Consider the following 178,830-nt stretch of genomic DNA (forward strand, 5'->3'; position numbering starts at 1 on the left):
TCAAAATACTGGCAACGGAATAAATAATTAACGCCATCCAAATAAAGCCGAACGTAACCCAACGATCTTCCCCAACTTTTTCACCATAAATAAACACAGCAAACATAAACATAATGCTTGGGCCTATGTATTGGAAAAAGCCCATGGTGGAGTAATTTAAGCGTCGTGCTGCGGCAACAAAACATAAAAGTGGCGCTGTGGTAATAAGACCTGCGGCCATTATTAATAAGTTAAAACCTATGCTGTTATTAAGCATGTTGCTGGCGTCAGTTGGCACCATAAACCACCAATATATTACCGCAGGAATTGTTAGTAACAATGACTCCATTAATAAGCCAGATACGGAGTCTACAGATACAGTTTTACGGATAAGGCCATAAACTGAGAATGAGATGGCAAGTGCAAAGGCAACCACAGGGAATGAGCCAAAAGTGACCACTTGAATAGTCACGCCAATAAAGGCTAAAGCAACGGCTGCATATTGTAATTTTGATAACCGTTCACCCAAAAATAACATACCTAAGGCTACGTTTAATAAAGGGTTTATGTAATATCCTAAGCTGGCATCCAACAGGTGATTGTTGTTTATTGCCCAAATAAACAACCACCAGTTAAAGGCAAGAATTGATGCGCTGGCAATTAATATGAGTAGAGTTTTAGGCTTTTTAAGGATATTGGAAATTTGTATCCAATTTTTTTTCACCGAGATAATGATGACTAACAACAACGAAGACCAAATGATCCTGTGCATTAATATTTCCGTTGGAACCATTGAATTTAATAACTTGAAATAAGCCGGGATTACTCCCCACATTAAGTAAGCTGCAATAGCTAAAAGTACACCTTGTTTAGCGTTTGTATTCATTAGGATCTACTTCTTGATTATCTGGGTAAATGAAATGACAGTTAGTGAAGTTATACTATTCTAATTTCGCACTAACATGTAATAAATGACGGTCAGCATTACAGAAAATAAAAGATAAACAAGCCTTATATAAGATTAATTTTTCTTTCACAGAAAATAGCTTAGCAATGCTACAATATAGCCATATTGGCTTTCATAAATTAATAGTTAACTTCTTTTGTCATTACCTGAAAACACACCTTTATCATTATTAAATCAAATCTTTGGTTATGAGTCATTTCGTGACGGCCAACAAGAAGTGATTGACGCCTGTTTGTCAGGAAAAGATTCTTTGGTGTTAATGCCAACAGGTGGCGGTAAAAGTTTGTGTTACCAAATCCCAGCTTTATTACAAAGCCATATTACCGTAGTAGTGACACCGTTATTATCTTTAATGAAAGACCAAGTAGATCAACTGCTTGAGTTAGACATCGCCGCAGCGTTTATTAATAGCCAACAAGACAGGCAAGAACAAATTCAAGTACTTAACCAAGTACAACATGGCGAAGTTAAAATAATTTATGTATCGCCAGAGCGCTTGTTACAACCTAGTTTTATGGATCATCTTAAGTTTTGTGGCGTGAGCTTGTTCGCTATAGATGAAGCACATTGTTTATCCCACTGGGGACATGACTTTAGGCAAGACTATTTGCGCTTACATTGTATTAAGCCCAATTTTCCAAACACGCCGATTATGGCGTTAACCGCCACCGCAGATAAATCCACTCGTTACGACATTAGTTATCAACTACAAATGCAAGACCCGTATATTCATGTGGGTAGTTTTGACAGACCAAATCTTAGATACACTATTGAAGAGAAATTTAAGCCGTTAAATCAGTTATTAACTTTTTTAGGTACTCAGTCAGATAATTGCGGAATTGTATATTGTTCTAGTCGTGCTCGTGTTGACGATATTGCGGCTAAGTTACAAGCTAAAGGCTTTAAAGCTGAAGCCTATCATGCAGGTTGGGATACTTCTCACAGAGTGGCGGTACAAGATAAATTCCAACGTGACGATATTCAAATTGTGGTTGCTACCATTGCTTTTGGCATGGGTATTAACAAACCGAATATTCGTTTTGTAGTGCATTATGATTTAGCTAAAACCATAGAAAATTATTATCAAGAAACTGGCCGTGCAGGCCGAGATGGTTTACCAGCAGAATGTTTGCTGTTTTTTGACTCTGCCGATGTGCCAAGAGTAAAACGTCTTATTAACGACAACCCAAATGAAGATCGTGCCAAAGTAGAGTTACAGCGCTTTAATGCCATGGTTGCCTTGGCTGATGGGCAAACCTGCCGTAGACAAGTATTGCTCAATTACTTTAATGAATACAATAATGACTCTTGTGGTAACTGCGATATTTGTTTGGATCCGCCAAAATCATTCGACGGAACTTTATTAGCACAACAAGCTTTATCTTGTGTTTATCGTAGCGGACAGCAGTTTGGTATTGGTCATGTTATAGATATTTTACGTGGTAGCCAAAATGTAAGAATTAAAGATCATGGGCACGATAAATTAAGCACGTATGGTTTAGGTAAAGACCACAGCCAAGAATACTGGTTAAGTATAATGCGTCAGCTTATTCATCAAGGTTTGGTAGAGCAAGATATTAGTCAAGGAAGCCGTTTGTTGTTAACAGAATTGGCTCGTCCGTATTTAAAAAGTGAAAAAGTATTAGGCTTAGCCGTACCAAGAATTGGTCGTACGCATTTATATGAAAAACCAAATAAAGTGAACTATGACAAACACTTATTTGCTCGTTTAAAAGGCTTAAGGAAATCTATCGCACAAGAACATGATGTACCACCATTTGTGGTATTCTCGGACGCAACTTTGGTAGATATGGCTAATAAGTTACCAACGAATCCAAGAGCTTTTTTGGCGGTTTCTGGTGTCGGTGAAACTAAACTGCAACGTTATGGAACAGCGTTTTTACAAGTTATTGAACAACATTTGGCTGGTGGCAATTAGCCGAGTTTGCACTCAATAGCTTCAGATACAAAAATGCGACTTCAATATCAAATCGAAATCGCACATTTTTATGAAAACTTAAGCTATGTAGTAAGTTTAATTTGAACTGATTTAGTACAAATTTGACCGTTTACTTTAATGAAGCAAAATAAGCAGAAACATTAGCGATATCAGCATCCGATAACGGCATTGCCATTGCGGTCATTACAGGATCTTTTCTTTCGCCAGATTTAAATGCCTTTAATTGCTTAACTAAGTAAGCTTCTTTTTGACCAGCAAGGTTTGGATACATAGGGATCGCGCTGATACCCGCTGCACCATGACAAGCACCACAAACGGCAGAAGCTGCTTTTCCTGCTGCAATATCTGCGGCATTTGCGTTAAATGCAAAAGAGCCGATTAAGGCAGTTGAGATAAGTAATAATTTTTTCATAAAAACTCCAAATGTAAGTTTTAAATTTATAAGATGTTATTCACTATAAACTAGCATTTATTAAGGTAATGTCGAATAGAGAATTGCCATCTTATAGTAATAAACGTTCTATTCATTAAGTTAGATCAACCTTTTATACTAATTATATTAATTAAATAAGCTAAGGCCATGGGCGAAAAGTATGTCAGACAACAAAATACAGCTAAACCTAAAGCATACTTACGCAGATAACGTCGGCGAACTTGCGTCTTTTATTATACCAACTAAATTACCAAACCCTGAGTGGGTAATAACAAGTAACGAAGTCGCTGAGTTATTGGAATTACCTGATTCAGTATTCAGCAATAGTGAATACTTAAATTGGTTTAGTGGAAATAGTTCACTAGCCAATGCTAAACCCCTTGCACAAAAATATACAGGTCATCAGTTTGGCCATTACAATCCAGACTTAGGTGATGGCCGAGGCTTATTATTAGGCGAGTTACAAATTAGCACTAACCGTTGGGATCTTCATGTAAAAGGTGCAGGACAAACACCTTATTCTCGTTCAGGTGATGGACGAGCGGTGTTACGCAGTAGTATTCGTGAGTTTTTAGCATCGGAAGCCTTACATCATTTAAATATTCCAACTAGTCGCGCATTAGGCGTATTTAAAACCTCAGAAGGTATTCAGCGAGAAACCTTAGAGCAAGGTGCTGGGCTTATTCGTATTTGCCGGAGTCATCTTCGTTTTGGTCATTTTGAATATGCGTTTTATCAAAATGATACTGAGTTATTCGAGTCGCTGGTGGATTATACTTACAGTGATGTTTTGCAATTGGGGTCATTAAAATCAGAATCATTAACCATACAAGATAAAGCGTTAGCTGTTTTTGAGAATGTAGTGAAATCAACCGCCCTGTTAATTGCCAAGTGGCAAGCGTTTGGATTTTGTCACGGGGTGATGAACACAGATAATATGTCGATTTTGGGTATTACCTTTGATTTTGGTCCGTATGGATTTTTAGATGACTTTGACTCTAAGCATGTTTGTAATCATTCAGATTATAATGGACGTTATGCCTTTGACGAACAACCAGGTGTTGGTTTGTGGAACTTAAAGGCACTAGGTCATGCATTCTCATCTTTACTAAGCAAAGATCAGCTAGTGGAATGTTTAGCGCAATATGAACCTATTTTAGTTAATGAATACTCAGGCCTAATGCGTCATAAATTAGGTTTATCAAAAAATGATAAAGGCGATCAGGTTTTATTAGGTGAGTGGTTGGGGTTATTACAAAAAGATAAACGCGATTACACTAATTCTTGGCGTTTATTGTCAAATTACGACGGTAGTAATGATGCCAGCATAATTGATCATTTTATTGATAGAGCGGCTGCGAGTAAGTGGCTAGAAAAATACAAACACCGTTTGTTATTAGAAAAAGATGACACGCAAGTTAGAATGCAAAAAATGAAAGCGGTAAATCCAAAATACATCTTACGAAATTACTTGGCCCAACAAGCAATTAAAGCCGCAGAAGCGGGTGATAATGCAGAGTTAGAAAGCTTATTTGAAGTGTTAAAACAGCCTTTTGACGAACAACCAGAATTTGAACAATACGCACAAACACCGCCCAATTGGGGCAAAGAGCTGTCTATAAGTTGTAGTAGCTAATTCGCCTCAGTACTACAACTTGTCATATATCGAACTAATAAAAGTATTAACTAGCAAAGCACTCTTAATTAGCAAAACCTTGGGGCATTGTGGTTTCATGCTCGTTTACCGATAATTTTTTAATGATGTCGGTTTTATTAGGGTACTGTTTAATTAGTTCATCGGCTAAACCTGCTTCAAAACATGTTCCGGTAAACCCTGGTGCCATAGTGCAACCAAATAATGCGTATCTTCCACCTTCATTTAGACAGCCAGCTTGCCAGACACCCGCAGGGATCACATATTGGATTTGCTCACCTTCTGCTATGTTTGAGCCCATAACAACATCTTCTGTTGTTCCATCTGGGTATAGCAAATAAAGGGTAAATGTATCGCCACCGTAAACATGCCAAACTTCATCAAAATCCAGTTTATGAAAACACGACACACTTTCTGGTTCATTAGCATAAAGGCCGATCATCGCAGTTCCTGCTGGACCTTTATCTATAGATTTTTGCTCAGCCCGCCAAGTACTTTTAAATAAAGTACCTTCTACTGGGAGTCGTTCAAAACGGTAATGTCGCAGCATAGCAACCGTATCTGGATGGATTGGCTTTTGGTTAAACCTGCTTACATCTACCACATCGACAATAGCATCTACATTTAACGCACCATATAAATGCGGGAATGACTCTGTGCTGAAAAAGGCACTGACCAAATCATCATCATTAAAGTCTCCAACCGCACCTTCATAGATAAGTTCGGCATTAAGTAAACTGACATCAATAACCAATAATTTTAAGTCAGTCTCTTCAGGGTAAAAGGCATTTACAACTTCGCTGACTTGGTGAGGTTGACACAAGTGCATAAACCCTTCTTCTTTAACACTTGGGTGCTCATACTCAGTTTGTTGCAAAATATCGGCCGTTAACTCTGGTGAGGCAATGCAAAAAACACATGTTTTGATGTCGGATGGCATTTAAGAACCCTATCTTATTTGGTGTATTTGTATGTTTTGATTATACGCAGCTATTACATTTATACGCCGCAATAAAATTAGTTTTTACTATAAATATTAGTTAAATACATTTGAAAATTATAAATCTTTCCACTTGCTTAACTTATGTTTAGCAGCGCTTCTTTTATAATACAGAGCCATTATTAAACCAAATAATATACCAGCAACAATACTAGTCACAACGGCATTTACTATTGGTAAACGATTAGTACTCCAAGTTGTAAACCACATCAATAAGCCCCAAATTAAGCCAAAAAAGACTGCTGAAAAAGTGAAGTTTTTAATAAAGCTATTGTATTGGACTGGTTTGATTTTGAGTCCTAACTTTCTTAATTGAACAAATATTGGCGGATTATAATTAGACTCACGCATACCGGTTTTCGCTAACTCTGCTTGTGCTTTTTCTAGTTTTGCTTGATATGACATTTTTGGCCTCGCTACTTTATGTTACGGAAAATTGGGTTTGATTTAAGTTCTATTTATTTTTATAGCTTGCATTAACTGCTCAATTTCAAGCTCTGAATACACCTTAATACTATGTTTGCTAAGTAACTCGGCAGTCATACCTTGCCCTACTATTAAGGTATTGTTGAACTGGCCATTGTAAATTTTTTGATTACCACAGCTTGGGCTGTTGGCTTTTAATAGTGCAATTTTAATATCATGTTGTTGGCACAAATCTAATGCTTTTTGTGCACCAATATCAAATTCTTGAGTCACGTCTTGGCCAGTTATTGTTATTACTTTATCTTGTTGACGTTCCGCTGGATCCCTTGGCGTTGGCAATCCACCTTCTTGTTCAGGGCATATGATCACGATACGGTTTTGTTGTTGTAATTGCTGTAACCAAGCTAAGTTTTTTAGCGGCGTACTTTTCCCGTCGTACCGTACTGGATAACCCAATAAACAAGCTGAAACCAATATTTTTTCTGACATATATTACTCTTTGCGTTTTATACAAATTTTTCTTTTAAAAAGAACTGCCTATTTTTATTACAGCCTTTATAATAGCTTTGATTTTAAAAGGATATGAGAAAAATAAAATGAGTTTATCTGTTGTAATTCTTGCCGCCGGTAAAGGCACACGTATGAAGTCTAGCTTACCAAAAGTACTGCATCCAGTTGCCAACAAGCCTATGGTACAGCATGTTATTGATGCAGCTAAAGAATTAAATTCTGAAAATACCACGGTTGTTTATGGTCATGGTGGCGAACAATTACAGCAAGCATTAAGCAGCAATAAAGTGCATTGGGCATTACAGGCTGAGCAACTTGGTACAGGTCACGCAGTAAAAGTAGCAGACAATTTTATGCCAGACTCAGGCACAATACTTATCTTGTACGGTGACGTACCTCTTATCCAAACATCCACATTACAACGTTTATTGGCGATAAAACCTGAACAAGGTATTGCGCTATTAACGGTTAAATTAGATAACCCATCAGGTTATGGCCGCATTGTCCGTGAAAATGGCAAAGTGGTTGGTATTATTGAACAAAAAGATGCAAACCCAGCACAGCTTGAAATTGATGAAGTTAACACTGGCATTATGGCAGTTAACGGAAAGTTATTAAAAGACTGGTTAGCTAATTTATCCAGCGACAATGCCCAAGGTGAATACTACTTAACAGACGTTATCGCAATGGCACATAAAGCAGGTTTTGCTATTGAAACTGCACACCCTGACACAGCATTAGAAGTTGAAGGTGCAAATAACCGTGTTCAATTAGCCACATTAGAACGTGAATACCAACGCCGTGAAGTTGAAACTTTAATGTTAGCCGGCGCGTCCATGCGTGACCCTGCAAGAGTTGACGTTAGAGGGAATGTAACCGTAGGACAAGACGTTGAAATAGACGTTAACGTTGTATTTGAAGGCACTGTTGTTATTGGTAATAATGTAAAAATCGGCCCTAACAATGTACTTAAAGATTGCACTATTGGTGATGGCACTGTGATTGAAGCCAATTGCTTAATAGACCAGGCACAAGTTGGTGAGTATGCTCAAATTGGTCCATTTGCTCGTTTACGTCCAGCGGCTATTGTTGGCAATAAAGCCAAAGTTGGCAACTTTGTTGAAATGAAAAAATCGACATTAGGTGAAGGCTCTAAAGCAAACCACTTCTCTTATTTAGGCGATGCAACTATCGGCCGTGGCGTTAATATTGGTGCTGGCGTGATCACAGCTAATTACGATGGCGTAAATAAGTTTAAAACAGAAATTAAAGACAATGCGTTTATAGGTACTAACTCAACATTAGTGGCTCCAATTTGTATCGAAGAAAATGGTTTTGTCGCCGCAGGTTCAACAGTTACTAAAGGCGTAGCTGAAAATGGTTTGGCCATTGCCCGTGGTAAACAGCGTAATATTGATGGCTGGAAACGTCCGACAAAAGGCTAGTTTTTAAATTAAGCATAATTAATATGTTTGAGACCCTATACGCATAAACGTGATTGGTGATTTAAGCTTTCCTTACCTTTTAGTTAAATTAAGTTGGCAATAATGTTTTCAGTATTTTTTATAAATTGTTTAGTGATCGTGATTGTTGTACTTGTGCATTATCAATTTCTATATCGTATCGTTAAGTTTCTCCCCAAAATGCATGTGAAACATAGCTTTAGAATTGTCTTTGGCGTTTTTGGTGCGTTAGTCGCACATGTAATAGAAATCTGGATTTTTGGCATCGCATTTTATTGGATGGATATAACCGAAGGATGGGGGCATTTGGTTGGAAATGTTAATGGCCAGCTTATGGATTGTGTGTATTTTTCATTCACGGTTTACACTACCGTTGGTTTTGGTGATATTGAACCTCATGGTCCTTTACGATATTTAACTGGAATTGAGTCATTAACCGGACTTATGTTAATCACATGGACTGCTTCATTTTTGTACCTAGAAATGCAGAGATATTGGAGCCAAGATCTAAACGTTGACTAGTGAAATTAAACCCAGGCGTGGAATTGGCAATAATGTGTGGTTGCATCTGGTGCCGTAGTAACAAAAAGCTTTGGTGATAGTGTGGCAATCCGGCTAGAGTTCTTAAATAAATACCAGAGCTAGCGCAATAGCTAAGACTCAGTGAGAGGTATTTTATTTAGGCACTTATTAATGGAGGAATACTGTGATTTCAAAGTTACCCCGTTGGGTAGAATACGGTTCATTTTTACTGGCTTTAGTTGCTGGGTTAGTTAACTCTATTGGTTTGTTAGGTTTTAAACATCAGGCAATCTCTCATTTGTCTGGTATCACCACGCTTGTTGGTACTGGGATTGTAAACTCCTCCATATTTGATGTTCTGCACTTAGTTATTGTTCTTGTTAGTTTCTTAATTGGTTCTGCGGTTTCTGGCTATTTCCTCCATGGCGGAGCACTAAAGCTAGGGCGGAATTACAGTAGTTTATTACTTTTGGAAGCTGGTTTATTGTTAGGAACTATTTACTTCTTAACTAACGATTCCTTGTTTGGTCATTATCTAGCATCTGCCGCTTGTGGTTTACAAAATGCGTTAGCAACCCGATACAGTGGCGCCGTTGTTCGCACCACACATGTCACCGGAATCTTTACCGATTTAGGCATTATGCTTGGCTTAAAATTAAAAGGTGAAGACTTTGATAGCCGCAAAGCATTATTGTTCTTATTAATCATTCTTGGTTTTATTTTAGGCGGAGTTTGTGGTGCGTATTTATTTGCGCTAATGAAGTTTTATGCTTTATCTGTCCCAGCAGGAATTTGTTTATTGTTAGCCTTAGCATATGCAATATACAGCTCTAGAGTAAATGAATAGTCGAGTAAGAATTATCGATGATAGCGTAACACTTGATTCTAGTGGCTTATGCAGCCTGCTCTTGTTTTGCTTTTATTTGAGCTGCGTTTATTTGAGCTTCAATGGCTAATCGCGCAAGTTCTTGTTCGGCGTGTTGATCCGCTAGTCCATTATTCAATTGTTCATATAAATTCACAACTTCCCCCACAATGATCAATGCAGGTGAGCCAATTTGGTGAGTTTGCACTAATTCATCTAAGGTATTTAATGTACCAATTACTACTCTTTGATCCGGTCTTGTGCCTTTTTCAATAATCGCTACCGGTGTATCGGCTGCACGACCATGTTTGATTAACTGGCTTTTGATTTCAGGGCTTTGAATAATACCCATATAAATGACTAAGGTTTGGTTTGCACTTGCCAGAGACTGCCAATTTGTATCCGAACTTGTGTCAGTCGCCTTTTTAAGGTGACCCGTTACAAACTGCAATGACTGAGCATAATCTCTATGCGTTAACGGAATACCAACTGCTGCAGAACACGCTGCTGCTGCGGTAATTCCCGGAATAACTTGGTAAGCAATATTGTTTTTTGCTAACAGTTGAGCTTCTTCACCACCGCGGCCATAAATATAAGGATCGCCGCCTTTTAAGCGACAAATCACTTTGCCTGTTTTAGCTAGATCAACAAGGAGCTGATTTATTTGTTCTTGCGGTAAGGTGTGATTTCCTGCTTTTTTACCAACTGAAATATACTCAGCGTCTTGACGGCACAAAGATAAAATTTCGTCAGTAATTAAGGCGTCATATACAATAACGTCAGCCGTTTGCATTATTCTTAAAGCTTTAATGGTTAATAAGTCAGGATCACCGGGACCGCCACCAACTAAGAAAACCTGACTATTAGTCTGGTTTAATTGGCTGCTCGGCTGAGCAATATTATTACTATTAAAGTTAAAAGAAGTAGGCTGACTCTTCATGCTAAATACCGCCACCGGCTACATTTTCATGCAAACCACATTCACGACTGAGACCAAAAAATCGTGTTTCTTCTTCTGTCATACCGGGTTCAAGCTTACGTGTTGTTTGCTTGTCACCAACAGACACATAACCTTCTTCCCATAGTGGATGGTAAGGTAAGTCATGTTTTTGCAAATATTGATAAATGTCTTTATTGGTCCATTCCAAAATAGGATGTACTTTAAGAACTGGTTTATCATCACCGCGAATAAAACTGTACTCAGTCACATTTTTATTCGCGCGGCTGCTTGACTGCCCAGCACGAATACCACTAAACCAAACACCAACATCCAACTCTTCAAGCGCACGATTCATAGGTTCAACTTTGTTCATTTGATTATACTGTTTTAAACCAGCTTCACCTTTTTCCCAAAGTTTTCCAAAACGAGCTTCTTGCCATGCAGGAGTTAACGCAGAGCGATACACCTTCAAGTTAAGGCTTAAACGTTCAGTTAGTTGATCAATAAATTGATAAGTCTCGTCAAATAAATAACCCGTGTCGGTTAAAATCACTGGAATATCTGGTTTAACTTGCGTGACCATGTGCAACATAACCGCAGCTTGAATACCAAAGCTAGATGATAATGTAATTTGCTCGGGTAAATTTTCTACACACCAAGCAACACGTTGCTCGGCAGTAAGCGGGGTTAATACCGCATTAATTTCCTCAAGGTTTGTTAGCAACTCAGCCCTTTGTTTTGTAATACCAGTATTCTTATCAATGGCTTTAGTCATAATTTATTTCCTAAAAGGAGCTGATAACAGCCCTAATTTGTTAGGCATGAAAGTCAGTTTTTGAGACTTTCACTTCAGCGACAATTTCCTTGCGGATCACAAAGTCACCAAAGCATTCACCTTCAACGCGATCTTTCGCCCATAAGCCAATAAGCTCGTCGAATGCCGCTAGATATACATCTTCCGATACGTTTTCTAAATACAGTTTTGGTACTCGAGTACCTTGACGGTTACCACCTAAATACACATTATATTTACCAGGTCCTTTGCCAACTAAACCAATTTCAGCCAACATTGCACGGCCACAACCATTTGGACAACCAACAACACGTAAAATTATGTTGTCGTTAGCAATGTCATGTTTAGCAAGTAACGCTTCTGTTTGCTCAACTAAGGTTGGCAAATAACGTTCAGCTTCTGCCATTGCTAATGGGCAAGTTGGGAAAGACACACACGCCATAGAATTTTTACGTTGCTCAGTGTGACTGTCGTCAATTAGACCGTGCTCACGAGCAATTTTTTCTATGATGTCTTTTTGATCTGCAGGTACACCCGCAATAATTAAATTTTGGTTTGCCGTCATGCGGAAATCACCTTGGTGAATTTCTGCAATTTTACGACAACCAGTTTTCAGTGTTTTATCTGGGTAATCTAAAATACGACCACTTTGAATAAACAAAGTTAAATGATGTTTGCCATCAATGCCGTCAACCCAACCAATACGATCGCCGCGATGAGTAAATTCAAATGGACGACTGTCTTCAAATTTCACACCAGAGCGAGCTTCAACTTCAGCTTTAAATGCTGCAACGCCATAGTTATCTAATGTATATTTGGTTTTCGCATTTTTACGATTAGAACGATTACCCCAATCACGCTGTACAGATACAACATGTTCAGCAATCGCCAATGTATGCTCAGCAGGGATGAAACCAAAGTCATCAGCTCTACGTGGGTAAGTGTTTACGTCGCCATGAGTCATGGCCAAACCACCACCGACTAATACGTTAAAACCAACTAACTTACCGTCTTCAGCAATAGCCACAAAGTTTAAGTCATTTGCATGAATATCCACTTCGTTATCCGGTGGGATAGTGACTGTGGTTTTAAACTTACGAGGCAAATAAGTAGAACCTAAAATTGGCTCCTCAGTTGTCTCAGACTTTTCACCGTCTAACCAAATTTCAGCATAGGCTTTAGTTTTTGGTAACAAATGCTCAGATATTTTCTTAGCCCATTCATAAGCTTCTTGATGTAACTCAGACTGCACCGGGTTAGCTGTACAAAGTACATTACGGTTAACATCACCAGCGGTTGCAATTGAGTCGATACCAACGCCATCTAGCATTTGGTGCATGCCTTTAATATGCGGCTTTAATACACCGTGAAACTGAAACGTTTGACGTGTGGTTAAGCGAATGCTGCCGTAAGACGTTTTATCATCAGCAAATTTGTCTATTGCTAACCATTGTTCTGGTTTGATAATTCCGCCAGGCATACGTGCGCGTAACATTACATTATGTAGCGGTTCCAATTTTTGCTTAGCACGTTCTGGTCGAATATCTCGGTCATCTTGCTGATACATGCCGTGAAAACGGATCAGTTGGAAGTTATCTGCTGTGAAACCACCCGTTAATTGATCGCCAAGATCAGGTTCAATTGTCCCGCGTAAAAAGTTACTTTGGCCTTTTAAGCGTTCGTTATCAGCAAATTTTGCATCTGGATCGTGTTTACTGTTTTTCTTAAATTCAGTGTTATCTATTTTATTACTCACGTTCTTTCCTAAATTCTGTTGTCTTTGGCGTTTTAGCTACAGGCAAAACGATTTAATAAACATCTTTCTGATAACGATTAGTGCTGCGCAAATCTTTTAAGTATTGCTCAGCTTGTTCATCGTTTTTACCGCCGTGGGCTTTTACAATATCTAGCAATACTTGGTGTACGTCTTTTGCCATGTGATTTGCATCACCACATACATAAAAATGAGCACCTTGTTCTAACCATGCAAATACTCCAGCACCTTGCTCGCGTAGACGGTCTTGTACGTAAATTTTCTCAGCTTGGTCACGACTGAATGCTAAGTCGACATTTGTTAACAAACCAGACTTCACATAACCTTGAACTTCCACTTGATATAAAAAGTCTTGAGTAAAGTTTGGATTACCAAAAAATAGCCAGTTCTTACCTTCTGAGCCACGCGCATCACGTTCTTGTAAAAATGCTCTAAATGGTGCGATACCAGTACCTGGGCCTACCATGATCATTGGCGTATTATCATCACTTGGTAAACGGAAATTGTCGTTGTGTTCAACAAAAACCTTAACCGATGCACCTTCTTCAGCACGACGCGCTAAGTAACCTGAACAACCACCTAAGTGCTCGCTGTCAAAGGCATCAAATGCAACTAAACCAACGGTTAAATGTACTTCTTCTTCAACTTCAGTTTGGCTAGAGGCAATTGAATATAAACGAGCTTGTAATTTACGAGCGCAATCAACTAATACTTGAGCATCTAGTTTTGCTGGGTTTTGAGCTATAACATCAAAGATTTGGCGTGCTTCTATATATTCACGAAGCGCGGCTTTATCTTCTGCAATTTTCAATAACTCAGCGTTGTTAGTTGCTTGTGCGTATTTTTCTACAAAGCCAGGATAAGATTGAGTTAGCTCTAATTTTTCAATTAATGCTTGGCGTACCGATAATGTTTCATTACCAAGGGTAACGTTTTCTGTACCTGTTAATTCAACTTGCTTTAATAATTCATCAACTAGGTTTTCATCATTTAAGAAGTAAACACCTAATGCATCACCAGTTTGGTAAGTAATACCTGAGTCTTCTAATGAAATTTCCACATGACGGACATCTTTCGTTGAATCTCGACCAGTGATTTTTTGCACAACCGATAATTCGGCAGCAAAAGGATTTTTCTTGCTGTATTGGCTTGTTTGAGCAGAAACTGATGTTCCGGCAACAGGCGCTACTTGGCCGCTTTGTTGGCTTGCTTTTAAGTCAGGTTCAAATGCATCTACTGCACTACTTATCCATATTGCAGCTGCATCGTCATAATCAACATCAAGCTCTGCACGAGGCACAATAGCTTGAGCGCCTAGGGCTGTTAATTTTTCTTCAAAGTCGATAGCGGTTTGGCAGAAAAATTCGTAACTTGAGTCCCCAAGACCAATAACAGCTACTTTTACACCGTCTAATTTAGGCGCTTTTTTAGAGCTTAAAAACTCATGTAGGTTTTCTGCATCTTCTGGTGGTTCACCCTCACCGTAAGTAGATACGGCAATCGCTATGAATTTTTCTTTTTTAAGTTGATTTGGTTTGAAATCAGCCATGTTAACTAATTTAACCGCTAAGCCACGAGATTCAGCTTGGGCTTTCAATTGATTAGCCACGCCTTTAGCATTACCGGTTTGTGAACCATATAAAATGGTTAACACAGATGCTTCAGTTGCTTGAGAGGCAATGCCTGCAACTTGATTGCTTGGTGAACCTGCATTTGCGCTCGCGGCTAAATAACCACTTATCCAAGCTTGTTGGATAGGATCTAAGGTGCTGACCAATTTTTGTAGGTCGCTCACTTGCTGCGCAGATAAAGGCGAAGCAGCTTGATTCATTTGTTGTATAAGTTGTGCAGGGCTCATGGGCTTAATACGGATAATTTACAATGTACGGATTGTAAGAGTCTAGCCATATACTATAAAGTATCTAAATGCTTATATTTATTCTATTTTGTTATATAAGACTTAACCCCCTTTAAAATAAGGGTTATCTGAGAATTAACTTGGATATGACTTTTTACTATGAGATAGATCTTTTTATATTTATTGGCGTTTTAAGAGAAGAGGTAAAGGAGTATAGGGAAATAATGCGGTGTTAATCTTAGCAACTAACACCGAGTATAATTGAGTAATGTACAGTAGAGCCGGTAACAAATATGCTTAGGCTCTAATAGTAAATACATTACTTACAGCAGTTCTAATCAGATTTAGAAACTTACTATGATAGTTGCAGAAGTTTCAGTATCTGTTTTCTCTAGACCTTCAGGAACATCAGTATCCGTAGTTAGGGCAAAACCAAATTTCATTTTAATTGTTTCGTTAAGGCTAGAAACTAAAGCTGATTCAGCGATAGTACGAGTATTAGCCTCACCAGATTCAACACTGACGTTTTGTTCAAATCTTGCGTTTTTAGAAATATCCCATACTAATGCAAGTGATCCCCTTACAATCGCGCCACTTTCTGTAACGCCATCTTGCGTTTCAGTTTCTGTAAAACCCGGACCAATGTTTAAGTCTAAAGAAAGAGCGTCGTCATGTATTGCTCTGAAACTATAACCAGCAGCTACCGTTGTATATTGCTTATAACTACTAAATTCAGTATTGGTGTAGCTACCAAAAAGAAATGCAGCAGAAAACTCACCAAGAAGATAATCGCCCTGACCTGTTAATGCGTATTGATTGGCTGTGTCTTCAGTATATGTACTGCCATCATCATCTGTTAACTCATCTTTTTTAACTAACGTATTAAATGTATATTTTTGTTTCCATGAATCTTTCTGGTGAGCAGCTGAGATTTTTGTGAATATAGATGAAGATTCAGTGTTACCAGTTGTGATCAATAAACCAAGCTCTGCAGCAATTTTCCATGAATCGTCAACTGGGGCTGGTTCTTCAGCGAATGAATTAAACGATAGTAAAGAGGATGTTAGTGCAGTGCACAACAATGTAGATTTCATAATGTACCTATGTATATGTAAAAATATTAAAAAAGATGTGTTTGTTCAGCGCAGAGTATAGATCGTTATTTAAAAAAGTTAGCTCAAAGGGAAATTATTTTATAAATAAATTTTTTTAACAATTAAAAAAGTGTATTTGAATTAGAAGTTTACTACTAAGGTTACCGATGTTTGTGTATTAAAATTGGCGGTACCATCATCAACATCATCATCTGACGTTGCTTGATAGCTCACTTTCATTAGCATGGAACCGTGAATTTTTGCTGTCAATGCACTTTCCATAACAACACGTGTATTGATGCTAGAAGTTTCAAAAGTGACATTTTGAGTAAAACGAGAAGTACGGCTGACTCTCCAACTATAGATAGCAGAACCACGTACTACAGGGGCACTCTCCGTTGACCCGTTATCAGATTCAATAAAGGTATAACCGGGTGCAACATTGACGTCTAATTTTATTAAACTGCCATCTATAGCTCTAAAGTTGTAACCCACAACCAGTGAAGAAATAGATCTGTATTGTCCAAATCTATCAAATTCATTACCCCAGAATATTAAGGCTGATTTAGTGTCTGTTATTTTGTAATAACCTTCAGCATTGAGGGTATATCTTTCGTCCGAGGTTACTGAGGTTCGTTTATTGGTTTCGCTATCGATTTGGTCATATTGTATAAAAAGAGATTCAAATGTGTATTTATGGCGCCAATTATCCATTTCGTAATCGAGTGCTAACTTACTAAGAATAGAAGTAGATTCAGTGTTGCCTGTGGTAAATAAGGCACCAAATTCTGCATTGATATTTAATGTTGTATCGGTAAGTAATGGCTCAAGTTTATACAAACTATTTTCATCGACCAAGCGCGCGAACGAGAAAGGCGCAGTAAAGAGCAAAATAAATACAATAATATAATTAAGAAATTTCATTTTTAATTAGGTAGTCAACAAGTAACAGGCCGCATATTTTACATACAAGTACAAGGCGAGCGCAATTAGTTAAAACCCTTAAATAAATATAAATATTCAATAATTGCTGAATTTCTCAGTTTGTTTATTTGTGGTTATCAATTATTAGCATAAGTATTCGTTGTTAAGCGCACTGATATAAGGGAAAATTACGCCTGATTTATAATATTCGGTATTTTACTTTTATGGCTAACACACATTTTGATGTAATTATTATTGGCGCAGGTGCCGCAGGATTAATGTGTGCTGCACAGGCAGGATATCGTGGCAGAAATGTTTTAGTGTTAGATCACGCCAAACAGGCTGGTAAAAAAGTCCTTATCTCTGGTGGCGGTCGTTGTAATTTCACCAATATGGATGTTGAGCCAAGTAACTATATTTGCAGTAACCCACACTTTGTAAAATCTGCTTTGTCCCGTTATACCCAATGGGACTTTTTAGGCTTAATAGCCAAATATAATGTGGCCTACCATGAGCGTGATTTTGGCCAGCTGTTTTGTGACGACAGCGCCAAAGATATCGTGAATATACTGGTTAGTGAATGCCAAGAGGCAGGCGCAAAAATCCAATTACGCACTGACATTTTAGCCATAGAAAAAACGAGCGACAAATACCAAATTAAAACTAGCCAACTTAACTATACCTGTGAATCGTTAGTTATCGCTTGCGGTGGCTTATCTATGCCAAAACTTGGCGCAACACCATTTGGTTATAAAGTGGCAGAGCAGTTTGGTTTGTCCGTATTACCAACTCGTGCAGGTTTAGTGCCTTTTACTTTGCATGACCATGATAAAGAAAAATACCAAGACTTATCTGGCGTAAGTATCCCAACCAGAATTGAGTCGAAAGACGGAACCAGCTTTGCCGCTGACATGTTATTTACTCACCGTGGATTATCAGGCCCTGTGGTATTGCAAATATCTAACTACTGGCTAGCGGGAGAAGCAGTAAGTATAGACTTACTACCCAATATAGACTTAACAGCAGAACTAACGCAGCAAAGAGAAAATCACCCAAATCAAAGCGTAAAAAACACTTTGGCATTATGGTTACCAAAACGTTTTGTAGAAGCCTTAATAGAGTCAAAACAAATTACCGACAAACCATTAAAACAACTAGATCATAAAGAGTTTGACGGCTTAATTCACACCATTAACAACTGGCAAGTAAAACCAAACGGCACAGAAGGTTATAGAACTGCAGAGGTAACATTAGGCGGTGTGGACACAGATCAATTATCCTCAAAAACCATGGAATGCAAAGACGTAAAAGGCTTATATTTTATAGGCGAAGTTACAGACGTAACCGGCTGGTTAGGCGGCTACAACTTCCAATGGGCATGGGCATGCGGCTGGGCTGCAGGGCAGAGTGTTTAGTTGATGCTAACTAGACTAATAACGGTTAAATAATTTCATCCTGAAGTGATATTATCCTAATATCTCTATCCTATTTTCTGCTCATTGCTCGCTCTCCTGTGGCAAGGTCAATAGCCACCAGAGCGCGTAAATGAGGGTCTATAACTAAAGCGCGGTTATAGACAGTGTCAAGTGCAATCCCCTCTGGATAATCAAAGGTATATCATGAATAAGTTGTTTCTTTTTTATCAGGCTCGGATAAGGCCAATATAAACAGTCCCCGCTACGACACCTAATGAGACAATCAAACGAAGTGTTGAAGGAAAAAAACCATGAGCCAATTGAAATCGATTCCATAAATCCAACTTTCGTTGAAGTTTATGTTCATCACCGATTAATAAAGTTGGATATTCAGTAGGACTATTTCCAGCTATTGGAGCAGCATCGAGTTCAATACTACAGAGTAATTGTTGTGCTACTTTATCCTCGCTAATAATTAGCTCTTCTAATGTTGCAGACTTTATTGCACCTAAAGTGTAAATTAAGTTATTCATCTGCTTGCTAGCGCTTTCACACCATGATTTCCAATTTTTTTTACTTACATTCAACATTGAGAAATTAGGGTATTTGTTAGCCCAGTCGTCATACCCCGTAGCGCTAATAACAGCATCAGGCAGTACAATTTTTCCCGCACAGCTTGATATTTGGCGAAGTTCTTTCTGTGCATGCTCACATACTTTAATAATACGGCGCTTTTCAAAATAGCCTATTTTTTTATCAGCTGTAATAACTTGCCAAGTATTAACTAACAGAGCTAATTCATTATTGACTTTTGCTTGCAGGTGCTCACTACAATGAAGTAACTGAAGTAAAGACTTTAAGTAACTTTCCCAGCCTTCACTGCATTCTTTTGCAGCTTGTAGGTGGGCTACACGACAACTAGCATCATGTACTTTTAATATATCAGCAACTGCGGCTCTTTCAATTTCAATCTCTTGTATTGCATCAGGAATATCTGCTTTATTTAATTCATTTCCACGATGACGAATAACGCCACCAGACGGTTTAAATTTACCTGATGCTAAGTCTTTTAATGTACTTCTCTCTAGATCTAAATTTCTGGCTAATTTAAGATGTTCGGTAAGTGATTCTGGATAAAGTGACAGTATAGATTCATTAGGAGGAACAGTTAAATTTGCAGTATTTAATATTTCATCAACGTTATTGAACAGCCGAACAGGGCTTCGATTTAAGTAGGTACCACGATATTTGGGTAGATAAGACGCTTGGCTATAAGATTGGCTAACTACTTGTTCTGCGGATACTACAGTCATTTGAGTTATGTTGTCAGAATGGTAAAAACTATGGCTAACTGTTTGGCGTAGTTGTTTAGGATCGGAAAAAACCAACCAAGACTCTCGCTGATCTATGTTACTTGAGATATATACTTTTTTAGCGTTATCTTCTCGGTCACTATTTTGTGGATGCGTTGACCACATTTGCGGAGGACGAGCCATGTTTTTAGAGAAGATACGATGTTGGCTAACATTATCCCCTTCTGCTTCAGGAACGACACCAAACCCATCATCATTTAGTACTAGGGCAAGAGATTTAATCGCAGATTTTTGTGCACTAAATAAATCATTAATCAAATTTCCCTTACGCACTTCAATATTAACTACGTCAATCGTAGCTTGCCAGGCAGCATCCGCAGATTGTAGCTTATATAATGCATTAATGAGAGCATCGCTACCGGTTACCGATACAGCTACTAAATCGGCATTAAATTCCATTTCTCGGCTTAATGCTCGCTCTGCAATAACAACAAGACGAAATAGACTATCCATTAGTGAGCGAATAGACCAAATCACTAAACCAAGTAGCCAACCTAACCAAGCAATACGTATATCAATCTTAGATATAAAACGAACAGCAGAATCAAGCCAATCTCTGGTAACAACCATGTGACCAATAATTTGTTGTGCAATATAAACCCATCTACCAACCATCATTGAGCCTTGAGAGAAATGACCAAACTCATGTGCAAGTATCGCTTTAAGCTCACCTAAATTAACGACATTGACAAGGCCTAAGCCAATAATTAAATTCTTTTTAGAAGGGAAAAACATATTAATTAATGATAAGTCGTAAAATACAGCGGCATTAACATCTGCAGTAATAAATACTCTGTGTGGTCTCGGAGCACCAATTTCATCCGCTAAGGTATGCAGAAAATCAAATAATTTAGGTTCTTGTTTTGGAGTGACTTCTACACCCCTAACATTCCCTGATTTTCGGACTGAGAATAATGATTTGGCCATGAATATTGTTAATAAAGAGGAAATCAAGGTAACCAAAATATTAGCAAACGTAATATTGCCATCTATCATTTCAATTATATTGACATAAACAATCCAGCCAAAGCATGCAGCTAGACTCAGATAGAACAACATAAAAACCGTTAAACCAATCATGGCCAACCAAGCTTGTCGTTTATAGCTGATTTTAGCTCGGGTTAAGCTTTCAGGAACATTATCTGGGCTAGATGGATATAGAGGTATATTTGACATAGAACGCATCCTTGTTTTATCGGATTATTTATATTTTACAGTACAGGGGTTGCAATATTTCCTTTAACTTAGGCAGTTACCTTATTATGAATATTAAAAATAATCAAAATGAAGTTCATATATCTCTGAAACTAAAACCAAAATCCCGTTCATTTACCGTAAATACTCGCCAAATGCTTTGGTTATAGGCATTATTACGCTCAAGTTTTTGGCTTGGATTTAACTTCACAAAACAGTCAAAAATAAAAATTATAATATTCAAAGGAAACAAGATGACATTTCGATTATTAACCGCGGGTTTAACTTTTTTAGTAGCGTTAACAGCTTGCTCTGGGCAAGACGCTGCTACAGACAAGAGTGACGTAAATACTGAGCAAAAGATCTTCTCGCAAGATTACGTTTTAGAAACTCTACCAAATGGCTTAAAAGTCATGATAGTGCCAACGGATTATCCAGATGTTGTGTCACTACAAATTCCAGTTTCTGTTGGTTCTCGTGATGAAGTGGAAGATGGTAAAACAGGTTTTGCTCATTTCTTTGAACATATGATGTTTAAAGGCTCTGAAAAATTCCCACAAGATGTATATGGCGACATTTACAAAAATGCGGGTGTGGATAATCGTGCTTATACCACCAACGATTACACTAACTACAACCTAAACTTTTCTAAGCAGCATTTAGAAAAAGTATTAGAAATCCAAGCGGATATCTTTCAAAACTTAAGTTACACAGAAGAAGAGTTCCGTACAGAGGCGTTAACGGTTAAAGGCGAATATTTAAAAAATAACGCCAGCCCAGTTCGCCAATTATTATCTACGGTACGTGACAAAGCGTTTGATACTCACACGTATAGCCACACTACAATGGGCTTCTTTAAAGATATTGAAGCCATGCCAGATCAAATGGCGTACGGCCAACAATTCTTTGAGCGCTTTTATAAACCAGAATATGTGTCTTTGATCATCACAGGTGATGTAAACGCAGACGAGACGTTAGCGCTAGTTGAAAAATACTGGGGCATGTGGAAAAAAGGCGATTACGTTTCTAACGTTCCAGCTGAACCTAAACAAGAAAAAGCGTTATACCAACATAAAGTATCGGAAGGTTTACCAGGACATTGGTTATTGGTGTCTTATAAAGGCGCGGCGTTTGAACCTGCTAAAAAAGACAGAGCCACATTAGATTTAATATCTGAGCTTTATTTCTCTAGCAACTCAGAAATTTACCAAGAGTTAGTGGTAGATAAACAAATCGCTAGCCAAATGTTTACCTACAATCCAGAAACCAAAGATGCAGGTTTACTACATGTATTTATAAAAGTAGATAAACAAGAAAACTTATCTGTTGTACGTGATGCCATTAACAATACATACGCTAAAGCTAGAGTTGAGCTGGTGGACGCTAAAAAATTAGCGGATCTTAAATCAAACCTTAAATATAGCTTTGCTAAAGGCTTGGATTCTTCAAAATCTATTGCTGACACGTTAGCGCGTTATATGCACTTTGAGCGTGACCCAGAATTGTTAAATCAGTTATATGCTTCTTTAGATAAAGTAACGGCAGAAGATATCCGTAATATTGCTAATAAATACTTTGTGGATACTTCACGTACAACGGTAACTATGTCTGCGTTAGATAAGGTAACTGGCTTCGAACAAGAAGTAAGTTTAGAAAATGCAGTTGCTGAACTGAAAAAACCAAAAGCAGCAGGCGTATTTACTGTATTAGATAAATCAAGCAAGTCAGCACTAGTTGATGTGAATTTATTATTTTATACCGGTGCAGCGGCAGATCCTGAAGGCAAAAAAGGATTAGCAGCATTAACGGCTAATATGATCGCCAACGGCGGCAGTGTTTCTCGTTCTTATAAAGAGATCAAAACCGCGTTATACCCAATTGCAGGTAGTTTTGGTGTGCAAGTAGACAAAGAAATGATCTCTTTCCAAGGCCGAGTTCACAAAGACAAAGCGCAAGTTTGGTATGACATTGTAAGTGAACAATTGTTAAATCCTGGTTGGAGAGAAGACGACTTTACACGTATCAAAAAAGAGCAAATAGACGGCATTAAATCTGGCCTTAAAGCGTCTAATGACGAAGAGTTAGGTAAAGAAGTGTTGTACGAAGAATTATACAAAGGACATGTTTACGGTAATTATAACTATGGTGATTTATCAGATCTTGAGTCAATTACCCTAGATGACGTAAAACAGTTTTATGCGGCACACTTTACTCAGTCTAACTTAAATGTAGGTATTTCTGGTGCATTACCAGAAGACGTAAAAGCCTCGTTGTTAGCAGATTTAACAAAGTTAAACGTGGGTGAATCAAAACGCTTAACTATCGCTGATGCGCCAATGTTAAAAGGGCGTCACGCTACCGTTATTGAAAAGTCAGCTAAATCAACAGCCGTTAGCTTTGGTTTTCCAATCGACATTACTCGTAGCAATAAAGACTGGGCTGCATTGTGGTTAGTACGTTCTTACTTTGGTGAGCACAGAAGCAGTAATGCACACTTGTTTAAACGTATCCGTGAAGTACGTGGCATGAACTACGGTGATTATTCTTACATTGAATATTTCCCAAGAGGCATGTTTATTACAAAACCAAATGCAAACTTGGGACGTAGCGAACAGATTTTCCAAATTTGGATCCGTCCATTACGTACCAATAACGACGCACATTTTGCTACTCGTGTAGCTCAATACGAATTAGACCAATTGATTAAAAACGGACTAAGCAAAGAAGATTTTGAAGCCACACGTAACTTTTTAATAAACTATGTACCTCAGTTAGTTGCAAGCCAAGACAAGCAACTTGGTTATGCAATGGACAGTGCTTTCTACGGCATTGGTGAATTTGGCGCTTATGTAACAAGTCAGCTAAATTCATTAACTGTTGAAGATGTGAACCGCGTAATTACTGAAAACTTACAAAGCGAAAACATGCATTACGTATTCATTACAGCAGACGGTAAAGATATGGTTAAGCGTTTAAGCCAAGAACAGTCTTCACCATTAAAATACAACTCTGATAAACCAAAAGCGTTAACAGACGAAGATGCAATCATTCAAGATTACAAGCTAGCCATTCCAGCTAAGAATATTGAATTGTTGGATATTGATGCTGTGTTTGAGTAAGTTAGCTTAAAAAGCGGTAAGGCTTTAGGGCTTTAAGGCTATAAAGCTATAAAGCGATAAAACTGTAAGGCTAGAGAGTTATTAATGAAAGGTCAGCATTGCTGGCCTTTTTTGTGTCTGCAATTGTGCTTTTGTCGGAGGAGCTACTTATGAACCCGGCAGGCTCATCATTAAAAAGCCGCAAAAAGCTGGGGTATTTGGCGCGAGTTGTTTATCCACAAAGTTCATCATAGACAATACTTGTTGGCGGTATTCACAGTAAAATTCCCAACTTGGTGTTGCCTTGTAAGTTAAGTTTGGCAATTCAAAGAATTTGATCACGCCTTTAGCTGTGGTGGGTTTTATAAACACTTCTTCCTGTGGTTTAAAGTAGGCAGGTACAACCGATATTAATGACCATTTAGCTAATTTGTACTGCTTTAAAATATCCAACTGGGCGTTAAAGCCAGCTTGTGCATCACCATGTAATTGTTCGTACAAGCCGTTGACCATTAATTCTTTTTCATGAGCTGATAAATCATTTAACATGTTTTTGAATTTAGGTTTTTCAAAGGTAGAAACCATAGACGAGCGGCTTACGGTTTTGGCCCAGTTTTCTAAAATACGTGCAGGTAAGTTAAATTGATCACGGGAAAACACATCTAAAACAAAGTCTGTCATTTTGTCTACTCGGTGTTTTTTGCTCAGCTCAAGCATTTTTTCGTCTTGAAAACCTTGCGGGTAAACACGTAAAAAGTCTTGTTGGGCAATTTGTAATTTTTCTAAATTCATTAACTTACGGTAACTTGTAAACTGTATTTGCAAATAGTTTACTACAAGCTTGCATATACACCACTAACATAAGTATCCTACGCGACCTTTTTGGCTCTTCAATGTTAGCTTTAATGTTAGTTTTTAATTTGGATTTGGAAATATTTTATGATTGGTTTTGATTATGGCACCTCAAATTGTGCTGTTGGTATTATGGAAAATAGCCAACCTAAGTTAATAAATTTGGGTGAGCATGGTCGATTCATGGCGTCATCTTTGTATTCTCCAAGTAGAGATGTGATTGTTAACTGGTTACAAAAAAATATTAACGACCCACATAAAGAAGCCTTCACCAATTTAAGAAGATATCAATTATCATTAGGCCAAGAAGCGTTAGAAGACTTACGCTACGACGGCATTGCCGAGCATTTATCTTTTGGTAAACAAGCTCTTGCAAGATACCTAGAAGATCCAAGTGAAGGTTATTATATTAAGTCCCCTAAATCATTTTTGGGCACCAGTGGTTTGTTACCACCACAGATTGTATTTTTTGAACACATAGTTGCGTCTATGATGGCGCATGTAAAACAGTTAACAGAAAACCAATTACAAAGAGAAGTTAACCAAGTGGTTATTGGCCGCCCTATTAACTTCCAAGGTCGCAACAGTGAAGCAAGCAACAAACAAGCGATTGAAGTATTAACTAACGCCGCAAAACATGTTGGTTACAAAGACGTTGAATTCCAGTTTGAACCTGTCGCTGCAGGTTTTGAATACGAAGCCACCTTAAACAAAGAAACTCGCGTTCTAGTGGTAGATATTGGCGGTGGTACAACGGATTGCTCTATGTTGTTAATGGGCCCGCAATTTATTGATAAATTAGACCGCAGTGCAGAATTATTAAGCCACAGCGGTAAACGTATTGGCGGTAATGACTTTGACATCCAATTGGCGTTAAAAGGCATTATGCCTAACTTAGGTATCACCAGTAATCTGTTAACTGGAAAACCTATGCCAGTGAACAGTTACCATGAAGCAGTAGCGATTAACGACGTGAACGCTCAAACAGAATTTTATAGTGAGAAAAACGGTCGATTTTTATCGCAGCTAAAACGTGACTCCCAGCAACCAGAACTGTTAGCGCGTTTGTTAAAAGTGTATGAACAAAAATTGAGTTACCAGTTAGTTAATAGCGCAGAGCAAGCCAAAATTAACTTAACTGATTCTGAGCAAAACTCAGTGGACTTAAGCTATTTAGATTCAGGTTTAAGTCAGTCAGTAAGCCGTGAATTGTTTTTACAAGCCAGTGAAAATCAACTGAATAATATCGCTCAGTTAATGGAAGAAGCGGTTGATGCTGCAGGCTGTCAGCCAGATGTTATTTTTGTAACCGGCGGCACGGCAAAATCTCCGGTAATTAATCAGTTTTTACAGCAACAGTTTAATAATATTCCTGTAGTTATTGGTGATCACTTTGGTAGTGTAGCGTCTGGTTTAACCCGTTGGTCTCAGCGCATATTTTCATAACTCAAAAATAGCCTCATAGAGAGAAAGAAAAAGTCGATGTCTGGATTACCGTATTTAAATCATTACTCGCCGTCACTGGTTGAGCAAATTCAAGGAATGTTGCAGCAAAATAAGCTGCAAGGTTACATTGACGCTAAATACCCAGACAAACATAACTGTAATAACGACAAGCAGTTACGTGACTACGTAATGGAGATTAAAAACCAGTACCTTAAAAAATCTGCGCCCATTAACAAAATACAATTTGATAATAAGCTGCACGTAGTTAAAAATGCACTTGGCACTCACACTTATGTGTCTAGAGTGCAAGGCAGCAAGCTTAAAAGTAAAAATGAACTACGAGTGAGCTCAATCTTTAAAGACGCGCCAGAGGCGTTTTTGAGGATGATAGTCGTGCATGAACTTGCTCATGTTAAAGAGCTGGATCACAACAAGGCATTTTATAAACTGTGCTGTCACATGTTGCCGGAATATCACCAAATAGAATTTGATACTCGGGTTTATTTAACCTTGCTTGAGCATCAGAGTCGTCAAAGTCATGCTAGCAAAAGCATTGCTAGCAAAAACAGCAAACAGGCTGACTAAACATGCAACCGCAAGCCGACCCATTTATTGTTCCCAAATGTTTAGAACAAATCTCTATTGTGTATCAAGACGAATATTTATTGGTGATCAATAAACCCTCAGGCTTACTCAGCTTATCTGGCAAACATCCACTTAATAAAGATTCGGTACACTGGCGTTTGGTGCAAGACTTTCCAACGGCAACGCTCATTCATAGACTCGACTTTGGCACTTCTGGCTTAATGCTGGTGGCGCTGAATAAAGACATTAATAAACAAATATGTGAGCAGTTTAGTAACCGCTCTGTGCAAAAAGAATATCAAGCTATTTTAGATGGCAAGTTATTGGCTAAAAGTGGTGAAATTAACATTCCCATTATTAAAGACGCAGACAACTTTCCCCTGCAAAAAGTCTGTCATCAAACGGGTAAAAAAGCGATTAGCCAATACCAAATTATCAGTTACAACCAAACTAACAACACCACAAAAGTATTGTTCAAACCCATAACAGGCCGTACTCACCAGTTAAGAATCCATAGCCGAGAAATAGGCCACCCAATTATAGGCTGTGATTTATATGACGCAGACCAGTCTTATTTTAAAGCGGAAAGATTAATGCTACACGCAAGTAGGTTAGGTTTTACTCACCCAATAACAAATGAAGAGATGGATGCTAAGTTACCAGCGGATTTTTGAAGGTGCGAAGTCCATTAATTATTGCAGTACATTTAAACTAACTTTTAACTGTAGTTTAATATATACAGTTATCATTTTGCTTGGAACAAACTTAAGACTGACTTTTTTTAAAAGTAAGAGTTTGAGCGCCTCCCTTGTGAGGATATGTTAGCTTTAAAATAACGCCTTCAATTTTATATTTAAAATTCAATTTATTAGGTTTATTTATAAAAATAGTATCATTTGATATAGACACTCTATTTAGTACGCCATTCCCTTTATTATCTAATTCAAAATTTCCAGTTTCAACTTCTGGTAATTTAGGGTTATCTCCATAACAGTCATTTAAAATTGAATACTTTCCTAAATTATCAAAATCAAAATCAAAAGCGAAAGGGCATTCCACATTAACACTGTTACCTTTACGTAGTTCAATTTCCAACCATGAACCAGATAAATTATCTCCAAATGAAGACGTTGAAAATAGACTTAATAAAATAAACGATATAATCATTTTCATATGAATTACTCCTACTATTTTCCACACTAAAATTTGATTCGTTAAAAACAATTAATCTCAGTTTGAGCTTTCATATACAACTCCCCAAACTTTTAGTTCTCTCATCACTTTGGTATTACTTTTATTCTTTTTCGCAGTACTTATTATACAAAACAGTAAGCCTACTATTATTTTTAATATTGTTATGAATAAAGTCACAACTATCAGACTCTTTCAAAACCAGTTTAGTAATTGATAAGTAATATAGCCCATCAACCTCTCCTCCGACCCATGCAAATTCGAACTCAGTTTTAGCTCTAACGAGGTCTTTCTTAACTAAAATACCATTAAAGTAAAATCGGCCTAGATCCAAGTTAGCTATCGGTAATTTTTTCGTTGCGGCATCGCGTAATAACTTTACCAAATCCAAGGACGAACTTCCTAAATTGGGATTATCATAAAGTAAAATAAATAAGTAGTACCCAACTTTAATATCAGAACTTTTTGTATATTCGTCTAGTAAAATATCTTTTGCCAACTGTAAATTTATTTCAGTACCTAGACCAAATTGATAATGCCGAGCATAGTGAATCAGCGCATCTTTATCACCTAAGTTCATTGCTTTTTCAAAATATCGAAGAGAATATTTATAATTCCCCACATCGAAATAAAATGACGCTATATTGAACATTGATATACCAGGCTCAAATGAATTATTTATCAATAATGCAACCCCACCATCTATATCCTGCTCCCCACCTATACCACGTAATAACATTGAACCATAATTATTAACCAAAGACTTATATCTTACATGATGCTTTTGTAAAAGCTTTCTTACAGAAATATATTCGGTTTCTAAATTTTCCCTTAGCACAATATTGCTGTAATTTAAGATACAAATTTCATACACAACACACTGTTTATAATGGGTTAATAGTTTATTTTTTTCACCATTAACCTTCAGTTTCAATGCAGTTAAAAGGTGTGCGAAAGGTAAGTTTGAAGCTGGAATTTCAAAAGTTGCACTAGCAGGAGTGACTTCTTTTCCATGCTTTTTTATATACGCAATCCACTTTTGAGCAAGTTGTTGTTGCTCATTACACTCTTTTGAATGTGAGCTGCATTCTGTATTAGCAATTTGAAAAGCTAAGTCATAAACTTCATCACTATACTTCCAACCCGCAGCAGCACTAAAATTTAGCGCCAATCCTCCCAAGAACAACCAATATTTCATTATCTATCTACCTCAAATCCACCTAAGGCTTTCTTAAATGAATACGTTAAAAACAATTAATCTCAGTTTGAGCTTGTAGTAAAGCTAAGACTCTTGATTCACTTTATCCAATAACTCAATTAATTGCTGGGCTTCTTGATCTGTCATTTGTGAAAAAGAGCATTTTATTTTATCTGGAATACTTGCGGCTTGATGGCGTAATTCATCACCGTGAGGTTCAAGTTTAATGACCTTTCTGCGTTTGTCGTCTTCATCTTTCACAATTGATAGCAAGGATTTGTCCGTCATCTTTTTTAGAATTTGCGTCATGGCTCCGCCATCGATAGACGTTTTTTCTAATAACTCAGCTATGGTAATGCCGTCCTTTTCCCACAATGCCATCATCACAATATATTGAGGGTAAGTCAGGTCTAGCTTAATTAACGGCTCGCGGTAATCTCTAATAATACGGTTTGAAGCCATATATAGCCGATGGCATATTTGATTGTCTAATTTAAGTTGTGGATATTCCATTTTGTTTACCTTCGGCTCTTGTGTGCGTCAATAGCAGGATTGTAATTTGCACACAAAGTATTTGCAATGTTTGAAATAATGAATATACTTTGTATGCAAATTAATTTTGAGTAACTCTAGTTAGTTATTAACTGGACAATATTTATATAAAACACGTTTTTGGAGAACAGAATGAATGTATTAAAAGAAGTCGCATACACAGCAAAAGCAACAGCAACAGGCGGACGTACAGGATCTGCTAAAAGTGATGATGGTCGTTTACAAGTAAACTTGTCTACACCAAAAGGTTTAGGCGGTGATGACGGTGAAGGGACAAACCCAGAGCAATTATTTGCTGCCGGTTATGCCGCATGTTTTATTGGTGCGCTGCAATTTGTATCTGGTCAAACTAAAGTAGCTTTACCAAAAGAAACATACATCAACTCAGAAGTGTCAATTGGCGCAATTGAAGGTGGTTTTGGTATCGCGGTTAAATTAGCAGTATCTCTTGGTGATTTAGACAAAACACAAGCACAAGAGTTAGTAGATGCAGCACACGAAGTATGCCCATATTCAAACGCAACACGTGGCAATATTGAAGTTGAGTTGTCTCTTATTTAATTGGCGCTTATTTAACTAGCACTTATTTAACTTAATAAGTGCTGGTAATGCATAAGTAACCAGCTTTAAATAAAAAGGGCAAAGTTAATCACTCCGCCCTTTTTTAATGATCTATCAATAGCGTTTTTTTGGTTCTTGCTTGTGTTTGTACGTTAAAAATAACGCTAACCCAAGCCCACCAATACCAAATAAAATAAGCGCTAATTGCGCTAGCGTTAGTAGGTATAAATGTTCGTCTATGGTTAAATCAATAGTGATTTTTTTTCTGTTATCTTCTGTTTTAACAACGCTAACAACACCGTAGTCAATGTTTTCTTGTTGCATAATTTTTATTGATTGGGCTGCATTTTTTATCAGCGTTATGTAATCAGGCCCGGTTTCTTTGTTGGTGAACCTTGAGCGTTGTGGCCCTACCGTTGAAGCGAATGTATACCACCCATTATTTGGTATTGAATCAGCTATTAACATAACATTTACTTCTGGCTTTAGATTAACGCTGGTAGAAATAAACTCTTTACCCCAAGTAGAGATAACAGATTTAGCTTGTTCTTCTTTTAATTCTTTGTGGGCAAAAAAGAATACTAAAAGCTCACCTTTTTTTATAAACCCATAATCATTGTCATTTGTTTTGGTGTTTTCTGGATTAAAATTAAGTATTTTTTGCCAACAGTCTTTTTTACATGGTGTAGATGGGGTTATGTCATCCCACATAGTCATGATTTGTTCTTTAAATAGAGGATCATCCTGGTTGGATTTTGTTATCCATTTAGCCCATGAATGTAGAATAGAATAATCATATTGGAATACGTTTTTTTGGGCGACCAATTGTTGATTAGAGAACATGGCTTTCATTTTTAATGCTGAATAAATAGAATTGCTTATATTAGAAAATGTGAGTTGCTCATCAATCTGTTTAAGAGCTTCTAATTGTTTGGAAACACTGCCTAACAGGTCAACATTTTGCTCTGTATCTAATACATTAAAATAGTCACAATACTCATACGACTCACCTTCTAAAAAGTCTCCATAGATTAATAAGCATTGTCTATTCAGTGAATTGGTATAAATTCTCTGACCAACTTGATCGATAGATTTCCAATCTTCTAAAGTATTGATCTCTTTAATTTCAGACGCTTCTAACATTTTTAAGACAAGTGGTGCTTTGTTTAAATCCATATACAGCGATGTGTGCAAAATCAGAAATATAGAGGTCACCGCTAACCAAAAGGAATTTTTATTGTTTTTTTCTTGTTTAAAATCACGCTGGACTGAATGGGTGTTTTCAATACTGACAATATTGGATGTGTCATTTAACACTTCAAACGACACTTTTTGATCGAGTGGAATACGGTCTAATTTATCTTGCCAAATTGAGGGAAGTAAAAAGCTAACTTTTCCTAGACCACTTTCGTCATACACTTGGGCATGATGTTGATCATATCCATTTGCTATTTGACTAAATTGGCCACTCATTCTGGTCACTTCACATTTGTAACGAGCTCTTGCTTTAGAGCGATACCATAGACCAAATCCAATAAATAAAATAATGCCATAAGTTACAGCCCAAACAAGATAAGAGGAACTTCCATTAATCATAAATCCTGCGATCACAAAGCTGATCATCAGAAAAAAGGCATAACCTCCCCCACTGGTTATCGGATCAAAATATAAACGCTCGTTATCAGACGCATTTCTATTACTAAGGATCTCTAAAGGCAGATCATCAATTTTTCCAAGTTGCCCACTTTCTATTACTGATTTTGTTTGTTTTTCTAACTCACCTGTTAACAACTCACCCACTAAACTAAAATCGCCAAGTGACAGTAAGTAAAATTTATTATTAATCAGTGCCACTTTAGCAGGGGCTTGATTTTGAACACTGGTTTCAAAAAAACTTTGTAATTGCTCTACCGACAAAATATTTGGAACTTGAATATTAATGCCCGAAATAGACACTAACAGGCTGCTTGTACCAGAAGACGATGAAATACTCTGAATGGAAATTTCACCTATGATTATCATTTCAAATGCTCTAACGGGGTCTTCCAACTTCAAACCAAAAAGCTTATTTAAGGCAGAATTTTCTTGTTCGTCGGTTAATTCAAATTCTTGCTCATTATCTTCCAACGCATTAATTTCTTTGGCCAAATTAGTGGCGTTTTTTGAAGTTGTTTTGTAGGAAGTGAAATAAGAAAACAAGGCAAAGATTGAGATGATCAGAACGATGATTTTTAAGATAAAAGCGATACTATCCATTGAATGTTAAACCCTTTTTTACTGTTACTGCCATAGCTACTTAAGGAATAAAGAAAGTATGTGACGATTCACTTTTTATTAGTAGGTACGATACGAAATTTTTAACAACTTAAACATTAAGTTTATTGTGCGTTAGTATCAATAGGGGATATACCTAACGGATAAATTTTTGATAAATAAAATAAAAATCAATGGAACCGGAGTTGTTGATTAAGGAAAGTGCAAAGTTAATTACTTTGCACTTTTTATCTTTAAGGACAAGACAAGGGCTAATCCCAGTTTAAAATAACTTTACCTGACTGACCTGAACCCATAGTGTCAAAACCGTCTTGGAATTGGTCTATTGGGAATTGGTGAGTAATGATAGGCGATATGTCTAAGCCAGATTGAATTAAGCTTGCCATTTTGTACCAAGTCTCAAACATTTCACGGCCGTAAATACCTTTAATAACCAGGCCTTTAAAAATAACTTGATTCCAATCTACCGCCATATCTGACGGTGGAATACCTAACATGGCAATTTTACCGCCATTGTTTATGTTATTTAACATGCTATTAAACGCAGAAGGTACGCCAGACATTTCTAAACCAACATCAAAGCCTTCCGTCATGCCTAGCTCTTTCATCACGTCTTCTAGTTTTTGTTTAGATACATCAACGGCGCGAGTAGCACCCATTTTTTTAGCTAATTCAAGACGGTATGGATTTACGTCTGTGATCACAACATGACGAGCGCCAACGTGTTTGGCTACTGCCGCAGCCATAATACCAATTGGCCCTGCGCCAGTAATAAGTACATCTTCACCCACTAAATCAAAAGATAACGCGGTATGTACTGCGTTGCCAAATGGGTCAAAAACAGCGGCTAATTCGTCAGAGATATTGTCAGGAATTTTAAATGCGTTAAACGCTGGGATAACCAAATATTCAGCAAAAGAACCTTCACGGTTTACACCAACTCCAATTGTATTACGGCATAAATGCACACGGCCTGCGCGGCAGTTACGGCAATGGCCACAAGTAATATGACCTTCACCTGACACTCGGTCACCAACAGTAAAGCCACGAACTTCTTGGCCCATGTCTACCACTTCGCCAACGTATTCATGGCCTACAACCATAGGCACTGGAATGGTAGCTTTTGCCCAATCATCCCAGTTGTAAATGTGCATATCTGTTCCGCAAATTGCGGTTTTACGAATTTTAATTAATAAGTCATTGTGACCCATGACTGGCTTTTCAGCCTGAGTCATCCAAATACCTTTTTCTGATTTGGTTTTAGCTAGTGCTTTCATTGTCATGTTATTTATCATTGTCATCTTACTTAATAATCTTTAATTCTTTACCTACTTTGATGAAAGCAGCAATCGCTTTATCAAGTTGCGCTTTGGTATGTGCAGCAGAAATTTGAGTACGTATACGAGCTTGGCCTTTTGGTACAACAGGGAAGCTAAAACCAACCACATAAATACCTTCTTCTAACATTTTTTCTGCCATGTCAGACGCTAATTGTGCGTCACCTAACATCACAGGAATAATCGCATGATCTTTACCTGCTAAGGTAAATCCAGCCGCTTCCATTTGCTCACGGAAATAAGCTGCATTAGACCAAAGCTGGTCACGTAATTCAGAACCTGTTTCTAGCATTTCTAATACTTTAATAGACGCATTTACAATTGAAGGTGCAACCGAGTTTGAGAATAAATAAGGACGTGAACGCTGACGTAACCACTCAACCACTTCTTTTTTACCTGTTGTATAACCACCAGACGCGCCGCCTAATGCTTTACCAAGCGTACCTGTAATGATGTCTACTCTGTCCATTACACCGCAGTATTCAGGTGTACCACGACCATCCTCACCAACAAAACCAACTGCGTGTGAATCATCAACCATAACAAGAGCATCGTATTTATCTGCTAAGTCACATACGGTTTTAAGATCACAAATAACGCCGTCCATTGAGAACACGCCATCAGTAGCAATTAATTTGAAACGTGCGCCGTCAGCAACCGCTTGTTGTAATTGTTTTTCTAGGTCAGCCATGTCGTTATTGGCATAGCGGTAACGTTTGGTTTTAGATAAACGTACACCATCAATAATAGAAGCATGGTTTAACGAGTCAGAAATAATCGCGTCTTCTGCACCTAAAATAGTTTCAAACAAACCGCCGTTAGCATCAAAACATGAACCATATAAAATCGTGTCTTCTGTTTGTAAAAATTCACTGATTTTAGCTTCTAATGCTTTATGAATATCTTGCGTACCACAAATAAAGCGAACAGAGGCGACACCAAAACCGTGTGCATCCAAGCCTTCTTGTGCGGCTTTGATCAAGTCTGGGTGATTAGCTAATCCCAAATAGTTGTTGGCACAAAAGTTTAAAACCTGTTCGCCATTAACATCAATACTGGCTTTTTGTTGTGACGTAATAATACGTTCAGACTTATACAAACCATCAAGTTTTACTTGTTCAATTTCTTGTTGAAGGTGTTTAAAAAAACCGGCTGCACGCATATAAGTCTCTCCAATTTGAGTTGATTTTGAAATTGTTTCATCAACTCTTTTAACAATTATTTTAGGGATTAGTCCAAGAATAGATGACTATTCTACAATGCCATGGATTGTATAGAATTAATTCATTCAGTACAGTAAAAGCAGCAGTTTCAGCCCTAATTTTGTTAATCATTATTATTAGATTTTGTGCAATTTACTGCACAGAGTCTGATCGAGTAACTTATATAAAGGTTCTAATTCTGTTGATTTAAGGTATAACAAAAATAAGAGCGGCATTATTAGTAAACGAATTAAGAACACATGAGTAGTAAAATGAATTCACAGAAAGTGGTATTGATCACAGGTTCAAGCAGAGGCATTGGCGCTGCTAGTGCAAAATTATTTGCCAGTAAAGGTTATAGCGTGTGTGTTAATTATAAACATGACCAAGCTTCCGCATTAAACGTGGTAAAAGACGTTCAAGCAATGGGTGTAAAGTGTATTGCGGTACAAGCTGATGTTGCTATTGAGTCTGAGGTAGAGGGTTTATTTAACCAAATAGACAGCGAACTTGGCAGTATTACTGCTCTGGTTAATAACGTAGGTGTTTTGCAATCTCAAATGCGTTTACAAGATATGAACGCAGAGCGTATTAACAACATACTAACCACAAATGTCACTAGCTACTTTTTATGCAGCAAATACGCAATTAAGCGCATGTCTTTAGAATTTGGTGGTAACGGCGGCACTATTGTCAATGTATCTTCTGGCGCAGCTAGAACCGGCTCACCAAATGAATATATAGATTACGCAGCATCAAAAGGCGCAATAGACACGTTAACGGTTGGTTTATCAAAAGAGCTAGCAGCACAAGGTATTAGGGTAAATGGCGTGCGCCCAGGTTTAATATATACCGACATGCACGCAGACGGCGGTGAGGCGAATCGAGTAGACAGATTAAAAACTAAAATCCCACTACAACGTGGCGGCGAAGTTGAAGAAGTTGCAGAAGCCATATATTGGCTAGCCAGTGAAAAGTCGTCATTCTCTACTGGCACCATTATAGATGTTACCGGAGGAAATTAAGTGATATTAACAACACCAATAAACACCGATATACAACAAATGAGCAGTTGGTTTAAAGATGAAGCTGAAATGCGGATTTGGTCTGGACCGCAATTCCGTTATCCATTTGACCAAGTCACGTTTAAAGCTGATTTAAGCATGGAGCGTTTACCATCTTTTTGTTTAAAACATTCAGAGCCAGCAACTGATGTTGAACGAAATTTATTGGTAGGTTTTGGTCAGTATTATTTACGTGCAGGACGTTGCCATTTAGGCCGTTTAGTGATCAATCCTGATTGCAGAGGTCAAAACAAAATAGCGGATTTGATTTCATTGTTAGCTGACAAAGGCTGTGCAGATTTAAAGGTAAACGAGCTATCTTTATTTGTGTTTAACGACAACCATAAAGCCAAAAGAGCCTATGAGAAACTAGGCTTTGTTGAAGCTGAATACCCAGAGCTTCTTGTTTCAGGATCAGTGCCAATGGAAGGTTGTGTTTATATGATCAAAGATAGATTAAAGGAAACACTTTGAAAATAGATCGTATGCTAACAATTATTGTCATGTTGCTTAACAGAAATCGAATATCGGCAACAGAACTCGCTGAAAAGTTTGAAATCTCAGTTCGAACGGTTTACAGAGATATTGATGCAATAAATATGGCTGGCATTCCAATTATTTCATACCCTGGGAATAATGGCGGTTTTGGTATTGTAGATAATTATAAATTAAGCCACCAGTTACTTACGCTAAACAATTTGTGCACCATACTTTCAGCACTTAAGAATATGAACTCAACCATTGAAAATAGTGAACTTGATGCTTCTATAGAAAAGCTACGGAATCTTATTCCAGAAGATAAAACTAATCATTTTGACCAACATATGGAACAAGTTATTATTGATATGATGCCTTGGGCAAACTCTTCAAAGCAGAAAGATTTGGTCAAAATAATCCAGAATGCCATTGCTCAGTCAAAAATAATATCTATTACATATAGAAACTTTTCAAATGAAAAAAGCACAAGACAGTTAGAGCCTATGTCGGTCATTTTTAAAAATTATGCTTGGTATTTGTTTGCTTATTGTCAGTTAAAAATGGAATTTAGATTATTCAAAATCTCTCGTGTAATAGATTTAAAAGTGGATGAAACACGGTTCACTCGCAGAGAAAAGTCATATCGTGAAATTGAACAAGAATCAAAGAAAGACGTCTCTTTAGTTAGTCTTACATTAAAATTCACATCTCAGGTGAGAGTTCGTGTAGAGGATGTTTTTGACAGAGAAAATATTGAATATCTGGACACTGGTGAAATGATTGTAACGGCACAGTTCCCTGAAATGGAATGGAACTTTGGATTGATTTTCAGCTTTGACGAACACGTAGAAGTATTAGGTCCTGAAAGAGTGCGCTTAGCAATTGCTGCAAAAATAAAGTCCATGAATGATAAATACACTTAATAATACAATTGGTATAAGTCTTATTTTTTTAATAACAACGTTTATTCAAACCTGACAGACTGATGTCAAACCTCAGTGTTAAATTCCCCTCTTAATTTAAACAACTATTATTAATTTAAGTAACTAGAGGTTATTTTATGAACTACCCAATGGATTTTCCCAATTCGACCATTATTTCAGTCAACGGTGTGGAACTTGAAGTCTTTGAAGCTGGTAAGCAAAATGCTGGTAAACCAATTGTTCTTTGTCACGGATTTCCAGAAAATGCGTTTTCTTGGCGTTTCCAAATTCCAGAACTCGTAAAAGCTGGATATCATGTCATTGTACCTAATCAACGTGGTTATGGTAATTCATCTTGTCCAACTGAAATAACAGCATATGGTATTGAACATTTAACTGGGGATTTAGTTGCTTTACTTGACCATTACGGATATGAAAAAGCTACTTTTGTAGGTCACGATTGGGGTGCTAACATTGTTTGGAGTCTCGCTTTATTACATCCTGAGAAAGTAAATAAAATAATAAATTTGGCTTTACCATATATGCAAAGAGGAGAAAAACCTTGGATAGAGTTTATGGAAGAGATATTTGGTCCAGATAATTATTTTGTTCACTTTAACAGACAAGTAGGAGTTGCAGATGCTATTTTGGATGAAAACAAATCTCAATTTCTTGGTAATTTATTCAGAAAAAATGTACCTCTTACAATGCCTGAGCCAGGTATGATGATGATCAATCTTGCCCAATCAGTAGAATCAGTTGGTGACCCGATAATGACTGATGATGAATTGAATGTTTATGTTTCTGCTTTCGAAAAATCTGGGTTTACAGGAGGTATTAATTGGTATAGGAATTTGGATCAAAACTGGCATTTATTGGCTGACGTAGCACCTATTATTCAGCAACCAGCTCTTATGATCTATGGCAACTATGACATGATCCCTAAGTCTGAAAATCTTTCTGATTTTGTTCCTAATGTGGAAGTGGCTAGTTTAGATTGTGGTCATTGTATTCAACAGGAAAAGCCTGAAGAAACAACTCAACTTATTTTAAACTGGTTGCAAAATAAGTAACTAATCTTTTGATTTAAATGAGTTCAATCAACCTTATAACCGTAAAGTTGGTTGTTCTCTTTATCATAAAAGTGAAAAACATAGGTTTAGCATGATGCATTGGACGCTATATAATCAATAATGGTATCGGCATGAAAGTACGGTTAGGTGAGAGTCTGTTACTGCATAGACTAAGCGATTTGTTTCGTCGATACGCCTAGACCAAAAGCCAGATAAGTTTTCTTTTAGCGGTTCAGGCTTTCCAATACCCTCAAATGGTGAGCGTTTGGTATCAATTATTAGCTTGTTAATTCGTTTAAGTGTTTTCTTATCTTGGCCTTGCCAATAGATATAATCGTTCCAAGCTTCATCTGTCCATGCTAGCTTTCTAGACATCAATAATATCTCGTTCATTGGTTTTGTCTGACATGTATTGTTCAATAGATTTTGCTAAATGAGCGGCATTAGCTGGTGATTTTAGTAAATGAACCGTTTCCATTAAGCTATTGTAATGATCCATAGACATGACGACAGCATCCTCAGCATCTCTTCGAGTGATGACGGTATAATCGACATCATCAACAACTTGATCTAATACAGATTTAAGCTTATTTCGAGCTTCTGTAAATGAAACAACTCTCATATGTCACCCCCATATATTACTTCTGTACTTGTACAATAAACAAGACAAGTTTAGTGCAAAATACCAACATGTGCAATATATAGTACAACTCTAATTTTTGTAAAGAATACGGGTGAAGAGTCTTAATGAAATTGGAGTAAGTGTGAGTGAAAGTTTTAACGCTAGCTTTCGCTTTCTGTATCACTATTTGAGTTTGTATTCTTTATGGTGTGTATAAACAAGTAAACCGCTGCAATACCAGCGAATACCGCAGCAAGTGGTATAAAGCCAATTTTGTCTAAGCTTAGTTCTTGTGCAAATGCCATGTAACCAATTAAAAAACCTAACTGAGCCACACCAAATAGTGCCACTAAAAAGCAAACTCCAAGGGTTATCCAATTCAATATAGTGAGTCTGTTTTCCATCAATTAAATCCTTATTAAAACCTTTGTATTTGTATGAGAGTTTATTTTAGACATTAAAAAGCCAGAGTAAAATTTAATTTTACTCTGGCTTTAGATAATAGCAAATAACCAATTTATATGAAGGTATTAGCCAAGAAAGCTAAAATGTAAGCCAATATGGCGTAAGCTACATATAAGCCCCAAGCTAACTTCCCATTACCAGTTTCTGCTTTTAATGTCGCAACAGTTGCCACACATTGTAATGCCACAACATAAAACAATAACAAGCCAATACCAGTGCCTAGCGGCAAGCCGTCGTTCATTATATTTTGTGCAAGGCCTGCAATATTTTCGTCCGCGCCTTCCATACCGTATAAGGTACCAAGTGCGCCAACAAATACTTCACGGGCTAAGAAGGACATTAATATTGCAATGCCATAACGCCAATCTAAACCAAGTGGCGCAAATACAGGTTCAATAAAGTGACCAATAGTACCTAACCAAGAATCTTCTAAACTTGCACCCATTGGGAAGTAACCTAATACCCAAATTCCTACAGCAACCATAAAGATAATTGGTCCAGCGCGTTTAATAAATTGAACGCCGCTGTTAATGATACGGTGATAAAGCGGTTTCCAATGTGGTAAACGGTAACTTGGTAATTCAATAATAAACGGCATTTCTGACTTTTCTTGTTCAGTCGCTTTAGAGTGGCTTAATACAGCACTAACAATAAGTGCGGTTACTATGCCAATCATATACAAGCCAAAGAATGTCACGCCTTGCATATTAAAGAAGCCTAGAAAGTACTGGTCTGAAGGGATAAATACAGAAACTAATAAAGCGTATACAGGTAAACGAGCAGAACAAGACATAAGAGGTATGGTTAACATAGTGATCAAACGCTTACGTGGAGATTCTATAGTTCTTGCTGCCATAATCGCAGGGATTGCACAGGCATGGCCTGATAAATAAGGAATGAAACTACGACCAGATAGACCAAAGTAACTTAATGGTTTATGACAAATTAACGCAGCACGGGCTAAATACCCGCTGTCTTCTAATAAGCCAATAACAAAAGTAAGTACCATAATTTGCGGAACAAATACGAGGAATGAACCCACACCACCAAATATCGCATCATTCAAAAAGTCGGTGACTACGCCTTCGCCAGTAAACTGAGTTACAAATCCTGCAAAGCTAGCAATAATGGTTTCTACACCATCCATAAGTGGCGTTGCCCATGTAAAGATACTTTGGAACAGCACAAACATAATAGCTAAAAAGGCAAAGCCGCCTAAAAAACTATTAAGTAAAAAGGTATCTACTTTGTTTTGATTTTTTAGTACTACATCTTTGTTAATCGCATATGCCTTTGCTAATTTACGGCTGAAATCAACAAATTCTTTAGTGGTCTCTAAGTGAGCAATTGGGCTGTGAGGCGTAAAGTGTTTATGTGCTGCTGACAATAAACTGTCTTTAAACTCTGAAATTCCATCAAGAGAACGAGCAGACAATGCATAAACAGGTGCACCAAGGTCAATAGATAAAGCTTCAATATCCAGATCATGACCAAAACGCTTTAGCTCATCAATAAAGTTTAAAACAAATACGATTGGTTTGTTCGCTTTAATCGCTAATTGCTGTGCTTGTAAAGCAAACACTAAACTACGTTCTAAACGAGTGGCGTCTAGTACACAAACAACTAATTCAGTTTCTTCATCTTTAATGCGCGATGTTAATTGATCGACCGCAACTTGTTCATCAATCGATAAAGTATTGAGAGAATACGTACCAGGGAAGTCGACAACTTCATAATCGCCCATTTTCCCGCTTTTAATTTCAACGGTTACACCTGGGTAGTTAGCGACTTTTTGTCGTAATCCGGTAAGTTGATTGAATAACAGGCTTTTGCCGCAGTTAGGTTTACCTACAAGTAATATTTTTTTCATTAGAGACTAATTTATTTGGTTGATATGAAAATTTGTTCAGCTACTGTTTGTTCAAGTGAATATACACAATCGCCAACTTGAACAACTAAAGGGCCAGCAAACAGGCTTCTACGCAAACACGTAATGCTTTGGTCAGCTTCAAATCCCATTTCAACTAGGCGAGTACTGACAGAATCATCTAAATGCTCACAAAGGTGTGAAACATTTGCCGTTTCGCCTTTATTTAAATCCCATAACGTCATTGCTTGATCCTAAAATCTAAAGATGAAACGCCATAATATACCTTTTTAACCAAAGTGTTAAATGATAATAGTTGTTATTAACGTTCTAATTTATGTGGGACTAAAATCAGAGTATTGATTTGGCCGCAGCGGGTAAATCTTGAAAAATCGCGTCGGCTAATTCTTCTGCTTCTGGGGGAAAGGATTGCCCCGAATTAACCAAGTACTTATGTTTAATCCCTGCGGCAATAGCAGCTTGCATATCGGATGCTTTATCGCCAATCATAATAGATAAATCAGGGTTTAATGAATGTTCGCTAATGGCTTTTAATAGCATCCCAGGTTTAGGTTTACGGCAGTCACATTCTTTTAAATAAGGCGCATTGGCTTTTGTTGGATGATGTGGACAATAATAAACCGATAAAATGTCTACACCGTGGTTTTTAAATTGCTCAACCATCCATGTTGTTAATTCTGCGAAGTCTTGCTCGGAATAATAGCCACGACCAATACCCGACTGGTTGGTAACGATAACAATTTTATAACCTGCATCTTGAAACTGTTTGCAGGCGCTAAATACACCATTTATAAATTCAAAATCTTTTGGTTGTGATACATAGCCATGATCAACATTAACCACGCCGTCGCGGTCTAAAAATAATGTTTTGTTTAGTGTAGAAGTTGGATTTAAAGATGCCGAAGTCATTAAAGTTCAAAGTCCTGTACTATGTTGTCAAACTTCTCTTTTACATGTTCAACGGTGATCTGCTGCATTAAATCAGCGCCTTTAACACGTACGCCCCATTTTAAATTCTCAGCGCTGTCACCTTTTTGCAAAAATAAATTGCGATGATAAACCTCAGTAACATATTTTTGATACAAATATGGACCAGTACGTTTAGGGTTGGAATGTGCGTAAACCCCAAGTACTGGAGTACCTTGTGTTACTGCCATATGAGCAGGGCCTGTATCTGGCGCTAGTACTAAAGTTGCATTTTTTAAACAAACTAACATTTGTTTTAAACTGGTTTTACCTATTAAGTCAGTAATCTCAGTTTCCGCATTCTCTATTATTGCATCACCAAGTTCGCGGTCTATTGGTGCAGGACCACCACATAAAGCAACCTTAAAACCTTTTTGTGCTGCATGATCAGCAAGTGCAGCGTAACGTTCTGGTAGCCAGTTTCGCTCTTTTTTACTAGCTGCAGGAGATATCACAAAGGTTTTAGATTTTGGGTCGATGTGGCTATTGGCAAACTTGATGTCGTCGTTTGAAACCGGAATATTCCATGTTAAATTATCAAGCTCAGCAAGCGAAACGCCTAACTTTTGGGCAAAACCAAAAAAACCTTCTATTACGTGTGGTTCAACTTGTGATGCAATACGCTCTTTGGTGAATAAAGCATGTAGTTCTTTGGAACGGTCACGATCAAAACCAATTTTGCGTTTTGCGTTAATATACTTTGCTGCCCAGTTTGCCCTTAATGCCACTTGCATGTGTAATAACACATCAAATTCTTTGCCAGCTAAATCGTGTTGTAACTGCTTAAAAGCGGCTCTACCTTTAGATTTGTCAAAAATTACAAACTCAACATTTGGCAAACCGTCCAATAGCATCTTTTCTATTTTACCAATGATCCAAGTAATTTTAGCTTGAGGATGCTTTCTTTGGATAGCCTGTACAGCTGCAACCGCGTGACATACGTCACCAATGGCCGATAACCTTAATACACATATAGATTGTAAAGACACATAAACTCCTACTACAAAAATCAAATCAAATTGGCTTAAGATGGTCATGCTAATGTATGATTTGCACTATTCCAACTTAAAACTTGTAAGAAGTCGTTTTGTTATCAGATACAACTGCTATGTTATGGCGTAAAACTACCGAAAAAAATCAAACAATTTTTGCGCATAACAGCGTGCCAGACACTGTAACAAGTGATTGGTTTAGTGCTGCGTTTTGGTCAGAAAAAAATGCAATAATTGGTGAGTCCAAAGGCCGTAACACCACTTATTTTATTAAATACAATTCGGTTTTAGAGGCATCTTCAGGGGAACGTCAGTTTGTTTTACGTCACTACTATCGTGGCGGTTTAGTTAGCAAAATATTACACGATGAATTTTTATTTACCGGCATAAACAAAACTCGCAGTATTGCGGAATTAACTATGCTACAAAAAATGGTCGACTTAGGTTTACCTGTGCCAAATCCTATCGCGGCTATGGTAACGAAAGTAGCTGGTTTATGGTGTCGGAACGATATTTTAATTGAGAAAATTGCCAACGCTAAAGATGGTTTCCATTGGTTGTTAACTGAAGATCTGTCAGATGAGGTTTGGCAAAATATTGGTGCAACTATTAAGCTCTTTCACCAGGCTCGAGTGTGTCATAACGACCTTAACATTCATAATATTATGATAGATAAGAGTGGCAAGGTATTCTTAATTGATTTTGACCGCTGTGAATTTAGAGAGCCAGAATTTAATGCCCCAGCAATATTTTGGCAACAAGCTAACCTAAATCGTTTGTTACGTTCATTGAATAAAGAAAAAGACAAAGCAGTTAACAATAATAAAGAATTCCATTTTAACGACAGTAAATGGCAGCAATTTTTACTAGGCTATGCTAAATGAACTTGTTAATAAACGGCAGAAAAACAAGTCCGATTAAACGACAGTTAATACTGCTGCTTTATAATTTTTTATTAGTAATATTTATACTTGTAGATTTCACTAAGTGGGTTATTGCGTTAGTGAAACAAGCCATGTTTTTTATTTTGCGCAAGCCACTTAACGGCACAGAAAAACGCGATTGGTATTGGGGGCAAAAATACGGCTTAGTAAGTAAAGGGTTACCTTTAAGTCAACTAGTTTCAGAAAGCAAAACGGTAATGTTCCACTGTGCGTCAGTCGGAGAAGTTGTTGCGGTTATTCCACTTATAAAGCAACTGTTATATGACGCTAAAGGCACTTTATTAACGTTGAATTTTGTTGTCACCACAAACACCAAAACAGGAAAAGAACAGTTATTACGATCATTGGATGATGAGCTTAAAAACAAAGTCACACACTCCTATTTACCTGTTGATCTGCCTTGGTTAATGTCATCATTATTAAAACAAGTTAAGCCAGATATGCTTGTTATTATGGAAGTAGAACTGTGGCCTAACTTGATCAACCAATGTTATAAAAAACACATTCCCGTGAGCATAGTAAACGCCAGATTAACGGACAAAACCACAAAGGGTTATCAAAAATTTATTAGCCTTGCCCAGCCGATGATTAAGCAATTACACCGAGTGTATGCCCGTAATCAAACTGACTTTGATAATTATCTGGCAATGGGCATCAATCGAGATAAGTTATCTCTATTCGGCAATATTAAATTTGATATTGGTCAAGCTAATATGCAATTGGCACAAGAGCTAAGACAGTCACTTAATCTTCAAAGCCGCCGAGTCATTATTGCTGGCAGTACGCATGAAACTGAAGAAAGCTTAATTGTTGAAGCTTACAAACAATTTAAAACTCAATATCCAGATTTGATTTTAATAATATGCCCAAGACACCCAGAACGTTTTATATCAGTTTTTGAATACTTAACGTCACAACAACTCAATATAGTTAAAATGAGTGAGTCTGAGTCGGCTGAAGCCACAACTGATGTGTTATTGGGCGATCAAATGGGACAACTAAGTAAATTATACGGTGTTTGTGATATCGCCTTTGTTGGCGGTTCGTTTGCCAAGCGTGGTGGTCATAACCCAGTAGAGCCTGCTGCATTTGCTAAACCTATCATTATGGGACCACATGTTTATAACAACCCTGAAATTTGCCATACATTAGCGGATGACGGAGGATTAACCATTGCCAATAACCACTTTGAATTTGTGAGCCAATTAAATACATGGTTATCTGATCAAGAGTTAAGTGAAAACACAGGTAAAAAAGCATTGGCTACATTGCAACAAAACTCAGGTGTGATTAAACAGATCAGTGCTGAGTTGATATGTATATTACAAACAACACAAATAGGTAAACCCTCTTAAAGGGAACTTGGCATTAGCGGTTAGAGAATGTAACCTAGCCGCCTTATTCAAATTCATTGAGTATAAATTAAGGACAATAGATTGAAATTCCAAAGGTTATCAAAATTAATACTGCTAAGCTTAGTTGCACTTCTGTTAACTAGCTGCACCGCAATTAGGCTAGTCCAATCTGCAGATATAAAAGACCCAACTTTTAAATATATAGACAATAAGGTTGCTAAAGTTAGAGATAACAAAACCATCGTGAATTTAAACTTTGAAGCTAAGAACCCAAACGAGATTGGCCTTAAAAATATCTTTATAAGTTACGAGCTATTTACCGAAGGAAAGCGTTTTCTTAAGGGGCGGAATATTAAAATCCATTTACCGCCTAATAGTACAACTAAATTAGTTGTTCCTGCTGAAATTGTATATAAAGATGTATTTAGAGCACTTGGCCCAGTAGCAGAAAAAATATTGTTAAAACACAAAGAACTTCCAGTGTTAGTTAAACTTAAAATTTCAGGAACACCAACGGTATATAATGAAATTGAAGAAGGTGCTATTTTCTCATTCAAGTTGGGGATGAATAAAACAATTCATGTTCCTATTCCACATGACAAAATCGATAAGGCCGTTAATAAAGCTGCAAAAAAAGCTAAGAAAGAATTAGATAAACTGAAAAAATTCTTTTAGTAACTTGTTTAATAAATTCTAGAGCATAAGTCATAAAGGTAGTCGTTAAACATGAACAAAATCACAATTAATTTAAAGCCTATTTTAGTTATATTGTTAAGCTGTTTAGCGACATCTTGTGTTTTTTATCCTAAAACGTCAGATTCTCAAAGTTATTACGATGAATGTAAAATGGTGACCAAAAAGCTTTCGTTAGAAGTACTAGGGGATGAGAATTTTTGTAGTCGTGATGGTTCTAGTGACAATTTACAATGTTTAGTTGGCGCTGGTATTGTTGCATCAGCATCTATCGTTATCTCTGGCAGTATTGTTGTGGTTGGTAACACACTCCATTGGTTGGAATATCAATCGGGATGTACGCCAAAAAATCGCAAAAAAAAGCATAAGGTACAGGTTTAGACTTAAACTCCACTCTACGTTATTTCAATTATTAATTATTTCACTTTTAACTAGATCTCCTTCCACGGTAAATCAACTTTGTATTGTTCGTTACTAGATTTACCATCTCAATCTTTCCAACATCTGCTATATATATTAGCTAATACATTAAGAACGTATTGACTCAATTATCGGGCGTTTACTTACACATCAATTACTCGTGAATAGTCATGATATATAGTTATAATCACCTTATAGGTAAAAGCTGTTACAAGAATCGATATTAGCAGCTTTATCTAATTAAACGAATGGTCGATAGTGGTGTCAGAGCACATCATAAGCTTGTGCAAATAATAGTATCAGTTTTATTAAATCTCGCTGATTGGGGAGGACTTATTAGAATTGATATCAATTTTCAATTGAAAGATAGGGGAACTACATATGTCTAATAATAAATGTCCAGTAATGCATGGCGGCGCAACAGAAACCAGCATGAATACTATGGAGTGGTGGCCTAAAGCACTCAACCTAGATATTTTGCATCAGCACGATAGCAAAACTAACCCAATGGGCGAGGACTTTGACTATAGAGAAACCGTTAAAAGCCTAGACGTTGCAGCATTGAAAAAAGATATGCATGCAGTAATGACTGATAGCCAGGAATGGTGGCCTGCCGATTGGGGACATTACGGTGGTTTAATGATCCGTATGTCTTGGCATGCCGCAGGTACTTATCGTATTGCAGATGGCCGTGGTGGTGCTAGTACCGGAAATCAACGTTTTGCCCCACTTAATTCGTGGCCGGATAATGCAAATTTAGATAAAGCACGTCGTTTACTTTGGCCAATCAAGAAAAAATACGGTAATAAACTTAGCTGGGCTGACTTAATTGCTTATGCTGGCACTATGGCTTATGAATCTATGGGTTTAAAAACCTTTGGTTTTGCCTTTGGTCGTGAAGATATTTGGCATCCAGAAAAAGATATTTATTGGGGAGCCGAAAAAGAATGGCTTGCGCCAAGTGGCAGTGAAGGCAGTCGCTATTCAGGCGAACGCGACTTAGAGAATCCATTAGCGGCAGTAATGATGGGACTTATCTATGTTAATCCAGAAGGCGTTGACGGTAATCCAGATCCTCTTAAAACCGCTCACGATATGCGTGTTACGTTTGAGCGTATGGCAATGAATGATGAAGAAACCGTGGCTCTTACTGCTGGTGGTCACACGGTTGGTAAAACTCACGGTAACGGCAACGCCGAGTTATTAGAAGCGGATCCAGAAGGTGCAGAATTAGAAGACCAAGGCTTTGGCTGGTTAAATAAAACCAAACGTGGCATTGGCCGTAACACTGTTACAAGTGGTATTGAAGGTGCATGGACGACTGAGCCGACTAAATGGGATAACGGATTCTTTAAATTGTTACTTAACTACGATTGGGAACTGAAAAAAAGCCCAGCGGGTGCGTGGCAGTGGGAACCAATTAACATAAAAGAAGAAGACAAACCTGTAGATGTAGAAGATTTAACAACTCGTTATAATCCAATCATGACAGATGCGGATATGGCGTTAAAAATAGATCCTGAGTATCGTAAAATCTCTGAAAAATTCCAAAACGACCAAGCTTATTTTTCAGAAGTATTTGCTAGAGCATGGTTCAAATTAACTCACCGTGACTTAGGACCAAAAGTTCGTTATATCGGACCTGACGTACCAAAAGAAGAGTTAATTTGGCAAGATCCAATCCCTGCAGGCTCTACTGATTTCGACGTAGAAGCGGTAAAAGCCAAAATAGCAGCGAGTGGTTTAACTATTAGCGAGCTAGTTTCAACAGCATGGGATAGTGCGAGAACGTACCGAGGTTCAGATAAACGTGGTGGTGCTAACGGTGCTCGTATTCGCCTTGCGCCATTAAAAGATTGGCAAGGAAATGAGCCGAGTCGCTTAGCCAAAGTACTAAATTTACTGGAAGCGATTGCAAATGAAAGTGGTGCAAGCCTTGCTGATGTTATCGTACTTGCCGGTAATGTAGGCATTGAACAAGCAATAAAAGCCGCGGGTTCAAATGTTAGCGTTCCGTTCTCACCAGGACGTGGTGATGCAACAGAAGAAATGACAGATGTTGAATCGTTTGAGGTACTTGAACCTGTGCATGATGGTTTCCGTAACTTCCTTAAACGCGATTACAATGTCAGCGCAGAAGAGTTGCTACTAGACCGTAGTCAATTAATGGGCTTAACGGCACCAGAGATGACTGTACTCGTTGGTGGTATGCGAGTAATTGGTACTAACTACGGTGATAGTAAACACGGTGTATTTACTGAGAATGAAGGTGCATTAACAAACGACTTCTTTGTAAACCTTACCGACATGAATTATTCGTGGAAACCGAGCGGTGAAAACCTATATGAAATTCGTGACCGTGCAACGGATACAGTGAAATGGACAGCAACAAGAGTCGATCTTGTGTTTGGTTCAAACTCTATCCTACGCTCTTACGCAGAAGTTTATGCGCAAGACGACAACAAAGAAAAATTCATAAAAGACTTTGTTGCAGCATGGACTAAAGTAATGAACGCAGACCGTTTTGACTTAGTGTAACGCTTTAAACGTTATCGTGATTCTGAAATGGGTAAGGGGAATTAGTTCTCTTACACACTTCTAAAATAACAAAGCCCCAATGCTAAAAAACATTGGGGCTTTTTTGTGTCTATTTATAGGATAGGAACCATATAAATAGTTATTTCTGCTGTATTTTTTCAATGATCTTAGTGGTTGAACATCCATCCACAAATTCAATTACAGCAACTTGTCCACCTTGAGCTTGTACAAAGTCTGCACCTACTATGGTTTCTGGTGTGTAATCACCACCTTTCACTAAGATATCAGGATTCACTTTTTGAATAATATCAAACGGTGTATCGTCGTATTGATTGCCGTTTAACTCACCAAATGGAATTACCCAGTCAACGCTAGCTAAGCCAGATATAACGGTTGCTCTATCTTTTAAAGGATTAACCGGGCGGCTTGCTCCTTTTAAGCGAGTAATGGAATCGTCGTTATTCAATCCAACAACCAAACGGTCGCCTAACGCTTTTGCTTGTTCTAAATAGTGTACATGGCCTGCGTGTAAAATATCAAAACAGCCATTGGTAAATACAATTTTCTCACCACTTTGGCGAGCAAACTCAATATGTTTAAGTACATCATCAAATGGAGTTTGGTAATGTGCTTGTTTAGATGCAAACATGTTCTTGTTCACAACACTGTATAACTCTTCTGGTGAAACGGTAGCTGCGCCAAGTTTAGCAACAACAACTCCTGCGGCTAAATTGGCAATTTTAGCGGCATCAGCAAGTTCTAAACCTGCTGCCATCATCATAGCTAGTGTAGCAATCACCGTGTCACCAGCACCTGTAACATCAGATACTTCAAGCACTTGCGCTGGCATATCTACTTTTTCAGTGCGTGTTATGGCTGACATGCCTTGTTCACTTCGAGTTAACAAAATAGATTCAATGTTGCAGTTAGTCATTACATCTTGTGCCGACTGCCATATTTCGTCTTCGCTATTAACTAGACCGCCAGCGGCAATAAATTCATCTTTGTTTGGTGTTATAACATTTGCACCAGCGTAGTCAGATAAGTCTTTTGATTTAGGATCAATTAATACAGTTTTACCTGCGGATCTAGCTGTCGCGATCATCTCTTTAATGCAAGAAAGTGAGCCTTTGGCGTAATCAGAAAATAAGATGAAATCAAAGTTATTTAATTCTTGTTCAAATTTCTTTTGTAGAGATTTTGCATGTTCAATAGCAAATTGCTCTTCAAAGTCTAAGCGTACAACTTGCTGTTGGCGGCTAATAACACGCAATTTGGTAATGGTTGGCTGTTCAGTTTGGCGAATTAATGCTGAGTTAATGTTTTCGTCTTTTAACAACTGCTCTAAACGATCACCGTTTTCGTCATCACCAATAATACCTAGTAAAGTAACTTGCCCATCTAAACGAGCAATGTTTAAGGCTACGTTTGCCGCGCCACCAACTTTGTCGTCTAGGCCGCTAATTTTAACAACAGGAACTGGGGCTTCTGGAGAAATGCGTTTAGAGTCGCCGGTCCAATATCGGTCCAACATTACGTCGCCAACAACTAAAATTTTTACATCACAAAGGTGGTTAAAGATAGACAAGTCAAACATAAGAAAATTCACTAAAAGCTAGATGGGGTAAGCATACATTATTTATTAATTGTGGAACACCTTGAGTACAAGCTAGGCTTGCATTTTTTGTTATTCAAGGTGTTTGTGTATGCGGTTTATTCTTCTGGAGCATCGGCTGAAGAAATACGATCTAAACGTTCTTGTTCTTCTTCAAACGCTGCAGATATTTCTTGTAAAACAGAGTCAACATCAGCTTCGCCAGAGGTATCAATAAATTCACCAGTCAATGGTGTATCTGGTAATAGTTCGCCGACTTCATATAATGCCCACATTTCTAGGGCAAAACGTGTTTCGCTGAGGCTTGGTTCGTATTGAGCATAATAATTAGTGACGTTCTGTACATCACGAATTAACATTTTCTTCGCATTATTATTGGCCGCAGCATCTACCGCTTGTGGTAAATCTATGATCACAGGACCATGTTTATCCACCAAAATATTGAATTCTGATAAATCGCCATGAACAATACCGGCACATAACATACGTTTTACATGCACCATTAATTCGGTGTGTTGTTTAACGGCTTCTTCAGCAGACATGGTTATGTCGTTTAAACGTGGAGCAACATCACCGTCAGCATCAACAACTAGTTCCATTAACAATACGCCGTCGTAACAACCATAAGGTTTTGGCACTCGAACACCAGCATCTGCAAGTTTGAATAAAGCGTCAACTTCCGCATTGTGCCAAGATTCTTCTTGTTGGCTACGGCCAAATTTAGAACCTTTTTCCATAGCGCGTGAGCGGCGACTATTTCTGCCTTTACGCCCTTCTTGGTATTGAGCTGCTTTTTTGAAACTGCGTTTGTTGGCTTCTTTGTAGACTTTGGCGCATTGAATATGATCACCAGTGCTTACCATGTAAACAGTGGCTTCTTTTCCACTCATTAATTGACTGATAACTTCATCAACCAAACCATCTTCCACTAAAGGTTGTAAACGTTGAGGGATCTTCATAATACGAGACCTAATGTAACACTAAAAATTGATTTCAATTATTGCGTAACCAATTCGTCGATTGCTTCACATAACCAGTGGCCAATAAACATATGAGCTTCTTGGATACGAGCCGTAATATTGTTTTCTATAATAATAGGTAGTTTCGCTATGTCTTTTACTTTTCCGCCGTCACGGCCAGTAAATGCAACTGTATATGCACCAATTTCATTAGCGGCTTCAAGTGCTAAATTGATGTTGGCACTGGTGCCAGATGTGGTTAAACCAATAACAACATCTTGTGGTTTTACTAATGCTTCAACTTGACGAGCAAATACAGTATCAAAGTGATAGTCATTGGCGTGAGCTGTAAGAATTGAGGTATCTGTGGTTAATGCCATAGACGCAAGAGCACGACGCTCTTTTTTGAAGCGAACCACAAACTCCGCGGCTAAATGTTGGCTGTCGGCAGCACTGCCGCCATTACCAAAAAATACGATTTTTCCGCCTTTTTCTAATGCATCAAAACATTGAGTTGCCAAGGTTTCAGCAACTGGAAGATATTTTTCCATCGAATTAAACAAGTCTAAATGCTGTTTAAGGTTGTCTGCGTAGCATTTTTTTAAATCAAACATGGGCGTTCCTATTCTTCAACTGTTTTGCCTGCAGCAAGTGCTCGATATCGAGTTGAAATGTCATTGATAGTGTCTTTATATTCTGAGGTTATATACGGTTTAAACAGTAATATAACTTTAAGTAGACCATTGTAAATTAATTCGTCGGTGACATCAGCGTTTTCTGAACTTGTTTTACAATAACTGATCCAAAAAGTAACTTGCTGCTTAATTATATTAGCTAAATCGTCAATGTCGTTGGTATCCATATCGATAACATTAGCAACTTGTAAGCTAACAATAAGATGATGGATTTTTTCCATCATTTTATTATGAATTATGCCAAATTGAGCTCTTAATTCTGGGTCACGAGCCATAATAACAGGTAGGTTATCGTATAAAAAATTGAAGTGATATAACGCACTAAATACCGCATCAAGATAGTTAGTTAATATTTTAACCGCATCTTGGCTTGGTTTTACTGGTTCAAAAGAAACAGCCATATGATCAGCATATTTATTAAAGATATGACGGATGATCTCTTCTTTATTACTAAAGTGGTAATACAGATTTCCTGGGCTGATATTTAAGTGTGAGGCAATGTGATTTGTGGTGACATTACGTTCGCCTTGGCTATTAAATAGCTCAATGCTCGCTTCGATTATTCGGTCTTTAGTTTTCATTTTCAAACTCTGTTACTCGTACAGGCCACACTTGATCATCAAGTTCCATTTAGTGATACGACATTTTATAATACTGAACAGTCACTAAACCGCTTATTTTTTGCTATCACAGCATTGTGTATGTTTAGTGAATTTAGATCAATAGCTCTATAAATATTCTTTGGAGCTAAATAATATTTTATTGTATTTATTATTTAACATTGAGTGAATTATTAATATAAATCAGGTGTTTACCGTACTCCTAATAATAGATTTTGTATAACTCTGCCGGTTATGCACCTTTGAATTAGAGTACACACATAACTAGTTAAACTATGGTTTACCTCTCAATATATAATTCCACATCACAAAATGTGATTAGTCATGTTATTGTCCTAATCTATATTTAAGTTACAAACAATATCAATTTAATAAGATAAAGAAGAGCAAATGAAATGGTAAAAGCAATTTATCCGGGTACTTTTGATCCAATCACTAATGGCCATATAGATTTAGTAAAACGCTCGGCTAAAATGTTCAATCATGTTGTAGTGGCAATCGCCACTAGTTCACGAAAAAAACCTATGTTTACTCTTGAGCAACGAGTTGAAATGGCTAAGGCCTCATTAATCGATGTACCAAATGTGACAGTGGAAGGGTTTACAGGTTTACTTGCTGATTATGCAAAACAAAAAGACGCTAAAGTGTTAATCCGTGGCGTGCGTGCGGTTGCCGATTTTGAATACGAGTACCAACTTGCTAGCGTAAACCGCACATTATATTCAGAATTAGAAAGCGTGTTGTTAACACCAAATCATGAGAATGCCCATATATCTTCCACCATAGTAAGAGATGTTGCTGCCCATCATGGTGATGTATCTTCGTTTGTTCCTCCATTGGTTGCAAAGGCGTTAGAACAAAAGTTTAACGTTAGTAAATAGAATTGATTAGCCAATAGGCCTGTAAAATAAGGTTGTGAAAAATGAGCAAAACAAAATTTACCACTACGGTTGTGCACGCAGACCGTAAACTTAATCCAGACAGTGGTGCAGTGCATTATCCAGTTGTTAATTCAGTATTATTTGGTTATGACAATCCACAAGATTTAGTGGATATATTTCAGGGCAAACTAGCTGGCCATGCTTACGCTAGACAATCAACGCCAACTACAGACGCATTACAGTCAATGATCAATGGTATGGAAGATGGTGTCGGAAGTTTAGTATTCGCCTCAGGCATGGCGGCAATTACAACGACCTTCTTGACCTTGTTAAACGCAGGCGATCATATTGTTGCTAGTCAATTTCTATTTGGAAACACACCAAGTGTATTTGGCACATTAAAACGTTTTGGCGTGGAAGTGACGCAAGTCGATGTCACTGATATTGAACAAGTAAAACGAGCTATTCAGGCAAATACAAAAATGGTATTTACAGAAACCATTGCCAATCCAGTTACCCAAGTTGCTGATTTACAAGGTATTGGTCATTTATGTAAACAGCATAATTTGGTTTATATTGTTGATAATACAATGACTCCTAGTTATTTATTTAAAGCGAAAAATGTAGGCGCGAGTTTAATTACAACCTCATTAACAAAGTATGTAGGCGGTCATGGCACGGTAACTGCTGGTGCTGTAATAGATACTGGTAATTACGACTGGACTCAATACGCTAATATTTTAGATAGTTTTAAAACCTTACCATCGCAAGCCCAAGCGTTAACGCAAATTAAGAAAAAAGGGTTACGGGATTTAGGTGGTTGCTTGTCATCTGACTCGGCACAAATGATTGCCGTTGGCGCGGAAACCATGGCATTAAGAATCGACCGTGCCTGTGCTAATGCACAAGCGTTAGCCGAATTTTTAGAGTCGCATGACAAAATTGCAAAAGTATATTACCCGGGATTAAAAAATCATCCCCAGCACCAACAAGCTAAAACATACTTTAAGCAATTTGGTGCAATTGTTAGCTTTGACCCGGTTGAAAATATAGATCCCGTTGCCTTGTTAACTGAATTAAATGTAGTGATCACGGCGACTCATTTAGGTGATAACCGCACATTAGCTTTACCAGTTGCTCAAACTATTTATTTTGAAATGGGATTGGAAAACAGACAAAAAGCGGGAATTAATGAAAACATGATCCGTATGTCCGTAGGCATTGAAGATATAGATGATCTTACAGCTGATTTCACACAAGCATTAGCAAACGTTTAAACAACTAGAAGAAGGATACTTAATATTATGCGTATAGTTATGAAGGACTTTATGAAAAAAATTTCACATACCTTGTCTTTACTTATATTACTGACTTTAACAATAAACCAAGCTCACGCTGATTTATTGTGGAGTAATAAGAAATCAGGTGGTGATGATTTCCTATTAGGCACAATTCATTTAGGGGATGAGCGTTTATCTACCCTGCCAGACTCCATTAAAGCAGCAATAGACAGTGTTGACGTTGTGGTTATTGAAACTGATGTATCGTTAGTGAGTACGGAAGAACAACAAAAGCTACTATTACAAGCAGCAAGCTTGCCGCCGGGTCAAAGATTAAGTCATGTGCTATCACCTGCTGTATATGACAAAGCTAAGCAGTATTTAACCGCTAACGGCTCGAGTATCGAAAACCTAGCAAGCTTTAAACCTTGGCTAGTTGGGTTAGCTATGGTGCAAATGGCTTATGCAAAATTAGAGTTAAAAGAAGAATATGGCATTGATAAACAAGTGCAAGAGTATGCTCTAAAGCAAGGTAAGAAAGTGATTGGATTAGAGACCTATGCTGAGCAAATGGGATTTTTTAATGCAATAACGGATAAATATCCAGAGTTCACGGGTGACGACTTAATTTTAGACACGTTAACAGAAATTGAACAATACTCTGACTTACCAAAAGAAATGATCACAGCTTGGATAAACTCAGACTTACAAGCTTTTGAAAATATGTACCAAGGAACTCTAGGCACAAGTAAATTTGATGAAGCCGCTGAGCAAGTGTTAATCGTAGAGCGTAACCATAAATGGTTAACGCCGTTAGAGTCTATGTTTGCGAAACAAAAAGTGTTCTTAGCGGTTGGCGCGTTACACTTCGCAGGTGAAGACGGATTACCTAGTTTAATGCCAGACAAGTTTGAGTTGATAAAAGCAAAAACTAAATAAACCGTTAGCTAATTTTAGTAGCGGATAAAACGCTATTGAGAAGACAAGATAAAGGCAGAGACAATTGGATCTGCTTTTTTGTTATTTAAGCAACAAACACCAATATTAAAAGGTTCAGGGCTGATGTTTGGCTTTAATTCTAGGATCTTATTTTTAACCGGACTTGCGTTTATCACTAACTGTGGCGCAATTGTTATTCCGCAGCCCAAAGCCGCCATACTAACCAAGGCTTCATGACCCGCAACACTGGCATAAATATGCGGTTTGATGGACATGGCTTTTAACCACTTTTCAAACTTATGTCTAATTGGCCCCGACTCAGGCATTACAATTGGCAATTCATTCCAGTTTATATCTGGTTTTTGACATAACAAAGCAAGTTCGCTGTTGTCGTCTGGACCAATTATTTTTAGTGATATTTCAGCCAAGGATTGGAAGTAGTATTTACTAGAGTGTCCTTCTCTTAATGAGGCAATAGAAATATCTACTTCATTATTATCTAACAAAGATAGGGCTCTTGATGCGTCACCTGTGATGATCTTTAAATCAACCGATGGATGTAAAGCTGAAAAATTTTCAATAAGAGGCGGTAAAAATTCATAAGCCGCGGTTACAGTGCAGAATATTCTAAGGCTACCGTTAAGCTGTTCACTCTTTTGTTTTAGGTTTTGCTGCAATGCATGCCATTCAGTGATTGTTGAGGCTGCAAACTCACGTGTTTTAAGGCCAGCTTGAGTTAACTCTACTTTACGATTGTCACGTAAAAACAAAGGCTCGCCAATTTCAACTTCTAAACGCTGAATAAGTCGGCTTAAAGTTGACGGACTTAAATACATAGCTTCTGCGGTGGTCGCAAAATGTTTGCTTTGGCATAAATGTAAAAACGCTTTGAGTTCTTTTAAGTCCATAACGATGGGTGTCCTAGCTGGCATATTTCAATAATTGCAATACAAGGTTGAGTATATATCAATTTACGCAATTATAGATAACACATATAGTCCAATCAACAGAAAAACTCTTGCGAAACCCGCAAATATTAAGGAAGCATCATGGCTAATTATTTCAATACTTTACCTTTACGTGAGCAACTAGCTCAATTAGGCGTTTGTCGTTTTATGGAACGCGAAGAATTTGACGCAGGATGTGACGTCCTAAAAGGGAAAAAGATTGTCATTGTTGGTTGTGGCGCTCAAGGTTTAAACCAAGGTTTAAACATGCGCGACTCTGGTTTAGACGTATCTTATGCATTACGCCAAGCCGCTATTGATGAAAAACGTGACTCATTTGTACGCGCTTCAGAAAATGGTTTTGTTGTTGGTACTTACGAGCAATTAATTCCATCAGCCGATTTAGTTTATAACTTAACGCCAGATAAACAGCATTCAGCTGTTGTTGATGCGGTTATGCCGTTAATGCAAAAAGGTTCTACTTTAGGTTACTCACACGGTTTTAATATCGTTGAAGAAGGCAAACAAATACGTGCAGACATCACAGTTGTTATGTGTGCGCCAAAATGCCCAGGTACTGAAGTACGTGAAGAATATAAACGTGGATTTGGTGTTCCAACACTAATCGCGGTACATGAAGCAAACGACCCAGAAGATAAAGGTTGGGATATCGCTAAAGCACTTGCCTCTGCAACAGGTGGTGATAGAGCGGGTGTTCTTGAGTCTTCATTTGTAGCGGAAGTTAAGTCTGACCTTATGGGTGAGCAAACAATTTTATGTGGTATGCAACAAGCTGCGGCTGTTGTTGCCTATGAGAAAATGGTTGCTGAAGGTATTGATGCCGGTTACGCAGCTAACTTAATCCAATATGGTTTAGAAGTTATCACTGAAGCGATGAAAGTTGGTGGTGTAAGCCACATGTTAGATCGCTTATCTAACCAAGCTAAATTACAAGCATTTGGCTTGTCTGAAGAGCTTAAAGAATTAATGCGCCCATTATTTGAAAAACATCAAGATGACATCATCAGCGGTGAGTTTTCTAGAACTATGATGGCGGATTGGGACAACAATGACGCTAACTTATTAAAGTGGCGTGAAGAAACTGGCCAGACTGCATTTGAGCAATCGCCTCAAGTTCCTAATACAATCACAGAACAAGAGTTCTTCGATAAAGGTATCTTCTTAGTTGCTTGTATCAGAGCAGGTGTTGAATTGGCGTTTGAAGTTATGGTTGAGTCTGGCATTTTACCAGAGTCGGCATATTACGAGTCGTTACACGAAACTCCGTTAATCTCTAATACTATTGCTCGTAAACGTTTATACGAAATGAACGTAGTTATCTCTGACACAGCTGAGTACGGAAACTACTTATTTGCTAACGCAGCTATTCCACTTTTACGCGAAAAAGTAATGCCAAGCATCACTACTGAGCTAATGGGTAAAGGCATCGCTGTTGAAGACAATGCAGTTGATAATAAATTATTAGTTGAAGTTAATGATGCACTACGTAACCACCCAGTTGAATGGACTGGTCAAGAATTACGTGGCTACATGACTGACATGAAAAAGATCCAAACAGTTTAATAACTGAAAAGACTTTTGTTATAACTAAATGGACTAAGTGTTATTTAGCTTATTGATTGACATAAAATCGCTCAACAAGTATTAATACATAACACTTTCTTCATTGTTCAATTTTAATGAATGACGAAGTAACAACAAATTATTAAATAATGGCATTATGAATTTAAACCTAGCTCTTCTAATTATTAACGTCGTCGTGATTATTTCACGTCGGGGTTTTTGTTGAGCTAAATTCAAAATGTTCAAAACCCCGGCTACCAAGTTCGGGGTTTTTTGTTACTACGCCTGAACTTATAACCGGGTTAGACAATACCAAATTGGTATGCAAACTAACGGTTGGAATGACGATGAAAATAGGCGCAGATTTAATTATAGACACCCTTTATAAGCAAGGGGCTACTGAGGTGTTTGGTTATCCAGGTGGAACCATAATGCCGGTCTATGATGCCCTATTCCGCAGCTACGAACGTAATGTCCCTATCAAACACTATTTATGCCGCCACGAACAAGGTGCAGGTTTTGCAGCTGTTGGTTTTGCCCGTTCAACAGGTAAAACTGGAGTATGTATTGCTACATCGGGTCCAGGTGCAACCAACTTAATTACTGCTTTAGCTGATGCTAAACTGGACTCAGTTCCAGTTGTTGCCATTACCGGTCAAGTGCCAAGACCACTTATGGGGACTAATGCGTTTCAAGAGGTGGATGTGTTTGGTTTGTCGTTAGCAAGTTGTAAACATAGTTTTCAGGTAATGGATCAGTCAGAGTTGGAAGACACAATCAATCAAGCATTTCGTATTGCTAATGAAGGTCGACCAGGTCCAGTATTGATTGATATCCCTAAAGACGTACAAATGAATGCAGTTATTAAACAAACTCCACTTAATTTGCCTACGCCGCAAGTACAACCTATCACGCTAGACCAAATTGAATTAGCCAAGTCATTAATTTTAAATGCCAAAAAACCTATTTTTTATATAGGTGGTGGTGTAGATATGGCAAAAGTATCTAGACAGTTAAATGCGTTGTTATCACACACACAATTACCCGCAGTTACTACGTTAAAAGGTATAGGCGCTATAAAATCTAGCTACCCACACTTTATGGGAATGTTAGGCATGCACGGCAATGGTGCTGCTAATTTAGCGGTACAAGAATGTGACTTATTAATTGCTTTGGGTGCGCGTTTTGATGACCGAGTTACTGGTAAGTTATCTACCTTTGCCGCCAAAGCAAAAGTGCTGCATATAGATGTAGATAACTCAGAACTAAATAAATTACGCCAAGTTGAGTTAGCGATTACTTGCGGATTAGAAGCAGCATTACCAGCTTTAGAGCAACAGTTCTCATTAATAGACTCTAATGATCAACAGCAATGGCAGTCATGGCGTGATGAATGTGCTGAATTAAAACAGCAACATCAATGGCAATACGACTGTCCCGCTCAAGGTATTTATGCACCTGCTTTATTAAATGAGTTATCGAATGTAATGCCAAGTTCTACCGTGATCACTTGTGATGTGGGTCAACATCAAATGTGGGTAGCACAACACATGACGTTTGATAGCTCAAAAAATCATTTAAGCTCTGGCGGTGCTGGTACTATGGGATTTGGCTTACCTGTTGCAGTTGGGGCCAAAGTAGCACGACCAAACGATCAAGTTATCGCCGTTTGTGGTGATGGCTCAATTATGATGAATATCCAAGAGCTAGGTACTATCAAACGTTTTAACTTAGGTGTTAAAATTTTACTTATAGACAATGCCAAACTAGGTATGGTGAAGCAGTGGCAAGAACTGTTTTTTGATAAACGTTTAAGTGAAACGGATTTATCTGACAATCCAGATTTTGTGAAATTAGCGTCTGCGTTTGATATACCGGGTAAAATGATCTGTAAGAAAAGTGAAGTTGAACAAGCAATAAAAGAATTTGTTGAGTTTGATGGGGCGTTTATCTTGCATGTTAAAATTGATGCACAAGACAATGTATGGCCTTTAGTACCTCCAGGTGCAGCTAATCAAGATATGATCGGCAATGGATCAGCAGATAATCAACCAACAGAAAATGTGGGCTAGGAACTAATTATGAGCAATAACAATCACAACGAAACACCAATAGCCCATTTATCGTTGATCTGTACGAGCAACTCAATTTTATTGGAACGTCTATTACAAACTATTCGTTATCGTGGTTTTCAAGTGTTAAACATGAATTCAAATGATTTAGAAAATGGCGAAACAGAAGTTAATTTTTTAGTTAAAGGTCAAGCTAAGCTGACAACACTGAAAAAAAGCTTAGAAACAATAATTGATGTTCAACAGTGTTATTTGACCGACGAAAAAGAAAAATTAGCAAAGTTATTAGAAATGGGCTTATCGAGCATAAATAGCTCTTTTATCAATAATGCACCACAACAAGCAGCTAATTACTAAATAAAGATATCAGAGGTTTTTTATGCCTTTGAAATTCGACTATTATAACGAATATAAAATAGAGTAAGGAATTTTAGGATGCCAAAGTTACGCTCAGCAACGTCTACGCAAGGTCGAAATATGGCAGGAGCTCGCGCTTTATGGCGAGCAACTGGAATGACAGACGGTGATTTTGGTAAACCTATTATTGCAGTAGTTAACTCATTTACTCAGTTTGTTCCGGGTCATGTGCATTTAAAAGATATGGGTCAGTTAGTGGCTGGTGCCATTGAAGATGCTGGCGGTGTAGCAAAAGAATTTAATACGATTGCGGTAGATGATGGTATTGCCATGGGACACAGCGGTATGCTTTATAGCTTACCGTCGCGTGACTTAATTGCGGACTCAGTTGAATACATGGTTAATGCGCATTGTGCCGATGCCATGGTGTGTATTTCAAACTGTGACAAAATTACTCCGGGCATGTTAATGGCAGCGATGCGCTTAAATATTCCGGTTATTTTTGTCTCAGGTGGCCCAATGGAAGCCGGTAAAACCAAGCTTTCTGATCAAATTATCAAACTAGATTTAGTTGATGCCATGATCCAAGGCGCCGACCCAAAAGTATCAAACGAACAATCAGACCAAGTAGAACGCTCTGCTTGCCCAACGTGTGGTTCTTGTTCAGGCATGTTCACTGCAAACTCAATGAACTGTTTAGCAGAAGCGTTAGGTTTAGCGCTTCCGGGCAACGGTTCTATGTTGGCAACGCATGCTGACCGCGAACAGTTATTCTTAAAAGCGGGCAAGCAAATTGTTGAGTTAACTAAACGTTATTATCAAGACAACGACGAGTCTGCCCTGCCGCGTAATATTGCTAACAAAGATTCGTTTTCCAATGCCATGTGTTTAGATATTGCTATGGGTGGGTCAACTAATACCATCTTACATTTATTAGCAACTGCACAAGAAGCAGACATAGATTACACCATGGAAGATATGGATAAGTTATCTCGCATAGTCCCGCAGTTATGTAAAGTTGCGCCGTCAACGCCAAAATATCATATGGAAGATGTTCACCGTGCTGGTGGTGTTATTGCTATTTTGGGTGAGCTATCACGTGCTGGTTTACTTAAAACCGACGTGCCAAATGTATTAGGTACAACTTTGGCAGACGTGATTTCCAAATACGATATAAAAGTAACAGACGACGAAGACGTTAAAAAATTCTACCGCGCAGGCCCTGCTGGTATTCGTACCACCAAAGCCTTTAGTCAAGATTGCCGTTGGGATACATTGGATGATGACCGTGAAAATGGCTGCATTCGTAGTATTGAACATGCCTTTTCAACGGAAGGTGGCTTAGCCGTTCTTGCTGGTAATATTGCTGTTGATGGTTGTGTGGTTAAAACCGCAGGTGTGTCTGATGATAACTTAGTATTTACCGGCCCTGCTCATGTATTTGAAAGTCAAGATGCTGCAGTTGCAGGGATCTTAGATGGTAAAGTTGTAGCTGGTGAAGTGGTTGTTATCCGTTACGAAGGTCCTAAAGGTGGCCCGGGGATGCAAGAAATGCTATACCCAACAACTTACTTAAAATCTATGGGATTAGGCAAAGCATGTGCGTTATTGACTGATGGTCGTTTCTCCGGTGGAACATCTGGTTTATCAATTGGTCACGTATCTCCAGAAGCGGGAAGTGGCGGTACTATTGCCTTAGTAGAGCAAGGCGACATTATCCATATTGATATCCCTACTCGTGAAATTACATTACAAGTACCTGAAGCTGAACTTGAAACTCGCCGTAAAGCGATGGAAGCTAAAGGCAAAGACGCTTGGAAACCAGTTAATCGTGTTCGTCCAATTAGTTACGCCCTTAAAAACTATGCAATGTTAGCCACCAGTGCTGACAAAGGCGCAGTGCGTAATCGTGAGTTATTAGATAACTTTTAATAACTGCGAAAAGGGTTAACAGATCCTAGTTATTAGCATAGATATATAATGTATTACTTGAGTTCATAGTATGGACTCAAGTTTTTTATAACGTAGATAAAAGAGAAAACTATGTCACCAGCAGACCAACTAAATAAACTGAAAGTAGCACAGGGATTTGTTCACGATATTTTGTTGGCTCCAATTTATGACATAGCAATTCAAACTAATGTAGATAGATTAAAGAGCTTGTCAGAACGATTACAAAACGACGTTTTTGTAAAACGTGAAGACGAACAGCCTGTGCATTCATTTAAATTACGCGGAGCCTATAACAAACTCGCTAATTTATCTAAAACACAATTAAGTTGTGGTGTGGTTGCAGCTTCTGCTGGAAATCACGCTCAAGGCTTAGGCCTGTCAGCAAAAACATTAGGGGTAAACGCAACTATTGTGATGCCAGAAACCACGCCAGATATAAAAGTAAATGCAGTACGTGGTCATGGTGCTAATGTGGTGTTAGTGGGCAAGAGCTTTGATGAAGCAAATAAATTTGCTCTTAACTTAGCCGCTGAAAAGTCCATGACTTATATCCATCCTTTTGATGATAAAGACGTTATTGTAGGGCAAGGCACAGTTGCTAAAGAGTTATTACAGCAAGTTAGAGACCTAGATGTTGTTTTTATTCCTGTTGGCGGTGGCGGTTTACTCGCGGGAATGGCTGTTTACATTAAACAGTTAAAACCAAGCATTAAAGTCATTGGTGTTGAGCCAGAAGGTGCTGCATGTTTAAAAGCTGCATTAGAAGCTGGCGAGCCAGTAGATTTAGCTCAAGTAGACTTATTCGCTGACGGTGTTGCGGTAAAACGCATTGGTAAACATACCTTTGAACTAGCACAACAATATTGTGATGAAGTGGTTACGGTAAATTCAGATGAAATATGTGCCGCAATAAAAGACTTATTTGATGATGTGCGCGCAGTTGCAGAGCCGGCTGGTGCATTAAGTTTGGCTGGATTAAAAAAATACGTAAAACAAAACGGTATTACAGGTAAACGTCTTTCTTGCATATTATCTGGTGCTAACCTTAATTTTGACAAGTTACGTTATGTAGCGGAAAGAACTGAACTGGGCGAGAAAAAAGAAGCGGTTATTGCTGTTACTATTCCAGAAAGACAAGGCGCATTTATTGAGTTTTGTGACGTGATTGGCGGTAAAGCCATTACGGAGTTTAATTATCGTTTTCAAGACAAAAGCCAAGCACAAATATATGTTGGCGTTAAGTTAACTAACGGCCAGCAAGAGCTAGATGAAATGATAAACCAGCTAACTAAAGCAGACTATCAAGTAGTTAACTTATCGGACAATGAACTAGCAAAACTACACGTACGTCATATGGTTGGTGGCAAACCAGTAGAGCCAGTTAATGAACGTATTTTTAGTTTTGAATTTCCAGAGTATCCAGGGGCACTTTCCAAGTTTTTAAACACGTTAGGGCAAAACTGGAACATCACATTATTCCATTACCGTAATCACGGCGCCGCATTTGGTCAAGTACTAGCCGCGTTTGAAACCACAAAAGCAGACGATGAAAAACTGCAACAACACTTAGACGAGCTAGGCTTTAACTGGAAAGATGAAACTGAAAACCCAAGCTTTAAGCTATTTTTACAGAGTAGTTAGTGGTTACTTATTGCTAGTTATATTATTAAAAGGTCAGTGAGTTTTTCACTGACCTTTTTTTGCTTTGAAATGACTAAAAATTTAATTACAGTGGCCCTAAAGTGAAATCAATAGCTCTGACCCCATTGGTTACGTCTGAGGTTAAAGCAAATTGTCAACATGGTGCAGGTGGAGCATGCCAAGTCGTAACATTTGAGAAGGATAAATTAGACGAAGTCGGTAAGGGTAAATTGGGAGGTGAATAACTATGAGTCAAAGTCCATCAGATGAAGATTTGGGAGCGGTTTATCAGTACAGAGACTTACTATTGATTAGTTGGCCGGAAATCGAAGAAAAAGTGTCTATTAATATACAAGATAGTGAAAATGACTTTAAATATATCAAAGAAATATTTGTTGTTTTTTTAGAATTTAGTGCAAAAAAACTTAGCAGAAAGGATATTGTTTGGAGTAGCACTAGTTGGTTGTTTCATACATTAATTGAAGAAAAAACATCTATCTTTGAAGAGGTAGATATGGAGCAATATTACAAGTTAATTAATTTATTTAGACATAATGAAAGTACAATTTTTGAACATCTTTATGCAGAAGATATGGATAAAATTGATGAGATTCTAAAAAAATAAAGTGAACTAAAAGAGACACGCACTTCAATTTGACAGTTTTTTGAAGACCAGATTCAATTGATTCAATTTAGAATGGGTGTCCATCTAATACTATCTGAATTAGAAGCAATGGGGTCACTCATTAGTTCTTCCAAAAACTACTTGTACCTATCGCTACCAATTGGTACAGTGCGGCCCGTTAAATAAATAAGTATAAATCGTGAACAGAATTGGATATACCGATGGAAAGTTGAATGACTTAAATTAATCGTTCTTAATCATTGATTTCTGCTTTAAAATCATAAGCTTAAATGTTGTTTTGGAGGTAAGCGATATCGCTCGGTATGACACGTTTAGAGCGGAGTTACTATTCGGATGAGTCAAAAATATAATCCCGCCGTGGTACGTCCAGCTTTATTCTCTTTCTAACATATTGCAGTTATACCAAAGTTCTATTATGATGCCGCTTGATATTATTCCAAAATAGGCTAGGTGACTTTATATTATAAAAATTTGCATCCATTTTTTATACTAAGAACTTAGTACAAAAAAGCTTTAACTACTAAAGAGTTAAAGCTGGTTATAAATAATGTGGGTGTGTTTTTAAAAAATAGTTAACTAGTTCCTACTAATCAATTGTCAGGTTCCATAATATTGATGATTACAAGTTAGAACGGCTTGAAAAATATTAATGGACTAAAAGGTAATGAAAGAAATAAAAACTTAGATTTTATATCACTTCATTTTATCGTATGACAAGTTTCTATTAGATTGTATAAAAAATTGAAACAAGAATTAAACTTAGGAAGATTGTAGTAATGACAGATAAGTATTCAATGGCTGATTTTAAGCTTAAAACGATTAATGAATTGGATCAAATTCAGAGGATTTCTTCTGCAGCTAAACAAGCTGCAATGGAGGAGAAGCCTAATAGTGACTCAATGAATTTGGATGAAACTGAAAGAAATATTATCTCTTATTGTGAAGGCGAAGTACAACAAGCTAATGACCTTGTTTATGATAAGTTCTCAGTTTTCAAAAGAATGATGACGAAAGCGACTAAAGCCATTTCAAGTATTCAAACTATAAAATCAATACCTGAAGTTTTTAGAAGTGAGTATCAATACAATATTCGTAAGAACTCGAGTGAAGCAAAAATCATTCAAGGTGAGTTTAATCTTGCAAAGAAAGATTTGTATAATTTTAAAACTGAACACAATTTAATTAGACAAGAACAGTCTTCAACTAAACCCCTACTTAACTGGGCTCTTGTAATTGCCATTGTTTTCGCTGAATCAATTTTAAATGCTAGTTTCTTTGCTAAAGGTAGCGATTTAGGTTTATTAGGTGGAGTTATACAAGCTTTCGTTATTGTAATGATTAATGTGTTAGTAGCCAATTTAGTTGTGCTTCTAATTAGAAGGCGAAATATTACCAGTTTAAGTAGCGTCAAGAAGACGGGTTATACTTTTATAACTGGAGCCATGGTTTTTACAACTATATGTTTTCACTTTCTCGTTGGACATTATAGAGATGCTTTAAGAATAGATTTTGACAACGCTTATGCTTTCTCTGTTTTAAATTTTAGTTCAAGTCCTTTTGCTTTGATTGATTTTGAGTCATACATACTTGTTTTTATGGGGCTTTTATTTTTCGCTCTATTAATAATTGATTTGTATAAGATAAAAGACCCATACCCAGGATATAGCGAAATTAGTAAAAAGTATTACAAAATAAAAGATGAATTTGATTCTTTAAATATGATTTTGCTTGACGATGAAAATGCCATGTTAAGTGATATGAATAAAAAAATAGAGATGATAAAACTAGAAGCTACTGATACGTATGAAGAGATACAAGATATTCATATCGTAATGCAAAAATTAGAAAACAAATATAATGGCTATTTAAATTCAATGCAAAGTCTAGCAGTGGCTGCTATACGACGTTATAGATCAATGAATAGTGATATGCGAACAACTCCAAGTCCTGAGTATTTTGAGCATGACATAGAATTTAATCCAGTGCGTATAGAATTTGAATATGCTGATAACAAAGAAAAAACAGCTTTATTGGAATCTGCGATTGAAAACTTGCCAGTATATGAACGTGAAGCAAAAGATAATCTTAATAAAGTTGTGCAAGAGCTAAAAGATTCTGCTGAATTATTAGGTAACGATACTGATGAAAGTGAGAACATATAGATGGCTAGAATAAATAGAGATAAAAAGAGCTCTTCTAGTAAAAGAGCTAAAAAGAAGAGTGGTAATTTATTAGCTGTTGTAATTATGTCTACGGTTGCTGTGTTATTTGGTCTGATTATTTATACATTTGTAACGGTTTCTTCTGAAATAATACCAAGAGATAAAGAAACGTTATGTCGAATAGACGGCCAATATAATAAACATATAATATTATTAGATGTCACAGGTGTGTATAGCCTTATTCAGCATAAAACCATAAGACAAGCTATTGAAAATAATGTAGCTGATTTAGCTGTAGATGAGCAACTTCAACTTCATTTTATTACAAGTAGTGTGAGTGATGTAGTTCAACCCTTGATGAAAGTTTGTAATCCTGGGCAAGGTGAAGATGTAGATGCATTTTTTGGCAATGCAAATATGATAAAGAAAAAATGGGAAGAAAAACTTTTCAGACCATTAAATGAAATTTTAACAGAATTTGATAGTGCTAATACCGTAGCTGCAAAATCGCCGATCTTTGAAACTATACAAATGATAAACAATCAGTCTATTAAAAGAAGTGAAGAAGGGACGAAAACTAGATTTACAATTATCTCAGACTTCATACAACACTCTGATGATTATTCTTTTTTCAAAAATAATATAGAAAACTTTTGGCGCTCAAATTACCAACATAAAGTATATACTGAATTGAAAGACGTTGAGATGCAGTTGTTATTTGTTCGTAGAGATGGACGTGAGAAATACTTAGGGAAAATATATTTAGATTTTTGGAAAGAATATTTTACAAAATCTGGAAGTGAAAAAGTAATAATCAAAAGAATAGAAGGTTAAGCAATACTGTGTTCTCCGAAATAAAAAATGTATTTATAGTAGCTTTTATTCTTGGAGCTTGCCTGAGCCTATACGGTGCTTACAGTGGTTTATATTTAATCACTGTAAGTCTTTCTGTACTAATCATGGTGGTGTATTTTTTCACCACCCTTTATTTAAACACTATAAAGAAACAAATCTCAGTAGAACAGCTAGCAAATAGTAATTACTATTTAGGTTTTATGTTCACTTTAGTATCTATATTGGTTTCTTTAACCAGTGTAATTTCTAATTCATATAATATTGACAATATAGTAAGTAATTTTGGTGTGTCGCTAGTGACTACTATAATAGGACTTCTGGCTAGAATTTATTTGGCTAATTTCATGCCAAATGAAGAAGTAAATAACGAAATTCTTAATGAATCAGTTGCACATAAAATACGTATCATGAATGATCTCTTGCTAGATAATATGCAAAAAAATAAAGCTTTTTCTCAAATGATTGATGAGAGGATGGAAGTACTTGTAGTCTCAACTGAAAGATCATTAGGAAAGTTTACCAAATTACTTGATAAAGATTTTAAAGCGAGTATTGACACTTTCAATGCTTCTATAAAAAGCATAACTAAAAGTATGGAAACTTCAAATAAAAAACAATCCGCACTAATATCTGAAGAAGTTAAAGAAGATAAGAAAATAAAAAATAAAAAATAAAAATATGAAACCGCTGTGTGGGAACAAAAAAAAGTTATGACTGTTTTTGGAACTCAGATTGAAAATAGTCTTAAATAACTTAAAAGAATCCGATGAAGAATAAATCAATTTTCAACTTAAGCATTATTGAATTAATAATAGTGTTATTTGCTATGTTCATGGTTATTACTGTATATCAATTAACTTATAAAACAGCGCATATAAATGAATTGAACAAAGTTGTTGAGTCTCAAAGAGAAATAACAGAAGAAGTTGTAAGTAAAAATTATCCTGTTTTAGAAAATAAAATTCATGATCTTGTTAATCTTGGAAAGTACAAAAAGTTAAATAATCAGCTACAAAACAATAATTCAGGAACAATATTTATTGAAAATAAAATCATAAATAATGTAATAAATGCTGATAAACAGAAAGATTATGGTAATTATAAAGATTTATTAAAAAATAAAACCGAATTAAATGGACAACTAAAAGATTTACAAAACCATACACTTACTATCGGTACTTTGAAAAACTTAAAGTTAGAAAATAAACCACTGCATCAACAAATCCAATCCTTAGAAAAAAGAATAAAAAGTAATTATCAAAATAGAATGGCTTTAACTAATAAATTAAAGCAGTTAAAAGGTAATGAAACTGTAAAATATATGCTTCAAAAACTTGATGTTCATAATGCCCCAATACAAAAACAGTTAGATACTCTTAATGGCGAATTAAAAAGATTTGATAATAGTCTATTGGAAAAAAACTATAAGCTTGTCACAGATTACGATGATAATACAAAAGATATACTAGAAAAATTGGATCAAAAAAATAAGCCAATTGACAAACAAATTGAACTTTTAGAACAAAAGTTAAAAAATAAAAAATTATTATTAGAAATTAACAGGTTAGAAAATGAACTAGCTAATATTCCTAAAAATTCACAATATAGTTTGGAAAGAAAAAAATTAGATAGCAAAGATTTAAATTTAAAACTCAATAAACTTAAACAACGATTGAATGAAAATAGAGTATCAAAGAACCCAGGGTTACAAAAAGCTATAAACAACTTAAATCGTATGCAGACAAACAATCAAAGAAAGTACGAGTCTAATACAAAAGATATGTTAAATAGGCTTAAACAAGGGAAACTACCTTTAAGCAAACAAATTAAAAACTTACAAAAAGAGCTTGATACCGTATCAAGAAATTCAAAGTTGCAAAAAGCCCTAGATAATTTAAATGCGATTAAAATAAATAATCAGGCTAACTATGATCCAAATACAAAAGAGTTACTTAAACAACTCAAACAAGATCAACAACCTTTAGCTAAACAAATTGAAAACTTAGAAAAAAAGCTTGATACAGTATCAAGAAATTCAAAGTTGCAAAAAGCCCTAGATAATTTAAATAAGATTGAAACGGATAATCAGGCTAACTACGACCCAACTACAAAAGAGTTATTAAAACAACTTAATCAAGATCAACAACCTTTAGCTAAACAAATTGAAAACTTAGAAAAAGAGCTTGATACAATATCAAGAAATTCAAAGTTGGAAAAAGCCCTAGATAATTTAAATAAGATTGAAACGGATAATCAGGCTAACTACGACCAAACTACAAAAGAGTTATTAAAACAACTCAACCAAGATCAACAGCCTTTAGCTAAACAAATTGAAAACTTAGAAAAAGAGCTTGATGCAATATCAAGAAACTCAAAGTTGGAAAAAGCCCTAGATAATTTAAATAAGATTGAAACGGATAATCAGGCTAACTACGACCCAACTACAAAAGAGTTATTAAAACAACTCAACCAAGATCAACAGCCTTTAGATCAACAAATTGAAAACTTAGAAAAAGAGCTTGATACAATATCAAGAAACTCAAAGTTGGAAAAAGCCCTAGATAATTTAAATAAGATTGAAACGGATAATCAGGCTAACTACGACCCAATTACAAAAGAGTTATTAAAACAACTCAACCAAGATCAACAGCCTTTAGATCAACAAATAGAAGGTTTAAAAACTGAGCTGGAAAAAGCATTAAAAAATCCAGATAGCAATAATGAAGAACTGCAAAAAGCCTTAGATAATTTAAATAAAATTAAAACGGATAATCAGGCTAACTACGACCCAATTACAAAAGAGTTATTAAAACAACTTAACCAAGATGAACAACCTTTAGCTAAACAAATAGAAGGTTTAAACGCTGAGCTGGAAAAAACATTAATCAATCCAGATATCAATGATGAAGAGGTGCAAAAAGCCTTAGATAATTTAACTAAGATTAAAACCGATAATCAGGTTAACTACGACCCAATTACAAAAGAGTTATTAAAACAACTTAACCAAGATCAACAACCTTTAGCTAAACAAATAGAAGGTTTAAAAGCTGAGCTGGAAAAAACATTAATCACTCCGGGTATCAATGATGAAGAGCTGCAAAAAGCCTTAGATAATTTAACTAAGATTGAAACGGATAATCAGGCTAACTACGATCCAATTACAAAAGAGTTATTAAAACAACTTAACCAAGATGAACAACCTTTAGCTAAACAAATAGAAGGTTTAAAAACTGAGCTGGAAAAAGCATTAATCACTCCGGGTATCAATGATGAAGAGGTGCAAAAAGCCTTAGATAATTTAAATAAGATTAAAACGGATAATCAGGCTAACTACGACCCAACTACAAAAGAGTTATTAAAAGAACTTAATCGAGATGAACAACCTTTAGCTAAACAAATAGAAGGTTTAAAAACTGAGCTGGAAAAAGCATTAATCAATCCAGGTATCAATGATGAAGAGCTGCAAAAAGCCTTAGATAATTTAAATAAGATTAAAACGGATAATCAGGGTAACTACGATCCAATTACAAAAGAGTTATTAAAACAACTGAACCAAGATGAACAACCTTTGGATAAGCAAATAGAAGGTTTAAAAACTGAGCTGGAAAAAGCATTAATAAATCCAGGTATCAATGATGAAAAACTGCAAAAAGCCTTAGATAATTTAAATAAGATTAAAACGGATAATCAGGCTAACTATGATCCAACTACAAAAGAGATATTAAAACAACTCAACCAAGATCAACAACCTTTAGCTAAACAAATAGAAGCTTTAACAAATGCACAGGAAAGTGAACTTAATACTCCAGATATCAATGATGAAGAACTGCAAAAAGCCTTAGATAATCTACACAATATTAAGAACAAATCTTCACAAAATGTAAATTACGTTGAGGACAAGGCTTATAAAGATCAACTGAAAGATGTATTAGACGGTATAAATAGAATAAAAGTAATTAATGATGAACTTGCAAGTAATAAAGATTCGAAGCCGGTAATAAATAATGATATAGAAAAGACTATAAAATACTTAGAAGATAAGAATAAAAATCCTAGACTTAAACCAAGTGATGACGTCCAGGTAATTCTTGATGAGTTTAATATTAAAGATAAAGCAACGCCAGAACAGCTAAGTAATTTATATTTAAATTTATATTCTGCACCTATTGATAATGTAAATGTTTCTGAATTAAATTTTGTTATTAATAGATTGAAAGATCAAAGTGATTTAGAGAATAAAGTAAAATATATTAATGAAACCCTAGAAAAATATAATGATTCTAATAATACTTTTTCAAACGGTAATGATACTGAAAAAGATCCTAATACGGCGTCAAACAGCGAACTGGAAGGTCTTAGAAACAAAATAAAATACCTGCAAAAGAAAGTAGAAAAAAATGGAACCGTCCACTTGCCATGTATGCTTGATGATACTGGTACTGCAATCTATATATTTAAATTGTTTTTGAGGGACGATAATATCCATGTACAACTAGGCTGGCAAGAGCAAGTGGCGGAGATGTCTAAAGACATTCCAAATCTTGATAAGTTAGTTGATCAAACTTTAACTCTGAATAGGTTTATGGAACTTACTAAACCTATTTTCAAACAGAGTATACAAAATGAATGTAGACAGTTCGTATATTTAGAAGATGAAACTATTAGTAAAAAAGAATATAAAAGAAAGACTCTAACAATACAGCATCATTTCTATAAATATATCGATCATGCTTGGTAATTTTTTTATTACTTGATATACAACAATAAAACAGACTCAATGGACGACAAGCAACTCACCGCAATGCGGGGTAGTAAAATTGATTTTGTATTCCAGTTTCATCATCTTACTTCTGCATTTAGCGTATTTAACAATGCGCTGATGCCATTAATGTTAACTCAAGGTAAGCCGAACCCATCGGCAACCTAGACACCCGCACCGGAAGTGTCTGAGCTATTTCGTAAAGTTAATAAAAAACGTGGTTGTGCAATACTGTTAGTTACGCACGACCCACGTTTATCCGCAGATTGGACCGCACCATTAACTTAGTGGATGGCCGCATAGAAAGTGACTCGCCAAACACATAAAAAAACAGCAAATAACTATTGCTCTGTTCAGTACATGTAACTGCGGCAATGATTGCGTTGTATTGAGGAATCAAAGACAGAGGAATAAAAGAGACACCCACTTTAATTTGATAGTTTGTGGAGTGAATTTAACTTTACCTTGCCTATTAGTAGCACATCGTTTTTTATTTCTTTTAACAATTCAATTAATATTTAAGGTGGGTGTCTCTGTTGAGAAGGTTGCAAAATGATTCTGACAAAAAGGCCGCTGTTTACATCAATCCAAGTACTTTATCTTGAGTTAATATAAACAGCGGCCTTATGTTTTTGTAAAAAAAGCTTGTAAGTGGTGCTTTTCGCTAAAAACTATTTTTATAGCTTATAGCTTATAGCTTATAGCTTATAGCTTATAGCTTATAGCTTATAGCTTATAGCTTATAGCTTAATCAACTGTACCAGTCGCTACTTTAGCGTAATCACCAGATACTGGGTCAATAACTAATAACTTGTTAGTCCCGTCAGCATCTCTACCAGCGGCAATAACCACATTACGTGTTGAGTCATAATGAAGACCAATTAATGGTGTTAGTGAATTGCTAACACTTTCCACACTAAATAAGTTTTCTATTACGATGGTTTCGGTATTATTTATACTGTCTAATTTCATTAGGTGACCATTGCCGTTAACAATAAACATTTCTCCATCTGCTTCGTTTATTGCTAAATCAGAAACTGGAGAGCCACCATTACTTTCATCATCACTGTCATAGACATTAGTAGTTGTTGTACCATCAAATTTATCTATTAGAACGTTATTCGATGTAGAAGCACCTTCAGAGTAATAAATGTCATCGCTAATAGAAGCAACCGCGACAGATAATATTCCGTTTGTTGACGTCTCGATAACGGTACGTTCACCATCATCTAAGTCAACATTACTAATTGTTTTATTGTTAAAATCAGCAACATATAAAAGGTCGTTATTGACGTCATAAAAGATATCTAGGATCAATTCTGGAGTGTCTCCACCACCAAGGTTTTCATTAGATACTTCAGTTTCTTGGTAAGTTTCCAAGTCAATTTTAGATACACCGTTTTGATAACTCACTAGTAAGTCATTAGAAGAGGTGTCTAAGGTTATACTTGTAGGTGCTTGTCCTAAATGAGCAAAGTCAGCAGCTCGTGTAAAAGTAATATCTGAGTTTTCAAAAGTATTAATGTTGAAGTGTTTAAACTCAACAGAAGTCCCTTCTGATGATACATAAATATCACCCGTTGATTCACTCACCGCAATATCAGAAATACTATCGTCAATTGATGTGTCATATAATGTTTTAATTAGCATGATTTCTTCATAGTTAATGAAGCCATCTGCTGATGTTGCTACAACTTTAATCTCTGAATTGTCAGTAATTGTTGCATCTTCAACACGCCAAGTGCTGTTAGTAACTGTCGCTTCATGCTCTAAACCATCAACAAAAACAATAACGCTATCTAGTGTGCTACCAGAAGCAGCCTCTACATTACCGAACATATCAATTGTGTCGGCACTATAGACACCCAAAGCTAATGGGAATGATAATGAGACATCAGGTGCAAATGCAGAGATTAAATCAATTTCAACTGAATCCGTATCTGTTGCGCCGTCATTATCTGTTACGGTAACTGAAAACTTAAGTGAACTCTGTGTTGTTATGTTATCTGGTGCTGTAAATGTTACCTCAGCACTGTCTGCGTTTGTTAAAGTAACAGCAATACCAGATGTTTGTTCCCATGCATAAGAAACAATTGACCCAGTTATATTGCCATCTTCAGCAATGGCATTTAATGTTACCGTTGTGCCTTCTTTAGCTGTGTTAGGGGCATTAACTTCAACAGTAGGATTAGCTATTTTGTCACTAACTGTAATGGTAAATTCATCTGTTACAGATTCTGTCTCTGTAGAACAAGTGATAGTTATACTTGCTACACCAGGTTCGTCAGGTGAGCCGAATACTTTATCTCCGCCCAATATACTTAGCCCTGCGACAAGGCTAGCTTGAGTTACTTGAAGTGTAATATCTTCACCAGCAGCTGCACTACAAATATCAGTAGGTAAATCAAAGCTGAATAAAGTGTCAACGGTTGCTGTTTGATCTGGAATTGGGTTCACAACAGATAGTGCTGTTACTTCAGGAGTTTCATCGTCACCGCCGCCGCCACAACCTGCAAGCGCTAAGCTTAGTGATAAAAATAAAGGTTTGTATAATTTATAAGAAGTCATTGATTATCCTTATTGATATTGAAAGTATTGTCCGTAAAAAACAATGTTTAATTGCGGCGTATATTAAGTGACTCTGTATTGTTCTCAAACAGTTAAATATACATTTGGAGTTATTTAGGGGTTTCCCCTATGATAAAAACTTAAGAAAATAATAAAGCCTGTTTACCTTTGTTTAACGCACGTTACCGGAAATGAAAGGTAAACAGATCTTAAGAAACCTGTTATAAATAAATTAGTATTTTGTATATTAGTTAATTCTAATATATAATGGTTTTTATTATTTAATAAATCTTGGTCTATTATTTTGACAGGCAGTCAAAATAACCACTAATTAAAAGTAGAATTATTATGAAAATTAGACACTTATTAACCACATTCATTGCTGTATTAAGTACAGTAGTTGTAAGTTCGGCAGCAGTTGCACAAGACATAGAATTTGTTACGGTTAAGCGCATCCAGGCAGACTCAAAAGTTGTATTAAACGGGCATGTTGAAGCAATTAATGAAGCTACTGTTTCTGCTCAGGTTAATGCCAAAGTTAAAAAAATTCATGTAGATGTAGACGACCAAGTTGCGATAGGTAAAGTGCTGATTGAATTGGACGACTCAGAACTAAAAGCGCAACTGGCTAAAGCAAATGCGTCACTTAAAGTAGCGCAGGCAAATGAGGCGCAAGCTAAAAGTGAATTTAAACGATTAAATGGTTTGGCGGCAGACAGTTTTGTTAGCCAAAACGATATAACCAAAGCGGCTAGTGCAGTAGAAGTTGCTAGTGCCAATATTAGTTTAGCTAAAGCTCAAATCTCAGAAGTAAAACAACAACTTAGTTATACAACTATTATTGCTCCATATTCTGGCGTGGTAACGGCGCGTCATATTGAAGTGGGCGAAACTGCAAACTTTGGTCAGGCTTTGTTGACAGGTTTTGCATTAAACCAAAATCGACTAATAGTGAATGTGCCAAATTCACTAATTACGGATATAGAAGCAACAAAAACGTTATTGGCGCAAACCAGTAACGGTAACTGGAAAGAATTGAAAAATTTAACCATAGCGCCAAGCTTAGATAGCCAAACTCATACCATTTTAGTTAGAGCAAATATTAATAAAGATAACTTTAACCAACGCCCCGGTAGCTTTATTAAAGTGGCGGTTAAAACTGATCCTCGCTCTGCGTTAGTTGTGCCAAGTAGTGCTGTGTTTAGCCAAGGTGACTTATCTGCTGTTTACGTAAAATTAGATGACACTTATGCATTACGTCAGGTGCTTCTAGGTGAAAAAATAGCAGGTGAACAATCATCAACTGGAAAAAGCAGCCAACTAATTGAGATTATATCTGGGTTGTCAGTAACAGATAAAGTAGCTGAAAACGGCGCGAAACTGCTTTCGTCAGAATCTGAGTAAAGGTGAATAATATGGGAATTTCAGGACGTATCGCCAAGCTGTCGCTCAATAATCCAATTACACCTTTGTTTGGGATCATGATTGTTATTTTAGGGTTAATTGCGATTTTAATTACCCCAAAAGAAGAAGATCCACAAATTAACGTGACTATGGTTGATGTATTTATTTCGGCTCCGGGTTTAAGTAGTGGTGAAGTAGAACAACAAATCTCGATAAAAGCTGAAAATGCTATGTCGCAAATGGCGGGTGTTGAAGACGTTTACAGTGTCTCTATGCAAGGTCGTTCAGTTATTACAGTACAATTTACTGTTGGTATTAAACGTCAAGAAGCCTTGGTTAAAACATGGAACCAAGTGATGACAGAATTGTATTGGCCATCACAATATGGTGTAGGTCAAACAGCCGTTAGGGCAAGAGGAATAAATGATGTTCCGATTGTTAGCCTTACTTTTTGGAGTGACGATCCTAACGTTAGTCAAACTCAAGTTGGTCAAGTTGCTACATCTGTTAGCCAAGTATTGCAACGTGTTGAAGGCAGCCGAAATATTGAAACGGTTGGATATGCACAAAATGCAGTAAATGTGAAAATTGACCCAGTAAAAGCGGCTGCATTTGGTGTGGATGTTAGAGCTGTGTTAAGCGCCATGCAGCAATTTGGTGGACATTCACCAGAGTTACCAATTCAAACTGATAATAAAGATGTGGTTGTGGCGATAGGCCAATTTTTAACATCTGAACAAGATGTAAAAGACTTAGTAGTGTTTTCAAAACTAGATTCAAAAAAAGACGCTCAAGGGACCAAATTAGTTTATTTACGCGATATTGCCGACATTAGTTTGTCCAGCATAAAACCAACCAGTTATGTTCAAATGGGCTTTGGTCAAGCATCGGTTGAAAGTACCGGTTTACATTCTGCGGTTACCTTAAGTGTAGCCAAACAAGAAGGTAGAAATGCGATTGATGTCGCAAACGCGGTACTGGACACGGCAGAGGCATTAAAAGGCAAAATTATACCCGATAATATTCAATATAGTGTTACCCGTAATAGCGGTTTAACCGCACAGCAAAAAGCCAATAAACTGATTCAAAAACTGCTGTTTGCTACCATGGCTGTTGTAGTTTTGGTGTTGTTTTTCTTAGGTAAACGCGCGGCGATTATTGTTGGATTAGCGGTTGGTCTTACGTTATTAATTACCTTGTTTTCCTCTTGGGCTTGGGGCTTTACCTTAAATAGGATCTCCTTGTTCGCCCTCATCTTCTCAATTGGTATCTTGGTGGATGACGCTATTGTTGTGGTGGAAAATATCCATCGCCGTCAACACTCTCATCCTGAAGAGTCGTTAGTTGAGTTAATTCCTAAAGCGGTTGATGAAGTGGGTGGCTCAACTATTTTGGCTACCTTTACCGTTATCGCGGCTTTGTTACCTATGGCGTTTGTGTCTGGTTTAATGGGGCCGTACATGAGCCCTATTCCGATTAATGCCAGTACTGGCATGTTGTTGTCTCTGGTTATTGCTTTCACCATTACACCTTGGTTAGCGGTACGTTTATTAAAAGGTGAGCATAAAGATGATAATACTGACGATAAAACTGTAGTAGGTGATAACAATGCACAGGATAAAGAGTCAGGCGATATTATTGGTCGTATAGCGGGTAATTTTTTAAGTAAATTTATTACTGCAAAAGACTCACTGACTAATCAGTGGAAGTTGTTTGCTGGCATAGTGATATTAATGATCGCCGTAATGGTATTGCCTGTAACAGGTTTAGTGTTATTAAAAATGTTACCGTTTGATAATAAGGCGACCATGGAAATTGCCGTTGATATGCCAGAGGGCACAACGGTTGAAACTACCCTGGCTGCGTTACAAGAAATGTCGTCTGAATTGGCTAAACAAGATTACGTGGTGAATTATCAGTTATATGCTGGAACCAATGCGCCAATTACTTTTAACGGTTTGGTGCGTCAGTACTATATGCGTGCAATGTCGCACCAAGGTGAGATCACGTTAACTATTGTTGGCAACAAAGAACGTGACGAAGGTAGCCATGACTTAGCCAAACAAATGCGTTCGCTGTTATTGCCGATAGCCAATAAACTTAATGCCAACTTTAAAATGGTGGAAGAGCCTTCAGGTCCTCCAACGTTAGCACCAATTGTGGCAGAAGTGTATGGTCCAGACCAAGCTAGCCGTGAACAAACTGCAAGTGCTCTGTTAAATGCATTTAATACAACAGATGAAATTGTGGATACCGACACCACAATTGCAGCGCAACAAGTTAAATGGCAAGTTGTGATTAATGAACAACGCGCGCAGCAACTTGGAATTGTAAAGTCACAAGCGCAAAGCATGTTGTATCAATTGTTGTCAGAAGATCCAATTGGCTATTTACATGACAGATTAGGCAATACGCCAACACCAATTATTGTGTCTGCTGATGTTTCTTATAAGGCAAATATGCAAGCTTGGTTGAATACTAAAATGGCAAATGACCAAGGGTTATTAGTGCCATTAAGTGAATTTGTTGAGATAGTGCAAGTAACACAAGACCAACCTATTTATCATAAAAACTTACGCCCTGTGATTTACGTTATGGCTGATATGGCTGGTGAAACAGATAGTCCGCTATATGGCATGTTTGAAGCTGGCGCTTCGTTTTCAGAGCAAAATCCAGGTGTTGAAATATTTTATACCCAAGCACCAGATCAAGCTTATACCAATGCAATAAAATGGGATGGTGAATGGCAAATAACCTACGAGACATTTCGTGATATGGGTATAGCTTATGGCGTAGGTTTATTACTGATTTACTTGTTAATTGTGGGGCAGTTTAAAAACTACCGTTTACCATTAATTATAATGGCGCCAATACCGTTAACTATGATTGGTATATTCCCAGGTCATTGGATAATGGACGCTAAATTTACCGCGCCATCTATGATCGGCATGATTGCACTAGCGGGAATAATAGTACGTAACTCCATTTTGCTGGTGGACTTTATTGAGCAACAATTAGCACAAGGTGTGGACTTAAAAGATGCGGTGGTAGCCTCGGCTCAAATGCGTGCTAGACCAATTATATTAACCGCATTAGCCGCTATGATAGGTGCCTTGTTTATTCTGTCAGATCCAATATTTAAAGGCCTCGCGGTTTCATTAATATTTGGTATGGCGGTCTCGTCAGTATTAACGCTAGTGGTTATTCCAATTGCGTATTATCGCAGTAAGAAAGACAAGAGCGAGCTGTAAGAATGGCTTCGCCACTAGCGGTAGAGCGAGCTGTAAGAATGGCTTCGCCACTAGCTGTAAGCTTTAAGTAAAAGCTTATTACTAATATAAAAATCCGATGCTGCTGTAGCATTGGATTTTTTTATGCTTGTTATATGTGCATAAGCGTTAATCCTTCATATGAAAATATAATTTAACATCTCACAACATATTAGATAAATAAGTTATTAGATTTGAGAAATTAGAGAACCATTTCACTTGTGTAAAATTGATTGCATTTTGTACTGGTCAGACCTACAATCCTGCCCGCTGAAATTTCAGTTAGAATTTTGAAACATACAATATTCGTAGTTAACTTATACAGATTGTTAAGGTTAGAAAATTATATGAACAAACTACTTAAGACGTTAGCAAACCCTTTTGCAATGATGTCATTTAATATGACACTGCAACCTATTAAAATGCTGTGCATTATTCCATTGCTTCTCACGCTAACTGCTTGTGGCGCTGGTTCAGCAGGTGAGGCAGGTGAGGCAGTTGAACCTGTTGTTGTTGATGGCAACACAGATACAGACACAGATACAGACACAGACACAGATACAGACACAGACACTGATACAGACGGTGATGGCGTAGGCGACAATGCCGATGCTTTTCCAAATGATGCCACTGAAACGGTAGACACAGACGGTGATGGCGTAGGCGACAATGCCGATGTTTTTCCAAATGATGCCACTGAAACGGCAGACACAGATAGTGATGGCGTAGGCGACAATGCCGATGCTTTTCCAAATGATGCCACTGAAACGGCAGACACAGATAGTGATGGCGTAGGCGACAATGCCGATGCTTTTCCAAATGATGCCACTGAAACGGCAGATACAGACGGTGATGGCGTAGGCGACAATACCGATGCTTTTCCAAATGATGCCACTGAAACGACAGACACAGACGGAGATGGTACTGGCGACAATGCAGACATCGACGACAACGACAATGGCCTGATTGAAATTAGCAGCCTAGAGCAACTGGATTGGATACGTAATGATTTAGCTGGTTCATCACTTAATGATGGCTTAACTGCAATAACAAGCGGTTGTACAATCGGCTGTATCGGTTACGAACTCACTCAAAACCTCGATTTCGATACCAACGGTGATGACATGATGGATGCCAACGACACCTATTTTGACTACGACGGTGATAGCAGCAACAGCGGTTGGTTACCTATCGGTACAGACATGGCACCCTTTACTGCTATTTTTGATGGTAATGATTTTGAGGTGTTTAACCTTTACATCAACAGAGCCACTACCGATGCTGAAACTAGTGGTGAGTATATCGGCTTATTTGGTTACCTAGACGGAAGCGCATCTGATGCGGAGATACGCAATATTGGACTAACTGGTGGGTTAATGAGTATTACCGGTAAAACGTATACCGGCGCACTGGCTGGTTATACCAGTAATGTGAGCATCAGCGATGTTTATTCAACTGGGGATGTATCTGCACCAGCATCAAATGTTTCTTATGTTGGTGGCCTCGTGGGCCGTGCAGAGTATAGCCCAATTCGAGAAAGCTATACCACAGGTGCAATATCAGGAGACTCCTATGTTGGCGGACTTGTTGGCTATGCACTAGGTACAAAAATAGTTGCAAGTTACGCCACAGGTTCCGTTACTGGTGATTCCCGCATTGGCGGTCTTGCTGGTTATGCTCATAACTCTGCCAGTATCCGCGCCAGTTATGCAACCGGGTTGGTGACAGGTACATCCGACACAGGCGGCCTTGTGGGTTCTGGATATGGTGCACCTTATATTTACGCCAGTTACTGGGCCATTGATACTAGCGGTCAAAGTTTGGGGTATGGCGGTGGCGAAGGCAGAGGAGCAGTAGTTGATGAAGCCACAATAGGCGCAACCCTCGCCGAGCTTCAATGCCCAACAGCTGCAAGTGACAGCACCTGCCTAACCGGCGAAACGCTTTATGAAGGTTGGGGTGCGATTGACCACGATGACGATGATACAACAGACCCAATTAGTCCTTGGATTTTTGGTGACAGCAGCACACTACCAACGTTGGATATGAGTATTACAATTCCTTAAATAGTGAGTAAGCCGTAAGAATGGCTTGTTGCTAGCTGTAAGCTTTAAATAAAAGCGAGGTGGATCATTAAATTCACCTCGCTTTTTTGCTTTTTGTAAGTGTATTTTTAGAGGTGATATTTTACTAAGAGCATGCACTTAATAGAATCTTCCATTTAAAAGAGCACTTCATTTAGCCTGGCTCTGGGTTGTGCATCATATAAGCGTTAATCCTCATATGAAAATATAATTTAACATCTCACAATATATTAGATAAATAAGTTATTAAATTTGACAAGTTAGAGAACCATTTCACTTGTGTAAAATTGATTGCATTTTGTACTGGTCAGACCTACAATCCTGCCCGCTCAAATTTCAGTTCGAATTTTGAAACATACAATATTCGTAGTTAACTTATACAGATTGTTAAGGTTAGAAAATTATATGAACAAACCACTTAAGATGTTCGCAAACCCTTTTGCAATGATGTCATTTAATATGACACTGCAACCTATTAAAATGCTGTGCATTATTCCATTGCTTCTTACGCTAACTGCTTGTGACGCTGACCCAGCAGATGAGACAGTTGAACCAGTTGTTGTTGATGGCAACACAGATACAGATACAGACACAGATCCAGACACAGACACAGATCCAGACACAGGTACAGACACAGGTACAGACACAGGTACAGACACAGGTACAGACACAGGTACAGACACAGGTACAGACACAGGTACATATACAGATACAGACGGTGATGGCGTTGGCGACAATGCCGATGCTTTTCCAAATGATGCCACTGAAACTACAGATACAGACGGTGATGGCGTTGGCGATAACAGTGATAACTGCGTATCGATCACCAACGAAGACCAAACAGATACCGACGGCGATCTAGTCGGCAATGCCTGTGACATCGACGACAACGACAACGGCCTGATTGAAATCAGCAGCCTAGAGCAACTTGACAGGATACGTAATAACTTGGCTGGTACATCTCTAGACGATGGTATATCACTGAATAGTGACAATGGTTGTTATATCATTTCGGGTTGTAACGGCTATGAACTTACTCAAAACCTCGATTTCGATACCAATGGCGATGGCATTATGGATGCTAATGACACCTATTATGACTATGACGGCGATAGCAGTAACAGTGGTTGGCTACCAATTGGCACAGAAACGGAACCCTTTACTGCTATTTTTGAGGGCAATGGTTATGAAATACGTAACCTCTATATCAACCGAAGCTATGACGATGACGGAACAAGCGGAGGCCACATTGGTCTTTTTGGTTATCTAGACAATAGCACCTCAGTTAACGCTGAAATACGCAATATTGGCTTAACCGGTGAACTTATGGATGTCACAGGTGGCCCATATACAGGTGGGCTGGCCGGCTATATGGAATACACTACCATTACTTCAAGCTACACCACCGGCAAAGTCTCTGGAGCTGGGAGTAATGTAGGTGGGCTGGCTGGCTACATGCGATACGCTAACATTACTTCAAGTTACACCACCGGCACAGTTACTGGTGGCGCGAACTATACAGGCGGGCTTGTTGGTCAAACTCTCTTCAGCAGTATTGTGACAAGCTACACCACCGCTTCTGTCTCTGCTCAGTATGGTACGGGCGGGCTTATTGGCCAAGCGGTTAATAATAATATCGTGGCAAGTTACGCCACTGGTACAGTCGCTGGGGGCAATTATACAGCCGGACTTATTGGCAGAGTGTTTGATAGCAGCATGACAGCCAGTTACTGGGCGACAGATAGTAGCTTACAAGGTAACCCAGTTGGTCAGAATAATGACTCTACGGTTGACGCCATAGGTGCAACCCTCGACGAGCTTAAATGCCCAACAGCTGCAAGTGACAGCACCTGCCTAACCGGCGAAACGCTTTATGAAGGTTGGGGTGCGATTGACCACGATGACGATGATACAACAGACCCAATTAGTCCTTGGATTTTTGGTGACAGCAGCACACTACCAACGTTGGATATGAGTATTACAATTCCTTAAATAGTGAGTAAGCCGTAAGAATGGCTTGTTGCTAGCTTAAGTAAAAGCGTTGAACTACAAAATCAATAAAACCGAGATAGATCATTAAATCTATCTCGGTTTTTTTATGTTTGTTATATGTGCATAAGCGTTAGAGCAAACCGTAAGAATGGCTTCGCCACTAGCTGTAAGCTTTAAGTAAAAGCGTGTATTAAAGCAGATATTGTAAAAAGCAGATCCAACCCCAGTTAGTAAGGGAATATACTAAATGGAGTTGATTGCAATAGGATGGCTTTATGAAACGCTATAAAAGCAAAAAAGAAGAATACCAAACCGCATTAGACATGTTAGCCATTGGTCTTGAGGGGAAAACCTATTTACCTAAGCCATCTAAATTAATGCTGTTAACCGCTTTTTTATTTTGCTCATTAGTTTTTACGCCGTTAAGCTCTGCTGTAAATGTTTCCTCTATTAATCTTGCGCTACCAGCAAAACCCAAAGTGATATTCAGCCAAAAAGCAGAACAGAAAACTTAACCTAAGATCTAGCCTGTTAATTTTACTACTGTATTTATACTTTCTGATTTTAAATAATTTTATATATAGGGGCTGTTTACCTTTCATTTTATGCAACGTTGAGTGGAAAATGATTCACAATCGCGGCATAAGCATCGAGGTTTAATGGATTAAATAAGTATGTTTATAACAAAGAGTGGAGATAATTTAACCTCAACCCGAAGGGCTGGGTCTATTTGTCACCCCAACTTCGTTCTTGTTAATTTTAGCCAGACACTTAAATAGAACCACTATTTGCGAGTCTTCTGCCTCGCTGGATGCAACAAATAGCCGCCAGCGTTGCAGAAAATGAAAGATAAACAGCCCCTAGTAATTGCTTATGTAATTTGTTTAAAATCAGATAAGAATAAAACTAATCGCTGTGCATGATCTAATGGTTAAAGTCGAATGGTTAAATTTCACCACTGGGAAGTTATGTAATAAATGGAAAAGTTAAAGATTTTGGCGTTGTCGGGAAGTCTTCGTAAGGTGTCATACAATACCGCTGCAATACATGCACTAAAATCATTGGCGTCTAGTCATGTAGGTGTAGATATAGTTGTTGGCGATATTAGTGAGTTACCACTGTTTAATCCTGACCGTGAAAATGAACATATTCCCGCGTTAGAAAAATTAAAATCATCGCTAAATGACTGCGCAGGATTAATACTAGCAACCCCTGAATATGCTCATGGTATTAGCGGGCCGTTAAAAAATGCCCTTGACTGGTTAGTCAGTAGCGCTGAGTTCCCCAATACGCCAATTATGCTGATCAATACCTCGCCTAGAGCATCGCATGCTCAAGAGTCTCTACGGGAGGTTCTTGTCACTATGTCTGGAAATATAATTGAACAAGCCTGTGTTTCTATCCCTTTATTGGGCAGTGAGTTAAATAGTGCTGGTATTACTGAAAATGAAGAATTGGCAAATTTATTAACCAAAGCGCTTGGTGAGTTTTGTATTGAAATTGAAGCTGGAAAGTTATAATTTATTAACCTTATGTTTTAATAGTATTTTATCTTCATCTAGGTGCCAATTATAGTGATCGGTTTACTCTTTTTGTTTTCGACATTCGTCACATACTTTCTGTGTTTCAAACTATTACTTAAAAAGTTAGGTGTTGAATCACTTATCTTAAAGAGGACATTGATCCTCACTATAACTTTAGTTTCGATTCAATTTGTCTGCATATTGTTTGCTGAATTGGCAGAACTAGATAACTCTGCATCTGTGATCATGACAATTATTTTATTTGCTTTAATTCTTAAGCGCTTTATCGTCTTAGAGTCATGGAAAGCTATTTTAGTACCAATAATAATTCCAATACTAGGCCAAGTGACTTTTGCTATAAGCTTACTGATATACATAGGAATCACGGGCACGGTTAAAGTCTAGTGACTCGTTTGGGAGCGACTACTTTAATAACGTGTTATCTGGGTATAGGTGTATTCAAAGCAGCTTTTTTATATCGCGGTAAAAGTTCTCATGGGTTCCTAAAGCAATCAGCTCTAAAATTATAGCTCCATCTTCATAACTATAACCTAAGAGTGTTAGCTGTTTGACCATTTTGAACTTATAAACTCTCATAAATGAAAGATCACCTTTTTTAGGCTCTCCTAACAAAGGATCGGCTATTACCTTTTTAATCGCTTTATCAAGTTCTAGTTTTTGATTATTGTGTAGCTTTTTAACAGCCCTTTTAAAGCTAGGTGTTTGTAAAACCCGCTTAATATTAGCCAAAACTATATTCCTCTAGTTTCCCTGCTTCTTTTTCTGCTTTTGCAATGATGGCTTGTTTGACAAATTCGTAAGGTAAATCAGGATTATCTTCCATCATTTCACCAATTTTCGCCCAATGCTCAATTTGCTTGGGGGTTGTGCGGTTTAGTGCTTTAGCCATCACAGCTGCTTTTTCCACTAATTCTTCATCTAGTCTAATGCTTGCCGTAGCCATACTGTTTCCTCTAGTACATTTTATAGTCAGATTGTAGCGTTATGCCACAAATGTAGCAAGCTGCTTGTTAAACCAAACACCCTGAACATATACCTTGGATTTTTGTGGCGTTGAACGTGGCTTGTTGTAATTCTTGTTGGCTTTCTAGGCTTTTTTCAGGGCAGCCGTGGATTAGTCTTACTACAATTTGGCCTCTGTCTAATGCGCTTTGAATCGTCTCTACAATGGCGCCTTGAGTTGGAGTGATTTTGTCGCTGTCTTTGCGGGTTAGCTCTATTATCTCGTTTGAAACCTTGTCATCGTACACAATTAAGTCGGCTAATTGCATGGCTTGTAGCGCTTTTAATGTTAGGTTTTCTGGATTGTTATTGCCAATGCCTACATAAAAAACAGAACCTGCTAATTGGTTATCCGCAGACAGAGTTTGTTCTATTAACTGTGTTACGCCATCCCAATCTTGTTGCCCTGCTTTGGCGGCAATGTCGCCACGGAAAAAACGCTCCCAAAAATGACGGCGGGAAGTAAAGTCGGTAATGGTGGCTTTGACTCGTTGGCGATAAGAACCTGCTAATGAAGCTAACTTACCTGTCCACTGCGGCATTAATGATTCAAATTTTTCTTTCCATAAACGGGCTAAAACTGGCGCTTCACCGCCTGATGAAATTGCCACTACAATTGGTGAACGGTCAATGATCGCAGGCGTTATAAAGTGACAATATTCAGGATCGTCCACCACGTTTACAAATATTTTATGTGCTAAGGCATCGGCTTGTACTTGCCTGTTTAATGCGTTGTCATCGGTCGCCGCTATAACTAACCATTTATCAGGCAATAAAGATTTATTGTAATCGCCAACTATCAATTCTATGGAATAGGTTTGCGCTAAGTCTTGCACTTCCTCACAAATCTCATGAGAAACCACAGTAAGTTTTGCACCGGTTTTACACAGGGTTTGAATTTTTCTAAGGGCAACGGTGCCGCCGCCAACAACTAAAACAGGTTTGTTTTCTAACTTAACAAAAATAGGTAGTGTATTCATGGAGTTCCAATTTTATAGCCCTGTGGCGTAAAGCTTAAGCGATTAATACATATTGTATAAAACGCAGTGAGCTGATTATTTTGTGATCAAATACTAATCAGAGTTTTATTTCCTACAATTAATAAGTTGTATTTAGAGTTATGCGCCTTGTATAAAAAAAGTACATAAAGTGGTCACAAAACCTAAATATCGACGACATATAGAATGTAAATACTGATGATACATCATACAAAAACAAAGGGAATACAATGAAGAAAATAACAAGCTTGTGTTTAATTGGGGCAATGTTAACGAGTAACTTAGCATTTGCAGATGTAGAAAATGGCAGTTTTGAAAGTTGGACGGGAAATGTTCCTAACGGGTGGACTACTATAGATTCTGGTATAAGCCTTAGCGAATCAACAAATATAGTACAAAGTGGTAACAGTGCTGCGGCGATAACCGTTACAACTGGTACTCAATCTTCAACTGACTTTAGACAGTCATTTAATGTTACTGCTGGGCAAAGTTATGACTTTAGCGTTTGGGTTTATCACACAGAAGGAAGTGTTAGAACTCGTTTTTACATTAACGGTTATTTGGGATATTCAGACAACACGATTACTGGTCAATGGCAGCAAATAACCCATACGTATACAGCTAGCAGTACAGGCTCTATCGATGTTGGTTTACGCTTTTATGATACAACTGGCTTTGATGGATCCGAAATTGTTTATATTGATAGTTTTGAACCAACCGATTCAGTAGTCACTAATCCAGACCCTGTTGGTTGCTCTAATAATGCAGGCACGTTTAATCTAACAACCGATAATTACGGCAGTGAGACTAGCTGGCAGATCACTAACAGCAGCTCCACTGTAGAGTATTCAGGTTCTGGTTACTCAAATACCACAGATTATTCTGAAAACATTTGTTTAGCGGATGGTAGTTATACGTTCACCATTAATGATAGTTATGGTGACGGGATTTGCTGCAACGTTGGATCTGGTTCATACAGCTTAGTTGTAGAAGGAAGTACAGTTGCTAGTGGTGGTAATTTTACCTATTCAGAAACAACTACTTTCACACTTGGTGGCTCATCGGGTGGAAATCCAGGTGATGGCTCTGGCGGTGGTTCGGATTTAGAAGATTATTATCAGTCGGTGTCTGGCTTAACGGGTTACAATTTAAAAACCGGCTTGTACAACATAATTAAAAACCATACGACACAAACATATGGCGACCTTTGGACGTTTTATAATAACAATGAGTCGGATAAATATTATGAAAATGACGGAAGCGTTATCGACATTTATTCAGAATCACCAAATAGTAGCGACCCTTATAACTTTACATTAACCAGTGACCAATGTGGTAATTACTCAGGTGAAAGTGATTGTTATAACCGCGAACATTCTTTCCCAAGAAGTTGGTTTGGCGGCGAAGTAAATCCTATGAATACTGACGTACATCATATATTCCCAACAGACGGTTATGTTAACTCTAAGCGTAGTAGTTACCCTTATGGTGAAGTATCGTCGTCAACTTACTCTTCACAAAATGGTTCGTTGGTAGGAAGTGGTACATCTGCTCAGGGATATACCAGTACAGTATTTGAGCCTATTGATGAGTTTAAAGGTGACTTAGCACGCGCTTATTTTTATATGGCGACCCGTTATGAAAATATCATTACAGGCTGGGAGAATAATAGTACGTATAGTGATGCAGTTTTAAATGGGTCAAGTGATCAAGTATTTGAATCTTGGATGTTAGCTTTACTTAAAAAATGGCATAACCAAGATCCGGTAAGCCAAAAAGAGCTTGACCGAAATATTGCTGCCGAGGCATATCAAGGCAATCGTAATCCATTTGTAGATCATCCTGAATTTGTAACTGAGATATGGGGTAACTAGTTAGCCTTATGCTAACGAAAGGTTAATGAATACTTTATAGATAAAAATAGCGGTGTTGTAACAGGCCGAATTAAAGCTCCTATAACGGCACTGCTATTTTTATTTCCTCAAATATCCAACCATTTTATCCAACTAAACTTACCTAATTGAGCTTATCTAGTACAGCTCATCTCACTTAACTTATACAAGCTAAAGTGCTACAAATTAGTGATTGTTTTCTTTGCGCTGCACCACTGATGTGCATTTTACGTTTATTTTTTACAATTAGATTTTCGATTTTTAAATTTAGTTTTATTGTTAGTTATTAAAAAATAACAAGTTTTTTGTTTTCATTATGATTAATAAGGTTTTGGTACTCATATTGCTACTTTATTTTCAAAGTCGTTAAACCTTTTAGGTTTAATCATACACATTTCGGCGTTAAGCCAGCTTCGCCAGAAGCCAGAAACTTAAAATTTCTGACACCAACGACGGTGGTCCCACAAGATTCGTAATTTCAAAGTTGAAATTACTGCTCAGGTTGAAATAAATCAAATTCAATTATTCTGAGGGTTACACCATGCCAGATACAACAGAGCTACAAACAAAAAACAAATTAAAACTCATCGTTGTCGGTAACGGCATGGTTGGTCACAAATTCATTGAAAACGTGGTTAACCATCCAGATCATGAAAATTATCAAGTTATCACTTTTTCTGAAGAACCTCGTTTAGCGTACGACCGCGTTCAACTGTCGGCATATTTCTCTGGCAAAACAGCCGATGATTTAATGCTAACGTCGGAAGATTATTACGACCAACACGGCGTTAAATACATAATCAAAGACAAAGTGTCTACCATTGACCGCGCTGCAAAAACTATCACCACAGAAAGTGGCCGAGTAGAAAGCTACGACAAACTTATTCTAGCTACAGGTTCATTCCCATTTGTTCCACCAATTCCAGGCGGCGACGCCGAACATTGTTTGGTTTACCGTACCATTGAAGATTTAGAGCGTATCACTGCATCTGCCAAAGGCAGTAAAGTCGGTGTGGTTATTGGTGGCGGGTTATTAGGTCTTGAATGTGCTAAAGCATTACATAACTTAAACTTGGAAGCGCATGTTGTTGAATTTGCACCACGGCTAATGGCAGTGCAATTAGACGAAGGTGGCGGTGCTTTATTACGCACTAAAATTGAAGATTTGGGCGTGCACGTTCACACAGAAAAAAATACCAAAGAAATCGTCGCGGGTGAAACCTGTCGTTACCGTATGAACTTTGCCGATGGCAGTCACATTGAAACGGACATGATTGTATTCTCTGCTGGTATTCGTCCGCAGGATGAACTTGCTCGTCAGTTCGACATTGAAATTGGCGAACGCGGCGGTATTACCATTGATGACAATTGTCTTACCTCAGACAAAGACATTTACGCGATTGGTGAATGTGCATTGTGGGATGGCAAAATATACGGCTTAGTGGCACCGGGTTACACCATGGCAAAAGCCGCCGTTTCACATATTACTGGCGGTAGTGAGCAATTCACTGGTGCCGACATGAGTACCAAACTTAAATTAATGGGTGTTGATGTTGCCAGTATTGGTGATGCACATGCACGCACAGAAGGCGCTCAAACCTACACTTATATTAATGATGCGGAAGGCCTTTATAAACGTTTAATAGTATCTGCAGACAAGTCTACTTTGTTAGGTGCTGTATTGGTTGGCGACACTGACGCATACGGAACCTTGCTTCCTATGATGTTAGAAAAAATGCAACTTCCAGAAGCACCTGAGGTATTAATTCTTCCTCAAGTTGAAGGTGGTGGCGAAAGCGCGTTTGGCGTAAACGCTTTGCCAGATTCGGCTCAAATATGTTCTTGTCATGACGTAACCAAAGGTGACTTGATAGGGGCTATTCACGCTGGCGCAACCGAGCTTGCTGAACTTAAATCATGTACCAAAGCAGGCAGTGGTTGTGGTGGTTGTTCAGCTATGGTTGGGCAAGTATTAAATGCAGAATTAGAGAAAATGGGCGTTGAGGTTAACAATAACCTTTGTGAACATTTTGAATATACGCGCCAAGAATTGTTCGACATTATCCGTACAAAAAAAATCAAAACCTTTGATGAGCTATTAGAGCAATACGGTAGCGGCCACGGCTGTATGACATGTAAACCTGCAGTTGGCTCTATGCTAGCAACCTATTGGAATGAATACGTATTGTCCGATGATAATATTCAATTACAAGACACTAACGATATCTTCCTAGGCAATATGCAAAAAGATGGGACTTATTCTGTTGTACCACGTATTGCAGCGGGTGAAATTTCAGCACAAGGTTTAATAGACTTAGGCCAAATTGGTGTTAAATATGACTTATACACCAAAATTACAGGCGGTCAGCGTATCGACTTCTTTGGCGCGCAGCTACATGAATTACCATTGATTTGGGATGAATTGATCCAAGCTGGTTTTGAAACAGGCCACGCCTATGGTAAGTCTTTACGTACCGTTAAGTCCTGCGTTGGTAGTACTTGGTGTCGTTACGGCATGATGGATTCTGTGTCCATGGCGATTAATTTAGAGATGCGCTACAAAGGATTACGTTCACCACATAAATTTAAATTAGGTGTGTCTGGCTGTACTCGCGAATGCGCGGAAGCACAAAGTAAAGATTTTGGAGTCATTGCAACAGACAAAGGTTGGAACTTATACGTATGTGGTAACGGCGGTATGAAACCTCGTCACGGTGACTTATTTGCATCTGATTTGGATGACGCAACATTAATAAAATACATTGACCGTATTCTTATGTTCTATTGCCGTACAGCAGACCGTTTACAACGTACGTCGGTTTGGATGGACAATATGGAAGGTGGTTTAGATTATCTTAAGTCGGTTGTTATTGATGATAAACTTGGTCTTTGTGAAGACTTTGAAACTGATATGAACCGCGTTATCGACACTTACGAATGTGAGTGGAAGAAAACACTTAACAACCCAGAAAGACTAAAACGTTTTGCTCACTTTATTAACTCAGATGCAACGGACGACCGCTTGGCATATGAAGCTGACCGTGGTCAAAGTAAAGCACGTATTGCGCAACCATCTGTCAGAGCTGAAAAAGCCAAAGGCACAGAGATCCCGGCATTGGAAGTTTAAGTTACAGATAAAAGAGTAGAGGAAAAGAATATGAGTAATATAAATTGGGAAACCATCTGTAACGTATCAGATATCAATAAAAACACAGGCGTTTGCGCATTACATAACGGCGAACAAGTCGCGATTTTTAAAGTAGGGAAAGAAGAACAATTATTTGCTCTACAAAACTACGACCCATTTGGTGAAGCAAACGTGTTATCACGTGGTTTAATTGGTGACGTTGACGGCCAGTTAGTATTAGCATCACCGCTTTACAAGCAACAGTTCTCACTAGAGTCTGGTAAATGTTTGGAAGATGACAGTGTAATTTTAAAAACCTATATGGTGCGCCAACAAGATGGCCTAGTGCAACTACAAGCATAAGTGCAGTTGCAGGGATAACAAACAAAGCTAAAAGCTTGTTGAAATCAATACTTAAAACCACCAATGATGTCTAATCATTTGGTGGTTTTTTTATGGGCTTAATCTAAAAGGATATGAAAATTAAAGTGGGTGTCTCTGTTAGATTGGTCGACTTTTTATTTCAAAATGCTTACCTTTAAACCAAACATGCAAATATGTTGGGTCGATGCGTACATCTATAGATGGTTCGAAGTAATCATGAACAGTTTCCCAAGAAGTACCATTATTTGTGACACTTTTTATTAATTCAACTTTCTGGCTATTGAATCGAATATGATTACCTTTATTACAGTCTGGACATACATACCAGACAGTTTGCATCTCTGGCCAGCTAAATGCGCTATTTGATAATGCAAACTCTAAATCAAAACTATTTTTACAATTGATACAATCCATAAAAACACATAACGCCTAAATATAGTGGGCTAAAATAGAGCTAAGCGAACAGCCAGTAAATTAAAGTGGGTGTCTCTGTTAGTGTTTACGAAGTAAATCACTTTTACCGACTTTAAATGACTGTCAAATTCGAATGGGTGTCTCTGTTAGATTTACTGCTACCATGATTGTAAAACATCAAGAAGCTCATGCGGCATATTGTTGTTTATGTATTCTAGAGTTATATATGGCTCTGGAATTTTATTGTAGTCCTGCACCGCGTGACGAATTAAAAATTCTGCTTCATCCTTTAAGTCAGCATGTATTACCAAATCTTTCGATGCTGGAATATTTTTTCCATGGCCTGCATGCTTCAAGGCATTATATGTAAAGCGGTAAAATCCGATGGCACGGCCAACTTTCTTATCAAGACTAGTTGAATTGCTTGATTTTACAGAAAGCTCAGCAAGAGCGACTTGGCTTGACTTTATGTCTAGCTCCTCTAACAGCGGAGCGATTATTCCAATAACTGCGCCAGCCAATAGAATGCTGGTTACATAGTCAATGTCTTTTAGTGCATGCTCATAACTCTTTACAGCTTGGACTAGCATTTCACCGGCTAGAGGAATTTTATCGTGTTCTGTCATTTGGGTCTCATTGCCTAACTTATTGAGTTGTTATGTTTTCGATAGCACATACTCTTTCCCTAGCTTAGTCTTCAAGCCGAAATAAAACAGCGCCTTTTAAATCTGTCGCTTGAACACCTTCAAATACACCAACGTATTTGCATGGCATTTCCATATTGTAAATTTCATCTTCATCTACTCGAAGAACCACCTGACCAGATAGATTGTAAACATACTCACCGTCAAAGATCCCCGTGTGCTTTCCTGATGCATCATAAACTTGCTTATGCACTTAACTCTCCTTTGAAACCTAACAATTTAATAGTGATCAATTTGGGACTCTTTTTACCCAAAGCTTGCTCACTTTCATACATAACTTATTAGTATCAGATTAATTAAAGCCTTGCCAGTTCTAAAATTCATAGAAATTGGATTAACGTTTTTTAACCAAATCCCAATTCAATCAATTACTATTCCAACCAACCCCGTTACACAAATGAAACGGCTTCTTTATTATTTTGTGAAGCCTCTGTGATACTTTTGGGATAATTGGCGTTCATTCTTGTTATCAGATTAATAACAAGAGAAAGAACATGAATACAAAAACACAAACTAAAACAATAAGAAAAACTGCAACAACACTCGCTATCTTAGGTGGTGCTTTATTAACTCAATCAGCGTTTGCTGCTGAAATCGACGTTAAAATCACTAACCTTACTCAAGGCATTTATTTCACGCCTGTCATTATTGCGGCTCACACAAGTGACGCTAGCATTTATACACTTGGCACCGCAGCCTCTGACGAATTACAGATGATGGCGGAAGGTGGTGACATTTCTGGTTTATCAATTGTGTTAACTGCAGCAAGTGCTGATGTATTAGAAAATCCAGCAGCAGGCGTACTAGCACCTGGCGCATCGGCAGAAGGTTCGCTTTCTACTGCGGATACCAATACGTATTTATCGGTGGGTTCAATGTTACTTCCAACCAACGACGGTTTTGTTGGTCTAGACAGCTGGATGATCCCAACAGAAGCCGGTACTTATACAGTTTACCTTAATGGTTATGATGCTGGCACAGAAGCTAATGACGAAATTCTAAATGGCGGCGGAGCACCTGGTGTTGCAGGAATTCCTGCAGATCCCGGTGCTGCAAATGGTACGGGCGCTTTAGGTGTTACTGATGTTGAAGATAATACTATGGTGCACGTACATCGTGGTGTTATTGGCGATACAGATGTGGCTGGTGGCGACAGTGATTTAGACAGCACAGTTCATCGTTGGTTAAACCCTGTTGCTATGTTTACCGTTACCGTTAAGTAAGGGGGCAATATGAAAAACTTTAAATCAAAATATATCCCAGCTCTGGCAATTATGTCTTCACTTATTCTTGCCGGTTGTAGTGACGATGACGACGATAAAGATGTTGTGACGCCAGAGCCTGAAGTGGTGGTTCCGGTAAATGTGAGTTATGAGGTAACCGTTACTAACCTGACTAACGCGCAACCATTATCACCTGTTGCTGTTATTTTACATGACACAGGTTCTTTGTGGACAATTGGCGAGTCAGCATCAACGGCATTGGAAACAATGGCGGAAGGTGGTGATAACTCAGAGTTATTAGCACTAGAAATAGTTACTGCAAGCGTAAGTGGAGCTGCGCCTTTAGGTTCGGGCGCTACAGAAACGTTAACCGTAACGATTGAAGACCAAACAGACGCTATGTTGTCATTAGCGACGATGTTGGTGAATACAAATGACGGTTTCACGGGTCTTAGTAATATAGATTTATCTGGATTGTCTGTTGGAGACACTTGGTCTAGCTATACATCGGTTTACGATGCTGGCACAGAAGGTAACAGTGAAGCTGAGGGAACCATTCCAGGTCCTGCTGATGGCGGTACTGGATTTGAAGCTGAAAGAGATGATGTTGATTTTGTTGGTATGCACTCAGGTGTTGTATCAATGGATGATGGTTTAGCTACTTCTGTATTAACCCAAGCCCATAAATTTGATAATCCAGCAGCTTATGTAGTGATTAAACGAATGGAGTAAAACCTTTTGACTAACACTGTGCTCATTGTTGAAGACGATAAAGATATCGCCGATCTTATACGTGTAAATTTACATGAATTGGGGATAAACACTGAGCACCAGTGTGATGGTCAAACTGGCTTAAAGTCTGCGTTAGAAAATGATTATAGCTTGTTACTACTGGACGTTATGCTGCCTAATATTTCTGGCTTAGATATATGCAGGCAAGTAAGGCAAGCAAAACCAGAGCAAGCTATTATCATGCTTACCGCTAAAAACTCTGAAACCGACCGAGTGTTAGGTTTAGAGCTAGGTGCAGATGATTACATGACCAAGCCTTTTAGTGTTCGTGAACTTCAAGCTAGAGTTCGTGTGCAGTTAAGAAGAGCTAACTTACTGCAACAACGTCCTTCCGCGGTTATGCCCCAAGATGATTTATTAACCGTTGGTAAGCTGAGCATTAATCAGCAACAACACAGTGCTAAATTATCTGACCAAACACTTGATCTTACCGCGACGGAATTTGACTTGTTAAAGCATTTTGCTAAACACCCAGATCAAGTATTCAGCCGAGCTCAGTTATTGGAAAACGTATGGGGTTATCACCATAGTGGTTATGAACATACTGTGAATTCTCATATCAATAGACTACGGACAAAGTTAGAACAAGACCCCGCGCAAGCCAATATTATTCAAACGGTTTGGGGGGTTGGTTATAAACTCAATTCTCAAGGTGTAAACTAATGTCATTATCACTTTATCAACGTATTGCCTTGTCGTTAACATTGGCATTTTCAGTCATATTATATTTATCATTTTTGTGGAGCAGTCAGCTTCAGCAAAGTACTCAGTTGGAATCTGAGCAAAGACTTCATTTGGGACTGGCAGAGCATTTAGTGTCTGACAATCCTTTATTGGCTGAGGGCGTTTATGATTACGATGGCTTGAAAAACCTATTTCATACTTTGATGATGTTAGGTCCAAGCTTTGAGTTTTATTATTTAGATCCAAACGGCAAGGTACTCACATATTCTGCTAAACCGGGAAAAGTTAAGCGTGAGTTGGTAGACGTAGAGCCTATTCGTTCTTTGTTATCCAATCAGGTTGAATTGCCCGTGTTGGGTGACGACCCTAGAAATCTAGAGAAACAAAAAATATTCTCAGCCTCTCCTGTGTATAAAGAGGGAGAGCTACAAGGCTATTTGTACATGATCATTGGCGGTGAAATACATGACTCCATTGTTAAATCTGTGCAGGACAGCCATAGTTTAAAAGATGTCTCTATTGTCATTGTCGCCAGTTTAGGAGTGTTACTTTTATTGCTGCTAGGTTTATTTAGAGCATTTACCGCACCACTTAATAAAATGGCAAAAGCTATTAAAGCGATAGATCAAAATAACCTCAGTCAGGTAGAAATAGACTTTAATGTATCCAAAGACTCAAACAATGAAATTAACGTGTTGGCTTCGGCATTTAATTCGTTAATAAAACAAGTGCAAAGCCAGTTGGTGCAATTAGAAAATATTGATGAACACAGACGTATTTTATTGGCAGATCTTTCTCACGACTTAAGAACGCCATTAGCTAACCTACAAGGTTATATAGAAACCTTATCTATTCATGGGGAAAAGCTGACAGAGCAAGAAAGGCAAAAGTTTGTCAGTATCTCCATGCGTAATGCCAATAACTTAAAACGCTTAATAGACCAAATATTTGAACTGGCTTATTTAGATGGCGGTCAAGTTACCGTTCATCATGAACCTTTCCCACTAGCTGACTTATTATTTGATGTGACGGCTAAATTTGAGCTTAACGCGACAAAAAAAGGCGTTCGACTAGAAGTAGAGTCTTTGGCGGCTAACTATTTAGTTTTTGCCGATATAGGTAAGTTAGAACGTGTACTCACTAACTTAATTGAAAATGCGATTAGGCATACTCAAGAAAACGGGGTTATTACCTTGTCAGTGAACATGCTAAAAGAACAAAAAAATCAATTGCGGATAGACATACGAGATACCGGAACGGGTATTAACCGTAATGAAATTGCTCATATTTTTGATGCCCGTTACAGAGCAAGTAATGCCCAAGAAGATAAAAATACCCATGTAGGTTTGGGATTGGCTATCAGCCAAAAACTAGTTGCCTTACTTAACTCTGAATTGAGGGTAGAAAGCGAATTAGGCAAAGGCACTTGTTTTAGTTTTAGCTTGCCGTTGGTAAATAATTAACCAATATAGGCATATATAGAGCGTTGTGGCTATTAAGTGTCGTATTTTTCGAGTTTATTGTAGAGCGTTTTAACACTGATGCCGAGATCACTAGCCGTATCCGTTTTATTGCCATCGTTATCATCTAAAGTGTTGATGATGGCTGCTTTTTCAATGTCGTCCAGTGGAACGCTACCAGGAATAGTTTGTTGTAATGTTTTATTGTCGGAAGTGTTATTTAACACGTTATCACTCATATCAAATTGGATATGTTCGGGACCGATTATTGAGTCGGCCAAAATAAAGGCACGTTCAATTGTGTGTTTTAATTCCCTCACATTTCCTTGCCATGAATGACGAGATAATTTACTTAATGCATCAGTAACAATAGATTTTTGGGTAGAAAGCTCAGAATTTAAATGAGCAATAAAATGTTTCGCCAACCCTATAACATCACCGTCTCTTTCTCTTAATGGAGCAATGGACAGAGGAAAATGAGCTAAGCGAAAATACAAATCTTCACGTAATTTGTCATCTTCAATTGCTTGGCTAGGATCTCTGTTGGTTGCGGCGACAATTCTAACATTTGCATGATAGACTTTTTGACTTCCCACAGGTCGGTATTCACCAGTTTCTAATACTCTGAGTAACTTAACTTGGTGTTCAATGGGCATTTCAGTAATTTCATCTAAGAAAAGAGTGCCACCGTTGGCTTGTTGAAATACACCATTGTGATCTTTTGTTGCACCGGTAAATGCGCCTTTTACATGACCAAAGAGTTCACTATCCACTAATTCTGGGCTAATAGCTCCGCAGTTAATAGCAACAAACGGTTGTTCGGTGCGGTCACTTGATAAGTGGATAGTATTGGCGACGAGCTCTTTACCAGCACCACTTTCACCTATAATAAATACACTTGCTTCACTCTTTGATATGCGTCTTATGGTTCTGTAAAGTTTGTGCATTACACGAGATGAGCCAAGCAATAAACCAAATTGGTCTAAATTACTACTGGTTATTATTTCGCCTTGTTGAGTTCTTCGTTTGGTTTCTTCTGCTATATCTTCAATAGTGTCGGTAAGAAAATCGGCATTAACCGGAGAGCGATAATGAAAAATAGCACCGACTTGCATAAGAGCGTCTAAATGTGAGTTTGGCTCACCTTGGCTAATTACTATTAGATCAATATCTAATGTGGAAGATAAATCGGATAAACGTCTATAGTCATGGGCGTCAAACTGTTCCAATTCAACAACGGCAATACTGGGGGACAATTTCTCTATTTGGCTGATCCAGTCATCTTCATCACTATGATCTAAAAGAGATAATTGTGAATTTAATGCACACTGAGTGACTGCTTCATGAACGTTTGGTTCATGTACGTTTAAATACAAAGCCGCAAGTGGCATACATTGTCCTAATTTATTATTCTGCGGACAATGTATGTCATCTCCTTGTATTTAACAAGCAGCAAACTTACGAACTTACCTTATGACGTAGTGTTGGCGCTATTTTGGGGTAAGGAGTGGCGTAAACTTTCACCACCTTTTATACCAAAGTCCAATGTTCTAATTGGGAATGGGATCAATATGTCTTCTTTTTCTAGTGCTTTCTTAATGTTTATTACTGCATCATGGCGGGCTTGCATAAACCCTTTGTTACCAGGGAAATCAATCCAAAACCACACGATTAAGTTAACACTGCTTGCGCCAAACTCTTTGGCAAAAGCGGCGGTTTCAGACTTGTCGATGACAAAATCACAGTTATTTAACGCATTCACAATAACGTCTGAGGCTTGTTGTGGATCATCTGCGTATGAGATCCCCACGTCCAACTCTATTCTGCGCTTATGGGTTGAGGAATAATTAGTTAAAATATTTCTGAATAATATTTTATTAGGGATGATCTTTAGTTGTCCTGAGAAAGTCTCAACTAACGTATTGCGTAATTTAATTGCTTTAACGTTACCAAATACTCCTTCAGCCTCAATAATGTCACCAATTTTGAACGGTTTTTTTATGCTCATGGTAATGCCAGAGATTAAGTTTTCTGTCATATCCTGAAAGGCAAAACCAATAGCTAAACCAACAATACCAGCACCAGCAAGCAATGAGGTGACCGTACCTTTTAAACTCATGAAATCCAGAGCTATGAAAAGGCCTGCAATAAAAATAATCACACGCAAAATGGAAGTTAGAAGGTTAATTACCTCAGCTGAGTCGACAATATTCTTCAAAATGTTACGGGCCAGCTTAGCGGCGTATCTGGCAATCAGAGAAAACAGCAATATGGTTATAAAAGCCATTACTAAGTTAGGTAGTAATTTAATGGCTTCTTCAATCCAAATTTGAAGTTTACTTTCAATGAGTGTTTTAAATTTTGTAACATCTACAAAGTCAAAGTTCATAATGTCCTCTTTATTTTCCCTTCTTTATTGTTTAAATACAGCGTTCCAAATAAGTCTGGTTGCAAATTACTCTTGTTAGGTCTGTGATAATCTATGGCATTAATACTTGTAAAGACTTAGGTTCAATTTCTATTTGTAATTGACTGTCTGTAAACAGCTCACCATCGATCACATAGTGAATGTCTTTTTTACTAGAGAGTTCTACCTTTTTAGCTTTGATGTAACTAACTTGTTCGGTATTTACGTTACCAATCACACCAGATAAAGCTAATTGTGATATGGATAACATACGATTAACTGCAGCGTCTGAATGTGGAATATAAGTAATGTGCAATTTCCCGTCAGTTGCTGAATCACGGCCGTTACTTTGCGCTAATAAACTGATAAATGGGGTTGTATTGGCAACCGCTAAACTGTTGATAGTTAAGTGCTGTGCTTTACCATCATTTACGCGTATTGAAACCTCTTGTGCTTCGCCTTCATTCAGTGCGCCAAAAAAGCCCTTTAAATACGCTAATTGACCATCTTTGTTTTTTTCGTCACGTTCGGCGTAGTCAATCATCTCATGCTCAAAGCCAATACCTAGCATTAGTAGCATAAGTTTTTCATTACAGTGTACGGTATCGATTGCCGTTGCATGGTTGTTTAAAATGGCATCACACGCTGCTTTTACAGGTATTAATTTGTTTTTAATACCATACAGTACGTGACATAACGCATTAGCAGTACCCAAAGGTAAAATGCCTAACTTGATGTCAGTATTGACCAGCACGGAAGCTACTTCGGTTACTGTGCCATCACCACCGCCAACAATGATGGTTTCTATGTTTTGCTCTTTTGCTTCCAAGGCTAACGATTTTGCCGAAATGTCAGGCGTTGTGGTTTTAATTTGCAAAGTATATTGCATGGTAAGTTGGCGAATTACCTCTGAACGATAAAGCTGCCATTTACCGCCACCGGATACTGGATTAATAACCATACAAAGTGTTTTATTGGTTTTATCAAAATCCATGTAATCAAATGTTTGTAATGATTTTCTTTGTGATTTGTTTAAATTTGCAGTACTTCGTATTGCGTTAATATTTTCTAATACCTGATCAACCGACAATTCGTTGTTCTGTGTTAACAAGTATGCAGCTAAAACAAATACTGAACGCCCACGGCCTAATGCACAGTGGATAACAACAGATTTACCATCTGCTTTTTGCGATTTTATCCAGCGAATAGCGTGTAATAAGGTAGATGTACTAGGTGAGCAATGATCTAGTACTGGAATATTGAGATAGTCGAATGCCTTTTTATGTGACGAACTTTCCAAGCCTTCAAACTCAGCAGTTACATCCAGTATGGCGGTAATATCTTGTTGTTTTAATAACTCTAAGTCGCTTGGCAGTAGGCGTCTTGATAAATACAAACCGTCTTCAATTTTTTGTATTGGCGGAACTGCGTCCTTTTTTCTAACAAAATAATTGTAAGCACTTACCCCAATTAAAAAAGGAATAAAGGCCCAGCGAATATAGGTGGGAATTTTACCATCACTGTTTTTTCTAAAAATAGCAGGCTTGTTAGCTAGATATGCTATTGAAACTAATGCTAACGATAATGCAATCCATAACGATATTACCGCTGTTAATACATTGGGAGCAATATAGGCAAGTAAGGTAAATAATAAAGCGCCTAATAGGTAATATTTGGTGATAAACATGACAATACCTTTTTTAATTTTATAGAAATGATGGGGTGTTAAAAATAAAAAAGGGGCTTTCGCCCCTTTGTTAAACTAACAGGGAATTAACAGTCAGTATCTTCGGCTTTAACGCCTTCTTTTACTTTTTCACATAGATCTTCAGTTTTGTTTTGTACATCTGTAATTGCTTCGTCTGCGGTTTCTCCCGCTTCTTCCACTTTTCCGTCGCCACAAGCAACTAAAAATGTTGATGTAAGAATTAATAATAAAATTGTAATGTTTTTCATAGTTTGTCTACCTTCTTTTGGTGTTACGAAATCTATTGGAAATAATAGAAATCACTAATAATACGATAAAAATTAAAAAAATGATTTTTGCAATTTCAGTGGCAGCACCTGCTATACCTGTAAACCCTAAAAGTCCTGATATAAGTGCTATCACTAGGAATGTAAGTACCCAATTAATCATAATGATGCCTTTACTCTATTGGGTTACACTAAGATTATTTACAATCGACTCAATGTCTTCCGTACCTTTTACTACTTCAGCGGCCAATTCTTTTTCTTCTTCTGAGTCAACATGACCCGTTAAGGTAACAACCTTATTTTCGGTTTCTACCTCTATATTGGTACCACTAACATCTGGATGCATAAGTAACTTAGTTTTTACTACGGTTTCAACTTTTGCATCAGTTAACTTATCAATGACTTCTTGGCTCTGTGTACTTTCGGGTAAAATAACTAATTTATTTTCTACCGTTTTAACACCATCTAAATTTGTGATTAACTCACCAGCCAATGACTTTTCTATTTGGCTATTAACTTCACCAGTTAAATAAACCACACCGTTTTTAACATCAGTGTTTATATCAAAAGAATTTAAATGTTTATTTAATAAAATGGTGGTTTCTGCTTTCCCGTCTAACCACGCATCTTGTATCTCTGGTTTCCATTCGTCGCCTGCATAAGCAGAACCCGCTGTTAAAACTGAAATTAGCGTTAATGGATATAATAAGTTTTTCATAAAAATCTCCTATTTAGTTAAACTCGTATAGGTAGTTGCCAGAGTTGTGCCAAATTTAACTAATTGATTTTAATGGGTTTTATTATTATGCGATTTATGTTGTGGTAAAAATTACAGGGTTGTTATGTAAAAGTTATATGTTATTGAGCTAAAGCGAATTTTTTGAAGGATTTATGGGTTATTTTCATTCACTCATTAAGTGAATTATTTTAATCTGTTGATTTTAAAGGTTAATTTGGATCATGTTTGTGCAAAGCTCAAACTAAAGTAGTGCAAATATCATTCAAAATTAAAGTTTTTGTTGGTTTAATGTTATTAACGTTCTGTTATTAAAGAAAAATTTTTCACTGGCATTGTAAATGCACTTATATATCTAGTAATTCACTTTCGGAGAGGCAAGTGAATTCGGCAAAGCAGCCACCGTTTCGACATTCCTTTTGGGGATGTTGAACGGTGGTTTTTTCGTTTCTGGGGATTAAGTTTTGTATTTGAAACTCCCAGTAGCAATTTGCCGATGCTTTTGAACCGATACTTTGCAGAGATGCTAATTATATAAATAACGGGAAGATAACAATGACTTTAATAAGAACAAAAAACACCGTCAAAAAGTTTGTTGCAGTGACAAGCTTAATCGCTACATCTTTGAGCTTTGGCGCTAGCGCTGAATTAGGCTACCCAGAGAAAGAAGAACTTAAATTTGGTTTTATCAAATTAACCGACATGGCGCCAATAGCAGTAGCGTATGAAAATGGTTATTTTGAAGATGAAGGTTTATACGTCACCATTGAAGCACAAGCTAACTGGAAAGTATTACTAAATGGCGTTATCGACGGCAGTTTAGATGGCGCGCACATGTTGGCTGGTCAGCCAATTGCTGCAACCATTGGTTACGGTACAAAAGCTGAGATCATTACCCCATTTTCAATGGACTTAAATGGTAATGCAATTACAGTATCCAACGAAATTTGGGAGCAAATGAAACCCAATATTCCTAAAATGGCAGATGGACGCCCTGTTCATCCAATTAAAGCCGATGCATTAAAACCTGTAGTAGAAAAATATATAGATGCAGGTAAGCCATTTAATATGGGTATGGTGTTTCCCGTTTCTACTCATAACTATGAGTTACGTTATTGGTTAGCCGCTGGTGGTATTCACCCAGGTTTTTATGCACCGCATAAAGGTGATACGTCAGGTAAAATTGATGCTCAAGCTTTACTTTCTGTAACACCTCCACCTCAAATGCCTTCTACTTTAGAAGCGGGGACTATTTATGGTTACTGTGTTGGTGAACCTTGGAATCAACAAGCTGTATTTAAAGGTATCGGTGTTCCAGTAGTAACCGATTATGAAATTTGGAAAGACAATCCAGAAAAAGTATTTGGTATCACTAAAGAATTCGCTGAAAAATATCCAAATACCACAATTCGTTTAACTCGTGCTCTAATTCGTGCGGCGATGTGGTTGGATGAAAACAATAATGCTAACCGTCCAGCAGCAGTAAAAATATTATCTCAATCAAACTATGTTGGGGCAGATTACGAAGTTATCGCAAACAGCATGACAGGCACCTTTGAATATGAAAAAGGTGACAAGCGCGCTGTCCCTGATTTCAATGTGTTTTTCCGTTACAACGCGACTTATCCATATTACTCAGACGCTATTTGGTACTTAACGCAAATGCGCCGTTGGGGACAAATTAGTGAAGAAAAACCAGATGCTTGGTATGCAGAAGTAGCCAAGAAAGTATATCGCCCAGATATATATATGGCAGCGGTTAAGTCATTAATTGACGAGAAACTGGTACCTGCTTCTGAATTTTCATCACTTACAGGTGAAGATGGATATCGCGAACCACAAACTCATTTCATCGACAACATAGTTTATGACGGTACAAAACCAAATGAGTACATTAATAAATTCGCCATTGGTTTAAAAGCCAAAGACAAACTTTAACCTCAATGCGGAAAAGTGAAGTTTAGCTTTTCCGCACTTTTTAATTATAGAGAGTTGATTATGTCTAGTTTTATAGCGCAACTTATTACTCGAAAAAATGAATCTGTGATCAAAGCGCAGCTACCGCCGTTTGTTGTTAACTTTTTTAAACTGGTTACTTTGCCGTTTATTGGGATCTTAATCTTTTTAATGTTTTGGAGTCTTGCGGCAAACAGTATTGATACATCACTAGGCAAGTTTCCAGGTCCTGCGCAAGTAATGACGCAAATTGGTAATTTAGTTAATGAGCACGTTGAAAGCCGAGAAAAAGAATCTGCTTTTTATGAACGCCAAGAAAATCGTAATCAAGCACGTTTGGCTAAAGATCCTACATATAAACCTAAAACCCGTAGCTTTACTGGTAAAGAAACTTTCTTTGACCAAATAATAACTAGCTTAATTACGGTGATGAGTGGCTTTATTGTTGCTGCGGTCTTCGCTATTCCTTTAGGTATTGCTATTGGCTTAAGTAAGTCACTGAACACAGCCATTAATCCAATCATTCAAATTTTTAAACCTGTATCACCATTAGCTTGGCTGCCTTTGGTCACTATGGTGGTGAGTGCGGTTTATACCTCAACCGATCCTATGTTCGCTAAGTCATTCGTGGTTTCTATGATCACGGTTACCTTGTGCTGTATTTGGCCAATGGTGATAAACACATCGGTTGGTGTGGCGTCGTTAAATAGTGACTGGGTAAATGTAAGTAAAGTATTAAGGCTTTCAACTTTTAAGCATATTCAAAAGATTGTATTACCCGCTTCTGTTCCTGCCATTTTCACAGGTATGCGTTTGTCGTTAGGTATTGCTTGGATGGTATTGATAGCGGCAGAAATGTTGGCGCAAAATCCAGGTTTAGGAAAATTTGTTTGGGATGAATTCCAAAATGGTAGCTCGGAATCATTAAGTCGCATTATGACCGCGGTGATTGTCATTGGTGTTATTGGATTTTTATTGGACCGTACAATGATGCAATTACAACGAGTTTTGTCTTGGGACAAAAACTCTGAAGTTCGGTAATTAAGGAGATGAATATGACTGTTAGAAACGAATTACTACTCGATATTAGTAAAATTGACATGGTATTTCCAACACCTAAAGGCGACTTTACCGCTTTAAAAGAAGTGGATTTAAAAATTAACAAAGGCGAGTTTATCTCATTAATTGGTCATTCAGGTTGTGGTAAATCCACCGTACTTAATGTGGTTGCTGGTTTATACCAAGCAACCAGTGGTGGAGTGATTTTAGCGGGTAAAGAGGTTAACGAACCAGGACCCGAGCGCGCAGTAGTGTTTCAAAATCATTCTTTATTACCTTGGTTAACAACGTATCAAAATGTGGAGTTAGCCGTTAAACAAGTGTTTGCTAACACTAAATCACCAACAGAAATGAAAGAGTGGATTGAGTACAACTTAAAGCTGGTTCATATGGATCACGCGATGCACAAACGCCCAGACGAAATATCTGGCGGTATGAAGCAGCGCGTAGGTATTGCAAGGGCGTTAGCCATGCAACCAGAAGTATTATTGATGGATGAACCTTTTGGCGCATTGGATGCGTTAACCCGTGCTCATATGCAGGACTCGTTAATGGAAATTCAAGATGAGTTAAACAATACAGTCATCATGATCACTCATGACGTTGATGAAGCTGTATTACTGTCTGACAGAATTGTCATGATGACCAATGGCCCAGCAGCGACAATTGGCGAGATACTAGATGTGAATTTAGAAAGACCGCGTAGCCGATTAGAACTGGCTAAAGATGCTCAATACAACCAGTACCGTTCAGAAGTATTAACATTTTTATATGAAAAACAGCGCAAAGTGTAAACAAGCTAGCTTTGACTAAAACGAATACAAAACAGGGATTGCCCAAGTGGCAATAACATAAAAAATAGATGCATAAAATTGCACAAAATAGAAAACAAAAAATAAAAGTACAAAAACAATTACAAGAATTTAAAAGAATAAATACAAAACTTATTAGGGAACAGTCATGAACAAAAAAAAAGCCATGCACAAAAAACTACTAGCGACACTAATACCGTTACTGGCGTCTACTGCGTCTTATGCCACCATTGAAACTAGCATAGGTAAAGCCAATGTGGATTTACGTTTACGTTTTGAAAACGTAACTCAAGATAACGCATTGGAAGATGCAAGCGCGCTTACTTTACGCACAACTGCCAACTTTAAAACTAATGCTTATAGTGGTTTTTATGGTTTTGTAGAGTTAGAAAACTCAGTGGCGTTAATTGAAGATTATAACAGTACGCAAAATGGCGAGGCTGGTTATTCAGTCATAGCTGATCCGGCAACTACTGAGCTAGATCAAGCCTATGTTGGTTATAAGAATGATGGTGTATCGGTGAAATTGGGGCGTCAGGTGATCACTATGGACAATCACCGTTTTGTTGGTCACGTAGGTTGGCGCAATGACAAACAAACGTTTGATGCATTATCTGCGACGTATGATGCGTCTGAAAAATTAAAACTTTCAGCGGCTTATATCACAAAACGTAATCGTATTTTTGCAGATGCAGCAGACATTGACGCAAGCGATATATTGTTAAATGCCGCATTAAAAACCGAGTTCGGCACAGTCACAGGTTACGGTTATTTATTGGAAACTGATAATGGTACAGACAATTCACTAAATACCTTTGGTGCGCGTTTAACAGGTGCTAAAAGTGACATTAGTTATACCCTTGAGTTTGCTACCCAAACCAATGAAAGTTCAGGTATTGAATACGACACAAGTTATATGCTTGGTGAGGTAGGTACTAAATTTGGTGGCGTTAGCGTAAAAGCTGGTTATGAATCTTTAGGTTCAGATGATGGCGTAGTTGGTTTTACAACACCATTGGCCACATTACATAAATTTAATGGTTGGTCAGATCAATTCCTTGGTACGCCAGGTGTTGGTTTAAATGATTTATACGCAACGATTGCGGGTAAAGCTGGTGGCGGTAAATGGTCAGCCACTTTCCATAGTTATGCGGCGGATGAAGCATCAGCAACGGTTGATGATTTAGGTACTGAATTAAATGTGATTTACACCACTAAAATATCTGATTTTCCTGTTGGAATTAAATACGCCATGTATACAGCAGGCGACCAAGACGCTGGTAAAGTAGATACAGATAAATTATGGATTTGGACGGGTTATAAGTTTTAATTAAAAGACTAAAAATAGTTACAGGGAATAAAGCACAATATTTACCGGCAAGAGCTAAACTCTGTTGGTAAATATTGTGCTTTTTTATGCGCTAAAAAAGCAATCGCTACTTTTAAAAAAGGAATAGTTTTAAAAACGATACATTAGTTGTAACCAGGCTTGGATTTTGTGATCTTCATCATCTAACTGCACATCGGCAATGCCATATCTAATTTTTAGGTTGGTTAAGCCTGAACGAAATGCATCTATTGACATGTTTCCTTTAAACCCTATTATTTTCGCACGATTTACATCATCCATTTCAGGGGCCGAGTAATATAGCTGCCATGATGATTGACGTCCGTTTAAGCTAATGGTTGTATTTTTATAATCGTTACCTAACTGGAAATTAAAAGGTAGCTCTGGTGAAAAAATCCAGTTTGAGTGCGCTTTAGCATTAATAATATTGCTTTCTATACCACCTAAGCTTAACAAGTCTAAACTGCTGTCATTACGTTTGGCAAACTGTCCCGAGACGGTTAGTCTTATACCGTAAATATAACCGCCTAATGACAAGGTTCCTTGAGAGCCTGTCCATTGCTCTGTTGTCGTTAAGCTTTCAATATCAGTCTCACCTTCCAAATATGTAAAGCTAGATTGCTGAGTTAAGCCCCATGTTTGTTTGTCTAAAAACCAAGATTGTTGATGGTTAATTTCTGTGATTTTTGTTTCAACAAAAGACTGCTCTTGGGCATTATAGCTGGCGGTATATTCACCTTTATAGGTTGCTAATAACCCGCGAGTAAATAAGTAAGGATAGTGAGCACTTACATTATATCCTGTATAAGATTCAATGCTTGTAGCAGACGAATTTTGCTGTTTGCTAGCGTCTAATTCAAAGTCATAAACATGAGCTGAGAATTTTATAGGTAAGCTGCTGAACGTAAAATTACCAGCTACTGCGTTGGCCAATCCGCCACTTCCACCTGCTAAGAAACTTAAATCCCAATTTGTTTTTTGCAATAAATCACTGCCCTTAATACCAAATTCATTAGCCCCAATTGATGCACTTGTTGATACGCCGGATAGAGTAAAAGTAATATCTTGGTTTTTCACATGATAATCATATTCTTTACCAATTGAAGTGTCGGCACTTAATTTAGCAGCAGGCATTAAAATTGCTGAATCTGAATTATTAGATGTGACACTTAATGTGTTTACATCAGAGAATTCTGAAACGGCGGTAAATTTTTCAGCAGCTAAAGGCTGAATAAACATATCTGGCCCACGGCTTTGTACAGATACATTCAGTAAGCTCGTTGTTGTTTTTTGTTGATCTTGTTCTGTATCTGCTTCCGGTATTTGAACTAGCTCAATTGGCCAAGACACAGTTGTTTGCCCTTGAGTTACCGCCATAAGTTGACCTGTAGCTAGCTTGTATTGATAAACTTTTAATGTGTCTTTTATGCCAGCAACAAAATACACAGATTGACCATCGTTTGCCCATTCTGGGAATGATAAGAACTGATAACCTTTTGGTGTCGGCACACGCACAGCTTTTAATATAGTGTCTTTTCCTGCTGCTAAGGTTGTTACGTAAAGGCTCCAAGGTTGGTTATAGGTGTTTTTTAAATAGGCTATTTGTGTGTTGTCTACCGGATTAAATCTCGGAAAGTCGTATAAATTATCTAGAGTAAAATCACTCATTCTTACTAACTTATGGCTAGTAAGTGGTGAGCCATTAATTTTCGATAACTCAAAAGAGACTAAACCTGAATAACCTCCACGTGTTTGCTCTGCAATCACTTTACCTGATGGAGTAACATCAAAACGGCGTAAATTAGCATGACGAGTTAATTGATTAGTGTTTCCTGTACTTAACTGCCATTGAAATAAATCTTGATGTTGCACCCCATTACTGTCGATTGTTTTAGCGCCATATAAAATATGATCATCATCCAGCCACCTTGGGTTTGTAATGTCAGTAAAGTTTGTCTGTTGCAGACTATGTTCTACTTTACGTTTAAATACTTTTGGTGCGTTGTCGGCAATGTCTACAGGATCATTTTCTAATAACTCAGCTTGTTTTTTTTCAAACTCTTCTTTGGCTTTGTTGTTCTCTGAGGTTTGATAAACATTTAATATTAATTTCCCATCTTTGCTTGCTTCCACAAGCGCTAGATATTTGCTACTTGGGCTTAAAGCGGGAGCTGTAATATGGTATTCGGCATTTAACCAAATAGAAGCGTTATTAGGCTGTGTTTGTTCTAATCTCTGCTGCTGGGCAAGCGCGTTAAAGGTAAATTCTGCCGCAAAACGTTGGTATAAATATTCCGGTGTCTCTAAAAATACACCTTTAAAAGCATCGTTAAATGAACGACTTTTTTTACCACGTAAACGTGTCCAAACTGCATCTAAAGTTTTATCTGAATAGTTTTTTTCTAACCAAGATAAATAACGAACACCAACTAAATATGCCATGCTGCCTATTTGGTAACGTCCACTGGTATTACTTAATTCACTGTATTTGGGTAACGCACCTTCACGAGCAAATTGTAATAACATGGCTTCTACTTGCACATCGAACAAACGTCCTCTGCCAGTAAGTTTAGACTCAAGCAGAGTTGCGTAACCTTCAGTTACCCAGCGAGGCATACCTGATGATTTATAAATGTCGTATAAATCCCAATATTTAGATAAAGATTGTTTAAAGCTTTGACGTGAAGGTTGTCCGATATGAACCAAGTGAACATATTCATGCAAGCTTAATAATTGTTGCCAGCTACTAGAGTTTGAAATTATGGAATTTGACTGTGGAGGTGTGGCAAACAGCGCCATAATTGGTCTGTTACTAAATGGAATCGCGAACCCGTTAGAGTCATTGAAAGGGTCAAAAACAACAACATCGACTTTCATTTTTAAGTCTCTGTCTTGATGTTCTTTCACTGTTTTAGCTGCGGCTTCCATGTCGTGCGCAGCCGAAATTGCCCAATCTCGGTATTCTGCCGTGTAATGAATACGAAAACTGTTGGTTTCAAATACTGTCCACTTAGCTTCCGTAACTATGTCTATTGCAGCGTGCGCGGTATTTATAGTTGTAAAGCTGCATAACAGGCTGAATATAAATAGAGTCGTGGTAGATAACTTATTTCGTTTTGCTTTTTTGTTATCTAAGCTTGCTAAACGTTTTACTAATTTTTTTGATAAAAAATAAAATGATAAATGGCTGAATACTCTCATAAAAGTCCTTTTAAACTGACGAGGTTATAGGTACATACTAATGGTTAATATATTGTATTTCAATTAGTGTACTTTTTAAGTTAAGTTAGAATGAGTTTTACTTATTGTAGAACCTGAACATAACGGCTCAATATCACTTATTATGTTAATTTAGGGCAGGACAAGGTCATGAAAGTATTATTTATCATAGGTTTGTTATTATTCAGCACAATTAGCATTGATGTTTATGGTGCCAATCCAGCAGATTGGCAGTTAGAAAAGCAAACTAAACATGTTTCTATTTATACTCGTGATAAACCGAATTCTAAATTTCTGCAAGTAAAAGCAGAGGTGACCTTATCGGCAAATTGGACAAAGGTTATTGCACAATTTAGTGATGAAAATAAATGTTGGGATTGGCAGGGGCGTTGTTCATCGGTAAATATAATAAAAAAGATAAATGAAAGTGACCGCTTAATTTATACAGTGATAGACATGCCGTGGCCAGTATCTAATCGTGACTTTCTATTTTACGCCGCACTTAGTTTCAACTCTGCTACAAAGGTAACAAACTTAACCTTAACTCCGGCTGAGGACGTAGATTATCCATCAGATTTGGTAAGGGCTAAGTCAAATATCCATTACGTAATAACGCCAATGAGCGAAGAACTAACGCAGCTAAATATATTAATGCACACAGAATTTGGCGGGGACATTCCAGCAAGTTTTGTTAACTCGAAATTGGTTGATGAATTGTTTATTGATATTGAAGCGCTGACGTCTTTAGTTATGGTTAAGTAATTAGAGGCTGCTTTACATGCTTACAAATAGAGTTAGGGCTTTACAGCATTGCCCTAATCTATTTTAACTTTTTAATATTAGTTATCGAATCTATGCCCCTTTCCAGATTTACTCTGACATTCGCCTTTGCATTTACTTTTGTGAGAGCCATCATGCCCGCCCATAGGTCTTGGCAGAATACATCCAGCTAAAAATGTAATAACTACGATAGAAATTAAACCTTGGGTTAATGCTTTTTTATTTAATAACATAATATTTAACAACCTCACTTCTCAATTAGTACAATTACAGTTTTTATCCGCTTTGGTTGTATAGACTGTTAAATCGTGAATAAGTTCTTGGTTTTTATATTAATATAAATACATAATTGAGGCAGCTATATCTATGCGTTTTGTAAATATAGAATTATGATGATGGTTAATTTAACTTCAATGGAGTTATAGCAGAGATAACCGATAGGTTTATAGCTCATTAAGGGCGTTTACATACAACAAAAAAGGCAGCAGTATGAAGTCAAATGTATTTGAAAGACGCTGCACAACAGATCAAATAATTAGTGATTCAACGTATAACTTTGTTATTGGATTAACCTTATGTTGGGGCTTTTTTATTAACTGGTTAATGGTGACTAGCATAGAGCCTCAAGCTATAGCCAACGTTAATCCGTGGATATTTTTTATAGGTTATTTTGCTTCATGTTTTTTTGGTATTTATCTGTTTAATAAGTCGAATAAACCGCTTGTTAGTTTTATTGGTTACAATTTTGTTGTTGTGCCATTTGGCTTTATTATCAATTTGGTCGTGAGTAATTATGATGCGGCTTTGGTAACTGAGGCTATTAAAATTACTGGATTAGTGACAGTCGGTATGATGTTTTTAGGCTCAATGTACCCTAAATTCTTCCAAAAAATATCAGGCGGGCTTACGGTTGCTTTGTTTCTAGTTATCGTCGTAGAAATGATTGAGATATTTGTTTTTGGTATTCACCACGGAATATTGGATTGGATTGTGGTTTTAATTTTTTGTGGTTATATAGGCTATGACTGGTCTAGAGCTAATCAAATACCAAAAACGATAGATAATGCGATTGATAGTGCTGCCGCGCTATATATGGATATCATCAATTTATTCCTACGGATTTTAAGAATACTGGGGCGTAAATAGTCTAGTCATGAGTGATTTCCGAACGTTCATTGTCACACTAATCTTTATTGCTGCGCTTATGGGCTGTACTGCTGATAATAACGCTAGCAAGGTTAATGAGTCCCAAGACACTCAACCTGCACTTTGGTGGGAAATGGTTCCACCAATATCCATAAATGGTGACCAATTTTATGGTAAACCATGCTCTGTGACTCAAGTGACAACTGATGAGGCGGGCGTTAAAGCCGAAACTGTTATATTTACAGTGCCAAGTAGAGCTTTCACATCTTGCGCCCAGCGAGTGCCAAATAAGAATTATCTTAAGCTCGATGGTAAATATATTGTTTTGCACGTTGACCGACAAACGTTTGGTGCTGGTTCATGGACAGGGGAACGTTATCGCAGCGCAGATTTTATATCTTGGGAACAATATATTGGAATAACTTGGCTGGACAGTGAAGAATATGAAGCTTGGCGAAAAGTGGGATCTACGTCTTCAAAGGCCGACTCGATACAGAAAGTAGCAAAAGACTCTAACTAGCGATGCAACAATAAAATTGCGTAAATAAAAACGGCCTTAGTATTCTAAGGCCGTCACATGTTAGCTATATTTTACTGCGGTTTAGCGTTTTTGTGTAGCGCGTAACATCCATGCAGTTTTTTCGTGTAAACGCATACGGTCAGATACTAAAGCGGCAGTTGATTCATCATCGGCTGCTTGAGCTACTTTTAAAACCTGACGAGCAGTTTTAATTACTTGTTCATGGCCTTGAGTCAATAATGTAACCATATCAGTTGAACTTGGTACACCGTCTACCTCTTTAATTGAGCTTAATTTTGCAAACTCTTTGTAAGTGCCTGGGGCTGGTACATCAAGAGTTCTAATTCTTTCTGCTATATCATCTACAGCAACAGCAAGTTCTGTGTAGTGCTCTTCAAACATTAAATGCAACTCACGAAATTGTAAGCCAGTAACATTCCAATGGAAGTTATGTGTTTGTAAATATAGAGTGTATGAGTCGGCTAAGAGTCTTTTTAACCCTTCTGAAATTTCTGCTCTGTTTTCTTTGCTTATACCAATATCTATGTCTGTCATTATATTTTCCTTCTTATATTTGTAGGAACGGTAACTCAGTATAGATTACATTAGGGCTATCTAATGTAAATTCAATATAAGATTGGATAATAGTTTAATTAAATTCTTTAAGAGCCTTCAATGCCAATTCCGCTTTTTCTGTCTGTACAAAAATGTGGTCGTGATAATACGCCGCAATGACGTTAGCGCTAATATCGTACTCAGCTAATTTAGTGGCTACTGCTGCGGTTAAACCAACTGCGTCCAAACTTGAATGCACGGTTAATGTTATGCCACTAAAGACCGACTCAAATGCAAAGCCGTTTGCCTCGGCTTGTGCTTTAGTCACCACTAAAGTTAGACCTTCAGTTTCTCTAAACATAGCCAGAGGTGACAGGTTTTGATAATCAGCAAAACCTCCTTGCACACAGCAAAAAACGTATTGCTCTGGCATTAACTGCGGCGACATAGATTGCAGTAATTTAACTAAGTTTGTTTCACCAACCATGATAACTCCTTTATTTAAGTTTGCCTGGTTTTTCCCATGCGTGTTCGTCGGCTTCATGTGGCCAATGAGTGTCTTGTTTCAATGTTTCTTCTAGTAGCCGTTTCGCTTCATTTGCTTTTGATATGTATTCATTTTCATCGCCGTTATAAGCCGCTAATTCCATGACACTTTTATCATCATGTTTTTTGAATAAACGGCTCTTGCGGTAAGCAATATTACTTTGCCAGCCAAGTGCAACTAAAGCTTTAGCTCCAAGTTCGGCGCCAGAGGCCATAGTTTCTCGCTCAATATCATTGACCCCTAAACGGTGTAATTCAACAGCATGAAGCCTGTTAATAGCACGCACTAATATTTTTAAATGCGGGAAATGTTTTTGCACCATATGTACTATGTTTAAGCTGCTATCAACATCGTCAACTGCAACCACAATTGCTTTTGCTGTGTCAGCTCCTGCACTGTGTAATAACTCAGCGCTTTCCCCTTCGCCGTAATACACTTTAAAGCCAAACTTTTTCACCATTTCAATTTGGCTAGCATCATGATCCAAAACCGTAGCACTTATATTATTGGCTAATAATAAACGACCAACTGACTGACCAAAACGGCCAAAACCAATTACTATGATTGGGTTTTCTTCATCTATTACGTCCGCGTCTCTATGTTCTTTTTTGTGCGTAGCAAAACGTGGCGATATGTATTTTTCATTTACGATTAACATTAATGGCGTTAACAACATCGAGGTTGCAACCACTAAAGTTAATAGTCCAATTAATCCGGTTGGTAATACCCCGCTAGTACTAGCAAATGCAAATAATACAAAGGCAAATTCACCACCTTGGGCAAGTGCTACGGAGAATAACCAAGCGTCAGGTTTGGCTAATTTATTTGATTTAGCCAAGACAAATAAGACTAAAAACTTGCCTATGATCAATGCGGCGGTAAGGCCTATAACCACTAATGGCTCAGCAAATAACAGCGCAAAGTCTATACCTGCACCAACACTGATAAAAAACAAACCAAGTAATAAACCTTTGAACGGCTCAATATTACTTTCTAATTCGTGGCGGAAGTCACTGTCGGCTAAAACTACACCGGCGATAAAAGTACCTAGTGCGGGTGATAAACCAATAGCTTGCATTGCTAAGGCAACACCAATAACAAGTAATAACGCGGAGGCGGTGAAAATTTCACGAAGTTTAGACTTAGCGATAAAGCCAAAGATTGGATTCATTAAATACTTACCGCCAAATATTATGGCAGCAATAACACCTACAACAACCAGTCCTTGAATCCAGCCAGTTTCACCAAGATGAGTCGAGTTAGAATTAACTAATAATTCTGGCGAAGATACGGCTAATAAAGGCAAAATTGCTAACATCGGGATAACGGCGATATCTTGGAATAACAAAACAGCAAAGGCGCTTTGTCCGGCAGAGGTTTTCATCAGCCCTTTTTCTTGTAGGCTTTGTAATACAATAGCGGTGGAAGATAAAGCCAATACCATGCCTATCGCTAACGCTTGTTGCCAAATTAAACCTAAGTACATGCCAAATAGAGTTATTGCTGCAGTGCTTAATAAAACCTGTAATCCGCCAGTGCCAACGATAGGTCCGCGCATTTTCCATAACAAGCTAGGTTTTAATTCTAGCCCGACTAAGAACAACATCATAACAACACCAAATTCAGCAAAATGCATTACGTCTGTTTGGTCGCCAACAAAACCAAGAACAAATGGACCAATTAATACACCAGCCACTAAATATCCAAGTACTGAACCTAAACCTAAACGTTTGGCGATAGGAACCGAAACAACAGCCGCACATAAGTATATAAAGGCATCAAATAACAAATTGCCATGTTCCATGTTACTGCTCCCAGCGTTGGTTTAAGGTGTCTAAGTGGTTTACCGTATTACTGTCAAAATCATCTTGTTGTAACTCGGTAACAAAAGATTGATATTGCTCGCATAACTCTTTGAGTCTCTCTGGCGATTTACCTAAATTCCTAGCGCCATGAGCAACTAAAGGAGGCAGAAACTCCATTCCACACAAGTGCGCAGTTTGATCAAATGGGGTTAATAATTCTCGGATGGTGAAACGATTATGGCCTTCAGTTGAATAAGCATTTTTACTACCACCTGTAGTGAGAACGGTTAACCATTGTTTACCTTTTAATGCTTCACCTTTTGGACCGTAGGCATAATTAAATTGTAAAACGAGATCTAGCCATTCTTTAAGAATAGCTGGGGCGCTGTACCAATAGAACGGATGTTGAAATATCACTACATCGGCATTTGTTAGCATTTCTTGCTCGTCGTCGATATCAATAACACCGTCAGGATAAATGGAATACAAATCGTGAATCGTTACTTTGTCATTCTTGTTAACGGCATTTAATAAGGCTTGGTTTATTTGGGAGTTTGCCAAATTGGGATGTGCCAAAATGATAAGGACGTTTCTCATTATTAATCCTGTAAGAGTAAATTAATCAGCATAGGCATTAAGTGTACTCAGCATTCACCAAGAAAAGAACAAGAAAAAACCAATAATGACCATTGAGTTGTATTTGGGGCAAAATAGACTGCGCTTTATTAGTGCGGTTTTGGATCATTGTTGTGCATAATAAGTAAATAACTGACTAATTGATGATGTATTTATAACTTAACTATATGTTATATATCTACTTTATACATATGGCATTAAAGGTGCAGTTTCTAGTAAATTAAACCTCTGAGTTTATGTTTAAAGTTGAAAGTACGGCAAAGAAGCCACCAAGAAGAAGTGAATCACTTTGTCTTGGTGGCTTTTTTTTATGTCTAAAAAAATAATACTAACAGTGAGACGAGAAATTCCATGACGACAAATGCAACTCCAGAAAAATTCAATCTGTTTTCCTTTCAAGGGAAAATGAAAATATTACATTTAAGCTGGATTGCTTTTTTTATCACCTTTATGGTGTGGTTTAACTTTGCCCCAATGTTAATGGCAGTTAAAGAATCGTTAGGATTAACCACCGCCGAAGTCAAAACGCTTCTTATTTTAAACGTTGCTTTTACCATTCCCGCCCGAGTCATTGTTGGTATGTTGACTGACAAGTACGGGCCAAGATTAATTTACACTGGCTTATTAGCGATCTGTTCCATTCCTTGTTTTGCTTTTGCTATGGCCGATACATTTACTCAAGCTGCGATTGCTCGTTTTGCTTTAGGTCTTATTGGTGCCGGGTTTGTTGTTGGTATTCGTCTTGTTTCTGAATGGTTCCCGCATAATGAATTAGGTACTGCAGAAGGGATATATGGCGGTTGGGGTAACTTTGGTTCGGCCGCTGCAGCATTCACATTACCTACAGTAGCTGCAATTTGTGCAGGTGTATTTGGTGGTGAAGAAGGTTGGCGTTGGGCTATGGGACTTACTGGTTTAGTCAGTTTACTGTATTCATTTGTGTTTTATAAAAATGTGTCTGACACTCCAAAAGGTTCTACTTATTATCGTCCTAAAAAAGCAGGCGCGATGGAAGTAACTTCTAAAGGTGATTTCTGGTTATTGTTAGTGATGAAAATACCTATGTACGGCGCACTTGCTTTATTAACTTGGAAGTTGTCGCCAGCTGGAATAAGCATGTTTAGCGAATTTGTCGTGAATACTATTTATGTTGGTTTGGCAGCGTTATATTTGTTTGATAGTTACCATGTGTGGCAAGTGAATAAAAATATATTTGTTGAGCCAGTGGCTGAAATTCACAAGTACAGTTTCAAACAAGTTGCGGTATTAAATATTCTATATTTTGCGACCTTTGGTTCTGAATTAGCGGTTATTTCAATGTTACCTTTATTCTTCTCTGAGACCTTTGAATTAACACCTGTAGTTGCTGGAATGGTTGCTTCGGCATACGCCTTTATGAATTTAATGTCTCGTCCTGGTGGCGGTTGGTTATCTGACCGTTATGGTCGTAAGCCAGTGTTACTTATTTTAACTGCAGGCTTGGCCATTGGTTATTTTGTAATGGGACAAGTGGATAGTTCATGGGCTGTATGGTTAGCAGTTGTTGCAGCTATGGCGTGTTCGTTCTTTGTGCAAGCTGGCGAAGGTGCTGTATTTGCGGCCGTACCATTAATCAAACGTCGTATGACAGGGCAAATTGCAGGTATGACAGGTGCATACGGAAACGTAGGTGCAGTTGTGTATTTAACTGTGTTGTCTTTGGTTGATTACAGTACGTTCTTCTTAGTGATTGCTGCAACGGCTGTGGTTGGTTTTATTGCATTGTTAATGATGAAAGAGCCGGAAGGTCACATTGCTGAAGTACAAGAAGATGGTACAGTAGAGCTAATATCAGTTAGTTAATTTAATATATTAACTTGCAAGCCTATTTGGATAAACAACTGAGTAAATACCTTTGTCTGATTTAATAGCCACAAAACAGAGTCTTAAAAAAGGCTCTGTTGATTCTGAAAATACATCTACAAAAATGTTAGATGTTTTGTTTGGAGGCTTTTCTGACAAAGGGGTTAAGGTTGAAAACCAAGATGCGTTTGCCGCACAACAAGCTAAAGGTTCTGCTCGGGAATTAAAAGGTAGTGTTGTTTGTATTGCCGATGGTGCAAGTTGTAGTGACAATGCACAGCAAGCAAGTCAAACCAGTGTTACTACCTTTATTCGTGACTATTTCAGTACTCCTGAATCTTGGTCGACTAAAGATTCGGTCGCGCGTGTTTTATCCTCGTTAAACTCCTGGTTATTCCATCACGGTCAGCAAGCGAGCTGTCGTCAAAATCAATTAGTCACAACCTTTAGTGCGGTCATTTTTAAGTCTAATACTGCGTACTTATGTCATGCTGGAGACAGTCGAGTTTACTTATATCGTCAAGGTAAAGTAGAACAGCTGACTAAAGATCACAGTTATTTCCAAAATGAACATAGCAGCGTATTAACCCGTGCATTGGGTATGGATAGCCACTTAGAAGTGGATTTTATTCAGCGAGATTTACAACTAAATGACCGATTTGTACTAACCACCGATGGCGTACACGACTGCTTAACCAACAAACAACTTGAAGCACATCTATCAAACAAAGAACTGAGTTTAGAAAAGATAGCTACGGAAATCTGTTTAACCGCTGAACAGGCTGGCAGTAAAGATAACTTGAGCTGCATAATTGCAGAGGTTGTCAATTTACCTAATAAAGACATCGATGAGGTTCATCAACAACTTACTGCATTAAAAATTCCGCCTGTGATGAAACCCGGCGTAACTATAGATAATTATTTAATTGAAAAAGTAATTCACAGCGGCGCTCGTAGTCATGTTTATGTTGCTAAAGATAAAAATACTGAGCAAAAAGTAGTGTTAAAAGCACCGTCCGATAACTTTGCCGAAGACTTAAATTACCTTGAAGGCTTTGTCCGTGAGCAGTGGGTTGGCAGTCGTATAAATCATAAATCTATAATGAAAATTTACCCTAGGGTAAAAGAAAATGGTCAAGCTACAAGTCCATTTTTGTACCATGTTTGTGAATATGTTGAAGGTATAACGTTACGACAATGGATGTATGATAATCCAAATCCTAGCTTAAGCTTGGTGCGTGACGTTACGGCAAAAATCATTGCGGGACTGCGAGTATTCCAACGTCAAAGTATGGTGCATAGAGATTTAAAACCTGAAAATATCATGATTGAGAATGACGGTAATATTAAACTTATCGACTTTGGTACTGTGCAGGTAAGTGGCTTAGCTGAGATAAGCTCCCCTTTAATTGAAGATACATTAGCGGGTGCCGTTGGTTATATCGCACCGGAATATTTGTTGGGACAGCAAGGCGTTCATCGTTCGGATATATTCTCATTGGGCGTCATTGTTTACGAAATGCTAACTGGAGAATTACCGTTTAAAACGCCTTTGGTGCAACATCAACAAGTAACCAATTTTGACCAATGGCAATATCGCTTTGCTAAACAAATAAGAAAAGACATTCCTGTATGGTTAGATTTAGCCTTACAAAAAGCCACTCAACCAAATATATCTAGCCGCTATTTAGCTTTGTCTGAATTTTTAAAAGACTTAACAACTCCAAATAGGATGATGGTAAACAAAATAGAGTCAGCGCCGTTACTTGAAAGAAACCCTGTTGGTTTTTGGAAGATGTTAAGCACGTTGCTCGCTTTTTTATTAATTATTCAAACGTATTTATTTTACCGTTAATGATGATGGATTTTAATTTACATTTAATTAAATGACCGACACTCATAAATGGTGTTGTTAAATGACCCTAGTTCATCCATTGTTTTAGACTCATTAGTTTAATGATGTTTTTCATGTCAGACTTTGTTATTTATTGTCACTAGCAAGTGAAAGTATTGATAATAGTGCTGCTATTTACGTTGAAAATATCTATCTGATAATGACATTAAGAAATAAAGAGCTCTTAATATAAATTTTTCATACCAATTGGTATAAATAGTTTGGCAAGACCTCTTTACTTCGTTAGTCTAGGCTGATGCAGGTAACTATTAATTTTGGCTTAAATCGGAGTAAGTACTCATATGAAAAATACTATTAGCGGAAGTTGTTTATGTGGACAAGTTGTTAGTAAAGTAACTGGACCATTTAAAAGGTTTTACCAATGTCATTGTGACCGTTGTCAGAAAAAAACAGGCTCTGCATTTGCATCATTAATCTTTACCGACCCAGATAAAATAGAATGGGTGTCAGGGCAAGAGTTAGTAAAACGTTATGATTTACCCGATGCGATACGTTTTTGTAATACCTTTTGTACAACTTGTGGTTCACAAGTTCCTTATTTAAGTCGAGATGGCTCTACATTGGCTATTCCAGCTGGTTACTTAGATGAAGATCCCAAAATACGCCCATCAGCTAATATTTTCTTTAAAGAAAAAGCCTGTTGGTTGGAAGAAGGACAAGTTGCGAATAAATACGACCGATATCCTGATTAATCAACAGAACGGATACCAAAGCTAGCAGCTGAGTAAATGAATTACTCGTGTTCATATTATCAGACTAATTGACCGTTAAAGAATTAACTCAATTAGTCACAATATTTTAAGTTAATTATGCCTATTCAAACCTTTAAATTACTCGCCTTTATTAGTTTTGCGTTAATCGCTTTTGCTGGAAATTCCGTTTTATGTCGTTTGGCTTTGGGGCAAGGTTTAATTGATGCTTCAAGTTTTACATCAATACGCCTGTTGTCTGGCATTGTTTCTTTGCTCGTCATCAGCCTTATTTTAGTTAAAGGCAATGTTGTCAGTGTGGTACAGGAGTTTAAAAAACAAAACTCGTTAAAAACCTGGTTAGCTAGTTTAATGTTATTTGTTTATGCCGTTACTTTTTCTTATGGATATATCTCGTTAGATACAGGCACTGGGGCATTAATTTTATTTGGTTTAGTGCAACTTACAATGATCATTGTTGGTGCGTTATATGGTAATAAATTACATTTTGCAGAGTGGTTAGGGATAGCCTTAGCTTTTGTTGGTGTGATTTATCTAGTGCTTCCTAGCTTATCAACACCTTCGTTATTAGGTTTTATACTAATGGCTTTATCAGGTATTGCTTGGGCGATTTATACATTATTAGGTAGAGGATCCAAACAGCCTATAATAGATACAACGGCAAATTTTCTGCGCACTATTCCTTTTGTACTCGTGCTAATTTTACTGACCTTTGAATACAGTAAAATTACGGACTGGGGCATGATATATGCCATCTTATCTGGGGCAGTTACTTCTGCTATTGGTTATGCACTTTGGTATCTAGTACTTAAAGATATATCAGTGACACAAGCTGCTGTGGTACAACTTTTGGTGCCAATATTAGCAGCTGTTGGTGGTGTATTATTTGTGAGTGAGCCTATTTCTATTAGGTTAGTTATCTCATCTTTATTAGTTCTCGGCGGTATTTTAATAGTAATAATGGGTCGCCGTTATTATACCAAGTCTTGATTTTATCTTTGTTGTTGGAGCTATAAAATAGTTAAGGTTTATGTGGACAATATAATAGGCAGTATTAAATGAATGTAGCAAGCTCAGTTCAAGTGATGTTTCGATTTTTATCACTTAATCGTATGCAGAGTTTTACGCTAAATAAAGAGTTAATGGATGCTTATTGCATTGAGGTCGAAGAGAAAAAGCAGTACATAGGCATGGTGCCTTTAACGCCAATGAGCCTTAACGATATTATCGATTTTTATATTAAGCAACAACTGACATTGGATGATTGTGATATTTCGATAATGGTTAACATGGAGAAGGTTAATGTTAGTCAACCGATCCCTAAAATTGTTAGCGACATGTTAAAACATATCGAATGTTCAATGTCAGTTGTACTCACGCAAGACTAGCGATAAGGCGGTAAGCAGTAAAGTGTATCCTTGTATGGTAATTAGTCATATAGAATAGAGCTACTTTGTGGCATAGTCCTGACACTTCAATCTGTCGACTAAAGTCATTTATGATTGTTGGTAAATTCATTAATGACTTAAACTTTAGGAAACGTTAGCTCATGTCTGATTTGATCCCAATAGAGGATATATCTGAGATAAATCCAGATGTAACTTGTTCCACTTGCCGAGCAAACTGTTGCAAGTTGGAGGTCATGTTGATCACGGAAACTGGCGTTCCACCGCGGTACATTAAAACCGACAAATGGGGTTCAGAAGTCATGTTAAGACTGGATGATGGTTGGTGTGCTGCGTTAGACCGAGACACACATATGTGCAGTATTTATGAAGTTCGTCCGCTTATTTGTAGAGAGTTTGAAATGGGTTCTTTTGAGTGTATAGAAGAGCGCAACGATTAATTTTAATGTTAACTATAAAAATTTAAGTAATGTTGTATATGGATTTCAATAAGATCAAAAAGCATAAAATTAGTATATTAGGTGGCGGTTGGTTGGGTTATCCGTTGGCTCAAACGTTAAGTGAGCTTGGAGCTTGGGTTAATCTCGCTACTCGTTCTCAACAGAGATTAGATACTTATAAGCTTGCGTCAAATGTAGAAAGTTTTTTAATTGATATCGAAAATTTACAAGAGAAGCTACAACAAAATATCGCTGCTTTTTTATCAGCTGATATTTTAATTGTTAATATAACGAATAAAAATATTCCTGCATTTGCTGAATTCATTCACTTGATAGAAAAGTCCTCGATTAAACACGTGATGTTTATTAGCTCCACTTCCGTTTATCCAGATAATAATTCAATTATTTCAGAAGATGATGGTATTGAATTAACTGATCATCCTTTATCTCAAATAGAAAACTTATTTAAACAAGCTAAAACGTTTACCACCACTGTTGTTCGTTTTAGTGGGCTTATTGGTTATGAACGTCATCCTGGCCGTTTTTTTCGTAACGGAAAAACGATTAAAAATGCACAAGCTAAAGTAAATCTTATTCATCGTGATGATTGCCTTAATATACTGGTTCAAATAATCAATGATGATGTTTGGGGAGAGAGTTTTAATGTATGTTCAGATGCCCACCCAAACAAACAAGAATTTTATACTTATGCAGCTGAATCGTTAGGGGTGGAACCTGCCAAATGTGATGTGGAAACCACACCATTATTTAAAATAATTGATAATACAAAAATAAAAAACAAGTTGAATTATCAGTTTATTTATCCAGATGTAATGGCACTAGATTTCAGTAAAGTTGAGTGCTGAACAACATTTTTAAATAATGTGAAAAGCAAATGATCTAAAAATAGAGCGAATTAGCTCGTTAATTTCTCTTATTTAGCGGGCGGCTCTACTGAAAATGAATACCATAATTCTTCACGTTCCAATGGTGTTTTACTAGGTAATACCGGATTACCTACGTTAATTATGGTTCTATTTTTTAAATCCGCCTTTTTAATGCTTTTGCCATAATATTGCTCAAATGTTTTTTGTAAAATACCTTTCTTAACCAACTCCTCCAATCCCCACTGTATACGCTGTGCTATTTTTGGTGTAGTTTTTGATACAAACATATAAAAAGGCGATGGAATATATAATGCTAATCTTGGTTCAACTGCTAAGTTTGGAAATGAATTTTTTCTGATCTCAATTTCATCGTATATTTCATGAATTCCTCTGGGGATATAATCAAACCTATTTTTATCTAACATGGCAAAAATAGAATCATAAGAATAGGCGTCCGAAATAGTAAAACCTAATACTTCGAATGTTTTACGTGTTCGCCAACTTTTACGCAAGCCAATAGTGAGCTGTTTAAGTTGCTCTAGATTATTAATATTATTGAAAGCTTCTGAATTGGATTTATTGATAGCTAATAAACGGTAACTAAAAATACCTCGTCTTAGCGGAATACGAATTGGAATGCTATTTTCCTCCCATTCTTCCGTCGACAAAGCCATGGCTACATTTATAAACTCACCCTTTGTAAGTTCTTTTAATGTTTGATGGTTAGGAATAGAAAAGCCTGCGGTTTCAATTTTGTAAGGACCAAATTTATTACGCCCAATACTTAATGCTTTATTTAGAATGTTGTAGGTATATTTAGTTCTAATATCTATTTCTGACTGACCTTTGTTAACTTTTATTTTATCTAAAGCCAGAACAGAACTTGAAGCAAATAAGCTAAATAACAAGATGATGGAATACACAAACGATGAGATATGAAGATTAATAAACATAATTTATAAATATCCGATAAAAGTAAGGCAGACTACAGAGCTAAAACAACAAAATACACTAACTAACCTAATAGATGAAAAAATCAGTTCTACTAAACTATAGATGGATTTGTTGTGTTTGGCTAGCCTCAACATATTTAAGGAGTTAAGTTTAAAACTCGAATACAGCGTTACGGTTTAACCACATAGTTTCAGCTTGCTGTAATGCTTGTTCAACACTTATGGACTCTAACAAAGTTAAGTAAGTGGCAATTGTGCCAATAATTGATTGTGTCGCATATTCAAATTGTAATTCGCCGGTCCAACACTGTTTCAACTCTAACGGTTTCAGTTCTCTTGGTTTTATTTGCCAGTTAGGTAATAAGGTTGGAAATTCATAAGATGATATTTCGCCATTATTAATAAGGTGTTGGATAAAACCTCGTTCAGGATTTACTTCTACTTCTCCTCCTTCGCCGCGAATACAGGATACGTGTTGGTCGCCTAATAGCTTAGCAACTTGGATATGTCTTTCATCAAAGTGACGATGAAATACACCGTGGAAGCTAGATGGTGCTGATGTCGGGTTTAACATTCTTGCTAATGTATTAGCCGGTGAACGCAGCCCAAACAAGCTACGCATTTGAATTAGGTGATTTAACTTAGGATTTACTTGCTGTAAGTCCATATAAGCAAAATTTGTTTTATCCAGTTGCTCATTAGCTTGTTCTGCATTTTGCGATACGGGGATATTTAACGCACTGAATACTTCTGGTAAATATAAACGGTTTGAATCAGGCTCTTTACAACCATGCAAAAATATTCGTTTGCCTGACTGAGCAAGGCATAACATGGCCAATAAAAACCAAGGTAAATGACGACGTTTTCCAGCATAACATCCCATATCTAAATCAACATTAATCTGCTGAATAGCTGTTGGTGTGTGTTCACGGGTTGCCTTAACAAATCCCGCAAGTTCTTCGGCAGACTCCTCTCTGACTCGCAGCAACATTAAAAAAGCGCCAATTTGCTCAGGCTGAGCTTGGCCTTTTAACAAAATATCAAAGGCATCGTAAGCCTGAACTTTTGTTAAGTATTTACCGGCATTTTTACCTTTACCAATGAGTTTAATGTACTGTGAGAATTCATTCATTTTTATTGTTTTACCGTTACGCAGCAGCGTGTGTTGACTTTGCATGCAGCAAATCAATATTAACCTGTGCTTGGTAATTTATAACATCGCCCACCACAATCAAAGCAGGACCTATAATATTTTCACTATTTAATACTTGCTCAATATCAGCCAAGTTAGAAATGTAAGTTTTTTGGTTGTTTGTGGTGCCTTGGTCAATAATAGCCATTGGTGTTGTTGCGGTTTTTCCATGAGTTATCAAGTTGTCGGCGATCAGTTTTACTTTATTTAAACCCATGTAAAATACTAATGTATCATTAGATTCAGCATAATTTTTCCAGTCGGATTGGATTTCATCACTTTTAAAATGTGCAGTAATAAAGCGAACTGAGTGGGCACAATCTCTGTGTGTAAGAGGTATACCTGACCAAGCTGCGCAACCAGAGGCTGCTGTTACGCCGGGTACAATCGCAAAGTCTATATTATGCTGTTGTAGATGCTCAATTTCTTCTGCTGCTCGGCCAAATATAGATGGGTCACCACCTTTTAAACGTACGACATCTTGTCCTGCAAGCGCGCGTTCTGATAACAACTGACAAATCTCATCTTGCGTCATGCTATGACGACCACATTTTTTACCAACAAATACTTTCTCTACATTTTTTGGGATCATGTTTACGATGTCAGGGCTTACTAACCAGTCATACATTACAACGTCAGCAGTTTGTAATAAACGATAGGCTTTTAATGTTAATAACTCAGCATCTCCAGGACCTGAACCAACTAAATGAACATGGCCAACTTTATTGCTTGTTTTAGCTAGCTTAGCCTTATGACGACTTGTAAACTTGCTGTCTTTTTTTGTTAAATCAAAACTAAGTAAACGGAAAATAGCTAAATGGGATAAATTAAACGTTAAATTAAACATAATGCACCTGCCTATATTTCTGTAATTGGGATTTGAACAAACTTATTACCATTTTTTATGTTTGGCTTTTTAACCGATAATGAGTTTGCTGTTGGAGTACTTGTCTGTGCGTGTTCGTTAATTAATGTTCTTAGTTCACTTTTACATGATCCGCAGTTGGTTCCACATTTAAGACGTTCACCAAGCAATTCGGTGGTGTTGTCGTTGTGCTCTACAATTGCATTGATAATTTGGGTTTCGCCGACTTTAAAGCAGCTACATATTGTTTTGCCGTTTAAGAAATTTTGCTCTACGTCAGCACGTAAAATTCGGTTGATTTGTTCCACTGTTACAGCTGATTTAGCAAATAAACTTTCAACCCAATCGGCATTTATTTCAGGTTTGTAATCTGCTAAAAATGCAGCGAACTGTAATTTGTCATCGTTATCAATACAAAGCACAGTTCGAAGTCCGCTTTGACTATTTTCAAAATAACTCCAGTTACCCGAAACGTCAGCGTTATCGCGACACCAGTTTATGGCTAAATCTATCGACTCAGGCGTTGCGCAAATATATTCAAAACCAGACGCTATTTTTACTTTTGCCCAGTAATCACTTTGCGGTTCAAATTCTGTAACTGAGAAACATTGAATGAATTGTTTGGTGCTATATTTTTCTACTTTTACTATCGTATATTTACATTCTGGTTGACCGGAAATAGGATCAACAAACGAGCCAAAACATTTAGCGATATTGGCGGTTGGTGCGGTTAATTGGCTCCAGTGAATCGGCGCAAATAAGTTACCTTTTTGTAAGCCTTTATCAAATTGTAACGGCAATATAACTTCGCCATAAGGACTACTTACTTTTACTAAATCAGATTTAGTTAGCCCTAAATTTTCAGCTTCTTCTGGACGGATAAATAAAAATGGTTCTTTCATATTTTTGGCTAAAGCCGCTGACTTTCCGGTGCGACTCATGGTGTGCCATTGGTCTCTTAATCGGCCAGAATTTAAAATAAACGGGTGCTCTGTACTTGGTGTTTGTTGCGGTAATTGCGCAACTACATTTATAAACTGAGCCTTTTGCGATGGTGTGTAAAATAATCCATCATCAAAAATATGCTGACGGCCATTTGGGTATTCTTCATTAACAGGCCACTGTATTGGAGTTAAACGGTTATATTCATTTAATGATAACCGAGATAAACCTGAAATATCGAAATCACGAACGGCATAGCCATCAGTGCCATTTTTATAACCCGACAAACTTGCATGTTCTTTAAATATGTCGGCTGAATGTTGATAATTAAAATGTTCTGTAAATCCCATTTTATGAGCGACATCACGAATTATCTGCCAGTCATGCTTGGCTTCACCTGGAGCTTGCATCAACCCCATTTGGCGTGAAATTCTACGTTCAGAGTTAGTTACTGTGCCGTCTTTTTCACCCCAAGTTGTGGCGGGTAATTTTACGTGTGCGTAGGTGAGCGTATCGTTCTTTTCCATGCATTCAGATACCACAACAAAATCACATTTTTTAAGCGCCTGTTCCACGACATTTCTGTTGGGCATACTCACTAACGGATTAGTTGCCATGATCCAAACCGCTTTGATTTGACCTGAATTAATTTGGTCGAATAAATCAATGGCTTTTGCTCCTGCCTTTTGGCAAATAGTTGGAGATTGCCAAAAATATTGTACTAAATCTCGATGACTTTTGTCTTCAATGTTCATGTGCGCGGCTAGCATATTAGCTAATCCACCAACTTCACGACCGCCCATCGCATTAGGCTGCCCTGTGATAGAAAAAGGTCCAGAACCTAATTTACCAATTTTTCCAGTGGCTAAATGGCAATTAATAATTGCGTTACACTTATCTACGCCTTGGCTAGATTGATTAACGCCTTGGGAATAAAAAGTGACGGCAGATTTAGAGCTAGAAAATAACTGATAAAATTGTTCTAACTGCTTAGCAGGTAAATCACATAATAAAGCGGTAGTTTTAATATCACAGTTAGCAACGCCTGCTGCCGTTGCCTCCCAACCTTCACAATAATTGGCAATGTAATCATTATCTAATGCATCATGCTCAATTAAGTAATGTAATAAACCATTAAATAAAGCAACGTCACTACCAGCTTTAAGAGGTAAGTGAGTATCTGCTAATTCTGCTGTGGCTGAGCGCCTTGGGTCAATAACGATGATTTTGACGTTAGGGTTCTTGAGCTTGGCTTTTTCCATACGCTGAAATAAAACTGGGTGTGTCCAAGCTGCGTTAGAGCCTACTAAGACTAGAAGCTCCGTATTGTCTAAATCTTCATAACTACAAGGAACAGTGTCAGAGCCAAACGCACGTTTATATCCGGCAACCGCAGAAGACATACATAAACGAGAGTTAGTATCTATATTGGCTGAACCAATAAAGCCTTTCATTAGTTTATTAGCAATATAATAGTCTTCAGTTAGGATTTGCCCAGATACATAAAACGCGACTGAATCAGGGCCAAACTCATTAATTATTTGACTGAATTTATCTGCAACATATTGAGTTGCTTGTGGCCAATCTACTTGTTTGTTATCAATCATTGGATGTAATAAGCGTCCATCATGATCAACGGTTTCAATTAAGTTTGAGCCTTTAACGCATAAACGGCCAAGATTAGCTGGATGAGTTTCAGTACCACTAACCGCACTTGGAATTCCATTTGTAGTGGTAACATCCACTCCACAACCTACCCCACAATATGGGCAACTTGATTTAATAATTTTCTGTTCAAATTGTTGGGTCATATTTTACTCACAAAAAAAGGCGACAACCTTTTGGGAAGCGCCTTTGCTTGTTTAATTAATATTTACCTCAACATTGAGGAGCTAGTGATATAGAGTTTGGTCACTCTTAGCTGATGACGAATAACCGTTTTTAATTGGTAATTTAATTATTCGGCGATAGTTATTAAGTAACAAGTTATATGCCAGTAACAACGAAACCAATTAATTAGCTTAACCTTATGTTATTAATGATTTTATTTTTTATTTGGCAAATGGGTTGGGATTTTACTTGCACATTGTTGGTGCTGATCATCCATGATCATTATTTAAAGTCACCTAATTGGGTCATTTACTTTTTTAAATTTAGCATCTCTTGATATAAATCTGGTCGGTAAACATCTTTAAGTAATTGTTGTTTCATTGCTTGAGTAAAGTCTTTTGGTAATTGATTAGCTAAAATCATCTTGTCCAATAAAACTCGACCTTGGCTTAATTGTGGTAGGTTTGCGTCTTTACTAATAAAACGGTTATAAGCTGGGATCTCTCTAGGCATACCGTCTTTTGTTGTTAAACAACTACCAATTAACGATGGCGCTATAACATCTAAAGATTCATCTAGGTAAGTTTGTAGCACTCTAGCTGCTTCAAATCGGTTAGCTATGGAATCTAGCCATTCACACGCTTGTTGTACAGCGGCTAACATAGCTAAAAAAGTGTTCGGATTTTTTTGTTGCCATTTTTTAGTGACCGCTAATACTTTCTCTGGTGCTTCTTGCCAAATATCACATGAGGTGATCACTGTAGCACCAATACCAGCTCTTACTGCTTTGGTATTCCAAGGCGTACCAACACAAAAACTATCTATCTCATTATTTTCTAATGCGGTAGTCATTTCAGTTGGTGGAATAAAAATAATTTCAATGTCGTTATCAACATTAATACCAGCTAATGATAACCAGTCTCTTAATTGGAAAAAGTGACAAGAATATGGATAAACTGCAGCAAAACGCAATTTAGGCTCATCGTTTTTCTGTCTGTTTAATACAAGTTGTTTTATCCATGAAGAATCAAGAGGTAATGAAGGCTCTTTACCATGGTTTAGTTTTTTGATTTGATCAAACAGAGCGATCGATAATGTAATACCATTACCATTCATACTTAAATTAAAGGCGTTAATTACGTCACATTTAGCACTATTTAATCCTAATGTACTAGCAAACGGCATAGGTGCTAATACTTGTGCAGCATCTAATAAGTCTGTGTGTAACCTGTCTCTAACGGTTGCCCATGAGTGCTGTGTATGTAAGTTGACATCAAGCCCCCACTTTTCAAAAAGGCCTAAATGTTTTGCCATAACAAGTGGCGCGCAATCAGTAAGTGCAACTATACCTATGTTTAATTCTGTTTGTTCTAACGCTTTATTTTCTGTAGTCATGTTATTTTGCTCCACCCATTAACTGCATCATGGAGATAAGATTTTTAGCGACATCTTCCATTTTTTGGCCATTATCCATTGCCATTTTTCGGATAGCGGAATATGCCTCTTGTTCCGTCATATTTTGTTTTTCAATTAATAACGCTTTTGCCTGATCAACCCACTTTCTTGATTCTAGTTGGCGTTTAGCGTCTGATAATTCGTTTTTAAGACCTTGGTGTTCATTAAACCTTGCTACAGCAACATCTAAAATGAATTTTGCTCTCTCTGGGTTAGTATCACCGGAAACATAAGCACTAACACCTGCTTTTATAGATTCTCGCATTAAGTCAGGTTGGTCTTGTTCGGAAAACATCACAATAGGTTTAGGGTTAAAAGCGGATATGGTGCTTAAGCTTTCAATCGTGTCACGGTTAGGTGACTCAATATCTATAAGAATGATATCAGGTTCGGTTTTTTCTACTTCTTTTAACAGGGATACACTTGTGTGAGCCAAGTGCTTTACTAAATAAGGGGTGTCTTTTAATGCAGTTTCAAATGTTAACGCTCGGTCCATATTGTCATCAATAATTAAGACTGTTAACAGTTTTACTGCTGTTGGTGCTCTTTGTTGTACAGACATATGAATAAACTAAACCCTTTATTTTACTGCAATTGGATTTTTATGACTCAAGCATCAAGTTTTGAACCATAAACGCGCATGATATATTTAAGTTTTATTAGTCTTTGATTTATAGTATGTTTTTTTGACTAAATCATACTTTATTTTAAATAATGTAATTCTCTACTAGTGCTCTCGCACCAAAAATAATCATAAATGTGTTAAAAAACGCACAGAGATAGTGAGATGTTTTCCTATAAAGATCAAGGAGTTTAATTATTCCAACTATAGATTTACCGATCACCCATATAAAATTTTTGCTAAAAGTGACATGTTATAAATCGTTTTTGTTATTTTTAGCCTTCAAGTATAAGTGGCGACTATCTTAAAAAAGTCATACAAACTATAATGAATACATCTAATAGATTAATAGTAATTCAATATCCCATGAGCAACGAAGAAATATACAAAAATAACCCATTACACGGTAAAAAATTAGAGCAGATTTTAGAAGAACTTGTGGACTTTTATGGCTGGGGTATTCTATTTGCGTACATTAATATTAACTGCTTTAAGACGAATCCAAGTATTGAATCTAGCTGTAAGTTTTTAAGAAAAACTCAATGGGCGTTAGAGAAAGTTGAAAGCTTTTATATGTATAAACTAAAAAACCTGCCAAAGCCTGATGATACTCAATTTGACTTACCACCTCGTGATCGCATAGTACCGTTAAATCAAAAACCAAGAACGCCAAGAGAGCTTAGTTTGGAAGATGCGGAACGTGTACGTTACAACAAGCAAAAAGCCAATTTAACTCGCTCTATTAGACAAAAAGCATCTACTGCAGAAGATCCTTGGGGCATGTCACGCAGGAAATAAACAGGTTTGTAATTTTAAAACTAACTTGTTAGATTATTAAAATAATTAGTTAGATTAAGCATAAAAAGGAAAACAGAATGGAATCAAAAATAGATTTTTCAACTTACTCATTAGAAGAACTTAATTCTTCAGCTCAAACAATAGATAGAGAAAAGTATCCTGAAAGAGCAAAAGAGATAGATGATTTAATTAATCAAAAAAATATTGAGATCAACGCGGTTGTTGAAAAAGAAGTGGGTGAAAAAGCATCCAGAGGCGACCGATTTATTGCTGCTGTTATTGATGGAGTAATTGGTATTGCAGGCATTATACCTGTTGTTCTTTATGTTGGGCTTGAGGCATTTAAAGAGCCATCAGTGTCTTTATTAGCATTTATGTTTTTATATGGCTTAGTAATGTTTTTGTTATTTCATGGTTATCTGTTGGCAAACTACGCCCAAACGATAGGTAAGCACTTTCTTTCTATTCGTATTGAAAATTTAGATGGGACACAAGCTAGCTTTACCACTATCTTTTTTAAACGCTTATTAGTAATGCAGGTTATTGCTCAAATACCTATGGTTGGAACTATTATTGTTGGCTTAATTAACCCTCTGTTTATTTTTACTAAAGAAAAACGTTGTTTACATGATTATATTGCACAAACAAAAGTAAGTTACACAGCGAAATAGTAAATTGTTCAATATTTAATGTGATTGGACTAATTCATAGTTTATTACCAAAAAAAAACCAGTTACTCCCGTGCGGGGAAGTAACTGGTTAATATTAGATAACGGCTTTAGCTAGTCCATTTAAATCCAGGGGCGAACTAGCTAAAGTGTGTAGCTCACCATTCTATTAGAATGATTCAAGTTCTCTTTTACTTAGCTCACCGTCTTTGTTGAAGTCGATGCTGCTGAAATTTTCCATAAGCGTTTTGTTATTGCTTGCAGCAACTTCAGCTTTGCTTAATGAACCATTTTTATCAGCATCAAACTGACTTAACAATTTAGCTAGGTCTGCTTTTGGAGCGCTAGCTGTTTCAGTTGTAACCGGTGCATTTGCACTTGCGTAGAATGTAACTAATAAAGAAGCAACTGCTGCTAGTGAAAGATTTTTTAAATTAAACATATTGATTTTCCTTTATATTTTTTTAACTAAAATGCGTTAATTATGATTCTATTAAAGTGATTTAAGTTCTTTTTTACTTAACTCACCGTCTTTGTTCGTGTCGATGCTGCTGAAATTTTCCATTAGCGTTTTGTTATTGCTTGCAGCAACTTCAGCTTTGCTTAATGAACCATTTTTATCAGCGTCAAACTGGGTTAATAATATAGTTAGGTCTGCTTTTGGAGCGCTAGCTACTTCAGTTGTAACCGGTGCATTTGCACTTGCATAAAATGTTACTAATAAAGAAGCAACTGCTGCTAGAGAGATATTTTTTAAATTAAACATATTCATTTTTCCTTTATATTATAATTAACGTAGTAGATTATTTTACTATCGATAGGGATATAGCACCTTGTGTGCCAAAGTGTAACTATTTGATATTAAAGGCAAAATTGTAAATCATTGGTTTTTATCTGTCGCCAATTAGCAACAGTTAAAATATTTCAATTTAGTATCTCTACAGTAAATTAGTAATAAATATTAAATTATCCTTAAAAAACAATGACTAATGTTGTTTATCTATAAATCTTACTGACTGTCGTCAATTTAAGACAATGTTGTTTATCCTGTTCAAACAAGGTTAAATCAACGCCTCAGTTATTTGTTTTCAATATAAGAAGTACATTAATTAATGCAGAAATGGATTAAAAATTTATCGTTTTATCATCTTTCGATTAAAACACTGACATTGATGGGGTTTGGTTTAGTTGCCTTACCGCTAGTTTTGGCTTTTTTATACAGTGCTAATCAAGTGAATCAACTGTCTCAGCAAGGAACCTCTGCTATTTTTAATGTGGCTGAGTTAGTTGAGAATAATCGTCAAATTAGTCAAACCCTTATTCGTCTTGAAAGGTTCGCCAGCCAATATCTTGTATTAAAAGAACAAGAGTTGCTCAAACAATACACTGAGCAAAAACAACAGCTAAAAACGGTTTTAGCACAAGAATTTAAAACCTATAACGATGAACAGTTTTCTCTTTTAGTGCAGCAGTTTGCTAGCAAAGTAAAAGAAATAGATCAGTTAATACAAATGACTTCTGTTAACTCAGTAAATTTAGAACAGTTGCAAAGTCACTTTAAACAGTTTGCCCAGTTAAATCAGAAATTATCACTGCATTCAAATCAGCTTATTAATCAACAAGCTAATAATATGGTGGCGTCGGGTAATGAAATAAAAAAAACCATGATGTTTAGTTTACTTGTTATTCCGATGACACTATTTATTGCGGGTATTTTTATTATATTGATCACTCGTCCATTAAAAGAGCTGATCAATAAAATAAAGCTATTAGAACAAGGTAACTTTGAATCACCTATTATGGTTGAAGGCTCAACTGAGATAGAAGAAATCGCGGATGCACTAGAATTAATGCGCAGACGCCTGCATGCATTAGAGCTACAAAAATCTAGCTTTATTCGCCATATATCCCATGAATTAAAAACACCGTTAGCAGCAATTAGAGAAGGCACTGAGCTGCTTTATGATAATAGCGTAGGTGAATTAAATAATGATCAACAAGAAGTGACGAACATTATTCGTACTAGTGTTACTCGTTTACAACGATTAATAGAGGACTTGCTTGATTTTAATATCGTACTGGACTCAACCAGTTTACAAGATGCTGAGGTTATAAATTTAAACCAAGAAATTGAGCAGGCTTTATCTTTATGGGCTTTAGATATAAAAAGAAAACAGTTAACGGTTATTCAGCAAGTGGATGATATTTCGTTGCAATGTAATAGTAAGCAGCTTAGCGTTATCTTAGATAACATTTTATCCAATGCAATTAAGTTCTCTCCCGATAAAGGCACAATTACGATAAAAGGTTGGATAGAGCAGCAAAGGCTACAACTAACGATAACTGACCAAGGTGTTGGTATTGAACCATCACTTTATAACAAAATATTTGATGCTTTTTATCAGGGGCCTACAGCGCATAACAGCCAAATAAAAAGCAGTGGTTTAGGGCTAACCATAGTGAAAGAATTACTTATGCGTTTAAATGGCAGTATTACTATAGAAAGCATTGCTTCTACTAGCACTACATTCAAAATAAGCTTGCCGAAAACACAATTAATGACACCAATAAAAACTTATCATCTGGAAAAATCTTAATTATGAACACTTTTTCAACTCATATTTCTTTATTACGAGTGACTTTGTTAATTGCATTTTCTGTCTCGCTTTGTGGTTGCCAATCAATGGCTCTAGATACAAACGATGACAGCGATAACATTAAGGTTATCGACAAGGAGCACTCTTCTTATGGTAATTATTATTTATGGATAAAAAGCTTAAATAATGATGAATTACTAGCTGAGATAGACAAACAACAGGTTGAACAATCCAACGGAAATCAAGGGGCTGAATATAATTTATTGCTGTTACATAGCTTGCCAAATTCACCAATACATAATCCTTATATTGCCAAGGAAAAACTGAATAAACAAACATCACCTCAGCACTTTAACGTGGCTGATCTTGCCTTTATTGTTATGCTAAAAGATCAACTTAATCAGCAGTTACTTATTCTTAACAGAGTAATAGATAAAGACAAAACTAATACTGAAAGTCAAAAGCAATTAGAGGTTCAACAGCAATCTATTGAGCAGCTTGAGCAGCGAACCCAAAAATTACAGCAACAGATTATTCAGTTAAAAAATATTGAACGCTCAATTAATGATCATGGAACACCGCTATGAATGTAGATGCAAAGGTGACTGTAATACCTAGTACAGACGATAACCTCATAGATGAAGAAAACGTTAATGAGCTACAAGTAAAAGAAAAAATACTTATCGTTGATGACGACCCGAGTTTATTACGTTTATTAGGCATACGTTTAAATGCAGCTAACTACCATGTTGAGTCGGCACAAAGTGCAAAAGAAGCATTAGGTGTTTTAAAAAGTTTTCAGCCACAGTTAGTGATAAGCGACTTGCGCATGGAAGGTATGGATGGCATGGCTTTATTTGAAAAAATACGCCAACAATATCCAAGCTTACCTGTGATCATTATGACCGCGCACGGCACCATTCCGGATGCGATTAATGCTACCAAACAAGGCGTGTTCAGCTTTTTAACTAAGCCATTTGAAAGCCGAGAACTACTCGATATAGTTCAACAAGCTATTCGTTTACAGCCACTCTCAAGTCAAGGCAGTGATGATCAAGAAGCCCATTTATGGCGTGACAAAATAATCTCTCGCAGTGGAGTAATGGAAACGCTGTTACAACAAACCTTTCAAGTTGCAAAAAGTGACTTCAGTTTATTAATAAACAGCCAAAGTGGTACAGGTAAAGAATTATTAGCCCAAGCTATTCATCAAGCAAGTGAGCGACGTACTAAACCGTTTACCGCAATTAACTGTGCTGCAATACCCGAACAGTTATTAGAGTCTGAATTGTTTGGCCACAGAAAAGGTGCGTTCACCGGAGCAGACCAACACCATGTTGGTTTATTTGAAGCAAGTGATGGCGGCACATTATTTTTAGATGAAATTGGCGATATGCCAATGAGCTTTCAAGTAAAATTATTACGTGCCTTACAAGAAAAAGAAGTGCGGCCGGTTGGCAGTACCAGCTCAGTGAAGGTGGATGTTCGTATTATTTCAGCTACCCATAAAAATCTGCAAAAAGCGATAAAAGAGCAGACCTTTAGAGAAGATTTGTATTACCGCTTAAATGTAGTTGAGCTTGTTTTACCACCATTAGCGGAACGTAGAGAAGATATTCCATTATTAGCTCAACACTTTTTAAGTCAAACATCTGGGCAGACAACCAAGCAAGTAAATGGGTTTTCTCAAACTGCAATGGAGTTGCTTATTTGTGCTCCGTGGCCTGGAAATATTAGGCAATTACAAAATGTAGTTGAGCAAAGTGTGGCCTTGTCTACCGAGTCATTAATTAGTGAGTCATTAGTAAGAAGTGCGTTACGAGAAGCGCCAACTCAGCATCCGTCGTTTCAAGAAGCGCGAGACCAGTTTGAGCGTGATTACTTAGCTACGATATTAAAAGCAACGGCTGGTAATGTATCGCAAGCTGCAAAAATGGCACAACGAAACCGCACAGAATTTTATAAGTTACTAAATAAACATCATTTAAACCCTGAAGCATTTAGGGAAGGGTGATCTAAAAGCTTAATTAGGCGCATAAAAACCAGCGTCAATAATGATCTTGGTTTAACACTTAATTGTTAGATAGATACTGAGCGAGTACTTTAAGCAGCACATTTTGTTCAACTGGTTTTCCAATGTGATCGTTAAACCCTTCAGCTTTATACTGGGCAACATCTTCGGACATTATGTTAGCCGTTAACGCAATAATAGGAATGGAAATGTTATTTTTTCTGAGTATTTTACAAGCTATCAGGCCATCCATTATTGGCATTTGTATATCCATTAATATCAAGTCGTAACTGTCTTTACTAACAGCATCTACGGCTTGTTGGCCATTTTCGACAACCGTAATATTAACACCCATAGTTTCTAGCATTTTTACCGCTATCATCTGATTAATTTTATTATCTTCAGCTAGCAATATTTTCTTTGCTTTTAATAATCGAATATCTGGAAATTCAATGCCAGTTAAGTCTGATAAGACGGCTTGTTCCAGTGGTAAAAAAATGGATACTTCAGTGCCTTTATTAACGGCACTTTCCACTGTTATATTCCCGCCCATCATTTCTACTAATGAACGAGTGATTGAAAAGCCAAGGCCTGTTCCTCCATACTTTCTGGTGGTTGAGCTATCAGCTTGTTCAAAGCGACCAAATAAACGGGACATCATGTCCTCATTCATTCCAATGCCTGTGTCTGTAATGTTAATTAACAAACCACCATTGTTTTTTATCTCAATAGAAACTGTGCCACTTTCTGTAAATTTAATCGCATTAGATACCATATTTAATAATATTTGTTTAACTCTAACCGGATCACTACGCCAATATTTATGAATGTTATCTGATAGTTTTACACTAAATTCTAAGTTTTCTTTATTTGCTATTAATGATTTAACATCTTGTTTTAACGAATCAATTATTTTTACTAAATCAAAAGGAACATTAGAAATAGTTAATTTTCCGGCTTCTATTTTAGATAAGTCCAATATATCGTTAATTATCACCAGTAAGTTTTGAGTAGAAAACGATGCACTTTCAATTAGATCGTGGGCTGACTTATCCAATTGCATTTGTTGTAATAATTGCAAAGAGCCAAATATGCCATTCATTGGCGTTCTTATTTCATGGCTCATATTAGCTAAAAATGTACTTTTAGCTTGATTAGCGCTGTTAACTTGTTCCATTGCTAAGTTCAATTCGTTATTTTTTTCTTTCACATTTTTAACATGATATTCCAACAACTTATTGGTGTGATTTAACTCAAACGTTCGCTGTTTTACTCTTTCATTTAATTTTCTGTTTAGGTAAAAAAATACAGATAACAAGGTAAGTAATGCCATCAAAATACTGCCAATAATCACAATTAATCTAGTGCTTATCCATGCTGTATTTTGTTTATATTCATCTAAGGTTAATCCTTTCAATTTACTGTTTAAAGGAGCCATATTAAGCTCTTTATAAATATCACTTATACGTTCAAATCTTTGGCTATGTATAGTGCCAATAGGTATTAAGCTAGGACTGATCAATCGCTTAATATTTTTCGCTTCTTCCAATAAATGTGTTTTATCTAAATTAGGGTTATATTTTGACAGGATCAAATCTATCGTTTCATTAATATGCTCAAGTGCATACAACCAACCTTTTCGAGAGGCTTCACTAAATGCTTCAACTCGACTTAAATCATGCTCAATAACGTCTTCACTGGTAAATAGTAAATCACCATAAAAATCTATTCCATAACTGGCTGGGTCAAATAAAACAGTTTCTTTTCCCATGCCTCGATATAACAGCGGTTGATTAGTTAAATAAGAAGACATTACATCTGCTTCACCATCTAATAATGCCATATCATTATAGTTGTGAGGTACAAATGTATAGTCCTCCTCGGTGATCCCCATCATAAACAACATAGCTAATATGGAAGCATCATCTGCTCCACGCTGGAACATGATTTTTTTACCGACTAAATCTCCAGAGTTACGAATTTTACTAGTAGCTAATGCCATTAAAACGAGTGGATTATGTTGGAATATTGTAGAGGTAATAACGACGGGTTTATTCTGTAAACGCTGTAAAACAATACTTGAGTCTGCTACGGCAAAGGTTGCATTACCTTCCAACACACTTTCTATTACTGAATAGTTGAAATCTTTTTCTTTGATTTTAACATCTAAACCTGCGTCTTTATAAAACCCTTGTTGTTGAGCTGCGTAATAACCAGCAAATTGAAATCCATGTTTCCATTTTAATTGCAAAACAATAGGATCATCTAATTTCGCCATTACTGAACTAGTAAAAGTTAAGATGATCAAATAAACACAGATATTGATAAAACGCATATTATGATTTCTGCTTAAATTGAATGGGAGCTAAAAACTGAAGGCTCTTTTAATTAAAGTGAGTACGATAAATACCATAATAAACACTTTCACATAAAGTATTTATTAATAAACTAGAAGAAAAAACGAGCCAAAATGCTCGTTTTCTTTTTCACGTAGGACTGACTTACAAAAAGACTTATTTTTGTTTTGCGCGAGCCTGTTCTTTACGTTGTTTTTTCTCTTGCTGGCGCTTCAATAACGCTTCTGTTGCGTCAGAACCTATATGTTCTTCACCACGTTCATGAGCTAAATCAATTTGCTTTTGACGCTCAGCAAAGCGTGCACGTTGTTCATCCGTTACCGAATCTACACAATGCGGACAAGAAATCCCTTTTACATAATGCTCTGACTGCATTTCTTCTTGAGTGATAGGCATACGACAAGCGTGACATTGGTCGTATTTACCTTTTTCTAAGCTGTGATCTACCGCTACGCGATTATCAAATACAAAGCAGTCACCTTCCCACATGGTGTCTTGTTCTGGTACTTCTTCTAGGTATTTAAGAATGCCGCCTTCAAGGTGATACACCTCTTCAAAACCTTGCTCTTTCATGTAAGCCGTAGATTTTTCACAGCGAATTCCGCCGGTACAAAACATTGCAACTTTTTTGTTTTTAGCCGGATCTAAGTTTTTAGCAACGTATTCTGGGAATTCTCTAAAGGTTTCTGTTTTTGGATTAACCGCACCTTGGAATGTGCCAATTTGGATTTCGTAATCGTTACGAGTATCAACCAAAATTACATCTGGGTCGGAGATAAGCGCATTCCAGTCTTTTGGTTTTACGTAAGTACCCACTACCTGCAAAGGATCTATTCCTTCAACACCCATAGTCACAATTTCTTTTTTCAGTTTCACTTTAGTACGGTAAAACGGCATGGTGTCGTCAAAGCTTTCTTTGTGAGAAATACCCGCTAAACGTGGGTCTTGTTGTAACCAAGTTAATACTGAATCAATCCCTTCACGAGAACCTGCAACAGTACCGTTAATGCCTTCTTCAGCTAATAACAAGGTACCTTTAACCTGATTGTCTTCCAATGTTTGTTGTAATGGTTGACGTAATTCTTGATAATTTTCTAAGCGCACAAACTTATACATTGCGCACACTACTACTTGTGATGACATATTGTCTTCCTCTTTGCCCCCTGAGTCGTAAACCCAGAGCATTGCGGATAAATTAAGTGCGGCATTATACGGAGTTTGTGTGATAAATAAACGGCAAGGTTAAACAGAATGGAAAATTATTGATATTGCTCAATATAAAAGTTCTACTTTACTTCTTTAGCACACGAAATTACATTTTTACTAATAGGTTTATAGCAATAGAAGTCTTTATCAAGATTATCAACCTTTAACTTTTTCTCCATTTCACTTTGTTAAATATTATTTTTTATAAAGTTTGAAGCATGGATGCTGAGAAAGGACTTGTTCACATCATGGATGATGGGATGCCCTGAATACAGGGATGTAATATTTAGGGCGCACATCATGGATGATGGGATGTCATCAAACATGGATGTTTTATTTGATGACCAAAGGACGACTATTCAGTCCGTTTTTTAGCTACATGGATGTAGTAACTTAAGCTTTGTCTGGAACAAAAAGCTTGGTAAACAAAAATAACTATTTAATGAAGTTTGGATTTTGTTTGGAAGCGGCGCTCTGTTTCATTATAAGAGCGCCTACCTTTTTTGGCTGTTGAAAAAAGGTATGACCGCCGAAGGTGAAACCGTCTTTAATCTTTTAAAGTAAAAACTAAGCGCATTACTTAGTGGTTAAATATATTTAAACAGAGCCATTATTGGCTCTGTTTAATATTCAAAAAAGGTTACTAACTACTGAATAATTTCTTCATTTGCTGGCAATACAACAGGAGCACCAAAGGTTGTTTCACTATCACCCGTCTGCTTAACACTTCCTTTTTTAGTTTTTACTGGTGTGCTTTTACTGCTTTTTTCTTCCTCGCCAACTTGGACTATTAAGGTCAAAGCTCGGCTGCTTTTCATGCCATTACTTTGCGTTGTTACAACTGCATATACATAATAACGGCCAGCTTCAGTTGCGATTACTTCAAATGGAAACGTCATGTTTCCTTTTGATAACGTAGCATTTATATCTGTTGTACCAGAAACGATAGAAAGGCCATCGGAAGAAGAAACCGTTGCGGTCATTTCACCTGAGCTATATTTACTATTAATAGCAAGGTCGATTGAGTATTGAACTCCAGCTTCAGCTAAAGTTACTTTGCTATTAACTAAAGAAACGGCAGATCCTTGTTTTTGATACGTTGTCGTATTTTTTGTATAACTGGCAGCAGAAATAACATTACTAACGGTTGATTCACTCTGACAACCAGAAACAGCCAAAGCAACTAAACCACTTAGACATAACATTGTTAATTTTTTCATAAATAATACCTTTTAAGAATTTGTTACTGTGACGTTAAAACACGCTGTACCGTTAACTTCAGACTCATCATCATCAACATTGGAATAATCATAAACTTCTAATATATATTCATCTTCCTCTAGACTTACAGTGCTAGTCTCGCTTCCTACTTCTAAAGAACCACCATTTCCAGAGGTTCCTCCATTTATCCCTCCAGCAACCTCACCATTTAAATACAGAACAAAATCAGGATCAGAGTTTGCTTCTAATATATCGTTGCCAGTAGCAACAAAATCAGCGGTAATGATATAACTGCCTGCAGTTGTTATATCTAAGCGTAAAAACTGACGAGTGCCTAAACCATTATATTCTTGCGAATCAGCATGACTACATAATTTTACAGGAAGAGCGTCAGCTGAAATTGATTTATAAACATCTAAGTTACTCTCTACTTCTGCATTATGCGTTTCATCTGTGCCAAATTTATCGGTTATAGGGTCAATACCATAATTAGTATCAAATGTTTGACCTTCCACTAAAGTATCAATTGCAGTCTCAGATGTAGGATTTAATGTTTTAACTTCATCAATAAGAGAAAAAATACTGGTCATGCTTGTTTGGTTTATATAATCAGAACTTGTCATCGCTTGGTAAATACCGGCAAAGCCAAGTGCTACCGTATCACCTTCATCTTCGTCCGCATCATAAATGTCGTATAAAATAGCTTGAACAGAGCCTTCACTATACCAACCCGGATTAGTGTTACTATTATCATCAACGTCTAATATAAATCCTAAACCTTGTTGAGCACCGCTGGTGTCACTATAAATTGGGTCGTCGGATACCATGCCAGAAAAAGCATTACCAAAGCCTTCGCCTAAAGCAACTCGCATATCCAGGATATTATCCAAACTGTGTGCACCACCAATACTGTCTGAGCGAGATAAATTGTCTTCAAAATAATGACCTAACTCATGGATAATAACGTGGTCATCAAATTCATCCGTGTCTACATCCTCTTTACCCAAAATATACAATTGGTCGCCTGAGTAAAAGCTGGTGCCTATCTCTCCATCTGAAAGCTCTCCAGATGCCGTGCTATTGTCTTTGCTCCAAAAAATATCAACATCATCCATGTTAACGTTAGAGTCGACAGCAACAATTTTCATGACAACGTCATAAGCGGTATCTAAAATAGCAAATGGAGCAGAGGCTCTTGTGCCTGAATACGAACTGCCATCCCATCCAGTTGTTGCAGTCAAATTGCGTATAGAGTCAGCTGAAGTATCAGAGCTGCTAAGGGAGCCTTGCAAAAGGTATAAACCACCGTCATTTGTATTATCCCTAATCTCAATATCCCATTTAGCCGTTGCGTCACTTAAAGTCTGAGCTTTAACACTAATTTGCACAGCAGAGTCTTGGGGTACCGTAACTGAGTAAGTACCTTCATCGGATGTTGTACTGGTTGCGACAACATCGCCAGCTCCATCCAACGCTTCAACAACCGCACCACGAACTGGCAGTGTTATAATATTGTCGTAATCTAAACCATAAGTTGAGGTAGAAAAAGGGACTCGTTCATACTGAATAGTTCCGGTGATATTAATGGTTTCAGTACTATTAACATCTGGCGTATCATCTTCCGTAGGAGTTGAGTCGCTTTTAGAGCAAGCGCCTAAAAAAATCGACACTATACATACAATTAAGTATCTCTTTTTTGATAATGTTTTTTTCATAAATAATTACTCACTTCTTATTCAAATACTGGATGGTTAAATTACGTAATACTAGGGCTACTTATTTCACGCATTCTGTATCTTTCATACTTTGCAATGAAGTGAAGTCAACAGAGACAACATCCACTGAATAAAACCGAGGTTCGAATTTACAACGTTTTCTACAAAAAGAGTATTAATTAATGGCATTAAGCAGTAAATCTTAAATTATATTCAATTTTAAGATGACCAATAACTACGGTTGCTAAATCATAAAAAATTAAGCTCAATACCCACTCGCGCTAGTTTTTCTTGTTCTGCGGTTAAGTTAATTTCAATGATCGGTCGCAGTGACAACCAATTGGGGGGGAACTGTAGTGATATTTCATTATCCGCTACGGTTGCAGTAAATTCAGGTAAAAAGTCTTGCTGACGCTTAATGTTTAACAACACACTTAAGCGCAACAATATAATGCAATGTAGAACATCTTTAGTACTAAATTGGCTGAATAGCGGAATTTCTTCTAACCGAACCCTTTTACGGTGAAAGCGAGTAAGTGTTGCCAAAAACTGTTGCTCTTCTGCATTAAAGCCAGGTAAGTCGGAATTACTTAATATGTAATGCGAATGTTTATGCACACCCGTTGAACTCACATGCAAACCAATCTCATGTAATAACGCAGACCAACCTAACAATTGTTTTAAACCGCTGCTTTTTAACTGCCAATCTTTTTTAACAGCTTTAAATAATCTAAATGCAGTATTAAGGACTAAATTAGCTTGAACCGTGTCGATATCGTAACGAGTCGCCAAGCTTTGTACTGAACGTTCTTGTACGTTGGTATGAGTGAGTGAGTCTTCCATCTCATAAATAACCCCCTCACGTAATGCAGCTTGAGCAAATGACATTGTATCAATTTCAAACTGTTTAAAAATGGCAATAAGAATAGCTAAACCCGCAGGAATTAATTGTCTTCTGTCTTCGTTAACATCACCTAAATCCAGTAGTTCCATATCTTCAATAGCGATTAATTTTTCCATTAACGCTTCTAGTTGAATTAATGACAAAGCGCCTTCAGCTGAGTTTTTATTAACTATCGCCACAATACTTTCAATGGTGCCAGATGTGCCAATACACTGCTGCCAACCTTGTTTAATATATTTATTTTCGATAAGAGCTAATTGTTGCTGAGCATGAACAATAGCCTTGTTAACCATTTTGCGTTTAACTTTGTCTTGATTAAAAAACATCTGTTTAAAGCTGACACAACCAATATCAATACTGCGTAATAAAAGAGGTTCAAATTGCTCGCCAAGAGAAAACTCTGTTGAACCACCGCCAATGTCGATAACTAAGGTTTTCCCGTCTAGCGTTTCCGTATGTGCAACACCATTGTAAATAAGACGCGCTTCTTCTTGGCCAGAAATAATCTCGATTGGGTAAGGTAATATTTTTTTTGCGGCTTTAATAAAGGCTAAAGCATTTTTGGCTTTTCTAAGTGTGTAAGTTGCTACAATGCGTACCGTTTCTGGTTCAAAACCTTCTAGGCTATGTTGGATGATCTCAAGTGCTTCCAGTCCGCGATCAATAGCCTCTTGCGACAGGTGATGATCTTTGGATAAACCATCAGCTAAATGCACTTTGATTTTGGTTTTATGCAAAATTTGCACAGTATTAGAGATAACTCGGGCAACCACTAAATGAAAACTATTAGAGCCTATATCGAGTACTGCTATTTTGGTCGAGTCTGCACTTTCAATGCTATCTAACGTTTTGGTGATCAAGTTGGCTTGCAAGTTTGTATTAACCTCTAACGGTGCTTGAGTATGATTTAAGTCTAGCGTTGATTCTAAGGATTACTTAATATTTATGGCGCTAACTTTATCACCGTATTGGCTGAACTGCCGCAAATTATTTATAGTCTTTGGAAAAAGAGGTTCTACTTTTGCTCGTTTAAGTTCTTTCCTCCAAATAACGCTGTCTTTTGGCCTCTTTAAATTTACTAATTTCAGTGATCATAAATCCGTCAATGCAATCGCAAAAATCTGGGTCCACATTAAATGCGGTAAATATAGTACCGCCAGGTTCACATAATTCTGAATACTGTTTATACAAAGTAGGCACAAGGGCATTGTGCTTTTTAAGTTCAGTTTTAAGTAGTTTAAACTCGTTTTCGTAATCGTCACCGGTAAAGTGAATACCGTCTTGATCTGTCATTTCAAATGGACGCTTGGCAATGACAACATTATTACTCTGACCAAAATAGGTTTTATAAAACCTAACTAAAGACGATTTGGCGTCTTGGTTTAAGTCGTTACTCATGGTGACAGACCCAACAAGATATTTGATTTCAGGATGTTGTCTAAGGTAAGCACCAATACCTTGCCATAAATAATCTAAGCCGCGCTTTCCCCAAAACTCTGGTTGCACAAAACTACGTCCAAGTTCCAAACCATAGTTTTGTACCTTGGATGTTAAATGCGTTAAATCAAATAAGGTTTCGCTGTATAACTTATTTAGCCCGCTATTTTGTTTCATTTTGGCTATAGGGACTAAACGGTAAGCACCTATAATTTCATACTGTTCGTTATCCCACAGGACTATGTGATCGTAGTAATTGTCGAACTTGTCTAAGTCTCTTTTGTGACCGCTGCCTTCACCTACTTTTCTAAAGGTGTATTCACGTAAGCGGCCAATTTCACGCATAACCGCTGAGTCTTTCTTGTGTTGGTAACAATAAATGCGTTTGCCGTCATTGGTTTGTCCAAGCAATTCACACTCTTTTAATTCTTTGGTGAGTATTTTTCTGTCTTCTGGGTGAGCAACACTTTCCACTAGCGGTTTAAATTCTGTTTGATATTTTTTCTTAGCTAATGAGTAAACCTGTTTTTTGAATAACTTTTTAAGATTTTTACGATCAATTTGTAAGTCGTTATAGGTTTTGTGCTCAATAGCTTGACCTATACGTATGCGAATATCTTGATTGCGCTGTTTAAACATTTCATCTATTAACCACAAGGTAGAAAGCGGTTTAGCTAACAAAGATAACGCATAAAAGAACAGGGAGTTTTTACCGTCAATATGAATAGGAACAATGGGTGCTTTAGCTTGTTTAGCAAAGTTTAAAAAGCCGTTTCGCCACTTGCCATCTTTTATCCCTTTAACCCCTAAACGAGATACTTCACCAGCTGGAAATATCAATAACGCGCCACCGGCTGAAATATGCTTTTCAATGGCTTTCATATTAGATTTTGGGGTATTACCCGCCATGTTATTTACTGGTAGCAATAATGGACGTAATGGTTTTATTGACCAAAGCAGTTCGTTAGCAACTATCTTTACGTCTGGGCGAATGTCGGTGCAGAGTTTTAATAATGCTAAACCGTCTAAGCTACCAATTGGGTGATTAGCAATAGCGACCACAGATCCTGTGTAAGGGAAGTTCGCTTTTTCTCGGTCGTTAACTAGGTAATCAAATTCAAAATAATCTAATACTTTTTCTACAAAATCCACACCTTGTAAGTCGGGGTAGTTTTTCCCAAACTCTTTCATTTCTGACTCATGAAATAAGTATTTAAGTAAACGCAGTGCAGACGATTTAATAAGAGGATTGCCTGAGTCGATTTTTGGTAGTCGCTCTGCCACTATATTTTCAACTGAGATCACAAGTCACCATCAAGGTATGTAAAAGTGATGTGAGGATATTCCAGTAAGATGACAACTAAGTTACAAAATAATGGCTAAATGATGACAAGGTATTGAATTGAAGGGTAGAGCCATTCTGTAGTGCTAGATTAATTGCTGGGCTAAATAATCCACTAACAATCTTATTTTGGGTGATAAATGACGATTTTGTGGGTAGATAGCCCAAATGCCTTCATCATTAGCTCGGTAGATATCGAGTAGAGTAACTAGCTTGCCGTTTTTTATATGCTGCTCAACGTAATAGTCTGGCAATTGCACTATACCTAAGCCTTTTAATGCTGCGTCGGTAAGACCATAACCACTGTTATAGCGTAGCTTACCAGTGACTCTTACATTTCTTTCTTTGCCGGCTTCTTTAAAATGCCAATAATCTAAGGTACCCAATAAACAACTGTGCTTGTTTAGTTCAGCTATTGAATGTGCGGTTCCGTATTTATTAAGGTAAGCAGGTGAGGCACAAACAAAATTGGTTCGTTGGGCTAATTTTCTTGCCATCATGGAAGAGTCAGTTAATTTCCCTAAGCGAATTGCCAAGTCGTAACCTTCTTCTACTAAATCGACTTTAAGATTGCTTAAGTTGACGGTGACTTCTACATCCGGATACTTAACCATAAAGTTATTAAGTAAAGGCAGTATTTGCTTTTCACCGTAAGTCACGGGTGCCGTGAGTTTAATTTTCCCTTGAGGTTTGGACTGCAAGTTAGTGACGGCACGCTCAGCTGCATCTAAACCGTCGAGCACACTGCGGCAGTGTTGATAAAACACTCGACCTTCTTCCGTTAAAGATACCTTGCGAGTGGTTCGATAAAACAGTTTGATATTAAGGCGTTGTTCTAACGCGCTTATCTGACGACTTACTTGCGCTGTAGAGATCACCATCTTTTTTGCTGCTAATGTGAAGCTCTCATTTTCAGCCACATTTACAAATTCGCTAATACCTTCCCATTGCATATTGTTACTCATGTGTAAAAGTTATTTGTTTAATTGGTGTATTATCATCATACGGGAAATAAATATAATGAGTAAATAAATTACTTAATATCGACTGCCATGTTGCACTTACTAGTTCAGTTCAAGTCAGTTGATATAACCATTAACAGTGAGAACATTTATGTCAGATCAATTTATTAAATCAAAAGCCGCTATTGCTTGGGGACCTAAACAGCCTTTATCTATAGAAGAAGTAGATGTAATGCTACCGCGTGAAGGTGAAGTGTTAGTAAAAATTATTGCATCTGGCGTATGTCATACCGACGCATTTACCTTATCTGGTGAAGATCCTGAAGGAATTTTCCCAGTGATTTTAGGTCATGAAGGTGGTGGTATTGTTGAGCAAGTGGGCGAAGGTGTTACCAGCGTTAAAGTTGGCGACCATGTTATTCCACTTTACACGCCTGAGTGCCGAGAATGTAAATTCTGTAAGTCTGGTAAAACTAACTTATGTCAAAAAATTCGTGAAACTCAAGGTAAAGGATTAATGCCTGACGGGACTACTCGTTTTTATAAAGACGGCCAGCCAATTTACCATTACATGGGTTGTTCAACCTTTTCTGAATACACAGTTTTGCCTGAAATTTCATTAGCTAAAGTTAATAAAGAAGCGGATTTAGAAGAAGTTTGTTTACTTGGTTGTGGTGTTACAACAGGTATTGGTGCGGTAATGAATACGGCAAAAGTAGAAGAAGGTGCAACGGTTGCTATTTTTGGTCTTGGCGGTATTGGTTTATCAGCCGTTATTGGCGCAACTATGGCCAAAGCAAGTCGCATTATTGCCATTGATATTAACGAAAGTAAATTCGACCTAGCCAAGCAATTGGGGGCAACTGACTTTATAAACCCTAAAGATCATGACAAACCAATTCACGATGTAATTGTTGAGCTAACAGACGGTGGCGTTGATTATTCTTTTGAATGTATTGGTAACGTTGATCTTATGCGCTCGGCTTTAGAATGTTGTCATAAAGGTTGGGGCGAGTCTGTCATTATTGGAGTTGCAGGGGCTGGACAAGAAATATCAACCCGTCCATTCCAATTAGTAACTGGGCGTGTATGGCGTGGTTCAGCATTTGGTGGCGTTAAAGGTCGTACTGAATTACCAGAATACGTAGAACGTTACATGGCAGGCGAATTTAAATTAAGCGACTTTATTACCCACACTATGGGACTTGAAGATATTAATGACGCGTTTGATTTAATGCATGAAGGCAAGAGTATTCGTTCTGTTATTCACTTTGATAAATAGATCGCTTTATAAATATAGCTGTTTATAAATAAAATTTATCTACATTAATTAGTATCCAGCTCCCTTTTTATTCTGGTTAACGGGGGAGCGTTTTGAGGCCTACCATGATAATTGAGAACATAAGCGAAAATAAGGTATTTGGCGGTTGGAATAAACAATATAGCCATGAATCTAAAACCTTAAATTGTAAAATGCAATTTGCTATCTACTTACCACCGCAAGCAGCAAGTGGTGAAAAAGTACCTGTATTGTATTGGCTCTCGGGCTTAACCTGCACCGATGAAAACTTTATGCAAAAAGCGGGCGCTCAACGCATTGCATCTATGTTAGGTGTGGCAATTGTCGCCCCAGACACTAGCCCACGCGGTGAAGATGTGGCGAATGATGAAGGTTACGACTTAGGTCAGGGTGCAGGATTTTATGTTAATGCCACTCAAGCGCCTTGGAATCGTCATTATCAAATGTACGATTATGTGGTGAATGAATTACCTGAGTTAGTTGAGTCGTTATTTCCGGTAACCAGTAAACGCTCAATTTCAGGACATTCAATGGGCGGGCATGGCGCGTTAACTATTGGCATGTTAAACCCTGAACGTTATTGCTCAATATCTGCATTTAGTCCTATCTGTAATCCAATTAACTCACCTTGGGGGATCAAGGCATTTACAACTTACTTAGGCGAAGACAAATCAGATTGGAAACAACATGATGCCAGCGAACTAATGAAAGTAGCGACCAAGCTTATACCAACGAAAGTTGATCAAGGTGGTGCTGATAACTTTTTAGCGGAGCAATTAAAGCCGGAGGTATTAGAGGCTGCTGCAAAAGTGAGTGGTTACCCACTGGAGTTAACCATTCATGATGGTTATGATCATAGCTATTATTTTATCTCGTCGTTTATTGAGCAGCACATACGTTTTCATGCGGTGCATTTAACTAAGTAAGAAATAAGCATTCACTGTCGCCTATTTCTTCATCAATAGAGTATTCAATGATGAGGATTAGGCGACACAGATTCTTCACCTAAATCACAACTCCTGCTTTTCCAATCCTTTTAAGTACTGATATATCTCAAGTTGCGAGCGTAATTTTTTCTTGTTGCCTCGTTTAACGTAGCTATTGTTTTGTAATTTATCGATTATTCGCGCTTTCATCGTGTCTTTAAATTGTAATTCTAAAATATGAATAATACGTTGAGCTAAAACTGGATTAAGTATTGGAACACCAATTTCTATTCTGTCTTGCATATTGCGGCGCATCCAATCTGCAGATGAGATATAAACCTTAGGATCTCCATTGTTATTAAATACCATCACTCGACTGTGCTCTAAAAAGCGGTCGACTATGCTGATGATTTTAATATTTTCACTTAGGTTTTTAATGTTTGGCATTAACGAGCACATACCGCGCACTATGCCACGAATTTTAACCCCTGCTTGGCTCGCTTGATAAAGCTTGTCGATAATATCGGTATCTATCAAGTTGTTCACTTTAAAGGTAACTTCGCCATGGTGACCTTGTTCTGCTAAAGCAATCTCATTATCTATTAGACCTAAAATTCGTTCTTTAGAATTAACAGGCGATACCATTAAGTGTTTAAAGTTGTACTGGCGATAAGGCAACTGAATTAACTCAAATACTTTTATCGCTTCTTGAGTTATTACTGGATCGGCAGTGTATAAACTTAAGTCAGTATAAATTTTCGCGGTGCTTTCGTTAAAGTTACCCGTACCTATATGTGCGTAATGAATTAACTTGGATTGTTCTTCGCGGCTGATCACGCATAACTTAGTGTGTATTTTAAAGGAAGGGTTACCAAAAATAACTTTTACCCCGGCATTAGTCATGGTTTTCGCCCAGGCTATATTTGCTTGTTCATCAAACCTTGCTCTTAATTCCATGACCACAGTAACCATTTTACCGTTATCCACTGCATCAATAAGTGAGCTGACTATGCGTGAGTTTTTCGCTATGCGGTACATGGTAATTCGAATGTGTTTTACCTCAGGGTCAAATGCTGCCTGACGAACAAATTCAGTAAAATGTAAAAAACGATGATACGGATAATGTAGCAACACATCATTATGAGCGATGGCGTCAAACACGGTATTAAAGTCAGTAAATTGTCTTGAGCTAATTGCCGGTATTTCTTTATTTTCTAAACTACGGCGACCTATATTGGGGAAGCTAATAAAGTCTTTAAAGTTTCTTATATGACCACCGGCCACAAGGTTGTCGTATGATGAATGTTTTAGTTTCTTCTTCATACTTTTGATCATGTCTTCTGGCATAGCCTCGTCATATATGACGCGTACAGGTTCTGCAATTAATCTTTGCTTCATACTGTCTGACATTTTTTCTAAATAACTGTCATCTATTCCTTCATCAATTGAATATTCTGAATCTCGAGTTACCTTAAATGAATAGGAGTCAATTGAATCAAACTCAACAAAACCTTTAAATATATTTTCTAAAAAAAGTTGTAAAACGTCATCCAATAATAGGATTTGTTTAACCTTATTTTCTGACGGTAAAACGATAAAACGAGGCATTTTGTCAGATGGTAATTCTATAGTGGCATATTGCGTTGGCTTTTCATCTCGATATAAACCGACATAAAAGTAGGTGGCAGAGTCATTAAGTCGACTCATTAAATTCACTTTTTTATCGATTAATATTGGTGCTATATGTCTTAGGACTTTATTGTCGAAGAAGTCTTTAAGCCAATCTAATTGACGCTCACTCAACTCTGATTTTATAGTTAAATGGATTTTATTTTTACGTAGAACATTAAAAACGCGTTTATGAATAGTGTCGAACTTAATTGCCATTTGAGCAATTTTTTCATTAATATCGGCCATTACTTGTGAGTACTGTTCGGCCTTTTCAAGCTGACCACTGTTTTTATAAATAAGAATTTTACGACGAACACTGGCCACTCTTACTCGATAAAATTCATCCATATTACTGGAATAAATTCCTAAGAAACGGATACGTTCAATAATAGGATTTTTCGCATCATCGGCTTCTTGTAAGACTCGCTCATTAAAAGACAGCCAACTTAATTCTTTGGAAAAGTACATTAATTCGTTCTCTGGATTAGTGTCTAATACTGAAGCGTCTACTGGTAATGTCATGCGTTTTTCAAATTATTGAGAATAGCTAATTTCAGTATATTTAACTTATATTTCAAAATTGTGAAAAACAATATTAGAGCATAAAAAAAGACAGCAATTGCTGTCTTTTAAGATTAGCAGATAAAGTGTACTAAATAACTTTTTCCCAAAAAATAGCTTTGCCCATTTCTGGATCTAATTCGTAGCCAGAAAATCCAAATTTGGTATATGAATTTTGTGCAACTTTGTTTCCTTCCAAAACTTCTAAAGTAATTTTACAAGCACCACGTTCTTTAGCCACTGACTCTACTTTTTCCATCATTTTAGTGCTCAGTCCTAAACCTCGAAACTCACTATCAACTGTTACGTCGTGCATGTTAATAATAGGTTTACACTTAAAAGTAGAGAAACATTGAAAGCAATTGATCAGCCCAGCTGGCTTGCCACCGACATAACATAAAACAGTAAAGGCATTTGGCGTTTGATTTAATGCTGCTACTAAGTTTTGCTGTGTATGCTCAGACAAAGCTTCTGCACCGCCCATAGGATCTAAAGCATAACCATTTAGTAAAGACACTAAATCCTGAGCATGTTGTGGATTAGTGTAATTAGCGAGTAATATTTCAATAGACATAAAAAGGCTCTTTAATAAGTTAAATAAAGGCGAATGCATCCGCATAAATATGTTGTTTAATTGCGCCGTGCTTAATAAAGTCTTCTCTAGCAATACCGGCCATTTTAAATGGTCCTGCTAGATAAATATCATACGCTTCTAAGCTGGTTATATCGTCCATTACGGCTTTATGCACATAACCTGTTTTACCTTTCCAGCTAGACGTTGGATTTTCTACCACAGGAATAAAAGTAAAGTTAGCATGGCTGGCAGCAACCGCTTCTATTTCACTTTTAGCATAAAGTGCAGATTCATCACCAACTCCCCAGTAAAACAAAACAGGAATAGTAGATTTTATATGTGCTAGATGATCAGCAATTGATTTTGTATAAGAGAATCCAGTCCCACCAGCCATTAATATAATTGGACGTTCTGACTCATGTTGCAAAAATGCATCACCTAAACCAATTTCTAAAATAATTTCACGATTAACCGACATATGATCAAGCGCGCCGCGCGGATATGAATCGTCTGGTCCTGCACCTATATGCAATTCAATTAACTCAGCATTTGGCGCTGATGCAATTGAGAAGACACGCTTATCTTCTTCTGACAATACAATTTGTAAGTACTGACCAGCTTTAAACTCAGCTGGAATTAAAGGTTTTAATTTAACAATGTTAACAATATCGGTAGCCGCTTCAATTGATACAACTTCGGCTAAAATAGTTTGTGGCATGTTATTTTCTCTTTATTTAATAAACGGATGATGTAAGGTCATATCCGTTTTTGGATAGCCAATACATGCATAGGTATACTTTTGTCCGTCGTCGGCTTGAGTTAATAATGTGGCTTCATCTCTGTCACCATAACTCACTTCACCGTCAATTGTCTTACATACACACGAAGTACATACACCTTGGCGACAACGATATGGAAATCCTATTTTACTGCGTTCGGCCGCCTCTAAAATAGTTTCGCCTTCATTAACTTCAAACTCAATTCCGCTTGGTTTTATCGTTATCTTGGTCACAGTTTATCCTTTGTCTGTTGCGTTACTTGGTGTATTTACTCTGGCAGTGGAATTCCTAATTCATCCCAAATGTCATCGACTCGGCTTTTTACTTCCTCTGTCATAACGATTGGTTCACCCCATTCTCTGTCTGTTTCACCCTGCCATTTATTGGTAGCGTCCATTCCCATTTTAGAACCTAATCCAGAAACTGGAGAAGCAAAGTCTAAATAGTCGATAGGTGTGTTTTCAATTAAAACTGTATCACGAGAAGGGTCCATGCGGGTAGTGATTGCCCACATAACATCTTCCCAGTTACGCGCATCAACATCGTCGTCACATACAATAACAAACTTAGTGTACATAAACTGGCGTAAAAATGACCACACCCCCATCATCACGCGCTTAGCATGACCGGGATATTGTTTTTTTATTGTCACGACAGCCATACGATATGAACAACCTTCTGGCGGTAAATAGAAGTCGACAATTTCTGGATATTGTTTCTGAATTAACGGCACAAATACTTCATTTAATGCCACACCTAAAATAGCGGGTTCATCTGGTGGACGGCCAGTATAAGTGCTGTGATAAATAGGGTCTTTTCTGTGAGTAATATGAGTAACAGTAAATACTGGGAACTCTTCTACTTCATTGTAATAACCAGTATGGTCGCCATAAGGCCCTTCTGGTGCAGTTTCCGCAGGATCTAAATATCCTTCCAAAACAAACTCGGCTGAGGCTGGAACTTGTAAATCGTTAGAAATACATTTAACCACTTCTGTTTTATCACCACGTAATAAACCAGCAAAACCATATTCTGATAAGGTATCTGGCACTGGTGTTACTGCACCCAAAATAGTGGCAGGGTCGGCACCAAGTGCAACGGCAACTGGGTATTTTTCACCTGGGTTCGATTTCTTAAACTCTGCAAAATCTAACGCACCACCACGATGAGATAACCAACGCATGATCAGTTTATTTTTGGCTAATAATTGTTGACGATAAATTCCTAAATTTTGACGAGGTTTATTTGGCCCTTTAGTGACAGTTAATCCCCAAGTTACTAATGGCGCAACATCACCCGGCCAACAATGCATAATTGGCAACTTAGTTAAATCAACATCATCACCTTCAATCACTACTTTCTGACAAGGGGCTTTTTTAACTTCTTTAGGGGATAAATTTAATACTTGTTTAAAAAGTGGCAACTTAGAAAAAGCGTCTTTTAATCCAGCTGGCGGCTCGGGCTCTTTTAAAAACGCTAAGGTTTCGCCAACACCACGTAATGCCGAAACATCGTCTTGTCCCATGCCCATAGCAACCCGTTTTGGTGTACCAAATAAATTAGCTAATACTGGAATATCAAAACCTTTTGGATTTTCAAATAATAAAGCAGGACCTTTGCCACGCAACGTACGGTCGGCAATTTCAGTCATTTCAAGGTGGGTATCCACTTCTTTACTGATCCGAACTAACTCGCCTTGTTGTTCAAGCTGGTCGATGAAATCTCTTAAGTCTTTATATTTCATTTAAACACTTCTTTAATCGCTGGGTTTATTAATGTAATTGGTATAACACCCATATATTAAAAAACCCCAAGCTAAGTTGGGGTTTCATATTTTCAACCTAGTGGTTGTTAACCTTTTTGTCGCTTCATTGCTTCAAAAAACTCTTCGTTGGTTTTGGTCATTCCTAATTTATCAATTAAGAACTCCATTGCTTCAACTTCTTGCATAGGGTTAATGATTTTACGAAGTATCCACATTTTCTGTAGTTCTTCTTTAGACGTCATTAACTCTTCACGGCGAGTACCAGAACGATTGAAATCGATAGCTGGGAATACACGGCGTTCTGCAATCTTACGATTTAAGTGCAGTTCCATGTTACCTGTACCTTTAAATTCTTCGTAGATTACTTCGTCCATCTTAGAGCCTGTATCAACTAACGCAGTTGCGATAATAGTTAAACTACCACCTTCTTCTACGTTACGAGCTGCACCAAAGAAACGTTTTGGTTTATGTAGTGCGTTAGCATCAACACCACCAGTAAGTACCTTACCAGATGATGGTATAACTGTATTATACGCACGCGCTAAACGAGTTATTGAGTCAAGTAAGATGACAACATCTTTTTTGTGCTCAACTAAACGCTTGGCTTTCTCGATAACCATTTCCGCAACTTGTACGTGACGGCTAGCTGGTTCGTCAAACGTTGAAGCTATTACTTCACCTTTAACTAAGCGTTGCATTTCTGTTACTTCTTCTGGACGTTCGTCTATTAGAAGTACCATTAATATCGCTTCAGGGTGATTAGCCGCAATTGACGTTGCAATGTTTTGCATTAGCATTGTTTTACCCGCTTTTGGCGGAGCAACAATAAGACCACGTTGGCCGCGGCCAATTGGTGATGCTAAGTCTAAAACACGAGCCGTAATATCTTCCGTTGAACCATTACCACGTTCCATCGTAAAACGAGACGTTGCATGTAATGGAGTTAAATTTTCAAATAAGATTTTGTTACGAGAGATTTCTGGTTTGTCGTGGTTTACTTGTTCTATTTTCAATAACGCGAAATAACGTTCTGAATCTTTTGGCGGACGAATAACTCCGTCTATTGAATCACCGGTACGTAAATTAAATCTACGGATTTGACTAGGTGATACATAAATATCATCTGGACCGGCTAAATACGACGAATCAGCTGATCGCAAAAAGCCAAAGCCATCTTGCAGTATTTCTAAAACACCGTCACCGTGGATGGATTCACCACCTTTGGCATGTCTTTTTAAAATGGAGAAAATTATGTCTTGCTTGCGCAGACGGGCCATATTTTCTAAACCCATAGTCTCAGCTAAATTGACCAATTCGCTAATAGGCTTACTTTTTAGTTCTCTTAAATACATAGAAGTGTCTTTGTTTTGATGTGGAATTCTGGAGTTATTAATCGGGTATTGTGCAGGAGTGCACCAAACATGAGACATAAGTTAGCAGCATTTTTAACCAGGGTAAAGGTTAGAAGTCGACAAAATGCAATTAAATTCACTTTTTTGCTAAATAAACGCCATAACGAGAGAGTAAAGGCGTAATTTTGTCCATCCAAAGATTAATTTCTAACTCATATCATTTGTGTATCGATCTCACAGGGCTAATCGGTTAGAGTAAATTTCACTCATACATTCAAACTTCCATTATGAACACACAAAATTGGACTAACTGGCAAAGAGCGGTAATAAAAGTAGGTAGCGCATTAATTGCACCAAATGGTGATCAAGTTAGCGACCAGTATATTTTACCTATCGCACAATTCATTAACGAATCTAGATTAGCGGGCAAAGAAGTGATAATTGTTTCTTCGGGTTCTGTTGCAGCCGGACGCAATGAAATTAATTGTCATGATCAAGGCGTCACAATTGCAGAAAAGCAAGCGATGGCTGCGGTAGGCCAAGTTAAAATGATGGAAAATTGGCAACGCTGCTTTGATGTTAGCTGTGCTCAATTATTGATAACTCACGGTGACCTGAGAGATAGGCGAAGATATGTTAATATAAAAAATACAGTGCGTGAGTTGCTTATTAATAACATCATCCCAATCATTAATGAGAATGACACTGTGGCAACTCAAGAAATAAAGGTTGGGGATAATGATAACTTAGCTGCTTTGGTCGCCTTGGTTTCGGATGCCGATGTGTTGTTTATTTGCAGTGATATTGACGGTTTATATGACGCAGATCCAAAAACGAATCGAAATGCTAAGTTACTACCATCGGTCGATGCGATAACTAAAGACATATATGCGTTAGCGGGTGATACACAAAATAAAATCGCCACAGGCGGTATGATCACTAAGTTACAGGCCGCTGAAAAAACCACAAATAACGGTATTAATACTTTTATAGTAAATGGTAAGAATGAAAATACATTTTCTAAGTTGTCGAACAATCAACATGTTGGCACTTGGTTTAAAGCAGTAAATAATAAAGATTCAGCAAAAAAACAATGGCTACAATACACTCTGCATGCCAGTGGTAAATTAGTCATAGATGAAGGAGCACAAGCAGCATTGCTGGGCAATGGCGCCTCGTTGTTAGCAAAAGGAATCGTATCCGCACAAGGTGATTTTGTGCGTGGTGATGCGATAGATATAGAGTACAACAATGAAATAATTGCCCGAGGATTAAGCCAATATTCTAAAGCAGAGTTGGCATTAATTTTAGGCAAAGACAGTGCAGAATTTGAGTCCATATTAGGTTTTAGGCTCGGTTCTAAACACACAGAGGAGATCATCCATCGGGATGATCTGGTTTTATTTAATAGCTAGATAAGGAACACAGAATGACTTTTTCTATTCAGAACATGGCTTCACAAGCAAAAGAAGCAGCAAATGTAGTAGCAACACTTACCACCGAGACTAAAAATCGGGTTTTAATGACCATATCTGCAAACCTACAAGCACATACCGCAAAAATCTTAGCGGCGAATAAATTAGATATGGATGCTGCAAAAAAGAATGATCTTGCTGAATCTATGGTCGATAGATTGTTATTAACGGAAGAACGTATTCTTGCCATTGCTAAATCAGTAGAATACATTGCGACTTTGCCAGATCCAGTAGGTTTGGTAACTAAGTCATCTGTTTTACCAAACGGCTTAAACATGTCAAAGCAACGTATACCTCTTGGTGTTATTGCGATGATTTATGAATCACGTCCAAACGTTACAGTTGATGCTGCTTCATTATGCTTTAAAGCTGGTAATGCCGTTATATTACGTGGTGGTAAAGAAGCACTACAAAGTAACTTAGCATTAGCTGACTCTATTCATCAGGCTCTTGCCCAGTTTGATATTCCACAAGAAGCGATCTCTTTAGTTCCAGACCCAGACCGTGAAATAATGAATGAATTAATGACGCTAAACGAAGATATTGATTTATTAATACCTCGTGGTGGTGAAAACTTAATTAGATATGTTAGCCAAAATAGCCGCATTCCAGTTATTCAGCATTACAAAGGCGTGTGTCATTTATATGTTGATGAATTTGCTGATTTAGATAAAGCATTAAAGATTTTAGTGAATGGTAAAGTTCAGCGTCCAGGTGTTTGTAACTCATTAGAAACTTTATTAGTGCATAAAGATGTTGCGGAGAAATTTTTACCTATAGTTGCAGCTACTTTTGCTGAAAATAAAGTTCGCATACATGCCTGTGAAAAATCATTACCGTATTTTGAAAATGCAGACCTAGCAACTGACTTAGATTATGACGCAGAGTACTTAGCATTAGAGATAGCTATTAAAATTGTAGATTCTTACGACGATGCTGTTACGCATATTCAACGCTTTAGTTCTGGTCATACTGAAGTGATCATCACTCAAGACATTACGTTAGCTAATAAGTTTATCCGTCAAATCAATTCTGCCGTTGTTATGGTTAATGCTTCATCACGCTTTAGTGACGGTGGTGAACTTGGTCTTGGCGCAGAGATTGGCATTTCTACTAGTAAACTACACGCATACGGCCCAATGGGATTAGAGTCATTAACAACAGAGAAATTTGTAGTTATTGGTGATGGTCATATTAGAGGTTAATACCTCTGAGTTAAAAAAAGCGGCTATTTAGCCGCTTTTTTAATAACAGGCCTAATCTAATATAAAATAAATAACTAAGGGATCTCTTTATTTTATATTAGAATATGTTTTAATTTCAGATACCTAAATATATAAGGATATAAATTATGAACTTAAACACTTCATTAACGGCGTTATTCGCCTTATCACTACCTACTTTAGCCTTTGCTGAAACCACGGCGGAAACCCAAACTCCAGTTACTACGGAAAACTCTTTTTTTGATACCCTTGCGGAAAAACAATTAACCTTATCTATTGGTAGCCAAAATAATAAAGTAGAAGACTTTGCTAGCTTAGGTGATTTAGACCTTTCAGGTATTTACTTTTCAGCTTCTCTTATGCCTATAGAAAATTTCAAATTATCTGCTAGTTATTTTACAACAGAGTCTGATCCCTATGCTGAAACGTCATTAGTAGAGCTTTATAATGAATTATATTATCAATCGGGCAATACTGTAGATGGCGATGCTATATTAGAGGCATTTGGCTTAGATTATTATGCTGACGGTTGGGGAGCAACATACAGCGAAGATGGTTCTTATGAACGTTCTTTTGCTAATGGCTATCAAGTATCGACCTCTTTAGAAATGAATGAATTTGAAATAGGTGCAGCTTATGTTTTAAATATTAGTAATTCATTAAGTGCTAATATTTACTTAGGTTATATCTCTGGCGAGCTTGTTGTTAATGAAAAACTATCAACTAAATTAATATTTACAGATGACTACTCAGATGTACCTTCTACCTTACAAAGTTATATAAATAACAACCCAAGTACTTATGAAGGTTTAATTCCTAACACAGAAGAGCAAGTCATACAGCAAAGCTATTCCACCGAATATGGTTATAGTTACTCAGTATATCCAGACGATAACTTAAATGCCCGTGATGTATCTACATCTATTGATTACACTGCTTTTGTAATGAAATTAGAAGCTGATATTGCGGTAACAAATAACTTCCATTTACTAGCTGGTATAGCATCTGAAAGTACAGATATTGAGACTGATAATGAGACATACCAAGATACGGTTTATAACCTTGGTGCTTCGGTGACTATTTGGCAAGGTGTTGGTGTAGAATTTAATCATAAAATTTACGACGGCCAAAGTAAGACTTCAGTTGGTCTAAACTACAAGTTTTAATAAATAGTTATTAATTATCATAAGGCTGTATTTACAGCCTTTTTTGTATTTAAAACCCTTATAAATCCGCATTAAAACACCTGTTCCTAAAATCAGTATAGGGCTTTCCCTATTCTATAAAATTTAATTTGTTTGTAAAATGCACACTGAATCGAACATTAAGCCTCTATAAGTAAGTGTGTAATACGTGAATTTCAGTACTCTGTTAACTACATTATTTGCTCTAGTATTAACTACGTCAGTTAATGCTAACAGCATAGTTGTAACTGATATTTATTTAGCAAATGATGAGGCGAATTTTGATGCTGTGATTGATGAAAAATTAACATCAGCAACTGGCAGTCCAAAAAGCACAGTAACAATTTCCAATTTAACCGCTGGTGAAGAAGTAGATTTTAGTCGGATTTCTATTTCTACTTCATCAATGTTAGCAAGAAACAATGAAGTTTCAGCTAACAAATTCATCAGCGACTCCAATTCATTTTCAAATATTAAAACTAATACATTACTAAAGTCATTTGGTATTGGTTCCATCACGTCTGAGCTAGACTCAATATACAATGGAAGTCGCACTGAGGATGAGTTTTCAAATAACTATCTTGTATCTAAATCCGTTGAGATGAATGAGCTTGAAATTGGTGTATCTTATGTTGCTAATTTGACTAACAGACTAAGTTATAATGTTTACCTCGGCTATGTATCTGGTGAGATTGCAGTTAATGAAGCATTATCCGCTGAGTTAACATATAAAGATAATTATTCAGCTTTATCATTTGCACTAAAAGATCACATTGAAAATAATACCCCAACTCAAGAAGGGATATTAAGTCGTGGTACACCATATTCGTATCAAAATTATCAAGTTGAGTGTGCATATACTTATATTGCATTTCCAACCTTAAATCTGAACTCTCATGGTTCATCTAATACTATTGATTTCGCAACAATGGTTATAAAGCTTGAAGCTGATTTCGCATTAACAAATGATTTTAGTATCTTAGCCGGTTTAGCTTCTGAAGGTACTAAAGTAGATAATATTAATACGAATATTGATGGATACGTTTATAACATAGCTGCTTCTTACTCTATCTTGGAGCGTGTCGGTGTAGAGTTTAACCATAAAATATACGACCAACAAAGTAAGACTTCAGTTGCCCTCAACTATGCATTTTAATAAGTCATTGACGCTGTAACTTTATACTCATTGGGTAATTTTATGTTGAGAGTTTAAATTACCCTTGTCTGAAGACACTTAAATACTTACACTAATTACACCTAAAGACATCCGACCAGATGGTGCTATATGTTTCAGCAATCCTTATATTTATCTCAAGATAACCATATTTTACATATCCGAAATATTAATACTTCAGCCAATGGAATTCCTGTATTGATGCTGCATGGTGCAATCGAAAACGGTAAGATTTTTTATACTGAATCAGGCAAAGGGTTAGCTTGTTATCTTGCCGAGCAAGGCTTCGATGTTTATGTTGTTGATTTTCGTGGTAGAGGATTAAGTACACCGAAAATAGATAGTGACTCTAACTTTGGCCAGCATGAAACCATAGTGCATGACATTCCTGCCTTAGTTGAATACGTTTATAGCCGAACTAAACAAGCTATGCATGTTGTTTGTCACTCTTGGGGCGGTGTTTTATTTGGCAGTGCATTAGCAAGATCCCCTGACTTATTACCCCATGTTCGTTCTCAGTTGTGTTTTGGCACAAAACGTCGAGTGTCTGTATGGAATATCGAGAGACTACTTAAAGTGAGCTTAGTTTGGAATTTCCTCAGTCCAATAATAACTAAAAGAACCGGTTATCTTAATGCCGTTAAATATAAAATAGGTTCGGATAATGAAACTCATCAATCTATTATTGAGGGTGTCAATTGGGTTAAATCAAAAAACTGGATCGATCCAATTGATAATTTTGATTACCGTGGCGCCGCAGAAAAAATAGACTGGCCAGCCACTTGGCACATAACAGGAATTAAAGACTTTGCATTAGGTCATGCACAAGATGTGAAGCTGTTTATTAATGAAAGTAGTAAAAACGCAGCACGTTTTAGTAATTTATCTAAAAAGGGCGGCTATAAATTAGATTATGATCATATCAACATCTTAACCTCGCCTCATGCACCAAGGGATCACTTTCCAGAAATTGTAGATTGGTTAAAGCAGCATTAACATTATATTCACTAGCTAACAGCAAGCCAAATAGCAACGGCTATCATTAACGACCCAGAAATTTTGTTTAGTTTTTTAACATTATCTTTCTGGGTTAATGCTTTCCCTATGGTTTTCCCGCCTGTTGCATATAACGTCATGCAGATGAATTCTGAGCAAGCTATTACTAATACTAATACCACTAATTGAGAAGCAACTGGTAAGTTAGGGTTAATAAAAGGAGGCAATAAAGACACCATAAAAGCCCAACCTTTAGGGTTGGCAATTGCCGTTATAAAACCTTGATTAAACAAAGCTTTTTTACTTACAAAAGCAGATTCAGAGCTTGTATCCGACAGCGCCAACTTACCTTTTGAGCGCCACATATTAATACCAATCCATAACAAATAGATCGCACCAAAAGCCTTCAATACCGTAAATAGTAATGGATATTGCAGCATAACGGCAGAGACACCAATTACCGCCGTAATAGCCACAGCTGCCACACCTAGTAATTCGCCCCACATCATCCACATGGTTTTTCTAACACCAATAGACATACCTAGACTCATTGCTAGTGTCATACACATACCTGGCGTGATACTGACCATAAAGAATGTCGGGATAAAGATTACCAAAAGCGTTAAATCGAGCAATGAAATTCCAAATTATCAATAAAAACAGACTGTTGAAGTTTTAATGTACGGTAATACTTCTACTTTGTCATCAGTTTAAATAATAAATGCATGTGTAATTTATAAACAAAAAAGCCTCAGTAAATTGAGGCTTTTCTAAATTAACTTACAGCGTTCAAAACTCCAATCCATATAGCTAGTTTTTTAAACTTAGATATAAACCACATTATAAGCTTAATTAAATCTTGTAAAATCAGATACAAACAAGGTACTAATATTAAGGTTATAACTGTTGCATACATCACAGCAAAGCCTAGTCCCGCCGCCATTGGCACAACAAAACGAGCTTGCAAACTAGTTTCAAACATAATTGGTAATACACCAACAAATGTTGTGATAGATGTTAATAATATCGCTCTAAAACGAGCGGTGCCAGCCTCTACTACTGAATCTTTAATACTGAAATCTTGTGTTCGTTTTTGGTTTACATAATCTGTCATTACCAAACTGTCGTTTATTACAACCCCAGCCGCAGCAATCAAACCAAATAAAGACATCATGCTCATATCTAAACCTAAGAACCAATGCCCAGCTATAGCACCTGTTAAACTAAATGGGATAACCGACATAATGATCAATGGTTGTGAGTAACTCTTAAGTGGTATCGCTAATAAAATGTAAATCATCAACAAACCAGCGATCAAGAACATTACAAACTCACTCTGTTGTGATTGGTCTTCTTCTATTTGACCACCCAACTCAGATTTAACACTTGGATATAACTCTTTTAGTTTTGGCAATAAATTTTCTTGTATTGATTTAACCACTTCATTAGGTGCAATAACATCTTCATCTATGGAGCCGAAGATATAAACACTACGATAGCCACCTTCGCGGCTAATGTAACTAATCCCCGGTTTTTCAGTCAATGTTACAACATCACCTAACATTACTTCTTTACCCGTTGGCGTGGTTAATATTGCATACTTCAACTCAGAGAAACGTTCACGTGTCAGTTCAGGGTAACGAACCATTACTTTTATTTCTTGTCCTTCACGTAATACTCGTTGTGCCTCACCACCGTAAAAACTGGCACCTATTTGGCTAGCAATAGATTGCAGATTAAGTCCAAGGTCATACGCAACCGCTTTTAGCTCTAGTTGTATTTCTTTACTGGCAGGGTCAATTGTGGAGCTCACATCATATAGACCTTTCTCTTGCTGTAGCATAGATATTAATTCTCTACCTGCTGCATTTAACGTTGGTATATCAGGGCCGAATAATAAGTAACCAAACTCACCTTGTCCTCCACTGCCATTAACATCATCTTGCACTGTAAATGACTTCACCCCTGGAATAACAGGCATGTTTTCACGCCAGCGACGGGCAAGTTCAAAGGTGTCAAATGGGCGTAACTCTTCATCAACCAAAGGCGCCATAATACGACCATCAGTGCGGCCATTATTATAAGCAAGGATATCTTTAACCATACTAGTACCGTATTCAGCAACTGTTTCTTTTTCAACGTTAATGATCACCTGTTCAATAGCTTTAATTGCATTGATGGTCATTTCATCAGAAACCGTTTCATTCATCTCAATTTCAATACTTGGAAAATCATGAGGTACTTTAGGTGTTGCAACCATGCGTACATGATTACCGATTAAGAGTCCAATGCTTAACAAAAGTAAACCAATGAATACCATCACTACTAGCCAGCGCCATTCGATACATTTATTCAAAAAGTTTTTATAGGGTCCATTTACAAAACCAAAGAACTTAGCATTGAATTTTTCTCGCCAGCTCCCCGCTTTTATTGGGGTTACTTTCATATGTGATAAATGAGCAGGCAGTATTAATTTTGATTCTATTAAGCTAAATACTAAACATAAAATAGCTACACCCGCAATGTTATAGAAAAAGTCTCCTTGTGGGCCGCTTGCGAATAACACTGGAGCAAATACAGCGATAGTTGTTAACACTCCAAAAGTTGCAGGAGTGGCTACTTTTTTAGCACCTTTAACAACATTCTCTACACCACCACCATGCTTTTCAACTTCAGAATAAGCACTTTCTCCAATAACAATCGCGTCATCCACCACAATCCCTAGCACCATAATGAAGGCAAAAAGAGAAAGAATATTAATGCTAATACCTAAAACAGGCATCATCATCACAGCACCTAAGAAACAAACTGGTAACCCTAACATTACCCAAAATGCTAATCGAACACGCAAAAATATGCCTAACATCAAAGCAACCAATAACGAGCCGTAAAATAAGTTATCGATCATCATATCCAAACGCGCGTTTAAGTAATATGTCATATCAACGATTGGATCTAGCTTCATGCCGATAGGTAGTGTTTTATTTCTTAATTCAACATAATCTTTAACCGACTTGGCAACTGGAATGGTATTTTGATCTTTGGTTGCTTTTATCGACATATTGACAACATTTAAGCCAGACATCTTGGAGTAATTTTCACCTTCCACAAATCCGTCTTTTATTGTCGCTATATCTTCCAATAAAACCTTAGATCCATTCATGCCAATTTTGACAGGAATATCTCTAAACTCTTCACCATTGTAATATTGGTTCTCAATACGCAAAGAAATTACGCCAGAATTAGTGCGTAGTTGACCAGCGGAGTAATTAGCTGAATAACGTTTGATTGCTTGCGAAATATCACTTAATGTTAAATCGTATTTACGTAATACTTCAGGCTTTACTTCAATCGCAATTTCTTCACTAGGGGCATAAACATCAACAAGAGAAATATTGTTTAATTCAAGTAGCTCATGTTCAACTTGTTTCGCTACACGTTTAAGTTCAGGTACCGGAAAATCCCCAATTAACGATAATTCTATAACTGGTTGGTTAAACTCTAATTGTGAAACCGTAATTGGCTCCATAGCACCAGGGAATGTCGCAATACTATCGATTTTAGATTTAACTTTATCTAATACATCCGACAAGTTTTTATCTGGATCGATTTCAAGCTCTATTTGACCAAAGTTTCTAAAGGCACTTCCTTTCTGCTTTGTTATTTCAGTCACGCTTTTAAGTGACTCTTCTATTTTGATTAGGATACTTTCTTCTATCTCTTGTGGTGATGCACCAGGATAAGTAGCCGTGATTTGTATATAGTTAAACTCTACATTAGGAAACATTTGGCGTTGCATGGTGAAATAGCTCACTAAACCCATGATAATAATGAAGAGCATCATTAAGTTGGCAGCAACGCTATTATTTGCAAAAAAGGCAATTAACCCTGTTTGCTTTTTTTCATTTGTTGACATAACTAATCCCTATTCTTTTTCAGAGCTAGTTGGCTCAACAGATACGTCATCAGACTTGTCTTTTGCTTTGATGTCTTTTTGTCCGGCGATTAACACGTCCATATCTTTTTGCGGATATTCAGGAAGTGTAAGGATTAAATTGTCACCATTTTGTAACCCGTTACCAACAATAAAATAATCAGCTTCTTCACGAATAACTTCAATACGTCTTATATCGAGTTTATTTTCATCAGTTGCTATCCAAACTGAATTATTAGTCACTAAATCTTGCGATAATTTAAATACGTTATTAAGACGTTGGCCATTAAATCTAACGGTTACGTAATTACCAAATTGCATCTTAGGTAATGAAGAGCCTATGCTGTATGGATTTTCGACTTGCACAACAATATTGGTCATACGAGTGTCGCTATCAACCACTCCTAAATCACGAACAATTTTTCCAGGTCGGTTAAATGCATAACGGCCATCTTTTGATACGTCGGCTTCTAAGCCTAATAATTGGTTTGGTAAAAATGCGCTGTCAAAACCAGCAATTGGGAAAATAATTTCTGCAGTTTCGATATTATTAATTTCACCAACTCGGGCACCTTGGTTTACGTTTTGGCCTTTACCTATATCTCTTGCAATAACTAGCGCATCATATGGCGCTCTTACTTCACAATAAGATAAATCTCTTTGCGCTAGCTTTAATCTTGCCTGTGCTGATTTAACAGCCGCTTGTGCACTTAATAATTGAGGTTTTCTTAAATATAAATCGGTTACTCTTGAATTAGGTAGGGTTTTAGCTTCACGTTCAGCTACATCAGCTAAACCACGTTCTTGTATTAAGCTAGATTGAGCGCTCGTTAATGCAGCTTCCGCTTGTAATACAGCAGCTTGGTAGTTATCAGGATTAACGTTAAATAATATGTCCCCACGTTTTACTAAGCCGCCAGCAACAAAATTAGGGTTCCAACTTATAACTTCACCTGATACTTGAGCAGATAAAATAGTACTTTCTAACGGTCTTACTTCACCATGACCAGTAATAACAACCTGGTGAGTAAGCGAACTAACTTTTTCTACTTTTACCGTAGGACGAGTTTCAACTGGTTTTTTTTCTTCTTCTTCTGGGCCAGATGCCCCAATAACACTCATACCAACAATGCCTAATATTAAAGCTAATATTGGAGCTGCTATTTTTATCCATTTCTTATTCATAATAATTCTTACCCTGATTAAATTACACTCATAATAACGTAACAATTGTGATTTGTCTGACTATCTAATTGTAAATAAATGTTTTATTTAACACTCAAATGTAAATGTATGTTGCGCTTATGCATGATTTATTAGTAAATCAAATCAAATCTATATAAATACGCCTCTAAGATAAAGCTTTATAACCTGTTAAACTACAGGCCAAACACGATTAATGATAAAACTTATATAAAGAATGTTTACACTTCGCCCCTATCAAACCGATGCCGTCAGCGCCACTTTAGAGCATTTTCGTAAAACCAACGAACCTGCTGTTATTGTGTTACCCACAGGTGCAGGTAAAAGTTTAGTTATTGCTGAATTAGCCAAACTGGCCAAACGTAAAATCCTAGTGCTTACCCACGTAAAAGAATTAGTAGAACAAAATCATAATAAGTTTGTGCAATACAGTGATTATTCTGGAGTGAAGTCTGGCGTATATTCCGCAGGATTAAAGTTAAAACAAACACAATTTCAAGTTACCTTTGCAAGCGTGCAGTCGGTTGTTCGTAATCTAAATGCGTTTGCCGCCGAATATTCTTTAGTTATTATTGATGAATGCCATCGTGTTAGTCAGCTACAAAAAACCAAAGCTGACCAAGATGGTGGTGCTAATGCAGCTTCTCCTGCTGTTGCTCTAGCTAAAAACAGCCAATACGGACAAATAGTCCAACAACTCAAAACCATTAATCCCGACTTAAAAATTCTAGGCTTAACAGCTACGCCTTATCGAATGGGGATGGGCTGGATATATCAATACCATCATCATGGTATTAAGCGCAGTGATTCAGCAAAGCCATTTGTCCGATGCATTTACGAATTGCCTTTGTCTTATATGATCAAGCATGGCTTTCTTACGCCTCCCAATATGGTTGACGCTCCCATAGCGCAATATGACTTTTCAGCGTTAGATTCAAATAAAAACGGTGAGTACTCTGAAAAAGAAGTAAATGAATTATTAGTTAAATATCCAAGAGTGACCCAAGCCATTACCGAACAAATAGAACAGTTAGCCACAACTCGCCAAGGCGTGATGATTTTTGCAGCCAGCATAAAACACGCAAAAGAGATCCAGGGATATTTACCAACTGATCAAACTGCGTTAATTACAGGCAAGACCAAACTTGCTGATCGTGAACAATTGATTAATCAATTTAAAGCTAAAAAACTCAAATTCTTAGTTAACGTATCAGTATTAACTACCGGTTTTGATGCACCTCACGTTGATTTTATTGCCATCTTACGACCGACAGAATCCGTCAGCTTATACCAACAAATTGTTGGCCGAGGGTTAAGGTTAAACGAAAATAAAAAAGATTGTTTGGTAGTTGATTATGCAGGTAACGGCATTAATATTTTTTATCCAGAAGTTGGTGAGAAAAAGCCAAATAGCAACAGTGAGCTTGTGCAAGTTTTTTGTCCAAGCTGCGGTTTTGCTAATACCTTTTGGGGACTTAAAGACAGCCAAGGCAATATAACCGAGCATTACGGGCGTAAATGCCAAGGCTTTTTTGAATCTGACGAGGATGATCTAGGAACTGGAGCTGAGCCTGAAAGAGTGGACTGTGATTATCGGTTTCGCTTTAAAGAATGCGAACATTGTAATGCTCAAAACGACATTGCAGCTCGGGTTTGCCATGCATGTAATGAAGATATTATTGATCCAGATGACAAACTAAAAGCAGCTTTAAAACTTAAAAACTCTTTAGTTATACGCTGTGCGGGTATGAGTGTACAGTGCTTAAAACCAGATCAAGAGCACAAACTCACTATTACTTATTACGACGAAGACGGCACCGAATTAAAAGAAAGCTTTGATATGAGCAACAAAAAAGTGCGTTTTCATTTTAATAAGCAATTTGGCAGCAGGCTTAATAATGGTGCAACACCAACCGAGTTTTTAAACGCTCAACAAGTAATAGACAAACAAGCACAGCTTTCTCCGCCTGACTTTATCGTCGCTAGAAAACAAAAACACTTTTGGCAGATACAAGAAAAGATCTTTGATTACCAAGGCAAATACCGTAAAGCCAACGAACTTAGTTAAGATAGTAGAAAAAAGAATGGGTGTTTAGATTCAGCCAATCTTTTTCTCTACTCATCATGCTATAGCAGCTCACTTCTCAATTGAATCTGCGTTTTAATATCAAGTAGTAGAATCGGCTAAGTTATCATTAGGGGTTAAAGGGTCGTCACCGTATTTATTTTCACCTTCAGTACCTCGCACCAGACCCAAATAAAAAATAGATATCAGTACACCAACTACAGGAATGAATAAAACCAGGGTAAACCAGCCAGTTTTATTAAAATCATGAAAGCGTTTAATATATATCACGACTGAAAACCACAAAGGTATTAATGACAAAACACATAAAACTATTTGTTTAATAATGAAAAAATCAGTATTTTTATTATTTTCAGGATTATAGTTTAAGTTAACTGTTGCTGATAAAAACATAGAAAACAAAGGAACAGCAACAGACATTATCATAAGCATTAAAATCCAATATTGCTTTCTGGATAATCGTCCTGATGTTGACAACAACACCTCTTTCATATTGACATTAATATTCATATTTATTTTCATAAAATAAACAAAAAAGAATACTAATAAACTAAACATTCCAAAAGATAAAAGTATAAACTGTAAATTAAGCAAAACGCTAATGAGATCAAATGATGCTCTATCATGAGAAGTTGAACTTTGGAAAATCATTATCAAACAACTTATCAGTGCATTAAATAAATAAAAAGAAAAAGTAGAAATCAACCAACCACGAGCAACAAATGGTTTGGAAAAACACGTCAACAATATTAAAGCTGAATTCAGAATGATTTCTGAAATTAACGGAAATGATGCTACGATCGTCATTAGCGTCTGATAAATAGAATAATCTTGATTATTCATTATTTAATAATCCTTATATTAAAAATATATTAACCTCTTTCCTCAAACTATTAATAGAAAGTAGACCAATTAAAAACTAAAAGTTATAGAAATATAACATGAAGAATAACATGGTCACCCATCTTAATTTGACAGTTTTTCAATGTACCAGATTCAAGTTCCTTTAAAGTGGGTGGCAATGTTATTTCTTTAAGTGTAACTCGTTTATGCCCCAAAGCGAGTTAGAGTAATTACTTTCAAATCTAAAGTAACTTACTCAACGGACTGACAACTCCATTGGCGCCTTGTTGCAATACATGAGTATAAATCTGGGTGGTTTTTACATCTGAATGTCCCAATTGACTTTGAACCGTTCGAATATCTGCACCACTTTGTAATAGGTGTGTTGCAAATGAATGCCTTAATGTATGAGGCGTTATTGGCTTTGTAAGTTTAGCTTTTTGCGCAGCAGATTTAATGGACTTTCTAACCCCTGAAGGATCAAAATGATGTCGTCTTATTTCACCAGTTTCAGGATCGGCACTTAATTTATAGGACGGAAATAAGAATTGCCATGTAAGTGATTTATTTGCAGAAGGATATTTTTTTGCAAGCGCGTTTGGCATCCATACTCCCGCGAACATGTCATTTTTCAAATCTAATTGTAAATATTCATCAACTTGAACAATTTGGTTTCTAAGCGCTGGGCACAACTCTTGAGCTAGAGTGACTATTCTATGTTTATTGCCTTTTCCATTCCATATTCGAATGCATTTGTAGTCAAAGTCGATGTCTTGGACACGTAGTTTAACCGCTTCCATAACCCGCAAACCACTACCATATAACAAACTTGCGACCAAATGATGCCGTTTATGTAGATTAGACAGCAGTAGACTTACCTCATCCGGTGTCATAACAACAGGTAACTTTTGCTGACGGCTACTTTTAATAAAGTTTAAATTTAGTGTCAGTTCATTATCAAGGATATGTTTGTATAAAAACGACAGCGCATTTAACGCCGTAGCTTGAGTTCTAGCAGCGACATTTTTAGTTAATATTAGGTCATCCAAAAATAACTCAACCTCTCTATCACCCATGCTAGCAGGGTGACGTTTATCATGAAAATGAATATAAGCGGAAATCCAACCCAAATATGTTTCGATAGATGATTTGGCGTAATGTTTACGGTACATATATTCTACAATGCTGTTTAAAAATGGCGATCTTGTTTTCATTACACTCTCACTTTGTAGCTGTATTTATACACAGTATTAATGAGTTTCCTACCAAGTCAAGAAAACAGGAACAATGCCCATCTTTGGGGGATCACAAAAAACCGAGTTGGTACGTAACAAAGGTATGGTAAATGTTGTAGAGGTTTGGTATTAATAGTGAAAATAAATAAGAGGAAACGCGTTGTCAGAAACTTAGGCAATCGTCCTCTGATTAAATTGTTATGTGTATAGGGAGGCTATCAGTTTGGCTAGGAAGCAAAGGTTTATTATCGCAATATCCCAAATGACAGAAGATGGCTCTCCTGTTTATGCAGGCTTTAATCACTTTAGAGGTGAAGCTATTTTTACGAGTACATTTAATACCTGCTACTTCGAAAATAAAACTTTGGAAAAAGTAAAAGGTGGTGGTATCAATGATAGTAATTATAAGTGTATTATTTCTGGAGAATACTACAGAGTTATGAAATTCGAAAAACTCTAGCTATATACACATAACAAACGCCTTAACTCCGACAATGTTTAGTTGTCATGTTTTTGGCAAACAACGCAAAAAGCCACGCCAACACATTGCGTGTTAGGCGGGCGTTAGTTTTCTCAGTGTTAATCCATTGATCGGAGTTTGAATTAAGTTATGGAAAATAAAGAACAAAGCCGATTAATCAAATTTTCCAATTGGTTAGCTCAAACTCGATTCGCCCAATTTGCCTTTTCTTCAGAGTTTCGAATTAGAGCATCTGTTTTAATATTCATTCTTTTTACTCACTTGTTTTATTGGGCTACAGCTTGGTATTCACCTTGGCCTTATATAGTATTTATGCTTTTTGGCTTATGGTTTTCACAAGGTGTTTATAAACCTTGGGCTTTGATAATTAAGCAATCTTCTCAGCCTGTTTATGATTCCGCGATGCTAAAAATTAGTGTTCCTTTTATTATTCTCAACTATATAGCGTTATTTGCCTGTCTTTATATGTTTGGGAGTGTTGTAGACGCGAGTGGAAATGAAATTCAAGGCACTTGGAAACACTTTTACTTTAGTACCGTAACACTCACAACACTGGGTTACGGTAATATAGTTCCTAACGATATAGTTGCAGAGGTTATTGCAACCATTCAATCTATTATAGGTTTTATGGGGTTTGCAGTTTTCGCAGGTATAGTTGCTTCAATCGCTTTAAAAAGAGTAGAGTTGCAAGACAAAAACTAACAAAAACATTAAACGGAAAATTTACAGTTGGCTGTTTTTCGTTCCTCAAACATTTTAGCCAACGTAAATTTCCGCTTATGTAAGCGTTATGTGTAAAGCTGATGAAGTAAAATGTTCGGAATACAAAAGGATATATAGACTTGAAAAAATATATGGTTGTAGAAAAATTCAAGCCAGGCTGTATAGAAGAAAATTATGAAAGATATAATAGCCAAGGCCGCATGTTTCCAAACGGACTTCATTATTTGAATTCTTGGGTGAATAGAGAGCTTAATGTGTGCTATCAATTGATGGAATCAAACGATATTGAATTATTTTATGAGTGGTTTAAAAAGTGGGATGATTTTGTTGATTTTGAATTAGTGCCGCTCGATTAATCTACACCTGAGTTAACAACTGAAGTGCAACAAACACATAACAAATTGCTGCACGCTGACACATACTGCTACGCTCGTTTTGTGTCTGTCGCTAGCGCTCCATTTTCACACAAAACGCTCTCCGCAGTATGTGCAGGTGAGCAAGGCGTTAGGCAACAAGGAAAGTTATGCGAATTCGGTTAGTTATCACATTATTATTACTTTTTAGCTTATCAGGTTGTGTAGGACTTGGAGCTATATCAATGAAAGCTGAAAGGCTAACAATTGACAGCCCCACGATCTCTAAAGAAAAAGGACGCTTTAAAAAAACTACTCAAAAAACGTCAGTGAACAAGTTAATTGAATACTGGGGGCAACCAGATTCAAAAGAGATATCAGAAGAGTTAAATACAGAAAAGTGGGATTATCATTTCAAAGAAGCCAATAAAGGTTTTTTTGCTATGTTAGTCATTATTCCTATACCGATATTATTGGATGACGGAATTCAAAAAGTTACTTTTCTCATAAAAAATGATCAAGTAATTATGGCGGAGTTACGTTACCAGTCAGAGACGGGCGCACTTTGTTTTGCCGCTTTTTTAGTGCATGGTTTCGTTCAAAGTGACTGTATTATTGGTTCAACTAAAATGGTTAATGGTATTCCAACACCTTTCTACAGAGAGTAATGTTGCCTAACAAGCGCCTGAACTCCGACAATGTAAAGTTGTCATGGTTTTGGCAAACAACGCAAAAAGCCACGCCAACACATTGCGTGTTAGGCGGGCGTTATAAACCTCAAGGAGTTTCGGAGTATGGATTCTAATTATAGTGGAATTATCGGTGGCATCATTGCTGTAATTCTATGCACAATCGTTTCATCTAAAATCAGTCATAAAACAACAGATGGTCAATTAAAATTTGGAGTTTTGATTTCTGGTTTATTTTGGTGTTGTTTAGCTTTTTCGTTAGGGTGTCTATATGTTTTATTGTTTATTGAATATAACCATGAACAAGATTTTTACCCTTTAATAGGGTTAATCGTTGGCTTTGGTATCGGTGCGATTTATTCGTTTGGCGAAGCATTCAAGGTTCATGGTAGGTTTGATGAAGTATCAATTCAATTTCATACACCTTGGTCTGGATCAAAAGACGAATTGTGGGTTAATTTAAAACAAGTAAAATTTCACTCTACCCCTAATTGGTATACTTTAACTTTTGAGAGTGGCGCTAAAATAAGATTGTCTGCATTATTAGGTGGTCATGGTTTAGTTATCGACCACGTTAAGTCATTAGGTCACGATTTATAACAAGCGCCTGAACTCCGACAATGATTAGTTGTCATGGTTTTGGCAAACAACGCAAAAAGCCACGCCAACACATTGCGTGTTAGGCGGGCGTTATATGCACAAGGAGTATCAGGCATTGTTCAATAAATTAATTCCAGTTTCGCTGATCGTTTTGTTATCAGCTTGTGGTGCAACTCAACCACCACCATACCAAAAAGATAGAAACCCTGAAGATAGGGATCAGTATAATGGTACTGAAGGTATGGCTCAGTATCAAAAAGATCAGAGTTACCTAGTTGGCAAGGAGTTATCTGATAAATGTACAAAAGCTAAAATTGACTTAGCAATTGCTGAAACAGATAAAAATGCGAGTGAAATTAAAAAGCAAAATGCACTCATTAGCAGTACATGCATATAACAAGTCATTTCAGCAGGACAAAAAACAGCTGGTTTTTGCTCGTGCCTCGCTAATTTTAACCAGCTATTTTATTGCCTCTGAATGAGGCGTTGGTATGACTCCCCACGTCAAGTTAAAAACACTGATCCCTCTTAATCTTTTAAGCCTTTAATAGTTATTTTTT

The 178,830-nt window shown here is 37.2% G+C and carries 156 protein-coding genes and 1 pseudogene (1 of these 157 cut by a window edge); 81 read left to right on the plus strand and 76 right to left on the minus strand.

The genetic code is table 11. The annotated features are described in order from the left end of the window. Positions 1-871, minus strand: partial view of an EamA family transporter RarD gene (gene rarD, locus Q0940_RS02675; protein WP_299263967.1) — the 5' portion only. Its footprint begins 38 nt before the window's first position; the window shows 871 of its 909 coding nt (coding positions 1-871); it begins with the start codon at positions 869-871; the stop codon falls past the left edge of the window. A gap of 211 nt (positions 872-1,082) precedes the next feature. Here rarD and recQ point away from each other — a divergent pair, with 211 nt between their 5' ends. Continuing rightward, positions 1,083-2,885: a DNA helicase RecQ gene (gene recQ, locus Q0940_RS02680; protein WP_299263528.1), complete on the plus strand. Its 1,803-nt coding sequence runs from the start codon at positions 1,083-1,085 to the stop codon at positions 2,883-2,885. 130 nt (positions 2,886-3,015) lie between these two features. Here recQ and Q0940_RS02685 read toward each other — a convergent pair whose 3' ends face one another. Next, entirely contained in the window at positions 3,016-3,318 is a 303-nt protein-coding gene (locus Q0940_RS02685; RefSeq protein WP_299263530.1) for a cytochrome c, read from the minus strand. A gap of 181 nt (positions 3,319-3,499) precedes the next feature. Here Q0940_RS02685 and Q0940_RS02690 point away from each other — a divergent pair, with 181 nt between their 5' ends. Further along, entirely contained in the window at positions 3,500-4,975 is a 1,476-nt protein-coding gene (locus Q0940_RS02690) for a protein adenylyltransferase SelO (RefSeq protein WP_299263532.1), read from the plus strand. 64 nt (positions 4,976-5,039) lie between these two features. Here Q0940_RS02690 and Q0940_RS02695 read toward each other — a convergent pair whose 3' ends face one another. From Q0940_RS02695 to Q0940_RS02705, 3 genes are all read right to left on the minus strand, one after another. Further along, positions 5,040-5,933 (minus strand): cupin domain-containing protein, encoded by an 894-nt coding sequence (locus Q0940_RS02695; RefSeq protein ID WP_299263534.1) that lies wholly within the window; start codon positions 5,931-5,933, stop codon positions 5,040-5,042. A gap of 117 nt (positions 5,934-6,050) precedes the next feature. Further along, on the minus strand, positions 6,051-6,398 hold the full coding sequence (locus tag Q0940_RS02700; protein WP_299263536.1) for a DUF6404 family protein: 348 nt from the start codon (positions 6,396-6,398) through the stop codon (positions 6,051-6,053). A gap of 42 nt (positions 6,399-6,440) precedes the next feature. After that, positions 6,441-6,908, minus strand: a complete 468-nt coding sequence (locus Q0940_RS02705) for a DUF523 domain-containing protein (RefSeq protein ID WP_299263538.1) — start codon at positions 6,906-6,908, stop codon at positions 6,441-6,443. A 107-nt stretch (positions 6,909-7,015) separates the two neighbouring features. On the opposite strand from Q0940_RS02705, the gene glmU reads away from it, so the two are divergent. The 3 genes from glmU to Q0940_RS02720 all read left to right on the plus strand — a co-directional run bounded on the left by glmU (position 7,016) and on the right by Q0940_RS02720 (position 9,761). Beyond that, positions 7,016-8,374, plus strand: coding sequence for a bifunctional UDP-N-acetylglucosamine diphosphorylase/glucosamine-1-phosphate N-acetyltransferase GlmU (gene glmU / locus Q0940_RS02710; RefSeq protein WP_299263540.1), 1,359 nt, complete (start codon positions 7,016-7,018; stop codon positions 8,372-8,374). A 102-nt stretch (positions 8,375-8,476) separates the two neighbouring features. Next, positions 8,477-8,914, plus strand: a complete 438-nt coding sequence (locus tag Q0940_RS02715; protein WP_299263542.1) for a potassium channel family protein — start codon at positions 8,477-8,479, stop codon at positions 8,912-8,914. A gap of 184 nt (positions 8,915-9,098) precedes the next feature. Further along, positions 9,099-9,761 (plus strand): YoaK family protein, encoded by a 663-nt coding sequence (locus tag Q0940_RS02720; protein ID WP_299263544.1) that lies wholly within the window; start codon positions 9,099-9,101, stop codon positions 9,759-9,761. Between the two features lie 46 nt (positions 9,762-9,807). Here the strand turns inward: Q0940_RS02720 and cobA (Q0940_RS02725) are convergent. From cobA (Q0940_RS02725) to Q0940_RS02750, 6 genes and pseudogenes are all read right to left on the minus strand, one after another. After that, positions 9,808-10,638 (minus strand): annotated as a pseudogene (gene cobA / locus Q0940_RS02725) (uroporphyrinogen-III C-methyltransferase); the annotation flags it as partial. An 82-nt stretch (positions 10,639-10,720) separates the two neighbouring features. Next, positions 10,721-11,494, minus strand: coding sequence for a phosphoadenylyl-sulfate reductase (locus Q0940_RS02730; protein ID WP_299263546.1), 774 nt, complete (start codon positions 11,492-11,494; stop codon positions 10,721-10,723). Between the two features lie 40 nt (positions 11,495-11,534). Beyond that, positions 11,535-13,256 (minus strand): assimilatory sulfite reductase (NADPH) hemoprotein subunit, encoded by a 1,722-nt coding sequence (gene cysI, locus Q0940_RS02735; protein ID WP_299263970.1) that lies wholly within the window; start codon positions 13,254-13,256, stop codon positions 11,535-11,537. Between the two features lie 64 nt (positions 13,257-13,320). Beyond that, positions 13,321-15,144, minus strand: a complete 1,824-nt coding sequence (locus Q0940_RS02740) for an assimilatory sulfite reductase (NADPH) flavoprotein subunit (protein ID WP_299263548.1) — start codon at positions 15,142-15,144, stop codon at positions 13,321-13,323. A gap of 344 nt (positions 15,145-15,488) precedes the next feature. Then, a complete protein-coding gene (locus Q0940_RS02745) occupies positions 15,489-16,238 on the minus strand; it encodes a DUF481 domain-containing protein (RefSeq protein WP_299263550.1) in 750 nt (249 codons plus the stop codon). A gap of 141 nt (positions 16,239-16,379) precedes the next feature. Next, positions 16,380-17,078 carry a DUF481 domain-containing protein gene (locus tag Q0940_RS02750; protein ID WP_299263552.1) on the minus strand — a complete coding sequence of 233 codons (699 nt, stop codon included), beginning with the start codon at positions 17,076-17,078 and terminating at the stop codon, positions 16,380-16,382. 308 nt (positions 17,079-17,386) lie between these two features. Between Q0940_RS02750 and Q0940_RS02755 the strand changes: the two genes are divergently transcribed. After that, positions 17,387-18,577 carry an NAD(P)/FAD-dependent oxidoreductase gene (locus Q0940_RS02755; protein ID WP_299263554.1) on the plus strand — a complete coding sequence of 397 codons (1,191 nt, stop codon included), beginning with the start codon at positions 17,387-17,389 and terminating at the stop codon, positions 18,575-18,577. Between the two features lie 227 nt (positions 18,578-18,804). Here the strand turns inward: Q0940_RS02755 and Q0940_RS02760 are convergent, their stop codons facing one another. Then, positions 18,805-21,126, minus strand: a complete 2,322-nt coding sequence (locus tag Q0940_RS02760) for a M48 family metallopeptidase (protein ID WP_299263556.1) — start codon at positions 21,124-21,126, stop codon at positions 18,805-18,807. A gap of 272 nt (positions 21,127-21,398) precedes the next feature. Between Q0940_RS02760 and Q0940_RS02765 the strand changes: the two genes are divergently transcribed. Beyond that, positions 21,399-24,263, plus strand: a complete 2,865-nt coding sequence (locus tag Q0940_RS02765; protein ID WP_299263558.1) for a M16 family metallopeptidase — start codon at positions 21,399-21,401, stop codon at positions 24,261-24,263. A 147-nt stretch (positions 24,264-24,410) separates the two neighbouring features. On the opposite strand, the gene Q0940_RS02770 is transcribed toward Q0940_RS02765, so the two are convergent. Next, entirely contained in the window at positions 24,411-25,067 is a 657-nt protein-coding gene (locus Q0940_RS02770; protein ID WP_299263560.1) for a hypothetical protein, read from the minus strand. Between the two features lie 114 nt (positions 25,068-25,181). Between Q0940_RS02770 and yegD the strand changes: the two genes are divergently transcribed. The 3 genes from yegD to Q0940_RS02785 are packed head-to-tail and all read left to right on the plus strand — an operon-like array spanning position 25,182 to position 27,799. Next, positions 25,182-26,540, plus strand: coding sequence for a molecular chaperone (yegD, locus tag Q0940_RS02775; RefSeq protein WP_299263562.1), 1,359 nt, complete (start codon positions 25,182-25,184; stop codon positions 26,538-26,540). A 36-nt stretch (positions 26,541-26,576) separates the two neighbouring features. Then, complete coding sequence (locus Q0940_RS02780; RefSeq protein WP_299263564.1) at positions 26,577-27,125, plus strand: M48 family metallopeptidase; 549 nt, start codon at positions 26,577-26,579, stop codon at positions 27,123-27,125. A 2-nt stretch (positions 27,126-27,127) separates the two neighbouring features. Beyond that, complete coding sequence (locus Q0940_RS02785; protein ID WP_299263566.1) at positions 27,128-27,799, plus strand: pseudouridine synthase; 672 nt, start codon at positions 27,128-27,130, stop codon at positions 27,797-27,799. Positions 27,800-27,890: 91 nt separating this feature from the next. On the opposite strand, the gene Q0940_RS02790 is transcribed toward Q0940_RS02785, so the two are convergent. From Q0940_RS02790 to Q0940_RS02800, 3 genes are all read right to left on the minus strand, one after another. Next, positions 27,891-28,298, minus strand: a complete 408-nt coding sequence (locus tag Q0940_RS02790; protein WP_299263568.1) for a hypothetical protein — start codon at positions 28,296-28,298, stop codon at positions 27,891-27,893. Positions 28,299-28,419: 121 nt separating this feature from the next. Continuing rightward, positions 28,420-29,514 (minus strand): tetratricopeptide repeat protein, encoded by a 1,095-nt coding sequence (locus tag Q0940_RS02795; protein WP_299263570.1) that lies wholly within the window; start codon positions 29,512-29,514, stop codon positions 28,420-28,422. A gap of 84 nt (positions 29,515-29,598) precedes the next feature. After that, entirely contained in the window at positions 29,599-30,027 is a 429-nt protein-coding gene (locus tag Q0940_RS02800) for a MarR family winged helix-turn-helix transcriptional regulator (protein WP_299263571.1), read from the minus strand. 171 nt (positions 30,028-30,198) lie between these two features. Here Q0940_RS02800 and Q0940_RS02805 point away from each other — a divergent pair, with 171 nt between their 5' ends. Continuing rightward, positions 30,199-30,627, plus strand: a complete 429-nt coding sequence (locus Q0940_RS02805; RefSeq protein ID WP_299263573.1) for an organic hydroperoxide resistance protein — start codon at positions 30,199-30,201, stop codon at positions 30,625-30,627. Positions 30,628-30,741: 114 nt separating this feature from the next. Here the strand turns inward: Q0940_RS02805 and Q0940_RS02810 are convergent, their stop codons facing one another. The 3 genes from Q0940_RS02810 to Q0940_RS02820 form a co-directional block, all read right to left on the minus strand. Next, positions 30,742-32,883 carry a hypothetical protein gene (locus Q0940_RS02810; RefSeq protein WP_299263575.1) on the minus strand — a complete coding sequence of 714 codons (2,142 nt, stop codon included), beginning with the start codon at positions 32,881-32,883 and terminating at the stop codon, positions 30,742-30,744. Positions 32,884-33,152: 269 nt separating this feature from the next. After that, a complete protein-coding gene (gene tdh / locus Q0940_RS02815; protein WP_299263974.1) occupies positions 33,153-34,178 on the minus strand; it encodes an L-threonine 3-dehydrogenase in 1,026 nt (341 codons plus the stop codon). 25 nt (positions 34,179-34,203) lie between these two features. After that, positions 34,204-35,400, minus strand: coding sequence for a glycine C-acetyltransferase (locus tag Q0940_RS02820; protein WP_299263577.1), 1,197 nt, complete (start codon positions 35,398-35,400; stop codon positions 34,204-34,206). A gap of 312 nt (positions 35,401-35,712) precedes the next feature. Between Q0940_RS02820 and Q0940_RS02825 the strand changes: the two genes are divergently transcribed. The 4 genes from Q0940_RS02825 to Q0940_RS02840 all read left to right on the plus strand — a co-directional run bounded on the left by Q0940_RS02825 (position 35,713) and on the right by Q0940_RS02840 (position 38,977). Further along, on the plus strand, positions 35,713-36,465 hold the full coding sequence (locus Q0940_RS02825; protein WP_299263579.1) for an SDR family oxidoreductase: 753 nt from the start codon (positions 35,713-35,715) through the stop codon (positions 36,463-36,465). Next, positions 36,466-36,978, plus strand: a complete 513-nt coding sequence (locus Q0940_RS02830; RefSeq protein ID WP_299263581.1) for a GNAT family N-acetyltransferase — start codon at positions 36,466-36,468, stop codon at positions 36,976-36,978. Next, the gene (locus Q0940_RS02835) at positions 36,975-37,904 is read left to right on the plus strand and encodes a YafY family protein (RefSeq protein ID WP_299263583.1); all 930 of its coding nucleotides are present in this window, start codon (positions 36,975-36,977) and stop codon (positions 37,902-37,904) included. Before Q0940_RS02830 ends, Q0940_RS02835 begins: the two co-directional genes overlap by 4 nt. Before the next feature lie 137 nt (positions 37,905-38,041). Then, on the plus strand, positions 38,042-38,977 hold the full coding sequence (locus Q0940_RS02840) for an alpha/beta hydrolase (RefSeq protein ID WP_299263585.1): 936 nt from the start codon (positions 38,042-38,044) through the stop codon (positions 38,975-38,977). 114 nt (positions 38,978-39,091) lie between these two features. Here Q0940_RS02840 and Q0940_RS02845 read toward each other — a convergent pair whose 3' ends face one another. From Q0940_RS02845 to Q0940_RS02875, 7 genes are all read right to left on the minus strand, one after another. After that, positions 39,092-39,352: a Txe/YoeB family addiction module toxin gene (locus Q0940_RS02845; protein ID WP_299263977.1), complete on the minus strand. Its 261-nt coding sequence runs from the start codon at positions 39,350-39,352 to the stop codon at positions 39,092-39,094. After that, positions 39,345-39,599 carry a type II toxin-antitoxin system prevent-host-death family antitoxin gene (locus tag Q0940_RS02850; RefSeq protein WP_299263587.1) on the minus strand — a complete coding sequence of 85 codons (255 nt, stop codon included), beginning with the start codon at positions 39,597-39,599 and terminating at the stop codon, positions 39,345-39,347. Before Q0940_RS02850 ends, Q0940_RS02845 begins: the two co-directional genes overlap by 8 nt. A gap of 161 nt (positions 39,600-39,760) precedes the next feature. Then, positions 39,761-40,003 (minus strand): hypothetical protein, encoded by a 243-nt coding sequence (locus tag Q0940_RS02855; RefSeq protein ID WP_299263589.1) that lies wholly within the window; start codon positions 40,001-40,003, stop codon positions 39,761-39,763. A gap of 113 nt (positions 40,004-40,116) precedes the next feature. Continuing rightward, positions 40,117-41,934 (minus strand): ferrous iron transporter B, encoded by a 1,818-nt coding sequence (locus Q0940_RS02860; RefSeq protein WP_299263591.1) that lies wholly within the window; start codon positions 41,932-41,934, stop codon positions 40,117-40,119. Positions 41,935-41,945: 11 nt separating this feature from the next. Then, on the minus strand, positions 41,946-42,176 hold the full coding sequence (locus Q0940_RS02865) for a FeoA family protein (RefSeq protein ID WP_299263593.1): 231 nt from the start codon (positions 42,174-42,176) through the stop codon (positions 41,946-41,948). Between the two features lie 106 nt (positions 42,177-42,282). Further along, positions 42,283-42,861, minus strand: coding sequence for a D-glycero-beta-D-manno-heptose 1,7-bisphosphate 7-phosphatase (gmhB, locus tag Q0940_RS02870; RefSeq protein WP_299263595.1), 579 nt, complete (start codon positions 42,859-42,861; stop codon positions 42,283-42,285). Beyond that, the gene (locus Q0940_RS02875) at positions 42,861-43,955 is read right to left on the minus strand and encodes a glycosyltransferase family 9 protein (RefSeq protein WP_299263597.1); all 1,095 of its coding nucleotides are present in this window, start codon (positions 43,953-43,955) and stop codon (positions 42,861-42,863) included. The genes gmhB and Q0940_RS02875 overlap by 1 nt, the downstream gene beginning before the upstream one ends. Positions 43,956-44,005: 50 nt before the next feature. Between Q0940_RS02875 and Q0940_RS02880 the strand changes: the two genes are divergently transcribed. The 5 genes from Q0940_RS02880 to katG all read left to right on the plus strand — a co-directional run bounded on the left by Q0940_RS02880 (position 44,006) and on the right by katG (position 49,860). Further along, positions 44,006-44,794 (plus strand): 3-deoxy-D-manno-octulosonic acid kinase, encoded by a 789-nt coding sequence (locus tag Q0940_RS02880; protein ID WP_299263599.1) that lies wholly within the window; start codon positions 44,006-44,008, stop codon positions 44,792-44,794. Then, positions 44,791-46,209, plus strand: coding sequence for a 3-deoxy-D-manno-octulosonic acid transferase (locus tag Q0940_RS02885; RefSeq protein WP_299263601.1), 1,419 nt, complete (start codon positions 44,791-44,793; stop codon positions 46,207-46,209). The genes Q0940_RS02880 and Q0940_RS02885 overlap by 4 nt, the downstream gene beginning before the upstream one ends. Before the next feature lie 81 nt (positions 46,210-46,290). Further along, a complete protein-coding gene (locus Q0940_RS02890) occupies positions 46,291-46,884 on the plus strand; it encodes an LEA type 2 family protein (RefSeq protein WP_299263604.1) in 594 nt (197 codons plus the stop codon). Between the two features lie 51 nt (positions 46,885-46,935). Next, entirely contained in the window at positions 46,936-47,283 is a 348-nt protein-coding gene (locus Q0940_RS02895) for a hypothetical protein (RefSeq protein WP_299263607.1), read from the plus strand. Between the two features lie 420 nt (positions 47,284-47,703). Beyond that, entirely contained in the window at positions 47,704-49,860 is a 2,157-nt protein-coding gene (gene katG, locus Q0940_RS02900; RefSeq protein WP_299263610.1) for a catalase/peroxidase HPI, read from the plus strand. 139 nt (positions 49,861-49,999) lie between these two features. Here katG and hldE read toward each other — a convergent pair whose 3' ends face one another. The 4 genes from hldE to Q0940_RS02920 form a co-directional block, all read right to left on the minus strand. After that, complete coding sequence (hldE, locus tag Q0940_RS02905; protein ID WP_299263614.1) at positions 50,000-51,457, minus strand: bifunctional D-glycero-beta-D-manno-heptose-7-phosphate kinase/D-glycero-beta-D-manno-heptose 1-phosphate adenylyltransferase HldE; 1,458 nt, start codon at positions 51,455-51,457, stop codon at positions 50,000-50,002. A 116-nt stretch (positions 51,458-51,573) separates the two neighbouring features. Next, complete coding sequence (locus Q0940_RS02910; protein WP_299263617.1) at positions 51,574-52,434, minus strand: PA4780 family RIO1-like protein kinase; 861 nt, start codon at positions 52,432-52,434, stop codon at positions 51,574-51,576. Positions 52,435-52,472: 38 nt separating this feature from the next. Next, a complete protein-coding gene (locus tag Q0940_RS02915; RefSeq protein WP_299263620.1) occupies positions 52,473-53,048 on the minus strand; it encodes a D-sedoheptulose 7-phosphate isomerase in 576 nt (191 codons plus the stop codon). An 8-nt stretch (positions 53,049-53,056) separates the two neighbouring features. Continuing rightward, positions 53,057-53,710 (minus strand): TetR/AcrR family transcriptional regulator, encoded by a 654-nt coding sequence (locus Q0940_RS02920; RefSeq protein ID WP_299263623.1) that lies wholly within the window; start codon positions 53,708-53,710, stop codon positions 53,057-53,059. Between the two features lie 434 nt (positions 53,711-54,144). Here Q0940_RS02920 and coaD point away from each other — a divergent pair, with 434 nt between their 5' ends. The 3 genes from coaD to Q0940_RS02935 are packed head-to-tail and all read left to right on the plus strand — an operon-like array spanning position 54,145 to position 56,849. Beyond that, positions 54,145-54,630 (plus strand): pantetheine-phosphate adenylyltransferase, encoded by a 486-nt coding sequence (gene coaD, locus Q0940_RS02925; RefSeq protein WP_299263626.1) that lies wholly within the window; start codon positions 54,145-54,147, stop codon positions 54,628-54,630. Between the two features lie 41 nt (positions 54,631-54,671). Further along, positions 54,672-55,907, plus strand: a complete 1,236-nt coding sequence (locus tag Q0940_RS02930) for a cystathionine gamma-synthase family protein (RefSeq protein WP_299263628.1) — start codon at positions 54,672-54,674, stop codon at positions 55,905-55,907. Between the two features lie 51 nt (positions 55,908-55,958). Next, positions 55,959-56,849 (plus strand): TraB/GumN family protein, encoded by an 891-nt coding sequence (locus Q0940_RS02935; RefSeq protein WP_299263631.1) that lies wholly within the window; start codon positions 55,959-55,961, stop codon positions 56,847-56,849. Positions 56,850-56,881: 32 nt separating this feature from the next. On the opposite strand, the gene ilvY is transcribed toward Q0940_RS02935, so the two are convergent. After that, positions 56,882-57,757 (minus strand): HTH-type transcriptional activator IlvY, encoded by an 876-nt coding sequence (gene ilvY, locus Q0940_RS02940; protein ID WP_299263634.1) that lies wholly within the window; start codon positions 57,755-57,757, stop codon positions 56,882-56,884. Between the two features lie 141 nt (positions 57,758-57,898). Between ilvY and ilvC the strand changes: the two genes are divergently transcribed. The 11 genes from ilvC (at position 57,899) to Q0940_RS02995 (ending at position 73,993) form a co-directional block, all read left to right on the plus strand. Then, complete coding sequence (ilvC, locus tag Q0940_RS02945) at positions 57,899-59,380, plus strand: ketol-acid reductoisomerase (protein WP_299263637.1); 1,482 nt, start codon at positions 57,899-57,901, stop codon at positions 59,378-59,380. Between the two features lie 347 nt (positions 59,381-59,727). Continuing rightward, a complete protein-coding gene (ilvG, locus tag Q0940_RS02950; protein WP_299263643.1) occupies positions 59,728-61,452 on the plus strand; it encodes an acetolactate synthase 2 catalytic subunit in 1,725 nt (574 codons plus the stop codon). 9 nt (positions 61,453-61,461) lie between these two features. Further along, complete coding sequence (locus Q0940_RS02955) at positions 61,462-61,809, plus strand: ACT domain-containing protein (protein WP_299263646.1); 348 nt, start codon at positions 61,462-61,464, stop codon at positions 61,807-61,809. 78 nt (positions 61,810-61,887) lie between these two features. Beyond that, on the plus strand, positions 61,888-63,741 hold the full coding sequence (ilvD, locus tag Q0940_RS02960) for a dihydroxy-acid dehydratase (RefSeq protein WP_299263649.1): 1,854 nt from the start codon (positions 61,888-61,890) through the stop codon (positions 63,739-63,741). Positions 63,742-63,852: 111 nt separating this feature from the next. After that, positions 63,853-65,403 (plus strand): threonine ammonia-lyase, biosynthetic, encoded by a 1,551-nt coding sequence (gene ilvA / locus Q0940_RS02965; protein WP_299263652.1) that lies wholly within the window; start codon positions 63,853-63,855, stop codon positions 65,401-65,403. Positions 65,404-65,650: 247 nt separating this feature from the next. Beyond that, the gene (locus Q0940_RS02970; protein WP_299263655.1) at positions 65,651-66,028 is read left to right on the plus strand and encodes a hypothetical protein; all 378 of its coding nucleotides are present in this window, start codon (positions 65,651-65,653) and stop codon (positions 66,026-66,028) included. A 797-nt stretch (positions 66,029-66,825) separates the two neighbouring features. Continuing rightward, on the plus strand, positions 66,826-68,211 hold the full coding sequence (locus Q0940_RS02975) for a hypothetical protein (RefSeq protein ID WP_299263658.1): 1,386 nt from the start codon (positions 66,826-66,828) through the stop codon (positions 68,209-68,211). Beyond that, positions 68,212-69,045 carry a hypothetical protein gene (locus Q0940_RS02980; protein ID WP_299263661.1) on the plus strand — a complete coding sequence of 278 codons (834 nt, stop codon included), beginning with the start codon at positions 68,212-68,214 and terminating at the stop codon, positions 69,043-69,045. An 8-nt stretch (positions 69,046-69,053) separates the two neighbouring features. Beyond that, positions 69,054-69,740, plus strand: coding sequence for a hypothetical protein (locus Q0940_RS02985; protein ID WP_299263663.1), 687 nt, complete (start codon positions 69,054-69,056; stop codon positions 69,738-69,740). A 92-nt stretch (positions 69,741-69,832) separates the two neighbouring features. Continuing rightward, positions 69,833-73,804: a hypothetical protein gene (locus Q0940_RS02990; protein WP_299263665.1), complete on the plus strand. Its 3,972-nt coding sequence runs from the start codon at positions 69,833-69,835 to the stop codon at positions 73,802-73,804. Positions 73,805-73,816: 12 nt separating this feature from the next. Next, entirely contained in the window at positions 73,817-73,993 is a 177-nt protein-coding gene (locus Q0940_RS02995) for a hypothetical protein (protein WP_299263667.1), read from the plus strand. Between the two features lie 579 nt (positions 73,994-74,572). Here Q0940_RS02995 and Q0940_RS03000 read toward each other — a convergent pair. Then, entirely contained in the window at positions 74,573-76,393 is a 1,821-nt protein-coding gene (locus Q0940_RS03000; RefSeq protein ID WP_299263669.1) for a putative Ig domain-containing protein, read from the minus strand. A gap of 348 nt (positions 76,394-76,741) precedes the next feature. On the opposite strand from Q0940_RS03000, the gene Q0940_RS03005 reads away from it, so the two are divergent. From Q0940_RS03005 to Q0940_RS03035, 7 genes are all read left to right on the plus strand, one after another. After that, positions 76,742-77,797, plus strand: coding sequence for an efflux RND transporter periplasmic adaptor subunit (locus Q0940_RS03005; protein WP_299263671.1), 1,056 nt, complete (start codon positions 76,742-76,744; stop codon positions 77,795-77,797). Positions 77,798-77,808: 11 nt separating this feature from the next. After that, the gene (locus Q0940_RS03010; RefSeq protein ID WP_299263673.1) at positions 77,809-81,048 is read left to right on the plus strand and encodes an efflux RND transporter permease subunit; all 3,240 of its coding nucleotides are present in this window, start codon (positions 77,809-77,811) and stop codon (positions 81,046-81,048) included. Positions 81,049-81,413: 365 nt separating this feature from the next. Further along, positions 81,414-83,132, plus strand: coding sequence for a GLUG motif-containing protein (locus tag Q0940_RS03015; protein WP_299263675.1), 1,719 nt, complete (start codon positions 81,414-81,416; stop codon positions 83,130-83,132). A 423-nt stretch (positions 83,133-83,555) separates the two neighbouring features. After that, entirely contained in the window at positions 83,556-85,142 is a 1,587-nt protein-coding gene (locus Q0940_RS03020; protein WP_299263677.1) for a hypothetical protein, read from the plus strand. A 275-nt stretch (positions 85,143-85,417) separates the two neighbouring features. Then, a complete protein-coding gene (locus Q0940_RS03025; RefSeq protein ID WP_299263680.1) occupies positions 85,418-85,657 on the plus strand; it encodes a hypothetical protein in 240 nt (79 codons plus the stop codon). Between the two features lie 462 nt (positions 85,658-86,119). After that, positions 86,120-86,662 (plus strand): NADPH-dependent FMN reductase, encoded by a 543-nt coding sequence (locus Q0940_RS03030; RefSeq protein WP_299263683.1) that lies wholly within the window; start codon positions 86,120-86,122, stop codon positions 86,660-86,662. A 159-nt stretch (positions 86,663-86,821) separates the two neighbouring features. Next, the gene (locus Q0940_RS03035; protein WP_299263686.1) at positions 86,822-87,070 is read left to right on the plus strand and encodes a hypothetical protein; all 249 of its coding nucleotides are present in this window, start codon (positions 86,822-86,824) and stop codon (positions 87,068-87,070) included. Positions 87,071-87,124: 54 nt separating this feature from the next. Here the strand turns inward: Q0940_RS03035 and Q0940_RS03040 are convergent, their stop codons facing one another. From Q0940_RS03040 to Q0940_RS03050, 3 genes are all read right to left on the minus strand, one after another. Next, a complete protein-coding gene (locus Q0940_RS03040; RefSeq protein WP_299263689.1) occupies positions 87,125-87,415 on the minus strand; it encodes a type II toxin-antitoxin system RelE/ParE family toxin in 291 nt (96 codons plus the stop codon). Next, positions 87,408-87,629, minus strand: a complete 222-nt coding sequence (locus Q0940_RS03045; protein ID WP_299263692.1) for a hypothetical protein — start codon at positions 87,627-87,629, stop codon at positions 87,408-87,410. Before Q0940_RS03045 ends, Q0940_RS03040 begins: the two co-directional genes overlap by 8 nt. A 67-nt stretch (positions 87,630-87,696) precedes the next feature. Next, positions 87,697-88,668 (minus strand): NAD(P)-dependent oxidoreductase, encoded by a 972-nt coding sequence (locus Q0940_RS03050; protein WP_299263696.1) that lies wholly within the window; start codon positions 88,666-88,668, stop codon positions 87,697-87,699. A gap of 248 nt (positions 88,669-88,916) precedes the next feature. Here Q0940_RS03050 and Q0940_RS03055 point away from each other — a divergent pair, with 248 nt between their 5' ends. From Q0940_RS03055 to nirD, 3 genes are all read left to right on the plus strand, one after another. Beyond that, a complete protein-coding gene (locus Q0940_RS03055; RefSeq protein ID WP_299263699.1) occupies positions 88,917-90,560 on the plus strand; it encodes an endonuclease in 1,644 nt (547 codons plus the stop codon). Between the two features lie 559 nt (positions 90,561-91,119). Then, positions 91,120-93,705 carry a nitrite reductase large subunit NirB gene (gene nirB, locus Q0940_RS03060; protein WP_299263702.1) on the plus strand — a complete coding sequence of 862 codons (2,586 nt, stop codon included), beginning with the start codon at positions 91,120-91,122 and terminating at the stop codon, positions 93,703-93,705. A 30-nt stretch (positions 93,706-93,735) separates the two neighbouring features. After that, positions 93,736-94,068: a nitrite reductase small subunit NirD gene (gene nirD, locus Q0940_RS03065; RefSeq protein ID WP_299263705.1), complete on the plus strand. Its 333-nt coding sequence runs from the start codon at positions 93,736-93,738 to the stop codon at positions 94,066-94,068. A gap of 138 nt (positions 94,069-94,206) precedes the next feature. Here nirD and Q0940_RS03070 read toward each other — a convergent pair whose 3' ends face one another. The 3 genes from Q0940_RS03070 to Q0940_RS03080 all read right to left on the minus strand — a co-directional run bounded on the left by Q0940_RS03070 (position 94,207) and on the right by Q0940_RS03080 (position 95,400). Further along, positions 94,207-94,503 (minus strand): hypothetical protein, encoded by a 297-nt coding sequence (locus tag Q0940_RS03070; protein WP_299263708.1) that lies wholly within the window; start codon positions 94,501-94,503, stop codon positions 94,207-94,209. 158 nt (positions 94,504-94,661) lie between these two features. Beyond that, positions 94,662-95,129, minus strand: coding sequence for a hypothetical protein (locus Q0940_RS03075; RefSeq protein WP_299263711.1), 468 nt, complete (start codon positions 95,127-95,129; stop codon positions 94,662-94,664). Between the two features lie 64 nt (positions 95,130-95,193). After that, positions 95,194-95,400, minus strand: coding sequence for a 4-fold beta flower protein (locus Q0940_RS03080; RefSeq protein ID WP_299263714.1), 207 nt, complete (start codon positions 95,398-95,400; stop codon positions 95,194-95,196). A gap of 328 nt (positions 95,401-95,728) precedes the next feature. Between Q0940_RS03080 and Q0940_RS03085 the strand changes: the two genes are divergently transcribed. The 4 genes from Q0940_RS03085 to Q0940_RS03100 are packed head-to-tail and all read left to right on the plus strand — an operon-like array spanning position 95,729 to position 99,369. Beyond that, positions 95,729-96,430 (plus strand): spondin domain-containing protein, encoded by a 702-nt coding sequence (locus tag Q0940_RS03085; protein WP_299263980.1) that lies wholly within the window; start codon positions 95,729-95,731, stop codon positions 96,428-96,430. Positions 96,431-96,439: 9 nt separating this feature from the next. Continuing rightward, on the plus strand, positions 96,440-97,162 hold the full coding sequence (locus tag Q0940_RS03090) for a spondin domain-containing protein (RefSeq protein ID WP_299263718.1): 723 nt from the start codon (positions 96,440-96,442) through the stop codon (positions 97,160-97,162). Between the two features lie 6 nt (positions 97,163-97,168). Then, positions 97,169-97,885 (plus strand): response regulator transcription factor, encoded by a 717-nt coding sequence (locus tag Q0940_RS03095; RefSeq protein WP_299263721.1) that lies wholly within the window; start codon positions 97,169-97,171, stop codon positions 97,883-97,885. Next, a complete protein-coding gene (locus tag Q0940_RS03100; protein ID WP_299263724.1) occupies positions 97,885-99,369 on the plus strand; it encodes a HAMP domain-containing sensor histidine kinase in 1,485 nt (494 codons plus the stop codon). Before Q0940_RS03095 ends, Q0940_RS03100 begins: the two co-directional genes overlap by 1 nt. Before the next feature lie 32 nt (positions 99,370-99,401). On the opposite strand, the gene Q0940_RS03105 is transcribed toward Q0940_RS03100, so the two are convergent. The 6 genes from Q0940_RS03105 to Q0940_RS03130 form a co-directional block, all read right to left on the minus strand. Beyond that, on the minus strand, positions 99,402-100,757 hold the full coding sequence (locus Q0940_RS03105) for a sigma-54 dependent transcriptional regulator (RefSeq protein WP_299263727.1): 1,356 nt from the start codon (positions 100,755-100,757) through the stop codon (positions 99,402-99,404). Between the two features lie 80 nt (positions 100,758-100,837). Next, positions 100,838-101,755 carry a mechanosensitive ion channel family protein gene (locus tag Q0940_RS03110; protein WP_299263729.1) on the minus strand — a complete coding sequence of 306 codons (918 nt, stop codon included), beginning with the start codon at positions 101,753-101,755 and terminating at the stop codon, positions 100,838-100,840. Between the two features lie 91 nt (positions 101,756-101,846). Beyond that, complete coding sequence (locus Q0940_RS03115; RefSeq protein ID WP_299263736.1) at positions 101,847-103,460, minus strand: diacylglycerol kinase family protein; 1,614 nt, start codon at positions 103,458-103,460, stop codon at positions 101,847-101,849. Between the two features lie 86 nt (positions 103,461-103,546). Next, complete coding sequence (locus tag Q0940_RS03120; RefSeq protein ID WP_299263739.1) at positions 103,547-103,729, minus strand: hypothetical protein; 183 nt, start codon at positions 103,727-103,729, stop codon at positions 103,547-103,549. A gap of 7 nt (positions 103,730-103,736) precedes the next feature. Further along, positions 103,737-103,910, minus strand: coding sequence for a DUF1328 domain-containing protein (locus Q0940_RS03125; RefSeq protein WP_299263742.1), 174 nt, complete (start codon positions 103,908-103,910; stop codon positions 103,737-103,739). A gap of 15 nt (positions 103,911-103,925) precedes the next feature. Then, positions 103,926-104,465, minus strand: coding sequence for a BON domain-containing protein (locus Q0940_RS03130; protein WP_299263745.1), 540 nt, complete (start codon positions 104,463-104,465; stop codon positions 103,926-103,928). Between the two features lie 573 nt (positions 104,466-105,038). Here Q0940_RS03130 and Q0940_RS03135 point away from each other — a divergent pair. From Q0940_RS03135 to Q0940_RS03150, 4 genes are all read left to right on the plus strand, one after another. Next, complete coding sequence (locus tag Q0940_RS03135) at positions 105,039-106,421, plus strand: CmpA/NrtA family ABC transporter substrate-binding protein (RefSeq protein ID WP_299263748.1); 1,383 nt, start codon at positions 105,039-105,041, stop codon at positions 106,419-106,421. Positions 106,422-106,478: 57 nt separating this feature from the next. Next, a complete protein-coding gene (locus tag Q0940_RS03140; RefSeq protein ID WP_299263983.1) occupies positions 106,479-107,480 on the plus strand; it encodes an ABC transporter permease in 1,002 nt (333 codons plus the stop codon). Positions 107,481-107,494: 14 nt separating this feature from the next. Beyond that, positions 107,495-108,292, plus strand: a complete 798-nt coding sequence (locus tag Q0940_RS03145; protein ID WP_299263751.1) for an ABC transporter ATP-binding protein — start codon at positions 107,495-107,497, stop codon at positions 108,290-108,292. A gap of 166 nt (positions 108,293-108,458) precedes the next feature. Continuing rightward, the gene (locus Q0940_RS03150) at positions 108,459-109,640 is read left to right on the plus strand and encodes an alginate export family protein (protein ID WP_299263753.1); all 1,182 of its coding nucleotides are present in this window, start codon (positions 108,459-108,461) and stop codon (positions 109,638-109,640) included. Between the two features lie 129 nt (positions 109,641-109,769). Here the strand turns inward: Q0940_RS03150 and Q0940_RS03155 are convergent, their stop codons facing one another. Then, the gene (locus Q0940_RS03155; protein WP_299263755.1) at positions 109,770-112,859 is read right to left on the minus strand and encodes a hypothetical protein; all 3,090 of its coding nucleotides are present in this window, start codon (positions 112,857-112,859) and stop codon (positions 109,770-109,772) included. A gap of 168 nt (positions 112,860-113,027) precedes the next feature. Between Q0940_RS03155 and Q0940_RS03160 the strand changes: the two genes are divergently transcribed. After that, complete coding sequence (locus Q0940_RS03160) at positions 113,028-113,639, plus strand: START domain-containing protein (protein WP_299263757.1); 612 nt, start codon at positions 113,028-113,030, stop codon at positions 113,637-113,639. A gap of 77 nt (positions 113,640-113,716) precedes the next feature. Here the strand turns inward: Q0940_RS03160 and Q0940_RS03165 are convergent, their stop codons facing one another. Then, complete coding sequence (locus Q0940_RS03165; RefSeq protein ID WP_299263759.1) at positions 113,717-113,890, minus strand: hypothetical protein; 174 nt, start codon at positions 113,888-113,890, stop codon at positions 113,717-113,719. Positions 113,891-114,146: 256 nt separating this feature from the next. Between Q0940_RS03165 and Q0940_RS03170 the strand changes: the two genes are divergently transcribed. Both Q0940_RS03170 and Q0940_RS03175 read left to right on the plus strand, forming a co-directional pair. After that, positions 114,147-114,803, plus strand: a complete 657-nt coding sequence (locus Q0940_RS03170) for a Bax inhibitor-1 family protein (RefSeq protein WP_299263761.1) — start codon at positions 114,147-114,149, stop codon at positions 114,801-114,803. Positions 114,804-114,810: 7 nt separating this feature from the next. After that, on the plus strand, positions 114,811-115,323 hold the full coding sequence (locus Q0940_RS03175) for a hypothetical protein (RefSeq protein WP_299263764.1): 513 nt from the start codon (positions 114,811-114,813) through the stop codon (positions 115,321-115,323). Positions 115,324-115,404: 81 nt separating this feature from the next. Here the strand turns inward: Q0940_RS03175 and Q0940_RS03180 are convergent, their stop codons facing one another. The 4 genes from Q0940_RS03180 to Q0940_RS03195 all read right to left on the minus strand — a co-directional run bounded on the left by Q0940_RS03180 (position 115,405) and on the right by Q0940_RS03195 (position 118,827). Next, complete coding sequence (locus Q0940_RS03180) at positions 115,405-115,878, minus strand: Dps family protein (protein ID WP_299263766.1); 474 nt, start codon at positions 115,876-115,878, stop codon at positions 115,405-115,407. A 94-nt stretch (positions 115,879-115,972) separates the two neighbouring features. Then, the gene (locus Q0940_RS03185; RefSeq protein ID WP_299263769.1) at positions 115,973-116,365 is read right to left on the minus strand and encodes an ACT domain-containing protein; all 393 of its coding nucleotides are present in this window, start codon (positions 116,363-116,365) and stop codon (positions 115,973-115,975) included. Positions 116,366-116,375: 10 nt separating this feature from the next. Continuing rightward, the gene (locus Q0940_RS03190) at positions 116,376-118,229 is read right to left on the minus strand and encodes a monovalent cation:proton antiporter-2 (CPA2) family protein (protein ID WP_299263772.1); all 1,854 of its coding nucleotides are present in this window, start codon (positions 118,227-118,229) and stop codon (positions 116,376-116,378) included. Between the two features lies 1 nt (position 118,230). Continuing rightward, positions 118,231-118,827 carry an NAD(P)H-dependent oxidoreductase gene (locus tag Q0940_RS03195; RefSeq protein ID WP_299263775.1) on the minus strand — a complete coding sequence of 199 codons (597 nt, stop codon included), beginning with the start codon at positions 118,825-118,827 and terminating at the stop codon, positions 118,231-118,233. Between the two features lie 390 nt (positions 118,828-119,217). Here Q0940_RS03195 and Q0940_RS03200 point away from each other — a divergent pair, with 390 nt between their 5' ends. The 7 genes from Q0940_RS03200 to Q0940_RS03230 all read left to right on the plus strand — a co-directional run bounded on the left by Q0940_RS03200 (position 119,218) and on the right by Q0940_RS03230 (position 126,045). Continuing rightward, positions 119,218-120,708 (plus strand): NarK family nitrate/nitrite MFS transporter, encoded by a 1,491-nt coding sequence (locus Q0940_RS03200; protein ID WP_299263778.1) that lies wholly within the window; start codon positions 119,218-119,220, stop codon positions 120,706-120,708. Between the two features lie 52 nt (positions 120,709-120,760). Then, the gene (locus tag Q0940_RS03205) at positions 120,761-122,563 is read left to right on the plus strand and encodes a bifunctional protein-serine/threonine kinase/phosphatase (RefSeq protein ID WP_299263781.1); all 1,803 of its coding nucleotides are present in this window, start codon (positions 120,761-120,763) and stop codon (positions 122,561-122,563) included. 341 nt (positions 122,564-122,904) lie between these two features. Continuing rightward, on the plus strand, positions 122,905-123,315 hold the full coding sequence (locus Q0940_RS03210; RefSeq protein WP_299263785.1) for a GFA family protein: 411 nt from the start codon (positions 122,905-122,907) through the stop codon (positions 123,313-123,315). Between the two features lie 117 nt (positions 123,316-123,432). After that, positions 123,433-124,323 carry a DMT family transporter gene (locus Q0940_RS03215; RefSeq protein WP_299263786.1) on the plus strand — a complete coding sequence of 297 codons (891 nt, stop codon included), beginning with the start codon at positions 123,433-123,435 and terminating at the stop codon, positions 124,321-124,323. A gap of 68 nt (positions 124,324-124,391) precedes the next feature. Beyond that, positions 124,392-124,721, plus strand: a complete 330-nt coding sequence (locus Q0940_RS03220; RefSeq protein ID WP_299263789.1) for a hypothetical protein — start codon at positions 124,392-124,394, stop codon at positions 124,719-124,721. A gap of 161 nt (positions 124,722-124,882) precedes the next feature. Next, positions 124,883-125,179, plus strand: a complete 297-nt coding sequence (locus tag Q0940_RS03225; RefSeq protein WP_299263791.1) for a YkgJ family cysteine cluster protein — start codon at positions 124,883-124,885, stop codon at positions 125,177-125,179. A 38-nt stretch (positions 125,180-125,217) separates the two neighbouring features. After that, on the plus strand, positions 125,218-126,045 hold the full coding sequence (locus Q0940_RS03230) for a dTDP-glucose 4,6-dehydratase (RefSeq protein ID WP_299263793.1): 828 nt from the start codon (positions 125,218-125,220) through the stop codon (positions 126,043-126,045). A 68-nt stretch (positions 126,046-126,113) separates the two neighbouring features. On the opposite strand, the gene Q0940_RS03235 is transcribed toward Q0940_RS03230, so the two are convergent. The 6 genes from Q0940_RS03235 to Q0940_RS03260 all read right to left on the minus strand — a co-directional run bounded on the left by Q0940_RS03235 (position 126,114) and on the right by Q0940_RS03260 (position 133,865). After that, positions 126,114-127,019, minus strand: coding sequence for a hypothetical protein (locus tag Q0940_RS03235; protein WP_299263796.1), 906 nt, complete (start codon positions 127,017-127,019; stop codon positions 126,114-126,116). Positions 127,020-127,170: 151 nt separating this feature from the next. Next, on the minus strand, positions 127,171-128,196 hold the full coding sequence (locus tag Q0940_RS03240; protein WP_299263798.1) for a glycosyl transferase family protein: 1,026 nt from the start codon (positions 128,194-128,196) through the stop codon (positions 127,171-127,173). Continuing rightward, entirely contained in the window at positions 128,168-129,058 is an 891-nt protein-coding gene (cobA, locus tag Q0940_RS03245; protein ID WP_299263800.1) for a uroporphyrinogen-III C-methyltransferase, read from the minus strand. Before cobA (Q0940_RS03245) ends, Q0940_RS03240 begins: the two co-directional genes overlap by 29 nt. Before the next feature lie 11 nt (positions 129,059-129,069). Continuing rightward, complete coding sequence (locus Q0940_RS03250; RefSeq protein ID WP_299263830.1) at positions 129,070-131,829, minus strand: nitrate reductase; 2,760 nt, start codon at positions 131,827-131,829, stop codon at positions 129,070-129,072. Positions 131,830-132,157: 328 nt separating this feature from the next. Then, on the minus strand, positions 132,158-133,243 hold the full coding sequence (locus Q0940_RS03255; RefSeq protein ID WP_299263833.1) for a CmpA/NrtA family ABC transporter substrate-binding protein: 1,086 nt from the start codon (positions 133,241-133,243) through the stop codon (positions 132,158-132,160). A 1-nt stretch (position 133,244) separates the two neighbouring features. Further along, a complete protein-coding gene (locus Q0940_RS03260) occupies positions 133,245-133,865 on the minus strand; it encodes an ANTAR domain-containing protein (protein ID WP_299263836.1) in 621 nt (206 codons plus the stop codon). 426 nt (positions 133,866-134,291) lie between these two features. Here Q0940_RS03260 and Q0940_RS03265 point away from each other — a divergent pair, with 426 nt between their 5' ends. Then, positions 134,292-134,723, plus strand: coding sequence for a VF530 family protein (locus Q0940_RS03265; RefSeq protein WP_299263839.1), 432 nt, complete (start codon positions 134,292-134,294; stop codon positions 134,721-134,723). Between the two features lie 77 nt (positions 134,724-134,800). Beyond that, positions 134,801-135,394: an RDD family protein gene (locus Q0940_RS03270; protein WP_299263842.1), complete on the plus strand. Its 594-nt coding sequence runs from the start codon at positions 134,801-134,803 to the stop codon at positions 135,392-135,394. 166 nt (positions 135,395-135,560) lie between these two features. Here the strand turns inward: Q0940_RS03270 and Q0940_RS03275 are convergent, their stop codons facing one another. Together Q0940_RS03275 and Q0940_RS03280 are read right to left on the minus strand one after the other, a co-directional pair. Continuing rightward, positions 135,561-135,833 carry a hypothetical protein gene (locus tag Q0940_RS03275; RefSeq protein WP_299263846.1) on the minus strand — a complete coding sequence of 91 codons (273 nt, stop codon included), beginning with the start codon at positions 135,831-135,833 and terminating at the stop codon, positions 135,561-135,563. Positions 135,834-135,884: 51 nt separating this feature from the next. Next, positions 135,885-136,157 (minus strand): hypothetical protein, encoded by a 273-nt coding sequence (locus Q0940_RS03280; protein ID WP_299263849.1) that lies wholly within the window; start codon positions 136,155-136,157, stop codon positions 135,885-135,887. A gap of 346 nt (positions 136,158-136,503) precedes the next feature. Between Q0940_RS03280 and Q0940_RS03285 the strand changes: the two genes are divergently transcribed. The 3 genes from Q0940_RS03285 to Q0940_RS03295 are packed head-to-tail and all read left to right on the plus strand — an operon-like array spanning position 136,504 to position 140,002. Next, positions 136,504-137,988: an ATP-binding protein gene (locus tag Q0940_RS03285; protein ID WP_299263852.1), complete on the plus strand. Its 1,485-nt coding sequence runs from the start codon at positions 136,504-136,506 to the stop codon at positions 137,986-137,988. 2 nt (positions 137,989-137,990) lie between these two features. Beyond that, on the plus strand, positions 137,991-138,575 hold the full coding sequence (locus Q0940_RS03290) for a hypothetical protein (protein ID WP_299263855.1): 585 nt from the start codon (positions 137,991-137,993) through the stop codon (positions 138,573-138,575). After that, positions 138,572-140,002, plus strand: a complete 1,431-nt coding sequence (locus Q0940_RS03295) for a sigma 54-interacting transcriptional regulator (protein ID WP_299263858.1) — start codon at positions 138,572-138,574, stop codon at positions 140,000-140,002. The genes Q0940_RS03290 and Q0940_RS03295 overlap by 4 nt, the downstream gene beginning before the upstream one ends. Positions 140,003-140,060: 58 nt before the next feature. Here the strand turns inward: Q0940_RS03295 and Q0940_RS03300 are convergent, their stop codons facing one another. The 7 genes from Q0940_RS03300 to Q0940_RS03330 all read right to left on the minus strand — a co-directional run bounded on the left by Q0940_RS03300 (position 140,061) and on the right by Q0940_RS03330 (position 151,134). Beyond that, on the minus strand, positions 140,061-142,334 hold the full coding sequence (locus Q0940_RS03300) for an ABC transporter substrate-binding protein (RefSeq protein WP_299263861.1): 2,274 nt from the start codon (positions 142,332-142,334) through the stop codon (positions 140,061-140,063). A 178-nt stretch (positions 142,335-142,512) separates the two neighbouring features. Further along, complete coding sequence (locus tag Q0940_RS03305; RefSeq protein ID WP_299263864.1) at positions 142,513-143,499, minus strand: rhodanese-related sulfurtransferase; 987 nt, start codon at positions 143,497-143,499, stop codon at positions 142,513-142,515. A gap of 710 nt (positions 143,500-144,209) precedes the next feature. After that, positions 144,210-144,782: a hypothetical protein gene (locus Q0940_RS03310; RefSeq protein WP_299263867.1), complete on the minus strand. Its 573-nt coding sequence runs from the start codon at positions 144,780-144,782 to the stop codon at positions 144,210-144,212. Positions 144,783-144,794: 12 nt separating this feature from the next. After that, positions 144,795-146,498: a hypothetical protein gene (locus tag Q0940_RS03315; protein WP_299263870.1), complete on the minus strand. Its 1,704-nt coding sequence runs from the start codon at positions 146,496-146,498 to the stop codon at positions 144,795-144,797. 249 nt (positions 146,499-146,747) lie between these two features. Further along, positions 146,748-148,274 carry an exopolyphosphatase gene (gene ppx, locus Q0940_RS03320; protein WP_299263873.1) on the minus strand — a complete coding sequence of 509 codons (1,527 nt, stop codon included), beginning with the start codon at positions 148,272-148,274 and terminating at the stop codon, positions 146,748-146,750. Between the two features lie 157 nt (positions 148,275-148,431). Then, positions 148,432-150,144: a lysophospholipid acyltransferase family protein gene (locus Q0940_RS03325; protein ID WP_299263876.1), complete on the minus strand. Its 1,713-nt coding sequence runs from the start codon at positions 150,142-150,144 to the stop codon at positions 148,432-148,434. A gap of 123 nt (positions 150,145-150,267) precedes the next feature. After that, the gene (locus tag Q0940_RS03330; protein ID WP_299263986.1) at positions 150,268-151,134 is read right to left on the minus strand and encodes a LysR substrate-binding domain-containing protein; all 867 of its coding nucleotides are present in this window, start codon (positions 151,132-151,134) and stop codon (positions 150,268-150,270) included. 160 nt (positions 151,135-151,294) lie between these two features. Here Q0940_RS03330 and Q0940_RS03335 point away from each other — a divergent pair, with 160 nt between their 5' ends. Then, positions 151,295-152,425 carry an S-(hydroxymethyl)glutathione dehydrogenase/class III alcohol dehydrogenase gene (locus tag Q0940_RS03335; RefSeq protein ID WP_299263878.1) on the plus strand — a complete coding sequence of 377 codons (1,131 nt, stop codon included), beginning with the start codon at positions 151,295-151,297 and terminating at the stop codon, positions 152,423-152,425. Between the two features lie 104 nt (positions 152,426-152,529). After that, positions 152,530-153,369: an S-formylglutathione hydrolase gene (fghA, locus tag Q0940_RS03340; protein ID WP_299263881.1), complete on the plus strand. Its 840-nt coding sequence runs from the start codon at positions 152,530-152,532 to the stop codon at positions 153,367-153,369. Between the two features lie 84 nt (positions 153,370-153,453). On the opposite strand, the gene ppk1 is transcribed toward fghA, so the two are convergent. The 6 genes from ppk1 to rho all read right to left on the minus strand — a co-directional run bounded on the left by ppk1 (position 153,454) and on the right by rho (position 160,071). Then, positions 153,454-155,562 (minus strand): polyphosphate kinase 1, encoded by a 2,109-nt coding sequence (ppk1, locus tag Q0940_RS03345; protein WP_299263884.1) that lies wholly within the window; start codon positions 155,560-155,562, stop codon positions 153,454-153,456. Between the two features lie 130 nt (positions 155,563-155,692). Beyond that, a complete protein-coding gene (locus Q0940_RS03350; RefSeq protein WP_299263887.1) occupies positions 155,693-156,175 on the minus strand; it encodes a GNAT family N-acetyltransferase in 483 nt (160 codons plus the stop codon). Between the two features lie 19 nt (positions 156,176-156,194). Then, a complete protein-coding gene (gene fre / locus Q0940_RS03355) occupies positions 156,195-156,893 on the minus strand; it encodes an NAD(P)H-flavin reductase (RefSeq protein ID WP_299263890.1) in 699 nt (232 codons plus the stop codon). A 12-nt stretch (positions 156,894-156,905) separates the two neighbouring features. Then, positions 156,906-157,187 carry a 2Fe-2S iron-sulfur cluster-binding protein gene (locus Q0940_RS03360; RefSeq protein ID WP_299263893.1) on the minus strand — a complete coding sequence of 94 codons (282 nt, stop codon included), beginning with the start codon at positions 157,185-157,187 and terminating at the stop codon, positions 156,906-156,908. A gap of 35 nt (positions 157,188-157,222) precedes the next feature. Further along, the gene (ubiD, locus tag Q0940_RS03365; RefSeq protein ID WP_299263896.1) at positions 157,223-158,698 is read right to left on the minus strand and encodes a 4-hydroxy-3-polyprenylbenzoate decarboxylase; all 1,476 of its coding nucleotides are present in this window, start codon (positions 158,696-158,698) and stop codon (positions 157,223-157,225) included. Between the two features lie 107 nt (positions 158,699-158,805). After that, complete coding sequence (rho, locus tag Q0940_RS03370) at positions 158,806-160,071, minus strand: transcription termination factor Rho (RefSeq protein WP_299263989.1); 1,266 nt, start codon at positions 160,069-160,071, stop codon at positions 158,806-158,808. A 287-nt stretch (positions 160,072-160,358) separates the two neighbouring features. Between rho and proB the strand changes: the two genes are divergently transcribed. The 5 genes from proB to Q0940_RS03395 all read left to right on the plus strand — a co-directional run bounded on the left by proB (position 160,359) and on the right by Q0940_RS03395 (position 166,123). Then, positions 160,359-161,486: a glutamate 5-kinase gene (gene proB / locus Q0940_RS03375; RefSeq protein WP_299263898.1), complete on the plus strand. Its 1,128-nt coding sequence runs from the start codon at positions 160,359-160,361 to the stop codon at positions 161,484-161,486. A gap of 14 nt (positions 161,487-161,500) precedes the next feature. After that, positions 161,501-162,751 carry a glutamate-5-semialdehyde dehydrogenase gene (locus Q0940_RS03380; RefSeq protein ID WP_299263900.1) on the plus strand — a complete coding sequence of 417 codons (1,251 nt, stop codon included), beginning with the start codon at positions 161,501-161,503 and terminating at the stop codon, positions 162,749-162,751. A 146-nt stretch (positions 162,752-162,897) separates the two neighbouring features. Next, positions 162,898-163,935, plus strand: coding sequence for a hypothetical protein (locus Q0940_RS03385; protein WP_299263903.1), 1,038 nt, complete (start codon positions 162,898-162,900; stop codon positions 163,933-163,935). 187 nt (positions 163,936-164,122) lie between these two features. Beyond that, positions 164,123-165,109, plus strand: a complete 987-nt coding sequence (locus tag Q0940_RS03390; protein ID WP_299263905.1) for a hypothetical protein — start codon at positions 164,123-164,125, stop codon at positions 165,107-165,109. Between the two features lie 129 nt (positions 165,110-165,238). Continuing rightward, positions 165,239-166,123: an alpha/beta fold hydrolase gene (locus tag Q0940_RS03395; protein WP_299263908.1), complete on the plus strand. Its 885-nt coding sequence runs from the start codon at positions 165,239-165,241 to the stop codon at positions 166,121-166,123. A gap of 11 nt (positions 166,124-166,134) precedes the next feature. Here the strand turns inward: Q0940_RS03395 and Q0940_RS03400 are convergent, their stop codons facing one another. The 3 genes from Q0940_RS03400 to Q0940_RS03410 form a co-directional block, all read right to left on the minus strand. After that, the gene (locus Q0940_RS03400; protein ID WP_299263912.1) at positions 166,135-166,758 is read right to left on the minus strand and encodes a LysE family translocator; all 624 of its coding nucleotides are present in this window, start codon (positions 166,756-166,758) and stop codon (positions 166,135-166,137) included. Positions 166,759-166,898: 140 nt separating this feature from the next. After that, positions 166,899-170,039 carry an efflux RND transporter permease subunit gene (locus tag Q0940_RS03405; protein WP_299263915.1) on the minus strand — a complete coding sequence of 1,047 codons (3,141 nt, stop codon included), beginning with the start codon at positions 170,037-170,039 and terminating at the stop codon, positions 166,899-166,901. 9 nt (positions 170,040-170,048) lie between these two features. Continuing rightward, positions 170,049-171,242: an efflux RND transporter periplasmic adaptor subunit gene (locus Q0940_RS03410; RefSeq protein ID WP_299263918.1), complete on the minus strand. Its 1,194-nt coding sequence runs from the start codon at positions 171,240-171,242 to the stop codon at positions 170,049-170,051. A 235-nt stretch (positions 171,243-171,477) separates the two neighbouring features. Between Q0940_RS03410 and Q0940_RS03415 the strand changes: the two genes are divergently transcribed. Beyond that, positions 171,478-173,328: a DEAD/DEAH box helicase gene (locus Q0940_RS03415; RefSeq protein WP_299263921.1), complete on the plus strand. Its 1,851-nt coding sequence runs from the start codon at positions 171,478-171,480 to the stop codon at positions 173,326-173,328. A 99-nt stretch (positions 173,329-173,427) separates the two neighbouring features. Here the strand turns inward: Q0940_RS03415 and Q0940_RS03420 are convergent, their stop codons facing one another. Then, positions 173,428-174,189 carry a DUF805 domain-containing protein gene (locus tag Q0940_RS03420; protein WP_299263924.1) on the minus strand — a complete coding sequence of 254 codons (762 nt, stop codon included), beginning with the start codon at positions 174,187-174,189 and terminating at the stop codon, positions 173,428-173,430. Positions 174,190-174,431: 242 nt separating this feature from the next. Beyond that, a complete protein-coding gene (locus Q0940_RS03425; RefSeq protein ID WP_299263927.1) occupies positions 174,432-175,403 on the minus strand; it encodes an integron integrase in 972 nt (323 codons plus the stop codon). 244 nt (positions 175,404-175,647) lie between these two features. Here Q0940_RS03425 and Q0940_RS03430 point away from each other — a divergent pair, with 244 nt between their 5' ends. The 6 genes from Q0940_RS03430 to Q0940_RS03455 all read left to right on the plus strand — a co-directional run bounded on the left by Q0940_RS03430 (position 175,648) and on the right by Q0940_RS03455 (position 178,667). Further along, a complete protein-coding gene (locus Q0940_RS03430) occupies positions 175,648-175,884 on the plus strand; it encodes a hypothetical protein (RefSeq protein ID WP_299263930.1) in 237 nt (78 codons plus the stop codon). A gap of 150 nt (positions 175,885-176,034) precedes the next feature. Beyond that, positions 176,035-176,607 (plus strand): ion channel, encoded by a 573-nt coding sequence (locus tag Q0940_RS03435; protein WP_299263933.1) that lies wholly within the window; start codon positions 176,035-176,037, stop codon positions 176,605-176,607. A gap of 140 nt (positions 176,608-176,747) precedes the next feature. Further along, on the plus strand, positions 176,748-176,984 hold the full coding sequence (locus Q0940_RS03440; protein WP_299263935.1) for a DUF3303 family protein: 237 nt from the start codon (positions 176,748-176,750) through the stop codon (positions 176,982-176,984). Between the two features lie 167 nt (positions 176,985-177,151). Then, positions 177,152-177,649, plus strand: coding sequence for a hypothetical protein (locus Q0940_RS03445; RefSeq protein WP_299263939.1), 498 nt, complete (start codon positions 177,152-177,154; stop codon positions 177,647-177,649). 126 nt (positions 177,650-177,775) lie between these two features. Continuing rightward, a complete protein-coding gene (locus Q0940_RS03450; RefSeq protein ID WP_299263942.1) occupies positions 177,776-178,270 on the plus strand; it encodes a hypothetical protein in 495 nt (164 codons plus the stop codon). Between the two features lie 115 nt (positions 178,271-178,385). Further along, positions 178,386-178,667, plus strand: coding sequence for a hypothetical protein (locus Q0940_RS03455; protein WP_299263945.1), 282 nt, complete (start codon positions 178,386-178,388; stop codon positions 178,665-178,667). Positions 178,668-178,830: the final 163 nt, after the last annotated feature.

This window comes from uncultured Psychrosphaera sp. (assembly GCF_947500655.1).
Taxonomy (GTDB): domain Bacteria; phylum Pseudomonadota; class Gammaproteobacteria; order Enterobacterales; family Alteromonadaceae; genus Psychrosphaera.

What these genes read in the sequence shown, in the direction of transcription:
- Q0940_RS02910 (WP_299263617.1), bottom strand. Translation starts at nt 52,434, where the DNA reads ATGAAGATCCCTCAACGTTTACAACCTTTAGTGGAAGATGGTTTGGTT.
- Q0940_RS03180 (WP_299263766.1), bottom strand. Translation starts at nt 115,878, where the DNA reads ATGACAGACATAGATATTGGTATAAGCAAAGAAAACAGAGCAGAAATT.
- ilvG (WP_299263643.1), top strand. Translation starts at nt 59,728, where the DNA reads ATGAAAATAGGCGCAGATTTAATTATAGACACCCTTTATAAGCAAGGG.
- Q0940_RS02805 (WP_299263573.1), top strand. Translation starts at nt 30,199, where the DNA reads ATGAATGTATTAAAAGAAGTCGCATACACAGCAAAAGCAACAGCAACA.
- Q0940_RS03330 (WP_299263986.1), bottom strand. Translation starts at nt 151,134, where the DNA reads ATGCAATGGGAAGGTATTAGCGAATTTGTAAATGTGGCTGAAAATGAG.
- Q0940_RS02975 (WP_299263658.1), top strand. Translation starts at nt 66,826, where the DNA reads ATGACAGATAAGTATTCAATGGCTGATTTTAAGCTTAAAACGATTAAT.
- Q0940_RS03435 (WP_299263933.1), top strand. Translation starts at nt 176,035, where the DNA reads ATGGAAAATAAAGAACAAAGCCGATTAATCAAATTTTCCAATTGGTTA.
- Q0940_RS03170 (WP_299263761.1), top strand. Translation starts at nt 114,147, where the DNA reads ATGAAGTCAAATGTATTTGAAAGACGCTGCACAACAGATCAAATAATT.
- Q0940_RS03420 (WP_299263924.1), bottom strand. Translation starts at nt 174,189, where the DNA reads ATGAATAATCAAGATTATTCTATTTATCAGACGCTAATGACGATCGTA.
- katG (WP_299263610.1), top strand. Translation starts at nt 47,704, where the DNA reads ATGTCTAATAATAAATGTCCAGTAATGCATGGCGGCGCAACAGAAACC.
- Q0940_RS03150 (WP_299263753.1), top strand. Translation starts at nt 108,459, where the DNA reads ATGAACAAAAAAAAAGCCATGCACAAAAAACTACTAGCGACACTAATA.
- Q0940_RS02990 (WP_299263665.1), top strand. Translation starts at nt 69,833, where the DNA reads ATGAAGAATAAATCAATTTTCAACTTAAGCATTATTGAATTAATAATA.
- Q0940_RS03190 (WP_299263772.1), bottom strand. Translation starts at nt 118,229, where the DNA reads ATGGAACATGGCAATTTGTTATTTGATGCCTTTATATACTTATGTGCG.
- Q0940_RS02840 (WP_299263585.1), top strand. Translation starts at nt 38,042, where the DNA reads ATGAACTACCCAATGGATTTTCCCAATTCGACCATTATTTCAGTCAAC.
- yegD (WP_299263562.1), top strand. Translation starts at nt 25,182, where the DNA reads ATGATTGGTTTTGATTATGGCACCTCAAATTGTGCTGTTGGTATTATG.
- Q0940_RS02855 (WP_299263589.1), bottom strand. Translation starts at nt 40,003, where the DNA reads ATGGAAAACAGACTCACTATATTGAATTGGATAACCCTTGGAGTTTGC.
- Q0940_RS03015 (WP_299263675.1), top strand. Translation starts at nt 81,414, where the DNA reads ATGAACAAACTACTTAAGACGTTAGCAAACCCTTTTGCAATGATGTCA.
- Q0940_RS03450 (WP_299263942.1), top strand. Translation starts at nt 177,776, where the DNA reads ATGGATTCTAATTATAGTGGAATTATCGGTGGCATCATTGCTGTAATT.
- Q0940_RS03230 (WP_299263793.1), top strand. Translation starts at nt 125,218, where the DNA reads ATGGATTTCAATAAGATCAAAAAGCATAAAATTAGTATATTAGGTGGC.
- Q0940_RS03195 (WP_299263775.1), bottom strand. Translation starts at nt 118,827, where the DNA reads ATGAGAAACGTCCTTATCATTTTGGCACATCCCAATTTGGCAAACTCC.
- proB (WP_299263898.1), top strand. Translation starts at nt 160,359, where the DNA reads ATGAACACACAAAATTGGACTAACTGGCAAAGAGCGGTAATAAAAGTA.
- Q0940_RS03260 (WP_299263836.1), bottom strand. Translation starts at nt 133,865, where the DNA reads ATGTCTGTACAACAAAGAGCACCAACAGCAGTAAAACTGTTAACAGTC.
- Q0940_RS02790 (WP_299263568.1), bottom strand. Translation starts at nt 28,298, where the DNA reads ATGAAAATGATTATATCGTTTATTTTATTAAGTCTATTTTCAACGTCT.
- Q0940_RS03225 (WP_299263791.1), top strand. Translation starts at nt 124,883, where the DNA reads ATGTCTGATTTGATCCCAATAGAGGATATATCTGAGATAAATCCAGAT.
- Q0940_RS02705 (WP_299263538.1), bottom strand. Translation starts at nt 6,908, where the DNA reads ATGTCAGAAAAAATATTGGTTTCAGCTTGTTTATTGGGTTATCCAGTA.
- Q0940_RS03315 (WP_299263870.1), bottom strand. Translation starts at nt 146,498, where the DNA reads ATGAAAAAAACATTATCAAAAAAGAGATACTTAATTGTATGTATAGTG.
- Q0940_RS03425 (WP_299263927.1), bottom strand. Translation starts at nt 175,403, where the DNA reads ATGAAAACAAGATCGCCATTTTTAAACAGCATTGTAGAATATATGTAC.
- Q0940_RS03405 (WP_299263915.1), bottom strand. Translation starts at nt 170,039, where the DNA reads ATGTCAACAAATGAAAAAAAGCAAACAGGGTTAATTGCCTTTTTTGCA.
- Q0940_RS03050 (WP_299263696.1), bottom strand. Translation starts at nt 88,668, where the DNA reads ATGAATACACTACCTATTTTTGTTAAGTTAGAAAACAAACCTGTTTTA.
- cobA (WP_299263800.1), bottom strand. Translation starts at nt 129,058, where the DNA reads ATGTTTAATTTAACGTTTAATTTATCCCATTTAGCTATTTTCCGTTTA.
- Q0940_RS03025 (WP_299263680.1), top strand. Translation starts at nt 85,418, where the DNA reads ATGAAACGCTATAAAAGCAAAAAAGAAGAATACCAAACCGCATTAGAC.
- Q0940_RS03100 (WP_299263724.1), top strand. Translation starts at nt 97,885, where the DNA reads ATGTCATTATCACTTTATCAACGTATTGCCTTGTCGTTAACATTGGCA.
- Q0940_RS03290 (WP_299263855.1), top strand. Translation starts at nt 137,991, where the DNA reads ATGAACACTTTTTCAACTCATATTTCTTTATTACGAGTGACTTTGTTA.
- gmhB (WP_299263595.1), bottom strand. Translation starts at nt 42,861, where the DNA reads ATGACTTCGGCATCTTTAAATCCAACTTCTACACTAAACAAAACATTA.
- Q0940_RS03075 (WP_299263711.1), bottom strand. Translation starts at nt 95,129, where the DNA reads ATGACAGAACACGATAAAATTCCTCTAGCCGGTGAAATGCTAGTCCAA.
- Q0940_RS03300 (WP_299263861.1), bottom strand. Translation starts at nt 142,334, where the DNA reads ATGCGTTTTATCAATATCTGTGTTTATTTGATCATCTTAACTTTTACT.
- Q0940_RS02700 (WP_299263536.1), bottom strand. Translation starts at nt 6,398, where the DNA reads ATGTCATATCAAGCAAAACTAGAAAAAGCACAAGCAGAGTTAGCGAAA.
- Q0940_RS03070 (WP_299263708.1), bottom strand. Translation starts at nt 94,503, where the DNA reads ATGGATTGTATCAATTGTAAAAATAGTTTTGATTTAGAGTTTGCATTA.
- Q0940_RS03210 (WP_299263785.1), top strand. Translation starts at nt 122,905, where the DNA reads ATGAAAAATACTATTAGCGGAAGTTGTTTATGTGGACAAGTTGTTAGT.
- Q0940_RS02980 (WP_299263661.1), top strand. Translation starts at nt 68,212, where the DNA reads ATGGCTAGAATAAATAGAGATAAAAAGAGCTCTTCTAGTAAAAGAGCT.
- Q0940_RS03110 (WP_299263729.1), bottom strand. Translation starts at nt 101,755, where the DNA reads ATGAACTTTGACTTTGTAGATGTTACAAAATTTAAAACACTCATTGAA.
- Q0940_RS03445 (WP_299263939.1), top strand. Translation starts at nt 177,152, where the DNA reads ATGCGAATTCGGTTAGTTATCACATTATTATTACTTTTTAGCTTATCA.
- nirD (WP_299263705.1), top strand. Translation starts at nt 93,736, where the DNA reads ATGAGTAATATAAATTGGGAAACCATCTGTAACGTATCAGATATCAAT.
- Q0940_RS03255 (WP_299263833.1), bottom strand. Translation starts at nt 133,243, where the DNA reads ATGACTACAGAAAATAAAGCGTTAGAACAAACAGAATTAAACATAGGT.
- Q0940_RS03275 (WP_299263846.1), bottom strand. Translation starts at nt 135,833, where the DNA reads ATGTTTAATTTAAAAAATCTTTCACTAGCAGCAGTTGCTTCTTTATTA.
- Q0940_RS03135 (WP_299263748.1), top strand. Translation starts at nt 105,039, where the DNA reads ATGACTTTAATAAGAACAAAAAACACCGTCAAAAAGTTTGTTGCAGTG.
- Q0940_RS03235 (WP_299263796.1), bottom strand. Translation starts at nt 127,019, where the DNA reads ATGTTTATTAATCTTCATATCTCATCGTTTGTGTATTCCATCATCTTG.
- fre (WP_299263890.1), bottom strand. Translation starts at nt 156,893, where the DNA reads ATGCCACAAACTATTTTAGCCGAAGTTGTATCAATTGAAGCGGCTACC.
- Q0940_RS03105 (WP_299263727.1), bottom strand. Translation starts at nt 100,757, where the DNA reads ATGCCACTTGCGGCTTTGTATTTAAACGTACATGAACCAAACGTTCAT.
- rho (WP_299263989.1), bottom strand. Translation starts at nt 160,071, where the DNA reads ATGTATTTAAGAGAACTAAAAAGTAAGCCTATTAGCGAATTGGTCAAT.
- ubiD (WP_299263896.1), bottom strand. Translation starts at nt 158,698, where the DNA reads ATGAAATATAAAGACTTAAGAGATTTCATCGACCAGCTTGAACAACAA.
- Q0940_RS03115 (WP_299263736.1), bottom strand. Translation starts at nt 103,460, where the DNA reads ATGTTTATCACCAAATATTACCTATTAGGCGCTTTATTATTTACCTTA.
- ilvA (WP_299263652.1), top strand. Translation starts at nt 63,853, where the DNA reads ATGTCACCAGCAGACCAACTAAATAAACTGAAAGTAGCACAGGGATTT.
- Q0940_RS02800 (WP_299263571.1), bottom strand. Translation starts at nt 30,027, where the DNA reads ATGGAATATCCACAACTTAAATTAGACAATCAAATATGCCATCGGCTA.
- Q0940_RS03005 (WP_299263671.1), top strand. Translation starts at nt 76,742, where the DNA reads ATGAAAATTAGACACTTATTAACCACATTCATTGCTGTATTAAGTACA.
- Q0940_RS02935 (WP_299263631.1), top strand. Translation starts at nt 55,959, where the DNA reads ATGAAAAAAATTTCACATACCTTGTCTTTACTTATATTACTGACTTTA.
- Q0940_RS02760 (WP_299263556.1), bottom strand. Translation starts at nt 21,126, where the DNA reads ATGTCAAATATACCTCTATATCCATCTAGCCCAGATAATGTTCCTGAA.
- ilvC (WP_299263637.1), top strand. Translation starts at nt 57,899, where the DNA reads ATGGCTAATTATTTCAATACTTTACCTTTACGTGAGCAACTAGCTCAA.
- Q0940_RS02715 (WP_299263542.1), top strand. Translation starts at nt 8,477, where the DNA reads ATGTTTTCAGTATTTTTTATAAATTGTTTAGTGATCGTGATTGTTGTA.
- Q0940_RS03265 (WP_299263839.1), top strand. Translation starts at nt 134,292, where the DNA reads ATGAGCAACGAAGAAATATACAAAAATAACCCATTACACGGTAAAAAA.
- Q0940_RS02810 (WP_299263575.1), bottom strand. Translation starts at nt 32,883, where the DNA reads ATGGATAGTATCGCTTTTATCTTAAAAATCATCGTTCTGATCATCTCA.
- Q0940_RS03305 (WP_299263864.1), bottom strand. Translation starts at nt 143,499, where the DNA reads ATGTCATCACAAGTAGTAGTGTGCGCAATGTATAAGTTTGTGCGCTTA.
- Q0940_RS02895 (WP_299263607.1), top strand. Translation starts at nt 46,936, where the DNA reads ATGAACAAAATCACAATTAATTTAAAGCCTATTTTAGTTATATTGTTA.
- ppk1 (WP_299263884.1), bottom strand. Translation starts at nt 155,562, where the DNA reads ATGACATTACCAGTAGACGCTTCAGTATTAGACACTAATCCAGAGAAC.
- Q0940_RS03200 (WP_299263778.1), top strand. Translation starts at nt 119,218, where the DNA reads ATGACGACAAATGCAACTCCAGAAAAATTCAATCTGTTTTCCTTTCAA.
- glmU (WP_299263540.1), top strand. Translation starts at nt 7,016, where the DNA reads ATGAGTTTATCTGTTGTAATTCTTGCCGCCGGTAAAGGCACACGTATG.
- Q0940_RS03280 (WP_299263849.1), bottom strand. Translation starts at nt 136,157, where the DNA reads ATGTTTAATTTAAAAAATATCTCTCTAGCAGCAGTTGCTTCTTTATTA.
- Q0940_RS02920 (WP_299263623.1), bottom strand. Translation starts at nt 53,710, where the DNA reads ATGAAAACTAAAGACCGAATAATCGAAGCGAGCATTGAGCTATTTAAT.
- Q0940_RS03020 (WP_299263677.1), top strand. Translation starts at nt 83,556, where the DNA reads ATGAACAAACCACTTAAGATGTTCGCAAACCCTTTTGCAATGATGTCA.
- Q0940_RS02850 (WP_299263587.1), bottom strand. Translation starts at nt 39,599, where the DNA reads ATGAGAGTTGTTTCATTTACAGAAGCTCGAAATAAGCTTAAATCTGTA.
- Q0940_RS02885 (WP_299263601.1), top strand. Translation starts at nt 44,791, where the DNA reads ATGAACTTGTTAATAAACGGCAGAAAAACAAGTCCGATTAAACGACAG.
- Q0940_RS03350 (WP_299263887.1), bottom strand. Translation starts at nt 156,175, where the DNA reads ATGTCTATTGAAATATTACTCGCTAATTACACTAATCCACAACATGCT.
- Q0940_RS03030 (WP_299263683.1), top strand. Translation starts at nt 86,120, where the DNA reads ATGGAAAAGTTAAAGATTTTGGCGTTGTCGGGAAGTCTTCGTAAGGTG.
- Q0940_RS03250 (WP_299263830.1), bottom strand. Translation starts at nt 131,829, where the DNA reads ATGACCCAACAATTTGAACAGAAAATTATTAAATCAAGTTGCCCATAT.
- Q0940_RS03295 (WP_299263858.1), top strand. Translation starts at nt 138,572, where the DNA reads ATGAATGTAGATGCAAAGGTGACTGTAATACCTAGTACAGACGATAAC.
- Q0940_RS02820 (WP_299263577.1), bottom strand. Translation starts at nt 35,400, where the DNA reads ATGCGTGCAGCCGGTTTTTTTAAACACCTTCAACAAGAAATTGAACAA.
- Q0940_RS03240 (WP_299263798.1), bottom strand. Translation starts at nt 128,196, where the DNA reads ATGCAAAGTCAACACACGCTGCTGCGTAACGGTAAAACAATAAAAATG.
- Q0940_RS03130 (WP_299263745.1), bottom strand. Translation starts at nt 104,465, where the DNA reads ATGAAAAACTTATTATATCCATTAACGCTAATTTCAGTTTTAACAGCG.
- Q0940_RS02755 (WP_299263554.1), top strand. Translation starts at nt 17,387, where the DNA reads ATGGCTAACACACATTTTGATGTAATTATTATTGGCGCAGGTGCCGCA.
- Q0940_RS03310 (WP_299263867.1), bottom strand. Translation starts at nt 144,782, where the DNA reads ATGAAAAAATTAACAATGTTATGTCTAAGTGGTTTAGTTGCTTTGGCT.
- Q0940_RS02860 (WP_299263591.1), bottom strand. Translation starts at nt 41,934, where the DNA reads ATGAAAAAAATATTACTTGTAGGTAAACCTAACTGCGGCAAAAGCCTG.
- Q0940_RS03000 (WP_299263669.1), bottom strand. Translation starts at nt 76,393, where the DNA reads ATGACTTCTTATAAATTATACAAACCTTTATTTTTATCACTAAGCTTA.
- Q0940_RS03165 (WP_299263759.1), bottom strand. Translation starts at nt 113,890, where the DNA reads ATGTTATTAAATAAAAAAGCATTAACCCAAGGTTTAATTTCTATCGTA.
- Q0940_RS02875 (WP_299263597.1), bottom strand. Translation starts at nt 43,955, where the DNA reads ATGACCATCTTAAGCCAATTTGATTTGATTTTTGTAGTAGGAGTTTAT.
- Q0940_RS02930 (WP_299263628.1), top strand. Translation starts at nt 54,672, where the DNA reads ATGAGCAAAACAAAATTTACCACTACGGTTGTGCACGCAGACCGTAAA.
- Q0940_RS02825 (WP_299263579.1), top strand. Translation starts at nt 35,713, where the DNA reads ATGAATTCACAGAAAGTGGTATTGATCACAGGTTCAAGCAGAGGCATT.
- Q0940_RS03415 (WP_299263921.1), top strand. Translation starts at nt 171,478, where the DNA reads ATGTTTACACTTCGCCCCTATCAAACCGATGCCGTCAGCGCCACTTTA.
- Q0940_RS03215 (WP_299263786.1), top strand. Translation starts at nt 123,433, where the DNA reads ATGCCTATTCAAACCTTTAAATTACTCGCCTTTATTAGTTTTGCGTTA.
- Q0940_RS02845 (WP_299263977.1), bottom strand. Translation starts at nt 39,352, where the DNA reads ATGTCTAGAAAGCTAGCATGGACAGATGAAGCTTGGAACGATTATATC.
- hldE (WP_299263614.1), bottom strand. Translation starts at nt 51,457, where the DNA reads ATGTTTGACTTGTCTATCTTTAACCACCTTTGTGATGTAAAAATTTTA.
- Q0940_RS03160 (WP_299263757.1), top strand. Translation starts at nt 113,028, where the DNA reads ATGAAAGTATTATTTATCATAGGTTTGTTATTATTCAGCACAATTAGC.
- Q0940_RS03045 (WP_299263692.1), bottom strand. Translation starts at nt 87,629, where the DNA reads ATGGCTACGGCAAGCATTAGACTAGATGAAGAATTAGTGGAAAAAGCA.
- Q0940_RS03220 (WP_299263789.1), top strand. Translation starts at nt 124,392, where the DNA reads ATGAATGTAGCAAGCTCAGTTCAAGTGATGTTTCGATTTTTATCACTT.
- Q0940_RS03335 (WP_299263878.1), top strand. Translation starts at nt 151,295, where the DNA reads ATGTCAGATCAATTTATTAAATCAAAAGCCGCTATTGCTTGGGGACCT.
- ilvD (WP_299263649.1), top strand. Translation starts at nt 61,888, where the DNA reads ATGCCAAAGTTACGCTCAGCAACGTCTACGCAAGGTCGAAATATGGCA.
- Q0940_RS03055 (WP_299263699.1), top strand. Translation starts at nt 88,917, where the DNA reads ATGAAGAAAATAACAAGCTTGTGTTTAATTGGGGCAATGTTAACGAGT.
- Q0940_RS02795 (WP_299263570.1), bottom strand. Translation starts at nt 29,514, where the DNA reads ATGAAATATTGGTTGTTCTTGGGAGGATTGGCGCTAAATTTTAGTGCT.
- ilvY (WP_299263634.1), bottom strand. Translation starts at nt 57,757, where the DNA reads ATGGACTTAAAAGAACTCAAAGCGTTTTTACATTTATGCCAAAGCAAA.
- Q0940_RS03395 (WP_299263908.1), top strand. Translation starts at nt 165,239, where the DNA reads ATGTTTCAGCAATCCTTATATTTATCTCAAGATAACCATATTTTACAT.
- Q0940_RS03385 (WP_299263903.1), top strand. Translation starts at nt 162,898, where the DNA reads ATGAACTTAAACACTTCATTAACGGCGTTATTCGCCTTATCACTACCT.
- Q0940_RS03185 (WP_299263769.1), bottom strand. Translation starts at nt 116,365, where the DNA reads ATGGTTGGTGAAACAAACTTAGTTAAATTACTGCAATCTATGTCGCCG.
- Q0940_RS02865 (WP_299263593.1), bottom strand. Translation starts at nt 42,176, where the DNA reads ATGACGTTATGGGATTTAAATAAAGGCGAAACGGCAAATGTTTCACAC.
- Q0940_RS03145 (WP_299263751.1), top strand. Translation starts at nt 107,495, where the DNA reads ATGACTGTTAGAAACGAATTACTACTCGATATTAGTAAAATTGACATG.
- tdh (WP_299263974.1), bottom strand. Translation starts at nt 34,178, where the DNA reads ATGAAAGCACTAGCTAAAACCAAATCAGAAAAAGGTATTTGGATGACT.
- nirB (WP_299263702.1), top strand. Translation starts at nt 91,120, where the DNA reads ATGCCAGATACAACAGAGCTACAAACAAAAAACAAATTAAAACTCATC.
- Q0940_RS02955 (WP_299263646.1), top strand. Translation starts at nt 61,462, where the DNA reads ATGAGCAATAACAATCACAACGAAACACCAATAGCCCATTTATCGTTG.
- Q0940_RS02745 (WP_299263550.1), bottom strand. Translation starts at nt 16,238, where the DNA reads ATGAAATCTACATTGTTGTGCACTGCACTAACATCCTCTTTACTATCG.
- Q0940_RS03120 (WP_299263739.1), bottom strand. Translation starts at nt 103,729, where the DNA reads ATGAAAAACATTACAATTTTATTATTAATTCTTACATCAACATTTTTA.
- Q0940_RS02685 (WP_299263530.1), bottom strand. Translation starts at nt 3,318, where the DNA reads ATGAAAAAATTATTACTTATCTCAACTGCCTTAATCGGCTCTTTTGCA.
- Q0940_RS03175 (WP_299263764.1), top strand. Translation starts at nt 114,811, where the DNA reads ATGAGTGATTTCCGAACGTTCATTGTCACACTAATCTTTATTGCTGCG.
- Q0940_RS02785 (WP_299263566.1), top strand. Translation starts at nt 27,128, where the DNA reads ATGCAACCGCAAGCCGACCCATTTATTGTTCCCAAATGTTTAGAACAA.
- Q0940_RS02695 (WP_299263534.1), bottom strand. Translation starts at nt 5,933, where the DNA reads ATGCCATCCGACATCAAAACATGTGTTTTTTGCATTGCCTCACCAGAG.
- Q0940_RS03090 (WP_299263718.1), top strand. Translation starts at nt 96,440, where the DNA reads ATGAAAAACTTTAAATCAAAATATATCCCAGCTCTGGCAATTATGTCT.
- Q0940_RS02690 (WP_299263532.1), top strand. Translation starts at nt 3,500, where the DNA reads ATGTCAGACAACAAAATACAGCTAAACCTAAAGCATACTTACGCAGAT.
- Q0940_RS03410 (WP_299263918.1), bottom strand. Translation starts at nt 171,242, where the DNA reads ATGAATAAGAAATGGATAAAAATAGCAGCTCCAATATTAGCTTTAATA.
- Q0940_RS02765 (WP_299263558.1), top strand. Translation starts at nt 21,399, where the DNA reads ATGACATTTCGATTATTAACCGCGGGTTTAACTTTTTTAGTAGCGTTA.
- Q0940_RS03380 (WP_299263900.1), top strand. Translation starts at nt 161,501, where the DNA reads ATGACTTTTTCTATTCAGAACATGGCTTCACAAGCAAAAGAAGCAGCA.
- Q0940_RS02740 (WP_299263548.1), bottom strand. Translation starts at nt 15,144, where the DNA reads ATGAGCCCTGCACAACTTATACAACAAATGAATCAAGCTGCTTCGCCT.
- Q0940_RS03285 (WP_299263852.1), top strand. Translation starts at nt 136,504, where the DNA reads ATGCAGAAATGGATTAAAAATTTATCGTTTTATCATCTTTCGATTAAA.
- fghA (WP_299263881.1), top strand. Translation starts at nt 152,530, where the DNA reads ATGATAATTGAGAACATAAGCGAAAATAAGGTATTTGGCGGTTGGAAT.
- Q0940_RS03270 (WP_299263842.1), top strand. Translation starts at nt 134,801, where the DNA reads ATGGAATCAAAAATAGATTTTTCAACTTACTCATTAGAAGAACTTAAT.
- Q0940_RS02730 (WP_299263546.1), bottom strand. Translation starts at nt 11,494, where the DNA reads ATGACTAAAGCCATTGATAAGAATACTGGTATTACAAAACAAAGGGCT.
- Q0940_RS03125 (WP_299263742.1), bottom strand. Translation starts at nt 103,910, where the DNA reads ATGATTAATTGGGTACTTACATTCCTAGTGATAGCACTTATATCAGGA.
- coaD (WP_299263626.1), top strand. Translation starts at nt 54,145, where the DNA reads ATGGTAAAAGCAATTTATCCGGGTACTTTTGATCCAATCACTAATGGC.
- Q0940_RS02915 (WP_299263620.1), bottom strand. Translation starts at nt 53,048, where the DNA reads ATGTTTGATTTAAAAAAATGCTACGCAGACAACCTTAAACAGCATTTA.
- Q0940_RS03010 (WP_299263673.1), top strand. Translation starts at nt 77,809, where the DNA reads ATGGGAATTTCAGGACGTATCGCCAAGCTGTCGCTCAATAATCCAATT.
- Q0940_RS02970 (WP_299263655.1), top strand. Translation starts at nt 65,651, where the DNA reads ATGAGTCAAAGTCCATCAGATGAAGATTTGGGAGCGGTTTATCAGTAC.
- Q0940_RS02780 (WP_299263564.1), top strand. Translation starts at nt 26,577, where the DNA reads ATGTCTGGATTACCGTATTTAAATCATTACTCGCCGTCACTGGTTGAG.
- Q0940_RS03155 (WP_299263755.1), bottom strand. Translation starts at nt 112,859, where the DNA reads ATGAGAGTATTCAGCCATTTATCATTTTATTTTTTATCAAAAAAATTA.